At 34.9% G+C, this 230,686-nt stretch carries 192 protein-coding genes and 1 tRNA gene (2 of these 193 cut by a window edge); 109 read left to right on the forward strand and 84 right to left on the reverse strand.

Annotation, left to right across the window (positions count from 1 at the left end; genetic code table 11):
• The 5 genes from Q1W72_RS08050 to Q1W72_RS08070 all read left to right on the forward strand — a co-directional run.
• A protein-coding gene (locus Q1W72_RS08050; RefSeq protein WP_233206848.1) for an alpha/beta hydrolase crosses the window boundary here: on the forward strand, nucleotides 1–1,069 show its 3' portion. Its footprint begins 80 nt before the window's first position; only the last 1,069 of its 1,149 coding nucleotides appear in the window; the start codon falls outside the window, past its left edge; the stop codon is at nucleotides 1,067–1,069.
• The gene (gene radA, locus Q1W72_RS08055) at nucleotides 1,069–2,430 is read left to right on the forward strand and encodes a DNA repair protein RadA (RefSeq protein ID WP_302137860.1); all 1,362 of its coding nucleotides are present in this window, start codon (nucleotides 1,069–1,071) and stop codon (nucleotides 2,428–2,430) included. The genes Q1W72_RS08050 and radA overlap by 1 nt, the downstream gene beginning before the upstream one ends.
• A gap of 20 nt (nucleotides 2,431–2,450) precedes the next feature.
• Nucleotides 2,451–2,975, forward strand: a complete 525-nt coding sequence (locus Q1W72_RS08060) for a hypothetical protein (RefSeq protein WP_302137861.1) — start codon at nucleotides 2,451–2,453, stop codon at nucleotides 2,973–2,975.
• Nucleotides 2,976–3,098: 123 nt separating this feature from the next.
• Entirely contained in the window at nucleotides 3,099–3,503 is a 405-nt protein-coding gene (locus Q1W72_RS08065; protein WP_302137862.1) for a hypothetical protein, read from the forward strand.
• A 43-nt stretch (nucleotides 3,504–3,546) separates the two neighbouring features.
• The gene (locus Q1W72_RS08070; protein ID WP_302137863.1) at nucleotides 3,547–3,981 is read left to right on the forward strand and encodes a hypothetical protein; all 435 of its coding nucleotides are present in this window, start codon (nucleotides 3,547–3,549) and stop codon (nucleotides 3,979–3,981) included.
• Between the two features lie 209 nt (nucleotides 3,982–4,190).
• On the opposite strand, the gene Q1W72_RS08075 is transcribed toward Q1W72_RS08070, so the two are convergent.
• Entirely contained in the window at nucleotides 4,191–6,077 is a 1,887-nt protein-coding gene (locus Q1W72_RS08075; RefSeq protein WP_302134830.1) for an IS1634 family transposase, read from the reverse strand.
• A gap of 203 nt (nucleotides 6,078–6,280) precedes the next feature.
• Between Q1W72_RS08075 and Q1W72_RS08080 the strand changes: the two genes are divergently transcribed.
• Nucleotides 6,281–8,248, forward strand: a complete 1,968-nt coding sequence (locus Q1W72_RS08080) for a transglycosylase domain-containing protein (protein WP_302137864.1) — start codon at nucleotides 6,281–6,283, stop codon at nucleotides 8,246–8,248.
• A gap of 51 nt (nucleotides 8,249–8,299) precedes the next feature.
• Here Q1W72_RS08080 and Q1W72_RS08085 read toward each other — a convergent pair whose 3' ends face one another.
• From Q1W72_RS08085 to Q1W72_RS08095, 3 genes are all read right to left on the reverse strand, one after another.
• Nucleotides 8,300–9,337: an aldo/keto reductase gene (locus tag Q1W72_RS08085; RefSeq protein WP_302137865.1), complete on the reverse strand. Its 1,038-nt coding sequence runs from the start codon at nucleotides 9,335–9,337 to the stop codon at nucleotides 8,300–8,302.
• Between the two features lie 365 nt (nucleotides 9,338–9,702).
• A complete protein-coding gene (locus Q1W72_RS08090) occupies nucleotides 9,703–10,644 on the reverse strand; it encodes an OmpA family protein (protein ID WP_099713852.1) in 942 nt (313 codons plus the stop codon).
• A gap of 203 nt (nucleotides 10,645–10,847) precedes the next feature.
• Nucleotides 10,848–11,609 (reverse strand): exodeoxyribonuclease III, encoded by a 762-nt coding sequence (locus Q1W72_RS08095; protein ID WP_099713853.1) that lies wholly within the window; start codon nucleotides 11,607–11,609, stop codon nucleotides 10,848–10,850.
• 204 nt (nucleotides 11,610–11,813) lie between these two features.
• Between Q1W72_RS08095 and Q1W72_RS08100 the strand changes: the two genes are divergently transcribed.
• A complete protein-coding gene (locus tag Q1W72_RS08100) occupies nucleotides 11,814–13,616 on the forward strand; it encodes a lysophospholipid acyltransferase family protein (RefSeq protein WP_099713855.1) in 1,803 nt (600 codons plus the stop codon).
• A gap of 67 nt (nucleotides 13,617–13,683) precedes the next feature.
• On the opposite strand, the gene Q1W72_RS08105 is transcribed toward Q1W72_RS08100, so the two are convergent.
• The 3 genes from Q1W72_RS08105 to Q1W72_RS08115 all read right to left on the reverse strand — a co-directional run bounded on the left by Q1W72_RS08105 (nucleotide 13,684) and on the right by Q1W72_RS08115 (nucleotide 15,903).
• Nucleotides 13,684–14,148, reverse strand: a complete 465-nt coding sequence (locus tag Q1W72_RS08105; protein ID WP_099713856.1) for a DUF2752 domain-containing protein — start codon at nucleotides 14,146–14,148, stop codon at nucleotides 13,684–13,686.
• A 120-nt stretch (nucleotides 14,149–14,268) separates the two neighbouring features.
• Nucleotides 14,269–14,502, reverse strand: a complete 234-nt coding sequence (locus tag Q1W72_RS08110) for a DUF4234 domain-containing protein (protein ID WP_302137868.1) — start codon at nucleotides 14,500–14,502, stop codon at nucleotides 14,269–14,271.
• Between the two features lie 51 nt (nucleotides 14,503–14,553).
• A complete protein-coding gene (locus tag Q1W72_RS08115) occupies nucleotides 14,554–15,903 on the reverse strand; it encodes an NAD(P)-dependent oxidoreductase (protein WP_367881677.1) in 1,350 nt (449 codons plus the stop codon).
• 144 nt (nucleotides 15,904–16,047) lie between these two features.
• Here Q1W72_RS08115 and nhaA point away from each other — a divergent pair, with 144 nt between their 5' ends.
• Nucleotides 16,048–17,211, forward strand: coding sequence for a Na+/H+ antiporter NhaA (nhaA, locus tag Q1W72_RS08120; protein ID WP_099716221.1), 1,164 nt, complete (start codon nucleotides 16,048–16,050; stop codon nucleotides 17,209–17,211).
• 110 nt (nucleotides 17,212–17,321) lie between these two features.
• Here nhaA and Q1W72_RS08125 read toward each other — a convergent pair whose 3' ends face one another.
• From Q1W72_RS08125 to Q1W72_RS08165, 9 genes are all read right to left on the reverse strand, one after another.
• Nucleotides 17,322–17,702 carry a Dabb family protein gene (locus Q1W72_RS08125; protein WP_302137869.1) on the reverse strand — a complete coding sequence of 127 codons (381 nt, stop codon included), beginning with the start codon at nucleotides 17,700–17,702 and terminating at the stop codon, nucleotides 17,322–17,324.
• Between the two features lie 139 nt (nucleotides 17,703–17,841).
• Nucleotides 17,842–18,618: a pyrroline-5-carboxylate reductase gene (gene proC, locus Q1W72_RS08130; protein WP_282727810.1), complete on the reverse strand. Its 777-nt coding sequence runs from the start codon at nucleotides 18,616–18,618 to the stop codon at nucleotides 17,842–17,844.
• Nucleotides 18,619–18,763: 145 nt separating this feature from the next.
• Complete coding sequence (gene mgtE, locus Q1W72_RS08135) at nucleotides 18,764–20,116, reverse strand: magnesium transporter (RefSeq protein WP_099713861.1); 1,353 nt, start codon at nucleotides 20,114–20,116, stop codon at nucleotides 18,764–18,766.
• Nucleotides 20,106–20,885 (reverse strand): 16S rRNA (adenine(1518)-N(6)/adenine(1519)-N(6))-dimethyltransferase RsmA, encoded by a 780-nt coding sequence (gene rsmA, locus Q1W72_RS08140; protein WP_302137872.1) that lies wholly within the window; start codon nucleotides 20,883–20,885, stop codon nucleotides 20,106–20,108. Before rsmA ends, mgtE begins: the two co-directional genes overlap by 11 nt.
• A 164-nt stretch (nucleotides 20,886–21,049) precedes the next feature.
• A complete protein-coding gene (locus Q1W72_RS08145) occupies nucleotides 21,050–21,361 on the reverse strand; it encodes a DUF4286 family protein (protein ID WP_099713863.1) in 312 nt (103 codons plus the stop codon).
• Between the two features lie 67 nt (nucleotides 21,362–21,428).
• The gene (locus tag Q1W72_RS08150; RefSeq protein ID WP_302137874.1) at nucleotides 21,429–23,204 is read right to left on the reverse strand and encodes a tetratricopeptide repeat protein; all 1,776 of its coding nucleotides are present in this window, start codon (nucleotides 23,202–23,204) and stop codon (nucleotides 21,429–21,431) included.
• Between the two features lie 93 nt (nucleotides 23,205–23,297).
• Nucleotides 23,298–24,569: a serine--tRNA ligase gene (serS, locus tag Q1W72_RS08155; protein ID WP_302137875.1), complete on the reverse strand. Its 1,272-nt coding sequence runs from the start codon at nucleotides 24,567–24,569 to the stop codon at nucleotides 23,298–23,300.
• Between the two features lie 225 nt (nucleotides 24,570–24,794).
• Nucleotides 24,795–25,334, reverse strand: coding sequence for a hypothetical protein (locus Q1W72_RS08160; RefSeq protein WP_302137876.1), 540 nt, complete (start codon nucleotides 25,332–25,334; stop codon nucleotides 24,795–24,797).
• A gap of 68 nt (nucleotides 25,335–25,402) precedes the next feature.
• Nucleotides 25,403–25,573 carry a hypothetical protein gene (locus Q1W72_RS08165; protein WP_170066883.1) on the reverse strand — a complete coding sequence of 57 codons (171 nt, stop codon included), beginning with the start codon at nucleotides 25,571–25,573 and terminating at the stop codon, nucleotides 25,403–25,405.
• Nucleotides 25,574–25,809: 236 nt separating this feature from the next.
• Here Q1W72_RS08165 and metG point away from each other — a divergent pair, with 236 nt between their 5' ends.
• From metG to Q1W72_RS08195, 6 genes are all read left to right on the forward strand, one after another.
• Entirely contained in the window at nucleotides 25,810–27,870 is a 2,061-nt protein-coding gene (gene metG / locus Q1W72_RS08170) for a methionine--tRNA ligase (RefSeq protein ID WP_302137878.1), read from the forward strand.
• A gap of 142 nt (nucleotides 27,871–28,012) precedes the next feature.
• On the forward strand, nucleotides 28,013–29,446 hold the full coding sequence (locus tag Q1W72_RS08175) for a hypothetical protein (protein ID WP_302137880.1): 1,434 nt from the start codon (nucleotides 28,013–28,015) through the stop codon (nucleotides 29,444–29,446).
• Between the two features lie 52 nt (nucleotides 29,447–29,498).
• Nucleotides 29,499–30,185, forward strand: a complete 687-nt coding sequence (locus Q1W72_RS08180; protein ID WP_302137881.1) for an HAD family hydrolase — start codon at nucleotides 29,499–29,501, stop codon at nucleotides 30,183–30,185.
• A 235-nt stretch (nucleotides 30,186–30,420) separates the two neighbouring features.
• Entirely contained in the window at nucleotides 30,421–31,683 is a 1,263-nt protein-coding gene (locus Q1W72_RS08185) for an OmpA family protein (RefSeq protein ID WP_302137882.1), read from the forward strand.
• 211 nt (nucleotides 31,684–31,894) lie between these two features.
• Nucleotides 31,895–32,524 carry a chloramphenicol acetyltransferase gene (locus tag Q1W72_RS08190; RefSeq protein ID WP_099713871.1) on the forward strand — a complete coding sequence of 210 codons (630 nt, stop codon included), beginning with the start codon at nucleotides 31,895–31,897 and terminating at the stop codon, nucleotides 32,522–32,524.
• A 38-nt stretch (nucleotides 32,525–32,562) separates the two neighbouring features.
• Entirely contained in the window at nucleotides 32,563–33,069 is a 507-nt protein-coding gene (locus Q1W72_RS08195) for a ferritin (RefSeq protein ID WP_302137883.1), read from the forward strand.
• Nucleotides 33,070–33,404: 335 nt separating this feature from the next.
• Here the strand turns inward: Q1W72_RS08195 and Q1W72_RS08200 are convergent, their stop codons facing one another.
• Nucleotides 33,405–33,737 (reverse strand): single-stranded DNA-binding protein, encoded by a 333-nt coding sequence (locus Q1W72_RS08200; protein ID WP_099713873.1) that lies wholly within the window; start codon nucleotides 33,735–33,737, stop codon nucleotides 33,405–33,407.
• A 180-nt stretch (nucleotides 33,738–33,917) separates the two neighbouring features.
• Here Q1W72_RS08200 and Q1W72_RS08205 point away from each other — a divergent pair, with 180 nt between their 5' ends.
• From Q1W72_RS08205 to Q1W72_RS08225, 5 genes are all read left to right on the forward strand, one after another.
• Entirely contained in the window at nucleotides 33,918–35,447 is a 1,530-nt protein-coding gene (locus Q1W72_RS08205) for a bifunctional GNAT family N-acetyltransferase/carbon-nitrogen hydrolase family protein (protein WP_121343199.1), read from the forward strand.
• Nucleotides 35,444–35,791: a hypothetical protein gene (locus tag Q1W72_RS08210; protein WP_099713875.1), complete on the forward strand. Its 348-nt coding sequence runs from the start codon at nucleotides 35,444–35,446 to the stop codon at nucleotides 35,789–35,791. The genes Q1W72_RS08205 and Q1W72_RS08210 overlap by 4 nt, the downstream gene beginning before the upstream one ends.
• Nucleotides 35,792–35,894: 103 nt before the next feature.
• Entirely contained in the window at nucleotides 35,895–38,213 is a 2,319-nt protein-coding gene (locus Q1W72_RS08215; RefSeq protein WP_302137929.1) for a M28 family peptidase, read from the forward strand.
• 12 nt (nucleotides 38,214–38,225) lie between these two features.
• Nucleotides 38,226–39,029, forward strand: coding sequence for an SDR family oxidoreductase (locus Q1W72_RS08220; protein WP_302137886.1), 804 nt, complete (start codon nucleotides 38,226–38,228; stop codon nucleotides 39,027–39,029).
• A 1-nt stretch (nucleotide 39,030) separates the two neighbouring features.
• Complete coding sequence (locus tag Q1W72_RS08225; protein WP_282713280.1) at nucleotides 39,031–39,954, forward strand: DMT family transporter; 924 nt, start codon at nucleotides 39,031–39,033, stop codon at nucleotides 39,952–39,954.
• Between the two features lie 70 nt (nucleotides 39,955–40,024).
• On the opposite strand, the gene Q1W72_RS08230 is transcribed toward Q1W72_RS08225, so the two are convergent.
• Entirely contained in the window at nucleotides 40,025–42,088 is a 2,064-nt protein-coding gene (locus Q1W72_RS08230) for a M13 family metallopeptidase (RefSeq protein ID WP_121343195.1), read from the reverse strand.
• A gap of 224 nt (nucleotides 42,089–42,312) precedes the next feature.
• On the opposite strand from Q1W72_RS08230, the gene Q1W72_RS08235 reads away from it, so the two are divergent.
• From Q1W72_RS08235 to Q1W72_RS08265, 7 genes are all read left to right on the forward strand, one after another.
• Nucleotides 42,313–42,978 carry an SCO family protein gene (locus tag Q1W72_RS08235; RefSeq protein ID WP_099713879.1) on the forward strand — a complete coding sequence of 222 codons (666 nt, stop codon included), beginning with the start codon at nucleotides 42,313–42,315 and terminating at the stop codon, nucleotides 42,976–42,978.
• Nucleotides 42,979–43,146: 168 nt separating this feature from the next.
• On the forward strand, nucleotides 43,147–43,386 hold the full coding sequence (locus Q1W72_RS08240) for a FeoA family protein (RefSeq protein ID WP_121343194.1): 240 nt from the start codon (nucleotides 43,147–43,149) through the stop codon (nucleotides 43,384–43,386).
• Nucleotides 43,386–45,485, forward strand: a complete 2,100-nt coding sequence (feoB, locus tag Q1W72_RS08245; RefSeq protein ID WP_121343193.1) for a ferrous iron transport protein B — start codon at nucleotides 43,386–43,388, stop codon at nucleotides 45,483–45,485. The genes Q1W72_RS08240 and feoB overlap by 1 nt, the downstream gene beginning before the upstream one ends.
• Before the next feature lie 6 nt (nucleotides 45,486–45,491).
• Nucleotides 45,492–45,623, forward strand: coding sequence for a FeoB-associated Cys-rich membrane protein (locus Q1W72_RS08250; RefSeq protein ID WP_121343192.1), 132 nt, complete (start codon nucleotides 45,492–45,494; stop codon nucleotides 45,621–45,623).
• 574 nt (nucleotides 45,624–46,197) lie between these two features.
• Nucleotides 46,198–48,882 (forward strand): TonB-dependent receptor, encoded by a 2,685-nt coding sequence (locus tag Q1W72_RS08255; RefSeq protein WP_302137890.1) that lies wholly within the window; start codon nucleotides 46,198–46,200, stop codon nucleotides 48,880–48,882.
• A 42-nt stretch (nucleotides 48,883–48,924) separates the two neighbouring features.
• Nucleotides 48,925–49,449 (forward strand): YfiR family protein, encoded by a 525-nt coding sequence (locus Q1W72_RS08260; protein WP_302137892.1) that lies wholly within the window; start codon nucleotides 48,925–48,927, stop codon nucleotides 49,447–49,449.
• Between the two features lie 99 nt (nucleotides 49,450–49,548).
• Nucleotides 49,549–52,008: a PAS domain S-box protein gene (locus tag Q1W72_RS08265; protein ID WP_099713883.1), complete on the forward strand. Its 2,460-nt coding sequence runs from the start codon at nucleotides 49,549–49,551 to the stop codon at nucleotides 52,006–52,008.
• Nucleotides 52,009–52,034: 26 nt separating this feature from the next.
• Here Q1W72_RS08265 and Q1W72_RS08270 read toward each other — a convergent pair whose 3' ends face one another.
• The 3 genes from Q1W72_RS08270 to Q1W72_RS08280 all read right to left on the reverse strand — a co-directional run bounded on the left by Q1W72_RS08270 (nucleotide 52,035) and on the right by Q1W72_RS08280 (nucleotide 55,192).
• The gene (locus Q1W72_RS08270; RefSeq protein ID WP_302137893.1) at nucleotides 52,035–52,451 is read right to left on the reverse strand and encodes a hypothetical protein; all 417 of its coding nucleotides are present in this window, start codon (nucleotides 52,449–52,451) and stop codon (nucleotides 52,035–52,037) included.
• A gap of 43 nt (nucleotides 52,452–52,494) precedes the next feature.
• Entirely contained in the window at nucleotides 52,495–53,148 is a 654-nt protein-coding gene (locus Q1W72_RS08275; protein ID WP_099713885.1) for a metal-dependent transcriptional regulator, read from the reverse strand.
• A gap of 172 nt (nucleotides 53,149–53,320) precedes the next feature.
• On the reverse strand, nucleotides 53,321–55,192 hold the full coding sequence (locus Q1W72_RS08280) for an Nramp family divalent metal transporter (RefSeq protein WP_302137894.1): 1,872 nt from the start codon (nucleotides 55,190–55,192) through the stop codon (nucleotides 53,321–53,323).
• Nucleotides 55,193–55,312: 120 nt separating this feature from the next.
• On the opposite strand from Q1W72_RS08280, the gene Q1W72_RS08285 reads away from it, so the two are divergent.
• The 12 genes from Q1W72_RS08285 (at nucleotide 55,313) to Q1W72_RS08340 (ending at nucleotide 71,432) form a co-directional block, all read left to right on the forward strand.
• Nucleotides 55,313–57,556, forward strand: a complete 2,244-nt coding sequence (locus Q1W72_RS08285; protein WP_302137930.1) for a TonB-dependent receptor — start codon at nucleotides 55,313–55,315, stop codon at nucleotides 57,554–57,556.
• Nucleotides 57,556–58,023 (forward strand): thioredoxin family protein, encoded by a 468-nt coding sequence (locus Q1W72_RS08290; protein ID WP_302137895.1) that lies wholly within the window; start codon nucleotides 57,556–57,558, stop codon nucleotides 58,021–58,023. Before Q1W72_RS08285 ends, Q1W72_RS08290 begins: the two co-directional genes overlap by 1 nt.
• A gap of 21 nt (nucleotides 58,024–58,044) precedes the next feature.
• Nucleotides 58,045–59,211, forward strand: coding sequence for a lycopene cyclase family protein (locus Q1W72_RS08295; protein ID WP_233206851.1), 1,167 nt, complete (start codon nucleotides 58,045–58,047; stop codon nucleotides 59,209–59,211).
• 102 nt (nucleotides 59,212–59,313) lie between these two features.
• The gene (locus Q1W72_RS08300; RefSeq protein WP_091172289.1) at nucleotides 59,314–59,724 is read left to right on the forward strand and encodes a BrxA/BrxB family bacilliredoxin; all 411 of its coding nucleotides are present in this window, start codon (nucleotides 59,314–59,316) and stop codon (nucleotides 59,722–59,724) included.
• Between the two features lie 141 nt (nucleotides 59,725–59,865).
• Nucleotides 59,866–61,233, forward strand: a complete 1,368-nt coding sequence (locus Q1W72_RS08305) for a rhodanese-related sulfurtransferase (protein ID WP_099713889.1) — start codon at nucleotides 59,866–59,868, stop codon at nucleotides 61,231–61,233.
• 186 nt (nucleotides 61,234–61,419) lie between these two features.
• Nucleotides 61,420–62,685, forward strand: a complete 1,266-nt coding sequence (locus Q1W72_RS08310) for a regulatory iron-sulfur-containing complex subunit RicT (RefSeq protein WP_099713890.1) — start codon at nucleotides 61,420–61,422, stop codon at nucleotides 62,683–62,685.
• Complete coding sequence (locus Q1W72_RS08315) at nucleotides 62,669–63,148, forward strand: gliding motility lipoprotein GldH (protein WP_099713891.1); 480 nt, start codon at nucleotides 62,669–62,671, stop codon at nucleotides 63,146–63,148. Before Q1W72_RS08310 ends, Q1W72_RS08315 begins: the two co-directional genes overlap by 17 nt.
• Nucleotides 63,149–63,157: 9 nt before the next feature.
• On the forward strand, nucleotides 63,158–65,467 hold the full coding sequence (locus tag Q1W72_RS08320; protein WP_099713892.1) for a penicillin-binding protein 1A: 2,310 nt from the start codon (nucleotides 63,158–63,160) through the stop codon (nucleotides 65,465–65,467).
• A 191-nt stretch (nucleotides 65,468–65,658) separates the two neighbouring features.
• Nucleotides 65,659–66,360 (forward strand): CoA transferase subunit A, encoded by a 702-nt coding sequence (locus Q1W72_RS08325; protein WP_099713893.1) that lies wholly within the window; start codon nucleotides 65,659–65,661, stop codon nucleotides 66,358–66,360.
• Between the two features lie 2 nt (nucleotides 66,361–66,362).
• Nucleotides 66,363–67,022: a CoA transferase subunit B gene (locus tag Q1W72_RS08330; RefSeq protein WP_099713894.1), complete on the forward strand. Its 660-nt coding sequence runs from the start codon at nucleotides 66,363–66,365 to the stop codon at nucleotides 67,020–67,022.
• Nucleotides 67,023–67,244: 222 nt separating this feature from the next.
• On the forward strand, nucleotides 67,245–69,287 hold the full coding sequence (locus Q1W72_RS08335) for a M4 family metallopeptidase (RefSeq protein ID WP_158234585.1): 2,043 nt from the start codon (nucleotides 67,245–67,247) through the stop codon (nucleotides 69,285–69,287).
• Between the two features lie 258 nt (nucleotides 69,288–69,545).
• Nucleotides 69,546–71,432: an IS1634 family transposase gene (locus Q1W72_RS08340; RefSeq protein ID WP_302134830.1), complete on the forward strand. Its 1,887-nt coding sequence runs from the start codon at nucleotides 69,546–69,548 to the stop codon at nucleotides 71,430–71,432.
• 29 nt (nucleotides 71,433–71,461) lie between these two features.
• Here Q1W72_RS08340 and Q1W72_RS08345 read toward each other — a convergent pair whose 3' ends face one another.
• From Q1W72_RS08345 to hemA, 11 genes are all read right to left on the reverse strand, one after another.
• Nucleotides 71,462–72,901: a nucleoside recognition domain-containing protein gene (locus tag Q1W72_RS08345; RefSeq protein ID WP_099713895.1), complete on the reverse strand. Its 1,440-nt coding sequence runs from the start codon at nucleotides 72,899–72,901 to the stop codon at nucleotides 71,462–71,464.
• A gap of 55 nt (nucleotides 72,902–72,956) precedes the next feature.
• Nucleotides 72,957–73,670, reverse strand: coding sequence for a 3'-5' exonuclease (locus Q1W72_RS08350; protein WP_099713896.1), 714 nt, complete (start codon nucleotides 73,668–73,670; stop codon nucleotides 72,957–72,959).
• Nucleotides 73,671–73,834: 164 nt separating this feature from the next.
• On the reverse strand, nucleotides 73,835–74,305 hold the full coding sequence (locus Q1W72_RS08355) for a methylated-DNA--[protein]-cysteine S-methyltransferase (protein ID WP_099713897.1): 471 nt from the start codon (nucleotides 74,303–74,305) through the stop codon (nucleotides 73,835–73,837).
• Nucleotides 74,306–74,555: 250 nt separating this feature from the next.
• Nucleotides 74,556–74,942: a c-type cytochrome gene (locus Q1W72_RS08360; protein WP_099713898.1), complete on the reverse strand. Its 387-nt coding sequence runs from the start codon at nucleotides 74,940–74,942 to the stop codon at nucleotides 74,556–74,558.
• A 37-nt stretch (nucleotides 74,943–74,979) separates the two neighbouring features.
• Nucleotides 74,980–75,489, reverse strand: coding sequence for a DinB family protein (locus Q1W72_RS08365; protein WP_099713899.1), 510 nt, complete (start codon nucleotides 75,487–75,489; stop codon nucleotides 74,980–74,982).
• Nucleotides 75,490–75,491: 2 nt separating this feature from the next.
• The gene (gene hemB / locus Q1W72_RS08370; RefSeq protein WP_099713900.1) at nucleotides 75,492–76,484 is read right to left on the reverse strand and encodes a porphobilinogen synthase; all 993 of its coding nucleotides are present in this window, start codon (nucleotides 76,482–76,484) and stop codon (nucleotides 75,492–75,494) included.
• A gap of 80 nt (nucleotides 76,485–76,564) precedes the next feature.
• A complete protein-coding gene (hemF, locus tag Q1W72_RS08375; RefSeq protein ID WP_099713901.1) occupies nucleotides 76,565–77,479 on the reverse strand; it encodes an oxygen-dependent coproporphyrinogen oxidase in 915 nt (304 codons plus the stop codon).
• A gap of 68 nt (nucleotides 77,480–77,547) precedes the next feature.
• Nucleotides 77,548–78,573, reverse strand: a complete 1,026-nt coding sequence (hemE, locus tag Q1W72_RS08380) for a uroporphyrinogen decarboxylase (RefSeq protein ID WP_099713902.1) — start codon at nucleotides 78,571–78,573, stop codon at nucleotides 77,548–77,550.
• A gap of 22 nt (nucleotides 78,574–78,595) precedes the next feature.
• A complete protein-coding gene (locus tag Q1W72_RS08385; protein WP_099713903.1) occupies nucleotides 78,596–79,279 on the reverse strand; it encodes a uroporphyrinogen-III synthase in 684 nt (227 codons plus the stop codon).
• Nucleotides 79,279–80,199, reverse strand: a complete 921-nt coding sequence (gene hemC / locus Q1W72_RS08390) for a hydroxymethylbilane synthase (RefSeq protein ID WP_099713904.1) — start codon at nucleotides 80,197–80,199, stop codon at nucleotides 79,279–79,281. The genes Q1W72_RS08385 and hemC overlap by 1 nt, the downstream gene beginning before the upstream one ends.
• Nucleotides 80,196–81,452, reverse strand: coding sequence for a glutamyl-tRNA reductase (gene hemA / locus Q1W72_RS08395; protein ID WP_099713905.1), 1,257 nt, complete (start codon nucleotides 81,450–81,452; stop codon nucleotides 80,196–80,198). Before hemA ends, hemC begins: the two co-directional genes overlap by 4 nt.
• 228 nt (nucleotides 81,453–81,680) lie before the next feature.
• Between hemA and Q1W72_RS08400 the strand changes: the two genes are divergently transcribed.
• The 7 genes from Q1W72_RS08400 (at nucleotide 81,681) to Q1W72_RS08430 (ending at nucleotide 88,421) form a co-directional block, all read left to right on the forward strand.
• A complete protein-coding gene (locus tag Q1W72_RS08400) occupies nucleotides 81,681–82,556 on the forward strand; it encodes an AraC family transcriptional regulator (protein WP_099713906.1) in 876 nt (291 codons plus the stop codon).
• Nucleotides 82,557–82,655: 99 nt separating this feature from the next.
• Nucleotides 82,656–83,711: a ferrochelatase gene (hemH, locus tag Q1W72_RS08405; protein WP_099713907.1), complete on the forward strand. Its 1,056-nt coding sequence runs from the start codon at nucleotides 82,656–82,658 to the stop codon at nucleotides 83,709–83,711.
• Nucleotides 83,712–85,067: an MATE family efflux transporter gene (locus tag Q1W72_RS08410; protein WP_302137904.1), complete on the forward strand. Its 1,356-nt coding sequence runs from the start codon at nucleotides 83,712–83,714 to the stop codon at nucleotides 85,065–85,067.
• Nucleotides 85,054–85,608, forward strand: coding sequence for a CopD family protein (locus tag Q1W72_RS08415; protein WP_099713909.1), 555 nt, complete (start codon nucleotides 85,054–85,056; stop codon nucleotides 85,606–85,608). Before Q1W72_RS08410 ends, Q1W72_RS08415 begins: the two co-directional genes overlap by 14 nt.
• A 58-nt stretch (nucleotides 85,609–85,666) precedes the next feature.
• A complete protein-coding gene (locus tag Q1W72_RS08420; protein ID WP_099713910.1) occupies nucleotides 85,667–87,082 on the forward strand; it encodes an ATP-binding protein in 1,416 nt (471 codons plus the stop codon).
• Between the two features lie 10 nt (nucleotides 87,083–87,092).
• The gene (locus Q1W72_RS08425; protein WP_099713911.1) at nucleotides 87,093–87,875 is read left to right on the forward strand and encodes an enoyl-CoA hydratase/isomerase family protein; all 783 of its coding nucleotides are present in this window, start codon (nucleotides 87,093–87,095) and stop codon (nucleotides 87,873–87,875) included.
• Nucleotides 87,876–88,022: 147 nt separating this feature from the next.
• Nucleotides 88,023–88,421, forward strand: coding sequence for a hypothetical protein (locus tag Q1W72_RS08430; protein ID WP_099713912.1), 399 nt, complete (start codon nucleotides 88,023–88,025; stop codon nucleotides 88,419–88,421).
• Nucleotides 88,422–88,548: 127 nt separating this feature from the next.
• Here the strand turns inward: Q1W72_RS08430 and Q1W72_RS08435 are convergent, their stop codons facing one another.
• The 3 genes from Q1W72_RS08435 to Q1W72_RS08445 all read right to left on the reverse strand — a co-directional run bounded on the left by Q1W72_RS08435 (nucleotide 88,549) and on the right by Q1W72_RS08445 (nucleotide 91,027).
• Complete coding sequence (locus Q1W72_RS08435; RefSeq protein WP_099713913.1) at nucleotides 88,549–89,202, reverse strand: HD domain-containing protein; 654 nt, start codon at nucleotides 89,200–89,202, stop codon at nucleotides 88,549–88,551.
• A gap of 90 nt (nucleotides 89,203–89,292) precedes the next feature.
• Nucleotides 89,293–90,282 carry an acyl-ACP desaturase gene (locus tag Q1W72_RS08440; RefSeq protein ID WP_099713914.1) on the reverse strand — a complete coding sequence of 330 codons (990 nt, stop codon included), beginning with the start codon at nucleotides 90,280–90,282 and terminating at the stop codon, nucleotides 89,293–89,295.
• A 10-nt stretch (nucleotides 90,283–90,292) separates the two neighbouring features.
• A complete protein-coding gene (locus Q1W72_RS08445; RefSeq protein WP_099713915.1) occupies nucleotides 90,293–91,027 on the reverse strand; it encodes a 1-acyl-sn-glycerol-3-phosphate acyltransferase in 735 nt (244 codons plus the stop codon).
• A 125-nt stretch (nucleotides 91,028–91,152) separates the two neighbouring features.
• On the opposite strand from Q1W72_RS08445, the gene rnpA reads away from it, so the two are divergent.
• From rnpA to Q1W72_RS08460, 3 genes are all read left to right on the forward strand, one after another.
• The gene (gene rnpA / locus Q1W72_RS08450) at nucleotides 91,153–91,575 is read left to right on the forward strand and encodes a ribonuclease P protein component (RefSeq protein WP_282715547.1); all 423 of its coding nucleotides are present in this window, start codon (nucleotides 91,153–91,155) and stop codon (nucleotides 91,573–91,575) included.
• A 108-nt stretch (nucleotides 91,576–91,683) separates the two neighbouring features.
• The gene (locus Q1W72_RS08455) at nucleotides 91,684–93,318 is read left to right on the forward strand and encodes a S41 family peptidase (RefSeq protein ID WP_099713917.1); all 1,635 of its coding nucleotides are present in this window, start codon (nucleotides 91,684–91,686) and stop codon (nucleotides 93,316–93,318) included.
• Nucleotides 93,318–94,124 (forward strand): OmpA family protein, encoded by an 807-nt coding sequence (locus Q1W72_RS08460; RefSeq protein ID WP_099713918.1) that lies wholly within the window; start codon nucleotides 93,318–93,320, stop codon nucleotides 94,122–94,124. The genes Q1W72_RS08455 and Q1W72_RS08460 overlap by 1 nt, the downstream gene beginning before the upstream one ends.
• Here Q1W72_RS08460 and Q1W72_RS08465 read toward each other — a convergent pair whose 3' ends face one another.
• From Q1W72_RS08465 to Q1W72_RS08510, 10 genes are all read right to left on the reverse strand, one after another.
• Complete coding sequence (locus Q1W72_RS08465; RefSeq protein WP_099713919.1) at nucleotides 94,125–94,568, reverse strand: GNAT family N-acetyltransferase; 444 nt, start codon at nucleotides 94,566–94,568, stop codon at nucleotides 94,125–94,127. It abuts the gene before it with no gap.
• 49 nt (nucleotides 94,569–94,617) lie between these two features.
• Nucleotides 94,618–95,595, reverse strand: a complete 978-nt coding sequence (locus Q1W72_RS08470) for a DUF4837 family protein (protein ID WP_099713920.1) — start codon at nucleotides 95,593–95,595, stop codon at nucleotides 94,618–94,620.
• Nucleotides 95,596–95,643: 48 nt separating this feature from the next.
• On the reverse strand, nucleotides 95,644–97,704 hold the full coding sequence (locus Q1W72_RS08475; RefSeq protein WP_302137906.1) for a LysM peptidoglycan-binding domain-containing protein: 2,061 nt from the start codon (nucleotides 97,702–97,704) through the stop codon (nucleotides 95,644–95,646).
• A gap of 288 nt (nucleotides 97,705–97,992) precedes the next feature.
• A complete protein-coding gene (pgk, locus tag Q1W72_RS08480; protein WP_099713922.1) occupies nucleotides 97,993–99,180 on the reverse strand; it encodes a phosphoglycerate kinase in 1,188 nt (395 codons plus the stop codon).
• A 170-nt stretch (nucleotides 99,181–99,350) separates the two neighbouring features.
• A complete protein-coding gene (locus Q1W72_RS08485; RefSeq protein WP_099716225.1) occupies nucleotides 99,351–100,322 on the reverse strand; it encodes a type IX secretion system membrane protein PorP/SprF in 972 nt (323 codons plus the stop codon).
• A gap of 46 nt (nucleotides 100,323–100,368) precedes the next feature.
• The gene (locus tag Q1W72_RS08490; protein ID WP_302137907.1) at nucleotides 100,369–114,360 is read right to left on the reverse strand and encodes a T9SS type B sorting domain-containing protein; all 13,992 of its coding nucleotides are present in this window, start codon (nucleotides 114,358–114,360) and stop codon (nucleotides 100,369–100,371) included.
• A 155-nt stretch (nucleotides 114,361–114,515) separates the two neighbouring features.
• A complete protein-coding gene (locus tag Q1W72_RS08495) occupies nucleotides 114,516–117,395 on the reverse strand; it encodes a PorP/SprF family type IX secretion system membrane protein (protein WP_302134726.1) in 2,880 nt (959 codons plus the stop codon).
• Nucleotide 117,396: 1 nt separating this feature from the next.
• The gene (locus Q1W72_RS08500; RefSeq protein WP_302134727.1) at nucleotides 117,397–118,848 is read right to left on the reverse strand and encodes a gliding motility-associated C-terminal domain-containing protein; all 1,452 of its coding nucleotides are present in this window, start codon (nucleotides 118,846–118,848) and stop codon (nucleotides 117,397–117,399) included.
• Nucleotides 118,849–118,952: 104 nt separating this feature from the next.
• Nucleotides 118,953–120,242 carry a hypothetical protein gene (locus Q1W72_RS08505; RefSeq protein WP_099713926.1) on the reverse strand — a complete coding sequence of 430 codons (1,290 nt, stop codon included), beginning with the start codon at nucleotides 120,240–120,242 and terminating at the stop codon, nucleotides 118,953–118,955.
• 198 nt (nucleotides 120,243–120,440) lie between these two features.
• The gene (locus Q1W72_RS08510) at nucleotides 120,441–120,884 is read right to left on the reverse strand and encodes a hypothetical protein (RefSeq protein ID WP_099713927.1); all 444 of its coding nucleotides are present in this window, start codon (nucleotides 120,882–120,884) and stop codon (nucleotides 120,441–120,443) included.
• A 467-nt stretch (nucleotides 120,885–121,351) separates the two neighbouring features.
• On the opposite strand from Q1W72_RS08510, the gene Q1W72_RS08515 reads away from it, so the two are divergent.
• The 7 genes from Q1W72_RS08515 (at nucleotide 121,352) to Q1W72_RS08545 (ending at nucleotide 127,200) form a co-directional block, all read left to right on the forward strand.
• The gene (locus Q1W72_RS08515; protein ID WP_302134735.1) at nucleotides 121,352–122,500 is read left to right on the forward strand and encodes a DNA polymerase III subunit delta'; all 1,149 of its coding nucleotides are present in this window, start codon (nucleotides 121,352–121,354) and stop codon (nucleotides 122,498–122,500) included.
• A gap of 4 nt (nucleotides 122,501–122,504) precedes the next feature.
• A complete protein-coding gene (locus Q1W72_RS08520) occupies nucleotides 122,505–122,888 on the forward strand; it encodes a DoxX family membrane protein (RefSeq protein WP_099713929.1) in 384 nt (127 codons plus the stop codon).
• Nucleotides 122,889–122,935: 47 nt separating this feature from the next.
• Nucleotides 122,936–123,445 (forward strand): acyl-CoA thioesterase, encoded by a 510-nt coding sequence (locus tag Q1W72_RS08525; RefSeq protein ID WP_099713930.1) that lies wholly within the window; start codon nucleotides 122,936–122,938, stop codon nucleotides 123,443–123,445.
• 199 nt (nucleotides 123,446–123,644) lie between these two features.
• Nucleotides 123,645–124,652, forward strand: coding sequence for a recombinase RecA (gene recA / locus Q1W72_RS08530; protein ID WP_099716226.1), 1,008 nt, complete (start codon nucleotides 123,645–123,647; stop codon nucleotides 124,650–124,652).
• 134 nt (nucleotides 124,653–124,786) lie between these two features.
• Entirely contained in the window at nucleotides 124,787–125,197 is a 411-nt protein-coding gene (locus Q1W72_RS08535) for a lipoprotein (protein ID WP_121343157.1), read from the forward strand.
• Nucleotides 125,198–125,215: 18 nt separating this feature from the next.
• Complete coding sequence (locus Q1W72_RS08540) at nucleotides 125,216–125,758, forward strand: RNA polymerase sigma factor (protein ID WP_099716227.1); 543 nt, start codon at nucleotides 125,216–125,218, stop codon at nucleotides 125,756–125,758.
• Nucleotides 125,755–127,200, forward strand: a complete 1,446-nt coding sequence (locus Q1W72_RS08545) for a hypothetical protein (protein WP_302134740.1) — start codon at nucleotides 125,755–125,757, stop codon at nucleotides 127,198–127,200. The genes Q1W72_RS08540 and Q1W72_RS08545 overlap by 4 nt, the downstream gene beginning before the upstream one ends.
• On the opposite strand, the gene Q1W72_RS08550 is transcribed toward Q1W72_RS08545, so the two are convergent.
• On the reverse strand, nucleotides 127,184–127,945 hold the full coding sequence (locus Q1W72_RS08550) for a 1-acyl-sn-glycerol-3-phosphate acyltransferase (protein ID WP_302134741.1): 762 nt from the start codon (nucleotides 127,943–127,945) through the stop codon (nucleotides 127,184–127,186). The two genes, Q1W72_RS08545 and Q1W72_RS08550, sit on opposite strands and share 17 nt — an antisense overlap.
• Nucleotides 127,946–128,082: 137 nt before the next feature.
• On the opposite strand from Q1W72_RS08550, the gene trpS reads away from it, so the two are divergent.
• The 4 genes from trpS to Q1W72_RS08570 all read left to right on the forward strand — a co-directional run bounded on the left by trpS (nucleotide 128,083) and on the right by Q1W72_RS08570 (nucleotide 131,833).
• Nucleotides 128,083–129,057: a tryptophan--tRNA ligase gene (trpS, locus tag Q1W72_RS08555; protein WP_302134743.1), complete on the forward strand. Its 975-nt coding sequence runs from the start codon at nucleotides 128,083–128,085 to the stop codon at nucleotides 129,055–129,057.
• 180 nt (nucleotides 129,058–129,237) lie between these two features.
• The gene (locus Q1W72_RS08560) at nucleotides 129,238–130,536 is read left to right on the forward strand and encodes a hypothetical protein (protein ID WP_302134745.1); all 1,299 of its coding nucleotides are present in this window, start codon (nucleotides 129,238–129,240) and stop codon (nucleotides 130,534–130,536) included.
• A gap of 6 nt (nucleotides 130,537–130,542) precedes the next feature.
• Nucleotides 130,543–130,995, forward strand: coding sequence for a hypothetical protein (locus Q1W72_RS08565; protein WP_302134746.1), 453 nt, complete (start codon nucleotides 130,543–130,545; stop codon nucleotides 130,993–130,995).
• Nucleotides 130,996–131,410: 415 nt separating this feature from the next.
• Nucleotides 131,411–131,833, forward strand: a complete 423-nt coding sequence (locus tag Q1W72_RS08570; RefSeq protein WP_302134747.1) for a hypothetical protein — start codon at nucleotides 131,411–131,413, stop codon at nucleotides 131,831–131,833.
• 150 nt (nucleotides 131,834–131,983) lie between these two features.
• Here Q1W72_RS08570 and dprA read toward each other — a convergent pair whose 3' ends face one another.
• A complete protein-coding gene (dprA, locus tag Q1W72_RS08575) occupies nucleotides 131,984–133,084 on the reverse strand; it encodes a DNA-processing protein DprA (RefSeq protein WP_302134748.1) in 1,101 nt (366 codons plus the stop codon).
• A gap of 199 nt (nucleotides 133,085–133,283) precedes the next feature.
• Between dprA and Q1W72_RS08580 the strand changes: the two genes are divergently transcribed.
• Nucleotides 133,284–134,231: an SPOR domain-containing protein gene (locus tag Q1W72_RS08580; protein WP_302134749.1), complete on the forward strand. Its 948-nt coding sequence runs from the start codon at nucleotides 133,284–133,286 to the stop codon at nucleotides 134,229–134,231.
• Between the two features lie 56 nt (nucleotides 134,232–134,287).
• Here the strand turns inward: Q1W72_RS08580 and Q1W72_RS08585 are convergent, their stop codons facing one another.
• The 6 genes from Q1W72_RS08585 to Q1W72_RS08610 all read right to left on the reverse strand — a co-directional run bounded on the left by Q1W72_RS08585 (nucleotide 134,288) and on the right by Q1W72_RS08610 (nucleotide 144,221).
• On the reverse strand, nucleotides 134,288–136,555 hold the full coding sequence (locus tag Q1W72_RS08585; RefSeq protein WP_302134750.1) for a helix-turn-helix domain-containing protein: 2,268 nt from the start codon (nucleotides 136,553–136,555) through the stop codon (nucleotides 134,288–134,290).
• 168 nt (nucleotides 136,556–136,723) lie between these two features.
• Complete coding sequence (locus Q1W72_RS08590) at nucleotides 136,724–137,335, reverse strand: OmpH family outer membrane protein (RefSeq protein WP_233206852.1); 612 nt, start codon at nucleotides 137,333–137,335, stop codon at nucleotides 136,724–136,726.
• A gap of 244 nt (nucleotides 137,336–137,579) precedes the next feature.
• Nucleotides 137,580–138,428, reverse strand: a complete 849-nt coding sequence (locus Q1W72_RS08595; RefSeq protein ID WP_302134751.1) for a bifunctional 2-polyprenyl-6-hydroxyphenol methylase/3-demethylubiquinol 3-O-methyltransferase UbiG — start codon at nucleotides 138,426–138,428, stop codon at nucleotides 137,580–137,582.
• A 218-nt stretch (nucleotides 138,429–138,646) separates the two neighbouring features.
• Nucleotides 138,647–140,518 carry a tRNA uridine-5-carboxymethylaminomethyl(34) synthesis enzyme MnmG gene (mnmG, locus tag Q1W72_RS08600; RefSeq protein WP_121343146.1) on the reverse strand — a complete coding sequence of 624 codons (1,872 nt, stop codon included), beginning with the start codon at nucleotides 140,516–140,518 and terminating at the stop codon, nucleotides 138,647–138,649.
• Nucleotides 140,519–140,658: 140 nt separating this feature from the next.
• A complete protein-coding gene (ybeY, locus tag Q1W72_RS08605) occupies nucleotides 140,659–141,078 on the reverse strand; it encodes an rRNA maturation RNase YbeY (protein WP_302134752.1) in 420 nt (139 codons plus the stop codon).
• Nucleotides 141,075–144,221 (reverse strand): hypothetical protein, encoded by a 3,147-nt coding sequence (locus tag Q1W72_RS08610; protein ID WP_302137931.1) that lies wholly within the window; start codon nucleotides 144,219–144,221, stop codon nucleotides 141,075–141,077. The genes ybeY and Q1W72_RS08610 overlap by 4 nt, the downstream gene beginning before the upstream one ends.
• A gap of 310 nt (nucleotides 144,222–144,531) precedes the next feature.
• Here Q1W72_RS08610 and gltX point away from each other — a divergent pair, with 310 nt between their 5' ends.
• Nucleotides 144,532–146,037, forward strand: a complete 1,506-nt coding sequence (gltX, locus tag Q1W72_RS08615) for a glutamate--tRNA ligase (protein ID WP_302134753.1) — start codon at nucleotides 144,532–144,534, stop codon at nucleotides 146,035–146,037.
• A 94-nt stretch (nucleotides 146,038–146,131) separates the two neighbouring features.
• On the opposite strand, the gene Q1W72_RS08620 is transcribed toward gltX, so the two are convergent.
• Complete coding sequence (locus Q1W72_RS08620; RefSeq protein ID WP_099713944.1) at nucleotides 146,132–146,773, reverse strand: outer membrane beta-barrel protein; 642 nt, start codon at nucleotides 146,771–146,773, stop codon at nucleotides 146,132–146,134.
• Nucleotides 146,774–146,852: 79 nt separating this feature from the next.
• On the opposite strand from Q1W72_RS08620, the gene Q1W72_RS08625 reads away from it, so the two are divergent.
• Entirely contained in the window at nucleotides 146,853–147,842 is a 990-nt protein-coding gene (locus tag Q1W72_RS08625; RefSeq protein WP_099713945.1) for an SPFH domain-containing protein, read from the forward strand.
• A gap of 27 nt (nucleotides 147,843–147,869) precedes the next feature.
• Here the strand turns inward: Q1W72_RS08625 and Q1W72_RS08630 are convergent, their stop codons facing one another.
• From Q1W72_RS08630 to Q1W72_RS08645, 4 genes are all read right to left on the reverse strand, one after another.
• Nucleotides 147,870–148,124 (reverse strand): DUF6327 family protein, encoded by a 255-nt coding sequence (locus tag Q1W72_RS08630; protein ID WP_302134754.1) that lies wholly within the window; start codon nucleotides 148,122–148,124, stop codon nucleotides 147,870–147,872.
• 3 nt (nucleotides 148,125–148,127) lie between these two features.
• The gene (locus Q1W72_RS08635) at nucleotides 148,128–148,478 is read right to left on the reverse strand and encodes a phage holin family protein (protein ID WP_099713947.1); all 351 of its coding nucleotides are present in this window, start codon (nucleotides 148,476–148,478) and stop codon (nucleotides 148,128–148,130) included.
• Between the two features lie 40 nt (nucleotides 148,479–148,518).
• Nucleotides 148,519–148,848, reverse strand: a complete 330-nt coding sequence (locus Q1W72_RS08640; RefSeq protein WP_099713948.1) for a YtxH domain-containing protein — start codon at nucleotides 148,846–148,848, stop codon at nucleotides 148,519–148,521.
• 302 nt (nucleotides 148,849–149,150) lie between these two features.
• On the reverse strand, nucleotides 149,151–151,253 hold the full coding sequence (locus tag Q1W72_RS08645; RefSeq protein ID WP_099713949.1) for a glutamine--tRNA ligase/YqeY domain fusion protein: 2,103 nt from the start codon (nucleotides 151,251–151,253) through the stop codon (nucleotides 149,151–149,153).
• A gap of 124 nt (nucleotides 151,254–151,377) precedes the next feature.
• Here Q1W72_RS08645 and folB point away from each other — a divergent pair, with 124 nt between their 5' ends.
• Both folB and Q1W72_RS08655 read left to right on the forward strand, forming a co-directional pair.
• Nucleotides 151,378–151,737, forward strand: coding sequence for a dihydroneopterin aldolase (gene folB / locus Q1W72_RS08650; RefSeq protein WP_099713950.1), 360 nt, complete (start codon nucleotides 151,378–151,380; stop codon nucleotides 151,735–151,737).
• A 104-nt stretch (nucleotides 151,738–151,841) separates the two neighbouring features.
• Nucleotides 151,842–151,912 (forward strand) — tRNA-Cys (locus tag Q1W72_RS08655).
• Between the two features lie 576 nt (nucleotides 151,913–152,488).
• Here the strand turns inward: Q1W72_RS08655 and Q1W72_RS08660 are convergent.
• Genes Q1W72_RS08660 through rnr form a run of 3 tightly spaced genes read right to left on the reverse strand, consistent with a single transcriptional unit; the run spans nucleotide 152,489 to nucleotide 156,122 of the window.
• A complete protein-coding gene (locus tag Q1W72_RS08660) occupies nucleotides 152,489–153,166 on the reverse strand; it encodes a LysE family translocator (RefSeq protein ID WP_099713951.1) in 678 nt (225 codons plus the stop codon).
• A 41-nt stretch (nucleotides 153,167–153,207) separates the two neighbouring features.
• A complete protein-coding gene (locus Q1W72_RS08665; RefSeq protein WP_302134755.1) occupies nucleotides 153,208–153,924 on the reverse strand; it encodes a head GIN domain-containing protein in 717 nt (238 codons plus the stop codon).
• Nucleotides 153,925–153,929: 5 nt separating this feature from the next.
• Complete coding sequence (gene rnr, locus Q1W72_RS08670) at nucleotides 153,930–156,122, reverse strand: ribonuclease R (RefSeq protein ID WP_099713952.1); 2,193 nt, start codon at nucleotides 156,120–156,122, stop codon at nucleotides 153,930–153,932.
• Nucleotides 156,123–156,240: 118 nt separating this feature from the next.
• Between rnr and Q1W72_RS08675 the strand changes: the two genes are divergently transcribed.
• The 3 genes from Q1W72_RS08675 (at nucleotide 156,241) to Q1W72_RS08685 (ending at nucleotide 158,919) form a co-directional block, all read left to right on the forward strand.
• Nucleotides 156,241–156,474, forward strand: coding sequence for a hypothetical protein (locus Q1W72_RS08675; protein ID WP_099713953.1), 234 nt, complete (start codon nucleotides 156,241–156,243; stop codon nucleotides 156,472–156,474).
• A gap of 744 nt (nucleotides 156,475–157,218) precedes the next feature.
• Complete coding sequence (gene rpiB, locus Q1W72_RS08680; protein ID WP_099713954.1) at nucleotides 157,219–157,647, forward strand: ribose 5-phosphate isomerase B; 429 nt, start codon at nucleotides 157,219–157,221, stop codon at nucleotides 157,645–157,647.
• Nucleotides 157,648–157,776: 129 nt separating this feature from the next.
• The gene (locus tag Q1W72_RS08685; RefSeq protein WP_302134756.1) at nucleotides 157,777–158,919 is read left to right on the forward strand and encodes an ATP-binding protein; all 1,143 of its coding nucleotides are present in this window, start codon (nucleotides 157,777–157,779) and stop codon (nucleotides 158,917–158,919) included.
• Here Q1W72_RS08685 and Q1W72_RS08690 read toward each other — a convergent pair.
• Nucleotides 158,898–159,167 carry a DUF1294 domain-containing protein gene (locus Q1W72_RS08690; protein WP_302134757.1) on the reverse strand — a complete coding sequence of 90 codons (270 nt, stop codon included), beginning with the start codon at nucleotides 159,165–159,167 and terminating at the stop codon, nucleotides 158,898–158,900. The two genes, Q1W72_RS08685 and Q1W72_RS08690, sit on opposite strands and share 22 nt — an antisense overlap.
• Before the next feature lie 64 nt (nucleotides 159,168–159,231).
• Between Q1W72_RS08690 and Q1W72_RS08695 the strand changes: the two genes are divergently transcribed.
• Entirely contained in the window at nucleotides 159,232–161,355 is a 2,124-nt protein-coding gene (locus Q1W72_RS08695; protein ID WP_302134758.1) for a Tex family protein, read from the forward strand.
• Nucleotides 161,356–161,392: 37 nt separating this feature from the next.
• Here the strand turns inward: Q1W72_RS08695 and tatA are convergent, their stop codons facing one another.
• A complete protein-coding gene (tatA, locus tag Q1W72_RS08700; RefSeq protein WP_099713958.1) occupies nucleotides 161,393–161,569 on the reverse strand; it encodes a twin-arginine translocase TatA/TatE family subunit in 177 nt (58 codons plus the stop codon).
• 212 nt (nucleotides 161,570–161,781) lie between these two features.
• Here tatA and Q1W72_RS08705 point away from each other — a divergent pair, with 212 nt between their 5' ends.
• From Q1W72_RS08705 to Q1W72_RS08740, 8 genes are all read left to right on the forward strand, one after another.
• Entirely contained in the window at nucleotides 161,782–162,279 is a 498-nt protein-coding gene (locus Q1W72_RS08705; RefSeq protein WP_099713959.1) for a peptidase, read from the forward strand.
• Nucleotides 162,280–162,317: 38 nt separating this feature from the next.
• On the forward strand, nucleotides 162,318–163,805 hold the full coding sequence (locus Q1W72_RS08710; protein ID WP_099713960.1) for a GH3 auxin-responsive promoter family protein: 1,488 nt from the start codon (nucleotides 162,318–162,320) through the stop codon (nucleotides 163,803–163,805).
• Between the two features lie 36 nt (nucleotides 163,806–163,841).
• On the forward strand, nucleotides 163,842–165,521 hold the full coding sequence (locus Q1W72_RS08715; RefSeq protein ID WP_099713961.1) for a hypothetical protein: 1,680 nt from the start codon (nucleotides 163,842–163,844) through the stop codon (nucleotides 165,519–165,521).
• Nucleotides 165,522–165,530: 9 nt separating this feature from the next.
• Nucleotides 165,531–166,517 (forward strand): hypothetical protein, encoded by a 987-nt coding sequence (locus Q1W72_RS08720; RefSeq protein ID WP_099713962.1) that lies wholly within the window; start codon nucleotides 165,531–165,533, stop codon nucleotides 166,515–166,517.
• A 93-nt stretch (nucleotides 166,518–166,610) separates the two neighbouring features.
• Complete coding sequence (locus Q1W72_RS08725; protein WP_099713963.1) at nucleotides 166,611–167,915, forward strand: MATE family efflux transporter; 1,305 nt, start codon at nucleotides 166,611–166,613, stop codon at nucleotides 167,913–167,915.
• Nucleotides 167,916–168,929 carry a glycosyltransferase family 2 protein gene (locus Q1W72_RS08730; protein WP_099713964.1) on the forward strand — a complete coding sequence of 338 codons (1,014 nt, stop codon included), beginning with the start codon at nucleotides 167,916–167,918 and terminating at the stop codon, nucleotides 168,927–168,929.
• 28 nt (nucleotides 168,930–168,957) lie between these two features.
• Complete coding sequence (locus tag Q1W72_RS08735; RefSeq protein WP_302134759.1) at nucleotides 168,958–170,028, forward strand: hypothetical protein; 1,071 nt, start codon at nucleotides 168,958–168,960, stop codon at nucleotides 170,026–170,028.
• A gap of 130 nt (nucleotides 170,029–170,158) precedes the next feature.
• Complete coding sequence (locus tag Q1W72_RS08740) at nucleotides 170,159–171,283, forward strand: O-antigen ligase (RefSeq protein WP_233206855.1); 1,125 nt, start codon at nucleotides 170,159–170,161, stop codon at nucleotides 171,281–171,283.
• Nucleotides 171,284–171,312: 29 nt separating this feature from the next.
• Here the strand turns inward: Q1W72_RS08740 and Q1W72_RS08745 are convergent, their stop codons facing one another.
• Nucleotides 171,313–171,699: a hypothetical protein gene (locus tag Q1W72_RS08745; protein ID WP_099713967.1), complete on the reverse strand. Its 387-nt coding sequence runs from the start codon at nucleotides 171,697–171,699 to the stop codon at nucleotides 171,313–171,315.
• Between the two features lie 229 nt (nucleotides 171,700–171,928).
• Here Q1W72_RS08745 and Q1W72_RS08750 point away from each other — a divergent pair, with 229 nt between their 5' ends.
• From Q1W72_RS08750 to Q1W72_RS08765, 4 genes are all read left to right on the forward strand, one after another.
• Nucleotides 171,929–173,044 carry a glycosyltransferase gene (locus Q1W72_RS08750; protein WP_099713968.1) on the forward strand — a complete coding sequence of 372 codons (1,116 nt, stop codon included), beginning with the start codon at nucleotides 171,929–171,931 and terminating at the stop codon, nucleotides 173,042–173,044.
• A 35-nt stretch (nucleotides 173,045–173,079) separates the two neighbouring features.
• Nucleotides 173,080–173,808, forward strand: coding sequence for a class I SAM-dependent methyltransferase (locus tag Q1W72_RS08755; RefSeq protein ID WP_099716230.1), 729 nt, complete (start codon nucleotides 173,080–173,082; stop codon nucleotides 173,806–173,808).
• 148 nt (nucleotides 173,809–173,956) lie between these two features.
• Complete coding sequence (locus tag Q1W72_RS08760; RefSeq protein WP_099713969.1) at nucleotides 173,957–174,940, forward strand: UDP-glucuronic acid decarboxylase family protein; 984 nt, start codon at nucleotides 173,957–173,959, stop codon at nucleotides 174,938–174,940.
• A 51-nt stretch (nucleotides 174,941–174,991) separates the two neighbouring features.
• A complete protein-coding gene (locus Q1W72_RS08765; RefSeq protein ID WP_099713970.1) occupies nucleotides 174,992–176,359 on the forward strand; it encodes an undecaprenyl-phosphate glucose phosphotransferase in 1,368 nt (455 codons plus the stop codon).
• Here Q1W72_RS08765 and Q1W72_RS08770 read toward each other — a convergent pair.
• From Q1W72_RS08770 to Q1W72_RS08780, 3 genes are read right to left on the reverse strand one after another with little or no spacing between them, the layout of a single operon-like run.
• The gene (locus Q1W72_RS08770) at nucleotides 176,356–177,540 is read right to left on the reverse strand and encodes a glycosyltransferase family 4 protein (protein ID WP_099713971.1); all 1,185 of its coding nucleotides are present in this window, start codon (nucleotides 177,538–177,540) and stop codon (nucleotides 176,356–176,358) included. The two genes, Q1W72_RS08765 and Q1W72_RS08770, sit on opposite strands and share 4 nt — an antisense overlap.
• The gene (gene wecB / locus Q1W72_RS08775) at nucleotides 177,537–178,628 is read right to left on the reverse strand and encodes a non-hydrolyzing UDP-N-acetylglucosamine 2-epimerase (RefSeq protein WP_302134764.1); all 1,092 of its coding nucleotides are present in this window, start codon (nucleotides 178,626–178,628) and stop codon (nucleotides 177,537–177,539) included. Before wecB ends, Q1W72_RS08770 begins: the two co-directional genes overlap by 4 nt.
• Nucleotides 178,629–178,632: 4 nt before the next feature.
• Complete coding sequence (locus tag Q1W72_RS08780) at nucleotides 178,633–179,946, reverse strand: phenylacetate--CoA ligase family protein (protein ID WP_302134766.1); 1,314 nt, start codon at nucleotides 179,944–179,946, stop codon at nucleotides 178,633–178,635.
• Between the two features lie 132 nt (nucleotides 179,947–180,078).
• Here Q1W72_RS08780 and purD point away from each other — a divergent pair, with 132 nt between their 5' ends.
• Nucleotides 180,079–181,353 carry a phosphoribosylamine--glycine ligase gene (purD, locus tag Q1W72_RS08785; RefSeq protein WP_302134767.1) on the forward strand — a complete coding sequence of 425 codons (1,275 nt, stop codon included), beginning with the start codon at nucleotides 180,079–180,081 and terminating at the stop codon, nucleotides 181,351–181,353.
• 31 nt (nucleotides 181,354–181,384) lie between these two features.
• Here purD and Q1W72_RS08790 read toward each other — a convergent pair whose 3' ends face one another.
• Nucleotides 181,385–181,615, reverse strand: coding sequence for a uracil phosphoribosyltransferase (locus tag Q1W72_RS08790; RefSeq protein WP_099713975.1), 231 nt, complete (start codon nucleotides 181,613–181,615; stop codon nucleotides 181,385–181,387).
• 143 nt (nucleotides 181,616–181,758) lie between these two features.
• On the opposite strand from Q1W72_RS08790, the gene Q1W72_RS08795 reads away from it, so the two are divergent.
• On the forward strand, nucleotides 181,759–182,688 hold the full coding sequence (locus Q1W72_RS08795) for a DUF6427 family protein (protein WP_099713976.1): 930 nt from the start codon (nucleotides 181,759–181,761) through the stop codon (nucleotides 182,686–182,688).
• Here Q1W72_RS08795 and upp read toward each other — a convergent pair.
• A complete protein-coding gene (gene upp, locus Q1W72_RS08800) occupies nucleotides 182,683–183,336 on the reverse strand; it encodes a uracil phosphoribosyltransferase (RefSeq protein WP_099713977.1) in 654 nt (217 codons plus the stop codon). The genes Q1W72_RS08795 and upp overlap by 6 nt on opposite strands.
• An 87-nt stretch (nucleotides 183,337–183,423) precedes the next feature.
• Between upp and Q1W72_RS08805 the strand changes: the two genes are divergently transcribed.
• From Q1W72_RS08805 to Q1W72_RS08820, 4 genes are all read left to right on the forward strand, one after another.
• Entirely contained in the window at nucleotides 183,424–184,029 is a 606-nt protein-coding gene (locus tag Q1W72_RS08805; RefSeq protein ID WP_099713978.1) for a DUF4254 domain-containing protein, read from the forward strand.
• Between the two features lie 48 nt (nucleotides 184,030–184,077).
• The gene (locus Q1W72_RS08810) at nucleotides 184,078–185,088 is read left to right on the forward strand and encodes a glycosyltransferase family 9 protein (RefSeq protein ID WP_099716231.1); all 1,011 of its coding nucleotides are present in this window, start codon (nucleotides 184,078–184,080) and stop codon (nucleotides 185,086–185,088) included.
• Nucleotides 185,089–185,335: 247 nt separating this feature from the next.
• Nucleotides 185,336–188,116: an outer membrane beta-barrel family protein gene (locus Q1W72_RS08815; protein ID WP_302134773.1), complete on the forward strand. Its 2,781-nt coding sequence runs from the start codon at nucleotides 185,336–185,338 to the stop codon at nucleotides 188,114–188,116.
• A 79-nt stretch (nucleotides 188,117–188,195) separates the two neighbouring features.
• Nucleotides 188,196–188,957, forward strand: coding sequence for a GLPGLI family protein (locus Q1W72_RS08820; RefSeq protein ID WP_302134774.1), 762 nt, complete (start codon nucleotides 188,196–188,198; stop codon nucleotides 188,955–188,957).
• Nucleotides 188,958–189,204: 247 nt separating this feature from the next.
• On the opposite strand, the gene Q1W72_RS08825 is transcribed toward Q1W72_RS08820, so the two are convergent.
• Complete coding sequence (locus tag Q1W72_RS08825) at nucleotides 189,205–190,257, reverse strand: ferredoxin--NADP reductase (RefSeq protein WP_099713982.1); 1,053 nt, start codon at nucleotides 190,255–190,257, stop codon at nucleotides 189,205–189,207.
• Nucleotides 190,258–190,391: 134 nt separating this feature from the next.
• Between Q1W72_RS08825 and Q1W72_RS08830 the strand changes: the two genes are divergently transcribed.
• The 20 genes from Q1W72_RS08830 to Q1W72_RS08925 all read left to right on the forward strand — a co-directional run bounded on the left by Q1W72_RS08830 (nucleotide 190,392) and on the right by Q1W72_RS08925 (nucleotide 209,748).
• The gene (locus Q1W72_RS08830; protein ID WP_302134777.1) at nucleotides 190,392–191,861 is read left to right on the forward strand and encodes a DUF5687 family protein; all 1,470 of its coding nucleotides are present in this window, start codon (nucleotides 190,392–190,394) and stop codon (nucleotides 191,859–191,861) included.
• 48 nt (nucleotides 191,862–191,909) lie between these two features.
• Entirely contained in the window at nucleotides 191,910–192,605 is a 696-nt protein-coding gene (locus Q1W72_RS08835) for an ABC transporter ATP-binding protein (RefSeq protein ID WP_099713984.1), read from the forward strand.
• Between the two features lie 286 nt (nucleotides 192,606–192,891).
• The gene (locus Q1W72_RS08840) at nucleotides 192,892–195,519 is read left to right on the forward strand and encodes a tetratricopeptide repeat protein (RefSeq protein ID WP_367881659.1); all 2,628 of its coding nucleotides are present in this window, start codon (nucleotides 192,892–192,894) and stop codon (nucleotides 195,517–195,519) included.
• Nucleotides 195,520–195,521: 2 nt separating this feature from the next.
• Nucleotides 195,522–195,929 carry a polymer-forming cytoskeletal protein gene (locus Q1W72_RS08845; RefSeq protein WP_099713986.1) on the forward strand — a complete coding sequence of 136 codons (408 nt, stop codon included), beginning with the start codon at nucleotides 195,522–195,524 and terminating at the stop codon, nucleotides 195,927–195,929.
• Nucleotides 195,898–196,122, forward strand: coding sequence for an AtpZ/AtpI family protein (locus Q1W72_RS08850; protein WP_099713987.1), 225 nt, complete (start codon nucleotides 195,898–195,900; stop codon nucleotides 196,120–196,122). The genes Q1W72_RS08845 and Q1W72_RS08850 overlap by 32 nt, the downstream gene beginning before the upstream one ends.
• Nucleotides 196,123–196,228: 106 nt before the next feature.
• The gene (locus Q1W72_RS08855) at nucleotides 196,229–196,621 is read left to right on the forward strand and encodes a hypothetical protein (protein WP_099713988.1); all 393 of its coding nucleotides are present in this window, start codon (nucleotides 196,229–196,231) and stop codon (nucleotides 196,619–196,621) included.
• Between the two features lie 120 nt (nucleotides 196,622–196,741).
• Nucleotides 196,742–197,875, forward strand: a complete 1,134-nt coding sequence (atpB, locus tag Q1W72_RS08860) for a F0F1 ATP synthase subunit A (protein ID WP_099713989.1) — start codon at nucleotides 196,742–196,744, stop codon at nucleotides 197,873–197,875.
• A gap of 102 nt (nucleotides 197,876–197,977) precedes the next feature.
• The gene (atpE, locus tag Q1W72_RS08865; protein WP_073353856.1) at nucleotides 197,978–198,169 is read left to right on the forward strand and encodes an ATP synthase F0 subunit C; all 192 of its coding nucleotides are present in this window, start codon (nucleotides 197,978–197,980) and stop codon (nucleotides 198,167–198,169) included.
• Between the two features lie 117 nt (nucleotides 198,170–198,286).
• Nucleotides 198,287–198,787, forward strand: a complete 501-nt coding sequence (locus Q1W72_RS08870; protein WP_099713990.1) for a F0F1 ATP synthase subunit B — start codon at nucleotides 198,287–198,289, stop codon at nucleotides 198,785–198,787.
• Between the two features lie 5 nt (nucleotides 198,788–198,792).
• On the forward strand, nucleotides 198,793–199,326 hold the full coding sequence (gene atpH, locus Q1W72_RS08875; protein WP_099713991.1) for an ATP synthase F1 subunit delta: 534 nt from the start codon (nucleotides 198,793–198,795) through the stop codon (nucleotides 199,324–199,326).
• A gap of 38 nt (nucleotides 199,327–199,364) precedes the next feature.
• On the forward strand, nucleotides 199,365–200,942 hold the full coding sequence (atpA, locus tag Q1W72_RS08880) for a F0F1 ATP synthase subunit alpha (RefSeq protein WP_099713992.1): 1,578 nt from the start codon (nucleotides 199,365–199,367) through the stop codon (nucleotides 200,940–200,942).
• A 72-nt stretch (nucleotides 200,943–201,014) separates the two neighbouring features.
• Entirely contained in the window at nucleotides 201,015–201,875 is an 861-nt protein-coding gene (atpG, locus tag Q1W72_RS08885; protein WP_099713993.1) for an ATP synthase F1 subunit gamma, read from the forward strand.
• Between the two features lie 89 nt (nucleotides 201,876–201,964).
• Nucleotides 201,965–202,408: a GNAT family N-acetyltransferase gene (locus Q1W72_RS08890; protein ID WP_099713994.1), complete on the forward strand. Its 444-nt coding sequence runs from the start codon at nucleotides 201,965–201,967 to the stop codon at nucleotides 202,406–202,408.
• A gap of 10 nt (nucleotides 202,409–202,418) precedes the next feature.
• The gene (locus Q1W72_RS08895) at nucleotides 202,419–202,880 is read left to right on the forward strand and encodes a hypothetical protein (protein WP_099713995.1); all 462 of its coding nucleotides are present in this window, start codon (nucleotides 202,419–202,421) and stop codon (nucleotides 202,878–202,880) included.
• A gap of 123 nt (nucleotides 202,881–203,003) precedes the next feature.
• Nucleotides 203,004–204,470, forward strand: a complete 1,467-nt coding sequence (locus Q1W72_RS08900; RefSeq protein WP_302134787.1) for a lipopolysaccharide biosynthesis protein — start codon at nucleotides 203,004–203,006, stop codon at nucleotides 204,468–204,470.
• A 181-nt stretch (nucleotides 204,471–204,651) separates the two neighbouring features.
• Nucleotides 204,652–205,086, forward strand: coding sequence for a dUTP diphosphatase (gene dut, locus Q1W72_RS08905; RefSeq protein WP_302134790.1), 435 nt, complete (start codon nucleotides 204,652–204,654; stop codon nucleotides 205,084–205,086).
• A 183-nt stretch (nucleotides 205,087–205,269) separates the two neighbouring features.
• The gene (locus tag Q1W72_RS08910) at nucleotides 205,270–206,280 is read left to right on the forward strand and encodes a sugar phosphate nucleotidyltransferase (RefSeq protein WP_302134792.1); all 1,011 of its coding nucleotides are present in this window, start codon (nucleotides 205,270–205,272) and stop codon (nucleotides 206,278–206,280) included.
• A 53-nt stretch (nucleotides 206,281–206,333) separates the two neighbouring features.
• Entirely contained in the window at nucleotides 206,334–207,683 is a 1,350-nt protein-coding gene (locus Q1W72_RS08915; RefSeq protein WP_099716232.1) for a tetratricopeptide repeat protein, read from the forward strand.
• Complete coding sequence (locus Q1W72_RS08920) at nucleotides 207,683–208,471, forward strand: DUF4292 domain-containing protein (protein WP_302134794.1); 789 nt, start codon at nucleotides 207,683–207,685, stop codon at nucleotides 208,469–208,471. Before Q1W72_RS08915 ends, Q1W72_RS08920 begins: the two co-directional genes overlap by 1 nt.
• A gap of 59 nt (nucleotides 208,472–208,530) precedes the next feature.
• Nucleotides 208,531–209,748 carry a murein hydrolase activator EnvC gene (locus Q1W72_RS08925; protein WP_302134796.1) on the forward strand — a complete coding sequence of 406 codons (1,218 nt, stop codon included), beginning with the start codon at nucleotides 208,531–208,533 and terminating at the stop codon, nucleotides 209,746–209,748.
• A 98-nt stretch (nucleotides 209,749–209,846) separates the two neighbouring features.
• Here the strand turns inward: Q1W72_RS08925 and Q1W72_RS08930 are convergent, their stop codons facing one another.
• The 5 genes from Q1W72_RS08930 to Q1W72_RS08950 all read right to left on the reverse strand — a co-directional run bounded on the left by Q1W72_RS08930 (nucleotide 209,847) and on the right by Q1W72_RS08950 (nucleotide 215,549).
• Nucleotides 209,847–210,818 (reverse strand): transglutaminase family protein, encoded by a 972-nt coding sequence (locus Q1W72_RS08930; protein ID WP_121343102.1) that lies wholly within the window; start codon nucleotides 210,816–210,818, stop codon nucleotides 209,847–209,849.
• 5 nt (nucleotides 210,819–210,823) lie between these two features.
• Entirely contained in the window at nucleotides 210,824–211,777 is a 954-nt protein-coding gene (locus tag Q1W72_RS08935; RefSeq protein WP_099714002.1) for an alpha-E domain-containing protein, read from the reverse strand.
• Nucleotides 211,778–211,818: 41 nt separating this feature from the next.
• Nucleotides 211,819–213,255 (reverse strand): circularly permuted type 2 ATP-grasp protein, encoded by a 1,437-nt coding sequence (locus Q1W72_RS08940; protein WP_099714003.1) that lies wholly within the window; start codon nucleotides 213,253–213,255, stop codon nucleotides 211,819–211,821.
• Between the two features lie 405 nt (nucleotides 213,256–213,660).
• A complete protein-coding gene (locus Q1W72_RS08945; RefSeq protein WP_302134799.1) occupies nucleotides 213,661–214,509 on the reverse strand; it encodes a polysaccharide deacetylase family protein in 849 nt (282 codons plus the stop codon).
• 14 nt (nucleotides 214,510–214,523) lie between these two features.
• Nucleotides 214,524–215,549, reverse strand: a complete 1,026-nt coding sequence (locus Q1W72_RS08950) for a hypothetical protein (RefSeq protein WP_099714005.1) — start codon at nucleotides 215,547–215,549, stop codon at nucleotides 214,524–214,526.
• Nucleotides 215,550–215,856: 307 nt separating this feature from the next.
• On the opposite strand from Q1W72_RS08950, the gene Q1W72_RS08955 reads away from it, so the two are divergent.
• On the forward strand, nucleotides 215,857–217,935 hold the full coding sequence (locus Q1W72_RS08955; protein ID WP_302134802.1) for a TonB-dependent receptor: 2,079 nt from the start codon (nucleotides 215,857–215,859) through the stop codon (nucleotides 217,933–217,935).
• A gap of 21 nt (nucleotides 217,936–217,956) precedes the next feature.
• Here Q1W72_RS08955 and Q1W72_RS08960 read toward each other — a convergent pair whose 3' ends face one another.
• The 4 genes from Q1W72_RS08960 to Q1W72_RS08975 form a co-directional block, all read right to left on the reverse strand.
• The gene (locus Q1W72_RS08960; protein ID WP_099714006.1) at nucleotides 217,957–218,400 is read right to left on the reverse strand and encodes a cytochrome c; all 444 of its coding nucleotides are present in this window, start codon (nucleotides 218,398–218,400) and stop codon (nucleotides 217,957–217,959) included.
• Between the two features lie 3 nt (nucleotides 218,401–218,403).
• Nucleotides 218,404–219,528, reverse strand: a complete 1,125-nt coding sequence (locus tag Q1W72_RS08965) for a PQQ-dependent sugar dehydrogenase (protein WP_302134804.1) — start codon at nucleotides 219,526–219,528, stop codon at nucleotides 218,404–218,406.
• Nucleotides 219,529–219,741: 213 nt separating this feature from the next.
• Nucleotides 219,742–222,072: a glycoside hydrolase family 3 N-terminal domain-containing protein gene (locus tag Q1W72_RS08970; RefSeq protein ID WP_302134806.1), complete on the reverse strand. Its 2,331-nt coding sequence runs from the start codon at nucleotides 222,070–222,072 to the stop codon at nucleotides 219,742–219,744.
• Between the two features lie 324 nt (nucleotides 222,073–222,396).
• Complete coding sequence (locus Q1W72_RS08975; RefSeq protein ID WP_099714009.1) at nucleotides 222,397–223,137, reverse strand: DUF1080 domain-containing protein; 741 nt, start codon at nucleotides 223,135–223,137, stop codon at nucleotides 222,397–222,399.
• A gap of 292 nt (nucleotides 223,138–223,429) precedes the next feature.
• Here Q1W72_RS08975 and Q1W72_RS08980 point away from each other — a divergent pair, with 292 nt between their 5' ends.
• The gene (locus Q1W72_RS08980; protein WP_121343095.1) at nucleotides 223,430–223,993 is read left to right on the forward strand and encodes a Crp/Fnr family transcriptional regulator; all 564 of its coding nucleotides are present in this window, start codon (nucleotides 223,430–223,432) and stop codon (nucleotides 223,991–223,993) included.
• A 95-nt stretch (nucleotides 223,994–224,088) separates the two neighbouring features.
• Nucleotides 224,089–225,156, forward strand: coding sequence for an SDR family oxidoreductase (locus Q1W72_RS08985; RefSeq protein ID WP_302134807.1), 1,068 nt, complete (start codon nucleotides 224,089–224,091; stop codon nucleotides 225,154–225,156).
• Between the two features lie 108 nt (nucleotides 225,157–225,264).
• Here the strand turns inward: Q1W72_RS08985 and Q1W72_RS08990 are convergent, their stop codons facing one another.
• The 5 genes from Q1W72_RS08990 to Q1W72_RS09010 all read right to left on the reverse strand — a co-directional run.
• Nucleotides 225,265–225,657, reverse strand: coding sequence for a Dabb family protein (locus Q1W72_RS08990; RefSeq protein ID WP_199074759.1), 393 nt, complete (start codon nucleotides 225,655–225,657; stop codon nucleotides 225,265–225,267).
• A gap of 147 nt (nucleotides 225,658–225,804) precedes the next feature.
• Nucleotides 225,805–228,291 (reverse strand): TonB-dependent receptor, encoded by a 2,487-nt coding sequence (locus tag Q1W72_RS08995; RefSeq protein WP_302134810.1) that lies wholly within the window; start codon nucleotides 228,289–228,291, stop codon nucleotides 225,805–225,807.
• 148 nt (nucleotides 228,292–228,439) lie between these two features.
• Nucleotides 228,440–229,192 (reverse strand): LytTR family DNA-binding domain-containing protein, encoded by a 753-nt coding sequence (locus tag Q1W72_RS09000; RefSeq protein ID WP_302134811.1) that lies wholly within the window; start codon nucleotides 229,190–229,192, stop codon nucleotides 228,440–228,442.
• Nucleotides 229,189–230,247, reverse strand: coding sequence for a sensor histidine kinase (locus tag Q1W72_RS09005; protein WP_302134813.1), 1,059 nt, complete (start codon nucleotides 230,245–230,247; stop codon nucleotides 229,189–229,191). The genes Q1W72_RS09000 and Q1W72_RS09005 overlap by 4 nt, the downstream gene beginning before the upstream one ends.
• Nucleotides 230,248–230,508: 261 nt before the next feature.
• Nucleotides 230,509–230,686: the 3' end of a hypothetical protein gene (locus tag Q1W72_RS09010; protein WP_302134815.1), read on the reverse strand. 518 nt of this gene lie beyond the right edge of the window; the window shows 178 of its 696 coding nt (coding positions 519–696); the start codon falls outside the window, past its right edge; its stop codon occupies nucleotides 230,509–230,511.

The raw sequence follows: 230,686 nt of genomic DNA on the forward strand, positions 1-230,686 counted from the left end.
TTTGGGCGAAAGCCGTGAAATCACAATTGGACTTCCGCCTTCTTTCGAAAAAAACCCAAATAAAAAGTATCCTATACTTATTTTACTCGATGGCGATTACTTATTTGACCCATTTTATGGCGCTTTGAATTACGGTGCTTATTGGGATGATTTACCCGAAATGATTGTCGTTGGCATAAGCCAAAACAAAAATAACGAACGCTTTGACGACAGCACTTATGATGAAGCAGATGGAGTTCCTTCCGGAAAAGGAGCAAAATTCTTTGAGTTTATTGGCGCCGAGTTACTTCCTTATATCGAAAAAAAATACCCAGTTGCGCCATTCCGAATCATTGCAGGACACGACACTACGGCGGGATTTTTAAACTTTTTCTTGTACAAAGACAATCCTATATTCAATGGATATATTTCATTAAGCCCGGAACTGGCTCCTGAAATGGAAAATATCATTCCAGAAAAACTTTCGAATATAAAACAACCTATTTTTTATTATCAATCCAATGGAGATGGCGATATAAAAAAAATTCAAGAGTCTATAAAAAAACTGGACGAAAACATAAAACAGGTTACTAATCCTGAATTAAATTACAAGTTCGATAATTTTAAAGGCGCATCACACTATTCGCTTGTACTATACTCGATTCCAAATGCCTTATACCAATTTTTTGACGCTTACAAGCCTATTTCATCTACTGAATACAGCGAAAAAATTGCTGTGTTGCAATCCGGTTATGTGGATTATTTGACCAATAAATATGCTGCTTTGTCCAAAAGTTTAGGTTTAAAAATCTCAATTCGTGTAAACGATTTCAAAGCCATTGAAGCGGCAATTCTAAAAAACAAAGCCTATCCTGAATTGGATAAATTAGCTGAAATTGCCAATAAAAATTATCCAAAGTCAATGCTTGCCGATTATGAATTGGGTTTAATGTATGAAAAAATGGGCGACCCGAAAAAAGCGGCAAAACGCTATCAAAGTGCTTCCCAATTAGAGGAAATTGGCGACCTTACAAAAAACATGATGATGGAAAAATACGATGACATGACAAGCCAAACACCAAAAAAATAATGTCGAAAGTAAAAACAACTTTTTTTTGCCAAAACTGTGGCGCACAATATGCAAAATGGCAAGGACAATGCAATTCTTGTAAAGAATGGAATACCATTGCGGAAGAAATTATCCAAAAACAGGAAAAAACAGCTTGGAAAAGCGAAACTACTACCAACAGTAAAGCACCGAAACCGTTACGAATAGACGAAATTGATTCGGCTCAGGAAATTCGAATGGACACCACTGATGCGGAACTTAATCGCGTATTGGGTGGCGGAATCGTTCCTGGTTCCTTGATTCTTTTGGGTGGCGAGCCCGGCATTGGAAAAAGCACGCTTTTACTTCAAATATCCTTAAAGTTACCCTACAAAACTTTATATGTTTCGGGCGAAGAAAGTCAGAAACAAATAAAAATGCGTGCCGAAAGAATCACGCCAAGCGGTGACAATTGCTATATTCTTACCGAAACCAAAACCCAAAATATCTTCAAGCAAATTGAAGCCATTGAACCGGAAATCGTGATTATCGATTCCATTCAAACCTTGCATACGGATTATATTGAATCCACTCCCGGCAGTATTTCTCAAATTAGAGAAACCACCGCTGAACTGATCAAGTTTGCCAAAGAAACCAATATTCCCGTGATTCTGATTGGTCATATTACAAAAGACGGAAACATTGCAGGACCAAAAATCCTGGAACACATGGTGGACACGGTTTTACAGTTTGAAGGCGACAGAAACCACGTATACCGCATTTTACGTTCGTTAAAAAACCGTTTTGGTTCCACTGCCGAAATTGGTATTTATGAAATGCTAGGCAATGGTTTGCGAGAAGTTTCGAATCCATCCGAAATATTGATTTCACACAAAGATGAAGAATTATCCGGAACTGCAATTGCGTCAACATTAGAAGGCATGCGCCCGTTGATGATTGAAATCCAAGCCTTGGTAAGCACCGCCGTTTACGGAACACCGCAACGCAGCACAACGGGTTATAATGCGAAAAGGCTCAATATGATTCTGGCCGTTTTAGAGAAAAGAGCCGGTTTCAGGCTTGGTGCCAAAGATGTTTTCCTGAACGTGACGGGAGGAATTTCAGTAGATGATCCGGCGATAGATTTGGCTGTTGTAGCCGCCATTTTATCCTCGAATGAAGATATTGCAGTCAATAAAGATTTTTGCTTTGCAGGCGAAGTGGGACTTTCAGGCGAAATACGTCCAGTAAACCGCGTGGACCAACGCATTCAGGAAGCGGAGAAATTAGGTTTTTCGACCATTTTTGTATCCAAATACAATAAAATTGCATTGAAAAATACCGGAATCAACATTCGATTAGTTGCCAAAATTGAAGATGTGGCGAGTGAATTGTTTGGATGATTTTAAAAACAAAATAAAAAATGAAACCTTTTAAGGATCACTTACAAATCATCAATACCTTTCATGAACTTGGAGAAACCATTGCCGCTGCCCAATTTCTAATACAAGAATATGGTTTAGAAGATCCAAATTTTAAAGGCTTCGAATTAAGAGAAAAAGCCAAACCGGAATTTATCCTGATGACCACCGAAGGCGTTTTGGGCGAACCCCAAATCATCCGAATTCCCGAAAACACATTCGAATATCCACTGGAATTAATGCTCAATCTTCTGGCGCATGAAATGATTCACGTGAGTCAAAAAACAAAAGAAAACTTGATTGAAGACAAAAACGAAAGGGAATGGCAAGCCTATTATGAAATGCTTTTTCATAAAAAATTTCCTCAAATTCCTGAACTTCCAGATTTTCACAAGCGCTTCTTTGCAAAAAAAGCGTTGGAATACTACAATAGAATGGGCGAAGGTTCTGAACTTCAATTAAAATACGCCAATCAAAAACTGGAAACTAACAATTTGCTGTCTTTTCTGGATGCAAAAACAAAATAGCACTTTTCCTGTTTCCATGAATCCCCTTATTTATTTCTTATTTTAAATAAAAAACAACAAATCAGGAAACAGATTCATTATTTTTCGTAAATTTATGTTTAACAACACTTTACGGAAATAAAAATGAAACCATCACACCAAACCATGACTCATTTATACGAACATTTGGGCAAAGTGTTCTATTCTATTGCGGCCATAGACGAAACCATCCGTAAAGAAGAAATCGAAAAACTGAAACAAATCATAAAGAATGAATGGCTTCCGCTTGAAAATAGTTTTAATGAATTTGGTGATGACACCGCTTATGAAATCGAAATTGTTTTTGACTGGCTTGTCGCCAATGAATGGGAATTTGAACAAGTGATGTCTGACTTTAAAATTTTCAGAGAAGAACATCAACACTTGTTCACTCCAGAAATTAATGCCTTAATTCTAAAAACTGCCAACGCTATAGCTTCTTCATTTTCAAGAAAAAATAAATCAGAACACGTTTTAATAAGTCAACTAAGCGTAATTCTGTTGCAATAAAAATGGAATAAAACAATCTACTTTAATTTAAAATAGCAAAGACATGAAAAGACAAACTGGCATTTGGATAGACTCCTCAAAAGCAATAATTGTTGCTCTTGATGGTGATACAGAAAAAATTACCGAAATAGATTCTGATGTCGAAAACAAGGTACATCATAATGACGAAGGTAATAAAGGAACTTTCTCAGGAGTTCATCATGGCAATAGTGACAAAAAATTTGATGATCGAAAAAAACAAGAACTGGATTATTTTATAAAATCAGTGCTTTCCTATGTGAAAAAATCGGACAAACTTATTGTTTTTGGTCCGGCACAAACCAAAACTAAACTGGAACAAAAATTAATGACGGATCATTTAATTGAACCTGGAAAACTAAAAGCCGTAGAAACAGCAGATAAAATGACTTTAAACCAGATTGTGGAAAAAGTAAGACGCTTTTATAACCCTTTTGAATATAAAGAACCAAAACCCTAAAGCAAAATTAGCTGCTATACAATAATTTAGAAACTACAACGCTTTATAGGTTGTAGTTTTTTTATTTATAAAAATCATTTTCCCCAATCAATATTCTAAAGAAAACCATAAAAATCTTTCCCTTAGTATTATTTTCCTTTTCTTTATGGCCGAGATTCCAAACGCATTGTATTTTAGATTGTATTACTTATTAACCCAACTTGCAGACTTTAGCTTGTAAACCTTTGTTTAAAAAGGAAATCTTGTTTTAGGATTTCAGATTTGGGGACTACAAATTTTTTCCTGGTAAAGGGACATTTTTTATAGTTTAGGGCTAAGTAAATTTCCTTTAGTTTAGGGCTTGGCTCTGAACATTTCTTAATTTCGATTGTGTTTTCAAGTACATCTTTTATCTCTGTTGTAACTAACTTTTGAGTATTTGCAATTCTCATAATTTCTTGCCAATCGTGATTTATTTTTTTTACTTTTAGTTGATATCTAATCGTATTTACGATCCAATAGGCTAACAATCCAAGGTTTAAATGTGCCATAGTTGACTCATCGTTCTGATGATAAATAGGTCGTAAATCCAAGTCTGTTTTTAACGTTCTAAAAGTACTTTCAATTTCTCGTATGCAATTGTATATTCTCCAAATTGTTTGCTCATCCCTTTCTTTTAGAGACGTTTTTATAAAATAAACGCCATGTTCTTTTTTCTGATTTATTTGACTTTCTTTGACCTCCCATTTCATAGAAGTTACCTTGCTCGTTTTTTGGTCAACCAATAAATCAATTTGGTAATGCTTGGCTATTGAGGGATATTTTTGTTGCAATCGCCCTATTTTTTGATTTATAATTTCTTGCTTTTTTATCCCCGATTTTTTGGCTAATCCATTGGCAAGTTTGGTTAATGTGTCTTCATAAAGGGTTTTAAATTTGCGATTCATTGAACGTTCTTTCATTGCTTTCATGTCGCTTTTCACCTTGAAAACACACTGATTTTGTTCTTCACCTTCAATTTCATTCAGCTCTATTTTCTGATTTTTTTTGTCATAAACTATTGTAGGGATTTCATTTTTTAAGGCATATTTTTTGGGTTTAGTACGGCTTACACATAAATAATCATATCCTTTTTCTGTCACCAATTTCAAGTTTTCGTCAGTGGCAATACCAGCATCCATAATCACCAAAGCCTTTTTTGTGGACTCACTCGTAGCCTCACGAAGGCTATCAATCATATCGGACAAGGTCTTGCAATCGGCCATATTCCCTTGGTAGATATTGGAATATTTCAAAAAGCCTTCTACATTTACAACAGCTGCCAAAACAACTAGTTTGGCATCGGTTCGCTTTTCCTTGCTACGTCCGTACTGAGCTAAATCACTGTTCTTTTTCTGACCTTCAAAATAGGTATTGGTTAGGTCATACAAATAAAATTTATCTTCAATATCAAATAATTCATTGGTCTTTTGAGACAAATATTTTTCCATCTCATCTTTAACTTGATACAAATTTAAGGCAGATTGATATAATTTATCCTTTGTTATTTTTTTGATAGGATAAGCGGTTAATTCACAAATAGCCGAATTTTCTTTTATCCATTTACTGGTTCTGTTTTCGCTCGCGGGATAAACGGCTCTGCTTATAATTTGAGTGAGTGCCAATTGAACTTGTTCTTCCGGCCAATTTTTATCCAATAAAAACTGGTCTATTTTTAGTTGCTTCAATGTTTGCAAACTCATCCATTCACCTCCTAGTTCACGTGCTTCAGTGTGTTTTAGTGTGTTCAAATCTACACTGTGAATGTCTTTTTGGGAAGAATGAGAATTATCTATTTTGTTTGATTTTAGTATTTTGGAATACAATTCATCAATATACTCCCAAAGATGTTCTTGAAAATCATCTTCAAACAAGCTGTTTTTTCCATTGAGTTTTTCAGTCAATTTTTTCTGGATATAATTCAATTCCTCAGCCGTTAAATGGTCTATAAATCCAGCAGTTACAATAGTTCTGTTTCTAACAATATCGTTTTGATCACGAAAACTCTCTACCAATCGGTAGTAGGATTCCATTTTGCCTGTTTCAGGATTTCGACGAAAAGTAGATTTGAAATACATTTAGTAAAAATCGGAAATATCCCCATTAAAGACAAGATTTGCTGGGGACTACAAAACGGAATTTACCTAAAAAACACCTGTTTTGAATACAAAAAATACCAATTTTTAAATAAAAACTTACAGAAATGATTGTTAAAATGATGTAATTAACAATTAATTAACTTTTATCGTCATTCAACCCTGCAAGTTGGGTTAAACTGTTTATGAAAACCGGAAAACAAAAATTAATTCTAGCAGCAAAAATACTTTTTGTATTATTTGTCACTTTAATTATTGCTTTTTATATCTTTCGAGATGCCGTTTTACAACAAACAATAGCAAAAGTTTCCAATGAAATGGAAGTGGATTACAACAGCTCTTTTACGATAAAAAAAGCTTCTTTTGACGGATTATCGGGTTTGAATCTTACCGAAATAATACTGGTTCCAAAAAACAGAGACACGCTTTTTAAAATCCAAAAACTAAAAACCAGCGTCAATTTATGGCACCTCATAACGGGAGATGTTCAACTTGGAACTTTAGAAGTCCAGAACGGTTTTGTCCAGTTAGTAAAAAAAGGAAAACTGAGGAATTTTGATGCTTTTCTAAAAAAAGACAACCAAACAGAAATACGCGACGAGAAAAGAGATTACGCACAGTTTGCCTACAGAATAATATCAAAAGCACTGAATTTAGTCCCTACCGATATGATCTTGGACAATCTTTCTTTTCGACTCAATGATAACGGAAAAAAAGCAACCATTAATTTCCAAAAACTGCGATTGGTCAACAAACAACTAGAAACATCCATTCAAGTTCAAACCAATACCATTTCACAACGGTGGAGAATCAAAGGGTTTGCCGATCCAAGAAATAAAAAAGCCGATATCCGTTTCGTCAATATTGATACTGGTGCCATCCAAATGCCCTATTTAGACGAGCGTTTCAACCTGAAATCAAGCTTTGACTCTATTCGATTGAATATTCAAAACATAGATAGAGATGGTGACGAATTGCATATTGATGGGTTTATGGCTATTGCCAATTTAAAACTCAACCACCCAAAAATTGCCAGCAAAGATGTTATTCTTAAGAATGCCAAATTTGACTATCGATTCTTATTGGGTTCTGATTTTATTTCGATTGACAGCAGCTCAACAGTTCAGTTGAACAAGATAAAATTTCATCCTTACGTAGCTTACGAAACGGAAAAAGATACGATTTACAAACTCAAGGTTACTATCCCAAAAATGAAAGCGCAGGACTTTATCACCTCGCTACCTGACGGTTTATTCACCCACTTTCAAGGAATGGAAGCGAGCGGTACTTTTGATTACAAATTGGATTTTGCCTTCAACCAAAACAAACCGAATCAGCTGGTTTTTGACAGTAAATTGAAGAAAGAAAATCTAAAAATTACCAAATATGGCGAAGCGAATCTCAACAAACTCAATGGAGAATTTGTGTATCGCGCACTTATAAAAAATGTGTTGCAACGTCCTATTTTAGTTGGTTCAGCCAATCCAAATTATACACCATTAGACCAAATTTCACCGTATTTAAGAAAATCCGTTTTAACTACAGAAGATCCTTCTTTCTTTTCGCATCGTGGTTTTATCAGCGAGGCTTTCAAACAATCCATAGTCAAAAACATAAGAACCAAAAAGTTCTCCCGTGGCGCCAGTACCATCAGCATGCAATTGGTAAAAAATGCTTTTCTGAGTCGGGAGAAAACAGTATCCCGCAAACTGGAAGAAATTTTATTGGTTTACATTCTGGAAAACAACAGGATTGTGAGCAAGGAACGCATGCTCGAAGTGTATTTTAATATTATCGAATGGGGTCCAAATGTATATGGAATTGGTGAAGCGAGTCAGTTTTATTTCCAAAAAACACCTCCGGAATTATCGCTGAACGAATGCTTGTATCTCGCCCGAATTATTCCAAGTCCTAAAAAATTCATGTACCAGTTCAACGATCAAGGGATGTTGAAAGATTTTGCTGTAAAACAAGAATCTTTTCTAACGAATATTATGTTTCGAAGAGGACTTTTGACTTCAGAAGACACTATTTACAAATCCTTACCCATACTAATTTCAGGACCTGCAAAATCTTTTATCAAATTCAAAGTACAAGATTCAACGCAAATAAAAGTGGATTCTTTATCCGTTGATGATGAATTTGATCTTTAATTATTGAAAATAACCCTGTCAGAGTTTAGAACTCTGACAGGGTTTCTTAATTTATGGTGCCGGATCAGGAATCAGGGCTTGCACTTCATCAATAGCTTTTAGAATTTCATCCGAAAGTGACACTTGAATCGTATCAATATTTTCTTTTAATTGTTCCAATGTCGTTGCGCCAATAATCGTGCTGGTTACAAACGGCTGTTGTTCTATAAATGCCAAAGACAATTCCGTTAAAGTCAGTCCGTTTTTCTTGGCGATTTCCTGATACAATCTTGTAGCTTCGGTACATTGAGCACTGTTGTATCTGGAATACTGCGGAAACAACTTGATTCTGGCATTTGGATGCGCTTCACCAGTAAGGAATTTACCGGACAAAACCCCAAAAGCCATCGGCGAATACGCCAATAGACCTACATTTTCTCTAAGACAAACTTCGACCGAACCGTTTTCAAAAAGTCTGTTCAATAACGAATATGGATTTTGAATCGTTTTTACTCTTGGCAGATTGTTGTATTTACTTTCCTCCAGAAAACGCATGATTCCCCAAGGATTTTCATTTGAAAGTCCGATGTGTTTAATTTTTCCTTCTTTGATAAAACCGTCCAATGTTTCCAATACATTGTGAATGTTATCTTCCCAAGCATCATCCTGCACTTTGAAACCGCGTTGTCCAAAACAATTGGTTTTGCGTTCCGGCCAATGCAATTGATATACATCTATATAATCCGTTTGCAAGCGTTTTAAACTATTATCCAATGCAAACTTGATACTGGCTGGTGAGAAATCTAATTTCTCTCTCATGTAGCCAAAATTAGGACTGGGTCCGGCAATTTTAGAAGCCAAAACTATTTCTTCTCTTTTTCCTGTTTTTTTAAACCAGGTTCCAAGGATTTTTTCTGTACTTCCATAAGTTTCCTGACGCGCTGGAACCGAATACATTTCGGCAGTGTCAAAGAAATTGACTCCGTTTTCTAAAACATAATCCATTTGGGCATGACCATCAGCTTCCGTATTTTGTTGCCCAAAAGTCATGGTTCCAAGGCAAATTTTGCTGACTTTTATATCAGTATTGGGTAAAGTAGTGTATTTCATTTTTAAGGAAATTGTATTTTATTTTTCGAAAACAAAGATAAAATTAGTTTGTGGTTTAAATTTACAGTTAACAGAAAATTGAGAAACGTTTATTTATAACTAAACGGGATATTTAAAAAAATATAACCGCTAATTCGCCAATCGAAACCTTCCATCGAAAGATGAAATTAGCAGATTTGCGAATAAGAAAGGTTCTTTTTTTAACCATTAAGAAATTAAGTTTCATTAAGGATCAAAACTTAATTTTCTTAATTTCTTAATGGTGAAACTTAAAAACACTAGACGCTTTACAATACGTCTCGTAGAAAACAAAAAAGGCTCAAAGTAAAAAACTCTGAACCTTTCTGTCTTTAACACTTTGAACCTTAATTTATCTCATTCAACATTTCTGCGATTTCGTCTAATCTTGGCGTTAAAATTATTTCGATTCTACGGTTTTTAGCTTTTCCGTCAACAGTTGAATTGCTTGCTAATGGGGAGAATTCTCCTCTTCCGGCAGCCGTCAGATTTTGTTTGTTGATTTTCTTGTTTTCGCTCAAAATAGCAACTATTGCTGTCGCTCTTTTGGTTGATAAATCCCAGTTATCCGCAATTGGTCCCGAAGCCGTAAAAGCATCATCATCCGTATGACCTTCGATGAGTACTGAGATATCTGGGTTGTCACCCAAAACTTTTCCAACTTCAATTACTGCTTTTTTCCCTTCGGAACCTACAGCCCAACTTCCCGAATTGAAAAGTAGTTTGTTCTCCATAGAAACGTACACTTTTCCGTTTTTTTGTTCCACTGTCAACCCTTTTCCTTCAAAACTGTTCAAGGCTTTAGACAAGGTTTCTTTTAGTTTTTTCATGCTGGCTTCTTTGGCAGCAATCAAATCTTCTAATTCTTGCAAACGTTGTGCGCTTTTGCTCAATCGCTCTTGTTCTAATGCCAATGCTTTTCCTTTCTCGTCTAATTGATCCAGTAAATCACGGTTTTTCTTCATGTTGCTTTGCAAAGCATCACCGCTATTTTTTTCTAAAGCGGCATAAGAATCCTGCAGGACTTTGAATTTATTTTGAGCCACCGCGTAATCTGCTTTCAATTTATCCAGTTCGGCTTTGGATTTACTCAAGTCAGTTTTTAAGCCGTCACGGTCTAATTCTAATTGATTTTTAGCTTTTAGCAAATCGGCATTTTCATCTGCTAAACTTCTATTTTCTTTTTTTAAATCGGTGAACTTACTTTCTAAGTCGTTGTATATTTTTTTAGATACACAAGAAGTTGAAAGCGCCAATACTAATAATCCGATGGAAACTCTTTTAATCATTTTGTTTGTATTTATGTTGTTTCTAATGTTGTTTTGAAAGCAAAAATTCAAATTGTATTCGAATGACCTAGCCTTGATTACTTCACTATACTTTTGCCTTCATAGGAGTTCAGTGAACTTCGTTTGAAACGAAAATCCTTTTCTCTCGTCTTTAAGACGAGACGGGAAATAGCTCCAGATTGCTTCATTCCTAGCAAAGACTTTTACTCAATCTCTACCAAAATTGGGCAATGATCCGAATGCACGGCATCTGATAAAATAACGGCTCTTTTTAATTTATGTTTTAAAGAATCGCTGACTAAATTGTAATCGATACGCCAACCTTTGTTGTTTCCTCTGGCTCCGGCGCGGTAACTCCACCACGAATATTGATGCGGTTCACTGTTGAAATGACGAAAACTATCCACAAATCCAGACTTCATAAATCCATCGAGCCAAGCTCTTTCTTGCGGTAAAAACCCGGAAACATTTTTGTTTCGGATTGGATCGTGAATGTCAATTGCCTCGTGGCAAATGTTGTAATCCCCGCAGATAATTAGGTTTGGCGTTTCTTTTTTAAGTTCGTTGATATAGGTTTGAAAATCATCCATGAACATGAATTTATGGTCCAATCGATCGATATTTGTCCCTGATGGCAAGTACAAACTCATCACTGAAAATCCATCAAAATCAGCGCGAAGGTTTCTTCCTTCGAAATCCATGTGGTGAATTCCGGTTCCGTGAACGACATTATTGGGTTTGATTTTCGATAGAATGGCTACACCACTATATCCTTTTTTGGTTGCCGAATAGTAATATTGGTACGGATAACCCGCTTTTGCAATATCTTCGACTGGGATTTGGTCTTCGGTTGCCTTAATTTCCTGAAGACAAATAATGTCCGGATTTGCGTGTTGCAACCAGTCGATAAATCCTTTTGAAATGGCGGCTCTGATTCCGTTTACGTTGTATGAAATAATTCTCATTAAAAAAAAATTTTGAATTTCTTCCGAAAAACTATTTTTTGCCTGCGGTTGTCAGGAACCCACTTTTTATTTTCTCGGAAAAAATTATATTGTTTAGATGTGGGTTTCAAATGTAACAAAAAACTAGAAGTTTGATTCAGAAAAATAGAGAAAATGGAGTTTTTTGCTATCTTTGTTTCTTGCTCTAAAAAAACAAAAAAATACATGGGTTTAGTAACCGCGAAAGAAGTTGCAAAAGCAATAAATGCAGACAAGTACGGAGTTCTGGGGACTTTTTCTGGCTGGATGCTAATGAAGGTGCTAAAAATCTCTACCTTAAACAAAGTATACGACAGAAATAAACATTTAAAAGACGTTGCGTTTTTAAATGGGGTATTAGATGATCTACAAATAAAATTCGAAATTCCGGAAGAGGATTTAAAACGTTTACCAAAAGACGGTGCTTATATCACCATTTCAAATCATCCTCTAGGAGGAATTGACGGTGTTTTATTATTGAAATTAATGCTTGAAAGAGAACCTAATTTCAAAATTATCGCCAATTTTCTTTTGCATCGCATTGCCCCTCTCAAAAAATACATCATGCCTGTGAATCCCTTTGAAAATCACAGGGATGCTAAGTCAAGCGTAGTGGGAATCAAAGAAACCTTGCGTCATTTAAGCGATGGAAAACCGTTAGGAATGTTTCCTGCGGGAGAAGTTTCTACGTATAAAGACGGAAAATTAATGGTGGATAAACCTTGGGAAGAAGGTGCTATTAAAGTAATTAGAAAAGCCCAAGTTCCTGTTGTTCCCATTTATTTTCATGCTAAAAACAGTCGATTATTTTATTTACTTTCTAAAATAAGCGGCACTTTTAGAACGGCAAAACTGCCTTCGGAAGTGTTCAGCCAAAAACATCGTGTGATAAAAGTACGTATTGGCAAACCTATTTCGGTAAGTGAACAAAACGAACACGCAACGATTGAGGAATATTCCGAGTTTTTGAGAAAGAAAACCTATATGCTCGCCAATCCTTTCGAGAAAGAAAGTAAATTGCTGACGCCTCCAAATTTGAAACTTCCTAAAAGTCCGAAGAAAATTGTTACTCCTGCCAATAGTGAGAAAATGATTGCCGAAGTAGATGCTTTAAGAAGCACGGATTGTCGTCTTTTACAAAGTAAAAACTACGAAGTTTTCTTTACTGAAGCTGCTAAAATTCCAAATATTCTGCACGAAATTGGCCGTCTTCGAGAAATCACTTTCCGCGAAGTTGGAGAAGGAACAAACGAATCCATTGATTTAGACAAGCACGATCAATATTACCATCATCTTTTTTTATGGGATAATGAAGCTCATAAAATTGCCGGCGCATATCGAATGGGTTTAGGTTCTGAAATTTATCCGAAATACGGAATAAATGGTTTCTACCTCAACGACTTATTCCGATTTGAACCGGAATTAAATGATATGATGCACAAGTCTATCGAAATGGGCAGAGCTTTCATCATCAAAGAATACCAACAAAAACCAATGCCTCTTTTCTTGCTTTGGAAAGGAATTATGCATACTACTTTGCGTTTTCCAGAACATAAATATTTGCTTGGTGGGGTGAGTATCAGCAATCAATTTTCTGATTTCTCAAAATCATTGATGATTGAATTCATGAAGTCCAATTATTACGATCCTTATATTGCACAATACGTTCACCCTAAGAAAGCTTACAAAGTAAAACTGAAAGATGCCGATAAGGATTTCATATTTGACGAAGCCGAATCTGATTTGAACAAGTTTGATAAAATTATAGATGAACTGGAGCCAGGAAGTTTGCGTTTGCCGGTTTTGATTAAAAAATACATCAAACAGAATGCAAAAGTTGTTGCTTTCAATGTGGACCCGCTGTTTAACAATGCTGTTGACGGATTAATGTACATCAGAATTGCAGATATTCCGGAAAGCACCATGAAGCCCGTAATGGAAGAGTTTCAGGCAGAATTGGAACGAAAATTAAATGACAAAGAAGATTAATATCAATTAGATATAAAAAAATCCCGTCTCGTTCTAAAAAGACAAGACGGGATTTTTTATTTCTAGTTTATCTCCAGATGGATTCTTTCAAAATAGAATCTAAAGAATTGTTTTTTATAAAGAAAATCAATCTTATGATATGATATCCAACAAGAAAAATACCCAAACTACAGGCTAGTCTTTTATTGTACATAACAGTATTAAAATACTCTTTTTTAGTAATTAATTCCATAGACAGTATAACAATGCTGACAATACTAAATGCAATCACAAAAGGACCTAATATATGATAGCTTATGCTCTTGTAAAAATCTCCCTGATAAAAATAAACCAATGATTTTGTAATTCCACAACCCGGGCATGGAAAGCCTGTAATCATTTTGAAAGGACACAAAGACTGATCGGTCTCAAGATGATTATCATCATTAAAAAACATTAAAAAAAACGGAACCATAAGTGTGAGAACAGCGCCTATAATTCCGTAAATTTTACGTTTATCTTTACTATTAATTGTATAATTTATTGATGTCATTTTGAACTATCATTGCGGCAATCATTGGAAAGAAAAGCCCTAAAATAAGCAGCAAAACCGTATCGTCTTTTTGAGCTGAACCAGATCTATGATATACATCAGGAAGTCCGTCTCTGCCAGCTAAATAAAATAAATATTTACAGGATAACAACAGCCCGCAAATATGGCAATGGGTTGTGAAATAACTTCTCTCTCAGAAACAGCATTAAAAACTTCTGCAACTTTAATATTCCAATAGATTAAATACAATCCACAGGTTAAAAACCCAAAAATTAATACTAATACTGGATCTACTTTAAATACTGGAATGGGTTTCCTTGGAGTGTTCCAAGTTTCTTGTGCGATTTCTTCCATTTTGGTTTGGTTTGGTTAAATTTAAGTTAGTAAATATTGAAATTAAAAATTTTATTGAAATGCTGTATCGATTGGTTCCCAAAGTTCTATCTTATTCCCTTCGACATCCAGAATCCATCCAAATTTTCCATACTCATAAGACTCCATATCACCTACAATTGTTACACCTTCTTCTGACAATTTTTGTAATAATTTTTCTAAATCATCCACTCTAAAGTTTTGCATGAACTGTTTCTCGCTTGGCGCAAAATAATTGGTATCATCTGCAAATGGCGACCATTGGGTAGAACAATCATTCCCATCTTTATCTTTCCACCAAAAAGTGGAACCATATTGATCCGTTTTTAAACCCAGGTGTTTTCCGTACCAAGCTACCAGTTCTTTAGGATTTTCTGATTTAAAAAAGAAACCTCCAATTCCCGTGACGCGTTTCTCCGGCTCCGCATCTTTGGCTTGACCAAAATACTTTGCTTTTATTTTATCAACTATGACTTGCGCCAATCGTTCATGGCTTTCGAATGTCCAACCGGCAATATGCGGACTCAAAATCACATTCTTGGCGTTCAACAAATACTGGAAAGCTTCGGGAGTATTTTTATCTTGAAACAGCGTTTCGAATGACAACTTCTCATATTCCAAAACATCCAAACCAGCTCCTAGAATTTTTCCGGATTGCATGGCCGCAACCAAATCGGCAGTGGCAATATTCTTGCCACGAGACGTATTTATAATCCAAAAAGGTTTGGCGAATCCATTAATAAAATCACTGTCAACCATTTTATCTGTTTCTGGAGTCCACGGAATATGCAAACTCACTACATCTACTTTTTGCTGGAATTCTTCCAATGAAACCTGCTTTGCATTTACATCGCCTACATTTTCTTGAATATCATAACACAACACTTCGACATCAAAACCACGGAGTTTCTTGGCGAATGATTTTCCCATGTTTCCGTAACCAATAATCCCCACTGTTTTTCCGTCAAGTTCATGGCCACGATTGCTTTCACGGTTCCAATGTCCGGATCGTATCTCTCTGTCCGCTTCATTTAGTTTATTAAAAAGCGACAATATCATCCCTAATGTATGTTCGGCAACAGCATTTCGATTTCCTTCGGGAGCAGCGATAAGCGTAATGTTTTTGGATGCTGCATAATCGCAATCGATGCTTTCTAGTCCGGCTCCAACGCGTGCAATGAATTGCAAATTAGTGGCTTTGTCCAAGAAAGTCTTGTCAATTTTGAATCTGCTTCGAATGACAATTCCCTGATATTCTTGAATTTTAGATTCAATTTCTTCTTTTGACGACGTAAAATCGCTGTGATTTATAAATCCGGACTGTTGCAATTGATCCCAAAGCAAAGAATTATTGCTATCGATATGAAGGACTTTGATATCCATAAAAGTAGTATTTTTTGATACTTCAAATTAACAAAAAATTTACGGTTTATTGTTTTATCGAAGGAAATTAGCTCATAAAATCGTAAATTAGCTTTCTAAATTTTTATTATAAATCTCATGCTTATAATAAATGAAAAAACAAAAATGAAATTAACGAAAACATTCAACGCTTTTTTTGAAAGCGAAAAAGCCGGTGGACTCTTATTACTTTTTGCAACAATACTCTCTCTTTTATTAGCCAATTCATCCATTCAAACTGAATATATAGCTTTATGGGAAACCAATATTGGAAGTCATTCCATAACACATTGGATTAATGACGGCTTAATGGCTATCTTTTTTCTTTTGATTGGTTTAGAATTAGAACGCGAAATGTACCAAGGAGAATTATCCAGTATTAAAAATGCCGCTTTACCTATTTTTGGCGCATTAGGCGGAATGGTTGTCCCGGCCGGAATCTTTTTACTGTTAAATTTTGGAACCATCACACAAAACGGAGCCGGAATTCCTATGGCGACTGATATTGCTTTTGCTATTGGAATCCTGTCACTTCTAGGAAATCGTGTTCCTACATCACTCAAAGTATTCTTGACTGCGCTTGCTGTAATTGATGATTTAGGTGCTATTATGGTAATTGCAATATTTTACACGGACACTATTGCTTTTATGAATTTGTTTATCGCTTTTGCCATTATGGGCGGTCTATTTATCCTTAACCGAAGAAAAGTTCACAGCCTCATTCCTTATTTGATTGGTGGTGCCGCCATGTGGTATTTTATGTTAAATTCTGGTGTACACGCAACGATAACCGGAGTATTATTGGCCTTTGTAATTCCGTTTGGTGATGGAGGCAAGAAAACTTCTTCGTATCGATTACAGCATTTTTTACACAAACCGGTGGCGTTTTTTATTCTTCCTTTGTTTGCCGTAGCCAACACTTGTATTGCCATAAATTCAGATTGGCATGAGGGATTGAATCATCCCAACACAATTGGAATTATACTTGGTCTTGTGGTAGGAAAACCATTGGGGATCTGGTTATTTTCATTCCTGGCTGTTAGTTTAGGAATTTGCAGTTTGCCTAAAGACCTAAAGTGGAGCAGTATTCTAGGTGCAGGAATGCTGGGCGGAATAGGTTTCACGATGTCTATTTTTATAACCTTACTTGCTTTCAAAAACGACGGAGAAGAAGTCATTACGTATTCAAAAATTGCGATTTTGATTGCTTCCTTTATTGCGGGAACCATTGGTTTTTTATGGTTGAAATTTAGTTTGAACCCTGCTAGAGCAAAAAAAATGAAGATTTAACCAATAGAATTAGTTAATGTCTCTAATAAAAAAAGTGGTGTTTAGTTTTAAAACTAAACACCCTTTTTTATTGAAACTTATGATTAGGCTATTTATAAGCTAAGTCCGTTTTACTTATTAGTCCAATAATCAACTACGGTAACTTTCTCTGGAGCCGGACTCAAAACAGCTACAAAAGCTTTGTGATCCGGATGAATCAAATACGCATCTCTATCAGCTTCACTGTTGAATGTTAAGGTAAAACAATGCGTCAAACCATTATTCAAGTTTTCAGGACTGTTATTGATTCCCCATTCATACGCTTTTATCAATTTGATTTTATGTTCCAAATTCCCAAAAGCTGCTACCACTTTATCAATTGCTGCCGCATCGGTTCCGGGTTTCCAACCAAACATCACCACATGCCTAAGCACTTGTTTTTGTTTGCCTTGCTGAGCGTTTACAGTGTAACTTGAAATTAAAATAAGAGTTAAAAGAAGTAGTTTTTTCATGGTAGTTTTTTTTCAAATATAGTATTTATTTGATTGTGTAAACAAATATCAATATTTGCGAAGCTTAAGTAAAAAAAATTGCGCAAAGTCAGAGACATTTGCGCAGCTTATATAATCAAGATTTTACGGAACTAGAGACTTATCCTTTGATTTGTTTCAAGGACGTTTTGATTCCTCGTATCAGGGACGAACTGAATCCGTGCATTTCCATTTCGTTCAATCCGGCTATGGTACAGCCTTGTGGTGTAGTTACGCGGTCAATTAATTGTTCCGGGTGTACTTTTTCTTCCAGCAGCATTTCGGCAGCGCCTTTTACGGTTTGTGCTGAGATGGCTAATGCGGTTTGCCAGTCAAATCCTATTTCGATTCCGGCTTGCATCGATGCGCGAATGTATCGCAACGCAAAAGCAGTTCCGCTGGCCGCAAGAACAGTTGCTGCATCCATTAATTTTTCGTCAATAATAGGAGCCGTTCCTAAACTCTGAAAAAGAGAAACTACATCTTGCGCTTTCTCTTTGTCTTTTTCGTGAAACGCAATACAAGTTGCTGATGCGCCAAACTGTGCCGCAATATTGGGCATGATTCGGATGGCACTATTAGCAGCACCGATTTTGTTTTGTAAATTTTCTATGGACAATCCACTCACTGCCGATGCGATGATTTTACTCGAAATTACTGGAAGGATTTCGGCTAAAACGGTATCCACTTGATATGGTTTTATGGTCAAGATAATGACATCTGCCTCCTGAATCTGATGGATATTATTCGTAGAAACCGTAGCGCCCAATTTTTCAAGATACAGAATGCTTGATGTGTTTCTTCTGGTTACGGTAACTTGGTTCTCTGGTGAAAATTTTGATAGTCCTAATGCGATAGAAACACCTAAGTTTCCGCCGCCAATAATGTGTACTTTCATGCTAGTTGTGGTTTTTCCTCTCCCCTCCCGAAGCTTCAGGACTCTCCAAAGAAAAGTAAGCCGTTAGGGAAAAGTGTTGGTTGTGTAGTTATAGTTGTATTAGTTATTTTTTAATTTCTCTCTATTCTCTTAGTTCAATTCTTTCTTAAAATCCCAGAATCATTTTTGCTATCGAAAAATAAATCAGAATTCCGCAAATATCATTACTGGTAGTGATAAAAGGTCCGGTTGCCAATGCGGGGTCAATGCCAAATTTATCGAGTAACAACGGAACAAAAGTTCCTATTAACGATGCAATAATAATTACCGACATCAATGCTATAGTAACAATAACGCCAATAATCAATTCGACATTCAACAGAAAATGACTTCCTAAAAACAATATCGTAGCCAAAATCAGTCCGTTTAATAAACTTAGTGACACTTCTTTGACCAATCTATTAAACAAGGATCCGCTCAACGTATTGTTAGCCAAACCCTGTACTATAATTGCTGATGATTGTACGCCTACATTTCCTGCCATTGCGGCAATAAGTGGTGTGAAAAAGAACAAATTCCCATGCTCAAACATCGCTCCTTCAAACAAGCCGAGCACTTTTACGGAGATAAAACCACCCAAAAGAGCCAAAACCAACCAAGGCAATCGTGCTTTTGTATGTTCAAAGATGCTGTCATCCGCTTCAACGTCTTGCGAGATACCTGCTGCCAACTGGTAATCCTCATCAGCTTCATCCTTGATTACGTCTACAATGTCATCAATGGTGATTCTTCCCACTAATCGTCCCATTTCATCTACGACAGGAATGGCTTCCAAATCGTATTTTTGCATGATTCGGGCCACCTCAACATCTTCGGTATCTACTTTTACGGAGTTTAATTTCCGGATGTAAACATCACTTACCGGTGTTCTGGAAGAAGTGGTCAATAAATCCTTAAGTGACAAACGACCTTTCAATCTATCTTCATCATCCACGACATAAATCGAATGGACTCTGGAGATGTTTTCGGCCTGAATGCGCATTTCTTTTACACACGTCAGCACATTCCAATTTTCATTGACTTTAACCAATTCCTTGTGCATGATTCCACCTGCGGTATCCTCATCATAACGCAATAAGTCAACAATATCTTTGGCGTGCTCAACATCCTGAAGTTCTGATATTACTTCGGCTTTCAAATCTTTCGAAAGCTCCGCAATAATATCGGCTGCATCATTTGTTTCCAGCTCATCTAATTCTTCCGCAATCTCTTTTGGCGAAAGCCTGCTTAATATATTTTCTCGCAAATCATCTTCCAGTTCCAGAAGAATTTCGGCGGTTTTTTCACTGTCTAAAACTTTAAAAATATAGGTCGCTTCATTAAAATCAAGCTCATCGAGAATTTCAGCAATATCAGCATGGTGCATATCATTCAATAAAACTTCCAGTTGCTGGTCGTTTTTATTTTGAATGAGTTGCTCTAATTCCTGAATTAATTCTTTGCTGATTTTAAACTCCATCGGCTTCTATTTTTTGGGTGAGTTCTATGAACTGTTCTACATTTAATTGTTCTGGTCGAAGGTCAAAAATTTTATCTTCTCTCAAACTATCCGACAAATTTAAGGTTTTTAAACTATTTCGTAACGTTTTGCGTCGCTGTTGAAAGGCCGTTTTCACTACCGTGAAAAACAATTTCTCACCACATGGCAAGCTGTAATCTTTCTTTCTGCGCAAACGTAAAACTCCCGATTTTACCTTTGGTGGCGGAATAAATACATTTTCATCAACTGTAAATAAATACTCGGCATCATAAAAAGCCTGAACCAGAACCGACAGAATTCCATACGCTTTTGTTCCCTTTTTTTCACAAATACGCTGCGCCACTTCTTTCTGGAACATGCCTGCAAATTCCGGAATCTGATCGCGGTATTCCAAAGTTCTGAAAACAATTTGTGTCGAAATATTATACGGGAAATTCCCTATGATAGCGAATTGTTTCCCTTCGAAAATATCGTTGATGTTGTATTTCAGGAAATCTTTAGAAATGATTCTGTCTTTTAATTTTGGATAATTTTGGTCCAAATACGTCACTGATTCCGTATCGATTTCAATAACGTACGTATTCACCGGTTTATCCAACAAATATTTTGTCAAAACTCCCATTCCCGGACCTATCTCTAATACATCATCATATCCTTCTAAGTTCAACGTGTCAGCAATGTCTTTTGCAATGCTTTCGTCTTTAAGAAAGTGCTGTCCGAGGTGTTTTTTGGCTGTTACTTTTTCCATGTTGTCATTGCGAGGCACGAAGCAATCTCGCTTTATTTTAAGTTTATTTTGGCACTAAGGCACAAAGTGTATTTTATTTCAAATTGGAGGTCGCAGATTGCGACTTCAAGATTGTGGTTCAAAACGACAATCTGAATGTGATTGCTTCGTTCCTTGCAATGACTCTAAAAATCTGCAATCAATTCTAATTCTGTTCTAAAAGCAAGCATTTTGTCTCCAAACAACTTCGCTCCTTCTTCGCGAAAAGCCGGCGCATCCTCCTGATAATATTTCTCCAAAGTTTCTTTGCTGTCCGTTGCGTATTGAACAGAGTAAGTTACTCCGCCCATTTCTTCTTCAATTAAAACCCTTACCATTCTAGCCGAAGAGAATTTTCCAGTAGCCAAAATTTCAGGAATATGTTTGTATTGCATCCAAATCATCCATTGATCGTGAACGCTTTCATGTATGTTTGTGGTAACGTTGTATAGTATCATTTTTTTTGTTTAACTGGTTAATTGTTTAACTGGTTAATCGACTCAACAATTAGACAGTTAAACTTTTTTACAAATTAGTATCTCCTCGCAATTGTCTGAATTTCTTTCTTGCTTCCACAAAATAAATACTGTCCTGATGATTGAACAATACCTTTTCATATAATGGTTTTGCTTTTTCAGGTAACAATTGCTTGTTATAAATTTCTGCCGAAAAATACAACGCTTCATCTATGTAAATTCCGTCGCTATGTTGGTCAATAATCGTTTGGTATTGGCTTAAAGCCAAAGCAAAATCACCTTTCTTTTCATATATTTTCCCTAATCGCAACAAGCTCACGGCCTCTATTTCTTGTCCTTTATAGTTTTTCAAAATCGTCTGAAACTGCGTTACCGCTTCCTGATTCCTGTTTTGATACAACAGATAATCTCCTTTTGCAAATTGCTTCAAAGCCGTTTGTGTCGAATCTGCAACAGTATTGTCGTTGATTAACAGAAAATATTCCAAAGCATCATTGGCAATCAACTGCGTATTCGCGGATTTCAATTCCTTAAATTGTTTCAATGCCCAAGCAAAATCGGTTTTGAAATAACTGGTTTTTGCGGCTTTCAAACTGGCTTCATGTGCCATTACATCATTCTTCAAATCCAATTCAATCTGCGAATAATAAATCAAAGCCTGATTGAATTTTTCTTCGTAAAGTAAAATATCTGCCAGTTCCATTTTGGCATTAGCCACTTCATAATCATTCAATTTCAATTCCAATGCTCTCTTGACAATTGCCTTTCCTTCCTCTGGTTTTTTCAAATTAAATGCCGTGAAATGTGCCTGAATCAGCTGCAAAGATAAGGTAAAAGGACTTATTTCAAATTGTTTCAATAAACCGTCTAATTCTGTGCTGATGGTTGCAAAGTCATTTTCGGATGCTTTTTCAATTTTCATGGTTACCAAATACGAATTCGCCTGGATCAGCAATTCTAAATCTTGTGTGTTTTCCAATACAAATCCCAAAATTTCTTTAGCTGCTTCCTGATTGTCTTCTTCAATGGCCAGTTGCCCTAAATTCACAATATTGGCAAGCGATTCCGGATTGCGTTTGTAAATAGCTTTTTCCTGAATAAATGCTTTTTCGAATTCTTTTTGCTGTACATAAAACCAACTCAAATAATGGTTCCAAAAGAGATCTTGATTTTTCTGAGTCCTTAGAATTAATGCTTTGCGCAATATTTCATTGAAGTTTGCATCACCTTCGTCAGCCATAAAACGAACCAATTGATTTTGGATTCTAATGGAGTTTTGAGGATTCGCAAACGCCTCGTCCAGAAAAGTGGAAATCATCATTTCCATATTAGACAATTGACCGTAAAGCAATCCTATTTGATAATTAAAATTAAAATTAGGCTCTAATTCTGTGGCGGTTTGGTAGGATTTCAGGGCGTATTCGAGCAACACTTTTTTCTCAAAAGCGTTTGATATTCCGTAGACTTCATTTGGATTTTTTCTGATTCGGTCTAATGCTTGATCGTAGTACATCTTAGCTTTGACATCATTTTTTTGCAACTGAAAATTATAGCCTAATTCTACCAGAAGATTCCCTTGATTGTACTTGTTAAATCGTTCTTGAATGGCTTTTTCGGCACTTTCAAACTGTTGCAATTGCTGAGAACAATCTATTATTCTTAAGAAATACTGGGAATTTAATGGAATCTCTTGCAGCAACTCTTCATAGCTGATTTTTGCTTTTTCAAAATCGCCTTTGTCATAATAATACTGCGCTAATTGTTCGTTTTGAGAAAAACAAAGCAATGAAAAAAACAGGGTAATATGTAGAAAAATATTTTTCATCTTAAAAGTGTTCAGTATTCAGTGTTCAGTTTGCCAAACGGTGCATTGTCCAAAAAGCTAACTGAACACCGATCACTGAGGACTGAACACTAATTAATCTATAATATCAAACCCGCAATACGGACGTAAAACCTCAGGGATTACAATTCCTTCCGGAGTTTGGTAATTTTCTAAAATTCCAGCCAAAACTCTTGGCAAAGCCAATGCGCTTCCGTTTAAAGTGTGTGCCAATTGGTTTTTTCCGTCTTTGTCTTTGAAACGCAATTTCAAACGATTCGCTTGGAAAGTCTCAAAGTTAGAAACGGAACTGATTTCTAACCAACGATCCTGCGCGGTAGAAAAAACTTCGAAATCATACGTCAAAGCCGATGTGAATCCCATATCTCCACCGCAAAGACGCAAAATTCTGTATGGTAATTTCAATTCCTGTAATATATTTTTAACGTGTTCCACCATTCCGTCCAAAGCTTCGTATGACTTATCAGGATGTTCTACACGTACAATTTCCACTTTGTCAAATTGGTGCAAACGGTTCAATCCACGTACATGCGCTCCGTAAGAACCTGCTTCACGACGGAAACATGGCGAGTAAGCCGTTGTTAAAACGGGTAATTCATTTTCGTTAAGGATTACATCACGGAACAAATTCGTTACCGGAACCTCAGCCGTTGGAATCAAGTATAAATCATCGGTTTTATCATGGTACATTTGCCCTTCTTTGTCCGGCAATTGTCCCGTTCCGTAAGCAGACGCTTCATTTACCATGTGCGGAACCTGAACTTCATTATACCCTGCAGCCGTATTTTTATCCAAGAAATAATTGATCAAAGCACGTTGTAAGCGAGCTCCCTTTCCTTTATAAACAGGAAATCCTGCGCCTGTGATTTTCACACCCAATTCAAAATCAATGATATCATATTTTTTTACCAATTCCCAATGCGGTTGCGCTCCATCATGCAAAACTGGAATTTCCCCTTCTTCAAAAACGTTTAGGTTTTCCTCCGGTGTTTTTCCAACAGGAACAATATCAGCAGGAAGATTGGGTAACGTATATAATTTCTCTAAAAGTTCAGCGGCAAGCGCATCAGCTGTTTCCGCTAAAGCTTTGCTTTTCTCTTTGTTTAAAACGGTTTTTTCTTTTAGAATTGCGGCTTTTGCTTTCTCTCCGCCTTTCATCAATTCGCCAATATCTTTGGATAATTTATTAGATTCGGATAAAATATTGTCTAGCTCCACTTGCGTAGCGCGACGTTTTTCATCCAGTTGTACCACTTCTTCAACAACACTTGTAGCATCGATGTTTCTCTTTGCCAAAGCCTTGATTACTTTTTCTTGATTCTCTCTAATAAATGCGATTTGTAACATAGCTTGATTTTTTTAACGCTAACTTTTATAATAATGGAAGCAAATTTAAGGAAATGTTTGATAGAAATGGGGGAAAAAATTCGTCAAAAGTCGAAAGTCATAAAGTCCAATACTAATGTATGATTCAAATGCCCTAATGTTTAATTTACATTGACAACAGAACTTCAAAAAAACAAATAAAAACAGGACTTTAAAAACTTTATGACATTGGACTTTTGACTTACTTTAGTCTCTTTTAATCTCATGACCCACAAATTCTTCTAAGGTTGCAAACATGTCGTCTATAGAAAGGACTTCAAAATCTGGGTGGGTTTTTAAGAAAGTAGCATTCAAAGTAATTAGATTTTCTTCTATTTCAAAAAAAGTGTCGTTGTTGAGTAAATCACGGATAGGATTTACGCCTTCCAGTTTCCCTTTCAGGAATTTATTCAGCTTGACACTACTCATTAATTTTACTTTTTTGGATTGCTGTTGGAACAATTCCAAATGCTTTTCGGCACCAATTAATGCCAAACCTTCTTCGATTAATTCGTTTAATTCTTTATCCCAACCGGAATTGTATACAAACTGAGCAAAATTTCCTTCGGTATATTGTGAGGTATAATAATCTAAATAATAACTCATTATAGCATCTTCGTGAATCAAATCATCGTTCACGCCTTCCTCACGCATTAAGTTGATTACCGAAATATTAGAGTGAATCACATCTTGAAGGTTCTCACTATTAAAGGCTGTTTCTGAAATAATTATTCTACCGAATTCCATAGGTTTTGTGTTTGAATATGTGCTGCAAATTTCGGGTAAATAAAAACAGAAATGAAATACAATGCGATTTATATGCTATCAGATTCGTCACTACTCTTTTTCTGATTCATTTTTGTAACCAAAGCTTTCAAACGCAACGCTTTTTCTTTTTTTTCTTCTTGAAGTTTAGCCTTTTTTCGGTTTAGCAATTTGGTATGTAAAGCTTTATTTTTGGTGTTTTTTTCGGGTCCTTTTGCCATAATGTAGAAGCTTTGTAAATTACGGTTACAAAGATAAAAAAAAGCCGCATTATAAACACAACGGTAACAAATTGTGTTTATATACGATCATTCTTTTTATCATGATTCCATAGCCCCGATAGCAGTGAAAATCCTTATTGTTTTTTCTTTAAAAACAATAAGATTGTAACGTATAGCGGGAAATAGCTTCAAATAAAAATTCTATTGCTTATTTTTGCGCTCTATAAAATAGAATCATGATACAGAATCCAAAAAGATATACCATTACAGCGGCATTGCCTTATACGAACGGACCGATTCACATTGGCCATTTGGCGGGTGTTTACGTGCCTTCAGACATATATTCCAGATATTTAAGATTGCAAGGAAGAGACGTTTTGTTTGTTTGCGGAAGTGACGAGCACGGCGTGGCAATTTCGATGAAAGCCAAAAAAGAAGGCATCACACCACAGGAAGTAATCGATAAATACGATGGAATAATCCGTAAATCGTTCTCTGATTTTGGAATTTCGTTTGATAATTATTCCAGAACTTCAGCTAAAATTCATCATGATACGGCTTCGGAGTTTTTTAGAAAACTGTACGAACAAGGTGATTTTATCGAAGAAGTGACCGAGCAATTGTATGATGCGAAAGCAGATCAATTCCTCGCAGACCGTTTTGTGGTGGGAACTTGTCCAAAATGTGGCAACGAAGAAGCCTACGGTGACCAATGCGAGAAATGCGGATCGACGCTGAATGCTACGGATTTAATCAATCCAAAATCGACAATAACTGGAGAAACTCCTATTTTAAAATCAACGAAACACTGGTTTTTACCTTTGGATCGTTATGAAGATTTCTTGAAAGAATGGATTCTCGTTGGACATAAAAATGACTGGAAACCGAATGTTTACGGGCAAGTAAAATCATGGATTGACGGTGGATTAGAGCCTCGCGCCGTAACCCGTGACTTGGATTGGGGAATTGATGTTCCCGTTGAAGGTGCCGAAGGAAAAAAATTATACGTGTGGTTTGATGCGCCGATTGGGTACATTTCTTCTACCAAAGAATGGGCTTTGCGCGAAGGGAAAGATTGGGAACCGTACTGGAAAGACCAAGATACAAAACTGGTTCACTTCATTGGGAAAGACAATATTGTTTTTCATTGTATTATTTTCCCTGCGATGTTGAAAGCCGAAGGAAGTTATATTTTACCGGACAATGTGCCTGCAAATGAATTCTTGAACTTGGAAGGAAATAAATTGTCTACGTCTAAAAACTGGGCGGTTTGGTTGCACGAATACTTGGAAGAATTCCCAAATCAGCAAGATGTTTTGCGTTATGCCTTGACATCGAATGCGCCGGAAACAAAGGATAATGATTTTACCTGGAAAGATTTTCAGGCGAGAAATAATAATGAATTGGTAGCGATTTACGGGAATTTCATTAATCGTGTCGTGGTTTTAACCAATAAATATTACAACGGAATTGTTCCGCAACCGAACGAACTTTCAGAAGTGGATGAAGCGACTTTAACTGAATTGAAAGCCTATCCAGCTGTGATTTCAAGTTCCGTAGAGCGTTACAGATTTCGTGAAGCATTGAGCGAATTGATGAATGTGGCTCGTTTAGGAAATAAATATTTGGCTGACGAAGAGCCTTGGAAAGTCATCAAAGACAATCCGGAACGCGTGCAAACACAAATGTATGTGGCATTGCAAATTACTGCTGCGTTGAGTTCACTTTGCGAACCATTCCTACCATTTACAGCAAAAAAATTATCAAGAATTCTAAAAATAGAAAGTCCGTTGAACTGGAATTCTATTGCTCAAAATTCTGATTTGATTCCCTCTGGACACCAAATTGGCGAAGCCGAATTATTGTTTGCCAAAATTGAAGACGAGGAAATCCAAAAACAAATAGACAAACTGGAAGCGACTAAAACTGCCAATACTGCCGAAAACAAAAAAGCAGAACCGCAGAAAGAAGCGATTCAATTTGAGGATTTTGCCAAAATGGATATCCGTACAGGAACTATCTTAGAAGCAGAAAAAATGCCAAAAGCGAACAAGCTTTTGATTTTAAAAGTTGATACCGGAATTGATGTTCGCACCATCGTTTCAGGAATTGCAGAGAGTTTTAAACCAGAAGATATTATTGGTAAAAAAGTTACTGTTTTAGTGAATTTGGCACCAAGAAACCTTCGCGGCGTAGAAAGCCAAGGAATGATTTTGATGACTACGAATGCTGAAGGAAAATTGGTATTTGTAAACCCGGATACCGATGGCGTTGCCAATGGAGAGACTATAAATTAAGACTTTTTTAAAAAAGTATAAAATTGCGTGACTTAATTAAAATTTTAATTAAGTCACGCAATTTGCATTTAAAAAACATTTTTTAACTAATAATATTTTAAAAAAAAATAAGATATTAGCTAAAAAATAAACCTATCTAAAAATGATAAAAAAAACACTTCTTGCGTCTTTAATTTTAAGTAGTTTAATTTCTTTTTCACAAGAACTGGTATCTTCTATACCTCTTGAGCTAAAAAAAAATCGAGATGTTTTTCAGACTATAAATAACGATAAAAAAGAAATTACTTTATTTATTGGTGATAAAATAAAAGTAAAAGCAATTCAACTCGATGAAAAAATGAAAATCGTTGATAGTATTTCATCCGAAAGGCCAAATACTAAAATTTACACGAAGATGATTGGCTACAACATCAACAATGACAACACTAGACTTTTTTGGTCATCAAATGATTCCAAGGATATTTTTACTGAATTATACGATTTCAATAACCGTAAAACGACAACAAAACAACATTCTTTATTATTAAAAGACGAAAAAGTTTTACAAAAATTTAGTGATATAGATTTTTTTTATATCCTAACAGTTATCAAAAAAAGTAATGATTTAAAACTCTATGTTTTTGATAAAAAAGGTGATTATATCGAAAAAAAAATCAATTTGAACGGATTTACTTTTTATAAATCAGACTATACACAATCAAACTTATATGAAGTATTAGGAGAAAATTTACTTCCTTTTGAAGCGCCTTTCTCGTTGCAGCTTATAAATACCGACAACCCAACATCTCTAACTGATAGTGCCAAAAAGAGAAAATGTTATTTCAAAAACAATCGAATTATCATTACCCTTGACACGAATATCGAGTTTACCCAAGTTATCACTGTTGATTTAACAGATTTTAAAGCTACTGAAAAAAAAATAAAAACCCACGATATAGAAGAAGACCGAACGTATTTAAATTCGAATTCATTTTACTTTGACAACAAATTATATCAATTAAAAAGCGCATCCAATCTATTTTATCTTACTGTAAAAGATTTAGACGGAAAAGTATTGAAGGAACATACCGCTAAGTCATCCGAACCAATCGATTTTAAAAATTCGGAAGTTCAACTGGAAGGAGGAGATTTTGGAGGAAAGAGAACCTTAGAAAATTCTTCACAGTTTATTCGAAAAGTAAACAATTTATATCCTGGTGTTAGCTGCTATACAATTGGCCAAAACACACTAATTACTTTTGGGGGTGTTTCTCCAGTTCAACAGTCAGCCAGCCAATTTGGTATGGGCCAATTTGGCTTAATTGGAGCACTCGTTTCAATCGCCGTGCACAACCCTGGCATAGAGAGTTTTAATTCCTACTCAAATAGAAAAGTGGTTAAAACAGACGGATTATTTGACAAGGAAGGCAGTCATATTAAAGGCGATTTACAACCTTTAGCGTTTGATAAAATCCGTACTTTTTTCGATACATATAAAGATGTTTCATCACAAACATTATTTAAAACCGATGCTTATTATTTAGGTTATTATGATAATAAAACAAAGGAATATATTATCAAAAAATTTAATGATTAAAAATAGAACATAATTAATTTTTGGATTTTATTAATCAACCATTACAAAAAAAATGAAACTAAAAGTAATTGCTTTCGACGCCGATGATACCTTATGGATCAACGAAACGTATTTTGATGAAACCGAGAAGAAATTCTGTGGTTTGATGGAAGATTATTTATCGCATCAAGGAATTTCCAAAGAACTTTTTAAGGTCGAAATTGATAATTTGAAATTATATGGTTACGGAATCAAAGGCTATATTCTGTCGATGATTGAGGCCGCGATGACTATTTCGAATAATACACTTCCTATAGAAATTATCGAAAAAATCATTCAATATGGGAAAGAATTACTGGAAAAACCGATTGTTTTATTGGATGGTGTCGAAGAAACTTTAGATGCTTTACACGGAAAATACAAACTAGTGGTTGCCACCAAAGGCGATTTATTGGACCAACGCAGAAAATTACACAATTCTGGTTTGGGTCATTATTTTCACCATATTGAAGTGATGTCTGACAAGCAAGAAATTGATTATTCTGATTTAATAAAACGTCTCGAAATACAACCTGAAGAATTTTTTATGATTGGCAATTCCTTAAAATCAGATGTTTTACCAGTTTTAGCCATTGGCGGACACGCCGTTCATATTCCGTTTCATACCACTTGGGCACACGAAAAAATCGACCATAAAGTAGAACATGAAAACTTCAGTGCTTTCGAAAAAATAACAGAAGTTCTGAAAAAACTGGAATGAGAAAACTTGTTTTTAACTTCTTTGATCAATAATAAAAGTCTTTTCAAGTAAAAAAAACTCTGTTTTAAAGTTAATATCTTTGAATAATCTATAAAAAAAATACAAAATATTGCTAAAATCGCCGATCAGAACTTAGTTTATAGAATTAAAACTAATTCTTACATAATTAACTGTTTAAAATTTAATATTTAACATTATATCGTATTTTTGCATAGAATTTTTAAAAAATAAAATTATGAAAAAAATCATACTTACGTTAGTTTTTGCTTCTGCAATGACAACTTTGAGTGCTCAAACAGAAAATGTAGAAAGCGCAAGTACTGGAACTGAATTTAACAAATGGTCTGTTGAATTAGCTGGTGGTTTAAACAAACCGATGAGACCTATGACTGCTGGATATAGAACTGCTGTTACTAGTGCTTATGTAGCTGATTTAGGTGTGCGTTATATGTTCAATAACAAATTTGGTTTAAAAGTTGATTTTGGATATAACAGTTTTAAAGAAGGTGAAAATTCAATAGGATTTGACTCTAAATACTACAGAGCTGACTTACAGGCAGTTGCTAACTTAGGAAGAATCATGAGCTTTGAAACTTGGACAAACACTCTTGGTTTATTAGGTCACGCTGGTTTTGGATTAGGTTTTGGTGAATCTGATAACTTTTCAGGAACTGACAGAATGGGTAATTTTATTGCTGGTGTTACTGGTCAAATTAAATTATCTAATAGAATTGCATTGACTGGAGATTTTACAACAATTCTTAATGCTAAACAAAACCGTACTTTTGATGGTGCAAGTACAATAGGATCTCCTGGTTTCGGCGGTGTACTTTTCAATGGTACAGTAGGTTTAACTGTTTACTTAGGTAAAAACGAAAAACATGCTGACTGGGTTATCGACCATGAAGGTAGATTTGACGCAATTGATGCAAGATTTATGGCTATTGAAAATAAAATGCTAGATTCTGATAAAGATGGTGTAGCTGATTATTTAGACGAAGAGTTAAGTACTCCTGCAGGAGCAATGGTTGATACTAAAGGAAGATCAATTGACAAGAACAACAATAATGTTCCTGATGAAACTGAAGCTTTTATCATAAAAAATTATGGTAGTACTACTAACAACTCTCCTCTTTTAACAAACAACGAATTGATTAAAAGTTTAATTAACGGTGGTTATGTTGCAGTTTATTTTGACTTCAATAAATCTACTCCAACTAATGTTTCTACAGAAGGTATTGACTTCATGTTAACTTACTTGAGAAACAATCCTACTGCTTCAATTGATATTGTAGGTCACGCTGACGAAGTTGGAAGATCTGCATACAATGATAAATTATCTAATGCAAGAGCAAACAATGTGAAAAACACTTTAGTGAAAGCTAATGTTGATGCATCAAGATTGAATGTAATTGCTGCTGGTGAAGATACTTCAGTAGATATCGATTCAGAAAACGCAAGAAGATTAGTAAGAAGAGTTACTTTCAGAGTAAAATAAGCTACTTTTTTATATCAAAAAGCCCTAAAAGAAATTTCTTTTAGGGCTTTTTTTATGGCTGTTATTTTCGTTTTTTATCACAAAAAAAAATCAACCTTACAGCATCCGAAACATCCATTTTATAATTTGTTCGCAACAAAAGTTGGATGAAATGAATTCCAGATTTCAAAGAATAGCTGTACTTTTGAATCCTAAATAAAATTACAAAATCTTGAAAACACTTTTAGATATAGAGAACTGGTCCAGAAAAGAACATTTCCATTTTTTTAGACAATTTGAAGAACCCTTCTTTGGCGCAACCGTAGAAATCGACTGCACCAAAGCCTACGCAACAGCAAAATCATTGAACACTTCTTTTTTTATCTATTATTTACACAAAACATTGGTTGCAGTCAATACTACCGAATCATTTCGCTACAGGATTACGGATGACCAAATATATGTTTGTGACCAAATTAATGCTTCTGCAACTATTGGTCGTGAAGACGGTAGTTTCGGATTTTCTTTAATCGAATACAACGCAGATTTTGAAATTTTCACTACAAATGCATTGACTGAAATTGAAAGAATACAAAATACAACTGGTCTTTTTACCCGAACATTTACGGATGATAATGTAATCCATTTTTCGGCGATTCCATGGCTGGATTTCACTTCATTATCGCATGCACGAAGCTATACTTTTCCGGATAGTTGTCCGAAAATTTCCTTTGGAAAAATGAAAATTGCTGAAAACGGAAAAAGAACCATGCCAATGTCTATTCATGTACATCATGGATTAGTTGATGGCTTACATTTAGGTCAATTTGTAGATTTTTTCCAAGATATTATGAATCAATAGATTAAGTTTTTTTGTAACTTTACTTAAAACTTACTGCCATGTTATCAAAAAATATAGAACACGCGCTGAACAATCAGATTCGAATTGAAGCTGAATCATCCCAAACCTATCTTTCTATGGCTTCATGGGCAGAAACTCATGGTTTGGAAGGAATTTCAAAATTTATGTATGCTCAATCTGAAGAAGAGAGGGTACACATGCTTAAACTAGTCCGCTACGTAAATGAACGAGGTGGTCATGCTAAGGTTAGCGAATTAAAGGCACCAAAGATCAGCTACGGAACATTTAAGGAAATGTTTGAAGAATTGTATAAACATGAAATTTTTGTTTCTGATTCGATTAATAAACTGGTTGATATTTCATTTTCTGAAAAGGATTATGCCACACACAACTTTTTACAGTGGTATGTAGCTGAACAAATTGAAGAAGAAGCTCAGGCAAAACTTATTTTGGATAAAATAAACCTAATTGGTGACGATAAAGGTGGCTTGTATTTATTTGACAGAGATATGCAACAACTAACTTTAAACAGCACATCTAAATAATCAAATATTGTTTAGCAAATAACTTGATTTTAATTTTTTTAGAAATTGAGTAAAAAGAAGAAAAATAAGGATACGAAAAAGGATAAAAAAAAGTTCCTTAAAAATGGATCTGCTAAAGAAAACCTCAAGTCTGAGTGTTGCGAAAAATATAAAAAAGGAGAACATAAACGTTGCAAAAACTGTCCAAAATTTGATTTACGCAAAAAAGACAAATAAACAATATCAGTTATCCTTTACCGTTCAATAATCCATAAAAAACCACCGATAGTTATCGATGGTTTTTTTGTTTGGTTTCAGTCGTAATTTACAACATTACAATACTTATAGACTGAATATTACTTCCCTAAAAGAAGGACGTCATTCACCACTACTTCGGTAACATAGCGTTTCTCCCCGTTTTTATCATCATAACTTCTATGAGTTAATTTTCCTTCAATGGCAATTTCTTTGCCTTTAGTAACATATTTTTCAATGATTTCAGCTGTTTTTCCCCAAGCTACAAGCTTGTGCCATTGGGTTTCTTCTACTTTTTCTCCTTTGTCGTTTTTGTAGCTCTCGTTGGTTGCTAATGTGAAATTGGCTAATTTTTTTCCTCCGTCAAAAGTTTTGATTTCCGGATCATTTCCTACGTGTCCAATTAACTGTACTTTGTTTCTTAATGTGCTCATGGCGTATACTATTTAAATGTTAGTGTATGTTTTGTTGAATTGGTCTTTCAAATCAACATTGCAAAGATGCGGTGACTTCCAAAAAGTATTCGGTTACTAACTATTTACTTTCGGTTGTAACTATTTGTAAACGTTTGTAAATGGGAAAATTTAGCTATATTTGATGAAAATCAAATTCTTATGCAAGCCAAAATAAACAAAGTAGAGTTACGAAATCTGAAATTTGACGACTACAAAGAGTTAAAAAACTCCATGGTAGAATCTTATCCGGAAATGGTTGGCTCTTACTGGAGAGAACATCATATTGAAAAATTATTAAGCATTTTTCCTGAAGGTCAATTGGTAATTTTAGTAGATGGCAAAGTGGTTGGCTCTGCATTATCACTCATTGTTGATGAAAGTCTGGTCGATAAAAACCATAATTATTCTGATATAACCGGAAAATATACCTTCTCTACCCACAACCCGAAAGGAGATGTTTTGTACGGAATAGATGTTTTTATTCATCCAAATTATAGAGGATTACGCCTTGGCAGACGTTTATATGATGCCCGAAAAGAATTATGTGAACAATTGAATTTAAAAGCAATTGTTTTTGCAGGAAGAATTCCTAATTATGGACAACATGCAAAAAAACTTACTCCAAAAAATTATATCGAAAAAGTAAAAAGAAAAGAACTTCACGATCCCGTACTTTCTTTTCAGTTGAGTAATGACTTCCACGTGATCCGAGTAATGAAAAACTACTTGGAAGGGGACTCTGATTCCAAAGAATTTGCTGTTTTACTGGAATGGAATAATATTTATTACGACGAAAGTCCAAAATTAATAAACCTTGCAAAAAGCGTCATCCGACTAGGATTAGTACAATGGCAGATGCGTCAATTGAATAATCTGGAAGCTTTGTTCGAACAATGCGAATTTTTTGTTGATGTTGTTTCTGGCTATGGAAGTGATTTTGCTTTATTTCCGGAACTGTTTACAGCGCCGTTGATGGCGGATTACAATCATTTATCTGAAGCCGAAGCCATACGGGAATTAGCAAAACATACTGAACCTATTCACAAACGCTTTCAAGAATTAGCAATTTCTTATAACATAAACATCATTACAGGAAGTATGCCGTATTTAGAAAACGGCACGTTATACAATGTTGGTTTTCTTTGTAAAAGAGACGGAACTTCAGAAATGTATGCTAAAATTCACGTCACGCCAAACGAAGTACAACATTGGGGAATGACCGGAGGATCACAAATTAAGACTTTTGATACCGATTGCGGAAAAATAGGTATCGTGATTTGTTATGATGTAGAGTTTCCAGAACTTTCCCGATTAATGGCTGATGAAGGAATGAATATTTTATTTGTACCATTCTTGACTGATACTCAAAATGCCTACACCAGAGTCAAACATTGTGCACAGGCAAGAGCCATTGAAAACGAATGTTATGTCGCTATAGCCGGCTGTGTTGGGAATCTTCCAAAGGTGAATAACATGGACATTCAATATGCGCAATCTGCGGTGTTTACACCATCAGATTTTGCCTTTCCAAGTAACGGAATAAAAGCTGAAGCTACTCCGAATACTGAAATGACCCTGATTGTAGATGTTGATTTGAATTTATTAAAGGAACTTCACGAGCATGGAAGTGTTCGAATTCTTAAAGATCGTAGAACAGATTTGTACGAAATTAAAAAAATAAATCCATGAAAACCTGCCTAGAATGTGGAGAGAAAATTGTAGGTCGTGAGGATAAGAAATTCTGTAGTGACGGCTGTCGTAATGCCTACAATAATAAAATAAACAAAGACAGTACTAATTTTATGCGCAACATCAACAATAAGTTACGCAAGAATTACCGTATTTTGTCAGAGCTTAATGTTGAAGGGAAATCAAAAACCACTCGGGCAAAACTCCTGAGCAAAGGTTTCGATTTTGAGTTTTTTACTAATATTTTACAAACCAAAACTGGAAATACCTACTATTTCCTATATGACCAAGGCTATATGCTTTTGGATAATGATTTTTATATGCTAGTCAAAAAAGACATTTAAATACCACAACCCCAAACCTATCTAACCAAAAATGAAAAAAGATTATTCCTCAATTTTTGCCAGTTTATTTCTCCTAGGGATACTAGGATTGATTTACTTTACCATGATGCCACATTGGACTTCAGATGAAGAAGGCTCTCTTTCTGAATTTTCGACCAAAAGAGCTTTAAACCAAGTAGAAGCCATTTCAAAACAACCTCATTATGTAGGTTCCAAAGAACATGAAGTGGTTGCTAATTATCTCGTAAAAGAGCTGAACAAGTTAGGACTGGAAACTTCTGTTCAAGAAGGATATACCTTGAGCGATTGGGGAAATTTAGTACAATCAAAAAACATATTGGCTCGAATAAAAGGAACTTCTAATTCTAAAGCGTTGTTATTGCTTTCCCATTATGACAGCGCACCACATTCTTACTCTAAGGGCGCAAGTGACGCAGGTTCTGGGGTAGCGACGATTCTGGAGAGTGTTCGTGCTTTTTTATATTCCAAAACCCCACATAAAAACGATATTATTATTCTGTTTTCAGATGCGGAAGAATTAGGATTAAATGGCGCAGCGCTTTTTGTAACCAAACACCATTGGGCAAAAGAAATAGGTTTGGTGCTAAACTTTGAAGCGCGTGGTTCATCCGGACCCAGCTATATGTTGATGGAAACCAACAAGGGAAATGCAGGATTAGTAAAAGAGTTTGCTGCCGCAAAAGCGACTTTTCCCGTTTCAAATTCCTTGATGTACAGCATTTATAAAATGTTACCAAACGATACTGATTTGACTGTTTTCAGAGAACAAGGCAATATTCAAGGGTATAATTTTGCTTTTATTGATGACCATTTTAACTATCATACCGCTCAGGATGACATCAATCATTTGAACAAAAATACATTAGCGCATCAAGGAACGTATTTAATGCCATTGCTGAATTACTTCTCAAATGCCGATTTAAATACGACTCAAGCCAGTGAAGATTACGTCTATTTTACCATTCCGTATACGTTTATAAGTTATCCTTTTAGTTGGGTTTTACCAATGGTGGTAATCGCATTGGTGCTGTTTATTTTCCTGTTATTTTTAGGAATAGCCAAGCGTATTTTATCATTCCGCGAAATTGGAAGAGGATTTATTCCGTTTTTAGGTTCATTGATTGTTACTGGATTAATTACTTTTTTTGGCTGGAAAGGATTATTAGCCGTTTACCCGCAATACAATGATTTACTCAACGGATTTACATATAACGGACACGCTTACATTGCAGCATTTGTACTTCTGGCTTTGGCGATAAGCCTAGTATTTTACAACCGTTTTTCTGCCAAGAAAGTGACTATGAATCATTATGTAGCGCCATTATTTATTTGGATTGTCATTAATGGAGCGCTAGCTTTTAGTTTGCAAGGAGCTGGATTCTTGATTATTCCGGTCTATTTTGGATTATTTTTATTCGCTGCATTTATCATTACCCAAAAATCACGTAAAATACTAAGTCTTATTTTTAGCATTCCGGCCTTGATAATCATAGCGCCTTTCATCCAGATGTTTCCTATTGGTTTGGGATTAAAAGTATTGTTTGGAAGTGCAATTCTTACCGTTTTGACATTCACATTATTGTTGCCTGTTTTTGGGACTTTCGCCAAAAAAGGAATCTGGTCATTAGTGTTTTTTGTGCTTGCCATTGGCTTTTTTGCGAAAGCGCATTCTGAATCTGGTTACGAATATGGGAAAGCCAAATCAAACAGCTTATTGTATGTCTATGATGCCGATACTGACAAAGCCAATTGGGTTACGTATGACACCAATCTTGATTCCTGGACCAAAAGCTATTTGGGTGAAAACCCAAAAGACGCAGCCATTTTGAACGAAACACCATTGTTCAGCAAATACAATTCCGGTTTTACGTATGCTGCCAAAGCTCCTAAAAAAGACATTCTAAAACCAAGTATAGTGTTTCTGGAAGACAGAATTGTAGGCAATCAAAGGTATTTGAGAATAAAAATTTTCCCGAATCGAAACGTTAATCGCTATGATATTTTTGCCAATGAAAAAATGGCGATTCATAATTTCAAAGCAAATGGCGTGACCACATTAGGCCAGAAAAATTCACTTTACCAACGCAAAGGAAAGAAAATATTGAGTTATTATGTCGTTGGAAACACACCTTTAGAAATGCAGTTCAGTGTAAATTCCTCAACGGTTTTTGATATGGAACTGATGGAAAGCTCTTTTGATTTAATGACTAATCCTTTATTTGGAATAGCTAAAAGAGAAAATTGGATGATGCCAACACCTTTTGTTTTGAATGATGCGGTAGTAATCAAACAAAAAATAAAACCGACACCGGTTGTGGTTGCAAATGCTTTGGATACAGCTATCAATCCTATGACTAAAGATAGTTTAACAGTTGCAAAAGACAGTTTGAAAGTCAAATAATTTAAACATAAAATGACAAAAATTAGTATTCTGGGTTGTGGCTGGTTGGGTTTTCCTTTGGCGAAAGCCTTACTCTCAAAAGGATTTTCAGTAAACGGTTCAACGACTTCGACAGAGAAATTAGCCGTATTGGAAAATGCAGGAATTGAACCTTTTTTAATTGCACTTTCAGAAAATAAAACCACTGGAAACCTAACAGATTTTCTGGAGAATTCTGAAATTTTAATCATCGATGTTCCTCCAAAACTTCGTGGTTCAGGGACAGAAAACTTTGTTTCCAAGATTAGAAATACAATTCCGTTTACAGAAAAATCATCAGTCGAAAAAGTGCTTTTCATCAGTTCGACATCCGTTTATAATGATGATGATGATTTTGTTACTGAAGAAACAATCCCGAAACCGGATACTGAAGGCGGCAAACAATTACTGGAAACCGAACAGCTTTTGCAAAGCAATATAAACTTTAAAACAACCGTATTGCGTTTTGGTGGCTTAATTGGCGAAGACCGTAATCCAATAAAATTCCTGGCTGGCCGTGAAAATTTGGATAATCCTGACGCACCGATTAATTTGATTCATCAGGAAGATTGTGTGGGTATTATTCTAAAAATCATTGAAAATGATGTGTGGAATGAGACCTTTAATGCGGTCGCTCCATCTCATCCCTCACGAGAACTTTACTATACACAAAAAGCATTGGATTTAGATTTGGCTTTGCCAAAGTTTAATCATAAAAACCCATCTATTGGAAAAACAATTTTAAGTACTAAAATAGAAACCGTTTTAAATTATACTTTTACAAAACCAAATTTATAACGTGAGAACTAAAATTAAAAATGCTGTTTCGTCTAAAGTTAATGCCATTGGATTACCTATTTTGGCTTTGTGCTGGGTTAGTTTTTTTTGGGGAACTACTTGGATTGCTTCAAAAGAAGGCGTAAAACACATGCCGGCTTTACAACTTGCTGCCATTAGACAATTCATTGGCGGATTGTTGTATATTTCTTTTTTCTTGTTCAAAAAAACACCTTGGCCAAAAGGAAAACAATGGAAAACCATTGTCATTTTAAGCATCCTTAATTTTGTTTTGAGTAACGGATTAAGCACTTGGGGCGTGAAATACATCAGTAGCGGACTGGGAGCTATCATTGGAGCTATTGTTCCTTTATGGATTGTAATTATTACTTTTTTTAAGGGAGAACGATTGGCAAGATTAACGGTTATTGGTTTAATTATTAGTTTTGGTGGCGTTTGCGTTATCTTTTATGATCATTTGAGCGATTTTATGATTCCTGATTTTAGATTTGGGATTATACTGTCATTAATAGCTACGTTAACTTGGGCATTTGGCTCGTTATATACAAAGAAAAAAGCAGCTAGTTTTAACCCTTATTTTAGTTTGGGACTGCAAATGTTTATCTCCAGTATTTTAATTTTTGCGTACAATGGAGCAACCGGAACTTCTGTTAGTTTGAGTGCTATTCCAGCAATTTCTTGGTGGTCTATTGCTTATTTAGTTGTTTTTGGCTCCGTACTTACTTTCATTGCCTTTATCTATGCGCTTCAAAATCTTCCTGCTGAAATAAGCAGTATTTACGCCTACATCAACCCAATTATAGCCGTGATTCTAGGTGCTGTGATTTTCGGAGAAGTACTCAATGCTGCCATTGCAATAGGCGGTGGCGTTACATTATTTGGATTGTATATGGTCAATTATTCGTTAAGGAAAGGCCGAAAATAAATCCCTGATAAATCAAAAAAGTCCCATCTGACGGTGTCAAATGGGACTTTTTTTATGCTTGTATGTATTTCTACCAGATTCTCACACGCTTTTCAGGTGCAATATACATTCCGTCAGTTGCTTTAATATCGAATGCTTTATAGAACGTATCAATGTTTTGCAAAGGAACATAAGCTCGGTACATTCCTGGAGAATGCGGGTCTGTTTTTACTTGGTTTTTCAAGGCTTCATCACGCATTTTTGAACGCCAGATCGTTGACCAAGAAATAAAGAAACGTTGTTCTGGAGTATATCCGTCGATTAATCCCGGATTTCCGTTTTCTTTCAAATACAATTGTAAACCATCATAAGCAGCATTTACTCCACCTAAATCTCCAATGTTTTCTCCTAAAGTAAATTTACCATCTACAAAAGTTCCCGGAATAGGTTGCAAAGCGCTGTATTGAGCGGCAAGTGCTCCTGTTAAGGCTGAAAATTGTTTCAAGTCTTCTGCAGTCCACCAGTCTACTAAGTTTCCGTCAGCATTGTAACGGGAACCTGAATCATCAAAACCATGTGAAATTTCATGACCAATAACGCCTCCAATTCCACCATAATTTACTGCTTCATCCGCTTGGTAATTGTAAAAAGGCGGTTGTAAAATTGCTGCAGGGAATACAATCTCGTTATTTGAAGGATTGTAATACGCATTTACCGTTTGTGGAGACATTCCCCATCTGTCTTTATCAACAGGTTTATTCAACTCAGCTATATTCTCATTGAAACGCCATTGCGCCATGCTTTTAGCGTTTTCAAAATACGTTCCTCCTTCTTCTGGACTTTTTATCGTCAAGGCTGAATAATCTTTCCATTTGTCAGGATAACCAATTTTAATTCTTGATTTATGCAGTTTAGCAAGCGCGCTCACCTTTGTTTCTGCAGACATCCAAGACAAATTATTGATTCTGTTTTCGAAAGCTGAAAATATATTTTTGATCATTTTCTCCGCTTTGGCTTTGGCTTCAGCCGGAAATTTTTTCTCAACATATAATTTTCCTAACGCTTCTCCAACCGCTCCATTGATGGTTTGAAGTGCTCTTTCGTCACGTGGTCTTTGACTTACAGCTCCCGTTAACGTTCTTCCGTAAAACTCCCAGTTTGCGTTTTCAATTTCAGTTGACAATTGGCTCGAAGCTCTGTTCAACAAACTCCAACGCATGTATGCTTTCCAGTCTTCTACTTTATTTTCTTTAAAAATAGTTTCTAGCGCAGTCATGTATTTTGGTTGCGATACAATAACAGTATCTACTTTTGCCAATCCAATTTTTGTAAAATAATTATTCCAGTTGATTGATGGAGTTAATTTACTCAAATCAGCCAATGTCATTGGATTGTATGACTTTCTACGATCTCTGCGTTCTACTCTGTCCAATCTTGGTTTAGACATGGCAATTTCAAGAGCCAGGATTTTTTCAGCATTCATTTTTGCAACTGCTGGTTTATCACCAAGGTATTGCAACATTTTAGCAACGTGTAAAAGATATTTCGCACGTTTCTCTTTGGAATCGGCATCTTCAGAAACATAATAATCTCTGTCTGGCAAGCCTACACCGCCCGGACCTAAATTAATCACGTTTCTACTGCTGTTTTTTGCATCAGTTCCTACGCCAGCACCCATAAATCCAATCCCGCCAATAGGTTCCATTTCAATCAATAATGCCTCTAAATCTTTGGCGTTTTTAACCGCGTCTATTTTTTTTAAGTACGGTTTCAAAGGCGCAATACCTAACTTATTTCTTCCTACGGTATCAAGAATAGATTTGTATAAGTTAATCGCTTTCCCTTGATCTGTATTCGATTTGTAGCTTGGATTTGTTGTCGCTTCTTTTAGAATTGCCAATGCATCAGCATCTGTTTTTTGACGCAATTCATCAAAACTACCCCAACGGGTTCTATCAGCTGGAATCTCCGTATTATCCAACCAAGTTCCGTTTACATAACGAAAGAAATCGTTGCTAGGCTTTACGGCCTTATCCATGTAATTAACATTGATCCCCGGTTCTTTAGCTGCCGGAGCATTCTGTGCTTGACTCACCGCAAAACCCATGATTGCGGGAATCACAAAAAGCAATTGCTTATTGCTGGTTTTTTTCATTTTTTTTTGGTTTTTAGTTATCTTAACAAAGCTATTAATAAATAATTTGATTTTTAGTTAAAATCAAATACATCTTTATTTGACTTTAAAATTTCTAAAAGGTTTAATCCTAAAAGGTATTAATTTCACATCCTTTATTTCAAAGGAATTCACCTAAAATAAGATTGTGTTAATTTGAATTAAAAACAAATCTCATTTTCGTATTTTTGCATCAAAATAGCGTTATGTTAGAATTTTTCAAAAAATACCGACTCTTTTTCGGGGTCTTCATTGTTCTTTCGGCAATCATTTTATCTTTATTTTATTCGGCTTTAAAGCCAAAAAAAACACTTCCCATTTATAATCCCGCGGATGTAAATCCTGAATTAGTGGACAGCACCATTCAATACAAAAGCAAGTACCATACGATTGCTGATTTTTCATTTGTTAACCAAAACGGAAAAACCATCACCCAAAAAGATTACGAAGGCAAAATATACGTTGCTGATTTTTTCTTTACCACTTGCGGCTCCATCTGTCCAAAGATGACCACCAATTTATCCGATATTCAAAAAGCTTTCGCCAATAATCCAAAGGTAAAATTATTATCGTACACCGTTTTTCCGGAGACTGACAGCGTTCCTGTTTTGAAAGCTTACGCCAAAAAACATCATGTTGATGATGCCAAATGGAATTTAGTTACCGGAGATAAAAAAGAAATTTACACCATGGCCAGAAAATCCTATTTGGCCGTGAAACTGGGAAAACCAAGTGAATTATATGATATGGTTCACACCGAAAATTTTGTTTTGGTGGATGCCAAAAAAAGAGTTCGTGGCTTTTATGACGGCACCAATAAAGAAGACATCAAGCGATTAATCGAAGATATTACTTTTTTGAGTAACGAATAAAGACTTTAAACAGAAGATAAGTCACTTATAATCTGATTGAAAAACCCAGTAAAACAAACTATTCCCTATTCTTAAAATTTATCCAAAAAAACTACAAAATTGACAATTATCATTTTTTTTAGTTTTATAATATGTACTTTTGCAATCTTAATTCAATCTAAATAAGACTTGCAAACAACGATACATTCTCTAAAAAAAGGTGAAAAAGCCATTATCAAAGATTTTGATATTGACATTGTTCCGTTGAAATTACTAGAAATGGGTTGTCTGCCGGGGAATATGGTTGAACTGCTTCAAATTGCTCCTTTTGGCGATCCTTTATACCTTAACATTAATGGTTCACACGTTGCTATCCGCGTGGAGACAGCCCGTGAGATTGAAGTTGAAATACTAAAAAACAACTTATAATGACCAATCAAAATATCAATGTTGCTTTAATCGGGAATCCTAATACGGGGAAAACTTCCGTTTTTAATCAGTTGACAGGACTTAATCAACAAGTGGGAAACTACCCTGGAATTACGGTTGAAAAAAAGATTGGTTTTTGTAAATTACCCAATAATGCCAAAGCTAATATTCTGGATTTACCCGGAACCTACAGCTTAAATGCAAGTTCGATTGATGAAAATGTAGTCATTGAATTATTACTGAATAAAAACGATAAATTATATCCGGACGTAGCGCTTGTGGTTACTGATGTTGAAAATCTGAAACGAAATTTACTGCTTTTTACCCAAATAAAAGACCTTGAAATTCCCACAATATTAGTCATCAACATGGCCGATAGAATGAAATTTAAAGGAATCACACTAGACATTCCGTATCTTGAGGAACATTTAAAAACAAAAATTGCGCTTATCAGTTCCAGAAAAGGTTTTGGGATTGATGAATTGAAAAAATTGATTGTCAGTTACAAAACCATTTCCAGCGAACCGTGTTTGAATGCGTCCAGTATTGATCCTGAATATTTCAATACGCTTCGCAAAACATTTCCTAACCAGCTGTTGTATAAATTATGGTTGGTCATCACGCAAGACGTAAACTTCCTGAATTTAGATCGAAATGAAATTAGAAGTTCGTTTACTAAATCGCATTCAGATTTAAAGCGTTTGCAACAAAAAGAAACCATAAAACGCTATCAATTCATCAATGATGTTTTGAAAGAAGGATTAAAAATTGACACCACTATTGCTAAAGATTTCCGCAGCAAACTGGATCGTGTTCTGACACACAAAGTATGGGGATATGTAATTTTCTTCCTGATTTTGTTTGTTATTTTCCAATCTATTTTCGAATGGTCTAAAATCCCGATGGATTTTATCGATGCTTCTTTTGCTTCATTGAGTACACTTGCTGCCGAAGAATTACCGGCAGGAGTTTTGACCAATTTAATTTCGCAGGGAATCATTCCCGGAATAGGCGGAATTTTGATATTTATTCCACAAATTGCCTTCCTGTTTATGTTTATTTCTATTCTAGAAGAAAGTGGTTACATGAGCCGAGTAGTTTTCCTGATGGATAAAATCATGCGAAAATTTGGTTTATCAGGTAAAAGTGTAGTGCCGCTTATTTCAGGAACCGCCTGCGCTATTCCAGCAATTATGGCTACCCGAAATATAGAGAACTGGAAAGAAAGATTAATCACCATTCTGGTAACACCTTTTACAACCTGTTCTGCAAGATTACCGGTTTATGCCATTATTATTGCACTGGTAATTCCTGATAATCGTGTTTTTGGTTTTCTGAACATGCAAGGAATGACCTTAATGTTGTTGTACCTTTTGGGTTTTGGAATGGCTATTTTCTCCGCTTACATTTTGAATAAAATCCTTAAAATAAAAGGGAAAACATACTTTGTGGTAGAAATGCCAAATTACAAATTACCACTTTTCAAGAACGTGGGAATCAATGTAATCGAGAAAACGAAAGCTTTTATTTTTGGCGCCGGAAAAATCATTTTAGCGATTTCTATTGTATTGTGGTTTTTAGCCTCTTACGGTCCAGGCGAAAAATTCAATAATGCAGAAACAATTGTTACTGAAAACACCAAGCAAAATCCGTTGTCAGAAACAGATTTTGAGAATGCTGTAGCTTCACAAAAACTGGAAAATTCCTATATTGGATTAATGGGAAAAACTATTGAACCGGCGATCTCACCCCTTGGTTATGACTGGAAAATAGGAATTGCAATCATCAGTTCCTTTGCTGCCAGAGAAGTATTCGTGGGAACATTGGCAACCATTTACAGCGTAGGTGGCAGTGATAATGAGACTACAATCAAAAATAAAATGGCTGCTGAAATCAATCCGGTAACCGGAGAAAAGATTTTCAACTTTGCCTCCGGAATATCGTTGCTGTTGTTTTATGCTTTTGCCATGCAATGTGCCAGTACGCTTGCAGTTACTAAAAAAGAAACCAATTCATGGAAATGGCCGGCTGGACAATTGATCTTCATGTCTGGATTTGCTTATGTGGTGGCTTTACTTGCCTATCAAATTCTAAAATAACCTATTATGGATATTCAAGAAATAATTGCTTTTATTGCCTTGGGAATTGCCCTTGCTTTTTTGATCAAAAAATTCTTTTTCAAAAAGAAAAAATCAGATAAAAATTGTGGCAGCGGTGATGATTGTGGTTGCAATTAAAATTTTACTCTTTTCTGTTTTTTAATCTGAACTACTTTAAAACTCAACTGGGTTAAACTTTACTTAAAAAAACAAAAAAAAGCCTTCTATTATTTAAAAAAATGCCTTTTTTTGATTAAATTTACTATAGAAAAAACGAGCTTTTAGATTCAAAATCAGTTCTTTCCATTTTTTAGATTAAAAAAAGTGGCTTTTAAATTCAACCTGAATCTAAGTTGCCTTTTGGACATAATTTCAACTCTATCCCTACAAAGAATTGAAATTATAGAACTATTATGAATGGGAATTCGCATAGGAATAGACCATCATAATTTTTAGTAAAAATCTCATTCGTAAGTTATAAATATTTTTAATCCCAAAAAATATTTCTGATTCTGTTATAGACCTAAAGTAGTATTCGTTTTTGGATAAACTTCTTTTTAACAACTTGAACAAAACTACTTTTTGATTTCATACTCATCTTTTTCACGGATTACTTTTTCTCAAAAAACACAACAAGTAGTTCCCTGAAAACTTCTTACAATTATTACGTTGCCATTGATTTCAAACCAAAATGGACCAATATCAACTAATCATGAAAAAGTTTGTCACCATCGTATTATTTATGCTGAACATCACCTTTCTTTTTGCACAAAAAGAAATCTCCGGTTTTGTGATAGATAATGCTGGTGTTGCCATGTCAGGCGTAAATGTCACCGAAAAAGGAACAAGTAACAGCGTTTCCACTGATCTCAACGGAGCATACAAGATTACCGTCAAAGAAGGGGCTATTTTGGTCTTTAGTTACTTTGGTTTCTCCAAACAAGAATATGACACAACCGAATCTATTTTGAATGTTGTTTTATCTGAAGGAAGCGGACAAAATCTTAACGCAGTTGTCGTTACCGGAACCAGAGCTACGCCGAGAAGCAATACTACAACAACACTTCCCATTGATATTGTGTCCTATGAAGAACTGACCTCAACAGGACAAATAACCTTTGACAAAGCATTACAGTATAAAATTCCCTCTTTTAATACGGCTCAAACTCCCGTAAATGATGCTACTTCCTTACTTGACCCATACGAAATTAGAAATATGGGACCCAGCAGAACTTTAATACTCATCAACGGAAAACGGAAAAATTTAAGCGCTTTACTGTATGTTCAAACATCACCCGGTCAAGGGGAAACAGGAGCTGATATTTCCGGAATACCAATTGATGCCATAGAACGGGTGGAAATTCTTCGGGATGGCGCATCGGCACAATACGGTTCTGATGCCATTGCCGGAGTACTCAATATTATTTTAAAAAAGAGAACTGATGAGGATTCCGTAACTATTAAAACAGGCGTGACGGGTGAAGGTGACGGCGAAATGCTGGGCGTGAGCTTGAACAATGGCTCTGCTGTGGGCAATAATGGTTTTGTAAATTATACATTAGATTTTTCGAAAGTAAAATTGGCAAACAGACCCGGAAAAGTAGATGCAGATGGAGAATTTACTGATTTTGGAGGTTCTATTTCAGGTATTAACACCTCAGCAGATATTAACGCTTTTCTAACAAAATATCCGGATGCCAAGAATATAAATGGAGCTCCAGAAACTGCTGCTGCAAAATTTTTGGTAAACGGTGGATTTAATCTATCTGATGAAACACAAATGTATTACAACGCCGCTTATGTCTATAAAAAAGTGAATTCTTATGCCAATTACAGAACGCCATACTGGGGCTACGGAGGAGGAATTACTTTAAACGACCTTCCTTATTTATTAAATTTCTTTGGAGACGGAACTATCGCTTCATACAAAGGTCATATCCCAACATTTATAGGCGAATTAAACGATTACAACGCCACTTTAGGCTACAAATCCATAAAAAACGGATGGAATACTGATGCCAGCATAACAGTAGGCGGAAACAAACAAACTTACGCTATAGAAAACTCTCATAACAGATCTGATATTCAGGATGAAAATGGAGTGAATTTATATCGTGAAAACAGCCCCATTTTTTTCAAACCGGGAGACGCATCATTCAATCATGTTGTGGGTAATTTAGATATTTCTAAAGTGCTGTCAGATAAAATAAGCATTGGTTTTGGCTCCGAAGTGAGAACCGAAACGTTCCTGATCAATGAAGGCGATAAAGCTTCTTGGGATGGATTTGGCGCCGACTCATTTGCGGGGAATCGACCCGAGAATTCCGGAAAATGGAACCGTTACAATTTAGGAGGATACTTCGATCTGGCGTATGACTTTACAAAAGATTTTTCAGTGAATGGTACCGTTCGTTATGAAGATTACAGTGATTTTGGGGCAGCAACGGTTTGGAAATTAAGTTCCAGATATAAATTTTATAAAGACAAAATTACGGTAAGAGGTTCTATTTCTTCTGGATTTAGAGCACCGACATTACACCAAATCTACACTCAAAAATCACAATATTCTTTCGTAGCGGGTCAGGGAATTCAAATCAACGGTTTAATTAATAATATTTCTGCACATGCACGTATTTTGGGTATTCCAAAATTAGATGCCGAAAAATCAACCAATATAACTGTAGGAATAGGTTCCAATCCTTTGAAAGATTTAAATTTCACTGTAGATTATTACAACATTAAAGTAAAAGACCGAATCATTTTAGGGGATAAAGTGGACACACAGTTTGGCAGCGTTGCCTGGTTTGAAAACTCATTCGATACGAGAACTTCAGGCTTAGATGTGGTCATGAATTACGGCACTTTAACATTAGGGGCCGGGGTTATTGGATTCAATTTGTCCGGAAATATAACGCTTGAAAACAAAAGAATTTCACCCGTTGCAAGTAATAATTTTGGTGCAACACTTGATGCTTTAATGTTTACGTCCAGACCCGAAACCAAATGGATTTTGGGAGCAAATTACAGAATCAGAAAATTTGATTTCTCACTTAGCAACACGTATTTTGGAAAAACAACTTTCAAACAAGAAGGTTTAGATTCCAATTTAAGAACAGAGTTTATCCCTAAAATAGTCACTGATTTAGGAATTAACTACGCTGCAACAGATAAATTAACCGTAACGCTTAACGCGAATAATGTGTTAAATGTAGTGCCCGAATGGAAATTTAAAGCCGAAAATGCCGCCGGAACAGCCATTCTGAACAACCCGACTCAAGTGAAATCACAATTTAACCTGATTACATTCAATGGTCGTTACTCGCAAATGACCTATCAAGGATATCACTTTAGCCAATTAGGAACTTTATTTAGCTTGTCGCTTATCTATAAATTTTAAAACAGATTTTTCAAATCAGGGTAAAACTTCGTTAAAAACAGAATGATGAAAACTAGAAATCACCTATTTATTTTAAGCGTAATTATTATGCTAATGGGGGGAAATACGATTTCGGCCCAAGAGAATTCCGGCGGGAAGGAATATGCTTTAAAAGCAGATTTCTTGTATCGTTTTGTAGACTATGTTTACTGGAAAAATTACTCTAAAAAACAAACTTTCAAGATTGCTATTCTGGAAGGAAGTCCAATTACCAATTCACTGCTTGACATTAGTAAAGACAAAAAAATTGAAGTAAAAGAATATAAAAATTTGAATGATATAAGTTTTTGCAACATTCTGTTTGTTCCTTACAATTGTTCCATTCCTATTGAAACCATTCTTTCTAAATATGCAGGGAAACCGGTACTGATTGTCACAGAACAAAACGGTTTTGGAAAAAAAGGAACACATGTGAATTTTGTCAAAGTCGACAATAAATTAAAATTTGAAGTAAATCTAAAAGCAATAAATAAAGCCGGAATAGGAATCAGTTCATTCTTATTGCAACATGCCATTATTGTGCAATAATAATATCAAAATACAGCTTTGAGTGATTTAAAAATCTTTAAAACACAAAACGTTTAGTGTGTGAAGTGGTGCTATAAATATTGAAAAAACAATACATACATGATGAATCTACGCAACATATCAATTAAAAATAAGCTGGTGCTCATGCAGGTTTTCACCTCAGCATTTGTATTGGGACTTTGTATTACTGCTTTTGTACTGATAGACATTCAAGGATTTAAAGACCGAAAAGTGATTAGTTCAATAGCTATTGCACAAGTGGTCGGTTTCAATAATGTTTCTGCCCTTGAGTTTTTGGATAATGCTGCCGCCAATAAAATTCTATCGGAATTAAACGTGCAAAACGATATTTTGAATGCAAACATATTGGACAAAAAAGGCAACGTTTTTGCCTCCTATACAAAACCGGGCTCTGATCCTAACTATCGATTTTCTGTTCCGGCCATGAATGAAAAAAGTTCTCATTTTACCAATGAAAATCTTTTTGTTTACAGCAAAATCAAGAAAGACAATAAAACAATTGGATTGGTTTGTATCCGATTTGAATTATCAGAATTGAATAAAATAAAAATGGATGTGCTGCGTCTGGGAGTTGTACTATTGGTCGTAGGAATTGGGCTGGCATTCTTGATTGCAATGATTATTAAAAAATACATCTCAAAACCCTTATTGAACTTGGTAACCGTAATTCAGCAGATAAAGGACACCAGTGATTATACCACCCGAATGACCGTTGAAGGAAAAGACGAAATCAGCATTCTTTCCATAGGTCTTAATGACATGCTTTCAACAATCGAAAAAAGAGACAATGAAGTGGCTCAATCCAAAGAGCAGTTAAATGAGCAAAATACACTTTTACAATCCGTGATTCAAAACATGGGTGATGGATTAGTCGTTGCTGATGAAAATGGGAAATTTATCATTTGGAATCCAGCTTCTGAAAAAATAATTGGAATTGGTCTTCTGGATATACCCGAAGAAAAATGGGCTGACACTTATGGCATATTGTGGCCGGATACTAAAGCTGTTTTGGCTACTGATGACCTGCCTATCGTTAAGGCATTACATGGCGAAGAAGTAGATGATATGGAAATATTTGTACAAAATTACAAAAAAACCGAAGGCAATTTTGTTGTGATATCCGCCAGACCATTGAAAGATTCGGCTGGTAAAATAACCGGAGCGGTGGCAGTTTTTCACGATATCACGGAACGAAAAAATGCAGAAACCGAGATTAAAAAACTAAATGAAGAACTGGAACAAAAAGTAACAGAACGCACAGCTCAATTGGCGGAAGCCATAGAAACACTTCGCAAAAGCGAGGAAAAATATCGTGAAATTGTGGAAAACATAAGTGATCTTGTTCACACATCAGACTATAAAGGTTATTTCACCTACATCAATCCTGCCTGTAAAAAACTAACGGGTTATACCCAAGATGAGCTTATAGGAAAACATTTTTCAGAACTGGTCGCTCCAGAATGGAAAGACCGTGTGGCCGATTTTTACTTAAATCAATTTAAACATAAAATAGACGAAACATTATTCTCATTTCCCATTATTACCAAAAACAGAGAACTAAAATGGGTAGAACAAACGGTAATGCAGCTAAGGGAAGGAAATAGAATTACCGGTCACAAATCGATCATGCGAGACATCACGGAACGAAAAGCAGCCGAACAGAAATTAAAAGAAAGCGAAGGTCAATTGCAAACCATATTCAATGAGGCGCCTGACGCTTTGATTGTAATAAATGACGAAGGAATCATCATGAGATGGAATCCGCAAGCCGAAAAAATCTTTGGCTGGACCATTATAGAAGCCTTAGGCAAACGAATGCATGAATTAATTATGCCAGAACAACATAGAGAGAATCATTTAAAAGGACTTCATCACTTTATAGATACTGGCGAAGGACCTATTCTTAATAAAACATTTGAAACCACAGCACTTAACAAACAAAATGTTGAATTTGATATTGAGCTAACCGTGTCGCAAGCTACTATTTTAGGCAAATACATCTTCATTGCTTTTATTAAAGACATTTCAATAAGCAAAAAACTAGAAGACGAGAAAATAGAAGCCGATAAATTAGTGCGCCTTAATGAATTAAAATTGAAATTGATTTTAGAAAATATTGGCGAAGGAATTATTGTAACTGACAGCCAGAAAAGAATCGTTTTGTCGAATCATATGGCCGAAGAAATCATAGGTATAAAACAAGACTCTACAATGCCAACTACACTGGATTGGTCCACTAAATACGACTTGTATTATCCTGACGAGCAAACTGTTTTTCCAGCTCAAAACCTTCCATTGGAAAAAGCATTAAAAGGCGAATCAACAGATGATGTCGAGATAATAATTGAAGATTCAGAAACGAAAACTAAAAAACGGGTTATCATCAGCGGAAGACCGATAATCGATGAAAACAATTATGTAATTGCTGCTGTTGCAAATATAAAAGACATCACCTATTACAAAGAACTTGAGGTAGCTTTAGAAGAAAGCGAACAGAAATATCGAAAATTAATAGGATTCAAAAGTGATAAAAAATAACATTTACTGTACTGATTCCAGAAGGGTTATTTTACATACCCAATTTTTACATAATAGTTTTTCGGATTGACTTGAACTCCTTCTTTTGGATAAGGAAAAACACTAAAGGTTTTTATGTTTTTTTGCTTTTCAGGCAAATATTTAGAAAACCACTGTTTATTTTCTTCTTCGTTTTTCATCGAAAAAACCATCGTGTGATCCTCCATTAATTTTGAATCTTTGTAAACCGAAACTACTACCGAAGCTTCTCCCGCCCAGATACAAGTCACGCCTTCCGGGCAGCGGGAATCAGAAACGAGTTCTTTCAAAACCAAATTGAATCCTTTTTTCTTAAGACACTTTTTTTGGGTTATCTTCAAAGATTGAACATTTTCTGTTTTGGTGTTTTGTGCGAAAGTTATCGTGCCAATCATCAAAAGAAACAACAACAAGGAATTTTTCATGTTCTTTATTTTAAATAGTTTATCCAAAGATAACGCCAAATACCTACGTTAATTTCACGAAAAGGTTACTGGCAATTTTATTAGAAATGGTTAAATCCTTGTTGTCTACTTTTATTTTCAAAGACAAATCGAAAGTTTCCTTTCCTATGATTTCAATTTTAGAACCCAATGCGATTCCCTGTTTGTCCAAATATTTTAGAAATTCTGAGGAGGTATCTTTAACACCAACGCAAATCCCTGCTTGGTTTTCGTGCAATTCAGAGAGCAATTGCTTTTCTATTTTAACAATTTGACCATTTGCATCGGGAATAGGATCGCCATGTGGATCTTCGGTAGGATTTCCTAAAAAATCATCCAGTTTGTTGATGAGTTTTTCTGATTTAATGTGTTCCAATTGCTCCGCAATATCATGAACCTCATCCCAAGAAAAATCTAGTTTATCTACTAAAAAAACCTCCCAAAGACGGTGTTTTCTCACGATCATTTTTGCGGCTATTTTTCCGTGTTCTGTCAAAGAAACGCCTTGGTATTTTTTATAATTAACCAAGTCTTTTTCGGCTAATTTCTTGAGCATATCAGTCACTGATGAAGCTTTGGTTTCCATTTTTTCGGCAATAGCATTGGTGCTTATTTCTGAATCTGAAATAATGGTAAGGTGGTATATGGTTTTAAGATAATTCTCTTCTGAAAATGTCATTTGATTTTTGATTGCAGATTAACGATTTTTGATTTCAGATTCCCTAGTCTCGATAACAGTGGGAATCCTTTTATTTGCATTGTTGTTCAGTGAGCTTTGTTTGCAACCTCCCGATAGCTATCGGGAAGCGGGAATAGCACCTCCAAAAAATTCACTTTGGATGAAAATTTATTTAATTTTTTACAATAAGTAACGGAATAGAAATTTTGTGGCGCAATTTATCAACCGTAGTTCCAAAGACTAAATCCTTGAATCCCGTATGACCGTGCGTTCCCATAACCAAAATGTCAAATTGTCCTTTGTTTACAATCTCCGGAATCACTTTATTAGGTTTTCCAAAGCCTAATTGTGTGGCTACTTGAAATCCTTTTTCGGTAAGCATTACTTTGTATTCCTCTAATAATTTCTCGTCGATTAAGGTTTCATGATCATCTGTGTTTTCGCCATAAATCATGGCTCCAACGGTTTCTACCACGTGAATCAAAGTGTATTTTGCTTCTATTCCTCCTAATTCAAAAGCGTTATTTAAAGCCACCTCATCTGCACTGGAGAAATCTACGGAGACCGCAATATCCTTTTTAGTGTAACTTCCTGATTTAGAAAATCGCAGTTTTAAACTGTGTGGCGAATGATTTTGAATGTCTATTTTGGCTTTGGCAATAAAAGGCTTGAACACAATATAAAGCAACAAAATCAAGAAACCTATCGCTAGGGGAACTACCGTTAACCATAACAAAAGTGGATTTTCGGAAGTTTCAAGCCAACCTGTTATTTCATCAAAAACCAATTTAGCATTTAATGAAACAATGATAGTTGCAATAATCCAAGAAGCGATTTGGGTCACTTTCCCAATATGAAATCCTTTCATTTTTGATTTATCACTCACAAAATGAATCAACGGAATAATGGCAAAACCCAGTTGTAAACTCAAAATAACCTGACTCAAAATCAGTAATTTTCCTGTGACACTTTCCCCGTATATCGTAATTACAATAACCGCAGGAACAATGGCAATCAGTCGTGTGATGATTCTTCGAACCCAAGGCTGAATGCGCAAATTAAGATACCCTTCCATCACAATTTGTCCGGCAAGAGTTCCTGTAATTGTAGAACTTTGTCCGGCAGCAATCAACGCAACCGCAAATAATATAGGTGCAAATTTGCTTCCTAAAAGCGGCTCCAAAAAGCGATGGGCATCTTGAATCTCGGCCACTTCAAACATTCCGTTTTTATAAAATGTGGCTGCTGCCAATATCAAAATTGCGGCATTCACTAAAAAAGCCAAGTTTAATGCAATGGTAGAATCGATGAAATTGTATTTCAAAGCCTGCTTAATTCCTGCAGTTGTTCTTTCGAATTTTCTGGTTTGCACCAAAGAGGAATGCAAGTATAAGTTGTGTGGCATAACCGTAGCTCCAATAATACCGATAGCAATATACAATGCCGCTTCATTAGGCATCGAAGGAATTAACCCGAACAATACTTTATCCAGTTCCGGCTGGGCAAATATCATTTCAAAAATGAAGGAAAACCCAATGATAGCCACCAATACAATGATAAAAGCTTCCATTTTTCGGATGCCTTTATTGATTAAAAATAATAATAAAAAGGTGTCTAAAACTGTGATTAACACGCCTTCAATCAGCGGAATGTCAAACAATAAATTGATACCGATTGCCATTCCCAAAACCTCGGCAAGATCACAGGCTGCGATAGCAATTTCAGCAAGGAAGTACAATATATAATTGATAAATGGCGAATAGGTTTCTCGGGAGGCTTGCGCCAAATCACGTTGGGTAACAATCCCCAGTCGGGCACTCAAGCTTTGCAACAACAGAGCCATAATATTACTCATCAATAAAACCCAAAGTAAGGCATAACCAAACTGGCTTCCTCCAGCAATGTCTGTCGCCCAGTTTCCCGGATCCATATAACCAACACTAATTAAATAAGCCGGGCCAAAAAAAGCAAGGATTTTTCGGAATACTGATTTTTTGTTTTGTGTGGAAACCGATTGGTTTACTTCTTCTAAAGATTTAGCCATGATATTAAGTTATTGATACAAATGTAATTAAAAAATTTGTTTTGCAAAATATAATTTTTAGCTTTGCCTAAATTTAATTTAAGTACAGTGAAAAATTTATATATATTGTCCATTATTCTGATGTTTAGCTTTGGCTACAGCCAAGAAAAAACAAGCCTTTCGGGATTTGTTTCATCAGAGAAAAAAGGGGTTTCGGATGCCCGTGTTTTTTTAATTGGAACAAAATACGCCACCCAAACGGATAGTTTAGGAAACTACAGCATCGAAAATATTGCTGAAGGAAATTACAGAATTCAGATTACGGCAAGCGGTTTTCAAACTTTAAAAAAGAATATAACGGTCAAAATTAATGAGAACAACATTTTGGATTTTGAACTTTCAAGTACCGAAAACCAACTCAATGAAGTCGTTGTTTCGGGAACTTTAAAAGCAGTAAAAAGATTAGAAAGTGCCGTTCCAGTCGAGGTTTATTCCCCGATATTTTTTAAGAAAAACCCAACAGCCAGTATTTATGAAGCCTTACAGAATGTAAACGGAGTCCGACCACAGCTTAATTGTGGTGTTTGTAATACGGGCGACATCCACATCAACGGACTGGAAGGTCCGTATACTTTGGTTCTAATAGACGGAATGCCCATAGTGAGCAGTTTATCCACAGTGTATGGATTATCCGGAATTCCAAACTCACTGGTGGAACGAATTGAAATCGTAAAAGGTCCCGCTTCCTCTTTATACGGGAGTGAAGCCGTGGGTGGTTTAATCAATATCATTACTAAAAATCCAACAAATGCTCCCCTATTTTCCGCTGATGTGTTTTCTACTTCTTGGTTGGAAACCAATGTTGATTTAGGAGTAAAACTCAATGTTGGTAAAAAAGCAACCGCACTTTTAGGTTTAAATTATTTCAGATACAATCAAAAAATAGACAACGACGGCGATAATTTTACTGATGTTACCCTTTCTGACCGAATTTCCCTTTTTCAAAAATGGACTTTCGACAGAAAAGAAAATCGATTGTTCACCATTGCGGCGCGTGGCGTTTATGAAGACCGTTTTGGTGGCGATGTGCGTTGGGAGAAAAAACACCGTGGCGGAGACGAAATCTATGGCGAAAGCATTTATACCAAACGTGCAGAATTGATTGGAAGTTACCAATTGCCTTTTCAGGAAAAACTAATGCTATCCTTTTCAGGAAACGTACATTTTCAAGACAGTCGGTATGGCACAACGAGTTATATTGCCAACCAAAAAATTGGTTTTCTACAATTGACTTGGGATAAAAAAATAGGGAAAAATGATTTGCTTACCGGAATTGCCACCCGATACAATTATTACGATGACAATACGCCAGCAACTTCAAAACTGGGAAATAACAACCCAGAAAAAACGTGGTTGCCGGGAATTTTTGTTCAAGATGAAATCACGTTTACTGAAAAACACAAGCTATTACTGGGAATGCGTTACGATTACAACTCGTTTCACGGAAGTATCTTAACACCCAGAATTGCTTATAAATGGAAATTGGACGATAACAACATCATTCGTTTGAATGCAGGAACGGGTTTTAGAGTCGTGAATTTATTTACTGAAGATCATGCTGCTTTAACTGGCGCTCGTGAAATTGTAATCGCCAATAACCTGAAACCTGAACAATCCATAAATGCCAATTTGAATTATATCAAGAAAATAAATTTCGACAATGGAACTTTTATCGGAATTGAAACTTCCTTTTTCCATACCCGATTCAGTAATAAAATTGTGTCGGATTATGATACTGATCCAAATCAAATCATTTATGACAACATCAACGGTTATGCGATAAGCCAAGGAATCAGTACGAACATCGATTTCAATTTTCCGAATGGATTAAAGATTATCACTGGCGCTTCCTTGCTAGATAATAAAAACGTTGAAAATGGCCGAAAAGAAACCCCTTTTCTAACCGAGAAATTCACAGCAACTTGGAGTGTTTCGTATAAAATTCAAGCTATTGATTTGAATGTAGATTATACCGGAAATGTGTACAGCCCGATGCAATTGCCTCTTTTAAGCGCTTTAGATCCTCGCGCTCCGGAATCACCATGGTACAGTTTGCAAAACATTCAATTCACCTATTCTGGCTTGAAAAACTTTGAATTCTATGCCGGAATTAAAAACCTATTAAACTTTTTGCCTAAACAAAATAACCCATTTTTAATTGCAAGAACCAATGATCCTTTTGATAAAAATGTAACATACGATACGAACGGACAAGTGTTGGCAACACCTGAAAACCCTTATGGATTAACGTTTGATACGACTTATGTCTATGGACCGAACCAAGGAATCAGAAGCTTTTTCGGACTTCGTTATACCTTAAAATAATGAAAAAGAATCTTTATTTACTGTTGCTTTTATGCTGTGTGATTCCTGCTGGATTCGCACAGCTACATCCGGTTTCATTGGAACAAATCGACAGTTTACAACGTATCGAAAAGAGAAAAACGATAGTTTTCATTCAAACCGATTGGTGCCAATTTTGCCATGCGATGAAAAACACCACTTTCAAAAACGAGGAAATCATCAAGGAACTCAACAACACTTTTTATTTTGTTGATTTCAATGCCGAAGAAAAACGAGCGGTAGTTTTCAATAAAACCACTTTTCAATTCAAACCCACAGGAAACAACTCTGGAACGCACGAACTGGCCATCGCATTAGGAACAATAAATAAGCAACTGAACTTTCCTGTTTTGTGTGTTTTGAACAGTGAAAACGAGATTGTTTTTCAGCACAGCGGGTACTTGAAACCAAAAGAATTAAAGCTGATTTTAGCCAAACTAAAAGAATAAAATTGTCTATTTTTGGGGGAAATGTCAAATTCTCAAATGAAACACTACGATTATATTTTTACCGGCGCAGGATTATCGGCTTTGATGACCGTGTACAAAATGGTGCAATCCGGAAAATTTAAGAATACAAGTATTTTGTTATTGGATGAAAATACTAAAAAAACCAACGACAGAACGTGGTGTTTTTGGAAAACCAACGATTCGGTTTGGGAAAAATCTATTTCCAAGAAATGGGACTCGGCTTTGTTTGCCAATGAAAACTTTCGCAGGGATTTAGACTTGCAACCGTACGACTACAATATGGTGAAAGGACTGGATTTTTACACTCAAGTATTTGATTTGCTTTCGAAACAAGAAAATATCACTTTCCTTCCCCACAAAGTATTGGAAATTGAAGAATCCGAAACTATAATTTTGGTACAAACCGAAAGTGAATCCTTTTCCTGCTCGAAATTATTCAACAGTATTTACAACAATCACAAAGCAGAAAGTCAGGCGAAATATCCTGTTTTACAACAGCATTTTATTGGTTGGTTTATCAGAAGCGAGCAGCCTGTTTTCAATTCCGAGCAAGCAACTTTCATGGATTTTTCGGTGGAACAAAAAGGAAACACCCGTTTTATGTATGTGTTACCCACATCAAAAACTGAAGCTTTACTGGAATACACTTTGTTCTCGCACCAGCATTTAAAAACTGAGGAATACGAAAACGAAATCCAGCAATACATCGAAAAACTTGGAATTACGAACTATGAAATCGTCGAAAAAGAGCAAGGCAGTATTCCTATGACGTGTTATCCTTTTTGGAAATCGAATACTAAAAACGTACTAAACATAGGGACTTCCGGTGGTTGGACGAAAGCCAGTACGGGTTATACTTTCAAAAATTCTGATAAAAAATCAAGTGAATTAGTTGCGTTTCTGCAAAGGGAAACCGACTTCACCAAATTTCATAAAAGAACCAAATTCTGGTTTTACGATTTGCTTTTGTTAGACATTTTGGATCGAAAAAACGAATTGGGTTCCCACATTTTTTCTTCGATGTTCAAAAAAGGAAATCCAAGTTTGATTTTTAAATTCTTAGACGAGGAAACCTCTTTTATTGAAGACATTCAGGTGATTTTAAAATGTCCAAAAATGCTATTTATTAAAGCCCTGTTTCATGTTGGTTTCAAAACAATGAAATAACAATCAAACTATAACAAAACTTTATAATTGAACTCCAATTCTTGATTGTAAACTTTGTAACTTTGCAACTAGAATTTATTATTGATTTAAAATAAAAAAGATATGTATCCAGAAGAAATGGTAAAACCAATGCAAGCGGAATTAACAGCTGCAGGTTTTCAAGATTTACATAGTGCTGAAGCGGTAGAAAACGCAATGAAATTAGAAGGAACAACGCTTGTAGTTGTAAATTCGGTTTGTGGTTGTGCTGCTAGAAATGCACGTCCGGGAGCAAAAATGAGTTTAGATGGCGCTAAAAAACCAGACCATTTAATCACTGTTTTTGCAGGAGTTGACAAAGATGCAGTTGATGCTGCAAGACAACACATGTTCCCTTTTCCTCCATCATCACCAAGTATGGCTTTGTTCAAAAACGGAGAATTAGTGCACATGCTAGAGCGTCACCACATTGAAGGTCGCCCAGCAGAACTAATTGCTGAAAACTTAAAAGACGCTTTCAACGAGTATTGCTAAAATTTACATTTTAGAATGTATTAACCCTTTCAGAGTTTAGAATTCTGAAAGGGTTTTTTTATGTATAAACTTTGTGAACATTGTGGTTAAATTATTTACTTTTGCAAAAAATATATTTCTCAACTTAAAACTGTTTATAGCATGCAACTGTATAACACATTAAGCGCAGAGGAAAGAGCCATCATGATTGATGATGCCGGAAAACAACGTCTTACGCTGTCTTTCTATGCTTATGCGCAAATCTCAAATCCAACACAATTTCGTAACGAATTATTTCTGGCATGGAACTCTCTTGAAGTTCTGGGCAGAATTTATGTCGCCAGTGAGGGAATTAACGCCCAATTATCATTGCCTGCCGATAATTTCTATGCGTTCAAAGATTCGATTGAAGTCTATGATTTCATGAAAGGAATCCGTTTGAATATTGCCGTAGAACAAGACGATCACTCGTTCCTGAAACTGACGGTAAAAGTGCGCGACAAGATTGTGGCTGATGGTTTGGTTGATGAGACTTTTGATGTGACGAATATTGGAATTCACCTAAAAGCCAAGGAATTCAATGAACTTTTGGAAGATCCAAACACCATTGTGGTCGATATGCGAAATCATTACGAAAGTGAAATTGGACATTTTACCAAAGCCATAAAACCAGATGTTGATACTTTTCGAGAATCATTACCCATTATCGAAGAGCAACTTTCTGAACACAAACAAGACAAAAAACTATTGATGTATTGCACCGGAGGAATTCGTTGCGAGAAAGCCAGTGCTTATTTCAAACACAAAGGTTTTGAAAACGTGTACCAACTGGAAGGCGGAATTATTGAATACACGCGTCAGGTAAAAGCCGAAGGATTAGAAAGTAAATTCATTGGAAAAAACTTTGTATTTGATCACCGCTTGGGCGAAAGAATCACGGACGATATTGTTTCCCAATGCCATCAATGTGGCGAACCTTGTGACGTGCATACGAATTGCGTGAACGAAGGCTGTCATTTACTTTTTATCCAATGTGACTCTTGCAAGGAAAAAATGGAAGGTTGCTGTTCTGCTGAATGTGTAACTGTCATTCACATGCCGGAAGAAGAACAAAAAGCCATTCGAAGAGGAATTAAAAACGGAAATAAGATTTTCAAAAAAGGAAAATCAGACGTTTTGACTTTCAAAAACAACGAAGAAACGCACGGTGTTTTTGTTGCAGAAAAACCATCCCGAAGCGCCGGGACTGCCATCAAAAAAGAACCTAAAGTTAAGAAAGTCTATATCGGAAAAGGAACGCATTTTTTTCCAAAACCAAGTATTGGTCAGTTTTTAATTGAAGAAAACGAAATCAAAATTGGCGATACCATTTTAATAAAAGGTTCCACAACTGGAGAACAAAAAGTAGTAATCGAAGAAATGCTTGTTAACGATTTAGCACAAGAAAAAGCAGTTTCTGGAGACACTTGTACATTCAAATTGCCATTCCGAATCCGATTATCTGATAAACTATACAAAATTATAGATTAAATATTTAGGATAAAATCCTATGAAATTAACCCATTACAATTTGATTTGTAATGGGTTTTTTTATTAAAAATTTATGATTTATTGGCGCAAATAGGCATTGTTCCATAAAATTAAAAAATACTATCTTTACACATTAAACGTTTTAAGAACTTAAGTTGTGCTCGTCGCAACACTACATATAAGATTATGGCATGTACAAGTTGTTCAACTTCTGATGGTGGCGCACCTAAGGGTTGTAAAAATAATGGGACTTGCGGCACCGATAGCTGCAATAAATTAACGGTATTCGATTGGCTTTCTAATATGAGTTTGCCTAATGGCGACGCACCTTTTGACTGTGTTGAAGTACGTTTCAAAAATGGAAGAAAAGAATTTTACCGCAATACCGAGAAATTAACGTTAAGCATTGGCGATATCGTTGCTACTGTTGCTTCTCCGGGTCATGATATAGGAATTGTTACTTTGACTGGAGAATTGGTTAAAATTCAAATGAAGAAAAAAGGAGCGAATTACTTGGGTAATGAAATTCCAAAAATTTATAGAAAAGCCTCCCAAAAAGACATTGATATTTGGTCTACTGCAAGAGATCGTGAAGAGCCAATGAAGGTTCGCGCACGTGAACTGGCGATTGCTCAAAAACTGGAAATGAAAATTTCGGATATTGAATTTCAAGGGGACGGATCAAAAGCTACATTTTATTATACGGCAAATGACCGTATCGACTTTCGTGCGTTGATTAAAGATTTCGCTAAAGAATTCAGTACTCGTATCGAGATGAAACAAGTAGGTTTCCGTCAGGAAGCAGCTCGTTTAGGCGGAATTGGTTCTTGCGGAAGAGAATTGTGTTGTTCTACTTGGTTGACAGATTTTAGAAGTGTAAACACCTCAGCGGCACGTTACCAACAACTGTCTTTGAATCCACAAAAACTGGCTGGACAATGCGGAAAATTGAAATGCTGCTTGAACTATGAGTTAGATACGTACATGGATGCGTTGAAAGATTTTCCGGATTTCGAAACAAAATTGGTGACTGAAAAAGGAGATGCCATTTGCCAGAAACAAGATATTTTCAAAGGATTGATGTGGTTTGCGTACACCAATAATTTTGCTAATTGGCATGTGCTGAAAATTGAACAAGTCAAAGAAATTGTTGCCGAAAACAAACTAAAAAACAAAGTTTCTTCGTTAGAAGATTATGCTATCGAGATTGTTGCTGAACCGGAGAAAAACTTCAATAATGCAATGGGTCAAGAAAGTTTGACTCGTTTTGATCAGCCAAAACCAAAGAAAAAACAGCATAAAAAACGCAAACCGGCCGGTGAAAATGCAATTGTAGCAAATAACAACAAGCCCGCAAACAATAACAATAATAACCGTCAGAATCCAAATGACAAAAAGCCTGCGGAACCAAGAAAACCTATAATTATTACTAAAAATGTGGATAAAAAATAGCGCTTTACTTCTTTTAGTGGTGATTCTCTTTTCTTCATGTGATAAAAAAAGAGTTTTTGATGAATATAAATCTGTTGGCAGTGCGTGGCACAAAGACAGCATTGTAACGTTCAATTTACCGGAATTAGACTCAACAAAACGATACAATTTATTTGTGAATTTGAGAGCCAATAACAATTATCAATACAATAATCTGTTTTTAATTGTGGCATTGGAATTGCCAAATGGTTTTACAAAAGTAGACACACTTGAATACCAAATGGCAGATCCGGACGGAACATTATTAGGTGATGGTTTTTCGGATATAAAAGAAAGCAAACTCTTTTACAAGGAAAATGTGCGGTTCAAATCAAAATACAAAGTCTACATCAAACAAGCTGTTAGAGAAAACGGCAAAGTTCCTGGCGTAACAGCTTTAGACGGAATTACAGAGGTAGGTTTTAGAATAGAAAAAAAAGAATAAAATAGTATTATGGCTATCAAAAAAAATAACAATCAGACAAAAAACATTGATAAGGACGTCACTTACTACAAAAAGAAATTTTGGAAAATCTTCTTTTATGGAATGGGTGCTGTCGGTTTGTTTTTCTTATTTGCTTCATGGGGACTTTTCGGCTCGATGCCTTCTTTTGAAGATTTAGAAAATCCAGATTCTAACTTAGCTACCGAAATCATATCGGCTGACGGAGTGGTTTTGGGTAAGTATTTCGAAAAAAACAGGTCTCAATTACGCTATTCAGACTTACCAAAAAACCTCGTACAAGCATTAATCGCCACTGAAGACGCCCGTTTTTATGAGCATTCAGGTATTGATGGAAGAGGAACTTTAAGAGCTATTTCCAGTTTAGGAACCAGCGGTGGTGCAAGTACATTGACACAGCAATTAGCCAAACAATTATTTCACGGAGAAGGATCTAAATTCCTGCCTTTTAGAATTGTACAAAAAATAAAAGAATGGATTATCGCTATTCGATTAGAAAGACAATACACTAAAAATGAAATCATTGCCATGTATTGTAATGTGTATGATTTTGGAAATAATTCTGTTGGAGTAAGTTCAGCGGCAAAAACCTATTTCTCCAAAGAGCCAAAGGATTTAACCATCAGTGAATCGGCAATATTAGTTGGGATGTTTAAAAATTCCGGTTTATACAATCCTATCAGAAACCCGCAAGGGGTAAAAAACCGTAGAAATGTGGTGCTTTTGCAAATGGAAAAAGGAAAAATCATTTCAAAAGAAGAGAAGGAAAGACTTCAAAGTTTACCGATCAAATTAAATTTCAAATTAGAAACTCATAAAGACGGAACGGCAACTTATTTTAGAGAATATCTTCGCGATTACATGAAGAAATGGGCCGAGGAAAATAAAAAACCGGATGGTTCTGATTATGACATCTACAAAGACGGTCTGAAAATTTATACCACGATTGATTCCAGAATGCAATTGCATGCTGAAGAAGCGGTTACTGCTCACATGGCAAACCTTCAAGAAGAGTTTTTCAATCAGTCCAAGGATAATAAAAACGCTCCTTTTGTTAATATTTCTTCGGTAGAAACACAACGAATTTTGAATCAAGCAATGAAATCATCTAACCGATGGGCTGTGATGAAATCAATGGATAAAAGCGATGAAGAAATTATAAAATCGTTCAGCGAAAAAGCAAAAATGACTGTCTTTTCTTGGAAAGGAGAAAAAGATACGATCATGACGCCATTGGATTCTATCCGTTATTACAAACACTTTTTACAATCCGGATTGATGGCAATGGAACCACAAACCGGTAATATAAAAGCTTGGGTTGGTGGTATCAACTACAAATATTTTCAATACGATCACGTAGGGCAAGGCGCCAGACAAGTAGGTTCTACTTTCAAACCATTTGTTTATGCCACTGCTATTGAGCAATTGAACATGTCTCCTTGTGACTCGATTGTTGATGGACCATTCGTAATCAGAAAAGGACGCCATCATGTTACCGAAGATTGGGAACCTAAAAACTCCGACAATAAATACCGCGGGATGGTTACCTTAAAAAGAGGTTTAGCGAATTCCATAAATACAGTATCAGCAAAATTAATTGACAAAGTTGGTCCGGAAGCAGTAATCGATTTAACCCATAAATTAGGGGTGAAATCCGAAATTGTAAACCAACCTTCCATTGCCTTAGGAGCAGTTGAAATTACAGTTGAAGACATGGTTGCCGCTTACAGCACTTTTGCCAATCAAGGCGTTTATATGAAACCTCAATTTATATCTAAAATTGAAGATAAAAGTGGCGTTATCATCTACGAACCAATACCTGAATCGCATGATGTTTTAAACAAAGACATCGCTTATGCAGTTATCAAATTACTGGAAGGTGTAACCGAAGGTGGTTCTGGAGACCGTTTGCGCACCACTGGCGGTGGTAATGGAGACAACCGCTGGACGGGTTATCCGTATTCGTTTAGAAACCCTATTGCAGGAAAAACAGGTACTACTCAAAACCAATCCGATGGTTGGTTCATGGGAATGGTTCCTAATCTTGTAACTGGAGTTTGGGTAGGTTGTGAGGATCGTTCGGCACGTTTCAAAAGCATCACTTATGGTCAGGGAGCCACAGCCGCATTGCCGGTTTGGGGTTATTTCATGAAACTTTGTTATGCTGATCCTGCTCTTAAAGTTTCTAAGGAAGGCTTTGAAAGACCTGCAAATCTTTCTATAAAAGTAGACTGTTACGTTCCTAAAAAGGTAATAGACACGACGGCCGTAGAACAAGATACCGAAGAATTTGAATTGTAAAATTTTCATCTGGAGCTAATCCAGCTAACCGCTATATCTTTCTGGTCCTGAAAAAAAATCAGGACCAGAAAGGATGTCGCTTTTATCTGGGCTAGGGCTTTGGTTCTCAAAATTAAATTCTGTTGTTCTTAGTATTGTAAACAGATTTGATTCTTCTTTAAATAAAATTCGACAAATAGCAACTCATTTTTATGATTAACAAAAAAGTAAACAACGTTCAGGATGCCCTTCAAGGAATTGAAAACGGGATGACTATTATGCTTGGCGGTTTCGGATTATGTGGTATCCCAGAAAATTCCATCGCCGAATTAGTAAAAAAAGAAACTACGGATTTAACTTGTATTTCAAACAATGCAGGTGTTGATGATTTTGGTCTTGGATTGCTTTTGCAAAAGCGTCAAATCAAAAAAATGATCTCTTCTTACGTAGGTGAAAATGTTGAATTTGAACGCCAAATGCTTTCTGGAGAACTTGAAGTGGATCTTATTCCTCAAGGAACTTTAGCAGAACGTTGTCGTGCGGCACAAGCAGGAATTCCTGCTTTTTTCACACCAGCCGGTTATGGAACTGAAGTAGCTGAAGGGAAGGAAGTTCGCGAATTCAATGGAAAAATGCATGTTATGGAACACGCTTTCAAAGCTGATTTTGCCATCGTAAAAGCGTGGAAAGGTGACGAAGCCGGAAACTTAATTTTCAAAGGAACCGCAAGAAACTTCAACCCTTGTATGGCTGGAGCGGCAAAAATAACCATCGCCGAAGTAGAAGAATTATTGCCTGCAGGAAGTTTAGATCCAAATGAAATTCATATTCCAGGTATACTTGTAAATAGAATTTTTCAAGGTGGGAAATATGAAAAAAGAATTGAACAAAGAACCGTGAGAAAAATTTTCTAATTATGGCTTTAGATAAAAATCAAATCGCAAAACGCATTGCAAAAGAGTTAAAACACAACTATTACGTGAATCTCGGAATCGGAATTCCAACATTAGTGGCTAATTATATCCCCGAAGGAATTGACGTTGAATTTCAAAGTGAAAACGGAATTCTAGGTATGGGTCCATTTCCTTTTGAAGGCGATGAAGATGCTGATTTAATCAACGCAGGAAAACAAACCATCACTACTTTGCCCGGAGCAAGTTTCTTTGACTCCGCATTCAGTTTTGGAATGATTCGTGGACAACATGTTGACTTAACAATCCTTGGCGCTATGGAAGTTGCCGAAAACGGTGATATTGCCAACTGGAAAATCCCAGGTAAAATGGTCAAAGGAATGGGTGGCGCAATGGATTTAGTGGCTTCTGCCGAGAATATTATTGTAGCCATGATGCATGTAAACAAAGCTGGAGAATCTAAAATACTTAAAAAATGTACCTTGCCATTAACGGGTGTAGGTTGCGTTAAAAAAGTGGTTACTGAACTGGCCGTAATGGAAATAACACCGCAAGGTTTCAAACTATTGGAGCGCGCACCTGGTGTAACCGTAGAACATATCGTCGCTTCTACTGAAGCTGATTTAATTATTGAAGGTGAAATTCCGGAAATGATTATCGACTAACATTTTCGGTTCAAAATCGACTATAGAAAATGCATCCTATAAAGGGATGCATTTTTTTTTGACATTAATTTTACATTTTCTTGCCTCTTATAAAAACATCTATTTTGACAGGTTTTATATTTCACAACAAATAAAAATCAATTAATTTAACATAAAACTAACATTATATTGTTTTTTTGTTAAATTTGATTCATTGTTTAACTAACCAAAACACCCTATTAAATGAAAACAAAATTACTTGGAAAAATTGCGCTTTTTGCCTCCGTTTCTTTTTTTGCTTTAGAAACAAATGCTCAAGACGCAACTAAAAATGTAAAAGAAAAATTTACTGACGAAAGAGGAAAACCTTCACTAATTGTTTTTAACGAAAAGTCAACGTACAAAAACACCGATTCTGAAAAGGCATTCAGAGAGCAATTAGAATTAAAAGACAATTCCAGTTTCGCAAAAACTAAATCAGAAACTGACAAACTAGGGTTTTCTCATGAAAAATTTCAATTGTTTCACCAAGGAATAAAAGTTGAATTCTCTACGTACACCTTGCACTCAAAATCTGGAAAATTAGAATCCATGAGCGGAGAGTTTTATCAATTAGAAAACGTAAACACGCGTCCGGTTTTATCAAAACAACAAGCTTTAAACAGTGCTTTAAAACAAATTGGAGCAGCTACCTACCTTTGGGAATCTCCAGCAGAAGCAAAGATTAATGACTATCAAAAACCTACTGGCGAATTAGTCTTACTTCCTCTTTTGGATGAAGATTCTAAAGGTAAAAAAATAGAACAAATTCGCTTAGCTTACAAATTTGACATTTATGCCACAAATCCGATAAGCCGCGGTGACGTCTATATTGATGCAATAACTGGTACTACTTTATTTTACAATGCAACCATCAAACATCTGGATGAATTTAGCAATGGTGGAAAGCATAATTCCGTAAATAAAAAATCTGAAAACAATGCCGCAACGTCATTTGTAATTGCCAATGCTGACACTCGCTATAGTGGTTCCCAATCAATCCAAACAACATTGAGCGGAGCATCATACATATTAGCAGATGCCACACGTGGTAATGGAGTTATGACCTACAATATGAAAAAAGGAACCAGCTATACGGCAGCCGTAAATTTTACAGATGTAGACAATAACTGGACGGCAGCTGAATTCAATAATGTAAACAAAGATAATGGAGCGTTAGACGCACATTGGGGAGCTGAAAAGACGTATGACTATTTTTCGGCTGTTCACGGAAGAAACAGTTATAATAATGCTGGAGCAGCCATAAAAAGCTATGTTCATTACAGTAGCAATTATAACAATGCTTATTGGAACGGAAGTGTAATGACGTATGGTGACGGTTCTGGAACAGGTGGTTTTGACATCTTAACCTCAATAGATGTAGCCGGACACGAAATAGGACATGCAGTTTGTACGAACACTGCAAACTTAGCATACCAACAAGAATCTGGTGCAATGAATGAAGCATTCTCTGATATTTGGGGAGCTTGTATCGAATATTATGCTGCACCAAACAAACAACTTTGGTTAATTGGAGAAGACATCGAAAGAAGATCAGGACATTTAGCTTTACGTTCTATGAGCAATCCTAAAAGTGAAGGACAACCGGATACTTATGGCGGAACAAATTGGATCAGCCAAACAAAATGTAGACCAAGTTCTAGAAATGACTATTGTGGCGTTCACACAAACAGCGGAGTTTTAAACCATTGGTTTTATATCCTGACTCAAGGTAAAACTGGAACAAACGACAAAGGAAGCTCGTATAGCATTACGGGCATTGGAATTGATAAAGCGGCTAAAATTACGTATCGTTTAGAAAGCGTTTATTTGTCTGCTAACTCAACCTATGCAAATGCACGAACATTCGGAATACAAGCTGCAACTGACCTTTATGGAGCAGGTTCTCCTGAGGTGATAGCGACTACAAATGCATTTTATGCAGTAGGTGTTGGAGCTGCTTATTCAGGATCAACTGCTAAAACCAGCGCTGCTAAAGTTGCGAGTACCGAAACTACAAATGAAGCGTTTGTATTGTATCCAAATCCGGCAACTGACGTTTTAAGCATTTCAATCAAAGAAAACAAAAGTGGTTCTTATAAAATCTATAACTCTTTTGGATTTGAACTTCAAAACGGAAAAACATCAGGTGGAGAAATTAATGTAAGCACACTGACTAAAGGAATTTATTTCTTCGAATTGAACAATGGTCAAGAAACCATCGTAAAAACATTCATCAAGAAGTAATCCTTCCAGATTAAGTCTAAAAAAAAGCCTCACAATGTTGTGAGGCTTTTTTATTTTATATCTTAACCCAACTTGCAGGGTTGAATGACGATAAAAGTTAATTAATTGTTAATTACATCATTTTAACAATCATTTCTGTAAGTTTTTATTTAAAAATTGGTATTTTTTGTATTCAAAACAGGTGTTTTTTAGGTAAATTCCGTTTTGTAGTCCCCAGCAAATCTTGTCTTTAATGGGGATATTTCCGATTTTTACTAAATGTATTTCAAATCTACTTTTCGTCGAAATCCTGAAACAGGCAAAATGGAATCCTACTACCGATTGGTAGAGAGTTTTCGTGATCAAAACGATATTGTTAGAAACAGAACTATTGTAACTGCTGGATTTATAGACCATTTAACGGCTGAGGAATTGAATTATATCCAGAAAAAATTGACTGAAAAACTCAATGGAAAAAACAGCTTGTTTGAAGATGATTTTCAAGAACATCTTTGGGAGTATATTGATGAATTGTATTCCAAAATACTAAAATCAAACAAAATAGATAATTCTCATTCTTCCCAAAAAGACATTCACAGTGTAGATTTGAACACACTAAAACACACTGAAGCACGTGAACTAGGAGGTGAATGGATGAGTTTGCAAACATTGAAGCAACTAAAAATAGACCAGTTTTTATTGGATAAAAATTGGCCGGAAGAACAAGTTCAATTGGCACTCACTCAAATTATAAGCAGAGCCGTTTATCCCGCGAGCGAAAACAGAACCAGTAAATGGATAAAAGAAAATTCGGCTATTTGTGAATTAACCGCTTATCCTATCAAAAAAATAACAAAGGATAAATTATATCAATCTGCCTTAAATTTGTATCAAGTTAAAGATGAGATGGAAAAATATTTGTCTCAAAAGACCAATGAATTATTTGATATTGAAGATAAATTTTATTTGTATGACCTAACCAATACCTATTTTGAAGGTCAGAAAAAGAACAGTGATTTAGCTCAGTACGGACGTAGCAAGGAAAAGCGAACCGATGCCAAACTAGTTGTTTTGGCAGCTGTTGTAAATGTAGAAGGCTTTTTGAAATATTCCAATATCTACCAAGGGAATATGGCCGATTGCAAGACCTTGTCCGATATGATTGATAGCCTTCGTGAGGCTACGAGTGAGTCCACAAAAAAGGCTTTGGTGATTATGGATGCTGGTATTGCCACTGACGAAAACTTGAAATTGGTGACAGAAAAAGGATATGATTATTTATGTGTAAGCCGTACTAAACCCAAAAAATATGCCTTAAAAAATGAAATCCCTACAATAGTTTATGACAAAAAAAATCAGAAAATAGAGCTGAATGAAATTGAAGGTGAAGAACAAAATCAGTGTGTTTTCAAGGTGAAAAGCGACATGAAAGCAATGAAAGAACGTTCAATGAATCGCAAATTTAAAACCCTTTATGAAGACACATTAACCAAACTTGCCAATGGATTAGCCAAAAAATCGGGGATAAAAAAGCAAGAAATTATAAATCAAAAAATAGGGCGATTGCAACAAAAATATCCCTCAATAGCCAAGCATTACCAAATTGATTTATTGGTTGACCAAAAAACGAGCAAGGTAACTTCTATGAAATGGGAGGTCAAAGAAAGTCAAATAAATCAGAAAAAAGAACATGGCGTTTATTTTATAAAAACGTCTCTAAAAGAAAGGGATGAGCAAACAATTTGGAGAATATACAATTGCATACGAGAAATTGAAAGTACTTTTAGAACGTTAAAAACAGACTTGGATTTACGACCTATTTATCATCAGAACGATGAGTCAACTATGGCACATTTAAACCTTGGATTGTTAGCCTATTGGATCGTAAATACGATTAGATATCAACTAAAAGTAAAAAAAATAAATCACGATTGGCAAGAAATTATGAGAATTGCAAATACTCAAAAGTTAGTTACAACAGAGATAAAAGATGTACTTGAAAACACAATCGAAATTAAGAAATGTTCAGAGCCAAGCCCTAAACTAAAGGAAATTTACTTAGCCCTAAACTATAAAAAATGTCCCTTTACCAGGAAAAAATTTGTAGTCCCCAAATCTGAAATCCTAAAACAAGATTTCCTTTTTAAACAAAGGTTTACAAGCTAAAGTCTGCAAGTTGGGTTAAATTTTTCTTTTTAAAAAAACCAAGTCGCCACAAAAATTGCTGTAATCACACAAATTACATCTACTATAAGCATCGTTCCTAATGCATAGCGGGTGTTTTTAATGTTTACAGAGCCAAAATAAACGGCTATCACATAAAAAGTACTCTCGGCACTGCATTGAAAAATACTTGCCAATCTAGCCGTTAAGGAATCGGCACCAAAAGTATTCATAGAATCAATCAAAAATCCTCTTGATCCGGCAGAACTAAAAGGACGAAGCAACGCAACCGGTAAAGCATCTGTAATTTCCTTACTTACTCCCATATTTGAAAAAATGAAAGCAATCCAATCGCTAATAATTTCAAACAAACCACTATTTCTGAATAAAGAAATAGCTACCAGCATTCCCAATACATAAGGAAAAATAGTCACTCCGGTTTTCACACCATTATTAGCTCCCACTACAAAACTTTCAAAAACTGTAGTAGATGCTTCAGTAAATTTTTTCTCATGAATAAACGAAAAGATCAAGGTAAAGGCAATTATTCCGATTAATATTAAAGCAGAAAGATTAGAGGTGAAATAGTTTTTTCCAATTAAATCCAAATGATTTACATACATCAACAAACCTACAATGGCAGCTATTAATGTCATCAATACAATTACCAAAGAAGCACTTTTGAAATTGATTTTTTGTTTGATTCCAACAATTAAAAAGGCAGCAATTGTACCAATAAAAGAAGTGATAATACATGGCAACATCACATCAGCGGGATTACTCGCATTTGCAGCAGCACGATATCCTATAATAGAAGTAGCTATTAAAGTAAGACCTGATGCGTGCAAACACATGAACATAATTTGTGCATCACTTGCTTTGTCTTTCTCTGGATTTATTTCTTGTAAACTCTCCATGGCTTTTAAACCAAAAGGAGTTGCAGCAGAATCTAACCCCAGAAAATTAGCAGCAAAATTTAAGGTCATATACGAAATGGAAGGATGGTTTTTCGGAATGCTCGGAAACACTTTTACAAAAACGGGACTCAATGCTTTAGCTAATTTTCCAGAGGCTCCGGAAATGATTAAAAGCTCCATCAATCCACAGAAAAAAGCCAAATAAGCCATCAGCGGAAGGATTAATTCCAGTAAAGTACTTTTACACGTTGGCAATAAACCATCTGATTTTTGAACACCACTATATATTTTTACGGTTTTGTTCTTATAAACATAAGTTGTGTCAGCATTTAGCGTATCACGATTGATAATCATGGTTTGTTCAGGTGCTTTCTTGATGCTGTCTTTAATAAAGGCAGGAAGTTGCTCTGCGAATTTCTCCGAAACCAGAATTGGATCATCTTTCTTTCCGTTCAAAACGTGGTCAATGGTATAACTGTCTCCAGAAAACAAACTAAACACTACAAATACAATTGCTGAAATAAAAATGACCAACCAAAATCTACTCAATACCATAATTTATAATTTTTGTAAATGTAATAAATCAATTGCAATGACAATGACAGAATGCTTACACATGAATAATCTCGTCCTCAATTAACAATTCTTCCCTGCGTAATCTCAAGAAAATCTGTGCCACGGCAATGGTATCTTTCTCGCAATAGGTTACGATTCTATCAATATCCTTGTCTACATAAAACACATGCCCTACTTGACTGCCGTCGATGTCGCCTTTTGGAGAAGGGATTCCAAGGACTTTACACATCAATTTTAAAGAAGTAAAATGTTTGTAATCTCCAAATTTCCATAATTCCAAAGTGTCCAAATGCGGAATTTCCCATGGTTTTTTTCCAAATAAATTCAACTTGTTAGGAATGGCAATTTGATTGATAATCATGCGTCGGGCAAGGAATGGAATATCGAATTCCTTGGCATTGTGCCCACACAAAACATGTTGTGGCTGATTGAAATGATTGTTCAGCAAATTATTGAAATCGAGCAATATTTTCTTTTCTTCTCCAAAAAAAGAAGTCACCCTAAAATTCCGAATATCCCCTTTGATGGTAAAATAACCCACTGAAATACAAACAATTTTACCAAACTCGGCCCAAATTCCCGCACGGTCATAGAAATCTTCAGGCGTGTATTCGTCTTTGCGCTGGTATTGGGTTTTGTGCTCCCAAAGGTCTTTCATTTCAGCATCTAATGCATTAAAATCTTCGGCTTCCGGAACGGTTTCTATATCGAGGAACAGAATGTTATTGAGGTTTATTTTTTCTATCATCAGCTAGATTGGTTAGATTTTTTGACTTCTTAGATTTTTAGATTAAATACAAAAACCTAAATTAGTAAACTTGATTGATTTTTTTGAATCTGAGACAATCTAAATTTCTAAAAATCAAAGAAATCTAATGTGTCTAACCTTCTAAAAATCTAAGAAGTCTATTTTTAAAAAAGACTTTGTTGTGTGGTTGGATTCTCATGTTCCAACAACCATTTTTTGCGCCATAAACCACCCGCATATCCTGTTAAGGAACCATCTGTACCAATGACCCTGTGACATGGAACGACAATCCAAAGCGGGTTTTTCCCATTAGCAGAAGCCACAGCTCGAATAGCTTTGACATCGCCCAGTTTTTTGGATAAATCCATATAGCTGCAGGTTTTCCCAAATGGAATTTCGAGCAATCCTTTCCAGACTTTTTGTTGGAATTCAGTACCTTTTGGATTCATTGCAAAGTCAAAATCGGTTCGTTTCCCTTCAAAATAATCGTTGAGTTGCGTAACGGCTTCTTGCACAACAGCAGGAATTGTAGTTGAAATTTCACCTTCATCCGAAACTGAAATTACAGATATTCCATTTTCATCACCAATGATTGTAGCGATTCCTAAAGGTGTTTTGATGTATGCTGTTTCCATATTTTAAAGATAAAAAAATTAACCACATTGTTTCTAAAGAAGCAAGAAAGTTCAGAAATAAATACGCTCAAACAGTTTTAGACATAAAAAAAAACCATTCGCAGAGACGAATGGTTCTTGTATTTTAGCCCCGATAGCAGCGACATCTCCCGATTTAGAAAAACAAGACTTTTTAGCCGTAGTTTTTATTTATCGGGAATACAGCGTAGAGCGGGATTAGCTCCAGATACTGAAACAAGTTCAGTATAAATTATTTCAAATTTGAATATACGTAAGCTTCTAAGGCTTTCAATTCGCCATCAGACATAGCTTTTGTAACGGCGAAGTTTGTTTTCATAACTTCATACTGGCTTGGGTCAACAATAGGCTCACCTTCACCTTTTAAAAACGTTACGATGCTTGCGTTTTTATCTTTATAAATCTTAGCAATATCCTGCAGACTTGGTCCTATCACTTTCTTGTCTACTTGATGACAGGCAACACAATTTCCTTTACCTTTGAAAATTTCTTCTCCTAATTCCTCTGGAGTTTGCGCAACTTCTTCGGTAGTGGTTGGGTATAAAGGTTCTTTTTTGACTTCTTCTTTTTTACAAGAAGCAAGGGCTAAAACGGCAAATAAAAACAACGTCTTTCTCATGTTAATTTCTTTAATTGTAAGTATCTAAATTGCAAAATTACCAACCAACATACTTGGGTGGTTGAATTCCATTCAGGTTCAAATATACTAAAATTTGCGCTCTGTGATGGGTAACATGATCTTGCATCAAGTTGAGTATTTGTAATTTTGATTTTGGGCCAGCAAAAAAATCTACTTTTTGCGACAGTTCAATATCATTAGTTTTTTGTACAAATGCCTTTGCTTTATCAAAAGAGGCTTTTATTTCTTGGATCATTTGCGCTTTTGAAAGTCCTTTTACCGCTTCTTTTTTCACATATTTCTCGCCCGAAAAATGCGTTGTGCCCAACCAATTCATGTTGTCTTGTATGTGAAATAATTGTTCTCTAAACGACATTTCACGTTCAGCAGGCTTGTAATCATATTTATCTTCCGGCATAGCTTCTGCAACGGCTACTAAATAATCTTTGGAATTATCCCATTTTTCGATGAAAGTGGAAACCACCTCAACTTGTGCAAAAATGTTATTGGACAGCAATAAAACCGCTATTATTAAATATTTTTTCATTTCTATTTATTTAAAAGTATTGCAGCTTCTTTAGCAAAATAAGTCGAAATTAAACTGGCTCCAGCCCGTTTGATACACATTAATTGTTCCATCATAATTTTATCGTGATCCAGCCAACCTCTTTCGGCTGCGGCCTTGATCATCGCATATTCTCCCGAAACATGGTATACCGTTACCGGAACATTTACGGCGTTTTTGACTTCGCGAACGATGTCTAAATACGCAATTCCGGGTTTTACCATAACCATATCAGCGCCTTCTTCCACGTCCCACAACGCTTCTTTGATGGCTTCGATACGATTCGCATAATCCATTTGATAGGTTTTCTTGTCTTTTGGAATTTCAATGGCATCAACAGGAGCGCTGTCTAACGCATCACGAAATGGTCCGTAAAATGCAGAAGCGTATTTAGCAGAATAACTCATGATGCCCACATTATGAAAACCAGCAGCGTCAAGACCTTCACGCAAACGCAACACGCGTCCGTCCATCATGTCCGATGGCGCTACAAAATCGGCACCCGCTTGCGCATGAGAAACAGCCATTTTCACCAAAGCTGCATTCGTCGAATCATTTTCTACATCTCCATTTGCAATGATTCCGTCATGTCCATAAATAGAATAGGGGTCTAAAGCTACATCAGGCATTACAATCATTTCCGGACAAGCGACTTTGATGGCACGAATGGCATTTTGCATTAATCCGTTTGGATTCCAAGCTTCTTTCCCTGTATTGTCTTTTAAATTTTCACTGACTTTTACATAAATATTCACCGCACGAATGCCTAAATCGAATAATTCATGGATTTCTTTTACCGTTAAATCAATCGAACGACGAAATATGCCTGGCATGGACGCAATTTCTACTTGATAATTTTCTCCCTCAGCAATAAACATAGGAAACATAAAATCCGCTGGACTTAAACTGGTTTCACGAACCAAACTTCTTATGGATTCGTTTGTTCTTAATCTTCTGCCTCTGTGTAATGGGAACATATATTTTCGTTTAAAGTTTCAGGTTTAAAAGTTTAAAGTTAAACCCATTTAAAATTTAAAATTCAGAATTTAAAATAAACCTAAAGCCAATCTCTTGGATTCTCTAATACGTTTATTAATTTTTCTTCTTCGCTTCCAGCTTCTGCATGATGGTCGTATACCCATTGCACATGTGGCGGCAAACTCATCAGAATACTTTCGATTCTTCCGTTGGTTTTTAGACCAAATAAAGTGCCTTTGTCATGCACCAAATTAAACTCCACATAACGACCACGACGAATTTCCTGCCACGTTCTTTGTTCTGGAGTATACAGTAAATCTTTTCTCTTTTCTACAATTGGAACATACGCTTGGAGGAAGCTATTCCCCACTTCTGAAACGAAATCAAACCAGTTTTGCATACTCATGTCATCGGTTGCTTTGCAATAATCGAAAAACAATCCGCCAATTCCGCGGGCTTCATTTCGGTGCGCATTCCAGAAATAGGCATCGCATTGTTTCTTGTATTTTGGATAAAACTCCGGATTATGTTTGTCGCAGGCGGTTTTACAGGTTTGATGAAAATGAATCGCATCTTCTTCAAACAGATAATACGGTGTTAAATCCTGCCCACCACCAAACCATTGTTGAATTACGTTTCCGTTCTCATCGTACATTTCGAAATAACGCCAGTTCGCATGAACGGTTGGTGTCATTGGGTTTTTTGGATGCAATACCAAACTCAGTCCGCAGGCAAAAAAATCAGCTTCACCTACATTGAACATCTTTTGCATGGCTTCGGGTAATTTCCCGTGTACTGCCGAAATATTAACGCCGCCTTTTTCGAAAACTCCCGACCCTTCGGGACCGTTTTCAATCACGCGGGTTCTTCCTCCTCCACCTTCCGGACGTTCCCAAAGGTCTTCACGGAATTTGGCTTGACCTTCAACTGCTTCCAATCCTTTACAGATTTGGTCTTGAAGGTTTTGTATGTAAGAATAAAATTGTTCTTTCATTATAAATTAGTTTTCAGTAATGATTTTCAGCTACAAAAATGGAAACTGAAAACTTTGACTGTGACTGACTACTGATTGTATTCCTTCACGGCATCAATAAATGCTTTTGCGTGATCCACAGGAATATTTGGTAAAATTCCGTGACCTAAATTCACGATGTATTTGTCTTTTCCGAATTCGTCAATCATTTCGTGTACCATTTTCTTAATCACCGGAATTGGAGACAACAATCTGGAAGGATCAAAATTTCCTTGTAATGTGATATTTCCACCAGACAAGTATCTTGCATTTCTTGGAGAACAAGTCCAATCAACACCTAACGCTGATGCTCTACTTTTCCCCATTTCGCCTAATGCGAACCAACATCCTTTTCCGAAAACGATAACCGGTGCATCATCAGCCAAAGCCTCAATGATTTGGTTGATGTATTTCCAAGAGAATTCCTGATAATCAACTGGAGACAACATTCCGCCCCAAGAGTCAAAAATTTGAACGGCATTTACTCCTGCTTTTACTTTTTCTTTTAAATATAAAATAGTGGTATCGGTGATTTTTTGCAATAAAACATGCGCTGCTTCTGGATGTTGGAAACAAAATCCCTTGGCCATATCAAAACTTTTAGAACCTTTCCCTTCTACTGCATAACACATAATTGTCCAAGGAGAACCTGCAAAACCAATTAACGGCACCTCATCATTCAACATTTCCTTAGTCAATTTTATAGCTTCAAAAACATACCCCAAAGTTTCGTGAACGTCTGGAACAATTACCTTTTCCACATCCTGAATCGTACGAATAGGATTTGGTAAAAACGGACCAAAATTTTCTTTCATCAACACTTCAATTCCCATTGCTTGCGGAATTACCAAAATATCCGAAAACAAAATCGCAGCATCCGGTGCAATTCTTCTTATTGGTTGTACAGTAATTTCAGCAGCTAATTCTGGAGTTTGACAACGGGTGAAGAAATCATATTTATCACGCAAAGCGATGAATTCCGGCAAATATCTTCCGGCTTGACGCATCATCCAAACTGGTGGACGTTGTACTGTTTCTCCTTTTAGTGCTCTTAAAAATAGGTCGTTCTTAATCATGTATTTAAATTTTAGCAGATTGCTAGATGCTTTCCATTTTATAATATTCAATAACTTCCTCAATCACCTCTTCGATAGTTGGTGTTTCGGCAATTACGATGTTTTTAATTTTCTTTATTTCTAATGCTGATGCTGTAGTAGTGCCTATGCAAAAACAAACTTCATTCTTGATTTTATTATTTGTCAAATAACTTTCAACGCCAGATGGACTAAAAAATAGAATTCCGTCAAATTTTTCTTGGTCTGATATTTTAAAAGGCGCAAGCGCTGTTTGATACACTTCAATTTCATTAAAAGTTATTCCTGCGCTTTTTAATGCTTCTGGCAACGTTTCTTTACGCAAATTTCCGCTCAAAAAAGTATAGCTTTCCTTATTGTAAATCAAAGTGATTATTTCAGCTAATTCAGAGGCGTAATCCAAATAAACATCGACTGTAAAGCCATGCAATTCGAGTAATTCCTTGGTTTTAATACCGACACAAAAAACATGTTTACTCTTTAAAACTTCCCAACCGTTTTGTTCTATCAAACTTAAAACAGCATTTTGGCTACTAAAAATCAAGTTGTTGTTGATTGTTTTCAGTTCAAAAAGGTTGTTTTTGATTTCGATGAAATCTTGTTCTAAAAGATCAAAATTAGCATCAAGAAATACTTGTCTTTGTTCTGCTGACAATGTTTTGGTGGATAAAATGCTTGTTTGACTCATTATTTTTTCAAATTAATTTTAATTGCTGTCATCAATTCTGCTCCGCCATTTTCTAAAATTTCTTTGGCACAATAAAAGCCTAATTTCTTCCATTCTTGCATAGGAACGGTTTTTTCGATTTCGATTTTTTGCTTCCCATCGATAGAAAACAGAACGCCTTTAAACAAAATATCATCTTCTACAAAAACTGCTAAAGCGCCAATTGGTGCCGTACAACCGCCTTCGAGGGTTTTTAAAAACTGTCTTTCGATATGTGTGCAAACTTCAGTATCAATATCGTTAAGTTCGTTTAGCGCTTGTCTGCAAAATTCATCATTTGCCATCGCAACAACAACCATAGCACCTTGAGCCGGCGCTGGAATCATCCAATCCAAATCGATATAATTAGACGGTTTCAAGTTAATTCTTTCTAATCCTGCTGCTGCAAAAACAGCTCCGTTCCAATCGCTGTCCTGCAATTTTTGCATTCTCGTGTTGACGTTTCCACGCAAATCCACTACTTTGTGATTGGGATATTTATTTAACCATTGAGCTTGACGACGCAAACTTCCTGTGGCAATTGTACCTTCCCCATTAAGAAAATCAAGGTTTCCTTTGTGTACTAAAATATCCAAAGTATTCGCTCTTTCCAGAACAGCCGCTTGTACAATTCCTATTGGCAAAGCCGTAGGGACATCTTTCATGGAATGCACCGCAATATCAACATCGCCATTTATCATAGCGATATCCAGTGTTTTAGTAAAAATTCCTGTGATTCCTAATTCGTAAAGTGGTTTATCAAGAATGATATCTCCTTGCGATTTTACCGCTATAATTTCGGTTTTATAGCCTAAATCATTTAGTTTTTTTTCGACAGTATGGGCTTGCCAAAGCGCGAGTTCACTATCGCGGGTTCCTATGCGTATAATTTTGCTCATTATTTTGTAGTCGCTCCTATTTTGAAAACTTTCTCAATCCATTCAATACTTTCATCCACCATAGTATCATCATCTTTCAAATGATTAGCGAAATGAGTTGTTATTTTTTGGATAATTCTGTTGCTGATTATTTCGGCTTGCTCTTCATTAAAATTTGAAATTTTCTTGCTTTGAAAATCCAATTCGGATGTTTTTATCGCATTCAATTTTGCTTTTAAAGCATTGATTGTCGGCGCAAATTTTCTGCCTTTGGTCCACGTAATAAATTCCTCTTTTATTTCTTCGATGATTGCTTCAGCAGCAGGAATGTGTTTTTTTCTATTTTCTAAAGTTTCATCTGTTAGTTGTGACAAATAATCCATGTGAATCAGCGTAACACCTTCTATTTCTTCCACATTTTCATGGACATTTTTCGGAATTGATAAATCCAAAATCAACATTGGTTTTTTCAAATTCAGAATCGCTTTGTCAATAGTAGGGTTTTGTGCGCCGGTTGCTACCACAACAACATCTGCTTTTTGTAGTTCCAAATGCAGTTCAGAATAATCTTTTACGATTAAATTCAATTTCCCAGCTAATTTTTCTGCTTTCTCTTTGGTTCTGTTAATTAGCGTAATATGTTCGTTTTTAGTATGTTTTACTAAATTTTCACACGTATTTCTACCAATTTTTCCGGTACCAAACAAGAGAATGTTTTTGTTTCCAATGTCTTCTACATTCTTGAAAATATATTGAACCGCGGCAAAAGAAACCGAAGTAGCGCCTGAGCTAATCTCTGTATCGGTTTTTATTTTTTTACTGGCTTGGATAACGGCATTCACCAATCGTTCCATAAAAGCATTGGCTAAACCCAATGATTTTGATTGGGAAAAAGAATTTCTTATTTGTGCTATAATTTCGAAATCACCCAGAATCTGACTGTCTAAACCCGTTCCTACACGAAACAAGTGACTAATCGCTTCTTGATTTTTATAGACAAAACCTACCTTTTGAAATGATTCAACAGAGCCTTGACTATTCTCACAAATTAATTTGATTAATTGAAACGGATGTTCCGCATAACCGTAAATTTCAGTACGGTTGCAGGTAGAAGTGACTATTAAACTCTCTATTCCTTCATTCTTAGCTTGTTCCAGCAAACGCGTTTTTGCAGCAGCGTCTAAACTAAACTTACCTCTAATCTCAGCATCTGCTTTTTTATAGCTTAATCCAACTGCGTAAAAATAGTGATGCTTTGATGTGTTATTGTTTTCCATATTTGCACTTTTCCAGAAAGTGGAACAAAATTATCACTATAGTATTTATAAAAGTAACGCTAGAAGTTCTTTTTGTATCGCTAAGTGATTTTTTAGTTCCAATTGCTTATTTTATTGTAAAAAATTCTATTTTTGTAGTGAAATCAAGTTGTTTGAATCATCCTATTTAGAGCTATTCTAAATAAAAGAGTCTGATAAATATCATTTTCATATTAAAAAAATATCGCTATGGGTTCTCAGGAAATTATAAAAATTGAGGATGATTTTACGCTCATTCGCTTTCAAAATGACAGTGTTGATGCCTTTAATGCACAACGCGAAGTAGATAGCGGACTGATTCAGTTTCACTTTGGAATCAAAGGAAAAGCCAAATTTATTTTTAACCAAGGTAATTATGCTTTGGAACTGAAAGAGGAAAAATCATTGCTTTTGTACAATCCACAAAAAGAGTTGCCCTTAAATTTGGAATTAGCACCAAATTCTTGGGTGATTTCCGTGATTATTTCCATCAAAAAATTTCATGCTTTGTTTTCTACAGAAGCCGATTATATTACTTTTTTGAGTGCTGATAATAAGGACAAAAAATATTATAACGAAGGAAATATCAGTCCATCGATGGCAATTGTTTTGTCGCAACTATTCCATTACAGCTTACACCCGTCTATAAAAAACCTCTATTACAAAGGGAAAGGATACGAATTATTGAGTTTGTATTTCAATCGAACCGAAGATCCAAACGCAGAACAATGTCCGTTTTTAATCGATGAGGACAATGTAATGAAGATTAGAAAAGCTAAAGAAATTATCATTGCCAACATGGCCGAACCGCCTGGATTACAGGAATTAGCCGATGAAATAGGTTTGAATCTAAAGAAACTAAAAATGGGTTTCAAACAAATTTATGGCGATACAGTTTATGGATTTCTATTTGACTACAAAATGGATTTTGCCCGAAAATTACTCGACAGCGGCTCTTACAATGTAAACGAAGTAGGATTGAAAATTGGATACAGCACCGGAAGTCATTTCATAGCGGCGTTCAAGAAGAAATTTGCCACCACGCCAAAGAAATATTTAATGTCAATCAACCCAAATATGCAGTAACCAATTGATTTCTTATATTAAACAATAAATAAAAAATAGTTAATCGCAATTTATAAAAAAGTAAGTTTATTTACTTTTGTGCCAACAAAAAAAGATAACATGAAAGGTGTATTATTAGTTAATTTAGGTTCTCCGGAAAGTCCAACTCCAAAAGATGTAAAACCATATTTAGATGAATTTTTAATGGACAAATACGTAATTGACGTTCCGTTTTTGTTGCGAGCATTATTAGTTCGTGGGATAATTTTACAAACAAGACCTAAAAAATCGGCTGCTGCTTACGCAAAAATATGGTGGGACGAAGGTTCTCCGCTTGTCGTTATTTCCAAAAGAATGCACGCCAAAGTAAAGCAATTAGTTGATGTTCCCGTTTCCTTAGCGATGCGTTATGGAAATCCATCTTTATTGTCCGGTTTACAAGAATTGCATGACAAAGGCGTGAATGAAGTACTTCTTTTTCCATTGTATCCACAACATGCGATGGCATCTACAACTACAATATTAGAACTAGCCGAAGAATTGCGTAAAAAGCACTTTCCGGAAATGAAATTTACGATTGTTCCTGCATTTTATAACAAACCTGATTACTTAAAAAATCTGGCTGATTCTATCAAAGGTCATTTAGAAGGTTTTGATTACGATCATTTATTATTCTCCTACCACGGAATTCCAGAGCGTCACATTCGCAAGACAGATATTACCAAATCACATTGTAAAATAGACGGTTCTTGTTGCAACACGCCTTCGCCGGCACATGAATTTTGCTACCGTCACCAATGTTACGAAACCACAAAACAAGTGGTAAAATTATTGGGAATCCCAGAAGGAAAATACAGCCAGACCTTTCAATCGCGCTTAGCGGGAGACAAATGGTTGACACCGTACACGGATGTTGAAGTAAACAAAATGCCCGAAAAAGGAATTAAAAAACTTGCCGTTGTAACACCTGCGTTCGTATCCGATTGCTTGGAGACTTTAGAAGAAATTGCCATGGAAGCCAATCATGAATTCAAAGCTCATGGTGGTGAAGAATTTTTAGCCATTCCGTGTTTGAACGACAGCGACGATTGGTGCAAAACAGTAAGCAATTGGATTTCAAATTGGTCCAACGCTTCTTCATCCGTTAAAGTTGACTCTGAAAAAATTAACGCTTAAATGGCTGTTACCGCCGATGAGTTAGGAACTCAGGACATCAAAAAACTCTTGATAAAACAAGCCGTTCCCTCTTCTATTGGAATTTTATTCATGTCGGTTAATATTTTAATTGACACCATTTTTGTTGGGCAATGGATTGGTTCTTTGGCCATTGCGGCGGTAACCGTAGTTTTGCCCATCACCTTTTTGATTTCTTCTTTGGGAATGGCGATTGGTGTGGGCGGAGGCTCTGTACTTTCCAGAGCATTGGGAGCCAATCATAAGGAAAAAGCTTTGCATACCTTTGGCAATCAAATTATGATGACTTTTTTATTAGCATCTGTTTTTGTGCTATTTGGTCTTTTTTTCAGCGACGAAATGCTGATGCTTTTTGGCGCGAAAGGAGCCATAATGGAACCCGCCAAAGAATTTTTTATACCTATAATTATAAGCGTTCCGTTCTTGGCACTTTGCATGATGGGGAACAACGTGATTCGGGCCGAAGACAAAGCAAAGTTTGCAATGGTCGCCATGATAATCCCTGCATTTATAAACATTTTACTAGACATTATTTTTATAAAATACCTGAATTTAGGAATGTTTGGTGCTGCTTTGGCTACAGCCATATCCTATTTTACCTGCTTCTTATTTGTGTTTTGGTTTTTTTATTTTAAAAGTGAACTACAACTAAAAGCCAGACATTTCAAATTCAACATTCCTATTGTAAAAGAAATAACCGAATTGAGTTTTGTGACTTTTTCGAGACAAGGAGTCGTGAGTATTTTAGCCATAATCCTGAATCATACTTTATATACTTATGGCGGCGAACATTCCGTTGCTATTTATGGAATTATCAGCCGAATGTTGATGTTTGCTTTGTTTCCAATTCTGGGAATCACACAAGGATTTCTGCCTATCGCCGGTTTTAATTACGGTGCGGGAAATTATGAAAGAGTCAAAGAAAGTGTGCTGCTTTCAATAAAATACGCCGCCTTTTTAGCCACCGTTATTTTTGTGGTAATTCTGATTTTTGCCAAACCGATAGTCGCTATTTTTACTACAGATCCACTCGTGATTGCCCAAACTCCAGAAGCGTTGCGCTGGGTTTTTGCGGCTTCGCCAATCATAGCGGTACAACTTATTGGTGCGGCTTATTTTCAAGCGGCGGGAAAGGCAAAAAAAGCATTGCTTTTGACCTTAAGCAAACAAGGGTTTTTCCTGATTCCGTTAGTGCTGATTCTACCAAATTTTTTAGGTATTTTTGGAGTGTGGATTGCATTCCCAATTGCTGATATTTTATCAACGCTACTAACTGGCTATTTTCTAAAAAAAGAAATGAACACAAAACTGATTCAAACTAACGATGGAATACTATAATTACCTTAAATCCCTGCACCTCATCTTTGTAATCACATGGTTTGCAGGATTATTTTACATTGTTCGCTTATTCGTTTACCAAATTGAAGCAGTGCAAAAACCTTCGCCAGAAAAAGAAATATTGCAAAAACAATACAAAATAATGACCTATCGCTTGTGGTACATTATCACTTGGCCATCAGCAGTTTTAGCCAGTATTTTTGCTTTTTGGATGCTGTTTTTTACAGATTTAGGACAAGCTTGGTTAAAAATGCCTTGGATGCATGTAAAACTTGGCTTTGTATTTGTGTTGTATTTATACCATGCAAAATGCCATCAAATATTCAAGCAATTGCAAAATGACGAAGTGAAATATTCCACAAATTTCATGAGATTGTGGAACGAAGGCGCAACGATTATCCTTTTTGCAGTGGTTTTTTTAGTAATTTTAAAAAATGCAGTCAACTGGATTTATGGTGTAATTGGAATCTTTCTCTTTTCCATTTTAATTATGCTTGGATTTAAATTTTATAAAAAAATCAGAGAAAGAAATCAATCTTAATATGTTTAAAAGCTTCAAAATATCAATGCTTTCGTTACGAATCAGGATTTTCCTTTCGATGATTGTATTGATAATTATGGCGTCCGTTTTGTTAGCTTCAATTTCAATCATTCAGTTTAAAAACGAAGCCAAAGAATACCACCAAGAGCGCTTAGAACGAAAAGAAGACGCAATAAAAGAACATATAAATTATGTGCTTTCGACTACTACATATCCTTTGACAACGGAGAATTTAGGTTTGATTTTTAAAGATAAAATTCACGAACTGGCACAAATTCACAGTATTGAAATTAACATTTACAGTTTAGACGGAAAATTGCTAAAATCCTCCAAAGAATCATTTTCTGTAGATAAAGTCGCTCCGCCAATTCCCAAATACATTTTAAAACTGGTTCGCTCTTCGATTGAAAAAAGATACGTAGACATTAAAACTATTGATGGCAAAAAGAACCGCTCTGCTTTCAGTCAAATCAAAGACGATAAATTTAAACCGTTGGGAATCTTAAATCTTCCATACGTAGAAGACGACGGTTACTATGAAAACGAATTAAAAAGCTTTCTAATCCGCCTGGGACAAGTGTATTCCTTTATGCTTATCGTCGCATTTGCATTGGCCTATTTCCTTTCTTCATACATCACTAAATCGTTGAAAACAATCTCAGATAAGTTAAGCGAAACGAGTTTGAATCAAAAAAACGAGAAAATTGTTTTGGAAGCCAGCAGCAAAGAGATTAATCTTTTGATAAAAGCGTACAACGGAATGGTGGATGAACTCGAGAAAAGTGCCATCAAACTAGCACAAAGCGAACGTGAAGAAGCTTGGCGCGAAATGGCGAAACAGGTGGCGCATGAAATCAAGAATCCTCTTACGCCAATGCGACTAACAGTGCAGAGTTTTCAGCGAAAATTTGACCCGACTGATCCTAATGTAAAGCAGAAAATGAATGACTACTCCGAAACTTTAATCCAGCAAATTGATACAATGAGCGCGGTGGCTTCGGCTTTTTCGAATTTTGCATCGATGCCGGCACAGCAAAATGAAACCTTAAACGTGGTCGAAGTAGTAGAACTTGCCATGGATATTTTCAACGAAGAATACATTCAATTCCAAAGTGATTCTCCCGAAATTATTTCGAAAATTGACCGAACACAACTCATTCGAATCATCACAAATTTAGCAAAGAATGCCATTCAGTCCATTCCGGAACAGCAGGAAAATAAGTCTATTGTCGTATCGGTAAAAAAAGAACTAAACAACGTTTTAATTACCGTTGCCGATAACGGAATTGGCATTCAGCCCAAGGACATCGACCGTATATTCGAACCAAAATTCACCACCAAAAGCAGCGGAATGGGTCTTGGTCTCGGTATTATAAAAAACATTATCGAAAATTATAAAGGAACGATTACCTTTGAAACTGAATTTGGAAAAGGAACTACTTTTATTGTTTCACTCCCAATAATTAACTCTTAAAATTACAATTATGAATTACGAAAACATTTTAATTGCAACTGAAAACAACATCGCAACGATTACTATTAATCGTCCTACAAAACTAAACGCTTTGAATGTTGCAACCATTTCTGATTTGAACAAAGCCTTCAAAACATTAGGGAAAAATGATGAAATTCGTGCTATTATTCTAACTGGAAGTGGTGAAAAAGCGTTTGTGGCCGGAGCTGATATTTCTGAATTTGCTAATTTTTCGATTGAAGAAGGAACGCAATTGGCGGCAGAAGGACAAGAGAAATTATTTGATTTTATAGAGAATTTAAAAACTCCGGTAATTGCAGCGGTCAATGGTTTTGCATTGGGTGGCGGATTAGAACTGGCGATGGCGTGTCATTTTAGAATCGCTTCGGAAAATGCAAAAATGGGATTGCCTGAAGTTTCACTGGGTGTAATTCCGGGTTACGGAGGAACACAACGTTTGCCACAATTGATAGGAAAAGGACGCGCAATGGAAATGATTATGACCGCAGGAATGGTAACGGCACAAGACGCGTACAGAACCGGATTAGTGAATCACGTTGTTCCTGAAGCAGAACTTTTAGACTACTGCGTGAACCTTGCAAACAAAATAATCAAGAATTCTCCTTACGCCATTGGCAAAGCCATAAAAGCAGTCAATGCTAATTTCAAAGAAGGAAAAAATGGCTATGAAGCCGAAATAAAAGCCTTTGGAAAATGTTTTGGAACCGAAGATTTTAAAGAAGGAACAACCGCCTTTTTAGAGAAAAGAAAAGCAGTATTTACTGGGAAATAATTACAAAAGAGAACCACATTGGTTCTCTTTTTAGTTTATAAGTGATTATCCTTTAAAATAATCTTTCCTTAAAAAGAGATTGTTTGGCTTACAACACTTAATTTTACAGACCCGTTTCGGAATATAACACCATCTAAAATCAAACTTATGTCCTTCCAACCTGTATTTGTACTTTTCTGGGAAAAGGTAAAAGAAAGTATCGAAAACCATACGTATGCCAAACTAACGCTTGCTAAAACCATTGGTGATACGGAACTTAAAAATATTTATGTGCGTCCCGTTTTACTGGAGAATGACGTATTCAGTCTTTCGGTTACGGCGCGTTACAAAACCGAAGAAATAGAAAGTTTCCATTCGCTTGACGAAGCCTTTATTATATTGGCTCCGTATATGAATAACCCGTTTTTGACCGCTTTGTTGTTTACAACGGAAAATGACATCACCTTTAAACTCAATAAAAAAAGAGTGGGAAGTATTATTGAGCAAGCACCCACTTTTAAAAACGCTTCAGATGTGATTCTGGAAATGAAAGAAAAAGGAATTTAAAATTAGTGGTCAGTGAACAGAATTTAGTGGTTTGTGTGTAAAACAAGACTGAAATCGATTTTTTTGAAGTAAAGCGGTACAATTTCAACATCAACAAACTGAATACTAAAAACTGAACACTGCTTACTTACTTTTCCCCTTCCCATTCCGCATAAAACTGCGCCAGAAATCCTTCCATATAACGGTGTCTTTCTTGCGCAATTTGTTTTCCGGCCTCGGTATTCATCTTGTCTTTCAAAAGCAATAACTTCTCGTAAAAATGATTGAGCGTTGGAGAATCATTCTTCTTGTATTCTTCCTTTGTCATACTGGAATTTGGAGCGATTTTAGGGTCGTAAAGCGCTCTATTTTTAAATCCGCCATAATTGAACGTTCTGGCGATTCCAATGGCGCCAATCGCGTCTAAACGATCTGCATCCTGAACCACATCTAATTCTATGGATAAGAATTTCTTTTCGAAATTACCTCCTTTGTATGAGATGTTTTCAATGATATTTACCACATGAGCGATGATTTCTTCGTCAACATTTTCTGATTCTAAAAATTCACGCGCTATTCTTGGTCCAACGGTTTCATCACCATCATGAAACTTACTATCGGCAACATCATGAAGCAAAGCCCCAAGTTTTACAACAGTGGCATCACAAACTTCATTTTTTGAAATCAGAACAGCATTTTTAAACACTCTTTCGATATGGAACCAGTCGTGTCCGCCTTCGGCATTTTCTAGTTTTTCTTTTACAAAAAGAATCGTTTTGCTTATTAAATCAGGGTTTGTCATTGTTTATTTTATTTTAAAAAAAATGTTGAATTTCAAAGTTCTCCAACTTCAAAATCCAACATTTTTATTCTTTATTTAGAACTCAAAAATCTATCTTACTAAAGCTGGCTCCACCCATTTGAAAATATGTGATTCTTGTGGAATCACTAATCTTTCTGAAATTTTTGCCATTCTTGCCGGTAATTTCATCAAGTAATCACGGGCTTTTTCTGCTTCATCAGTCAAACCGGAAATTTTGTCAATTTCCCATTTGTCAATTAATTTTTGCATGATATCTACATAATCTGCTGCAGTGTAAACACCAATTCTTTGTGCCGAATCAGAAAACTGTTCGAATGCAGTACTGATTTTTTCACCGGATTCTCTCAAGAAATGCGCTGGCATAACGATTTTTGCTTTCATCATGTATTGAAACGCAAGCATCATTTCACTTGGATCAACTTGAAAAATACGGTTTACAAATTCGCTGTACGCATGATGATGACGCATCTCGTCACCAGCAATCATTTTACACATTTTAGACAATTTGTTGTCCCCATATTTCTTAGCCATTTGAGCTACTCTGTTGTGAGAAACATAGGTTGCTAATTCTTGAAAACTGGTGTACACAAAGTTTTTGTATGGATCTCTTCCGGTTCCAATATCAAAACCGTCGTTAATCAAGTGTTGCGTAGTCATTTCTACTTCACGCATGTTCACACGACCTGATAAATACAAATATTTGTTCAGTAAATCACCATGACGATTTTCCTCTCCAGTCCATTGTCTGATCCATTTAGACCAACCGTTACGCTCTACATTATCAATTCCATCTACGTCCATTAACCAGGATTCGTAAGTTGGTAAAGCTTCCTCAGTAATGGTATCACCTACTAAAGTCACCCAGAAATCATAAGGTAATTCTTTTGCAATTTCACGTAATTCTTTGACCTCATCAAAAAAAGTATCACTTTGGGAATTAGGCAAAAAATCTGTTGGTTGCCATATTTTTTCCACTGGAATTAGATACTGATCGACAAAGCTGTCTACGTTTTTTTCCAAAAACTGCATTACTTCTAATCGAATGTTTTTTATTGACATTATATATAAATTAAATTTTTATTCCTTGAACAACTGCTGCTTCTGTTTTTTCCATCAACTCAGCAAAATCATAATCTTTAACCGCTAATGGTTTATGTACTACAAAGGTAAGGCGATTTCCTAAACCTAAAGGGAAAAACCCGTATTTAACTATTTTCCAAGAATTGTTTATGCTTACTGGAACTACGTATGCCGAAGGCGCATATTTACATAAAATTTTCAACCCGCTTTGTGCAAACTCTTTTGGCTTACCCGTCTTGCTTCGTGTTCCTTCCGGAAAAATAACTGCGGAACGGTTGTTTTTTTCAATATATTCAGACAATCCTTTGATGGCCGGAATGGCTTGTTTGGGATCTTTACGATCGATAAGAACAGAGCCTCCATGACGTAAATTAAACGACACACTTGGGATGCCTTTTCCTAATTCTTTCTTACTGACAAATTTACAATGAAATCGGCGGAAAAACCAAATCATAGCAATAATATCATACATACTTTGATGATTAGACACAAAAATCAGAGGAACATTTTTTGGAATGCTTTCTATGTTTTCAAATTTGTACGTTGTCCCCAAAAGATTCGTGCATCTCAGTAAGAAAAAATTCAAATAGTCGACACTTTTTTTATGGGCTTGATAACCAAAAACATTGAAGCAAACCCACTGAATTGGATGAAAAATAACCAATGTTAGACCGAAACATAAATAATAAATTACGGAAATGGGATACGAAATTAGTTTTTGCATGCTTTAAAAATTTGCCACAAAAGTAAGAAATATATTTTTAGCGGTATTTAAATCCGAAACAATATACAGGCTCAACGTTTAATCGTAACTTTGCACGTTAAAATCTATGTCTTTTTTCTATTAAAATGAACTTCACTTACCCAAAAAACGAAAAGCTAAAAAGTAAAATAACCATTGGATTATTGTTTACCGAAGGGAAATCAGTATCTAAATATCCGTTGCGATTGGTGTATAAAGCAGGTTCTTTTGGTAATCCCGAAGTGTCGGGAGAAAAAATAAAAATGGGCGTTTCGGTTTCAAAAAAGAATTTTAAGAAAGCCGTAGACCGCAATTATTTCAAACGTGTACTGCGCGAAACCTATCGCCTGAACAAACACTTATTGATTGATAATCTGGACCAACCGTATTCCTTTATGTTTTTTTATCAAACGAAGGACCGATTGACGTACGAGGAAATTAATACCAAAACCATTCAATTGTTTGAGAAGTTTATTGCTCAAAATATTAAAAAACCAGAGTCAGAAAGCGATTCTATTTCTGAAATTTAAACATTTGATATATTCTAATTGAACAAAGTTGCGTTTAGATTTAGTCCTAGATAATTATTTGGTGATTTATTCTTATTTTAGTGGCCTCAAATTTAGTTAATTAAACCTATGAACTTCTTCAAAAAAAAATTCATAATCCCCGTTGTCGCTTCGGCATTTCTGTTTATTGGTGCTAGTTTCAAAGACGATTTTTTTGAAATCGCCAAGCAAATCGAGATATTCACGACCCTTTTCAAGGAATTGAACCGAAATTATGTCGATGAAACGAATCCTGGTGACTTAATGGACAAAGCCATCAAAGGAATGTTAGCTAATTTAGACCCTTACACCGTTTATTTCAACGAACAGGATGTGGTGAGATTCAAGATAAACAACACTGGAGAATATACTGGAATAGGTGCTTTATTGACTCGGAAAGAAGATAAATTGATAGTCAAGGAAGCGTATAAAAACTTCCCTGCGGATAAAGCGGGTCTTAAAGCGGGTGACGAAATTACTCAAATAGGTGATGTATTATTATCTGATTTCAAAGAAGATGCTTCACAGCTTTTTAAAGGTGCGAAAAATACAAAAATCGACATCAAATACATCCGACAAGGAAAAATGAGCACCACTCAAATTGTCCTTGACGAAGTCGAAATCAAATCGGTTCCCTTTTTTGCAAAAATAGACGACAAAACCGGATATATTGTATTGTCACATTTTAATAAAAAAGCGTCATTCGAAACTAAAGAAGCATTGGAACAATTAAAAAAAGACGGTGCGGAACGAATTATATTGGATTTGAGAGATAATCCGGGAGGACTTTTGAATGAAGCAGTGAATATTTGTAATTTATTTGTTCCAAAAAACGAGATTATTGTTACTACAAAATCAAAAATAGAAAAACACAACAGCACCTATAAAACAACCAAAGATCCTGTAGACACTGAAATTCCTTTGATTATTATTGTGAACGGCAGAAGTGCTTCGGCATCAGAAATTGTGGCTGGCGCTTTGCAGGATTTGGATCGTGCTGTGGTGGTAGGAAGCCGTAGTTTTGGGAAAGGATTAGTTCAAAGACCGGTGGATTTGACCTTCGGAACACAACTAAAAGTAACCATTTCACGCTATTACACGCCGTCAGGAAGATGCATTCAAGCTTTGGATTATACCCGAAAAGATACAAATGGGAAAGCCATAAAGACCGAAGAGAAAAACTACAATGCTTTTAAAACCCGAAAAGGGAGAACCGTTTATGATGGTGGCGGTATTCAGCCCGATGTAGAACTGGAAGAAGCAAAATCAAGTCCAATTACGGATGCTTTGATAAAAAATGACGGAATTTTTAATTACGTAACTAATTATTATTATAAAAATCCCGATTTAGGAAACCGTATTCCTACCATTACCGATACTGATTTCTTGGATTTCAAACAGTTTTTAAAAGTGCAAAAATTCTCTTTTGACACTGAAACAGAACTCGCTTTGAAAAACACTTTGGCAGTAGCCAAAAAAGAAAAAATAGAGGAATCCATCCTTACAGAATACCAACAATTGCTTACTGCACTTCAAAAAAGCGAGAATGCATTATTGGATAAAAACCAAAAAGAAATTAAAAATCTGATTTTGGATGAAATCATTAAACGTTATCAATACCAAGAAGGATTGTATCAATATTACATCAAAAACAATTCAGAAATTAAGAAAGCAGTGAGCATTTTAAACAACAACTCTGAGTATAAGACTATTTTAAAAATATAATGAAGAACTTATTTAGTCTACTCTTTTTGCTTACTTATAGTTATTTATCCGCTCAAATTAAAACCTCAGAAACCGTATATTTTGAATTTGATAAATACAATCTTTATACCGACCAAGTACAAACTATAGTCAATTTTATAAAAAGAGTCGATACTACAAAAGTCGAGTCCATACAGATTTATGGCTATTGTGACGATAGAGGCGATAATGATTACAATTATAAATTATCAGACAACAGAGTAAAAACCGTTCAAGATATCCTGACTTCCAATGGTTTTAATAAAAACAAAATTGTTATTATCGAAGGGAAAGGTCGGGTGATTTTAACAACTGATGCTTTTGAAAATTTAAATGAAACCCGTTCCAAAAACAGACGCGTTGATTTACTCCTTGTAAAGAAAAACAGTTTTGGAAAAGGAATTTATAACTCCTTTCAGGACAACCACAAAGTTGGTGACCGAGTCTACTTAGACAATATTCTATTCCCTTTGGGAAGCAGCAAATTAACCGCACAATCTAAATTGGAATTAGACAAAATTTCAAAAATTTTACAAAAACAGAAAAACTTACAATTCGAAATTAAAGGACACGTATGTTGTACTCCAAACTATTACGATGACGCCATAGACAAAGACAGCCGCGAAAGAAAACTTTCTTTGAATCGGGCCAAAAGCGTATACAAGTACCTCATGTCTAAAGGTATAAACAGCCTTAGAATGAAATATATAGGATGTGGAAACAAATTCCCTACGGGTTTAGGAGAAGCGTTAGACCGAAGAGTCGAATTCCTTATTGTGAAAATTTAATTATTCTCTTTTCATCTCAATATGCGGAATATCATCTTCCAGATACATTTCGCTGGTTTGCACAAATCCGTGGTTTTCGTAGAATTTTTTTAGATACAACTGCGCTCCTATAGTGATTTTGCTTTCGCCAAAATGATGCGCAATACCTGCAATTGATTCTCGCATTAAGTCATGCCCCCATTTTCTGTCACGATAATTAGCATCAACAGTTACTCTTCCGATAGAAGCATTGTCAAAACTGATTCCGGGTTTGAATAATCTGGAATGAGCCACAATTTTACCTTCAAATTCGCCAATAAGATGTAATGCTACTTTATCTTTCCCGTCAAGATCAAGATAAACGCAATTTTGCTCCACTACAAAGATCTCACTTCTTAATTGTAATAAATCATATAGTTCGTGAACCGTTAGTGCGTCAAACGCCTTAATTTTCCATTGTAACATCGTGCCTGTTTTTATGTTTTTTGTATCGTACAAATAAAAGAAAATAAGATTATCTTTTCAATACATCTACTGATTTTATGATAGATTCCAATTCATGCATGAGATCGCGTTTTTCTTTAGACGGTGCATAACAAAAACCTTCTAAAACCAGAATCCGATTGTATTCCTTATCGACAATGGCATAATTGATAAATGGACCCGACATGAAATCATTATTTAACTCCCAAGTTCCCTTAGTTTCATAAGTTTCCTTATCATCAAGAGTTATCTTGGAAAGATACGGCGCGTAAGCCTCTTCAGTAATCATAATAGTGTTGGGCTCAGTTCCACTGATGTATAATTTCCCGATTGAATCTCGCATTTTAATAATACTGGTGATTAAATCAGCCTCTTTTTTTATGGTGCTTAAAGGAACCTGATAAATTAAAAGACTGGTGTTTCCTCCAATGATTTCCTTTTTTAACCACATAAAATTGCTTTTGTGAAGCACGTATGCGTAACCGGAAGGAGCCTGTAATGTGATGTGGAATTTATTCGAAATTACTTTTGGGTCAATATGGGATTGACCATTGATTCTCTGGCTTTCGGCTATTTCTGCCTCCTTGATCAGCTGAATCATTTTGGGCGCATTTTTTTCAATGCCTGCTATAATATCTGCACTTGTTTTGCCGGAGATGTGAAATACATTCTGAGGAGATGCATATTGATCTTTAGCAATCTCAAATTTATTTACTTCTCCTTTTTTTACCACTATAATCGCCCTGGTATCCGTCATGAAACCTTCCAAAAGCTTAACTGGATATTGATTGATGTTGAACAGTGGTTCTTCCTGTGGCAATCCAATTACCGGAGATGCAAACTTGTTTCGAATGCTGTCCCCTACATCACCATTCCATAACTGATCGTCAATAATAACTGAAATAGTATTGATTTTACCCGATGTTTTTCGTGGCAAAGATTCATTTTCCTTTTTACAGGAAAACAACATCAAAGAAATCAGAAGAAGTAAAAAATGGGCTTTATTCATTGCTATTCAATTATAAAATAAAACCCAAATTTATAGAAGTTTATCGTATTATCCGTTTATTTTTAACTTCATTCCGGGCTTGAGTTCTTCACTGCGAATACCGTTCCATTTTTTTAAGTCAGAAATGGTTACTCCTGGATATTTTTTAGAAATGCTATACAAGGAATCTCCTTTTTTCACATAATAATCAATCGCCTCTTTCTTAGAAGAATCAGTGATATTCGTTTTTTTCTTGAATGAACTTACCGTTGCTTTATTGGTATTGATAACTATTTCATCTTTGGCTACAATTAAAGTGGCGCCTATGCCAATCGTATTATCCTGCAAATTATTCCATTGTTTTAAATCTGCTAATGAAGCACCGAATTTTTTAGCGATATTCCCTAAATTATCTCCTTGCAAAACAACATACTCAATGTCTTTTCGTTCGGGACCTGAAACTAATTCTTCTTTACTGTCTGACACTTTTTTTGCAACCTGCAATGAAGCTCCTAATTGCACATTATCATTGGAAAGGTGATTCCATTCTTGGATTTCGGCAATAGTAACATCATATTTCTTGGCAATACTTCCTAAATTATCTCCTTTTTGAACCACATAAAGTGCAGATGCATTCGATACTACTGTTTCTGGTTGGGTAGTTTTTTTAGTTTTTTCTTCCTTATTGGCTTTCATTTCAGAAGCAACTATTCTTTCATTGCTCGAAATTTTCTCTGATGATACCAATTCTGTTTTAGGTTCCTTCTTTAGAGTTGTCAAATCAGCACCAATAACTATTTTTAAACTTTTTCCATAAGCCAAAGCATTACTTTTAAGTTTATTCCATTTTTTTATGTCTGAAACATCAACGTCATATTTACTGGCAATCATACTCAGATTATCTCCGCGTCTTACTTTATAATAGGTTGTTTTGGGCAGTGCAATCTTCTGAATCGTGTAATTCGCAGTATCCTTTACAGCAAGGGCTTTTTCAATCTGAAATGGCTTTTCACGTTTGTCTGATTCATATTGAGTGTAGGCATAAATCTGAGCTTCATTAGACGCAAAAACGGCTATTTTTTCTTGTGGTAATCTCAAATAATGATTTTGATCATGATAAAACGGAATCACATTTAGCTTGTATGACGGATTCAAAACCTGCAATTGCGCCACTGGAACATCTAATAAATCTGAGATTTGCTTGAACGTCATTTGCTTCTTGATCATAATCGTATCTGTGGCAAAATGCTTTACTGTAGCTCTGTTAGGAACAATTCCGTGTTCTTTATGGTATTCATAAATGTACATTGTAGCAAGAAAAGCAGGTACATATCCTTGTGTTTCTTTAGGAAGATTTTTTCTGATGTTCCAATAGTTTTGTTGTCCTCCAGAACGTCTAATGGCTTTTGCAACATTCCCCGGACCAGAATTATAAGAGGCCAAAACCAAATCCCAATCGCCAAATATTTTATACATATTTGTCATGTATTGCGCCGCGGCTTCACTGGATTTCAAGGGATCGCTGCGTTCATCAACATAGGAATCAATTTTCAAACCATACTGTTTTCCAGTTTGATACATAAACTGCCAAAGTCCTGTGGCACCCATTTTAGAAACTGCTTTTGGATTCAAAGCTGATTCTACAATCGCCAAATATTTTATCTCCAAAGGAACATTTTGTTTTGCCAAAGCTTCTTCAAAAAGTGGAAAATAATATTCTGATGTGCCCATCAAGCGCTCAAAAGATTTTTTTCTGTTCTTCAGGAATGATTTAATGATATTTTCCAGACCTTGATTGTACTCAATATTGAAAGGTGATTTGGCATCCATTGCCGCCAATCTTTCTTTCAAAAGGGCTGTAGGCAATTCATAATCCACTATTTGGTCAATATTAATGTTCTTAATATCCTCTGATAAGTTGTTGTATAAATCGAGGTTTGTTAATTCTTTCATCCACAAACTGTCAACACAAGATGCTAAGTCATCTTTTATGAAGGTTTTCTTGATGGAATCTAAATAGGATAATTTTGTTTCTACTTTTACAACGTCTTTATTTACAACTGTTTCTTGCGAAAATAAATGCACGGATGCTAATAGAAAAAACGATAAGGTGGTATTTTTTATATTCATATTTTTACGATCAAAGACCTATATTTCAAATGATTACAAAGCTTGTTTTTACAAACTTAACAGGTTTAAACTAAAAAATTCTATAAATATTGTTAAAAATGCAATCTTTCGTTCATTTGTAAAGAATTTTGACCGGTTTTAGAGGCAAAAACCCTTTAAAAAATCAATTCTTGAAATTTAATGCAAAAAAACCTTAGCGATATTATTTACCGCTAAGGTTTTCATTGAATTCTGATACCGTTTATTAATTAGAAATCATTCAATTCTAACGGTTTTTATTTCTTTGTATTAGTCAAGAATAGCTGCTATTCCTGGCAATGTTCTACCTTCAAGCATTTCTAGCATGGCACCACCACCCGTTGATACGTAACTCATTTTGTCTTCCAGACCAAATTGTTTTACTGCTGCTACAGAATCTCCTCCACCTACAAGTGAGAAAGCTCCGTTTGCAGTAGATTCAGCAATAAAGTTCCCTAAAGCAATTGTTCCGTTAGCAAAACTTTCCATTTCAAAAACACCTAATGGTCCGTTCCAAAGGATTGTTTTAGAATCCATAATTACTTTTTTGAAGTTTTCCAAAGATTTTGGTCCTGCATCAAGTCCCTGCCATCCATCAGGAATTTCTTTTACATCAACTATTTGAGTATCGGCAGTATTAGAGAAATCATTTGCTGCTACAACATCAACCGGAATGTGAATTTGAACTCCTTTTTCCTTAGCCAATCTTAATATTTCCAATGCCAATTCTTGTTTGTCATCTTCACAAATAGAATCTCCAATTTTACCTCCTAATGCTTTCACAAAAGTAAATGTCATTCCACCACCAATAATCATGTGGTCCACTTTGTCCAAAATATTCTCGATAACCGTAATTTTAGAAGAAACTTTAGATCCGCCAAGAACTGCTGTTACTGGTTTTTCGCTGTTTTTCAAAACTTTGTTCAAGCTTTCTATTTCTTTAGCCAATAATAATCCGAAACATTTCTCTGTTGGGAAAAACTGAGCTATAATTGTAGTCGAAGCGTGTGCTCTGTGTGCAGTTCCAAAAGCGTCGTTTACATAAATATCACCAAGTGACGCTAATTCTTTTGCGAAAGCAACATCACCAGCTTCTTCTTCGTCATGAAAACGTAGATTTTCTAATAATAAAACTTCTCCAGCTTGTAATTTTTCTGCAGCAGTTTTAGCTTCCTCACCAATACAGTTTGAAGCAAACTGAACAGGTACTCCAAGTACTTCTGAAGTTGTTTTCAGGATATGTTTCAATGAATATTTTTCTTCAACACCTTTTGGTCTGCCTAAATGTGACATCAAAATTACGCTTCCGCCTTGAGCAAGAATAGCATCAATTGTAGGTTTTGCCGCTTCGATACGGGTTGCATCTGTTACATTGAAGTTTTCGTCCAAAGGCACATTAAAATCAACACGTATTATTGCTTTTTTAGTTGCAAAATCAAAATCGTTTAAAGTTTTCATTAAGTATATTTTTAGTTTGTTTTTTTTGAAAGAATAACAAATATAGAACTTTTAAATTATTATTAAATTTGAAAAACTTAGAAAAATATAGCTTTTACCAACGAAATCGTTGTAAATTAATAGTTAATGCAATTTTTTATATCAAAAACTAAGAAAATAAATAAGAATAATCAATCGTGAACCGGACTTTGCGTACAAGGACAGTTGCTGATTCCTGCCAGAAAATCAAGTCCAATTGTAACAACATGGGTTCCTGAGTTATATGCCATCAATTGATTCAGGGTAAGTTGATAAGAATATCCAAAATAAAAATTAGACTTCTTGAAACCAACCATTGGCCCTAAATTTAACGGTTTGAAAAACTGATCATTCAAAAAACGGTAGGAAATTCCAGCCCAATAATAATCCTCATACTTGTTGAATTGTCTGTATTTTATATTCACATCCGTACTGGAACGTTGGTCACTGGCAAAATATTGATAGAAAACGGATGGCTCATATTCAATCCTGTTATTCGTGGGACTTTTAAAAACATATCCGGAATAAACCTGATAGTTTCTTAGTAATACGGGCTCAACTCCTGAAAACTTATCGGCATTTTTATTTAAAATATTACTGGCATTAAGACTCAAATAAAATGATTTATTTCTGTACAATGCGCCAATATCAAAGTTGTTATTGGATACAAATCGGTTGTCCGTGATGCTTGGATCCAGAACAGGAGCTTCGTATGTTGTATTGAAATTATTAATGTCTATTTTAAAGTTATTAATGTTATATGACATCCCAAAAGACAAGTATTGTTTTGAATAATAGTCTAGTATTAAGTGATGCGCAAAGGACAGTTTAAGTCCAGTTTGTCTGGTGTTTCCATTGCTGTCATTGTACAACGATATCCCTACACCTGATTGATCCGCAATTCTAAAATCAGCATAAACGGACTGATTATCCGGAGCGTCTTTTATGCCAACCCATTGCGTAAGTCCATTGGCTCTAATTTTCAGGTTATCACCAATACCTGCGAATGTTGGTGATATTACAAAATGATTGTCTGCTAAATATTGTGTAAAAACAGGCAAATTTAACTCCTGACTGTAGCCCGAAGTTACAGTCAAGAGAAGGAGTACTATTATTTTTTTCATTTGGATCATTTTAATTTGGGACAACTTGATCATCAGTGTTTATTTATTATCTGTAAAGGGTAAAATGACCTACAAACTCTCGAGCATCTTTCAAATCATTCAATTTTAAAACATACCAGTAATCTCCGGAAGGAAGTTCGTTACCATTGTATTTACCATCCCAATATTGGCCAAGGCGATAGGTTGCTATTTTTCGTCCGTATCTGTCAAAAATATCGAATGTCAAGTCTTTATAATTGATTGTACATCCGGGAGCCCATCCATCCATTACTCCGTCACCGTTTGGCGTAAAGTAATTCGGGATACAGACATCAATGTATTCAAAATATCGGGTAGCTGAAACCACACAACCATTTGAATCTGTTACCTCAACTGTATAATCTCCCGATTTATAGATGATAAAAGTATTCTTGGTTCCATAGGATTCCCCGTTAAGCGTATACTGATATCCGCCACCACCGCCAGTTGCCGTAGCTACAATTTCATTTAATCCTCCATCGTTTAAAACTAATGCCAACGGATCAACTTGTACAATATCAAAGCTGGCTGTTCTTTTTATACATCCATTTGTATGTCTTACATCAACATAATGACCTGTTCCTGGAGCCACATTTGTAAATACATTGCTCGTTTGATAAGATGCTCCATCCAGTGAGTAATCTACATCCGTTAGGTCTGTTATACTAGCATCTACCGTTACGGTAACCGTATTGCTTGCCGCATTATTTACACAACTGTAATCAATGACAGCAATTGGATTTATTCGTATTGATTCCGGCAACACTTCAGTCCATTCTGTATTACAACCTAAGTTGTCACGAATATAAACGGTATGAGCACCTCCTGTTAATCCTGTAAAATCAAAGTCGGTCTGAGTAGCTGTACCCGTTGTATAAGTTCCGCTTGGATTGTCTAAGCTTACACTATATGGAGCCGTTCCACCTGAAATTGTAATGCTGAATTCTCCGTCTTTATCCCCTTCACAAACTTCCGGAATTATAGACGATGGTTCAGTTACCACACTTATTAAGTCTGGTTCATTTATAGTGAAATTAATTTTTATATAACATCCCAATACATCTTGGACAATTACATCATAAGTACCTGGCGCCAGTTTATCAAAAATAGTATCGTCAACAAACTGGTTTAAATTTGGAGATATAGCATATTTGATAATACCGGTTCCACCAGAAGCATTGATTTCAATTGATCCGTTATTTGCTCCATTACAGGTTACATCACTAACTGTGAAAGGTGCTGCTAATGGTGCCAACGGCTGGGTAATCGTAATAATTGATGACGTTGTTGTACAATCACCACTATCTACTTTTACTTGATAATTTCCAGCAAAAAGCTGGGTGAAAACACCTGGACTGGCTTGAACAGCAGTAAGAGTGTTTCCAGATGCATCCTGTAGCGTATAGATATAATTCCCAAGTCCTCCTTGCGCAGTTGCAACAATAACACCCGTATTGTCTCCTGCACAATTAATAACCGCATTTGTCTTATCTAAATTGATTATTAATGCTGGCAATGGATCAATCTTGATTTGATTAGAAACAGTAGCAACACAACCATTGGCATCCCTAACATAATAAACATACGTTCCTACTGGTACCGGAAAGGTTACCGAAGACACAAACGAACCTAAAATTGTGGTAAACGCCGCAGAGTCGCTATAGGTATAAAGTCCTGTTCCACCCGTTGCACTCAAGGTAAGTGTTGTTTGTGTTAAACACGTTTGTGTTGTTGCCACTACCAAATTAGATTTCACCTCTGTTGGCTCAGTGATAACAATAGCAGCCGAAGTTGCTGAACAACTGTATCCATCTGTTACCGTAATCGTGTACGTTCCTGCACCTAAGCCACTAAACACTGGAGAAATTTGCGGTCCTGATGCCGTTGGCGGAGTAACAGATGTCGTATTCAAAGTGTATAAATAATTAGATCCTTGACCGCCTGTAGGTAAATCAACAGTAATCGTAGCATTTTTATCTCCTTTACAGTTTAGCATTGTAATATCTGAACTTGCTGTTACGGTAATTGGTGTTGGAACCACTAGTATTACAGTTGTTGTAGCTACACAGCCTTTACTATCTCTGACATTTACTGTATACGTTCCTGCTGTTAAATTGGTAAAATTACTTTGAGAAGAATACGCTACAGTCATTGGTCCTGTTAATTCAAACTGATAACCTCCCGGCCATCCGCCAACAGCTGATGCGGAAATACTTCCATCATTATTACCTGTAACACATGTTATTGCAGTATGGGTTTCGGCTATGGCCAAAGCTGCTGTAGGTTGCGTAATGGTAAAGTTTTTGCTTACTGTACAAAACGGACTATTCGTCAATGTAGCTGTAATAGTGTATGTGCCAGCTGCCAAAGTATTAATGGTGATTGGTCCCGCAGTTGCTGCTGTCCCTGCAGTAACCGAATTACCAAGGGCATCAACTATCGTATAATTGAAAGGCCCGGATTGATTCGGATTAGTGGCTGTAATTACTCTGTCCACAAAAGTGACATTAACACTACCGTTATTTCCATTGAAACAAGTCACATCAACAATAGTGTCTATGGTAAGGTCGAAAGTATTTGGATTATTTACATAATGCACACTTTGTATGCTACATCCTGTATCTAAATTTTCAACTGTAATCAGGTAATTCCCAATATTTAGTCCAGTGAAAATTCCAGTAGCATTGGTGAAATTATAATTAGCTCCAATTACTCCTGTTGTCGCATTAGAATCAGCTACAGTATATTGCAGATTCGTTGGTGTTCCTCCGATGCTGCTTACCGTAACCGTAATGTCTTCTAAATTGGTACAAGTAATTGCATTGTTAACCGCTACATTCGCTTTGTCTAAAGCAATAAATGGCGCAATCGTAATTACAGATGGCGCAGTGCCAATACAACCCTTATTATCGTAAACATTTACGGTGTAACTACCGCCTAATAAGTCAGATTCGGTGTACGTATTGTTCGCACCAAACTGAACTACTATTCCGCCTTTTATAAATTCATAATTGGCGTAAGTCCCAGAACCTCCAGTTACCCCAGTTACAGTAATCGTAGCATAATTAGTTGCATCTGAGCCTGTATTACAACCATATTGAGAAACCGTTGGAGCAGGAACTGTTATAATAGCCGGCTCGTCAACAGTTATGGTTTGAGTGGCCTCACAACCTCTTCCTGAAGTCACATCAATTGTATATGTTCCGGCAATCAAACCACTAAAAACAGTTGAAGTTTGAGTGGTAGCACCTCCATCAATACTATATGTGTATGTTGGATTGTCATTTACTCCTACCGCAGGAGTAGTCATAGAAGCAGTTATACTTCCATCGTTTCCTCCGTTACAAGTCACATCAACTTTTGAAAGCGCAAAACCAGTGATTGGAGTTGCCGCTGCCAAAATTACCGAAATAGACTTGGTACAATTTGTTGTAATATCTCTAACGGTTACTGTATGTGTTCCTGCAAAAATGTTAGTAAAGTTTGCGGAAGCTTGATATGTTCCTGAGTCTATACTGTATTCATAATTACCCGAACCTCCAGTAGCTAAAAGCGTTGCTGTTCCATCGCCATCAATACAAGTTGGTAAAGCCGTAATAGTAGCCTGTAATTGTAAAGCAGGCAAGATAACAACTAAACCTGTCGCTGTTGTCGAACAGCCATTAGCATCTTTTACAATTACATCATAGGTTCCTGGTATATTTACGATAAAGGTTGGACTCGTTTGGAATCCGCTTCCTATACTAAATTCATACGGACCTACACCTGTTGCTACATTTACGGTAAAAGTATAATCGCCTGTTACGCTTGGACATTGACTTAAACCAGTAACCGTTATTCCTGTTGGAAGTGGATCAGTTGCAATAGCGATTGTTAATGGCGTTGTAATTACACAATTATTAGCATCTTTCACATACACATCCCATGATGTTGCTGTAGCCGGGTTTAAAACAGCTGAAGCCGAAGCAGAATAAGTTCCTGCCGGATCTCCGCTTATTACATACGAATAACTGTATGGAGCAACACCTCCTGAAGCAGTCACACTTACTTGAGCGCCAAAATTACAATTGGCATTAATAAATGGGTTTGCTGTCAAAGCTAATGGAGCAGGTTGCGAAACATCAATAAAAGTTGTAGCCGTACATCCTGTTGTTTCATCAGTTACGATAATCGTTTGTGTACTTGCAGCACTTAATCCTGATACTGTTATCGTTGGATTTGTTTGTCCGGTAATAACTGTCGTTCCTCCGTCTAATGAATAACTGTACATTCCTGCAAAGTTTCCTACTGTAAACAATACTTCTCCATTGGCTCCCGGATTACAAGTCACATCACTAATTAATTGACCCGAAACAGTGATATTCGTTACCGGATTAACAGTGTGTGACTCTTGGTAGGTACAGAAATTAGCATCCGTTATCTGGAATAAATAGGTTCCCGGTAAAAGTCCCGCAAATACTCCAGTACCACTTGATGTACCTGATGTTAGGTTATTATATGTAAAAGGTGCTATCCCTCCTTGTCCCGCAGGAACTGTTACTGTTACCGTAGTTGTTAGTACAGAACAAGTAACAGCAGGTGCTGCAAAATTTAAATCTCTTGGAGCATCCAAAGCCGGAATATCAACACCATTATCTAAAATAAAAATACAACCGTTAGCATCTTTTACATAAACATCAAATGTGATTCCTGTATATGATTGATAGGTAGGTGTTGCTGTATAATTTGCACCTCCATCAAAACTATAAGTATACGGAGCAGTACCATCAATTCCACTTACAGTCACTGTTGCTGGTTGTGCTGCATTCCCCGCACCGCATACTAATGCTGTAGTAATGGATGAAGTTGCCGTTAAATCGTCTGGCTCTGTAATGGTGATTGGCAATGAAGCCAGCGTACAATTCTTAGCGTTACGAACGGTAATAACATAAGCTGTACCAGCTGTTAAACCTGTAAATGAATTCGAAGATTGAAAGATTCCTGCACCCAATTGGTATTCAAAAGGCCCAACTCCAGAAGTTACATTCACCGTAATCGATCCGTCATTCCCACCGTTACAACTTACATTAGTTACTGTAGTGTTAAATACTGTGGTTGGTATTGGATCTAAAATAAAAGTTGTAGTTGTTTGACAAATTATTGAATTATTCGCATACGTAACTCTGAAATCATACGTTCCCGCTATTACTGCAGGATATACATTGGTAGCCATAGCTGTCCATGTTCCACCGCCATTTGTAGAAACTTCATAAGTATAATTTGCAGACGGCGTTGTATATCCACCTGTTGTAGTCAAAGTAATTTGTGCATTTGGTGTTGCTGTACAATCCAATTCTTTGGTAAGAGTTGCACTTAACTCCAATTGGTCTTTTACTTCATACGGTACTGTAGCCGTACAACCATTTCCATCTTTAATTACTAAATTATAAGTTCCAGATGCATTAAAAGTAAAACTAGGACTTACTTGGAAAGCGCTACCGTTTACGCTGTACATTTCCGTACCGGCTAAATCCAGATCAACAGTTCCTGAAATAGTAATTGTAAACGGATTCCCGTCATAACAAATAGCAGCTGGTGTATTTATGGTTGGATCATCATCTTTAGAGATTGTTACAGGAATTATAACCCTACAATCATTGGCATCCCTTACTACTATATCCCAATTTCCGGGAGCAACATAATTTAAAGTCAACACATTACTTGTTCCAAAATCACCTGTTATTGGTGTAAATCCAGGCGCACCAGCAGCATATTCATAAGGTCCGGTTCCTCCTGTTGTAGTTAGCGTTATTTGAGAACCCAAATCACAATTGGCATTTACTTGAGCCGTAATGCTTGAAGCAAGTACTTGAAGAGGCTGAGTTATGCTAAATGGTATAATTGCTGAACAAAGTGTACCGGTGGATTCTGTGACTTTCAACAAATAATCCCCTGGTGGTAACGAAGTAATAGTCCCTGATATTGGTCCTCCCGCAGTTCCTGTTATAGCCCCACTAATAACTGGGGAAACCGGAGCATTAGTCAATGCGTCCAATATTTCGTAATTTATAGTTGTTACTGAAGCATCAAAACTACTAACTGTGAAATCTAAAATACCATTATTGGAACCTTTACAAGTAACATTTTTTATGCTATCTATATTTACTGCAATAGTTGATATTGGCGGTATAATAACCTCTAGTATTGATGTGCAAAGATTAGCATCTTCAACTTGAAAATAATAAGTGGTTCCTTGTAATAAATTACTAAACGTCCATTGATACGGAGGAGTATTTATAGCTGGTGAGGTTGTTGCGGGCTGTCCAAAAATTGAAAATTTATAAGGAGCAACTCCTCCAGAAATAACTTCCAGTTGAACCGTGGCACCATTAACACAATCACTACCTACAATTACAGGCGCAGCAAGGCTAAGAAATGGTGGTGTTTTAATTCTTTGTTTTAAGCTTTCATATTCGCATCCTTTAGCATCGACTATTGTAATATAATAGTCTCCAAAAGTTAATCCGGCGAAATTATAACTTGTCGCTGCTGTTGTTCCAGATGTTGCTAATTGTGTAAAAGTATTACTATACAGAGTATATGTAAATGGAGCGATTCCACCTGAATTAATTGTTGCAAGTAAGCTACCCGGAGTATTTGCGTTACAAAGTATGTCTGTTATTGCAATCGAAACATCAATTGGTGCTGGATTATCAAGAATAATTGTTCCTGTTGCATCACAACCTTTTTTATCTCTGACAACATAAGGATAACTTCCCGAAGCTAGTCCTCCAAATACATTAGTAGCAACAAAAGTAGTTCCTCCATCAATACTATACGTAAAAGGCGCTTCACCGGTTAGGGCTGTTAATCGAATAGAACCATCTGAAAACCCATTACATGTTGGGTCTACTTTTACAAAAGAGGCCGTTACAGGTACAATGGCTGTTGTTGAAATTACATTACTTTCTTTGGTACATCCATTAGCATCCGTAATTTCAAATTGATATGTATTTGCGGTTGATGTGCTAAATGTAAACGAGGTTCCTCCAAAAGGAATTGGCGAACCAATATAAGAACCCGCTCCAACTTTTACACGATATCCAAATGGAGCTTCTCCTCCAGTTACCGATATAGTCATACTAGCATCCGTAGGCGCAGGAAAACAGGTATTGTCTTTGGTTAAAACAGCCGTTACAATCATAGCCGGATAAACAACAGTAGGCGCAGTTGCTTGAGCGGTACAACCATTTTTATCTTTAACAGTAACCGTATATGAACCTGGGGCAACTGTAAACGTTGAACCTGTTTGGAAAGTAGTTCCATTGATACTATACGTTAAAGGCGCTAATCCAGTTCCCGAAGCAGTAATTGTAAAATTACTTCCTGAACTTGTACACTGATTGTTTACACTGGCCGTAACAATTGGTAAATCATCTGTAATCACATCTACTGTAGTGATTACGATACAGCCTTTAGCATCTTTTACATAAACATCCCAGCTTAAATTTGTCGCTGAGTTCGTGTCAACAGTTATGATATTACTGCTGTTGTACACTGAAGCTATTGGAGCCGTAGAGCCCGCAATTACTGCTGCGTATAAATAATTAGCGGTACCTCCAGAGACCATTACCGTAATTTGTGAATTGTCATTGTTACAATGAACATTAGTGGCACTTGTTGAAGGTATGGTTAGAACTGTCGGTTCTAGTATTGTAACAGAAGCATTCGCCGTACAACCCGTAACCTCATCGGTTATCAAAATTGCGTATGTTCCTGCAAATTGATTGGTCAGATTAATCGTTGTTGCCGTTTGTCCCGTAATAGTTGAACCTCCATTAATACTATAACTATACGTTCCTGAAAATCCAGAAACAGTATATCGAACTGATCCTGTATTTCCAGCATTACACAACACATCGCTCAATTTACTTCCAATAACCGTGATTGGCGTAACTGAATTTACAACATAGGATTCTGAGAAATAACATCCATTGGCATCGGTAACTTTAAAAATATAAGTTCCCGGCAATAATCCAGCAAAAACACCAGTAGTATTTGAAGCTACTGAAGCTGCCGGCGAAGTAATGGCGTAAGTCAATATTCCTACTCCATTTGTGGCTGTAACTGTAACTGTCGTTGTTGGCGCCGTACATGTTATTGGTGCAGCCGCAAAACTTAAATCAGTTGGTGGATTTAATTTTAAAACTGTAATCGTGTTTGAGTACACACACCCTTTTACATCTTTTACGGAATACGAAATTACTTGATCTGTTCCGTTATCATTTATCGTTAAGGTATTGACATTGGTATAACCACCACCATTAAAACTATATTGATATGGAGCTGTTCCTGTAGTAGGAACCGCTATGGTTATTGTCGCTGATTGTTTCGTATTGGTGACACTACAACTAAATTCGGTTGCACTTGCTGACGTTACTAAAGCAGTAGGTTGTGTTAAAGTAACCGTTTTTGTAATAAAACATTCTTTACTGTCTTTGATATAAAAAGTATGTGTTCCGTTGCCTAAACCTGAGAATAATGAACTCGAAACATACGTAATTCCATCGCTGCTGTAAGTATAAGGACCTACTCCTCCTGATGGAACTATTTGTACTGAACCATCAAATGCACCATTACAAGATGGGTTACTATTTGTAGTTGTGGCTGTTATCGGAGTTAAAGAATTTACCGTTGCAGTAGCGGTAGTGATACATCCTTGGGCATCTTGTATTTGAAATTGATACGTGCTTGCAACTGCTGTTGTGTATGTAAAAGTAGTTGCTGTTGGTTGGGCTATTGTTCCTGGTCCAGTTCCTGAAAGTACCGTTATTACAAATGGAGCATTCCCTCCAGAAATGGTTCCTGATATTACAGCATTTGGATTACCTGTACAGTCTAATGTCTTTGTAGTGGTAGCTACAGTAGTCAGTTGAGGTGCAATACTAACAGTAATAGCCGGCGCAGTACAACCAAAACTGTCTGTTACCAATACCGAATGATTCCCTGCACTTACAGTATTGAATGTATTGCTGTTTTGAGCCGGAGCACCATCTAAACTATAGGTATATGGTGCAGTTCCTCCTAAAACATTTACTACTAATGAAGCCTGATTCAAACTATCAAAACATAAATCGGAGCTTGCGTCCAGTGATGCGGTTAAAGTTGGCGGAGCCAAAACAACAAGTGCATCAGCGTCATCGGTACAATTATTAGCGTCATACCCACGAACAATGTAGGTTCCCGGTGCAACATTTGTAAAAATACCGGTATTCTGAGATGGTTGAACATTATTGGTTCCTGTTGCATCCCATAATTCATATCTATATGCTAAAGTTCCTCCTGTCGAACTGGCCGTAATGGTTGCACCCGAAATACAGGTTGCAACTTTAGTTAGGGTTGCTGTCGTGATTAATGCCGTTGGCGCAGTTATAATTTGTGTAAATGGTTTTACACACGTTCCAGTTGAGGTAGCATCATAACGAATTTGTAAATTATATGTGGCATCTGCTAATCCTATAATCGTATAAGGAGAGGTCATTTGGGTAAACCAAGTCACACCATTATTAATAGAATATTGAAACCCTTTTGTAGTATCAAAATTTTGAGCAGCGATTGTGATTTCTCCATTATTAGCACCGGCACAAGTTACATTCTTAAATCCTGTGATTGAAGCAGTAAAAGCTTCATCAGTAGGAATTATTACAGTAAAATCTTTGGTAGTAATACATGATTTTGGTAATTGATATACCGTGATATCATCAACGGCAAAATCTATTCCATTAACCTGGGCTATTTCTAATCGTAAAACAAAATCTAATGTGGTATTATTACCTGGATTGATTGTTCTGTCATATCGAACCCAACCATTCGTTTTTGGTATTCCACCTGTAGAACTAGATGACAAAGGCGTTCCAGAACTATTTTGCAATTCAACAGTTAGAGAGGCGTCTGGTTGTGTATTTCCTACTTTCAATAAATTGGTAGCATAAAATGTAACCTGAATAGGCTGATTTGGTATAATATCTTTAATTGATTTTCTATATAGAACCGCATTATTTGGAATTGCTGTGCCGGCATCTACAGCTAAATATCTGCCTGTTGCACTTCCAGTTGTATGATCTACTGGATTATGCCATCCAACATAAGGGTTGTTCTCTAAACTTTTAGTAACCGTATATTCACCATTACCAAATAACTTATTCCCATTACATTTTGTTGCTTCTACTTGTCTCTCCCAACAAAAAGCTGGATTGATTCCCGGAGATTGCACATCTGCTCCAGATCCAAAATCTTCTTTCAATAAATTACTATAAGTTGGAACGCTTAATAATGTATAGGAAACACTTACAGTATGCGTTCCGGAAGGCACATTTGTAAAAACATTTGACGGTATGTTCGCATTCAAAGTACCATCCAACAGATATTGATAACTATAATTGGCTCCTCCATTATTTGTTACTGTCACGGTACTGGTTGCAGTACCATCACAATTGAAAACAGCATCTTCAACCTCAATAGTTGGTTCAACCGGTTTTGGGTCAATGATGATATTTGGCATGGCATAAATACAACCATTAGCATCTTTTATATACACCGTGTACGTTCCCGGAGCCAAGTACGCTTCATTACTGGTTACCCAAGTAGCTTGATTGTCAAAACTATATAAATAATAATTCGGTGCTGGAAAAGGCGTTCCTCCTTGTGGGTTAGTGATTCTTATTTTCCCTTCCCCCAAAGGTCCGCAACCAGCTAATTCAGAAACTCCCGCAGAAGCCGTTAAAGCTGTTGTCGGTTGTGTTATCGTGATAACTTCAGCTGTAGAAAAACAGTCTGCACCCAACAATGAATATTTAAGAATCGCCGTATAAGTTCCTGCACTAAGGTTAGAAAAAGTTGGATTTGCCACATAGGTAACGCCATTATCAATACTATAGGCTAAAGTATATCCATTGGCATTTGTAACATTAAATTTAATTTCTCCCGTAGTGTCATTGTAACATAGAATATTAGTTTGACTAACCGTATAAACTGGCGGCGGAATAGCAGCTACCGTAATTGTAGTTGTGGTCTTGCAGTTTTTACTGTCAAAAACGTCTATAGTATAAACACCTCCCGGAGGCAATGGATTTGTAACCGTAATTTGTGGCGTGTTTTGGAAATCGGTTGTGCTATTTACATAATACGTATATGGTGGCGTTCCTCCAACAGGATATACTGTAATTTGCCCATCTGTACAAGTCAATGGTTTAGTCAGTGCCGAAGTTGCTGTTAATAAAGATGGTTCTATTATTTCAATATTTTCCGAATAATCACAACCATCTTCAGTCCGAACCCTCACTGTATAGATTCCCGGATTTAAACCCGAAAATTCATATTCACTAGCCATTATTGGACCTACACTGTTGACCAATGTTCCCCCTTGGTGAATGCTAAAATAATATTGTGGACGTGCGTCATTAGCCGCCAATTTTATCGCTCCTTTATCTCCGTTACAAAGTGGTTGAGTGACAAATTTTGAAACCGTAAAAACTCTATTTCGGATAAGAATATCAGGAACGGTAAAAATACATGGATTGGTAACTACCCCAACTTGTTTAATATATACCGTATAGGAATTAGGCGTAGCAATAGAAAACACGTTTGAGGTTTGATAAGGACCGGTAGCATTCAAACTATATTCATATCCTGCAGGAACACCTCCAACGGTTATTTCTCCAAGGGTACTACAGATAATATCTCTGGTGGTAACTGTTGGGCTTAAAAGGTTTTGATACACATTAAAATAAAAAACACTGTAACAGCCTCCTACATAATTTATGGTAACCCTATATTGTCCGGCAGTATTTGCCGTATAATCCGGACCCGTACCAACTTGGTTCCAGGTACATGCTGAACTTTCATTCGCACAATTATCAACAGTAACGGCTGGACAGCTTGCCTCGTTTAATTTTTGCCAAACAATCGATGCCGCATCACTAATCCCAGTAGTAATTGCACGGGTAGCATTGGCACCACACAGGAAAATATTAGGCAGTACTTTTCCGTTGTTCGGACAAATAGGCAATAAATCTGCAAAAGGGATAACCGGATTTGTAATGGTGTTACCATAAGGAACAACGGTAATCTTTTCATTAATTGGCAAACAGGTACCCGAAGGGGTATTTTTTACATAATAAACCCCGGTTTGAGTGGCTGTATAGGTTTGAGCGGTTCCAATAACCGGTGTTCCTGTTGGACTTGTTGACCAAGAATAGCTGGCATATCCATCTGAGGCGGATAATACAACACTGGCTCCACACAAGACTTCGGTTCTCTCAAAGGTACAATTGGAAATATCTACTAAAAAATTAGTTGATTCAGGCGAACCTAATTTACAGGCGGTCGAAGCAAAACTCCCCTCTTCTTCAAATGTATTGGTATTAATAATACCGCTATAAGTTGCAAACGCCTGGTTCATAATTACATTCGAACAAGCATCACTCAACATGTTACAATTGGGTACGACCTGTATGTTTAAGCGTATGGTATAAAGGGCTCCATTGACTAATACGGAACTGTTTGGGATTGTAAAAATAATGGTCCTTGTAGCTGGATCATAGGATTGTAATGTTGCTCCTCCTGAATTAGTATAATCGATATTGGTTAGAGGATTAAAGACTATATTCTCTGGCAGTACATCTTTTATCGTGAAATTATTCACATTATCATTACCAACATTTTGATAACTAATTTCATACGTTAAAGACTGTCCTAAAGTAACATTGGTTCCACCAATGTCAACTCCCGAAGTATTCTTTACCAGTTTGGTCAGGTCTATTTTTGGCGCAATGATATCTACGGCATAAGCAGAGAAAAATAGAAATACCGGATCCGCTTGACCTCTGGCCACTTGCAATGTAAAATCGGTTGATGTTTGGTTATTTTTTATATACTCCGGATTTGCACCTACCACTTCCAATACACCGGTATCATATCCCAAGGTATTGGATCCGGAAGGATTTCTTGGCGTTTGAACTCCATTGGTATTTTCAATCGTAGAACTAAAAAACTTATTGGCAGATCTTAGGGGAGTCGTAACTTCCTTAGTGCCAAACTCCAGTTTCGTTCCCCCTTTAGGTTTATCTCCATCCAAAGCAGCATAGGCAAACTGTAAATCTACAGGACCTGATGGAGGAGTTATAAAACCTGTAACCGGAATTTTTTCAAAATGTGAATCATAAATATGGCTAAATCCATCAAAAACATTAAATGATTTCATGTGAAGGCTTGGGTCTTCATAAACCACAAAAAGAGTCCATCCGGCTGATAATCCGGTGGAGCCATTAGAACCCTCACCGGCAATTACATTAGCCACCGTATACGTTCCCCCTGCACTTGACAAACCACTCAATAAACTGGTCACATCAGCATAACAAGCATACGGTTTATTCGCATCTGGAATTATGGGAGAACTGTTGGCATCATAAATGAGTGTCCCATTAATGTCACTATATGTAGAAGCCCCGGGCAATTTTAGCTTTACCTTATTGATGTCTGTCCTACTACCGCTCTGAAGCATTGCTCCCCAATACAAAGCAGCATAGGAAACCCTATAACAGGTGCTTAATGTTCCGTTTATTTGTGTAGGAACTGAAAGGTCTGCACTACTGGAACTGAAAGTACTTGCATCAGAATCAATATCGATATACTTCATCGATATATCCTGATTGGATTTTGTATTATCATTAAAAGGAAGATTGTCTTGGCCCAAAATATTATTTCCCGCCACAACCATACTTCCTCTGATATCTATCTTTTTTCGTATAGCAAATGTCTTGTAGGTTTGAGCATAGGATGCCTCACTCAGCAAAAACATTAGCAGTACAAAACCTGTTTTTAAAACAACAGACTTTTTGAACACATTCAATAATGAAATCCTTTCTGATTTAATTGTATGAGTAAAAAATAGAGACGCAAAAGAAAGGGCAGATTGCCTTAATACAATATAATTATTTGCCACAAATAATGCAGCAATTAGTAGGTAGTTTTTTAATTTCATTGGGGTAAAATTATTGTACCAGGCAACATTGCCTGATGGTTTTTATTTTTCCGGATTAACCCTTAGGGGCCTTGGGAATTAATCCAAAAATGTGCAAAACTGAATTTAATATTTAGAACAAATTATTACTGTTTTTCCATAACTGATTTTATTAATTAATTTTCAATTTTAGCAAGAGACATTTTACCGTTATAAGGTTTACTGCCTTTTGACTCTAATGCTTTTTTAGCTTCTTCTATGTTATCAAATTTGTTATAGTAAATGAAATATTTACTGGTATTAATATCGTAGAAGAAATCTATGTTTGTTTGTCCTGCAGCAACAGCTTTTGTTAAAAACTCATCTCTTTTAGCAACATTATCATGTACTGCAACCACTAAATAATAACCACTTTCCACATTTTTAATATTTTTCAAAATTTGCATATTAGACTGCTCATCACCTGAGTCAAAATCTTCTGCTTTTAAAGGAACCGAACTGAAAGCAGTCTTCTCTTTTATTAAGCTTAATGTCGCTTTATCTTTCAAATACCTACTTTGATCATTCTCAAAACCAGCGCGTTTAATTCTTCTTTTTTTCTCAATTTCAGTATCTGTTTTAATTTTTTCTAATGATGCTATCAGATTCGTATTTGACTGTAATACTTTTAATTGTTCTTGCTTTAATGTTTCTATGGCTTTCAAATAATATTGATTCGTTTCGTCTTCTTTATTCGGCACTTTTTTCAGTCTTTCTTTGTATAAATTCTCTAACTCTCTAATTTTTACGGTTTGAGTTTTATTCACCTCAACTAATTCTAATTTTAAAGCTTCTAATGCATTATTTTCCGCAGACACGCTTTTGAAAGGCTTCGGCTCTTTGAAAATACCTTTCTCACTTAGATCATTCTCTTCTTTTAATTCTTTAAGGTCTTTTTCTTTATTGGCAACCGTTTCACCTAATCGCATTAATAATTGTTGCTGTGTGTTTTTAGATTCTTCTACTAATTTGCTTAAATCATCCATCGATTTTGTAGTGGCATCCTTTGGTGTTGCTGCTAATTTAGCTTTATTCTCCGCATCGAGTTTCGCTTGAGCAAGAGCGTCTGCTTTGGCTTTATTATCTGCATCCAGTTTTGCCTGAGCTAATGCATCGGCTTTGGCTTTAGTATCCGCAGCAAGTTTTGCCTGTGCAAGTGCATCGGCTTTAGCTTTATTATCAGTATCCAGTTTTGCCTGCGCTAGTGCATCGGCTTTGGCTTTAGTATCCGCAGCAAGTTTTGCCTGAGCAAGGGCATCAGCTTTGGCTTTATTATCCGCATCTAGTTTCGCTTGAGCAATTGCGTCTGCTTTGGCTTTATTATCTGCAGCAAGTTTTGCTTGAGCAAGTGCATCAGCTTTAGCTTTAGCTTTATTATCTGCATCGAGTTTTGCCTGAGCAAGTGCATCAGCTTTGACTTTTGCATCGGCAGCAAGTTTTGCCTGAGCGAGTGCATCAGCTTTAGCTTTATTATCTGCATCAAGTTTTGCCTGAGCAAGTGCATCAGCTTTGACTTTTGCATCGGCAGCAAGTTTTGCTTGAGCAAGAGCATCAGCTTTAGCTTTATTATCCGCAGCAAGTTTCGCTTGAGCAAGGGCATCAGCTTTAGCTTTAGCATCAGCCGCAAGTTTTGCCTGAGCGAGTGCATCAGCTTTGGCTTTTGCATCGGCAGCAAGTTTTGCTTGAGCAAGTGCATCAGCTTTGGCTTTTGCATCAGCAGCGAGTTTCGCTTGAGCAACTGCATCAGGTTTAGGTTTAGGTTTAGTATCTGTTGCTATTTTTGCTTTAGCAAGCGCATCTGCTTTAGCCTTGGCATCAGCAGCAAGTTTTGCTTGAGCAAGTGCATCCGCTTTAGCTTTGGCATCTGCTGCCAATTTGGTTTGGTTAAGTGAATCCGCTTTGGCTTTAGCTGCAGCATCAGCAATTTCTTTTAATTTTTGCAATCTTCTTTCCTCTTTTTGAGCTGCCAAAGCAAGTTTAAGTTCCTTCAACTTTTGAGCATCTTCAGGAGATAAAATACTGGATTCTTTTGGTTGTGCCGGAACTGATTTTCTTACCTCTGCGGGAGGAATAATAGCTCCTTCTTCCTCATCGTTGCCATAATAGTATGAATTACTCTTAAATTTATAAGCAAAAACAACTTCATGGGAAGACCCAAAATTGGATAAATTCCCTATACCTTTTTCATAATTGTACTCCAAAGAAATTTTTGGAGTAATATTCAGCCCTATTCCGCCGGACATCCCGTATACGCTATTATAACCCGCTTGAGCCCAAATTCCTTTGGGAATAGCAAACATCATTAATCCTGAAACAACAGTTTTATCTTTTTTAACCTCTGTTTTAAGCAAAGCCGAAAATTTACTTTTGTCAAAAAAACCGTAGGTATCTAAATATCCTGTGTGCATAATGTGAGCTTGAATGCTTTGTTCAGGATCGTCTTCGACTACTTTAGAAGTTTTAAGATTGTATAAAATCAGATTATTTACAGAAAGTCCAAAATCAAGAAAGGCAGTTCCATAGTTGATACCCGGATTTACCGTTATTAAAGCATTTGAGGGTATACTTTCTAATGATGGATCAGGATAGTTTGTAATAACCTTGCCTTTATCTAAGCCACTTTTATAAAATCCTACATTCATTCCAAAAGTTAGATTACTATCCTCTTGAAGCATGACATTATGAGCAAAGTTTGCCACAGCCCCAAAGGTGGTAAGCACACCATAATTCTCCTGGAATAATCCAACAGAAATCCCTTCATTTTCTCTGAATCTTCCAGAATAGCTCACTAAGTAGGTCTGAGGCGCATTGTCAAATTGAACCCATTGCCTTTTGTTATAAAAACTGACAATAGTGCTTTGTTCTCTAACAAAACTAAAGGTAGGATTGATCAGGAATCTATTAAACTTTAACGAATTTCGGACGGGTAGATTAAATGAAACCACTCCATCTTCTTGAGCATAAAGCAGGTGTTGTGTACCGAAAAAAAGAGCTATAACTATAAAAATATTTTTCATGTTATTTCACTATAGTTATCGATCCCTTATTCACTTTTTGATCCTGAGTAGTGATAATATAATAATAAACCGGGTTTATATTCTTGAAATCGTTTCCGTTTTCGGGCCAGTTATTTTGATAGTCATTTGTGTCGAGTACTATTTCCCCTAAGGAACTTATCAATTGTACTTTTGTATTTGTTCCGCTTACATATTCTTGCGGAATAATCCAAGTATCATTGATACCGTCACCGTTTGGGCTTACTAAATTAGGTATGTTTGTAACATTAGGAAATGGATTGGGATCAATTGAGGAATTGACTACAAAAGAATATTCTTTTGATGCGACACAGCCTGTAGTTTGAGTAATTACAACTTTATAATTCCCTTTTGTTTGTATATCATACGTACTTGTTGTAGCACCCGAAATAATTGTTCCGTTTAAATACCATTTGTATTCCGGACTCGAAGCCGCTGTTGTTACGATTACTTCCAGAGTTTCATCTGGAGCAATGGTGTTAGTATCCGGGACATTGATTGTGCTTGCAAATTGATATCCTTGTAAGTTGATAGAGGCATTGGCCACACAACTTCCAAAGCTTACAGTTACTGAATACTGTCCGGGTTGGTTAGTAACGTAAGTTTGGCTTGTAGCTCCGGCTATAGCAACATTATCCTTAGACCATTGATAACTATTACCCGCCACTGTACTTAAAGTTGTTGCACTGGCGCTCGAACAAAAAGGATTTCCAAGGCTGGATGTGATTGTCGTAGCAGCCGAAGAATTAGACTCACTTACTGTAACTCGGTTAGAGTATGAATTTGAGGTACAAGTACCATAATTTGTCTCTACATAGTATTTTCCGGGTTGATTTACCGTTAAACTTTTTCCTGTAGCAATAGGAGTTAAACTTGGTTCTTTAAACCATTTATAGGTTAACGAAGGATATTTTAAAGGAGAATCATTAGTTGCCGCTCCAGGATTATCTATGTTTAAAACATAACTTCCGCCAGTACAATAGGTAGCCGTTGGGATAAAATTATTGATGGAAAACGGGGTGTCCTGCACTTTATAATAAGCAGCAAAAGCGATAGAATTAGGACTTGTCGCTGATGGACTTGTGCTTTTTACCCTTAACCTGTATTGTTCTCCCGCAGTGGTAACAGGCACTGAAAAAGTTACTGTTGCCGGTGAGACTGTTATAGCTCCTGCGGTAGAAGTAAAAACTGTGGTTGGAGTAGCAAAACTTCCATTTGAATCTGATAATTCTACAATGAACTGATTGGAAGCATTTAACCCGGAAACCGGTGAAAAAGGAAACGTTACATTAAAAGTATTAAAAGATGGATTAGCGCAAATTTGACTAAAAGATAATGTTGGTGTTCCTATAACTATTTGAGCATAAACACTATTAGTTAAAGGAAAAACCAGTAATAAAAGAAAATAAAAATATTTATTTATAATAGTAGTCATTCCGCATTCAATCTTTATTTATCCAATTCATAAAAATAATTTACAATTGTATATCGTTACATTTTCACACCTGAAATCAAAATCAGTTACAACAAATGATTCTTTTAGTGATCATTTGATGCTGTAATTTTAGCTATTCGCAATCTAAAATCAGGTTTTTTTTCATTGAAAAGGTCTATGAATGTTTCCTTATTATCACTTTGAGAATACACATTAGAAAAGGCACTATTCCCATACCAATTTTCTAAATCCTCATTGTCTGAGTTATGTTCCGTAAAAATATTTCCCTTACAGAAATTGAAATACATCTGTTCGAATTTTATTTTCTTAAGATTTTCACCATTAATTTCAATCTTATTATCCAATAAAACTGCTGGGTTAAAACCAGAAATTACCGTTCTTTTAAGATCAAGAGACGTATTCTGAGAGACATATACAGCCTCTTTGACTAAACCTGATTGAATATCGACATTTATGTTTTCGCTATTGTTAATCAACGTTAGATTTGTTGCAATCACTGAGGTTTGTTTTTTAGTGAAATCAACTTCTTCTTTTTTGTCATAAGAAGCCACATCTATACATCTTGAACCTAAGTTGCTAGTTAAATAAGAAGATCGAATGGCAAGAGAATTATCAATTCGACATTGCGTCCCAAAGTTGAATTTAAAATCATCGCTGCTTGACTTGAAAGAAACCAGTTTATTCAAAGTAAGTTCACCGCCATATATTTCAAAAGAATCACCTGCAGCATAACTGATCATTATGTTTTCTAAAACCGTTTTGTTTCCAACACCTGCCAGTAACAATGCATTGAAATTCCCTAAACCTTTAATTTTTTTTCCTGCAAATTCGATTCTTACAAATTTTAAAATACCTGAATTGCTGCTTACATTATTACCTCCATACGATGTTAACGAAGTATCCAAATCAAAATTTACAGAGGAAGCATTCCCAAATTTATTCGTAGGTGCATCGCCCAGTATTACAATTCCTCCCCAATCTCCCGCTTTTCTTGAGCTTCTGTTTGAAGTAAAAACGATAGGGTCAGTCTCTAAACCTTCGGCTATTATCGTAGCACCTTTTGTGATTACAAGAGAAGCACTGGATTCATAATCGCCTATTATTACTGTTCCGGGTTCAATGGTCAGCGTTGCATTATTAGTAACAAAAACACTGCCTTGCAATATGTAGACATTTTTCTTGAACAATTTTGTGTTTACGGTAATATTTCCCGCCAATATTTGATTGGCTTGACCATAATCAACTTTATTAGGTTTAAATTCCGTCCAGTTGTTTAGCCAGTTGTTTGAACCTGTTATTCCTTTTTCTTGCTGTGCATTTACGCTGAAAACTCCAAAAAAGAGAATCCATACAATTTGAGTAATTGTTTTCATGAGATAAAAAGATATAAAATTTATATTAAAAATGCTTTGGTACTAATAAAAAAACCCATTACGATTTTTCTGAATTATTTCAGAATGTATCGATAACGAGTTTTTTCTAAATTAATATTCGATTATCGCTACAATACTCTTATAAAATTACTTGTTAATAAAAATTAGAAAAGAAATTAAACTAAGCCTCACAAATTATTACATGTCATTGAACTCATGTAATGATTTCAATGTGTTTTCATAAAATAAAATTGCTTTTACTAAATTGTCTGTATCTGAATAAGGCACCATTCTTCTTTGAAACGCAACAGTTACATCCAGGAAATTTGTAGTACTTTCATCTTGTCCCGCTAATATTTTTCTATTATCGGCATCATTAGGAATTCCTAGATCATTCATAGTAACTCCGGGTTTTGTAGCCAAGGCAATGTAGGGTAGTGTTTTTACCAAAACTTTTATACGTTCAATATAAAGTTCTAATAATTCCCCTTTTTTCATTCCTTCCAACTCTTCCTTAACGTGGTATTTTTTTATTATCGCATTTGTACTAATAATACTTTTAGGAGCATTTTTATCCTGTGCTGAAACCACGCCTGTCGCTAACAAAAAAAACACACTGAAAAAAATAATTTTCCCTTTCATAATTTGAATTTACCAATTAGTTTATCTAACAAAAATATACAATAAAACTCAAAATGCAACTTTGTCAATATTTTTTTTGACTACAAAAGATTACAAATTGTAAAAAAAAACGTATTATATCGAACATATGTGCACTTTATCGAGCGCTTTGATTTTTCACTACACAAGTGATATTATTGGGTTTAACACTGTTTCATTCTAATGGACATAGCTTCTGAAAAGAAAATTTAATTCTCACCAAAAAAAATTTCGTTTATTAATATTAAACCTACAGTTCAGTAAACTCAAAATGTTAAATTATCATAAATAATGACGTTTTTTATCTATTTCAAGCCTATTTTTCCCTAAAAAAAGTTAAATTTTCATCTTAAAAAAGGCACGCGCTCCATATCATTTATACCGTTACTTTTCCTGAAAGTTTGCTACCGAAAATTTTAGACTAAACCATTTTCTTCTATCTTTGCTTTATGCAATTTTCAGAAATTTTAGGACAAGAACACATTAAAAGTCATTTGACAAGAAGTGCTGATTTGGGAAGAATTCCACATGCACAACTGTTTGTTGGCCCTGAAGGAAGTGGTACTTTACCCATGGCAATTGCTTATGCACAATATATTATTTGCAGTAATCAAAACGCCGAAAACTCGTGTTCAAACGAAGCCTGCAATATCAAATTTCAGAAAACTTCGCATCCCGATTTGCATTTTATTTACCCAACCGTAAGTACCGAAGATGTTAAAACCAAACCAAAAAGTATTGATTTTATCACGGAATGGAGAGCGTTTTTGACCCAAAATCCGTACGGAAGTTTGTTTGACTGGTATTTAACTCTTGGCGTTAAAAACAAACAAGGAGAAATTAGGGTTGATGATGCTCAGGAAATCTTAAAATCTCTCGCTTTAAAATCTTATGAGGGCGGATACAAAGTCATGATTATTTGGATGGCTGATAAATTGAATATTGCCGCTTCCAATAAACTATTGAAATTACTCGAGGAACCTACGGATAGAACCGTTTTTATCCTGATTTCAGAAAACGAAGAAGATATAATACAAACCATTCGTTCCCGATGTCAAGTCCTACATTTTAACGGATTAAACGAAACCGTAATTGCTGAAGCTTTGGTTTCAAGAGAAAACACAGAGCCTAAAGAAGCTTTAAAAATAGCACATCAAGCACAAGGAAATTATAACAAAGCATTGCAATTATTACAACCGGACAGCGAATCGGTTTTTTTTGAAAAGTGGTTTGTTGATTGGGTTCGTGCTGCTTTTAGAGCCAAAGGAAATGCAGCAGCCATTCAGGATTTGATTCAATGGAGCGAGCAAATTGCCAGTTTAGGAAGGGAAACCCAAAAGAAGTTTTTACATTTTTGTATCGATATGTTCCGTCAGGCTTTGTTGCTCAATTACCAAACGGAAAGCTTGGTTTATATGGAACCAAAAGTGGAAAAATTCAAACTGGAGAATTTTGCCCCTTTCGTAAATGGCAACAACATAAATGATATTTTCAAAGAACTTTCGGATGCCATGTATCACATTGAGCGCAACGGAAATGCTAAAATTATTTTAACCGATTTATCTATAAAACTAACCCGTTTAATTCACAAAAAATAAAAAAATGAACAACATTACTTCGATTTTAATTTTAATTTTTCTGGCCATTACTTTCCTGCAATCCGGTTACGATAAACTGTTTTATTGGAAAGATAATGTGGACTGGTTGAAAGGTCATTTTTCTAAAACACCATTAAAAAACCATGTGCCATTAGCATTACTTAACATTTTAATATTAGAATTAATCTCTGGTATTTTATGCGTAGTGGGTTGCATTGAATTATTCGTAAATAATGGTAGAATATTTGGTTTTTATGGAGCAGTTTTCTCTTGTATCACCTTGTTAATGTTGCTTTTCGGACAGCGATTGGCGAAAGATTACGATGGTGCCAGAACAATTGTTATCTATTTCATACCAGCTATATTGGCCGTTTATTGGTTAAACTAAAACCCAACTATTATTTAAAAACAACGATTCCCTTTTATATAAAAAACATGACTCCAAAACATCCTTCAGAATCCCTGACTATATTAACTGATTTGGTTTTACCAAGTGAGACCAACCCTTTGAATAATCTTTTTGGTGGTGAATTATTGGCCCGAATGGATCGTGCAGCCAGTATATCCGCAGGAAGGCATTCTAGAAGAATTGGCGTGACCGCATCAGTAAATCACGTAGCTTTCAATAAAGCAATCCCTCTTGGAAGCGTGGTTATTATAGAGGCCAAAGTTTCCCGATCATTTAGAAGTTCAATGGAAATATATATTGACGTTTGGGTTGAAGACAGACAATCAGGAAACCGTACCAAAGCTAATGAGGCAATTTATACTTTTGTGGCGGTTGATGATACAGGAAGACCGGTAGAAGTACCTCAATTAATTCCAGAAACAGAACTGGAAAAACAACGTTTTGATGCCGCATTGAGACGCAAACAACTCAGTTTAGTTTTAGCAGGAAAATTAAATCCTCATGAAGCTACTGAATTGAAGGCATTGTTTCAGTAACACGTATAAGCCACTTATTTTTTATTGAAATTTAGATTTAAAATATTCTTGAAAGAGAAAATTTACATTAAAAAAAGAAGTATTTTTACGAAAATAAATCTTTGCATATAAATGAAATTTTCAGGATAATTAGTCATTCTGTCAGTTTCTTAGAGTTATAAAATAATACAAATAGATGAAAGAAAAGGTAAAAGAGAAGATGAGTACAGAGAAAGAATCCAAATTAAAAGCGCTACAACTTACGCTTGACAAACTAGACAAAACGTACGGAAAAGGAACAGTGATGAAAATGGGGGATAAAGCCATTGAAGAAGTGGAAACTATCTCATCAGGATCTTTAGGAATTGATTTAGCGTTAGGCGTTGGCGGGTATCCAAGAGGTAGAATCATTGAAATATACGGTCCGGAATCTTCTGGAAAAACAACCTTAACACTTCATGCTATTGCCGAAGCTCAAAAAGCGGGTGGAATTGCAGCTTTTATTGATGCGGAACACGCTTTCGACAGAAATTATGCAGAGAAGTTAGGTGTAGATATCGAAAACTTAATCATCTCGCAACCAGACAACGGAGAACAAGCTTTAGAAATTGCGGAGAACTTAATTCGTTCAGGAGCGATTGACATTGTAGTAATTGACTCGGTTGCCGCTTTGACTCCAAAAAGTGAAATTGAAGGAGAAATGGGAGATTCTAAAATGGGTCTTCACGCTCGTTTGATGTCTCAGGCATTGCGTAAATTAACAGGAACCATCAGTAAAACAAATTGTACTGTTTTCTTTATTAACCAGTTAAGAGAGAAAATTGGTGTAATGTTTGGAAATCCAGAAACAACAACTGGAGGAAATGCCTTGAAATTTTACGCTTCGGTTCGTTTAGACATTCGTCGTTCCACACAAATTAAAGATGGTGATAACGTCCTTGGAAACAGAACCAAAGTAAAAGTGGTGAAAAACAAAGTTGCTCCGCCTTTTAAAATTGCTGAATTTGACATCATGTATGGTGAAGGAATTTCAAAAACAGGAGAAATTTTAGATCTTGCAGTAGAATTTGAAATCATCAAAAAAGCGGGATCTTGGTTCAGTTATGGTGAAACCAAATTAGGACAAGGCCGTGATGCTGTTAAGTCTTTAATAAAAGACAATCCGGAATTAGCGGATGAACTTGAAGAAAAAATTAAAGCCAGAATAAAAGAACTAGCTGAAGCATAAAAAACTAAAAACCCGAGAATATCGGGTTTTTTTAATTTACAACGCAACCTTTTTAAAAAATTTCATCTATTAAGAAAACCGTCACTAAAAACTTTTAAACTGACGGAATAGTATTAACTTTTAAATTAATAAAGATGAAAAAAATTGTTTTACTCACCCTGTTTTTATTGACCCTGACGGGCTGTAGTATTGACGATGATCAACCCAATTACAGCTATGAAGTACTTCCGGTAGACAGTTACACAGTGCCTCAATCTTTCACCTTAGGGCAAACCTATGAGATAAAATTGAAGTACAAAAAACCTTCTGATTGCCATTCTTTTCAAGGAATCTATTACGATAAAAATTTGAACGTAAGAACAATTGGTATACAAACCTCCGTTCTTGAAACTACAAATTGCACACCTTTAACTACGGAGCCCATTGAGGTTTCTTTCAATTTTTATGTAACCAATACCGGTTCCTATATTTTTAAGTTTTACAAAGGTGAGGACGCCAATGGTCAAAATATTTTTGAAGAGGTTGAAATTCCAGTGACTAATTAATTAATGTCCTTAAAAACTGTGGTATTAGATCAAATAATTAATCAATGTAAAAAAAACTGCCCCAAGGCACAAGAGCAATTGTACCAATTGTTTTCTAAAAAATTCTTTGGGGTGTGTTTAAAATACTCCACTGATTATGCAGATGCCGAAGACAATCTACAGGATGGATTTTTGATCATTTTTGATAAAATTGAGCAGTATAATTTTAAAGGTTCTTTTGAAGGATGGGCAAAGAGAATATTAATTAACAATGCCCTTCAAAAATTCAGAGGCGTAAGATATATGGAAGTTATAAACGACAATATTCCTGAGGAAGAAGTCGAAATTGAAGACGAAAATATTTCTATCGAGTATCTAATGCAAATCATTCAAGAGTTACCAGACCAGTATAGATTAGTTTTTAGTCTCTATGTACTTGATGGATATTCTCATAAAGAAGTTTCCGAGATGCTTAAAATCAGTACCGGAACCACAAAGTCAAATCTGGCGCGAGCAAGAGGAATTTTGAAAGAAAAAATTGATCATCATACAAAAACTAAAATAAATTCATTGGCAAAATGAACGATAAAAAAAATATAGACCGATTGTTTCAAGAGCGATTCAAAGATTTTGAATCAGAGCCCAGTAAACAAGTTTGGATAAATATCCAGGCCTCTTTAAAAGAAAAAGAGGAGGACCGAAAAGTAATTCCTTTTTGGATGAAATCTTCTGGGATAGCCGCCGCTTTCCTTTTAGGTTTTTTTGCATTGAACACCATTGTAAACAATAAATTTGAAATAAAAAATGGTGTCGTTATAGACACGAAAGTTTTAAAAAATTCGTTTGAAGGAAAGGATTCTACTCTTGAAAAAACAAAAAGAGCACGTAATCCTTTAGAAGTGAAAACAATTCCTCAGGTCGTAGTTAACAAAATTAAAACAGGAAAAACAGATGAAAAAGAAATTATATCTTCTGATAGATTTAAAATCAATTCGAACAAAGAGAAGAATCAGAACGGTTCTGTTGTTTATTTCCAAAAAAATAATTCACCGCTAAAACAAACAACAACAAATAATGACAACCAAAACGCTACGGTTGTTACTGCTGAAAAAAACAATACAAAAACCCATAATCCGTTTGAAAACATTCAACAAAATCAAACACTGGAAAAAAGCAATTTAAAAGAGAATGAAAACGCTAAAATTGCAGCAACAGACACTAAAAAAGAGCCCGAAAATAGTGTTGAAACACCAAACGAATTAGAAGAAATCCTTAAAAAGAAAAAAGGAGAAGAAAAAGAGACTGTGGTTCTCAATCAAAAAAACAAGTGGCAAATTACGCCAAATATTGCGGCTGTATATCTGAATTCGAATTCAGGCGGTTCAGCCATTGACCCTCAATTTTCAGAAAATCAAAAAACAGGCGATAACAGCTTAAGTTTTGGTGTTGGGGTAAATTATGCTGTTTCTAAAAAAGTGGCCTTACGAAGCGGAATTAACAAGCTCTCGTTAGGATACAACACGAATAACGTAGTCTACTCGACAGGTTTGGCAAATAATAATCTGGCAAATATTAATTATTCCTCAAATGGATTCATTGAGATTAAAAACCAATCAGCTCTGAACGGCTTAATCACTTTTGAAAAAGACCTACAAAAAACCAATACAGGCGCTATCAATCAAAAAATGGGGTATTATGAAGTTCCTTTGGAGGTTTCCTATGCTGTTTTGGATAAAAAATTCGGAATTAACGTTATTGGTGGTGTAAGTACTTTGTTTCTCAGCCAAAATAAAATATCGTTAGTTTCATCTGAAACCAATGTGAAATTAGGTGAAGCAAAAAACTTGAATCAAGTCCATTTCAGTACTAATGTGGGTTTAGGATTTAAGTACCAGATTATAAAATCATTCCAAATTAATGTGGAACCAATGGTAAAATATCAACTGAATACATTTTCAAACAACTCGGGCGACTTTAAACCGCTATTTATCGGATTGTATTCTGGTATTAGCTATAGCTTTTAATTGGATCTGGGTCGAAAGCTACTAGTTGATTGTATATTATTTCGCGTACTTCTTCACGAATTTCTTTTCTGTCAACGCCGGTTTTTCCTAAAGTTTCTATGTGTGAATGCATTTTTACACGCATAATTCCTGGGCTTCCGCTAAAAAAAGTATACGAGAATCTCTTCTTGTTATCAGCAAAAGTAATGGGAACAATAGGGATTTCATGTTCTATCGCCAAGCGGAAAGCACCGTCTTTGAAAGTATCTAACAAAATAGATTCATCATCTGGAACGCCACCTTCAGGAAAAATACAAATACTCAATCCTTGATTGATTCTTTTTTGAGCGCGATTAAAGACTTCCATTCTGCTTTTTGAAGAACTTCTGTCTACCAAAATACAGGTTCTTTTATAGAAAAATCCAAACAAAGGAATTTTTGAAAGTTCTTTTTTACCCACAAAAACAAACGGATTTCTAGTCAGTGCAAGCATCAGCATAATATCGGCCATGGAAGTATGATTGGCAACTATCATATAACTTTTTTGGTATTCCATTTCTTGGTTTTTATCTATTTTATAATAGAATCCCATACCGAAAAGAATAAATTTTGCCCAAATACGAGCCATCTTAAAAAAATAAGGATAACCGCTTTCTGTCAAAATAGACAATACCAGAAAAGGAAACATCACCAATATGGGAATGGCCATCAAAATATAAAACCATACGCGCCACAAAACCCAAAAAACAATTTTTAATCCTCTCATAAGTTCAAAAGTAAGAAATCGTAGGCGAATAATAATAAAAGAATTTGCTTTGGAAAGCTAAGTATTAGAAAAACTTTACAATCGTTGCAAACTTTGCGAAAATCTTTGCGAACTTTGCGGTTAAGAAAAAAGAAATAATGGCAAAAATACTTACAGGCGTTCAAAGTACAGGAACACCACATTTAGGAAACCTACTTGGCGCAATCATTCCCGCAATAGCATTATCAAATAAACCTGAAAACGAATCCTTTCTTTTCATTGCCGATTTACATTCGATAACACAAATAAAAAACGGCGAAACCCTACGAACCAATACCTACAGTACCGCTGCAGCTTGGTTGGCGTGTGGTTTGAATGTAGACAAAGTAGTTTTCTACAGACAATCGGATGTGCCGCAAACAGCGGAACTATCTTGGTATTTGAGTTGTTTTTTTCCTTTTCAACGCTTGACATTAGCACATTCTTTCAAAGACAAAGCCGATAGACTCGAAGATGTAAACGCTGGTTTGTTTTCGTATCCAATGCTGATGGCTGCGGATATTTTATTATACGATGCAGAATTTGTTCCCGTAGGAAAAGACCAATTGCAACACCTTGAAATCACTCGTGATGTAGCCTCTCGTTTCAACCATCAAATGGGAGAAACGTTTGTAATTCCCGAAGCCAAAATTCAGGAGGACAGCATGCTTATTCCAGGAACCAATGGTGGGAAGATGAGTAAATCAGCCAATAATATTATCAATATTTTCCTGGATGATAAGTCCTTACGCAAACAAGTGATGAGTATTGAAACCGACAGCACACCGCTGGAAGATCCTAAAAATCCAGATACGTGCAATGCTTTTGCTATATATTCTTTATTGGCAAATGAAGAACAAATCGCAGCGATGAAAGCCAATTACCTTGGCGGAAATTACGGTTACGGTCACGCCAAACAAGCGTTATTTGAATTGATTACAGAAACTTTCAAAACGGAGAGAGAAAAATACAATTACTACATCAATAATCTTAATGAAGTTGATGCACTTTTAAAAATTGGCGCTCAAAAAGCAGCTGCTGTTGCGAATGGAGTTCTGGCAAGAGTGAGAGAAAAATTAGGATTTGAGGTGTAACAGTCCATTTTTATAAACATATAAATTATATCGCATTTATAAAAATCCCTTTTTGGTTAAGAGACTGGAAAGGGATTTTTTTAAAATATCATTAAAAGTGGGTATTTCCATTACAATAAACACTTCCTATGTTTGTAAACAGCTATTAGGATAAATAGTCTTAACTTTACGAATCAAACTATGAAACAAACCAAAAACCAAAAACCAAAAAGCTACATTAGCAAATTTCTACTTCTTTTTGTTCTAGCAATAACGTTGAGCAATTGTCAAGTAGAGGAAGATCTAATTAGAGAGGAAAATATAATACAAACTGTCAGCCTTGAGGAGGCAATTTCTTTCTTGAAGCAAAATACTCTAAAAAGTAGTTCTAAAATTGGAGATAAAACGGCTATATATTCTAAGTTTGACGCCATAACCCAAGAGAAAATCACAAATAGCGACCAATTAATAACTGTAATCCCTTTATCTAACACTACCAAACAAGAATACAGCAGAATTCTATTGTTGAAAATAAAAGACACTATAAAAAGTGCCGTTTTTAGTATGTATCCCGATAAAGATGCTAAGTCGAAAGATTTCTCTGGAAAAATAATGATTACTACAATCGATGGTGAATTTGTAAACGCATTTCGAGTAAAAAACGGTGCCCTTGTTTCTAGATTTGTTATAAAAACAAAAACTAATGCTTCTTTTAAAATACAAAATAGAACTATTATAATTGATGGAGTAGAATTTGAAGAATTAAATGAGGTAATAATTCCTCCTAGAAATAGTTCAAATACAATTCAATATAATGTCCTCTATGATTGGTCCGCTTATAGTGATATCAATGGATCCGGAATGGAATGGAATTTTGGTGGCGGAGGCGGAGGCGGATCTGATATAAGTACAACAGCAAACATAGTTTTTGTTGGCCCTTCAAATAAAATTTCAAACATTAATGATTATCTAAAATGTTTTGATTTAGCACAAAGCGCAGAGCTTATCATATATGTGGACCAACCAACTGCAAATAGTGCAACTTCTTGGTCTGGTACAATTACCGACCCATATGTTGGACATACCTTTGTAGCAATACAGCAAGGTGGAATCAGGAAGGTTTTTGGGTTTTATCCTAGTACTAACGTAAGTCTTTCATCTCCAAATGACTCGAAAGCATTTGGCAATGACCAAGGGCATACTTTTGATGTAAGCTTGTCAATCCCGATAAATCCAGAGCAATTACTTAATGTAATCGGGTATGCCAATAATGCTCCACCAACATATAATTTGAATACCTATAACTGCACAGATTTTGCAATCGAGATTGGAAATTTGGTTGGATTAGGTTTACCAGACTCTTACGGCACATGGCCAGGCGGAGGTGGAAGTAATCCAGGTAAATTAGGCCAAGAGATAAGGAATATGGCATTGCCTACAAATACCAGTAGACAAACTACTGGGGCAAATGCAGCTAGTAATACAGGAACTTGTAATTAAAAAATCATGAAAAAAACAATATTAATTTTGATTGCAATTTTAGCTGTTTGCGCAGGGTCATACTATTATTATATGCAAAGCGATAAAAAAATGATAAACGATTTTGCTTGTGATGTAACAAATGGTGCTATAAAATTAGAAGATGTAATAAATAAATATCTACTATATAATAAAGATTCAAAGGAAATAACTTTAATGCAACTCGAATATATTAGAACTGAATATAGAAAAAATCCATCAAATAATATCACGGTATCCTCTTATGAAGATGCTGTAGAACAAAAAAAAGTAGAAGATCATATTGTTTCTGAAGATTATGATAATGTTTTTATAATATTCGTGAATGATAAAATCCAAATACCGATTCTTTTAAATGCCAATTCAAAAATTATAGCAATATCTACAATAAATAAAGGAGGGCCTCGATTTTTTATGAGGTTAGATGGTAAAAAAGATTAAGTATACGGTAGTAGGCATTGATAAAACAAAATTAAGACAATCCCTTATAAATAAAACAGTTCGGAATCTTTTATAAATTAATATGATAAGGTTGCCTTCAATTAACATAAAATATTAGAGATCTCAAATCTCTAGGTACAGTTATACATATAACGGGAACAAAGAGTAAGAGAAAAGTTAGGATTTGAGGTGTAACAATCCATTTTTAAAACATATAAGTCATGTAGTTTTTTTTTAAAGTTTAATATTAGTTCACAAAAACTTAAATGACTTATATGTTAAATTATATCGCATTTATAGCAATCCCTTTTTAGTTTAAGGACCGGAAAGGTTTTTTTTTGAATATCACTAAAAGTTGGGATTTGAATTATACAGAATTTTCTTTACATTTTAAAAACTCATAATTCATTCAATCTTGAATAATACACTTAAAATTCTCACGCTATTTTTACTTATAAACACTAGTTGTAAAGCGCAACAAATGGTGCAAACAACCAAAGATGTTTTTTTATTAAAAACAAATGAGCAACTATTTATTAATAAACCTTTAAAAGATTTACTTAATGAAATTAAGCCCAAAATAAAAATTGCAGGTGCCAACAATGAAGAGGGATATCAGTACTTTTCGTTTAAGTTTAGAACAGTTGAACAACATAAGAAAAATGAGGGTGACTGGGAAGATCGTGTGTCACTATATGTATATGTTAAAGAGCCTATAGATTGGAAATGGGAAAAAAGACCCAAAGGGAATGAGTTGACATGGACAAAAGAGGATATTGAAAAATATGGCAGCCTTAATGTAATCAGGATAAAAGTAATTAATCCGCCTAGAGATTAAATAGATCGAAAGTAAGCTTGAATTTTTCTAAATTCTAACCTTTTTAGCAAACCACTAAAAATCTACTGACAATAAAGATATAATGATTAACCACAGATTCGCAGATTATTTAAAATCTGTGTATTTGCGGTTTTTCTTTTCATTTAATTGCTAAATAGCCTCAAACAATTTCCCGGGCAATGGTCGAATTACACCTTTCAACTCCATATTCAACAGCATTCCTGAGATTTTATAAATAGGAAAATCGCAGCGCAAAGCAATAATATCCATCAGTTCTTTTCCGGTTTTAAGGAGGTAATCGTATACTTTTTGCTCGTCATCGTCTAAACTTACAAACAATTGCTTCTGTACGGGTTTGGATTCCTTCTGGATATCCCAATTCAAGATATAAACCAAATCAGCGGCACTTGTCAAGACATTTGCTTTTTGGGTTTTTATCAAATTGTTGCAACCCTGGCTGTACTTATCCGTAACACGTCCCGGAACTGCAAAAACATCACGGTTGTAATCATTAGCCATGTTTGCCGTAATCAACGATCCGCCTCTATCGGCTGATTCAATTACGATTGTCGCTTCTGACATTCCTGCAACAATTCTATTTCTTCGAACGAAATTTTCTTTATCGGGATTCGAAGAACTCCAAAACTCAGTCATGAAACCACCGTTCTGTTCTACTTTCGACACATATTTTTTATGGGTTTTCGGGTAAATTTGGTTCAAACCGTGCGCTACTACTCCTATTGTTTGTAAATTATGTTCCATTGCCAGTTGATGTGCCACAATATCAACGCCATAGGCAAAACCACTGACAATTATAGGATCTAGCGGAGCTAAATCTTCTATCAATTTTCGGCAAAATTCCGTTCCGTACGAGGTAATTTGACGCGTTCCTACAATGCTGATTATTTTTCTGTTTTTTAAATTGATATTTCCAGAGGTGAATAATAAAAGTGGTCCGTCAATACAATGTTTCAACCGTTCCGGGTATTCCTCGTCCAAAAAATAAACTGCATTAATTTCATTTGTTTTTATAAATTCCAGTTCTTGAGTTGCTTTTTCGAAAACCGATTTATCCTTTAAATTTTTCAGCAAAACAGAGCCTACTCCATCAATAGCAGCAAGTTGCGAAGCCTTTGTATTAAAAACCGCTTCTGCAGTTCCAAAATGGGTAAGCAGTTTTTTGGCCATTATGTCGCCCACGCCTTCAATTCTTTGCAATGCCAATAAATAAAATAAATCCTGCTCTTTCATATGTAGATAATACTTGTTTTTTATTGGAATATGGAATACGCCAGTTTAAAGAAATCTTTATTTATGTTTGTATAACGATTAAACATGGCTATTTCATGCTAATTATTTGAGAGTGAAATGTATAAATTTTTATGCGGATTGTTAATAAAAATTGTGAATAAAATTTTGATAACTATTTTGGTTGTATAACTTTGTAAGTATGAAAATCGAACTATACATCGCGCAGCTATTATACCGTTATCAATGTGTTACCGTTCCTGGTTTCGGAGCTTTTTTAACCGAAATCCAATCGGCTAAACTAAACGAAAGTACAAATTCATTTTCTCCTCCCAAAAAAATGATCGCTTTCAATGCTAATTTGAAAAACAATGATGGTTTATTAGCCAATCATATCGCTTTAGCAGAAAAAACGTCTTATGAATATGCCGTAAGTAAAATTCAATATGAGGTTTTTAATTGGAAAAAAGCATTTGAAGAAAACGAATTTATATCAATAAAAAATGTAGGTGATCTTCGTTTGAATGCAGATAAAAACATTGTTTTCACGCCTTACGATCAAACAAATTATTTAACCAGTTCTTTTGGTTTGGCTCCTTTTGTTTCTCCACTTGTTAAAAGAGCAATCTTCGAAAAAGAAGTGGAAACAATTGAAGAAAAAGCAACCATCACAATGGTTCCTGAAGAAACTAGAACAGCGAATCCATATTTAAAATATGCCGCTATTTTTGTGTTAGGATTGGGACTTGCAGGAAGTATTGGTTATCCAATGTATCAAAACCAAATCGCCTCAGAAACGATTCTTGTTGAAACTGCCGTTCAAAAACAAGTTCAAAATAAAATTCAGCAAGCCACTTTCTTCATCGAAAGTCCGGTTCCTGCTGTTACACTCTCCGTAAAATCGACTGCCGAAATAAAAATGCCGTATCACATTATGGCTGGAGTCTACAGAGAAGAAAAAAATGCAGACAAAACGTTGCGAATTTTAAATCGTTTAGGATATGATGCCAAACGAATCGCTCCTAATAAAAACGGTTATTTTCCGGTTTTATATGGCAGTTACGCCACATTTGCTGAAGCAGAAAAAGCAAAAAAAGAAATTAATGAAAAGCACAACCCAGAAGCTTGGATATTGATTCAATCACTATAAAAACAAAAACCCTATTCTTACCGAATAGGGTTTTTTATTTTTAGCGCTTTATTGCTTTAATTCAAACTCGCTTTGTACATCCTCGCTTCTTCCCAAGAGAATTTATGACCGTGTTTTTCCATCATGGTATTCAGTGATTCTTCTTTATATCCTGCAAAAGCAGCTGCCAAATCCTGCATTTTATCCTCCGGTAAAACTTCTGAAATGGATACTGCTTTGGTTTGTATCAACTTCACAAAATGCGAGTAAATCGTTTGTTTCGTCAACACCCTGATTGTCGCAATATCCTCAATTGATTTCTTTTCGACCCACAAATCATAGGTTTCCTGAACTGTTGATTTTTTAGGCACTGCTGTTTTGGATTTTTTCGCAGTATAGCGCTCCACATCCCTATCGTCTTCAATCAACGTAATATTTAATTCCTTGAATTGATTTTGTATGGCTTCCGTTTTTCGGCTAATGTATTTTTTTATTTCTGAGGAAGTCAATTTCTCTTTCGAAATGGTTTCTCCTGCAACAACGGTTTCAATCAATAATTTAGCCTTCATTAAGCGTAAAACGGCCTTGGTTTGCAATTCTTCCAGCACGATTAATTCATCGTAAAACGCTTTTACTTTTTTGATGCGTTTTACTTCTTCTATTTTCCAAAGGATTTCAAAAACCAAATCGTCCATTGGTTTTAGGAAATAACTGAAAGCGGCTTGAATGCGTTCCGAAACATGATTCATATCGACTGTTTCCTGACCAAAAAGTTTATTCAATTGCGATATGAATTTTTTGGATGGATCCAAAAGCTGTTCGATGACTTCCGTTTGTTTTTTGGCCCAAACGGCATGCTTGGATTTCTCTGATATTTCTGATTTTTCGTTGTAACTGAATTTATGATTGCGCCATTCCTGAGCCAAATCACTCCAATCGAACGTGTTTATCAGATAGTTATGGATGAAATTTTTAGTTTCAAAATGCAACGCATTCTCTAAAAACGAATCCGAAGCTTTGTTTAACGAATAATCCATCACATCCTGATCGTTTGAAATACCGTTCATGCGCAGCGGAGAAAGCAAAATAAGCCCTTCTAAGGAGCGTAAACGCGACAATGCGACATATGCTTGTCCGGGAAGAAAAACTTGCGAAACATCAAGCGCAGCTTTATCAAATGTCAATCCCTGGCTTTTATGAACCGTAATTGCCCACGCCAATTTGATGGGATAATGCACAAAAGTCCCCAACACCTCTTCTTCAATTTCTTTGGTGGTTTCATCTACTTTGTAGCGGATGTTTTGCCACTCGTATTTTTCGACTTCTATAGTTTTATTTTCTTCTGGAAAATGAACCAGGATTTCCTGACTAGAAAGCGATTTGATAATGCCCATCTTTCCGTTGAAATAATGCTTATCAAACGACAAATCGTTTTTTACAAACATGATTTGCGCGCCTACTTTCAACTGCAATTGTTGTTCAACGGGAAATATCTTATCTGGAAAATCTCCTGTTATTTCAGGTTTGTACGTCACTAACTTTCCTTCCAGATCTTCCAAAGCCTGCGCATTCATAGAATCGGCTTTGTTGTTGTGCGTGGTTAACGTGATGTATCCTTTGTTTGCTTTTAAATCAAAATCTGGTTTTACATATTGATTTAAAGTTTGAATGTCTTGCTGGGAAATCTGGTTGTTGCGCAGATTATTCAAAACCGAAATAAACGTATCATCAGTTTGACGAAAAATCTTAGATAATTCAATGTATAAAGGTGGGTTTTGCTGCACGACATGCGAATGGAAAAAGAATTTTCCTTTGTAATAGGTTTTCAGCGTACGCCATTCTTCGTCCCGAATTACGGGCGGCAATTGCAATAAATCGCCAATATACAAGACCTGAACGCCACCAAAAGCACTGTTTTTTTTACGTACCGTTTGCATCATATAATCCATAGCGTCCAGTAAATCAGCACGAAGCATACTCACTTCATCAATAATCAGCAATTCCATATTGCGAATTACTGATTTTTTCAAACCGCTCATTTTGAAATGCCTGCGCAAGGTAGCTTTGGTTTCAAATTTGGTGCTTTCAGAAAATTGAGGCGATGAATTATCCGGAATAAACCCTCCAAACGGCAACTGAAACATGGAATGAATCGTTACACCTCCAGCATTTAGCGCGGCAATTCCCGTTGGTGCCACAACTACAGTATTCTTGTGCGTAGTTTGGATAATTTCCCGTAAAAGGGTAGTTTTTCCCGTTCCAGCTTTCCCGGTTAGGAAAACGGATCGATGGGTTTGATTGATGAATCGTAAGGTGTAAGCAGCGGCTTCTGAAATGGTTTGCATTAGGCGTGTATATGTAAAGCTAAAGTATTGAAAATTAGGAATACTATTTTAATTTTGGAAAACATTTTATGTTAATAATTCCAATGTTTTTTAGCCCAGATAGCTTCAAAAAAAATGCCTTCAATCTAAGGGTAGACGAAGGCAATTTTTTGAATTAATATAAAAAAATTATTTTTTAGCTTCTGCTTTTTCTTCTGTTTTAGCAGGAGCTTTGTACTTGTCGTTCAAGGCTTTGATGATTTCTTTTGTGATATCAAATTTGTCTTCAGCGTATAGAATTGAAGCTGCATCACCTGTACCGTAGATGTATGCATATCCTTTTTCTTTACCGTATGCTTTTATGAATTTTTTCACTCCGCTTACTAAAGAATCCATTTCTTTTCCGCTTTCTTGTTGCAATTCTTGAGACAATGCTTGTTGCGCATAACCTAATTGTTGCTCTCTTTTTTGCAATTCAGCACCTTTTTGTTGTGCCCAAGCTTGACCGTTTGCTTGTGCTTGAGATTGAAAACTTGCTGCTTCTTGCTTAAATCTTGCAATTTCAGCTTCTAATTGTCTTCCTTTTTCTTCTGCTTTTGATTTATATTTTGCTTCAAGGTCTTTTGCCTCTGTATATTCTTTCATTAATTCAGAAGTGTCTACGTAAGCTGTTTTTACTTCTTTAACTTCTGCAGGTTTATTACAAGCAACAAGTGAAATTGAAAGTGCGATAATTACTAATGCTTTTTTACTCATATTTTTAATATTACTTTTTTGGTATTCTTGAATATTCGATTTCATTTCGGTTAATTTCTAATTTTAAGTATTGGTGACAAAAATATAAAAAAATAGACAGCATTGACATAAAGTTTAAAAAATGCTACATATTTATGATATAAGATTTTATTATTGTGATTAATAAACGTATAATTTATGACTATCAAAAGTGACGTTCATATCTTTTAAATAAACTAATCAGTCTAAAAATCCGATAATCACCCTCGATTTCATCAAAAAATGCGCTTAAATACGCTTAAAATGATTTTTAGTTGTTTTTTAGGATGTAAATGTGTGAAGAATACTCAAAATTCTTCTTCGCTTCCCAATTCGATTGCAATCCGACAAAAAAGGCTTTTATATAATTCATTTTACCTGTTTTATATTTTTCCGAAAGTAAACTCACATAAAAAGAGTCAAATTTCATTGGAAGCACTTTTACCAATTTCATTTCTTCTTTTTCGAAAAGCAATTTTATTGCCGTTTTAGAAAAATGCCAAAAATGAATTGGCACATCATAAGCAGCCCAGAACTTTCCGTAATGTTTTGCATCGAAAGATTTGAAATTTGGAACAGCAATAATTAAAGTTCCGTTTGGTTTTAATAATCGTTTCAGTTCTTTGATTTGGTTTTCTAAATTAGGAACGTGTTCTAAAACATGCCACATCGAAATCACATCAAAAGAATGATTGTCTAATTCGCTGGTTGCTCCAACAAATGAAACGCCTTTCTTTTTTGCAATCGCTTTTGCTTTTTCGCTTGGCTCTACTCCTATGGTATGCCATCCGTTTTCTTTGGCCACAGATAAAAAATCACCTGTTCCGGCACCAATATCTAAAATGCTTCCTTTATTCGATTGCAGTGAATTGATTAAATTCAATTTGTTTTTCAGCGCAATAGTTTTTACAAAATGATATGCTTTTTCAAACAGAGACCTTTTGCTGTCAGTATGCGAAATATAATCCACGCTTTCGTAATACTTTCCTAAATTTTCTAAGCTGGGTTGCGGAGACGTAATCAGCATGTCCAATTTATCATCATGATATAAATCGAAAATTTCCTGAGAAACAGAATAATCTTTAACGGTTAAAAAAGGCTGTTGGTTTGAAATGTCCATTAATTAATAGTGCTTTTATATTTTAATTTTAAACTAAACCCTGAAAACACCAACGGATGCTTTCAGGGCTGAATTATTTATTTTTGTGATTCTTCAATTATAACAAGGCTTCACAACGTAGTTTCACGTGGAACAGTTGATTGCAGATTTCAGATTAACGATTTCTGATTCCAGATTTAAATCAAAAATCGTTAATCCTATATCAACAATCTTAAATCTTATCGTCCCATATAAATCAACAACACCGAAACATCACTTGGCGACACACCACTGATTCTTGATGCTTGAGAAATGGTTACCGGACGAATCTTGCTTAATTTTTGCTTGGCTTCAATTGACATCGATTTGATTTTTTCATAGTCAAAGTTCTCTGGAATCTTTACATCTTCCAATCTTGTCAATTTATCCGCATTGTTTCTTTCTTTTTCGATATAACCCGAATACTTCACTTGAATTTCGGCTTGTTCCAAAATTTCCTGATCCAAATCATTTTCTGCAACATAAGCTGCAACCTTTTCAAATTTCATGATGTCTTCCAAATCAATTTGCGGACGAGAGAATACTTTGAACATTTTATCCCCTTGCGTAATCAACGCCGTATCTTTTGATTCTAAAATAGGATTTGCTTCCGCAATCGAAACACTCGTTTCTTTGAAGAAAGCCACCATTTTTTCAGACTCATTTAATTTGTGTTCCATTCTACGCAAACGCGCTTCCGAAGCCAAACCAATTTCATGTGACATCGGCGTTAATCTGAAATCAGCATTATCTTGACGCAACAACGTTCTGTATTCTGCACGAGACGTAAACATTCTGTACGGCTCTTCAGTTCCTTTGGTAATCAAATCGTCAATTAAAACTCCAATGTAAGCTTCGTCTCTTTTTAAAATTAATGGTGCTTTTTCATGCACTTTTAAATGCGCATTAATTCCAGCCATTAATCCTTGAGAAGCTGCTTCTTCATATCCTGTAGTTCCGTTTATTTGTCCCGCGAAATACAAACCTTCAACAAGTTTTGTTTCCAAAGTATGTTTCAATTGTGTTGGTGGGAAATAATCATATTCGATTGCATACCCTGGACGAAAGAATTTTACCTTCTCAAATCCCGCAACAGAACTCAACGCTTTGAATTGAATATCCTCAGGAAGCGAGGTAGAAAAACCATTTACATAAACCTCGCACGTATTCCATCCTTCAGGTTCTACAAATAGTTGGTGTCTTTCTTTATCAGCAAAGCGATTAATTTTATCTTCTATCGATGGACAATATCTTGGTCCAAGACTTTTTATTCTTCCATTGAACATTGGCGAACGATCAAAACCTTCCCTCAAAATATCATGAACATCAAGAGACGTATACGTCATATGACACGATTTTTGATGAATCAACGGAGAAGTCACATCGGAATAGGAAAACTTATCCGGTTTAGCATCTCCCTTTTCTTCGTTCATTTTTGAATAATCCAAAGAACGTCCATCAACTCTTGGAGGCGTTCCCGTTTTCATTCGTCCTGATTGAAAACCAGCCGCAACTAAATCTTCGGTAATTCCATACGCGGCACTCTCGCCTGCTCTTCCACCACCGAATTGTTTTTCACCAATATGAATCAAACCATTTAGGAAAGTTCCATTGGTCAATACAACCGATTTAGACCGAATCTCTACTCCAAGCGAAGTTCGGATTCCTTTTATTTTTCCGTTTTCAATAATCAAACCTTTCACCATTTCTTGATAAAAATCAAGATTTGGAGTTCCTTCCAACATCATTCTCCACTCCTCAGCAAAACGCATACGGTCACTTTGAACACGCGGCGACCACATTGCAGGACCTTTGGACTTGTTCAGCATCTTGAACTGGATTGCAGTCCTGTCCGAAACAATTCCCGAGTATCCTCCAAGCGCATCAATCTCACGCACAATTTGTCCTTTGGCAATTCCACCCATCGCTGGATTACATGACATCTGCGCAATATTCTGCAAACTCATTGTAACCAATAAGGTTTTTGAACCCAAATTTGCGGCAGCGGCGGCAGCTTCTGAACCTGCATGCCCTGCGCCCACAACGATTACATCATATTCATTTAGAAACATCTTCTTTTATAATTTAATCCTTGTTCAGGATTGTAATTTTGAAATCTATATTTTGTTCCACGTGAAACATTGCAAACCTATTTTCAAACCAACTTTAAATGTTCCACGTGAAACACTTTAGATTTAAAAACAAAACAGCACTATTGTTCCACGTGAAACATAGCTATTTTTTCGTCTTCTTTACTCCTCATCAAAAGCTCTTCAGCTTCCCCTTTATCTTTATAACCGCAGTAATGTAAAATACCGTGAACTAAAACGCGCTTTAATTCTTCCTCAAAAGAAACATTGAAATCAGCCGCATTGTCTTTCACTCTTTCGATAGAAACAAAAATATCGCCATGCAATTCATTACCCATAGAATAATCAAAACTGATGATATCTGTTAATGTATCATGGTCAAGATACTCAACATTGATTTTGTGCAGATATTCATCATCGCAAAAGATGTAATTTATCTCTCCTTCTTTTTTCTTTTCCGACACAATAACATTTCCCAACCAAGCCTCAATGGCTACTTCGTTGTCTAAATTAAAGTCGGTTTCGTAATTAAAATTGATCATTTTTTATTAAAATATTCTTGAACCTTTTGATTAAAATTCGAGCGCAAAGGTAAGGATTGTCTATTTAATATTTCTATGCTATTCAAATAATCTAATAGAGCAGCTGGCAGCGCATTAGATTGATTATTAAACTCCTTTTTATTGGTTTCAGATTGGCGCTTATTTTCCTCTCCTTGTTGTTGTATGGCAGAATTCAATTTCAATAATTCCTGTTTTACATTCAGTATCTTTTGAAGTGTTTCGTTCTTAAAACCTTTGTTCAATAATTGCTTTTCAATTTGCTTCATCTGTTCCAAAGCGCTTTGTCCATTACCCCCCAATCCTTGTTTATTCAATTCGTTTTGCAATGCTTCGCGCAATTGCTTTTGCTCTTTATAAATTTCCATTATAGCTTGTGCATCGCCTTCTCCACCTTCGCCTTCTTCACCCGATTCTCCAGGTTTAGCTTGCTTGCCATTTTGTCCTTTTTGACCTTCTCCAGGTTTCTCCCCTTTTTTGATTCCATCTTTCATTTTCTCGCCAAGATCTTCTTGCTTTTTAATAATATCCGGCAATTGCATTCCTTGTCCTTGTCCTGGTTTCGGTTTCCCAGAACCCATTCCTGACATCTGCATTTGCATATTGTTAAGCATATCACTTAGAAAATCTGCAAGTTTATTAGCCGCAGAAACAGTGTACTGCTGGTGTGATAATCCTTTTGGAACTTGAGCATCGGTTAAACTGGATAAAGACTTATCTACGTTGTAAACTACATTGCCAATTTCTTTGGTTATGTCTTCTGCTATTTTTGGATTACGCAACGACATTGCAAACAAACTGTCATCAACATGCTTGAACTGTTGCTTCAAATCCTGTTGGATTTTAATGTTTTTATTAAAAGCCGGAGACCCTGATTTATGCTTTTTAAACTGATTCATCAAGTCTTCTTGTGACAAAGAAAATGCTAATAAATTATCTAAAATTTGTCGCAACATTGCCACATCTTCCTGCAACTGTTCCATCTCACCTTGCTCCAAAGTTTGTGCCATTTTTTGCGCCATCTCTTTCATCTTTTTAGAAGCGCTTTTTTGATTTGGTTTGGCTTTGTCCTTTTTGTCTTTCTTCAATTCCTCAGACGCTTTCTTTAAATCTTCGTCAATGCTTTTTTCTTTAGCATCCTCTTTAGGCAAGTCCAAAGGTGATTTTAACTCCTTATTTTCTTTTTCAAGATCGTTTAAATCTTCTTGGATTTTATCAAACTCAGCATTGATATCTTCTTGTTTATCCAGTTTATTTTCCTCTTCATCATTAGATAAATTTTCTTGTTTATAAGAAAGCTTGTCGAGTTTGTCACCTAATTGTTCTGCTTTCTTTTCTACATAAAACCTCTTTGTCAATTCAACCAACTGTTCTAAATTCTTAGTTTGGTTTTTACTGTTTTGTTTGAATTTATCCAACTTAGACAACAACTCTTCATTCTGAATTTTATCGTTTAGTTCTTTCAATTCATCTAAAAGTTTCTGATTTTTTTCCAATTCCTTTTCGGCTTTGTCCATTCGTTTTTGAAGCTCTTCTTTCAACTCATCCTTTTTATCGGTTTTGAATTGCTCCAAATTATCGTTCATTTTTTTAGTGAATTCTTTCATCATCTCATCCTGTTTCATTTGACGCTTGATGAAATCATTTACTTTTTGCTGATCTTTGAAATCCAGATTTTCTTTTTCTTTTCCAGTTTTTTGCAACTTCTCCATTTCAGAAATTTGCTTATCCTGGTTTTTTAAAGACTTCTCTAAACTGTTAATGTTATCATTTTGCTGTTGCAAAATTTGATCTTCCTTTTCTTCATTTGTGGAAACACGATTCGAGAAAACGGAAGACTTTGTACTTTTGAAATTATGAATGGCATCGTTATCAAAAACTTCAAAATAATAATCATAAGACACGCCTTGCTCCACCGGAAGATTGCTTGGAAATGAAAATACGAATTGGTCAAAAGCACTTTTCTTAATAGCAATTGTTCCACGTTTGGCAGTTTGTGGTTTCTCTCTTTCGTAATACACAATCTGAAGTCTAGACAAACCATAATCATCTGAGATTTGACCTAAAACATAGTTCTTAGCCACCTTCAAACTGTCTGGTGCATTGTTCACATTGATTGTTGGGAACTGATCTTTAATAATAGTAAGCTTATAATTGAGTTTTTCGTGGTTTTTTACTTTATCATTTGAAGTAAATATTTGATAATCTGTGTTTTGAATTATATTTTTAGATAAAACAAAGGTGTTTTCAGTTTTCGAAAAAGTAGCTTTTGAAATTCCATCCATCCACGCTACATTTTCTGTGGCTTGCGTATTCATTTTCCAAGTCACACGCGTTCCTTCCGGAATAACAGCATTTCCTGTTCCTTTTATAGTTTCTGATTTTTTATTCAAATACGAAGGAAAGTTCAACTGCATTTCAAAATTTGCAATCGACGGAACCGTAATCACTTTCAATTCATAATCCGGCGAAGAAATAGCATTTCCCTCCACGTGGAACAAAATGTTTTCAGAAGGCTTTGCCATCTTAAATTGAAACTCTCCTGCTTTAGATGATTCCATAAAATAACTTTCGTCGTCAATAAAAATCATCGCATTCTCAGGAACAATTTTTCCTTCGGTTTTTATTCGAAGGATAAAATCCTTTCCTTGTTCGGTTTGTAAATTCGAATTAAGAACTACAAATTTAAAAGGAGCTGGCGGCAGAAAAGCCGAATTGAAATGTACTACTCTATTCAAACTTTGAGAAATCATGTTGCTGTTACCCGAGACATAAAAGAAAGCAAACAATAATATTGGAATTAAAGCCAAAGGAAAATACTTTCTGTTTCGGTTATAATTAATGGCATTCCCAAAAGGAATTGGTTGCAACGCATTCGCTTTTTGTTCAATCGATGCGGCCAATAATTCCGATTTGATTTGATGTTCACTGGGATTTGATAATTGCAAAAAGTTAGTCAGCTTGTCGCTCACTTCTGTAAAATGATTTCCAATAATTGCAGAAGCCTGATTGTAATCAATTCCTTCTTGAAGTTTGAATAATTTAAAAATTGGAAACAAAATAAAACGAAACAACAAATACACTTCTACTCCAACAAAAGTCCAAAACAAAATGGTTCTTCCCATTGGCTTGAGCCAAAGAAAATATTCGACAAAAAGCGTAAATAGAAAATACAACAATCCTAAACCGATAAAGAAAATAGTTCCTCGTATCAATTCGTTCGTATAAAACTTCCTGATGAAAGCTTCTAGTTTTTGATAAATAAATTGCTGATTTTCCAAAATTTATGCTTTGTTTTTTGTAACCAATAAAAGTAATAATTTATATGAATAAAGAAATGTTAAAAATCATCAAACTCATTAATCTTACATTATCTCATTTTCAGATAATCCAATTGAGTAATCGAATTTGTATCTTCGCAAAAAATTTACAGCAATGTCTAAACAAGTTCGGGTGCGTTTTGCACCAAGTCCAACTGGACCTTTACATATTGGCGGAGTTCGTACCGCATTATTCAATTATTTGTTTGCCAAAAAAAACAATGGTGTATTCTTCCTTAGAATTGAAGATACAGACCAAAACCGTTTTGTTCCCGGTGCCGAAGAATATATCATGGAAGCTCTGGAATGGTTAGGAATTGCACCAGATGAGACCATTGGTAAAAATGAAAAATTTGGTCCATATCGTCAAAGCGAAAGAAAAGATTTGTACCAACAATATGCTGCTGAATTAATCAATTCCGGGAATGCGTATTATGCTTTTGATACAGCAGAAGCTTTGGATGCAGCAAGAAAACTAGAAGAAGAACAAGGAAAAACCTTTATATACAATCATACTAACAGAGAAAAACTGGACACTTCTTTGGTGATTTCTGCAGACGAAACTGCTAAAAGAATTGCTGCTGGAGAACATTATGTGATTCGTTTTAAAACTCCAGTGAACGAAACGTTGCATTTGCATGACATTATTCGTGGTGATGTGAAATTTGAAACGAATCTTTTGGATGATAAAGTATTGTTTAAAAGTGATGGAATGCCAACCTATCATTTGGCTAATATTGTGGATGATCATTTAATGGAAACGTCTCACGTAATTCGTGGTGAAGAATGGTTGCCATCAATGCCATTGCACGTTTTATTGTACAGAGCATTTGGTTGGGAAGCACCAGAATTTGCACATTTACCTTTGATTATGAAACCTGTTGGAAACGGAAAATTATCCAAACGTGATGGTGACAAAATGGGATTTCCAGTATTTCCATTGGATTGGAAAACCGCAGAAGGCGTTTCATCAGGTTACAGAGAAAAAGGATTTTTCCCAGAAGCAGTAATCAACTTTTTAGCATTATTAGGTTGGAATGACGGAACCGATAAAGAATTATTCTCGCTGGAAGAATTAGTTGCAGCATTTGACTTGAACAGAGTTCATAAAGCTGGGGCTAAATTTGATCCGGAAAAAAACAAATGGTTCAATCACCAATATTTAATCAAGCAAGAAGATGCAACTTTGGCGAAAGCCTATGCTCCTATTTTGGCTGAAAAAGGGTTTTCTGTAGCTGATACTGTTCTAACAAAAGTGGTTTCTTTAATCAAAGAACGCGCGCATTTTGTTTCTGAATTTTGGGAAATGAGCGATTTCTTTTTTGTAGCTCCAACTGCTTATGATGAAAAAGCAAGCAAAAATTGGAAAGCAGAAACTCCGGCGTTAATGCAGGAATTAATTTCTGTTGTCGAGGAAATCACTGATTTCACTTCGATGAATATAGAAACCATTGTGAAAGACTGGATGACTAAAAACGAAATTGGAATGGGAAAAGTAATGCAACCATTTCGTTTGAGTTTGGTTGGAGCACTGAAAGGTCCTCACCTATTTGATATCGTTGAAGTAATTGGAAAAGACGAAACGATAAAAAGAATTCAAAAAGCGATAGCGACTTTGTAGTTTTTAAACACAAAGTTATCCAAGAAAGGCTCAAAGTTCACTAAATAAACCTAGTGAACTTTGAGCCTTCTACTTAATACTCTTATGTGATTAGCTACAAATAAATAATCAAATTCCCGTTTAGTATTCCTGGATTCCCTTTGAAATTTACTCCTAAATTCTTGTTGTTCAAGTTTTCAAGCATGTTATTGACACCATATTGATAGGAAACATTGGCTCTGAAATGACGAACACCAAACGTGATTCCAACCGTTGGATAAAAATTAAAATTTGAAATCTCTCTAATATCTTTGGCTAACAACGTTGTACCAGAAATAACATTATTTTCATCTGTATTATCAATATTTAATTTTCCATTTACTTGAACAATGGGTCCAAACTCAATACTCAAATGATTTTCAACAAGTTTATAACTCACTTGTAAAGACACTTGAGCTGACGCCAATTTATAGTTAACATCTTCCTTAGCCAAAGTAAAAGTGTTTGTTGCAACAGAAAAATTATTCTCGCTAAATTGAATGTTATACACCATGTCCCAATTATTATAGAAATTTCCCCGCATAGAAAGTCCGGCATTCCAACCCAATTCAGGTTTAGTTTGGAAATTATCAGTGTTCAAGGTAAATTGATTGACTCCAAAACTGATTCCTATCCTATTTGAATCCCTGTATTTATATTGGGAAAAGGCTGTTATGGAAATGAAAACAAAAAATAAAGTAAACGATATCTTTCTCATATAATTGAAATTTACAAAGACAAACCTAAAGTTTTTTTGTAAATTGTGAGATAATTTTTAACTAAAAACAAAAAATATTATGAATATTGCGTTAATTATCCTACTAGTCTTTGGGTTCTTTATTTTACTGTCTTCGTTTTTTACGGTAAAACAACAAACAGCTGTTGTTGTAGAACGATTTGGAAAATTTTTAAGTATCAGACAATCCGGTTTGCATTTAAAAATTCCTTTGATAGACAGAATTGCAGGACGTGTGAATCTAAAAATTCAACAATTAGACGTTATCATTGAAACAAAAACTAAAGACAACGTTTTTGTTAAGCTTAAAGTTTCAGTTCAATTTATGGTTATTAAAGAGACCGTTTATGATGCTTTTTATAAACTGGAATATCCTCACGATCAAATTACTTCTTATGTATTTGATGTCGTTCGTGCCGAAGTTCCTAAATTAAAATTGGACGATGTTTTTGAAAGAAAAGATGATATTGCCATTGCTGTAAAAAGAGAATTGAATGAAGCCATGACTACTTACGGATACACAATTATCAATACTTTGGTAACAGATATTGATCCGGATATTCAAGTGAAAAATGCCATGAATAGAATTAATGCTGCTGATAGAGAAAAAACGGTAGCTGAATTTGAAGCTGAAGCATCAAGAATTAGGATTGTAGCCAAAGCCGAAGCTGAAGCCGAAAGCAAAAGATTACAAGGACAAGGTATTGCGAACCAAAGAAGAGAAATTGCCAAAGGTTTAGTGGAAAGTGTAGATGTTTTGAACAGAGTTGGGATAAATTCTCAGGAAGCTTCGGCATTGATTGTAGTGACACAACATTATGATACACTGCAAGCTATTGGCGCTGACGCAAATTCAAATCTGATTTTATTGCCTAATTCTCCACAAGCTGGAAGTGATATGCTCAACAATATGATTGCTTCGTTCAGTGCTTCCAATCAAGTGGGTGAATTGATGAAAAAAAGAGGTGAAAAAGGAACTTCAAGAAGAGAAAAAAATATAGAAATTCCTGAAAAACCAGAAACTCCAGAAAGCCCGGAAACAGAAGAATAATTTACTAGAATTCATAAAAAAAGAGGCTTAATTGCCTCTTTTTATTTTTTTAATCCATTTGATTACGTACGGTAATGCAATGTTTAAGATTGTTCCGTATGACCCTGAAAATGCAGATAAACCAGAACCAACAACTCCACTTACAAGATTCATTTGCGTTATGCTTTCTTTTGTTTTTTGAAAACCATAAGCCAATTTCTGATAACTGATTTCTTGTTCAATCTTTAAAATTTCAAGTTCCCTTTCAATTTGAGCATACGAAGAATATTTTTTGGTTTCCATAAGTTAGTCGTTAAAAAATATTTCTGAAAATTTCTCTAAAATTGGTCCTTCAACGATTTTATCTTTTATAGAAAATAAAATTCCTGTAATCACAAGATAAACTCCTCCAACGATTAAAAATCCCAAAGCGTAACTATCTAAAGCGATACCTATAGCTAACGCAGCGGCAACAGAACAAAACAATAAAACCATACTGAAACACAATAAAATCAATGAAAATTTTATGATCATCGTTGTTGATTTCATTGCAACCTTGAAACCCCACAATTTATAATACGCCACAGTACTTTCTAAATAAGCTTTGGCTTGTTCTTGAATGTTTTCTGTATTTTCTTTTAGTTCTTCAAAGGCCATGGATTTGTTTTTAGGATTTGATACAATAGGTAAATCAAAATTATTTTTGAAGTTTTGCGTTCTGCCTCTTTAGCTCCGCTAATTTTTCTTCTAAGAATGAAATTACATCTTCGGTCTTGTGACTCATATTTGAAACTAGTTCTTCATAAGTTTCTTCTAAATCAAATTTTGCACTTGTGAATTTATCTTTCAATTCTAAAGATGCATTGTCCAATTTATTTTTTAATTCACATTTAACATCATCAAAACCATCTTTAATTTTTCCTCTTGTTTTAGAACCTTTATCCGGAGCAAATAAAATTCCGATTCCAGCTCCGATAGCTGCTCCTGTCAAAAGAGCCAATAATGTATTTCCCGTATTATTCGACATGATTCTTAATTTTAAAAGTTTGTTTCATAAAGATACGGATTTATTAACAACAACCCGTTAACAACTCGTTAAAGTGTAATTTTACAAGGCAAAAAGCAAATAAAAGCGAGCTGTTTAATGTTTATTTGAATTCTATATTGATTGTTATTTGTTTTAAAAAACTGCCTTAAAATCAATTTATGAACCTCGTTTTTAATTGGAAATAATTATTAAAAACACTTTTTTTATAAGAAATTACAATAATAATAAAAGCCCTCTAAGAAGAGAGCTTTTAATTGATAAAATCTATTTAAAAATAAATCTTAAAATTTAAGGTCATTTAATAATTGTAACACTTTTTCGTTTTTCTCGTTCGTTTTTAATTCTGAAAGTTGCGTTTCGAAAAGGCTGAAATTATTCAAATCATTTTGCAAATTTTCAACAGCTAAAATTCTAACGGCTGCCATTTGACTTTTTAACGACATTGTGTATAATTTTGTCAAAGCTTCTTCTTCAATATCTTTTACTTGAACTTTATCTGAATGATGTAAAATCAAATTAGAAAACAACAAGGAGTTATTGTCATTCTTGATATTTTTGACAATAGTCTGAATAATTAAACTGTAATTATCAATACTTTTTATGTTTTCAACAATGCTGTTTAAAATCAAAATCGCGTTGTTTTCATCCTTTTCTTTTACATATTTATTGATTTCTTTTTGAGTGTTCATCAATAAATTTTCCTCTTTTTTGCCTTTTTCTTCCCAAGCATCTTTCAATCCAACGGTTTTATTAAAGACAATTTTACCTTCGGTTGTATCTTTATCCACATTGAAATAACCCAAACGTTGAAACTGGAATTTCTCTCCAGATTGAACCGTTGCTAAACTTGGTTCTACAAATCCTTTTACAATTTGTAACGAACTTGGATTCATAAATTCTAAGAAATTTTTCTCTTTATGACTGTCTGGTGCTTCATCAATAAACAAGCGATCATAGAGACGAACTTCTGTTTCTAAAGCATGTTGAATAGAAACCCAGTGCAAGGTTCCAGCCACTTTCCTTTGACTGGCTTCACTCCCACTTCCGCTTCTGCTGTCTTCATCATACGTTACATGAATCTCCGTAATAGTTCCAGCTGCATCTTTTATAACACTTTCTCCTTTAATGATATACGCATTTTTAAGACGTACTTCTCGGCCTAAACTCAATCGGAAAAACTTCGCGGGAGCATCTTCTAAAAAGTCTTCTCTTTCAATAAATAATTCTTTTGAAAAAGGAACTTTTCTAAATCCTGCACTTTCATCTTCCTGATTATTTTCGGCTTCCAGCCATTCTTCTTTATCTTCCGGATAATTAGTAATTACTAATTTTATCGGATCTAAAACCGCCATAACTCTTGGAGCAGTTTTATTCAAATCTTCGCGCAAGCAAAATTCCAAAAGTGAAAAATCGATTATATTTTCTCTTTTGGCAACACCAATAATATCACAAAACTTACGAATAGAATTAGCTGTATAGCCTCTTCTTCTTAATCCGGAAATCGTTGGCATTCTTGGATCATCCCAACCATTAACTATATTTTCCTGTACCAATTGCAACAGTTTTCGCTTGCTCATTACAGTGTAATTCAAGTTCAAACGCGCAAATTCATATTGATGTGGTTTTACTTTTGAGTCATCATAAATTTGGTCCAAAAACCAGTTGTATAATTCTCTGTGCATAACAAATTCTAACGTACAGATAGAATGCGAAATTTGTTCTATATAATCACTTTCTCCGTGTGCGAAATCATACATTGGATAGATTTTCCAATCGTTTCCTGTTCTGTGGTGATGACGGTGTAAAACACGATACATTAATGGATCACGCATCAACATATTAGTCGAAGTCATATCAATTTTAGCACGTAAAACATGGCTTCCTTCCTCAAAATCTCCATTTTTCATTCCTTCGAACAAAGTAAGATTTTCTTCGATAGAACGGTTTCTGTAAGGTCCATCAACTCCAGGTTGTGTGGGTGTTCCTTTTTGCGCAGCCATATCCTCTGAAGATTGACTGTCAATATAAGCTTTACCGTTTTTAATCATTTTTACAGCCCAATCATATAATTGTTGGAAGTAATCAGAAGCATATCGTTCTTCGGCCCAATTGAAGCCCAACCATTGCAAATCTTCTTTTATGGCATCTACATATTCCTGCTCTTCTTTGGCAGGATTTGTATCGTCAAAACGTAAGTTAACTGGCGCATTGTACTTTAATCCCAATCCAAAATTCAAGCAAATCGATTTGGCATGACCTATGTGTAAATACCCATTAGGTTCTGGTGGAAAACGGAAACGTAATTTATCTTGGGGAAAACCGTTTGATAAACTGTCTTCTATGATTTGTTCTATAAAATGGAGTGATTTTTCTTCAGTTGACATTTTTTTGTTTTATTTTAGCAAAGGTAAAAAAGTTTAAGGTTTAATGTTTACTGTTTCCATAGAAACCTATGAAAAGTTAGCAATTCAGCTTTAAACTTTACGCTTTAAACAAAAAAATAAAATAATGGGAATCATAAAACTTAAAAATATAAGAACCTACTCCTACCACGGTTGTTTAATCGAGGAAGGAAAAATAGGGTCTGACTATACCGTAAATTTAGAAGTTAAGACTGATTTGAGAAAATCTAGTATCACGGATGATTTGAAGGATACCGTGGATTACGTGCTTTTAAATCGCATTGTTGTAGAAGAAATGGCTATTCGTTCGGACTTATTAGAACATGTGGCACACCGAATCATAACTCGAATTTTTGAGGAAATTCCTGAGGTTTCCAGAATTATTGTTGCAGTTTCTAAACTCAATCCTCCTATTGGTGGTGATGTTGAAGCAGTTACTATAGAAATGGAAGAATATAGAAGTTAAATAAGAAATGTTTGAAAAGGATAAAAAAATATTTTTTGAAACTTTTAAACTTTAAGCTTTTAAACTTTAAACTTTTTAAGTACTTTTGCCATCCGTTTAACCATGGCGTCGTGGCCGAGCGGCTAGGCTGGGCTCTGCAAAAGCTCCTACTCCGGTTCGAATCCGGACGATGCCTCTAAAACCTTCAAAGTAATTTGGAGGTTTTTTTATGTCTAATTTTTAAGAAAAATTAAAAAAAGATATAGTTCGAATCCGTCCTGAAGCTTCGGGAGATGCCGCTAAAACCTTCAAGGAAACTTGGAGGTTTTTTTATGTCTAATTTTTAAGAAAAATTAAATAAAAAATATAGTTCGAATCCGCAGAAAAATCTAAAACTTTCAAAGTAATTTGGAGGTTTTTTTATGTCTAATTTTTAAGAAAAATTAAATAAAGATATAGTTCGAATCCGCAGAAAAATCTAAAACCTTCAAAGTAATTTGGAGGTTTTTTTATGTCTAATTTTTAAGAAAAATTAAATAAAAGATATAGTTCGAATCCGCAGAAAAATCTAAAACCTTCAAAGCAATTTGGAGGTTTTTTATGTCTAAATTATTAATCATTAAGAAATTAAGTTTCATTAAGATTTAGACTTAATTTTTCTTAATTTCTTAATGGTTAAAAAAAAATGACTTAACTTTTTAAATAAAAAAAGCCCTGACTCTAAATTAATTAGAATCAAGGCTTTTTTTATTATTATAGAAATTATATTCTTTTAATTATCTATTTTATCAAATGCTTTTTTAACCATTGCTTTTTCTTCTGGGAACCAACCTTGAGTTATTAAAACCATCCCAAAAACCATCATCACAATACTGATTCCTTTTTTGATTTTAAGAATGTTTACCGGTGTTAGTTTTGTTTTTAATTGCTTGGCTAATAATATTTTAATACAATCAATAAGTAAATATGAAACCACCACTGATGTAAAAAAAGTTATCATTCTGGAGGTTTGCATTTCTAGTTTTGGTCCTACTGAAATAATAATAGCCAACCAAAAACCAAGAACACCAATATTAATAATGTTTAACAAAAACCCTTTTATAAAAAGACTTAAATAGTTTTTTTTGACTATTTCCCTGTCAATAATATCAGTATTTATTTTTTCTTCTTTTTTTAATTGTATGAAGGAAATTATACCATAAACCAGCATCAATACACCTCCAAAAATAAAAAGTGCCGGTTGATCTTTTAAACTTTGAATCAACCTGTAACTTCCTAAATAAGCAATTCCAATAAAAACAATATCTCCTGAAACTACTCCTAAATCAAATACTAAAGCAGCTCTAAACCCTTTTATAATACTTGTTTCCAGTAAAATAAAAAAAACAGGACCAATCATAAAACTCAAGAAAATTCCCCAAGGAATACCAGATAAAATATCGTTTATCATTAAAAATTTAAATTTATTACCATAAAATCTAAACCAAAGTACTAATTTTTTTCTAAAATAGTACCGCCAATGAAAACTTCCTTATTAATCTGTTTTGGTTTACCGTAGATAAAAATAGAGCCTCCTGCTTTCACTTTTGCATCAACTAATGTAGTTGCATGAATTTCAGATTTTCCTCCGGCAGCAACGCTTATTGTTGTTTGTTTTGTATATAAATCAATTGCTTTTAGAATTCCGCCTGAAGTAATAACAACATCTTGATTTGTTGCTTTACCAGAAACATCAATTATTCCGCCGGCACTTGCTTTTATATTCACTTTATCAACATCAATTTCAATGTTAATCTCTGCTCCTGATTTTGCATTTAAATCTAACATAGTTTGTTTGAAATCAGTTTCACTTGATACATAACTTCCCTCACTGGCGCTGATACTTTCAATATTTTTGAAATATAATTTTATTGTAATATCATCTCCAGATAACAATTGTGGAAATGGCATTCTGATTTTCAATTCGCCATTTTTATTTACTGTTTCAACTTCATCTGCTCGATCTCCAGTGATAACTATTTTATTTTCTGAAGCTGGAATTAATTTTACATTAATTTTATCAAATACTTTTACTTCATCAAAATCTCCTAAGTTTCTGCTTACCTGAGCATTTGTAATTTGAATTAACAATACAAAGGCAATAATCACTAATTTTTTACTCATATTTCTAATATTGCTTTTTTGGTATTCGTGAATCTTTGATTTCATTTTTTTTATTTAATTGGTTCTTCAATTCTTCTTAAAAAATTAAAATCCAGTTGTTTTTTAACTAAATCGGCATTTTTTACTTTAACGTAAATTTCATCTCCTAATTGTAATAATCTGCCAGAAGTTGCGCCAGTTAGTGCATATTGTTTTTCATCAAAAGTGTAATAATCGTCTTTTATATCACGTATTCTACACATTCCTTCACATTTATTTTCGATGATTTCTACATAAATTCCCCATTCTGTCACACCAGAAATTACACCTAAAAATTCCTGATCCTGATGATCCTGCATGTATTTTACCTGCATGTATTTGATAGAATCACGCTCGGCATTGGTTGCTAAACCTTCCATTGTAGATGAATGCAAACATTTTGTTTCATACGTTTCTTCATCAGCTGATTTTCCTCCATCAAGATAATGTTGTAATAATCGATGCACCATTACATCCGGATAACGACGAATTGGCGAGGTAAAATGAGAATAATATTCAAAAGCCAAACCATAATGTCCTATGTTATCCGTAGAATATTTGGCTTTACTCATACTTCTAATCGCAAGCGTATCAATTAAATTCTGCTCTTTTTTACCATTCACTTCTTCCATCAACGCATTCAATGATTTAGAAATATCACCTTTGTTTCGGAAATCAATTTTGTAACCAAACTTGGCAATTACCGTTTGCATGGCAATTAATTTATCTTCATTTGGTTCATCATGAATCCTGTAAATGAAGGTTTTCTTTTGTTTTCCAATATATTCTGCTACTTTTTTATTGGCCAAAAGCATGAATTCTTCAATCAAATGATTCGCATCTTTTGATATTTTAAAATAAACACCTTGAGGTTCTCCAGCTTCATCTAAATTGAATTTCACTTCTACTTTATCAAAAGAAATCGCTCCGTCAGCCATTCTTCTTTTTCTGAAAATTTTAGCTAATTCATCCATTTTTAGCGTCGCTGCAACAATTGCTTCTGAAACTTGATACGAACTTCCAGTTATAGAAATTTCTTCCGGAATAACATCATCCTTGGTTTCTATGATGTATTGCGCTTCCTCGTAAGAGAATCTTTGATCTGAATAAATTACTGTTCTACCAAACCATTGATTGACCACTTGAGATTTTTCGGTAATTTCGAATATAGCCGAAAACGTATATTTTTCTTCATTTGGACGCAATGAACAAGCAAAATTTGATAATACTTCCGGTAACATTGGTACTACTCTATCTACTAAATAAACTGATGTTGCTCTTTGATAGGCTTCATCATCTAGGATTGTTCCTTCTTGAAGATAATGGGAAACATCGGCAATGTGAATACCAATTTCGTAATTACCATTCTCCAATTTTTTAAATGATAAAGCATCATCAAAATCCTTTGCATCTTTTGGATCAATGGTAAAAGTCAATGTATCACGCATATCGCGACGTTTGGCAATCTCACTTTCTTCTATTGAAGTATCAATTTTTTGTGCAAACGTTTCTACTTCAATAGGAAACTCTGATGGTAATCCGTATTCAGCAAGAATAGCATGAATTTCTGTATCGTGTTCTCCTGGTTTCCCTAAAACTTTTATTACGGAACCAAAAGGACTATCAGCTCTGGCTGGCCAATCTTCGATATGAACCAAAACTACATCGCCTTGCTCCGCCTCGCCTATTTTATCCTTTGGAATAAAAATATCAGTATACATTTTTGGATTTGCAGTAGAAACAAAAGCAAAATTAGCTTGAATGTCAATTACACCAACAAAGTCAGTTTTATTTCTTTCAATAACTTCAATGACTTCACCTTCAGGTCTTTTCCCTTTTCTTCGATTGTAAACATACACTTTGACAATATCTTTGTCTAAAGCATGGTTCAAATTATTGGTAGGAATAAAAACATCTTCTTCTAAATCTGGGCAAACAAAATAAGCTGTTTTACGTCCCGTCATGTCAATTTTACCTTCGTAATAGTCTTTGCTTATTGCTTTTACTAAATATTTACCAGGTTCAGATTCTATAATTTTATTTTGAGAAGCCAGAATCTTCAAATCTTTTATAATTTGATTTCTGCTTTGGGTATCATCGAGTTCCAGCTTTGCTCCTATTTGTTTATAATTGAATGCTTTATTAGCACTTTGCGATAATATTTTTAATATTTTATCAGAGTAGTCTTTCTCTTTTTTTATCGGCTTTCTTAATCTTTTACTCATATATCTTTTCTTAAAAGTTTAAAATTACAAAATACTTAACTGTTTTTGGTAAAGAGCTAACAGTTTTAAAGAAAATATAACTTTAAAGAATAGTTGTATCTTTATAAAAACAATTAAAATGGAAGACTTTCAAACAATTGCGATTTTTAATTATTCACATGAAATTGTAGTGCTGAAGCATTTATTGGAACAAGAAAAAATTAATTATTTTTTTGAAAACGAAACCTTAGTTTCAGTTGATCCATTTGGGAGTTTTGCCTACGGTGGAATCAAGCTTAAAATTCACATCAATGATTTTGAAAAAGTGCAAGAATTTCTTGATGACTTGAATAACAATCTAAAAATAGTTTAAAGGAAATTAGAACAGTAAAATCTATTTTTTAAATTTTAATTTTTTCAAAGTTGTCAACATATATTTAAATAAACAAAAAGAAAAATTAAATTTAAATTCTTTCTTGGTTGTTATTATAGTGTGTTAATAGTGGCAATAAATTTATTTTAAAATGTATTGTAATCAAGTTAAAAGATGTTATACGGACTTATCAACATAGTTATTTTATACTAAAGTCTTCGTTTTAAAGTCTTTTCTAATTTTAATTAACAATGGTTAATAATCTAAAAAGAATTGATTTTGTAAATAAGTACTTTTTTAAAATTTGTTGATAAACTACTTTTTAATATTGATAACTATTCTAAAAATTCAACGAACTTAATTTGGATTTCTAATGTGGGTTTTGGATTACTTATTTTTTAGATACAACCATAAAAAACTTCTAATATTCTATCTAAAGTTATGAACATTGTATGTTAATTTAAAGTTAACTGAATATCAAGCAATTGCGTTTTGCTATTAACAATGTAAATTTTTAACATTTTAAATATAAAATCCACATTGATTTACAGCTATTTATAGATTTATTGGAATTGTTGATAACCGCTAATACAATAGCAATCTGATAGTTATAAAATATCCTGTTAACTTATATTTTTCCTGACTTATATCAATTGTAATAATCAATTAAAGAAGCGAAATTTAAATTCTGCAAAACTAGATTTCTTTATTTAAATTTGCACCACACAACTTAATACATACAAGATGAAAATCTCCATAGGAAACGATCACGCAGGACCAGATTACAAAAAAGCAATTGTTGAAATGCTTAAAGCAAAAGGACATGAGGTAACTAATTACGGAACAGATTCAGCAGACAGTGTGGACTATCCTGATTTTGGTCATCCGGTTGCGACCGATGTTGCTGAGGGAAAAGCTGATTTTGGAATCGTTATTTGCGGAAGCGGAAACGGAATTTCTATGACAGTGAATAAACAGTCTAAAGTTCGCGCTGCTTTATGTTGGATGAAAGAAATTGCAGTTTTGGCGCGTCAACACAATGATGCGAATATTATTAGTATTCCCGCTCGTTTTACTTCAATTCCACAAGCAGTTGAAATGGTAGAAGCGTTCTTAAACACCGAATTTGAAGGTGGAAGACACCAAAATAGAGTAGATAAAATTTCTTGTTAGAAATTTTTATTGACTGAATTTACATTAATTCAGTCAGTACGTTGACTGAATTTACATTAATTTAGTCAACTTACTGACTGAATTACTATTTTTTGATTATATTTGGTTTAGATTTCTAAATCAAATAGAATGGAAAATTATTTAAAAAGAGCAGTGTTTCAAGATTTTGGTAAAAAAGTACTTCCTAATAAAGTATTGATTTTACTAGGTGCTCGTCGTGTTGGAAAAACCGAATTAATAAAAAATTACCTTCAAACTATTCCTGATGGAAGTTATTTGCAACTGAACGGGGAAGATATTAATGACGCTAATCTGCTCAAAGAACGTTCCGTAGCAAATTACAAGCGATTATTACTCAATATTGATTTACTGGTTATAGACGAAGCCCAAACGATTCCTGATATTGGTTTGATTCTAAAATTGATTGTGGATGCTATTGATGGAATCAAAATCATTGCTACAGGTTCCTCAATATTTGATTTAAACAACAATCTTGGTGAACCATTAGTAGGACGAAAAAACACCTTGTATCTTTTTCCATTGGCACAAATGGAATATTCCCAATACGAAAATTACAAACAAACTACAGAAAAATTAGAGGAAAGATTACTCTTTGGAAGTTATCCGGAACTGATTCAATATTCAGATTGGGAAGATAAAAAAGAGTATTTGTATGAAATCATCAATTCGTATTTACTGAAAGATATTTTAGTTTTTGAAGGAATAAAACACGCCGATAAAATATATTATTTGCTACGTTTGATAGCCTATCAATTAGGAAAAGAAGTTTCGTTGCAGGAATTAGCAAATCAGTTGCAAATGTCTAAAAATACAGTTGCCAACTATTTAGATTTGCTTTCTAAAGTGTTTATTATCTTCAAAGTAGAAGGGTTCAGTCGCAATCTTCGAAAAGAAATTGTGAAATCCAGCCGTTGGTATTTTTATGACAATGGTATTAGAAACGGCATCATTAATAATTTCAACCGATTGGATTCTAGAACAGATGTGGGTGATTTATGGGAAAATTACTTGGCGGTAGAACGCGTTAAAAAACAAAATTACCTAAAAATAAAAACGAATAATTATTTCTGGCGCACTTATGATCAGCAAGAACTAGACTGGCTTGAGGAAAAAGGCGAAGAACTGGCTGGATTTGAGTTTAAGTGGAGTGAAACCAAAAAAGTCAAAATTCCTGCTGCTTTCGCAAAAGCCTATCCGGAAGCTACTTTTGAAGTAATCAACAAGAGTAATTATTTAGATTTTATAACATAGAAATACACTATAAAAAGTTGCAATATCCCAATTAAAAAAAACTTCCATAAAAAAGACATTTTAGAGGTTTTGTGTCGAAAAACAAGCATCGCTAAACCGGAACCAATTGTTCCGCCGATTAGACTCGTAAGCAATAAATTACGTTCAGAAATGCGCCTTTTTTGCTGTATGGCCAGCCGTTTGTCAACTCCTATTATTGAAAAAGCAACTAAATTAATAAGTGGAAAATACCAGAATAAAAAAGACATAAATAAGGAGTTTTGACTCAAAGATACTATTTTAGCAACATGATTTTATAATCTTAAATTTAAAATGACTAATATACAATTCATATCAAAAATCGTTGCTACAGCAGCAATAAACATTGAAAAAACCGTTCAATTGTTACAAGAGGATTGTACCATTCCTTTTATTTCAAGGTATCGAAAAGATACAACAGGAAATCTGGATGAAGTACAAATAGAACAAATTGCAAAGCTTCAAAAAGAATACGAGGTTATTGTAAAACGCAAAGAAGCGATTTTAAAATCGATTCAGGAACAAAATGTGCTTAGTCCAGAATTAGAAAAAAAAATCCAACAGAGCTTCGATTTACAAGAATTGGAAGATTTTTATCTGCCATTCAAAAAGAAGAAAAAAACGAAAGCCGATGTTGCCCGTGAAAACGGATTAGAACCGTTGGCAAAAATCATCATGGCGCAAAATAATGATGATGTCGATTTCATTTCAACACAATATTTGAATGAAAATGTCATCAATGAAGAAGCAGCTTTGCAAGGAGCAAGAGACATTATTGCCGAATGGATTAATGAAAATATTTATGTTCGAAAGCAACTCCGAAGATTGTACGAACGCAAAGCAACCATTACCACCAAAGTAGTAAAAACGAAGAAAGACGACGAAGCGGCGCAGAAATTCAATCAGTATTTCGATTGGTCAGAACCGTTGACTAAAGCACCATCGCATCGGTTATTAGCGATGCTTCGTGCCGAAAATGAAGGCTTTATCAAGTTTAAAGTAGAAGTTGATATTGATGAAGCGTATGATATTATTGATGCGTTAGTTTTAAAAGGTCAAAATAAAACCACGCCACACGTACAATTAGCCATCGAAGACAGTTACAAACGATTGCTAAATCCAGCCATTTCAAATGAAGCCTTGCAAGAAGCAAAAGCGAAGGCTGATGCTAATTCGATTCAGGTTTTTGCGAATAATCTTGGACAGTTATTATTAGCTCCGCCTTTGGGTGAAAAACGAATTCTGGCGATTGATCCAGGATTTAGAAGTGGTTGTAAAATTGTTTGTCTGGACGAAAAAGGGGATTTGTTATACAACGAAACAATTTATCCGCATGCGCCTCAAAAAGAGGAAGCGATGGCGATGAAAAAAATTCGTTCAATGGTGAATTCGTATAAAATTGATGCTATTTCAATAGGAAATGGAACGGCTTCACGTGAAACCGAATTTTTTATCAAGAAAATAGCTTTCGATAAACCGGTTCAGGTTTTTATTGTTTCCGAAGCCGGAGCATCGGTGTATTCAGCTTCAAAAATCGCTCGAGACGAATTTCCTAATTTTGATGTGACGGTTCGTGGTTCGGTTTCTATCGGACGACGATTGAGTGATCCATTGGCGGAGTTAGTAAAAATTGATCCAAAAGCCATTGGCGTAGGCCAATATCAACATGACGTGGATCAAAACAAGTTGAAAGAAGAATTAGACAGTACGGTGATTCGTTGCGTGAATTCGGTTGGTGTAAATATCAACACAGCAAGTAAACATTTGTTGAGTTATGTGAGTGGAATAGGAGAGAAGCTGGCCGAAAACATCGTGCAATACCGTTCCGAAAACGGTCCTTTTCAAGACAGGAAACAACTCAAAAAAGTGCCGCGTTTGGGCGAGAAAGCGTACCAACAAGGCGTTGCTTTTATCCGAATTTCGAATGCGAAAAATCCGTTGGATAATTCGGCTGTGCATCCGGAAGCGTATGGAATTGTGGAGAAAATGGCAAAAGATTTGAAATTGACAGTAAATGATTTGATTGCTAACAAAGAGAAAACCGCTTTGATAAAACCAGAAAATTATATTACTCCAGAAATAGGTTTATTGGGATTGAAAGACATTATTAAAGAACTCGAAAAACCGGGATTAGACCCAAGAAAATCTGCGAAAGTATTTGAATTTGACCCGAATGTAAAAACGATAAAAGATGTAAAAACGGGAATGGTCTTACCTGGAATTGTAAATAATATTACCAATTTTGGTTGTTTTGTGGATATTGGAGTGAAAGAAAGTGGTTTGGTTCACATTTCACAACTCAAAGCAGGTTTCGTAAGCGATGTGAATGAAGTGGTAAAATTACACCAACATGTTCAGGTAAAAGTGACTGAAGTCGATGAGGATAGAAAACGGATTCAGTTGAGTATGATACTTTAAAATAAAAAAAAGGCTTTTCAATTGAAAAGCCTTTTTTTTATTTTGTTTCTTCTTCTTCTTTTTTATCAGCTGGCTGATTGTCTTTGGCTGCGTTTTTGAATTCTTTAATTCCGCTTCCTAGACCTTTCATTAATTCTGGAATTTTTTTACCTCCAAAAAGTAATAAAACAATCGCCAATATAACAAGGATTTCTGTAACACCTAATCTTCCCATGATTGAATAATTTATTGCTTAAGCAAATTTGTAATAACTCTAATGGCAAAGGTATATAGAATTAGTTAACGGAAACTCATTTTGGTACATTTATTTGGTTTCAAAAGCGTTAAAAATTTATTAAAAATAAATTTAGATGAAAAAAAGTGAACAAAAACAAGCGAATACAATCAACGACAATAATTGTTATATTTGTTCAATAATAAAAAAGTATGTCAAAAAAACGACTAAAACGGCGCAAACTCAAGGAAAATTTATTCAATAAACGACGTTTAATAATACTTAACGAAGATACTTTTGAAGAGACATTTTCTTTGAAACTTACTTTAATGAATGTTTTTGTGGTAGCGACTTTAGGAGCGATAATAATTACATTTGTTACTACTTTTATTATTGCTTTTACCCCATTACGAGAATTTATACCCGGTTATTCTTCCTCAAAATTAAAGAAGGACGCAATGGAACTGGCTTTGAAATCAGATTCTTTGACACGAGCTTTAAAGAAAAATGAAGCGTACATCCAGTCGATTCAAAAAGTGTTGACAGGAGAGTTAGAATATGCAAAATTCAATAAAGATTCGATACTTTCGGCTGCGGATGAAGTGCCTTCTCAAGCTGATTTAGCTGCATCAAAACAAGAACTGGAACTGAGAGAACAAGTGGCGAAAGAAGAAAAAAAAGCACTTTCTAAAAAATCAAAAAAAGAGTAAAAAAACCAACTTTTATCTTTTAAAGAACAAAAATAAAAATGTCAATAAAATCTACGGCTGCAAAATTATTTGCACAAAAAATATACAAGAAAACACAACTTTGGGCCAATAATCCTATTGAAACTCAAAAGAAGGTTTTGCAAAAATTAATCAAAGAAGCGAAGAAAACACAATTTGGTATTGACCATCATTTTGACCAAATAAAAACTCAACAGGATTTTGCGAAACAAGTTCCAGTAAGAGATTATGAAGGATTGAAACCTTATGTTGATAAGGTGGTAAAAGGCCAGGAGAATATACTTTGGAAAGGAAAACCGCTTTATTTTGCCAAGACTTCCGGAACTACTTCTGGGGCAAAATACATTCCGTTGACTAAGGAATCCATGCCGTTTCATATTGAAGCGGCTCGAAATGCAATTCTACATTACATTCATGAAACCGGAAACGCTGATTTTGTGGATGGGAAAATGATTTTCTTGCAAGGAAGCCCAATATTAGAAGAAAAAAACGGAGTTAAATTAGGCAGATTGTCTGGAATTGTCGCTCATTTTGTTCCAAAATACCTTCAAAAAAACAGAATGCCTTCTTGGGAAACCAATTGTATTGAAGATTGGGAAACCAAAGTAAATGCGATTGTAGAGGAAACTTTTAATAAAGACATGAGAGTTATTTCTGGAATTCCGTCTTGGGTTCAAATGTATTTTGAAAAACTAAATCAAAAAGGAGGGAAGCCCGTAGGAGACATTTTCAAAAACTTCAATTTGTTTATTTACGGTGGTGTGAATTATGAACCGTATCGCGCCAAATTTGAGAATCTTATTGGACGAAAAGTAGACAGTATTGAGCTATTTCCGGCTTCGGAAGGCTTTTTTGCCTATCAGGATTCGCAAAAAGAAAAGGGAATGTTACTGCTTTTGGACTCCGGAATTTTCTATGAATTTATAAAAAGTGACGAATTCTATACTGAAAATCCAAAACGATACACCATCGGCGAAGTAGAACTGGGTGTGAATTATGTCCTGATTATTTCTACCAATGCGGGACTTTGGGGCTACAATATTGGAGATACCGTTCAGTTTACCAGTTTAAAACCTTACAGAGTTATAGTATCCGGAAGAATCAAACATTATATTTCGGCTTTTGGAGAACATGTGATTGGCAAGGAAGTGGAAAGTGCGTTGCAGGAAGCAATTATTGGAACAGATATTCGCATCAATGAATTTACCGTTGCGCCACAAATCACGCCGGTAGAAGGATTGCCGTACCACGAATGGTTCATCGAATTTGAGAACGAACCGGAAGACAGCGTATCTTTTGCGGAAGCGATAGATACCGCCATGCGCAAACAAAATGTGTATTATGACGATTTGATTGTGGGCAAAGTGTTGCGTAAAGTGGTTGTCACCAAAGTGGCTAAGAATGGGTTTCAGGATTATATGAAATCGATAGGCAAACTGGGAGGACAAAATAAAATTCCGAGACTCTCTAATGACAGAAATATAGTAGATTTATTAAAAAATAAATAAAAGAGTTACCTTTGAAGGTTAGAAAATAATTAGAAAATGAAAGAGACTAAAAATATATCACGCTCCAGAGCGCAAGAATCATCGGCAGCAATTGAAAAAATGTACATCACCATGCGTCATCTTTTCAATAGAGGATTTTATAAGCCAATGGGAGTTTCCGGAGATACATTGAGAGAAGCATTATTGGCATTAAGCCCAGAAATATATGGAAATATTGCAGATGAAAAAGTAGAATTAAATGGACTTTTGTATGTTATAGAGCGTCTTCCGGTAGGAATTGAAGAATGTAGATTCATCAATTTAACTTCGGAAGAAGGGTATTCAAAATCTCATTTTCAAGCGATTGTTCCACCAAAAAGACGACGCAATTGTTACCGTATAGACGAAGAACAAATGAACGTGGAAATCACCCGCGGACGTTCAGATATTTATGATATTTTGACGCATTTGACGTTTATTTTCATCGAATCCCACAAAATTAGAAATAGAGTTTTACTAGATGACGCAGGCGAAGTTTCCCGCGATTGGTTCAAACTGGAACAAGCCGTTTCTCAAAAGAAAAAGCTGACACAGATAGAAAAAGAAAAAGCCATTTCACATGCTGCAAATATCCTGGGAAGAACATTTGAGGAAGTATTGGATATTTATGATGCATTCGGTTCAACAGCGGCGCCAGATCGATTTTTGCACGTTATTTTTTGGTTAGGAAAACTGGCGATTGAAGAAATAGTTGACGATAATAAGAGAACCATAACGTTTAGCCCTATCTTAAGGGAACGTTTGGGACATCATATTCACGGCGAAATTTGGGCCACAAACATTAAGGAGGTTTTGAAAGAAAACCAACTTTTGGACCGACCGATTCACGTGATTAGCGCGAACATGCACAGTGTGATGAACTCTATTTTTGCCACAGAGGTTTTAAAAACGAGGTTTAAAGACAAATCGGATTTCTTTATTTATGAAGAATTAAGCAAATCGGGTGCGAACGAAGTTCGCAATCAGGTTTCAGCAGTAGCTTTGAAACACGGAATGATTTCGTTACTGGATACTTCCGGAACAAATATAGATGTACAGATTTTTGATACCGCTAAAATTGATTGGTCCAAAACATCATTTCCAAAAGCAAATACCGGAGATAAAAAACCGGTGCTTATTGTTATGGATTATGCTTTTGGGGAGCAAGCTTATGAAACCATTGATGAGTTATTGAAGCCGTATAAAAAAGCGACTTTGCTTAATGTGGAATCAGTTTCTATCATGGGAAAAGCGGGAATTCTGGAAGGTGGAAAAGGAGATATTATGATTCCGAATGCACACATCAATGAAGGAACAGCGGATAATTATTTTTTCGAAAATGAATTGACTGCTGATATGTTTGAAGGAAATGATATTGCTGTTTTTGCCGGACCAATGGTCACCGTTTTGGGGACTTCATTACAAAACAGAGATTTATTGAAATTTTTCCATGAATCAACTTGGGGAGTTATAGGATTGGAAATGGAAGGTTCATATTACCAAAAAGCCATCCAATCTGCTTCAAAAATCAGAAAGAGTGTTCCTCATGATATCAAAGTGAGATACGCATATTATGCATCAGATAATCCTCTGGAAACCGGAAGCACATTGGCTTCAGGCGGACTAGGTACTACGGGAGTAAAACCTACTTATTTGATTACAATAAAGATATTGGAACAAATTTTCAACGTAAAATAAAAATATAGGATGAACAAAAACCAACCCAATAACCAAGAAGATCAGGAGATTGATTTAACACAAATTTCTAAAAAAATAGGAAGATTATTTGAATGGATTAATACCTTTTTGTTTAGATGTATTCAGTTTTTTGTAAAAAATGCTATTGTAATTTTGATTTTGTTGGTAATTGGAGTTGGATTAGGATTTTATTTGGATGTGACAAAAAAAACCTATGATCATCAAATTATAGTTACCCCAAATTTTGAAAGCACGGATTATTTATATTCAAAAATTGACTTGATTGAATCTAAAATCAAAGAGCGGGATACCGTTTTTCTGAAAGAAATTGTAGGGATTAAAAATCCTAAAGAAATAATTAAAATTGAAATCAAACCCATAACGGACGTTTATAAATTCATTGAAAACAAGACAGAGAACTTTGAATTAATCAAGTTGATGGCTGAGGGTGGAGATATAAAAAAAATCCTTGAAGATAATTTGACCAGTAAGAATTACAGCTTACATACGATTACTTTCAAAACTAAAAACCAAACAAATAATACGGAAACTGTTCAACCTATTTTAATCTATTTAAACGAAACGGATTACTATAAAAAAGTCCAAAAAGAGACAGTAAATAATATTCAAATAAAAATGATTCAAAATGACACTATTATTTCACAAATAAATGGTGTTTTGAATGGGTTTTCTAATATGGTAAATGGGGCTCAAAAAAGCGATAAACTTGTTTACTATAATGAGAATACACAGCTTAACGATGTTATTAAAACGAAAGAGACTTTAATTAATGAACAAGGAAATCATAGAGTAGATTTAGTTGGATTGGATAAAATTATAAAAGACAATAGTTCAACCTTAAATATTGAAAATACAAACTCAGTCAATGGAAAGTTAAAATTGGTTTTGCCAGTTTTATTTTTACTATCATTTATTTTAATTCGTTTATTTTTAGCGTATTATAAAAGTCAGTTGGAAAAATCAAAAATGATTTAATTGTTTTTCACTTTCTTTTTAAAACTAAATACAGACGAATAGGGTTTTAATTAATCAGATACTATCATTTCCTTAAATTTTGAAAAAATCAATATGGGTTTCAATAAAATAAAAAAAAATCCATTTGTTTTACAGAGTTTAAAAACGATGTTTTTAAGAATTATAGGTGTAGTTACCCTTTTTGGATTTTCATTGTTTTTAACGCATAATTACGACCCAAAAATCATTGGTCAATTCGACTTTATACAAAAAATCCTTTTGGTTTTAAGCAGTATATGTATTCTGGGTTCGGATCAGTCCATCTTATATTTTACAGGTATTTTAAAAAGTACAAATGAAACAGAAAAATTAAAGACAATATATCTGAGAATTATTTCGCTTATTTTAATATTGTCCGTTGTAGTATTAGTCCTTTTTTTCTTTTTTGGAAAAAGCATCATAATCTTTTTTTTTAATGATAATAATACTTATAGATTAGTCTTAAAAGCGGTGGTAGTATTGTTCTTTTATTCCTTGACTCTATTTAATACAGAAACAATAAGGGCATTAGGAAGGGTATATATGGCAGAACTGTTTAGAAACCTATTCAAATATTTGTCAGTCATATTTGGAGCTATAGTTTTACTTTATTTTCATCAGGAAATGTATCTTATCGATACTTTTTTAATAGGATTTATAGCGCTGGCAATTATAACAACAGGAATTGTTATTTGGATTTTAAAAAAAGAAGGATTTGTTTCCTCTAATAAAAGTGACAGCAGTCGTTTTTCCTATTCATTTATTGCGTCAAAATCGTACCCAATGGCGGTAAGTAATTTAGCCATTTTTTTGATGCTGACTTTAGACGTTGTTTTTTTAAAAAAATTCAAAGGAGACGAAATAGTTGCTTATTATTCAATTGCGATGAAGTTGGTCTCTATTTTATTTTTGATTAATAACTCTGTTTTTATATCGGTTTCTTTAAAGATTGCAAAACAATTTACAGATAATAATAAGACTGCTCTTTTAAACACAATGAAACAAAGTTCCAGAATAATTTTTTTTCTTACACTGCCTATTGTTGTGGTCGTTTGTTTTTATTCTGAAAGTATCCTCCATTTCTTTGGACCTAATTATGTACAAGCCAAACAAGCACTTTTAATATTGATGGCGGGTCAATTATTAGCTTCTTTATTTGGGATAACGACTATTTATTTGAACATGACTGGAAGACAGCGTATTTTTCAAGTGGTATTAATTTCAGCAGTATTCCTGAATTTTATTCTTAATTTTATATTAATTCCAATATATTCTCTTACTGGTGCGGCAATTGCTTTTGTGTCTAGCTTACTTTTTTGGAATATTATTACTGCATTTATTGTTTATAAAAAAGACAAACTATTAATTATAATGCATTAAATGAATAAGGTAAATAAAAATATTCTTTTTAGTATAATTGTACCGGTTTATAATGTTGAAGAGTATTTGAATCAATGTATAGATAGTATTTTAGAGCAATCATTTTCTAATTTTGAATTAATTTTAGTTAATGACGGTTCGATGGACACTTCATTAGCCATTTGTTCGGAATATAAAAGTAGAGATGAAAGAATACAATTACTGGATAAACAAAATGGTGGGGCAGCGGATTCTAGAAATTATGGACTGTCAAAAGCTCGTGGACAATATGTGATATTTGTGGATGGTGATGATTTTTGGAGTGGAGACTTTGTATTAAATGAAATGGCTATTTTAATAAAGAACAATGATTTTGATATAATTATTCATGAAGAAAGCCGATATTTTTCTACTAACAACATAAAATGCAAATACAATCAAAATAAACTAAAGCATAATTCAGGAAACTTTGAAGACGATGCCCTAGACTTGGTTTATTATCATTTATATGCATCAAGTCCTTGGGATAAAATAATTAAACGATCTATTTTAATCGACAATGATTTGTTTTTTCCTCTGAACCTAAAATATGAAGATATGGAATGGTGTGCCAAATTGATGAACCACATAAATACCTATTGTATTTATCCTAAATCATTTTATATGTATAGGCAATTAAGAGTGGGATCAGAGGTTTACTCTATGAATGAGCAAGCTGTTTTAGACATTCATAAGTCGGTAAAAAAGGGATTAATTGAAATTCAAAACGAAAAAGAGACACTGCAGCTGGCCATGAAAAATTATTGGTCTTTTTATTATGTTGTAATATTAATGCATTTTGATAAACTTTCCTTAAACAATAAAAAAGTGCTTATTAAGGAATTATCTTCATGGAAAAATTTAATTTCTTCAGGAAGAAACATCACAGTAGATAAAGTAAATTCATTTTATAAAATTTTACCGTTTTCTGTGTTACCAAAATTTATGAGTATATATGCAAAGATGAATTTGTTTTATAAAAAAACGAAATTATGATTTACATTTAAATCGAACCATCATTTACATGAAAATAAAAATTAAAAGAAATAAGGCGGTATTTATAGGGTTGTTTTTTTGTAATTTAATAGTAGCCTTTCTGACGCCTTATATTTTACCGGAAAGATATTTTAACGATACTGTAATCATAGTATTTGACAAGTTACATGAAATAGGCTGGTTTGGCAGTTACCCGTTTGCCATTATGTTTTATAAGCTTACAGGCCTGCGACATCTTCCTTTTTTTCTTATTGCCTTAATTCAATTTCCTATAGTAACATATATATATTATAAAATTGGTGTGCCATCTAACTTCCATAAGTTAAATGTAAAAAATGGTTTGGTCTATGTTGCTTTACTTCTCACGGGAATATACATGTCTATGCCTACTAAGGAATTTATAACTTTTTTAATGTTTTGTACAATTCCTTTTATATTCCAATCCAATAAAAAGCCAAGATTTAAAATCATTTTTTCACTTATTTTAATTGCTTGTTTTTCGTTTTTCAGACCCTATTATATATTGCTGCCAATATTTGCAATAGGGATGTATGTATTGTCATTTATCAAATTTGAGAACAAAACATTTTCTACTATTTTTTATGGATTACTGATTGCCATTTTTTTATCACTGAGTCATGGAGTTGTAAGAGGAGAGTATATTTCTAAACTAACAAGGGAGAATTATGTGATTAATAATATCAATAAAAACAATATAAATACGGCCATAGTATCACCAATATCACAAGACACCTGGTATGGTGAAGCATTTGGTATTGTCTATGGTTTTATGGCAGTAAATGTGCCTATAGTTGAAGCAATTAAGCATATTTTATCTCCTCAAGTATTGGCCTTTGTGCTATGGCAATTATTGATTTTTTATATTTTATTTGTTCGGTTTTCCAGATGTTTAAAAAACAGAAAACAATATCAATTTGAGTTGTGGATATTACTAATTTTATTTGCTTATTTCATAGTTCAAGGTATATTTGAGCCTGATTTAGGGACTTCCATTAGACATAAAATAGGCCTTTTCCCTTTAATATATTTTGCATTGTATTATGAACATTTCAGAAAAGACATTCAACAAAGTATTTAATTTATTTTTATTTTTAATTGCTATCACTTTAATTTTCAGAAAACTATGCACTGTTTTTTTGATCGTTTTTGTTGTTTTCAATTTGTTGTTTTTAAAAAAAATAAAATTTTCAAAAAGCCAATTGCCAATTATGTTGGTAATAGCAGCTCCATTTTTGATGGAAATGTTGTTTTTTGTAAATAATGACTCTTATGTGTTGGGTTTAAAATCATTGGAGAAAAGTCTTTCATTACTTTTTTTTCCAATATTTATAATTGGAAATTATCAACGAATTCAATTTCTTAAAATTTTAAAAGCCTATTGCATTGGAACAACCTTTATTATGGCATTCTTTTTTGGGCGTTTTATACTATTGTATCCGGAACATTTTTTTAAATATCTGAATGGGATTCATCTTTGGGAAATGGGTTATGTGTTTTCTGAAAGTATTGGTATTCATGCACCGGCACTCAATATGCACTTGGCTTTTGTAGCGTTTTCTAATCTTTATTTTTTGCTTGAAACTTCTAAAGCACATTATACTAAATGGTATAAAATAGGAGATTTAATGCTTTTTATCAGCTCTTTCTTTTTTGTTTTATACGTGAATACCAGGATGGCATTATTAGGCACTTTGTTTGGTTTTATGACGGTGGGTTATTTTCAAATTTCCAAAAGATATAGTTCTAAGGTTATCTTCAAAAGAGCAATTATTATGTTGCTTTTAATTGGTTCTGTTTTATTTTTATTCATACAAAAGAATCCTTTCATGAAGGAAAAGTATTCGACTCAAATTTTTTCGAATATGGATAAAGTGGGGAAATTAGATGAGATAGATCATCCCGAAATAGCGGTTTACAGTTCTTTTGTAACCCGATTATCCATCTGGAAATCAGCATGGGAATTGTCCCTTAAAAATCTTCCTTTTGGAGTGGGAGCATCGGACGGAAAGACAGAATTAGTAAAGTATTTTAAAGAAACGAATCAAATATTTTTGGCAAAATATGAGTTCCCAACACACAATCAATTTTTAGATTATTTATTAAAATTTGGAATATTGGGACCTATTACAGCCTTATTCTATATTGGATTTATTGCTTATTTAGGAATTAAGACAAAAAATGCAGTTATAATTTCTTTCTTTTTTTTGTTTTTCACTTCAAACTTTACAGATGATTTCCTGCTTCGCTTTGATGGAATTGTTTTCAGCGGATTATGGATTTCTATATTTGCCAGTTATTGGCTTCAACAAAAAAGTAAGCGGCCTGTTGCATAATTATTTTAAAATGACATAAAAAAAACCGCTTATTTAGCGGTTTTAATTACATCTTTTTTGAATTCTAAATTTGGATAAATTTCTCCAACTTCTGAAAATTGTTGTAATGTTTCAATAGGTACATTTTTTACAACATAATCTTTTCCGGGAGGTAGTGTTTTAATATAATCATCTGTTGCGGCTATAGAATTAGTTCTCCAGCGAACTCCTTCTTTTATTAAATACCATTGACCATTAGTTCCCAAAACAATTTTACCTTCGTAACGATCAAAGTCAGTAACTTCAACTTTTACTTCATTAGACGCTTTAGAATCAACCTCTTGAATGGCATCTTGTTGTGTCGTTTCTTCTTTCTTGTTTCCACAAGACAATGAAAATAAAGCAACTAGAGTCGCAATCATAAACGTATTTTTCATTTGAATTTATTTTAAATGATAGAAATAAAAATTTCCGTAAATATCGTTATTTTTTTTAATCGGAGAAACTTAATAGATGTTATATATAGGTAGGATTATTTTTTAAAATAGGTGCTCATGAGATAATTTAAATCAATACTTTGTAATCATTAAATTTGTGATACATTTGATTTGTGATACTAAATTCACAAGGAATAAGTGAAGATTATTATTCTTTTACATCATAAAAATGGCAAAAAAAAAGATAGTTCATGTATTACATTCTATAGGTGGAGTGGATGTATATTTGAGACTTGTTTTAGAAAATATGGATACTGATTTGTTTGAAAACATTGTTGTTCATGGGACCAAAGACACAAACAAGCCTTTTTTTGATAAAAATGGCCATGAGGTAAAAGAATATAAAGTTTCTATTTTTAGGGACATTTCAATACTGAATGATATTAAATCATTATTTCAAACCTATAAAATTCTAAAAAAAGAAAAACCAAATTTAATACATGCTCACAGTGCTAAAGGTGGTATTATAGGTAGAATCACTGGCAGATTATTAGGAATAAAAGTCATTTATACGCCACATGCTTTTTCGTATTTAAGCACACAAAATAGAGTGAAAAAAAACCTTTTTTTGAGTATTGAAAAGGTTCTTGCCAATGGGAATAGTCTACTTTTGGCCACATCAGCATCCGAAAAAAAGCGAGCGATTGAAGTCGTTGGTTATAAACCTAAAAGTGTAATGGTATTCAATAATTGTATTGAGCCAATAACTAAAACTCAACCCTTACTTATTACTAAAACTTGGCCTGAAGATTATATTTGTACCGTTGGGCGTCCATCGTATCAAAAAAACATTGAACAAATGATACGGGTAATGTATGAAGTTAATAAAGAAGCTAAAATTCATTTAATCGTAATGGGAGTTGGCCCAGTATCTGGACAGTTAGAATCCGTTAAAAAGTTGATTCAGGAATTAGACATGACTAATGATGTCACTCTTATAAAGTGGACAGAAAGAACCGATGTTTTTAATATAATTAATCAATCTAAATTCTATATTTCAACGTCCAGATATGAGGGAATGCCATATTCTATTATTGAAAGTTTGGCATTATCTAAAGCTTGTGTAGTTACTAACTGCGATGGAAATAAAGATTTAATTATTGATAATTATAATGGATTTGTTATTGAAAATGAGGATTTAAAAGGTTTTAAAAATAAAATTTTGAAGCTATTGAGTGATAAAGAATTATTGGATAAATTGTCAAAAAATGCGTTTACTTCTTATTCCGAAAACTATGATATTAAAAAAAATATTTTCGAACTAGAATCTATTTATTTGGAATAAATGCTGTTTATTTAATATTGAAAAAAAGAATTTTAATGCATAAAGAGTTCATCAAACAAAAGATTAAGAAAGAAAAATTTCATCCCGGGATTATAGGTTTTTTCATTAATTATAATTTTCTTATCCGAAAATCAATTCGAAGCGCCATAAAAAATAATGCTCATAAACTCAATGGTTCTTTGTTGGATTTTGGTTGTGGAACAAAGCCTTATAAAAATCTATTTGTAAATGTAAAGGAATATATTGGTGTGGATTATAAGATTGAAGGGAGAGAACAAAACTATAATGAAGTAGATAAATTTTATGATGGAAAAGAAATTCCATTTGAAAATGAACGGTTTGATTCTCTTTTGTGTACCGAAGTTTTAGAACATGTTTTTAATATTGATGAATTATTAAAGGAATTTAATAGAGTATTAAAGAAAAATGGGACGGCTTTAATAACGACTCCATTTATGTGGGAAGAACATGAAATGCCATATGATTTTGCAAGGTATACAACACCAGCTTTACAACATTTGTATCAAAAAAATGGTTTCAAGGTGGTTGACAATTTTAAAACAGGAAATTATATAGAAGTTATTTTTCAATTCAATTTAAATTATATAAAGAATATACTGCCAAACAATAAAAACGTAAGACAGGTTTTCCTAATTCCTTTCATTGTCTTTTTTAATTTTTTTGGAATGCTTTTCAGTTTTGTATTGCCAATTGATAAAACAGCTTATTTCAACAACGTGTTTGTTTTAGAAAAAATAGGATAATTTGAAATGTTTCACCAATAACGGGACATAAATAAAAGGTTATTAAAAAAATATTTTGCCTTATTTCTTTCACAATCCTAATGATAAGTTTATTTTTGACAGAAACCTCTTTATGAGGTCAAGAATAGTTCTAAACTATAAAATCTATATGAAAAGAATACTTATCACCGGAGCAGCTGGATTTTTAGGATCACATCTTTGTGACCGTTTTATTAAAGAAGGCTATTTTGTTATTGGAATGGATAATCTCATTACGGGAGATTTAAAAAATATAGAACATTTGTTCAAACTGGAGAATTTTGAATTTTATCATCATGATATTACAAAATTTGTTCATGTTCCGGGTCAACTAGATTATATTCTTCATTTTGCTTCGCCTGCAAGTCCAATAGATTATTTAAAAATCCCGATACAAACCTTAAAAGTAGGCTCTCTTGGGACGCACAATCTTTTAGGTTTGGCAAGAGTAAAAAATGCCAGAATTCTTATTGCATCTACGTCTGAAGTGTACGGAGATCCATTGGTTCATCCACAAACGGAAGAATATTATGGAAATGTAAACACAATCGGACCAAGAGGTGTTTATGACGAAGCAAAACGTTTTCAGGAATCTATAACGATGGCGTACCATACATTTCATGGCGTAGAAACCCGAATTGTTAGAATTTTTAATACCTATGGACCTAGAATGCGTCTTAATGATGGCCGCGTAATTCCTGCTTTTATTGGTCAGGCAATTCGTGGGGAAGACTTAACTATTTTTGGGGACGGAATGCAAACCCGTTCGTTTTGTTATGTGGATGACCAAGTCGAAGGTATTTTCAGATTACTGCATTCCGATTATGTTTATCCGGTAAATATTGGAAATCCAGATGAAATCACCATCAAGGATTTTGCGGAAGAAATTATAAAATTGACAGGAACTAATCAAAAAGTTGTATATCATCCATTACCGGTAAATGACCCTTTACAGCGTCAGCCAGATATCACGAAGGCAAAAGAATTGCTTGGATGGGAAGCCAAAATAGGTCGTGCTGAAGGAATGAAAATCACCTATGATTATTTCAAATCGTTATCTAAAGAGGAACTTTCTAAAGAGGAACATAAAGATTTTTCCAGTTATATAAAGTAACAGGAATTTTTTTAAACCGATAAAAAACCAACCAGGTTATATTCGTTAATTATGAGTGCATCTCGAACAGGAAGATATTCAAAGTACATTAGACCCATTAGTATCTCAATAGATCTAATGGTTATTTTGACTCTTGGTTTTTTCTTTTTCAAAGACCTTAATTTTAAGATTGAGCACTTTCTTATTTATCAGATACTTGGATGGGGTACAGTTGCTTTTTTTGTAAGGTTCTACGGAATATATCGCTTTACAACTCCGCTTGAAATAATATCAAAACTAGTAAAACAGGGCGTTTTGTTTCTTTTAATAACCATTGCTTTTTTTCCGTTTTCAAAACAAGTCGTGTTTAACGGAGTAGTGATTGCCCTATTTATATCCTCTGTGATGTTACTAATTACTATTTCAAAATTTTTGTTGTTTTACTATTTAAAAGAATATAGGATTATAACCGGAAGTAATTATAGAAGTGCTGTCATTATTGGATATACTCCTGAGGCGATAGAATTAAAAAATCTTTTTGAAACCAGAAATGATTATGGGTATCGCTTTTTAGGCTATTTTTCAGATAAAAAATCAAATCAAAATATTAAAGGGAAATTAGCAGATTTGAAACCCTTTGTAATTGAAAATTGTGTAGATGAAATTTATTGCTCATTAAACGAAATTTCCAATGAGCATTTGAAAGATTTAATTGATTTTGCAGATGAAAACAATAAAGCGATAAAATTCATACCGGATACAAAAGAGATTTTTTCAAAAAATTTGAAAATTGACTACTACGAATTTTTCCCGGTACTCTCTTTAAAAAAAACCATGCTTCATGAGCCTGCTACAATGATCTTTAAAAGGATTTTTGACATTGTTTTCTCTAGTATAATTATTGTATTTCTCTTATCGTGGTTAATTCCATTATTGGCAATTTTAATAAAGTTAGAATCCAGAGGTCCGGTTTTTTTCAAACAAGGAAGACCAGGAATTGATGAAAATGAATTTTTCTGTTATAAATTTCGCTCGATGAAAATCAATAAAACAACAGAAAAAGAAGCTTCAAAAAACGATCCGCGTGTTACCAAAATAGGGAAGTTTATGAGGAAAACAAGTTTAGACGAAATGCCTCAATTCTTAAATGTTTTACTCGGAGACATGTCAGTTGTAGGTCCGCGGCCACATCTTTGGGCTCAAAATAAAGCCTATGGAAATAAAGTTAAAAAATACATGGTACGCCATTATGTTAAACCAGGGATTACCGGATTAGCACAGGTGAGTGGTTTTCGAGGTGAAATCGAGACAGAAGCCGATATGATTAATAGAATAAAATTTGATGTTTTTTATATTGAAAATTGGTCCTTAATTTTAGATTTAAAAATAATTTCTCAAACAGTTGTCAATATTTTTAAAGGAGAAGAAAAAGCGTATTAGAAAACATTTTGTTGAATCAAATCTTCTATTTGTATATCAAGATTAAACGAAGTTTGAACGTCATTAAAAATTCGTTTTTTCATTAAATCTAATTCTGCTTTTTGAATATTTGAAATAGTTTGCAGTTTTTCGTTCAAATCATCATAGTTTCCTACTTTGGCTACCCAGCCTAAATTATGCTTTTCTGTTATGATTTCTCCTTCACCACCACCAAAGTATAAAACAGGAAATCCTAATGCGCCATACTCGAAAATTTTAGAAGGAACTGAACCATAAATTCTTGTTTTTAATGGTACTATTGTGATATCAAACGTTTTTAACATTTTATGCAAAGTGTTGCGGTCCATCATTCCGTAAAAAATAATTTTCTTATCTGTTCTGGACTGAATTAGGGCTTCTATTTGTTTTTTTTCAGCGCCATCACCAAATAGGTGTAACTCGATATTTAATCCTTCTAAGTTGATTTTTTCGCACAATTCTAAAACACCTTGTGCCACCCCAAAAAGACCGGCATAGAAAATTTTAACAGGCTCATTTTCTCGGGTTTCTAAATCCATTTCAATGGTTTTATGGTCAGGAAAATTGCGATATAAAAAACACTTTTTTTCAGGAAAAATAGAGTGGACATGAGTAATAATTTCGTTGGATTGGCCTAAAATTAAACTTGCTTTTTTGTAGATAAAACGTTCTAAAAATAAAGAAACACGATGCGAAAATGAATTGGCTTTTAAAGCATTTAATTCAACTGCAGCCAATGGCCATAAATCAGAAACATTCAGAATAATTTTTTTCCGCTTCAGCGAAAGAACTAAAACTGAAATAAAAGAAAGTAATAATGGAGGTGATTGAACCACTACTTTTTGAGGTGTTTTTTGAAATAATAAGTAAAAAAACAATCCAAAAGAAAAGGATAAAACCGATAATAGTCTCTTGATTATATTTTTACTGTTGCTCGGATAAATCCAAAGACGTTTTACAATAATATTTTGTAGATTTTCAGTAACAGAAAATTTGCCTTTGTATTCCGGAAATAGTTCGCCTTTTGGATAATTCGCCAAGGGACAAATTACAGAAACTGTATAATTATTTTGATGTAATTTTAAAGCCAGCTGCTCGATTCGATTCGCTGCCGCACCTTTCTCCGGTGGATAATAATTAGATATGATGAGGATTTCTTTCATTGTTTTTTTGAAAGTAAAATATCAATTATTCGTTCAGAAGCTTTTCCATCCCAAAGTTCAGGAATTCCTGCTTTTCGACTACCATTTTGAACAAAATCGCTAAACATTTTCTTTAGATTCTCAATCGATGTACCAACTAAAGTATTAGTGCCTATGGTTTGTGTTTCGGGTCTTTCGGTATTGTTTCGCATGGTGAAACAAGGAATCCCTAAAACCGTTGTTTCTTCTGAAATTCCGCCAGAATCTGTAATGACAGCAAAACTGTTTTTAATTAAAAACATAAAATTCAAATAACCTTGTGGCTCAACAAATAGGATGTTTTTCAATTTTAAATTAGTTTCACCTAAAATCGCTTTTGTTCTCGGATGAATAGGGAAAATCACTTTTTTATCACCAACCATTTTATCAATTCCTTGCAAAAGTTGAATCAATGACTGCTCTTCATCTACATTCGAAGGACGGTGTAAAGTCAAAATGATGTAATTTTTGGTTTCTAAATTGAATTCATTCCAAAAAATTGGTGCTGAAATTCGATCTAAGTTTTGATACAAAGTGTCTATCATCACATTTCCAACAAAATGAATATTAGAAGAATCTGCCCCATATTTTAATAAATTTTCACCTGCCCAAGTTGAGGTTGTGAAAAAATAATCCGTTATACTGTCCGTAACAATTCGATTGATTTCCTCCGGCATTGTCATATCACCTGAACGAATACCAGCTTCTACATGGGTTACTTTAATATTTAATTTTTTAGTAACAATTGCACAGGCCATAGTCGAGTTGACATCGCCAACTACCAAAACTAAATCACATGGATTTTGCATTAATTCTTGTTCAAAAGCAACCATTATTGCAGCAGTTTGTATCGATTGTGATCCACTTTTTACTTCTAAGTTTGCATTGGGCTCAGGAATATTTAATTCTTCAAAAAATGTGCCGCTGAGGTTTTTGTCATAATGTTGTCCAGTATGTACCAACCGATATGAAATTTCAGCACCTTCTGCTTGTTTTTTCTCTATCGCTTTAATGATGGGGGCGATTTTTATAAAATTGGGTCTTGCGCCTGCAACTATTGTGATTTTCATAGTGTTATTTTACAAATGAAACAAATTGTTTTAATTTTCCGCTTTTGTTTCGTTCTAATTTTTCTTTTTTATGGAAGATGAACACCAAATCATTTTCTAAATAAAGTGCTATCGCCTCTTCAATTTTTTTAATTTGTGCCAAATTTAATTCGATATCGCTCACATATTCAATTTCAAAAGTATCTATTTTGGTTTGTTGTATCACAAATTCTTTTACGTTTCCGTCATCTTCAATGATGCTTTTTGTAACATAATAAAAGGTAAGTCCGGGTGATTTTTTCCCGCTGGGTAAAATAGCAACATCATTGGTTCGGCCTATTAATTTTTTGAGAATCGGTTTTTGTAACGTGCTTTTTTCGTCCAGAATTCCAATATCGCCAATGTCATATCGTATGAACGGATGCGCTTTATTGAACAAGGAAGTGATTACAATTCGGCCTGCGGTACCATCAGGAACCGCTTTATTATTATCATCCAAAATTTCTACAAACAAGGTTTCTGAATTGACTTGCCATTCGTCTTCAGGGTTTTGAAAAGCAATCAAATCTAGCTCCGAAGCACCATATTCATTGACAATAGGAATGCCAAATTGTTTTTCTAAAAGGAGTTTGTCTTCTTCAAAAAGCATTTCTGAAGTGACCATGCATACTTTCAAAGTGGGACAAATTGTTGTTAATACGATATTTTTCTTTTGTAAAAATTTAGCAAACAAAACAATCGAACTGGTATAACCATTGATGTAATCGAATTTTTTATTCTGAAATTTTTTCAGAATCTTTTCTAAAACGTCATCCGATAAATCAAAAATGGAGAACCGAAACCGATGACTCAATAAATCTTTAAAACGTTCTTTTTGATTGCCTATGAAATCCATCGGAATTCCATAAAAACGCGCTTGATAGGAAGTATTAAAATCAATTCCATACCAACCAAAACGGTATATGTTTGAAGCCCAAGTCAACGCATGACAGTATTTATCTTTGGCAAAAATAAAAGGAGTCCCACTGGAACCGGATGTTTTATTAATGTAACTGTTTTTAGAAGAATAATTTAGGGAAAGCCTTTCAAGCAATGGTTTTTGCAAGTTTTTCTTATTCAAAACGGGTAAATCTTCCCAGTTTGTAAAAGTTGTCGTTCCTGCTAAATCTTTATAAAAAGCATTATTTTGCAAATGAAAATGGACAATTTCCAATTTTTTATTTTCGACGAAAACGGCGTGTTCTTTTTCAGAAAAGGCTACAATTTTCCGCAATTCGGCTTTAGCTTCCTTCATTTGGAAGCCATTTATCTGCAACGATAAGTCGAATAGTCGAAACATTTTAAAGGGATATTTTACCAAAAATAATATTTACCAACAACTAATGACGGAGAACCAACAACTTTTTGAAAATTAATTATTTTTTAAGTTCAAAAGCAATTATTTTTGCACCACAACTAAACACAACTACACATGACAATTTTACTACTGGGTTCGGGCGGAAGAGAGCATGCTTTTGCATGGAAAATGATTCAAAGTCCGCTTTGTGACACACTTTTTGTAGCGCCAGGAAACGCTGGAACGGCTTCAATAGCTACTAACGTTGCTATTAGCCCAACTGATTTTGAAGCTATAAAATCGTTTGTTATTCAGGAAAAAGTAGCAATGGTTGTGGTAGGACCAGAAGATCCTTTGGTAAAAGGGATTTATGATTTCTTTCTAAACGATGCTGCATTAAGTCATATTCCGGTTATCGGTCCTTCAAAAATTGGTGCGCAATTGGAAGGAAGTAAAGAATTTGCCAAAGAATTTCTAATCAAACATAAAATACCAACTGCCGCTTACGATAGTTTTACTGCAGAAACGGTAGAAAAAGGCTGTAAATTTCTGGAAACATTGCAACCGCCGTATGTTTTGAAAGCGGATGGATTAGCAGCTGGAAAAGGGGTTTTGATTATTCAAGATTTGGCGGAAGCCAAAGAAGAATTAAGAAACATGTTGGTGCATCAAAAATTTGGTGACGCCAGTTCAAAAGTCGTTATCGAAGAATTTCTTGACGGAATAGAATTGAGCTGTTTTGTTCTTACCGATGGAAAAAACTACAAAATATTACCAACGGCTAAAGATTACAAACGCATTGGCGAAGGCGACACAGGATTAAATACAGGCGGAATGGGAGCTGTTTCTCCGGTTCCTTATGTTGATGCTGTTTTGATGGAAAAAATAGAAACACGTATTGTAAAACCTACTATTGATGGTTTTCAAAAAGATGGAATTCCATACAAAGGTTTTGTTTTCATCGGATTGATTAATGTGAAAAACGAGCCAATCGTAATTGAATACAATGTGAGAATGGGCGATCCGGAAACCGAAGTGGTTATCCCGAGATTGAAAACGGATTTAGTGGAGTTATTTTTGGCAGTAGCCAATGAAAAACTGGACGAAATCAATCTAGAAATTGACGAAAGAAGCGCCACTACAATTATGGTTGTTTCTGGCGGATATCCTGAAGATTTCGAAAAAGGAAAAGTAATTTCTGGATTAGAAGCCATTGAAGATTCGATTGTTTTTCACGCAGGAACCAAACTGGATAACGGAAACGTAGTCTCAAACGGAGGAAGGGTTTTAACCGTAACTTCTTATGGAAATAATTTCGAAGAGGCCATAAAAAAATCTTACCAAAACATAGATAAACTAAATTTTGATAAGATGTATTTTAGAAAAGATATTGGAAACGACTTAAAATAGTTTCCAATTATCGTTCACTTTTTTTTAATTCTTATTTTAAGAAAGAGTGAGCGGTAGTATCTTGCTTCTCTGTTCCGGCGTCTTCAAAAATTTTCAATTGTTTGATCCAATATACCATTGCCGAAGCACAAATAATCATGAAAATCCAATTGATTGTATTAGCAGCAAACCAAGATGATAGCTCTAATGAGCGTAAAAAGTCTAGAGGAGCAAATAAAATATTTACAAATAAGTATTGTATTCCTTCGAAAAATGCTTTCATAATGTATAAAATTAATTTTATTAATTGTTTTTGAGGAACTCTGGGAATTAAAAGTTCTTATTTAGAAGAATCTTTTTGAACTTGCAGGGCTTACTTTTTAAACAAGTATTATATTTACGAACACAAAAGTATAAAATATCCTTATGATAACAAGTGTTTTTAGAAAATCTACACCATTAAATTTTTCATTGGTCGTAATTTTAATGCTGGTTTTCTTTTCTATATACCAATTTCAAGATTTATCCTGGATGAATTCCTTTGTATTAATTTCAAAAAAGGGAATGTTGTTTTGTGTTTTATTGGCATCTGTTTTTATCACGAATTTTGTTGTTAAGAAAAACGGATTGAGTAAAGACAGCAGCTACACAGTTTTTTTTTACTTTTTGTTTCTACTTTTTTTTCCTTCAGTATTAGATAATTTAAATCTGATTTTGTCTAATTTCTTTATTCTTTTGGCGCTTCGCCGATTGATTTCATTGCAATCCCTGAAAGCTTCCAAAGAAAAAATATTTGATGCCTCTTTATGGGTTTTTTTAGCGGCACTATTTCATTTTTGGAGTATAATTTTCATAGTGCTGGTTTTTATATCCATAATTTTCCATGTTTCCAGAGATTATAGAAACTGGATATTGCCTTTTATCGCTTTTTTTATTGTTGGAATTCTGTTCATGATTTATGCAACAGTTTTCGATTTGGATGTTCTTGAATACATCATTAAAAGTGTACAAATCAATTTTGAAATCGACTATTTCACGAATAATTATCAAAACGGGGCTTTATCAATTTACGCGACTGTAGCTTTGTTTTTCTTGGTTTCCATGTTTGCCACATTATCAAACAGACCACAATTGTTACATACTTCTTTCAAAAAAATCATCGCCTCTTTCTTCATCGGAGTTGTGATTTTTCTGATTTCGGCAAATAAAAGTAATGATTTGTTGCTGTTTACATTTGCGCCTTTGGCCATGATGGCAACCAGCCATATTGAAATTCCTCAAGAAAAATTAAATCAGGAATTAGTGATGTATGTGCTGACTGCCTGCAGTTTTTTTGCTTTTTTCTCCCAATTATAATTTTTCACCGTACGCTAAATCTCCAGCATCTCCCAATCCTGGTACAATATAACTGTGCTCGTTTAGTTTTTCATCCAAAGCAGCAACCCAAAGATGACAGTTTTCCGGCAAATGTTCTTCAAGATAAGCAATACCTTCCGGAGCGGCAATCACAACAGCAATGTGAATTTCTTTTGGCGTCCCTCTCTCCATTAATTTATTGAAAACGGCAACAATAGATTGACCGGTTGCAAGCATGGGATCTACTAATACTAGGTTTTTTTCATTTATAGCAGCAATGGCTTGGTATTGCACTAAAATATCAAAATAATCGTCATTGTTTGGATGGTGTCTAAAGGCGGAAATGAAACCATTTTCGGCATTATCAAAATAATTCAGAAACCCTAAATGTAAGGGTAAACCAGCGCGTAAAATGGAACATAAAACCAATTGATCCTTAATCTCAGTTGTTGTTTTTATACCTAAAGGAGTTTGGATTTCGACACTTTTGTAGTGTAATTTTTTACTTAATTCATACGCCATTATTTCACCAATACGTTCAATATTTCTTCGGAAACGCATGCTGTCATTGTGAACATTTACATTTCGTATTTGTCCTAAAAAATGATTTAGGATGCTATTGTCTTCTGATAAATAATGGATTTGCATGTTTTTATTTTTGCTATTAAACTTATAAATATTTTTATAATCTATAAAAGTATAAAAAAGTATCTTTGTCCTTTAAAATATAAAGATATGTTTTCAAAATTAGCTTATTCAGTATTCGAACAAAGTATTAAAGATTATCATCAGTTTGATAATGTAGACCAACCGATTAATAACCCTTTCCCAAAAGATAAATTTGAGCATTTGTTGTATCACAAAAACTGGATTGATACCGTTCAATGGCATTTTGAGGACATTATTCGTGATCCAAACATTGATCCTGTTGCTGCTTTGACTTTGAAAAGAAGAATCGATGCTTCTAATCAAGAACGCACTGATATGGTGGAATATATTGACAGTTATTTTCTTCAAAAATACAGTCATGTAAAAGTAAAAGAGAATGCAAAAATCAACTCAGAAAGTCCGGCTTGGGCTTTTGACAGATTGTCTATTTTGGCATTGAAAATTTATCACATGCAAGAAGAAGCTACTCGTGCCGAAGCTTCACAAGATCATAGAGATAAATGTCAAGCAAAGTTGAATATTTTATTGGAACAAAGAACAGATTTGTCTTTGGCTATCGATGATTTATTGACAGACATTGAAAATGGAGATAAATTCATGAAAGTGTACAAGCAAATGAAAATGTACAACGATGATGATTTGAATCCTGTTTTGTATCAAAACAAGAAGTAATTTTTGACAACCTCAAAATTGTCAAATAAAATAAAGCATATAGCCGTCATGAGACTTTCCGCAATGGGAGATGTCGCCATGACGGTTCCTGTTTTACGCACTTTTGTAAACCAGCATCCGGAAATTAAAATCACAATGATTTCCAGACCTTTTTTCAAACCTTTTTTTGAAGGGATTCCTAATATTACTTTTTTTGCTTTCGATGAAAAAGAACGACACAAAGGATTTTTGGGGTTGTTGCGTTTGTTCCAAGATTTAAAAGGTTTAAATATTGATGCTTTTGCCGATTTACACAACGTGTTGCGCTCTAAAATTATCCGAAACCTTTTTGCTTTAAGCGAAAAAAAAACAGCTTCGGTTGATAAGGGAAGAGCAGAAAAAAAAGCATTAACACAACCCGAAAATAAAGTGTTCCAGCAACTGCCAACAATGTTTGAAAGACACGTAAAAGTTTTTGAACAACTCGGTTTTACGGTTGATTTATCATCCCGAAGTGTCGGGACAGTTTTTCCTGAAAAAGCAGTTTTGAGTCCGGAAATTCTAGCGGTAATTGGAGAAAAAAGTAAAAAACTAATAGGAATAGCTCCTTTTGCACAATACGATTCTAAAGTATATCCGCTGGATTTGATGCAGGAAGTCATCAATCAATTATCGAAAAATTTAGACTATAAAATTTTACTTTTTGGTGGTGGAAAAAAGGAAATCGAAATCCTGGATTCGTTTTCTGCTAATAAAGAAAACGTCATCAATATGGCGGGCAAAATTAAATTCCAACAGGAATTGCAACTCATCAGTAATCTGGATGTAATGCTTTCCATGGATTCCGGAAATGCCCATATAGCAGCTATGCTTGGGGTTAAAGTCATTTCACTTTGGGGCGCGACGCATCCGTATGCGGGATTTTCACCGTTTAATCAGCCTTTAGAAAATGCGTTGGTTTCGGATAGAAATCAGTTTCCAAAACTACCCACTTCAGTTTATGGAAATAAAAAAGTAGAAGGATATGAAGATGTCATGCGAACGATTACTGTCGACTCTATTATAAAGGTTTTAAATTAGTGTAAACAAGTGAGTTTAATCAAATTCATAGTTAGGTTTATTGTTTTTTTAGCTATTTATTTGAAGGAATAATTTTATAAATTATTTAACAAATAGGTTTTAAATTATTAGTATTAAAAATACTACTTTGGCTTGCTGTGAGTTAGACCTTACAAATCAAGTTTCAATTAGGAGAAAGAGGCGCTTTTTTAATCAAGTTGCTTTTAGAAATCCTGAAATGCTAATACAATAAAAATAGAAACTATTTATGCTAAAAATTACTGTAACAACTGCAATTTTGTTCTTATTCTCTTTATCGGCGTTTTCTCAAAAAGCAAACCTTTCGGGTGTTTTAAAGGAAGGAAGCGAAAAACCCCCCATTTACAATTCGGTTGTTGCTTTATTAACCCCCAAAGACTCTATTTTATATAAGTTTACCCGATCGGATAAAGACGGAAACTTTAATCTCAAAAATGTAAAAGCAGGAAATTATATACTGATGACAGCTCATAGCCAATATGCTGATTATGTAGATGCCATAACTGTTGAAGAAGGCGAAAAAAAAATGGGGACAATTGCATTGATAAGCAAAATTAATGCGCTAAGAGAAGTAATTATAAAGACGGGTTCTATTAAAATTAAAGGAGATACGACCAGTTATAGGGCAAGTGATTTTAAAGTAGATGCCAATGCCAATGTAGAAGAATTACTAAAAAAACTACCAGGAATACAAGTAGATAAAAATGGGACCATAAAAGCCATGGGCGAAACGGTAGAAAAAGTATTGGTAGATGGCGAAGAATTTTTTGGTGACGACCCTGGCATGGCGGTAAAAAACTTACGAGCAGATGCGGTAAAAGAAGTACAAGTTTTTAATAAGAAAAGTGATCAAGCCGAGTTTACAGGAATTGATGATGGCGACACAAAAAAAACAATTAACCTAAAATTAAAGGAGGATAAAAAGAAAGGCTATTTTGGTAAAGTAGATGCTGCAAACGGACCATTAGCAAATATGGATTCCAGATACAATAGCAATCTTATGTTTAGCTCTTTTAAAGGCAAAAGAAAACTATCCGCTTTTTTATTAAATGGGAATACAGGTCAGGATGGACTTGATTGGCAAGACAGTGAAAAATTTGGAGCACGGGATGATATAAGCATGAACATGGATGACGATGGAAATGTAAGTTATGAATGGACGGGCGGCAATACTGATGAAGAACCGTATGTTGACACTCAAAATGGTTTTATCAAAAACACCAACGCAGGATTGCAATACAGCAACAAGTGGAATGATAAGCAAACATTGAATCTATCGCCAAAATATAATAAGCAAATTTACACCAACAATAATAGCAGGATTACTCAAACACAAGTGGGAGAAACCCAGTTAAACAATTCTACATCCACGGTAAGCAATGTAAACAGAAGTAATTTTAAATTAAATGCTACTTACGACGTAAAATTAGATTCTGTTAACTCGATAAAATTTACCGCCAAAACCAATTTTTATGATACGGAAAGCGATGAATTTACAAACGGAAGTACCACAGGAGGTGACGGATTGTTAAAAAACAAACAGGAAAAAACATTCATTACAAAATCGGATAAGGAATCGTTGTTTGCCAGTGTTTTGTTCAAACATAAATTTACCAAAGCCCGTCGTACATTTTCCGCAAACGGTAGTTGGAACACGTTGAATACAGATGCAAATAATTTTTTAAAGTCTTCCAACGAAAGTTATGAAGGAGGTGTTTTTTCCTCCAGAGATGATGTGGACCAAAACAAAATAGGAGAAAAAACAAATCAAAATCTTGCTGTAAACGTTAATTATACAGAGCCTATTGGTAAGAAATTTGCATTGCAATTTGCCTATCAAATTACTCATAACACTGGCGAAAGCAATTATTTAACCTACGATTATTCAGATGTTACAGGCAAGTATGATGTGATTGTAGATTCTCTATCAAACCAGTTCAAACAGACAATAACAACGAACAAGCCCAATATAAAATTGAGTTATAATGCCAAAAAAATAAATTATAGCTTAGGAAGTGGCTTTGGTTTTACTTCGTTTGATTTGCAAGATCAAACCTTAAACAAAGAATACAAGCGCAGCTATACCAACTTTTTCCCAACTGCAAATTTCTCCTATAAGTACAAAAGCAACAGTAATTTACGTTTCAATTATCAAGGGGCAACCAAACAGCCTACTATAGATCAATTACAGCCTTTGAGGAATAATCAAGATTTTTTTAATCAAACTTTAGGGAATCCGGATTTAAAGCAATCCTTTACCAATAGTATAAGCATATCACACAATACTTATAGTATTTTGACAGAATCGCATTTTTACCAAAATATTTTTTTTAGAACGACTTCCAATTTAATTTCTTACAATAAAGATATAGATCCGGAAAGTGCTAAAACGATTACCACACCTATAAACACAAACGGTAATTTTTCTGGTAATTTTTATTTTGGATATGGGTTTAAGGTAAAAAAAATAGATTTACAGGTTAATCTTAATCCATCTGTTAGCTACAACAAATCGGTACTTAGTATTAATAGCAAAATCAATAATTCCAGTACTTTAAATTCAGGATTTTCAATTTATTTAAATAAATCAAAAGATAAGAAATACGAATTTAGTTTAAGTAATAGATTTTCAAATAACAGAAACAGTACTTCTCAAAACGATGAAGTAAAATCATTTAACACTAATAATTTGGATCTGAATATAGGGGTTTATTTTAGAGAAAAATGGAAATTGTCCACCGACTACAATTTAAATTCTCGTCAAAAAACGACCGACTTCCAAACCAATCTTACCAATCAATTGTGGAATGCAAGGTTGCAACGCACTTTCAAAAACGATGAGTTTACGGCTTATATTCTCGTAAGGGATATTTTGAATCAAAATGTAGGCATCAATAGATATGTTTATGAAAACATAATAGGTGAGGAACGAAACGACAGGCTAAAAAGATATGCTATGATAGGCTTTACCTGGAATTTTAAAAACAAAGGAGAAAAGGAGAAACAGTAAAGAAATAAATTAGCAACTGTCCTGAACGAAGTTCAAGGAATTGCAATAATGAGCATTCAAAAAATCTAATTATCAACATATGAAATCAATACTTTTTTTTATAGCAGCACTACTTTTTACAACTACATCAAAAGCACAGCAATTTATAGATGAAGCTGTAATTGAATATGAAGTAAATACTAATCTCAAAAAAACGATGAGCAATGACAGTTGGGATGAGATGATGAAAGAGAACCTGTCCGACCTAAAAATATCCTATTTCACCTATACTTTTGCGGATAACAAAAGCATCTACAAATTTGACAGATGGAGTCCAAAAACAAGAATACCAAAACACGAAAAAGATGCGGATGAAGAAAACATCTGGTATTCTGATTTTGCGACAAGAAAAATGAATATGCAAAAGCAAATAGTGGGAACTAATTTTGTAATAGATGACAGCATACCAAATATACAATGGAAAATCACCAATGAGCATAGAGAAATTGCAGGTTATAATTGCCGAAAAGCCGTTGGAAAAATAATGGATGACGTATATGTGTTTGCTTTTTACACGGATGACATCACCATTTCTGGCGGTCCATGTTCTATAAATGGTTTACCGGGTATGATTTTGGGGCTTTCAATACCAAGATTATATACTTCGTTTATAGCTACCAAAATAGATTTAAAAATCAGTAACCCATCTGACATAAAACCAATCACAGCCAAAAAAACCTATGATTTAGTGGGTCTGAAATCGATGATAGAAGAAAAAACAAAGGATTGGTTCAAATATGGCGAGGATAAAGAAGAAAACAAAAGACAAAAAAATCTTTTCTTGTGGAATGCTTTTCTATAATGGGTTAATAAGTTGATTTTAAATTTGGTACTACAACTCATCAGTAATTAAGATGTGATGCGAAGGATTGCTGTTGAAGTGATTGTTTAAAAAATTTAAAGTGTTTTGAACCATTAAGGAATTTAGAAAAATTAAGTCTTAAATTATATATCACAAGATGTTTTTACAACATTTAGTTAAAAAAAAGAGTTTGCACATTGCAAACTCTTTTTTTTTAATTGAACACCGCTAAAAATGAAACAGTTTTCTATACGTCATCATAATCTACATAAATAGTTTCTGATGTTGGATGCGCTTGACAGGTAAGAATCAAACCATCTGCTATTTCTTTATCGGTAAGAATAGAGTTTTTAGTCATTTCGGCAGTTCCGGAGGTAACGCGAGCCAGACAGCTGCTACAGATTCCGCCTTGGCAAGAATACGGAGCATCAATGCCTTGTTTTAAAGCAGCATCAAGAACAGTTTGTTTTTGTGACATTTCGAAAGTCGTTTCCTCATCATCTACCATTATAGTGATTTTAGAATGTCCTTCTAATGATTTTTCTATTTTGTTTTCTTTGGTAGAAGAAGAAAATAATTCAAATTTTATGGCTGATTCTTTAATATTATGCTCTTTCAAAACGCCAGAAACAGTATTGATCATTTCTTCCGGTCCACATAAATAGAACTTATCAAATTCTAATTCTTTGTGTTTGTTATTCAAAACAAAATTCACAGTCGATTTTTCAATTCGCCCAAACAAAGCATTTTCTGCTTTGGCTTGACTGAAAACATAATGTACAAAAAGGCGACCCACATATTGCAATTGCAAATCGTGTAATTCTTGATGAAAGATGGTTTCTTCGGGAGATTTGTTTCCGTAAACCAATACAAAAGAACTTTTAGGTTCATTTTTTAGTATTGATTTTAAGATGGAAAGTACTGGTGTAATTCCGCTTCCGGCTACAAAAGCGACGTAGTTTTTTTGTCGGCCAACTTGTGGTTCGAAAGTAAATTTTCCTTCCGGTTTTCCTACTTCAAGAACATCTCCAGCTTTTAGTTTTGTGTTAGCAAACTGAGAGAAAGCACCGTTTTTCACTGCTTTCACTGCAATACGCAATTCTCCGCTGTCAGGAGCCGAACAAATAGAATACGCACGACGAATTTCCTCGCCGTCCAAGGTTAATCTTAAATTGATATATTGACCTGCAACAAAAGTATAATTTGCTTTTAATTCCTCAGGTACGTTAAAAAGTATGGAAACAGCGTCTTTGGTTTCGCGTTTTACTTCTTTTATTATTAGTTTTAAAAAAGATGGCATGTGATTATTTTTTTACAAAAGTAGGAAATGGCAAATAAATGAAGATTATAAATAAGTGTTTTTTTATATTTGATGTAACGTTTTCTTATTTTGACTACATACTATAAAACCAAAATAACCAAAATAACCAAACTATGATTCAAAAATTTCTTTATCTCGAATGGAAAGCATTTTTTAGATCGGCTTCCTTCGCAACTAATTTGGCTTTAAAAATCCTGATGGGTTTCGTGGCCGCTTATTTCATTTTAATTTTCTTAGCATTAGGAGTCGGGGCATTTTATATTCTGAAGAAAATGAATTTAGACCCAATTGTAACGGTAAACAAATTCATGATTTATTATGTATTGATGGATTTAATCATCCGATTGCTGTTGCAAAAAATCCCCGTGATGAACATTTGTCCCATGTTGATTTTCCCCATAAAAAAAGCCACAATTGTTCATTTCTCTTTAGGAAAGACGGTTTTGTCCTTCTTCAATTTGGTGCATGGTTTTTTCCTGATTCCGTTTAGTGTTGTTTTGATTATTGAAGGTTATGATCCAGTCTCTGTGGTACTTTGGTATACTGCGTTGTCATCTTTGATATACATCAACAATTTTCTAAATATTCTACTGAGTAATAAAGACAATTTATTTGCTATTTTCTTGGCAATAGCAGCCGTTTTAGGAGGATTACAGTATTATGGATTGTTCAATATCACGGAGTATACAGCGCCATTTTTTGATGCTATTTTCAATACGTATTGGGCTTTTGCCATTCCGGTAGTGGCTTTAATCGCTTTATATTATGTCACGTTCCAATATTTCAAAAAGAATTTATACCTGGATGCGGGATTGTCAAACAAACACGATGTTGCCAAAACGGAGGAGTTGACTTGGTTGAATCAATTTGGAACCATTGGAACTTTCTTGAAAAATGACATTAAATTAATCAAAAGAAACAAGCGTTCAAAAACCACTGTAGGACTGAGCATAATGTTCCTTTTTTATGGTTTTCTTTTCTTTACCAATGCAATTGAAGTGTACAACAATCCTGTAATGCACATTTTTGCCGGGATTTTCGTTTCGGGAGGATTCTTAATCACTTTCGGACAATTTGTACCGAGCTGGGACAGCGCCTATTATCCCTTAATGATGACGCAAAATATTCCTTACAAAGGCTATTTGAGTTCTAAATGGTGGTTGATGGTAATAGCTACAATAGTCACCACAACAATTGCTTCTTTCTACCTCTATTTTGGATGGCAGGTGTATTTAACCATTGTTGTAGGTGCGATTTATAATATTGGAGTCAATTCCCATTTGGTTTTATTGGGTGGCGCGTATACCAAAACGCCAATCGATTTGAGTTCAGGTAAAGGCGCTTTTGGAGATAAAAAAGCATTCAACGTAAAAACCATGCTAATTTCACTGCCGCAATTAGGATTGCCCGTTTTAATGTATTGGTTAGGTGCTAAATTAGGCAATCCCAATGTAGGATTAGCGTTAGTGGCGTCGATGGGAGTGATCGGATTTGCATTAAAAAACAAAGTTTTCTCCTTGATTGAGAAAATTTACAAATCAGAGAAATACGCGACCATTGCTGCATACAAACAAAAAGGATAATCAAGCGATTAACGAAATCAACAAATAACCGAATAAACTTTTTCAAAAATGATACAAGTAAACAACCTTTCGAAAACATACAACGGAACAACCGTATTAAAAATAGATACTTTAGAAATAAAAAAAGGCGAAAGCTTTGGATTAGTGGGGAATAACGGAGCCGGAAAAACCACTTTTTTCAGCCTTTTATTGGATTTAATCCAGCCTTCAACAGGGAATATTGTCAACAACGAGGTACAAGTAAACACCAGCGAAAACTGGAAACCATTCACGGCTTCCTTTCTGGACGAAAGCTTCTTGATTGGCTACTTAACGCCCGAAGAATATTTTTATTTCATAGGCGATTTACGCGGACAAAATAAAGCCGATGTCGATGCTTTATTGGCCACACACGAAGAATTTTTCAACGGCGAAATCCTTAAAAACAAAAAATATTTACGCGATTTATCCAAAGGAAATCAGAAAAAAGTGGGCATCATCGCCACATTAATCGGGAATCCGGAAGTTATTATTCTGGACGAACCGTTTGCTAATTTAGATCCAACGACACAATTTAGATTAAAGAAAATCATCAAGGATTTAGCTGATAATCCAGATGTTACCGTACTGGTTTCCAGCCACGATTTGTTGCATACCGTTGAGGTAAGTGACAGGATTGTCGCTTTACATAAAGGCGAAGTGGTCAAAGATATTCAAACTTCTGAGGAAACATTAAAGGAATTAGAAGCATTTTTTGCGGTTTAAACAGAATATAACTCAACCGCTAATTCGCAGTTTATTTTTAGTTTGTCAAATGCCAATAAGAGTTTAATTTGGGCGTGACCCGGAAAAAAATCCGGGTCGGGCTTTCACTCCCAATCTTTTTTATTCTTGAAAAAAAGAATAAAAAAGGATTTCCGTTACATCCCTCACGCGCACAACAGACTCAAATAAACCCCGATAATTTTCACGATATCAAAAAGAAACGTATTTTTACCAGTCAGTATACTAAAAAGCATATTTAAAAGTTAATTGATAAAAACGTTTTCCATTGAAAGTCAATAGATTTAAACAGTTATTTTTCTTCTTATTCTTCGGTTTTTTAGTAGCCTGTTCTACTAAGAGAGATACTTTTATGGCCAGAAATTCCCACGCCTTAAGTACAAAATATAATATTTTATACAACGGTCAAGTAGGTTTGGACAAAGGAGTCAAGGAAATAAAATCCAACAGCGATGACGATTTCTGGAAACGTCTGCCAATAGAAAAAATGCAAATTGTAGAAGACTTGACTTCCACAACAAAACCTAAAAACACAAATTTTGAATTGGCTGAAGCCAAAGCGACCAAAGCCATCCAGAAACATTCCATGAACATTGGCGGAAGAGAGAAAAACACTCAAATTGACGAAGCGTATCTGATGCTTGGTAAATCCCGTTATTACGACCAACGATTCGTTCCGGCACTTGACGCATTCAATTATATTTTGTACAAATATCCCAACAGCAGCAAGATTTATGAAGCTAAAATTTGGCGTGAAAAAACAAATATGCGTTTAGGAAATGACGCTTTAGTAATAAAAAACATAAGTAAATTATTAGAAGATCACGAAGTAAAAAAACAAGTTTTTGCGGATGCAAATGCGCTTTTATCAGAGTCTTTTTTGAACTTAGAAGAAAAAGACAGCGCAGTTGCTAAACTAAAACTAGCCATTGAGTTTACCAAAGTAAATCAGGAAAGAGCACGATATCGTTTTGTTTTGGGACAATTGTATCAGCAATTAGGATACAAGGACAGTGCTGTTGCTTCGTATCAATCAGTGATTGACATGAACCGAAAAGCGGACAGGAAATTTGTCATTCAGGCGCATGCTAAAAAAGCAGAATTGTTTGATTATCAAAACGGTGATTTCAATTCTTTTACAAAAACATTTGACAAACTGGCAAAAGACAGAGAAAACAGACCGTATAAAGATTTAATTTTTCATCACATGGCGGTGTTTTATGATCAAAAAAACGACCAGAAGAAAGCGTTAGATTTTTACAACTTATCCTTAAGAACAGATTCTAAAGATTCCTATTTAGTAGCTTCAAATTACCGAAATTTAGGAAATATGTATTTTAGAAATGCAGAATATCCTGCTGCTGCAAAATACTATGACAGTACATTGGTAAAACTCAATGACAAAACCAGAGAGCATAATAAAATTAAAAAAATTAGAACTAATCTGGATGAGGTGATTTTGTATGAGGCTCTTGCAAAAAGAAATGACAGTATTTTGAATGTTGTTTCATTAAATGAGAGCGATAAAATAGCTTATTTTGAAAAGTACATCGTCAAATTAAAAGAAGAGGATGAAATCAAAAGAGTTTTAGAAGAAAAACGAAAAGAAAAACAAGAAAACATAGAAAGGAATAGTACAACCAGTTCTATTGATCCGGCTTCTAGTCAGGAACCGGGAAAACCGGCCAAAAAATCAGCATTGATGCCGCCGGCTATTCCAAATGTTTCCTCACAACAAGCAGGTAGTATTTTCTATTTTTATAATCCTACAACCGTAGCTTTTGGAAAAATAGAATTCAAAAAAACGTGGGGCGACAGAACCCTGAATGGTAATTGGAGAATATCATCCAGTGCTGTAAATCCAACTTCAGCTGATCCGTTGAATGATGATAAAGAAACTGTTGAAGAGGTTTCAACGGCGGAGAAAATCGTAGAGCAATACACCACAGATTTTTATTTGAAACAACTTCCCATAGCACAAACGGAGATAGACAGCATAGGTAAAGAACGTAATTTTGCGTATTACCAATTAGGAATTATTTATAAAGAAAAATTCAAAGAAAATAATTTGGCCATCGCTAAACTGGAACAATTATTAAACAATAATCCAGAGGAAAAACTGGTGCTGCCATCGATGTATAATTTGTATAAACTATATCAAATTACAGATGCAAGCAAAGCGGAAGCGATGAGAAAAAGAATATCGGCTCAATATCCGGATTCTCGTTATGCACAAATTATGAACAACACAAGCTCTAATGCGGCTTCAGTAAATGAGACACCGGAAAGTGCCTATACTAAATGGTATAAATTATACCAACAAGAACAATTTGTTTTGGTTTTGGAGAACTCAGACGCTTTGATTAATCAGTTTTCGGGAGATGAAATTGTATCAAAATTTGAACTGCTTAAAGCAAATGCAATTGGAAAACTAAAAGGAGTAACAGCTTACAAAAATGCATTGCAAGTAGTAGCTGATAATTATCCGAACAGTGAAGAAGGCAAAAATGCACAAGAAATCCTGACGAGTCAGATTCCGTTTTTAGAGAAAATGGAGTTGAGTACAACAAACTCAAATAATTGGAAAATTTTATATCGAGTAGGTTCACGAGAGGATAAAAATACAAAAGCAATAGAGGAAAAAATCAAAATGTTAGTTGCTGCAGAAAGCCCTCAGAAACTATATTATTCCTATGATATTTATACTGAAAAAGAAAATTTCATCACGATTCACGGAATAAAATCAGAACTTTATGCTAAAGACATTGTATTTGTATTGAAGGATAATGTAAAATATAAATTGGTCGATCCTGCTATTGTGGTTTCGGGTGAGAACTACAAAGTGATTCAAATCAAGAAAAATATGGACACTTATTTAGCACCAAAAAACCCATAAATATGTTTGATAAAAAGCAAAAATCATACACTGATCTTTTGGGTAAAACCAATAGAATTGTTGAAGGTACTACTATAAAAGGCGATATTATTTCGCATGCTGATTTTAGATTAGACGGAAACTTGATAGGTAATTTCCAATCTGGCGGGAAAATTGTTATTGGTCCGGCCGGAAGCGTTACCGGAGATATTGTATGTAAAAATGCAGATATTGAAGGAAAATTTGACGGAAAAATTCAAGTAACCGAAGTGCTGAATGTAAAATCAAAAGCCAGTATCCATGGAGAAGTTACCACTGGAAAACTATCAGTAGAGCCGGGAGCTGATTTTAGCGCTTCTTGTACAATGAAGACTAATGTAAAAAATCTAATCCAGAACGATGGACAACAATCCCAAAAAAAGAGCGAATAAATGGCTTGCGCTGATTAACATTCCGATTCAAATGGGGGCCATCATCTTTCTGTTTTCCTATCTGGGAGACTGGTTAGACGAAAATCATCCGCATCCAAAAGTATATTACAGTAAAATTTTAGTAATGGTAGGCGTTGCACTGGCTTTGTATAATGTGATACGACAGGTAAACGAAATCAATAAAATGCAGTAATTTTTCAAGAGGGAAAAGGAATACAAACGAGCTGTAAACGTCCGGATGGTCGAATAAATTAAAATAACTTTGCGCCTTAGTGCCGTTGCGGCAAAAAATAAATACAATGAATTTAAAAAATTACAAACCGCTTCTGTCTTTATTGGCACTTGCGGGATTGGCTTATGTGGTTCATCGAGTTGCTTTTTATCTATTAGATATAAATGATGCGACTTTTTATTATTCGATAGAAACCCTTTATATGGTATTTCTGGTTTTGTCTATTATGGTATTTGTAGTTTTGTTAAAAGTCAAAGAACGCAGTTTTGATAATGTGGGTATGTCATTTCTTTTGAGTACCAGTATTAAAATGATTGTTTGTTATCTGATTTTAAAGCCTATATTGCAGGTTACAGCACAAAACAATGCAATAGAGAAAAAGAATTTTTTTATGATGTTTATTCTCTTTTTAGCAATTGAAACCATATTAACAATACGTATATTAAACGAAAAGCAATAAATATGTTATTCAAGGAACAAATCCATCAAAAATAATTTTTTATATTCTTTTGAATATTAATAAAAGATGTACATTTGCACCAAATTTCAGAAACGTAATAAATTAAGATAATTAACTGTTATGGTGATTTCAAACAAACCACTTAGATTTATATTAGCGACTTTAGTAGCGTGTCTTCCTTTAATTAGTTTTGCAAATCCTGAACAGGATACTGTAAAAGTAAAAACAGAAGTTGCCCATGAGGCAGCCGAAGGAGCTCATGCTGAACCAACAGATGTAAAATCTAAAATTAAGGCATTTATTAATCATCACCTTTTGGATGCGCATGATTTTACCTTTTCAGCAAATGAAGAAACAGGCGCGCATTATGGTTTTTCATTGCCAATTATTCTTTGGGACAATGGTTTGCAAGTATTTTCTTCTTCAAAATTTCACCATGGTGAAGAAGTTGCTGAACACAATGGAAACTTCTACGTATTACACCACGAAAAAATATACAAAACGGATGCTTCTGGAACTTTAACAGAAGAGCACGGTCACCCTACAAATGCAACTCCACTAGATTTATCTATTACAAAAAGTGTAATCGGTATTTTAGGAATAGCAATCTTAATGTTTGTATTGTTTACAAGTTTAGCAAAATCGTATGCTAAAAATGGCGGTATAGCTTCTGGAGCTGGTCGTTTCTTTGAGCCGCTTGTTCTTTATGTAAGAGACGAAATTGCCATTCCAAACATTGGAGAAAAAGGATATAAAAAATACATGAGTTATTTATTGACTATATTTTTCTTTATTTTCTTTTTAAATATATTAGGATTAACTCCGCTAGGATTTAACGTAACTGGAAATATTGCTATTACAGCATCACTAGCTTTGTTGACGTATTTAATCACAACTTTTACAGCTAATAAAAATTACTGGGGACACATTTTCTGGATGCCAGGTGTGCCAACTCCAATGAAATTTATTTTGGCTCCAATTGAATTATTGGGAACAATCATCAAACCATTTTCATTAATGATACGTTTGTACGCTAACATTTTAGCAGGACACGTTGTATTGATGAGTATTATTGGTTTAATGTTTATCTTTAAAAGCTGGATTGGAAGTACTTTGTCATTTGGATTGGCATTCGCACTTTCTATCCTTGAAATATTAGTTGCGTTTTTACAAGCGTATATTTTCACCATGTTATCTGCACTTTATTTTGGAGCAGGAAACGAAGAGCATCATCACGACGAAGCTCATCATTAATAGGTTAACCGTTTAGCCGTTAATTTGTTTAACCGTTTCAACGAATAAACAAATCATCGATTAAACCATAAAAAAGAATGTTTAATTTTTAATATATATATTATGGAAATTCCAACTATTGTAGGAGCAGGATTGATTGTTATCGGAGCAGGTTTAGGTATTGGTAGAATTGGTGGTTCAGCAATGGACGCTATTGCTCGTCAGCCAGAAGCTTCTGGAAAAATCCAAACAGCTATGCTTATCGCAGCTGCACTTATTGAAGGTATTGGTTTCGCTGCGTTATTCGCATCGTAATTAAAACTTAAAAAAACGATAGTTACAACGGTTGGTTGTAACTATTGTTTTTAAAATTAAAACATTACAAATTGCGATTAAAAGCAATTCATACTTTAAAATTTATAATTAGATATAATGGATAAGTTAATAAATGATTTTTCGTTTGGTTTGTTTATTTGGCAAATAGCAATATTTGTTGGATTAATACTCTTGTTAAAAAAATTCGCTTGGAAACCAATTCTTGATGCAGTTAATGATAGAGAAGAAGGAATTAAAAATGCATTACTTTCTGCTGAAAATGCTAGAAAAGAAATGCAAAATCTTCAAGCTGACAACCAACGTATTTTACAAGAAGCAAGATTAGAGCGTGACAACATGCTTAAAGATGCTCGTGAAATGAAAGAGAAAATGGTTGCTGATGCTAAAAATGAAGCGCAAGCTCAAGGATTGAAGATGATTGAGCAAGCGAAAGCAGCAATTGAAAGCGAAAAAAATGCAGCTATGGCAGAATTGAAATTACAAGTTTCAACTTTATCATTGAGTATCGCAGAAAAAATATTGAAAGACGAATTATCTAACAAAGAAGCTCAAACTAAATTAGTTGAGAAAATGTTAGGTGACGTAAAGTTAAACTAACAATTATGGCAAGTACAAGAGCAGCAATTCGTTATGCAAAAGCAATTCTAGACTTAGCAAACTCAAAAGGTGTTGCCGAAGTTGTAAATAACGACATGAAATTGATTGCTTCAACAATTAGCAGTAATTTGGAATTGAGTACTTTTATTCAAAATCCAACTACTAAAGTTGAAGTAAAAGAGAAAGCACTGTTAGAAGTTTTTGCAGGTATCAATGGCGTAACTCAAGGGTTGTTTCATTTGTTATTTGAAAACAAAAGATTCGAAATTCTAGAAGCAATTGCAATAGAGTACAGTAAATTATCTGATATTATGAATGGCGTTGAAGTAGCTCAGGTTACTACAGCTATTCCTATGGATGCAGCATTAGAAGCACAAGTTTTGGCTAAAATTGCAACCCTTTCGGATAAAAAAATCACAATAGAAAATATAGTAGATGCTTCAATCATTGGAGGATTTATTCTAAGAATAGGCGACAAGCAATACAACGCTTCGGTAGCCAACAGATTACAAGTATTAAAAAGAGAGTTAAGTAATTAGTTTTATTGCACATTTAAGTGTCTAAATTATAAATTAAGATGGCGGAAATCAAACCTGCTGAAATTTCAGCAATATTAAGAAAGCAAGTAGAAGGTTTTGAATCTGGTGCTACACTAGAAGAAGTAGGAACAGTACTTCAAGTTGGAGATGGTATTGCTCGTGTTTACGGGCTTTCTAATGTTCAATATGGAGAGTTAGTTGAATTTGACAATGGATTAGAAGCTATTGTTTTGAATCTTGAAGAAGACAATGTTGGTGTGGTACTTTTAGGACCATCAACAGGAATCAAAGAAGGTTCAACTGCTAAAAGAACACAACGTATTGCTTCTCTTAAAGTAGGAGAACAAATGGTAGGTCGTGTAGTAAACACTCTTGGTTTTCCAATTGATGGAAAAGGACCAATCGGTGGAGATTTATACGAGATGCCTTTGGAAAGAAAAGCTCCTGGAGTTATCTTCCGTCAACCAGTTACTGAACCATTACAAACAGGTATTAAAGCAGTAGATGCTATGATTCCAGTTGGTCGTGGACAACGTGAGCTAGTTATTGGTGACCGTCAAACAGGTAAATCAACTGTTTGTATCGATACTATCTTAAATCAAAAAGAATTTTATGATGCTGGGAAACCAGTATTCTGTATATATGTTGCAATTGGACAAAAAGCGTCAACTGTAGCAGGAATTGCTAAAATGTTAGAAGAAAAAGGGGCAATGGCGTATACGATTATTGTTGCAGCTAATGCTTCTGATCCAGCTCCGATGCAAGTTTATGCTCCTTTCGCAGGTGCTGCAATTGGAGAATATTTTAGAGATTCAGGTCGTCCGGCTTTAATTGTTTATGATGATTTATCTAAACAAGCTGTTGCGTATCGTGAGGTTTCTCTTTTATTAAGAAGACCACCGGGACGTGAAGCATATCCTGGAGACGTTTTCTACTTACACAGTAGATTATTAGAGCGTGCTTGTAAAGTAATTGCAGATGATGGAATTGCTAAAAACATGAACGATTTACCAGATTCTATCAAATCAATTGTAAAAGGTGGTGGTTCATTGACTGCTTTGCCAATTATTGAAACTCAAGCGGGTGACGTTTCTGCATATATCCCAACAAACGTAATTTCGATTACTGATGGTCAAATTTTCTTAGATGGAGATTTGTTTAACTCTGGGGTTCGTCCAGCAATTAACGTAGGTATTTCGGTATCTCGTGTTGGAGGAAATGCACAAATTAAATCGATGAAAAAAGTAGCGGGTACTTTGAAACTGGATCAAGCACAATTCCGTGAATTGGAAGCGTTTGCTAAATTTGGTTCTGATTTAGATGCTGTTACTTTAAACGTAATTGAAAAAGGAAAAAGAAACGTTGAAATCTTGAAACAAGGTTTGAACGATCCTTATACTGTTGAAGATCAAGTTGCAATTATCTATGCTGGTTCTAAAAACTTATTGAGAAATGTTCCTGTGAATAAAGTAAGAGAATTTGAGAAAGATTTCTTGGAATTCTTGAACAACAAACACAGAGCAACTCTTGATGCTTTGAAAGCAGGAAAATTAACAGACGAAATTACAGATGTAATCGAAACTGTAGCAAAAGAATTATCAGCAAAATATAATTAATATAAGTGAATAGTGAATAGTGATTAGTGAAGAACTAATTACTATTTACTTATTACTAATTACTAGAAAACAATGGCAAATTTAAAGGAAATCCGTAATAGAATTACTTCCGTTTCATCTACGATGCAAATTACATCGGCAATGAAAATGGTTTCTGCAGCAAAGCTAAAGAAAGCACAAGATGCAATCACAGCAATGCGCCCTTATGCCGAAAAATTAACGGAATTATTGCAAAATCTTTCTGCTACACTTGAAGGTGATGCAGGTGGAGAGTTTACAACACAACGTGAGATTAAAAAAGTTTTAGTGGTAGCCATAACTTCAAATAGAGGTTTATGTGGTGCATTTAATACAAATGTTATCAAAGAAGCTAAAAGCCGTTCGGAAGTTTATGCCGGAAAACAAGTTGATATTTTTGCTATTGGTAAAAAAGGAAATGATGTTTTGAGCAAAACATTGTCAGTAGTAGATAATCAAAGTACTGTTTTTGACGATTTGACTTTTGATAATGTAGCTAAAATTGCTGACCTGTTAACGGAGAAATTTGTTTCTGGTGAATACGATAAAATTGAGTTGATTTATAATCAATTTAAAAATGCTGCGACACAAATCGTTCAAACAGAACAATTTTTGCCATTAGCACCTATAAAATCTGATCTTACAGTTTCGACTGGAGATTATATTTTTGAACCTTCAAAAGAAGAAATCGTGTTGACTTTGATTCCAAAATCTTTAAAAACACAATTGTATAAAGGAATTCGTGATTCATTTGCTTCAGAGCACGGAGCGCGTATGACTGCCATGCACAAAGCAACTGATAACGCAACTGAGTTGAGAAATCAATTGAAACTGACTTATAATAAAGCACGTCAAGCGGCCATTACTAATGAAATCTTAGAGATTGTTGGTGGAGCGGAAGCATTGAATGGGTAATAATTATTGATTCAAAATATATTCTAAGAGCCAACAGATGTTGGCTCTTTTTTTGTTTAATTTTATAGTTTAAAACAATACTAGGAAGAATGAAATTAGAAATTAGAGAACTGACTACAGTAGAAGAAATGCTTAGTAACATTGAAGTAATGCGGTTTTTATATCCCACATTTACGGTAGAAAAGTATGAATCGTATTTAGTAGAAATGATTCCGTATAATTACAAGCAGGTAGCCGTTTTTGAAAATGAGGTTTGTGTGGCGGTTTCCGGATTTTGGTCAGGAACAAAACTTTGGTCGGGAAAATACATCGAGATTGATAATTTTATTGTTCATCCAGAGCATCGTTCCAAAGGTTTGGGCAAAATGATGACCGATTATGTTGATGTTTTGGCTAAAGAAACCGGCTGTACAATGATTGTTTTGGACGCTTTTACCGGGAATTTTACGGCACATCGTTTCTATTACAATCAAGGTTATGTCCCAAAAGGATTCCACTTTCTTAAGATTTTAAACGAAGAAGGATTAAGTTAAATAGAACAATATGAAAGGATATAAAAGAATCGTTGCCTTATTTATTATTGCAATCAGCCTGACTTTTTGTGCCATGAAACCAGAATTTCAAACGGAATTTCCTCAAGAAATACAATCTGCTTTTTACCAGAAATGGGTAGACGGCAAGCAAAGTAGCGGAATTGATTTTTATATTGAATTCAAAAAATCGCTTGCGGCAAACATTAAGCTGGAGAAAATCTATTTTCAAAATCAGGAATTAGTTATAAAAGGAATTGTCAAAAATACTTTTACAGCCCATTTTTACAAAGAAAATAAAAAGGAAGATTTCATTCTGCACAAAGACCCTTCAAAAGAATATGGGAATAAAGCGCCGGTAATTCAAAAAACTAAATTTGATTTGAAACCTAATGAAGCGGTGTTAGAATACAAGAAAGATGATAAAACCTATTTTTTCAAAATAATTAATCCCATAGAAAAGCCATTAAGGTAATTTTGGTGAAAATGAATCAGTTCTTGTCGTGGTATTTCTGTTCTAAAACAAATATTCACTTCAGATGATTAAACCAAAGAATTCGTTATTTTTGTTTTTATAAATAGTAATAGACACATCATTTTGGGATTATATAAAAATCTTTTTAAACAGACTGCCATTTATGGATTGGCTACGGTCATACCAAGAATGTTCAGTTTTATACTGGTTCCATTATACACAGATTTGCTTCCAAAAGCCGAATATGGTAAGGTTTCCATCATTTTTGCCTGGATGATCTTTTTTAATGTAATTCTAGCTTACGGATTTGAGACTGCTTTCTTTAGGTTTTACAATAAAGAAACAGATAAGAAATCAGTGGTGGAAACGACATCTGTTTCCCTTTTTTGGACTTCACTTTCGTTTTTATTCCTAGCCTTATTATTCCGAAATAAATTGGCCATTTGGTCTGGAATTGATGCGCAGTACATTACGTACACCATCTGGATTTTAGTCCTGGATGCCTTGGTGATTGTTCCTTTTTCTAAACTAAGGGTCAATCAGCAACCCATAAAATATGCTATAATCAAAATTGGAAATGTTGCAATCAATCTGGTTTTAAACCTCTTCTTTTTAAGTTATTTACCAGTAATTGCACAATCCAACCCAGATAGTTTTTTAAGTTCTTTTTACTTAGAAGATTTTCAAATAGGCTATATTTTTGTATCTAATATTGTTGCGAGTTTAGTTACATTCTTAATACTTTCCCCTAATTACCTTTTGCTGAAATGGCATTTTGATTACAAGCTTTGGAAACGAATGATGGGGTATGGCCTGCCTATTATGGTGGCCGGAATCGCATTTGCTATCAACGAACAATTCGACAAAATTTTGTTATGGAAATTACTGCCTGCTAATATTGCAGATGCCGAAGTAGGAGTATATTCGGCGTGTTATAAACTCGGTTTGTTCATGGTTTTGTACCGTACGGCCTACACATTAGGAATCGAACCTTTCTTTTTTAGCCACGCTGATAAGGAGGATGCGCCTCAAACCTATGCTACGATTACCAAATATTTTGTCATTTTTGGTTCTTTTATTCTGTTGTCAGTAATCGTTTTTGCCGATGTTTTAAAATACATTATGATTCAAGATGAGTCGTATTGGGAAGCGATGAAAGTGGTGCCGTTAATCATTTTGGCTAACTTTTTCCTGGGCATTTACACCAATCTTTCCGTTTGGTACAAACTGATAGACAAAACCCATATTGGCGCTTATATTTCTATTATTGGCGCAATAATTACACTGGCGTTAAATTACCTGCTAATCCCAACAATGAGCTATTACGGCTCAGCAATTGCCACGATTGCGGCTTATGGAAGCATGATGTTTATCTCCTACTATTTTGGAAATAAATATTACCCCATTCCGTATGATACGAACAAAATTGCCATGTATCTATTGATTTCAATAGGATTTTCGGCAGTTTCATTTTATGGCTTCAGGGAAAATTATTATGTCGGAATCACATTATTACTAGCGTTCATGTATTTTATATACCACAACGAAAAAGAATTATTAATCAAAATTTTGAACCGAAAAAAGAGTTAGAACTTAATTTAAATTTTTAGGAGCTATTTCCTGCTATTCGTTGCAATCTTTTCCCTTTTAAAGAAAAAAGGAAAAGGATTTTCACTATTATCAGGGCTATAACTCAAAATAATCGAAACATAGTTACAGACAAGAAGGGACAAGTCGCGATTTGTCCCTACATATTTTAAATAAAAAAACAATGACAATAAACATAATCAACAAATCACAACACGCCTTGCCAAACTATGAAACCATAGCATCGGCAGGAATGGACTTAAGAGCGAACTTAACAGAATCGATACACCTTAAACCACTGGAAAGAACCATTGTAAAAACAGGTCTTTTTATAGAATTACCCATAGGTTACGAAGCACAAGTACGTCCAAGAAGCGGTCTGGCTGCCAAAAAAGGAATTACAGTCCTGAATTCTCCAGGAACAGTAGATGCAGATTATCGTGGTGAAATTGGTGTGATTTTAGTAAATTTATCCAATGAAGATTTTGTAATCGAAAACGGGGAACGTATCGCACAACTTATCATAGCTAAACACGAACGTGCCGAATGGATTGAAGTACAGGAACTAACAGAAACGTCCAGAGGTGAAGGTGGTTTTGGAAGTACAGGAGTGAAGTAAGTATTCAGTACTCAGTTTTTAGTGTTCAGTCCTAGTGTAGCGGTCAAGAAACATGTAATAAAATTAATTAAAAGTCTGTGGGAATCGGTTTAATCCGTTTAATCTGTGGCTAAAATAAAAGAGTAATATCTTCGTGAACTTTGCGAAAAACTTCGCGACTTTGCGGTTAAATAACCAATAAAAATGAAAATAATAGTACCAATGGCAGGACGCGGATCACGTCTTTGCCCGCATACATTAACCATTCCTAAACCATTAATTCCTATCGCTGGAAAACCAATCGTTCACCGTTTGGTTGAAGATATTGCTGGCGTATTGAATCAAGATATTGAAGAAGTAGCCTTTATTATTCACGAAAGTTTTGGTAAAAAAGTAGAAGAAGAATTACTTGCTATCGCACAAAAATTAGGCGCCAAAGGCACTATTTATTATCAAAATGAAGCTTTAGGAACCGGTCACGCGATTATGTGTGCAAAAGATTCCTTGAGTGGACCAGCTGTTATTGCTTATGCCGATACGTTAATTCGTGCCGATTTCGATTTAGATCAAAATGCCGATAGTGTTATTTGGGTAAAACAAGTAGATCATCCAGAGGCTTTTGGTGTGATAAACCTAAACGAAGCGAATGAAATTGTAGAACTGGTAGAGAAACCTAAGGATTTTGTTTCGGATCTTGCCGTTATTGGAATTTACTATTTTAAAGATGTTGCCGTTTTAAAAAACGAACTTCAATTAGTATTAGATAATAATATTATTCACGGTGGAGAATATCAAATTAACGACGGAATCAAGCAAATGATGGCAAAAGGCATGAAATTTGTACCAGGAACAGTCGATGAGTGGATGGATTGTGGAAACAAAGACGTTACGGTAGAAACAAATTCCAGGATGTTAGGTTTCTTGCATAATGACGGGACACATTTGGTAGATTTTGATGTCAAATTAGAGAACTCCACAATTATTCCGCCATGTTATATTGGGGAAGATGTAGTGTTGATAAACGCAACGGTTGGTCCTAATGTTTCCTTAGGAAAAGGATGTCATGTAATAAACAGCAGTATTAAAAACAGTTTGGTACAAACGCACTCCAACATAAAAAACGCGAATTTGGATAATGCGATGATTGGTAATCATGCTAGTTTTGATGGTAACTTTACAAGCATCAGTATTGGAGACTATTCGGTTTTAGAATAAAAAATGGTTCAATTCTTGTATATATAAGAAAGATTCAGGATTAAAAAAATAGAATGAAAAAAAGCGCTTTAATAGTTTTATTTCTGGTTTTGCAATGCAATTCAGCTTTGCTATTGGCACAAACGGAACCCGAAGAAATTAAGCTCGATGCAGATCAGTTTCAGGAATTTTTTTATGAATCATTGCTTCAAAAAGGAATCGAAAATTATGATAAAGCGGTAGTGGCTTTGGATAAATGCATCAAGATTAAACCGAATGATGCCGCTGTGTATTATGAATTAGGGAAAAATTATTTGGCATTAAAGGAATATAAAAATGCCTATTCTTCATTTGAAAAAGCCACACAAATTGATCCAAAAAACAAATGGTTCTGGGTGGGAATGTATGATGTGAGTTATGAAACGAGCGATTATAACCAGGCAATAATGGTTATCAATAAATTGATAGAATTTGATGAGAAGTATAAAGAGGATTTGACATCGCTTTATATGGGAACCAAACAATTTGACAAAGCGTTGGATTTAATCAACGAGTTAAACGAAACATTTGGAAAAACGGACAGAAGGGATTTATACAAAAGCCAGATTTTATCAGAAGGGAAATTTCAGAATATGGAAGCTTCAAATTTGTTAGAGCAAATTGAAAAGAACCCCAAAGAAGAATCTAATTATATCAGTTTGATTGTTTTGTATTCTAAAAATAATGAGGAAGAAAAAGCATTTGAAATTGTCAAAAAACTCGAAAAAGCTTTACCAAATTCCGAATGGGCTCAAGTAACATTATTCAAAAATTATTTGGATAGTAATGACGCTCCAAAAGCAATAAACGCCATGAATGTGGTTTTGGCCAGTACCAAAATAGATGCTAAAATAAAGCACCGAATACTGAATGAGTTTTTGATTTTTGCAGATAAAAATCCGCAATACACAGCTGATTTAGAAAAAGCGATTTCGTATTTTGATAATGACGCAGCGGTTAATGTCGCTAAGGAAATAGGAAAGTTTTACCACGCTAAAAAGCAATGGGCAAAAGCGACAAAGTATTATGAGCAAGCATTGAAAAACGGTTCAGGAGATGATATCGAAACTAATTTGCTTTTGCTTCAAACCTATACAGAGACAAAGCAATTTGAATTAGTTGCCAAAAAAGCCTCCGCAATGGTGGATACTTTTCCAACACAGCCTCAGTTTTACTACTATTCAGGGATGGCAAATAATCAATTGCAACAATTTAAAAAAGCCAAAGATATGCTGGAAATGGGCTTGGATTATTTAGTGGAGGACAGAGCATTAGAAATAAATTTCAACATTCAGTTGGGAGAAGCATACAACGGTTTAGGAGATTTCAAGAAAAAAGAAATGTATTTTTCTAAAGCCAATCAATTATTAAAAGAAAAAAAATAATGAAAAAAATAGCAATAATAATAGTACTCGCTCTTTTTGTGGTTTCCTGTAAATCGAAAGCCATTGCGGTTGCGGCCAGTAATGCGCCAACAACGGAGGCGGCGGGTTATATGACGTCCAAAAAAATAATAGAAAATCACTACAACAATAAAAATCAATTTTCTACATTATATATTAAGTCAAGCGCCCGTTATGCTGACAACAAACAAACTCAAAATGTTACGGCCGAAATTAGGATTAAGAAGGACGAACAAATTTTGGTAAGCATCCGTTTTCTTGGAATTACAATGGCGAAAGCATTGATTACGCCAAAATCAGTGAACTATTATGAAAAGATAAACGGTAGTTATTTTGAAGGGGATTTTAGCAGTTTAAGTCAATGGCTGGGAACTGATTTGGATTACAATAAAATTCAAAATATGTTATTGGGACAAGCAATTGATGATTTGACAAAAGGGAAATATCTTGAATCATTATTGGAACAAACGTATCGATTAGATGATGCTTCGAATTCAAATACGAAAAAATCGTTCTTTTTGGATGCCGATAATTTTTTGGTTCAAAAGCAAGAAATCACACAAACTGCTGAAGAACGAGTGATTAAAGTGGCTTATGCTGACAGTAAAGTGTACAATGAGGCAACGTTGCCTACAAGTGTTCTGATCAATACTTTTCAGAAGAAAGGCAATACCGAAATTAATCTGGATTACAACACGGTAACTTTCAATGAAGAACTTTCTTTTCCATATAGTGTTCCAAATGGGTACAAAAGAATTATAATTAAGTAAATTAGCAAAAATATTTTTTTAATATGCCAAAATTTCTCCTTAGCCTAATCTTTATCTGTATGACTTCATTACTATGGAGTCAGGAATCCCAACAAGAAAAATTAGAAGAACGTAAAGCTCAAATTCAAAAAGAAATTAGAGAAAATGAAAGGTTATTACAAACCGTAAAGAAAAAAGAAAAATCTGCTGTGAATGTAATAGTGATTCAAAGCACTAAAATAAAGCTTAAAGAAAAATTGATAAACACTACCGAAAAGCAAACTAAATTGCTTGGAAATGATATGTATATCAATCAAGTGCAAATTAATAAGCTAAAAAAAGAATTGGCTTTACTCAAGGAAGATTATGCTGAAATGATTGTGAAATCATATAAAAGCCGTTCCGAAGAAAGTCGTGCGATGTTCTTATTGTCTTCCGAGAATTTTTTACAAGCGTATAAAAGAGCGCAGTACATGAAACAATATACTGGTTTCAGAAAAATGCAAGGCGAAGAAATAAAATCGAAATCCAATCAGCTTACGGATTATAACGAGAAATTAAATGTTCAGAAAAAAGCGAAACAAAAACTGATAGCTGAGAACGAAAAAGAGCGATTGGCATTAGAAAAAGAGAAGCAAGAGCAACAAAAGCTAGTCAATTCCATTAAAAAAGACAAAAATAAGATTGCCCGAGAAATTAAGCAAAGACAACAGGAATATAGAACAATCGACAGGCAGATCAATAAATTAATACGTGAAGCTATTGCGGCTGCCAATAGAAAAGCAGCCTTAGAAAAAGCAAAAGCAAATCCTAGTGCTCCAGTTTCAAAAGCTGCAGTTTCATCATCAAAAATAGAATTAACACCAGAGGCTAAAATAATTGCAGATAATTTCAGAGCCAATAGAGGAAGGTTGCCTTATCCTGTGGAAAAAGGATTTATATCACTTGGTTATGGAAATCAGACGCATCCATTATTTAACACCATAACGGTTCACAATAGTGGTGTTGAAATTACAACAGACCGTGGTGCAAATGCAAGAGCTGTTTTTGGAGGAGAAGTAACTAGTGTTATTGTTTTGTCACCTGTAAACAAAGCGGTAATGATACAACACGGGGATTTCTTCACCGTATATCAAAATTTAAGTTCCGTGAGCGTAAGTAAAGGTGATAAAGTAAGCATTAAACAAAGCATTGGAAAAGTAAGAACCAATGGCGAGACAGGAAAAACAGTAATTAAATTCCTAATTCTTCAAAATACAACGTACAATAATCCTGAAGGTTGGTTGTCACCAAGATAAAACGGTTATTTTACATAAAGCAAAAGCACTATTAATTCATTCGAATAAATAGTGCTTTTTTTTGTTATGAAATTTTAGAACAAACTAAGTGGCATTAATTATTGCTGCTGCTGTTGTTGCTGTTGCTTCTGCTGTTGTTGGAGTTGTTCAATATAATCCAATTGTTGTTGAATTTCTATTGAAACTTCTTCGAGTTGTACATCATTTATGTCTTCAAATTGTCGTCCATCCTCATATCCAATCGAAACACAAACCGAAAGCGTTTGCCTGGAAAGACCTTTGAAAGTTCCTTTTACGGGAGTGCAATCATAGAAATTACGCCCAACGGAAAGTTTCACATGATTGTCCATCGTCCAGATATTATTGGTGGGATCTAAGCCAAGCCAACCTTGTTTTGGAGTGTAAATCTCAACCCAAGCGTGTGTGGCACCTTCGCCTCTAAGTCCGCTTTCGTTAGGGCAAATATAACCGCTCACATATCGGGAAGGAATTCCAGCAGTGCGTAAAAGTTGTAATAATACATGAGCAAAGTCTTGGCAAACTCCTTTTCTAATTTCTAAAATCTCATCTACTGTGGTTTCAATATTAGTGATTCCTTTGGTGTACTTAAAATTTGTAAAAATATATTGATTGCATTGTTGGGCAATTTCTATAATGGGTTTATCGGAACAATTTATTTCATTGAGAATCGCATTGATTTCGTCTTGTTTTTTAATCGTTTCGGGATAACAAAGTCGGAGTAAAGAAATACTTTTTTCTTTTTCCTTGACCAAATCTTTTACCGTTGTGTGATCTATTTCGGGAATTTTTAGCGAATGATTGACACGTACCAACATTCTGGATTCTATAGTCATTTCGGTATGGGATTCCAAAGTATTGAAATTCCCCACGCGATTGCCGTAGTAATCCTGCGAAATCTCAACTTCGGGATTGTTCGTTATCAATAGCTGGTATTGAAGCACATCTTGGTTGTCAAAATGATGTGGAAATAAACGAATTTCATTAATGCTTTCTTTTATAGGCCAGTTGTATTGGTATTTTGTGATGTGTACTATTTTGAAAATCGCCATTTTTATTAAGTGTAAGAGAAAAATAATTTTGAAAAATCCGTCGAAAATTGAATCAGTTGCGTTCTTGTGTTGTTAAGAATGTCTTCCAGTTCTTTATTGGTAAGATGATGATAATCTGTAAATTCAACATAACTTTTGAGTCTTCCAAATTGATTGTGCAATGTTCTCGCTTCGCTCAGATTATTGTCTTTAAATAAGCTGTTTAAATAGGTGTCTATTAATTCTAATGTGTAAATCACCGAGTGTGCAAAATCTCTGTTGAAGATGACTTGTTGCACCACTTTACGATTGTGCGGAATATTACTGTAGCTTTTTAAATACAGCTCATAGCCCGAAAGTGACAGTAATAATCGTCTCCAATACAATAAATCTTCTTCGCCGTCCAGATTATAATCAATAGGAGCGTAGTACGCTTGGGTTAAGGAAATAGTCTGTAAACATCTCTCGATGTGTTTGCCAATGCTGGAAAAACACCAGCCCAATCCTCTGGGCATTGTAACTTGCAAAATACCATTATACAGCAAAAAATCTTTATTGAGCTTAGAAATAATATTACTCGCATCAGAAGTTTCCAATTTTTTTGGCAAATCAGGTGAATTCATGAAGTGGTATAAAGAATTGATATGTTCCCAAAGTTCTTTTGTGATTTTATCCTGTGAACCTCTCGCATTTTCTCGTGCTTTGATAACTAGATTTTTCACTGAATTATAATTTGGGCTGTCGCAGATAATATATTTTAGAACAAAATTAGTGTCGTATTGCACTTGATTTATTTGTTCCATAGGCAAATCAGTATAGTATTCCAATAACGGCTTGTAACCCTGAGAATCGTTCATTTCCTTATCAAAAGATAAGATATAAAAAGTATTTAGGGTAAGTAACATTCCATCTGTTCTTTCCATATATCGGTTAAGCCAAAACATTCCGTCTGCAACCCGGCTGAGCATATTTACTTTCATTCTGTTATTTTTTTAAGAGAGCGTAGAATTAATTCTGTGATTTATTTTACAATCCACGTGTCTTTACTTCCTCCTCCTTGGGAAGAATTAACGACTAATGAACCTTCGGTAAGCGCCACTCGGGTTAGTCCGCCCGGAACTATCTTTACACCATTCGGACCGCACAAAGCATAAGGTCTCAAATCCACATGACGCAGTTTTAGTTCGCCGTCGATAAGGCAAGGAACGGTGCTGAGTTGAATGATGGGTTGTGCAATGAAATTACGCGGATTGTCAACAATGGCAATTTTTGCATCTTCTAATTCTTGTTGGGTTGCTTTGTTTCCCATTATCATTCCATAACCACCACTTTGATTGGTTTCCTTGATTACCATGTTTTCCATATTGGCAAAAACCATTTCTCTTTCGTCCAGATTTTCCATTCTGTACGTAGGAACATTTTTTAGAATCGGCTCTTCGTTCATGTAATATTTTATCATGTCAGGCACGTAAGCATATACAGCTTTGTCATCGGCAACGCCATTTCCCACAGCATTCACAAGTGCTACATTTCCTTGTCGATAGGCACTTATAAGTCCGGGAACACCCAAAGTACTGTCTGGTTTAAAAACCAAAGGATCAAGATATTCATCATCTAGTCGTCTGTAAATAACATCTACCTGATGAAGTCCCGAAGTGGTTTTCATATAAACTTTATTGTTATTTACGACTAAATCTCTTCCTTCGACCAAAGGGATTCCCATTTGCCTTGCTAAAAAAGTATGCTCGTAATACGCCGAGTTGTACACTCCCGGTGTTAGTAAAACTACATTTGGGTTGGAAATGCTTCTTGGAGAAAGTGAAACCAGAATGTTATGAAAAATCATCGGATAATTGCTCACCATACTGACATGGTTTGAAGTAAGCATTTCAGGAAAAATACGTTTGGTTATTTCTCTGTTTTCAAGCATGTAACTCACACCGCTTGGACACCTCAGATTATCTTCGAGCACATAAAATTCTCCTTTGGCACCTCTAATTAAATCAATTCCTGCAATGTGTACATGAATGTTGTGAGGAACTTTAATCCCGTGAACTTCTTGAATGTAATGAGGACAAGAGGCGATTAATGCTCCGGGAATTATACCGTCTTTTATAATATGCTGCTCGTTATAGATGTCTTCCAAGAATAAATTGAGTGCTTTCAGCCTTTGTTTTATTCCAGATTCTACTTCGTTCCAGTCACTTTGGGTAATAATTCTTGGGATTATATCAAAAGGAAAAATTCTTTCGATACCTTGATTGTCGTCACTGTAAACCGTAAAAGTGATTCCTTGATTCATAAAAAAATCAGAAGCCTGTCGGTGTTTGTCGTTCAGATTATCGTGGTTTAGGTTTTGTAATGTTTGTAGTACCTGACGGTAAGATTCCCGAACACCTTCATTAGAAAACATTTCGTCCCAGCCGTTCGGGTTTAAATTAGGTATCGACTTCATCATATTTTACACCATTATTAAATAATTAAACTTAACAGCATTTTGTTATTTAAAACGCATTATAGTAGCTAAAATACCAATTTTAAAGCGATGTAAATGATGATTATGTGACTATTTAATAATTTTTACAGCATTCTTTTTTTGATAATTCTTTTTTGATAATTCTTATTTTTTGCAATGTTGTTTTTTGTGATTTCGCAGTGAAAAATATTTATTGAAATAAAAAACCCTGTTAGTAAAGGAGTATTGGTGTCAATTGTTGTAAAAAATAAATCAAAATAGAGATTAAAGTAGGGGTGTAGAATTAAAAATAAAAAAGATTCAATTTATTTTTCGAACAAAAAAAACCTCAATTATTAAGATGATTTAATAATTGAGATTAGTTTGTATTTTTAAACAAATACTGTTTTATGGATTTTTATTAAAGGAAGAATTAACAGCCTTCATCATTCCTTCAGTAGACCAAGTTCCAGAAACGATGATGCGTCTGATTGTGAATAATGGATCTACAGAATCCCTTTTGGTAGACAAGATATAAGCCATTTTATAATCGCTCTTTTTTATTTCAGGAATTGCCGCTGTATTCCATAAACCAAACGGATAGGCAAAATCTTTAACCGGTTTTCCTATTATATCTTCCAATTTTGCTTTTGGTTTTACTAATTGCGTATTCCAGTCATCTCCGGTATATTTTGTAACCATATGATGATCCCAAGTATGAGCGCCTACAACATGCCCGTTGTCAGATAAGCTTTTAATTTGTTCTTTGCTCATATATCCAGGACGGTTAATTGATACTGTCATGATAAAAAACACGCCTTTGAAACCGTATTTTTTCATTTCGGCTGCACCAATGCTGAACTGTTCTTCTCTCGTGTCATCAAAGGTTATCATAATAGGTTTTGCAGGCAATGGACCGTCATAGACTAAGTAGTCATACAATTGTTCCGGCAAAATAGTTTCGTAACCTGCATCGGCCAAAGCTTTCATTTGTTCTGCAAAAGCGGGAGGTTTTACGGTGTACACTTTTATGTTTCCGCTCGCACTGGCGCTAAAATCCCGAATGTTATGATAACATAAAATGGGTACTTCTTTTTTCGAAAGAATAGTCGCTGCATCTGCCATGACTTTTTTGGTCACAACTTTTTTTACGGGTACTGCAATAAGTGGTGTTTCAGGGACTATTTTACGAGGTTCTGATTGACAGCCAACTAATATTATAAATGCACCAAAAATAAGACATAAGATATTTTTCATAAATCAAATAGTAATTATTGGTACTGAATGTAAATTGGTTTCGGAGTGAATTTCACTAACTCTTCCGGGCTGTACATTTTCCAATCCTTTTTGTTGTCATTTTTATAGAACAATTTAAAACCGGTAAACTGTACGGGCTCTCTATAAATATAACTCAGGTAAGTGGATTTTTTTAGAATTTTACTACCAAAACCATCCATATCCATTACAATTTGAACTTCAGGAACGGTTTTAATCGCTTTGTAATTTTTAACCATTCCTTGAGTAAAGCGGTGTATTACGAGCACTTTTGGAGTCAATTTGTTTTTGCGCACAATGTTTGCCAAAATATCAATTGCATCATTAATATCTTCAGCATTAAAACTACCAATTTTGGATCCTGGACGCTCTCCATTTTTCATCGAAAATTCAGGGTCAATTCCTAGATGAACATTTGGCAAAGCAAGATATTGTTCCAGTTGTTCCACTTCGTCCTTAACGGTACTGTGTCCTACTTGTACATCTAAAAAAACCAAGGCATTGATTGGTTTAGCCCAACTTATAATAGTGTCTATTTGTTTAAACGGCATTCGCATGCGGTGCATATTATTTTTTCCCGGAGCGCCTTGAGCGGTTACAGCAATGTAATGCAAAGCAGGAATTGCTTTCACAGTAGAGTCAGCTGCTTGCCATTTGGCGACTTCGCCTTGTAGTTTTGCCAGCATTTCTTTTCGGGGAAGTTCACCCAATATTCCCATTCTGGTAGAATATAGATTTCCGTAATACGCAATAATTCTATTGTACGGTAATAATGCGCCGGGCAAAGGATAGGGCGCTTTTACAGGCCATCTCCCGGTAGTGTCATTATTGCTTAATGCCACCATTCTTTTGTTATAGTCAACAGTATCAATGGTAAGGGTTGTCGTTTTTTCTGTAGTATCCGTTTTTACGGTATCTGATTTCTCTGTACCATTTACAGCATCAGCCGCTTTTCCTTTTTCACAAGAAATATTTAAAAGCAGTAAAGGAAGTGTAATAAATGCAATAGCTGATTTTTTCATAAATTAATTCTATTTATTTTCAATGTAAAGATAAAGTATTTTAGAAGTGTGATATCAATTATAATAGTGTTTCAACGGGCTATTTTTTATATAATTCACGGATTTTAATTTTTTTCAAACTACCCGAATTCGATCTTCAAGCTTCTTTCAATTTAATATTCAAACGGAATGTACATCAGTTAATTGTTTGGCTTTTAATTTTTATAAAAAGGCAGTTTACTTTTATCATAATTTCAGAATAGCTTTTGGGAAATACAAAGAAAAGGCTAACTTTATAAAAGTTTTTACTCATCTAAATACCAAACAATTGTTCAAAAATTTCCTTTCTTTTCTTCTTTTTTTATGCAGTGCCACTGCTGTTTTTGGACAAATAAAAAAAGATACTATTGCACTTTCAGAAATCACTTTGAAAGGTTCGCCTATCAAGAATGTGCTTCAAAATGTTGCTTCCTCCGTTTCAGTGATTACTACAGCTGACATTAATAAAAGTGACGGAATTATATTGACCCCAATTTTAAACAAAATCCCTGGCGTTACGATGCAACAAGGCGCTTTCAATACCAACAGGATTACTATTCGTGGTATTGGTGCGCGATCACAATACGGAACCAATAAAATAAAAGCCTATTTTGACGGAATTCCATTGAGTTCCAGTGAAGGCGAAACTACTATTGATGATATTGATTTGGCTTCAATCGAAAAAATTGAAATTATAAAAGGACCAAATTCCACCAGTTTTGGTTCCGGTTTGGGTGGAGTGATTCAGCTGCTTTCAAGAGAGACGCCTTTGCTGGAATCGTTTGGAAAATCAACAGTCACTTTTGGAAGTTTTGGGTTGTTGCAACAACGTCTTTCGGCAGGATACAGCGATTCCAAAACAAATGTATTCACAAGTTATACGGATTTACAAAGCGATGGATTTAGAGTCAATAGTTCCTACAACAGAAAATCATTTAATCTCCACGGTAAACAAAAAATTAATTCCAAAGGTGATTTGTCATTTTTAGGAACCTTCACCCGATTGAAAGCTTATATCCCAAGTTCTATCAATGAGACTGATTTAAAAAATAATCCGGAGAAAGCAGCCGCTACTTGGGCTGCGGCACAAGGTTTTGAGTCGTATGATAAATTCATGCTCGGACTAGGGTACGACCATCAATTTTCTGAAAAATGGTCTATGCAAACCAGTGTTTTTTCTAATTTTAAAGACGCTTACGAGCCCAGACCGTTTGATATTTTGGATGAAAAAACAAGTGCAGCAGGTTTTCGTTCCAATGTGAATTATAAAGACCGATTGTTTTCTTCGCCGTTTGAACTGAGTTTGGGAACCGAATTATTAACGGAAAAGTATGCGTATTCGCTTTTTGAAAATTTATACCAATCGCAACCGGGACAAGGAAGTATAAAAGGCGATGAGTTCAGCGCTATCAAACAAAATAGGAATTACACCAACTACTTTTTACAAATGGAACTTTGGATTTCAGAAAAGCTACATTTGGAAACCGGAGTGGCATTAAACACAACCAAATATTCGTTAGAAAATGTTTTCGAAAATAATTCTGGTGGTCAAAAGATGCCGTTTACTTTTGGAAATGTTTGGTCGCCAAGAGTTGGTTTATCGTATAAAATAAGCAATGGAAAAAACATATTTACATCCGTCAGCAAAGGATTTTCGGTTCCATCAGTTGCAGAAACATTGACTCCCGAAGGTCAAATAAACACCGATTTAAAACCAGAAATCGGTTGGAATTATGAACTGGGCTTCAAAGGGAACTGGCTTGGAAATAAAGTATACACCGAAGTAACTTTTTACACCACACAAATTAAAAATTTATTGGTGGAACGTCGCACTGACAATGATCAATTTGTAGGGATTAATGCGGGCAGCAGTTCGCATACGGGTTTAGAATTCTTGGTTAATTATAAAATTATAGAACTGACCCAACTTCAAATCACCCCTTATTTTTCAGGTGCGGTGAATAATTTTAAATTCAAAGAATTCTTGGATGGTGATGCTGATTATTCGGGAAACCAACTTACAGGCGTTCCCGAAAAGCAATTTAATTTTGGAGTGGATTTGAACACCAAAAATGGATTTAGTGTAAACACGTCTTTCCGAACGATGGGTAAAATTCCGTTAAATGATTCCAATACAAAATACAGTGAGCGGTATTCGTTGCTCGATATTAAAACGACGTATGTTTTTACTATTCTTAAAATCCTGAAGACAGAGCTGAATGCCGGAGTCAATAACGCATTGGACACCAAATATGCGGCTAATATTTTGCCTAACGCAGTTGGTTTTGGCACTGCTGCACCACGTTATTTTTACCCCGGAAATCCCGTAAATTTTTATGGTGGTTTTTCGGTATCGTATATTTTTTAGATAGAAATCCTAAGCTTGAATTTATTTTTTAATGGCTGCGACTTCTTTCTCAGTAACGATTTTGGTTTGTTTATTGCTCCAAGAAGTCATGATGTAATTCATCACATCAGCAACTTCCTGATCCGTAAGTCCCATGGCTGGCATGCTGCTATTGTACTTGATTTTATTGACAACAATTTCGCCACTTTGTCCAAATTTCACAGCAGCAATACTTTGATTTCTCTTGGTTTTCAACCAGTCAGAACCATCAAGAGGAGGGAAGTTCTTAGTATCTCCTTTGCCATTTGCGCCATGACATTGCATGCAAAAATCAGCATAGATTTCTTTTCCGGGTGACTGAAATTTTGAAACAACAGCGGTTTCTTTATTCAATTCAATATAGTTGTCTTGGGAAAATGGGTTTTCGAAAGAGAAACTTCCCAATATAAACACTCCAAATCCTAAAAATAATTTCGTTGTCAACATAATTTAATTTGGTATAATTTTGAGTATTCCTTTTCCTTCAACGCCCATATAAATATAGCCATCCGGACCTTGCACCACATTACGCACACGACCAATATCGGTAGTAATTTTTTGTCTGCCTATAACTTCATTGCCTTTCAATTTTAGCAATTCAAGATATTGGAATTTTAAAGAACCAACCAACAAATGTCCTTTCCAGTCTGGATATTTATCACCGGTCACAAAAGTCATTCCGCTTGGAGCGATAGAAGGCAACCAATAATAAATGGGTTTTTCAATGCCTGGTTTTTCGTTTTCTTTACTAATGGTTGTTCCGTCATAATCGATACCATAAGTAACAATAGGCCATCCGTAATTGACTCCTTTTTTTATGATGTTGATTTCATCGCCACCCTGAGGACCGTGTTCATGTGCCCAAATTGCTCCTGTTACGGGGTTTTTTGCCATTCCTTGCGGATTGCGATTCCCGTAGGTGTAAATCGCTTCTTTGGCTCCGGCTTGACCGACAAACGGATTGTCTTTAGGAATGCTTCCGTCGTCATTTAAACGGTATATTTTTCCACCATCGCGTTTAATGTCTTGCGGATTTACAAAATGTTCGCCACGCTCACCAACAGAGAAATACAAATAACCATCGTTGTCAAATACAATTCGGGAACCAAAATGCTGTCCTTTTGTAGTGTTGGGCGTAGCTTTATAAAGCGATTCGATTTGTGTCAGACTTCCGTCCAATAATTTTGCTCGAATAAGTTTAGTGTTCCCGCCGGTACCTTCACCTTCATCGGAAGCATACGTCATATAAATCCAACCATTTTTAGCATAATCAGGATGTAAAACGATATCTAACAATCCGCCTTGTCCACGAGAATATACTTTTGGAACATTTTTGATTTCGGTTTTTATACCGTTTTTGATATGATACAGAATACCACTTTTTTCAGTAACTAACATTGTTCCGTCTGGCAACCAAGTCATTCCCCACGGAATTGCAATATCTGAAGCTACGGTTTCAATGGTATAATTTTTTACCTCGTCTTTTATAGAAATATCATTTGGCTTTACTTGTGCTTCGCAACTGAAAGAGAGAAATGAAAGAATCGAGAGGGAGACTATTATTATTTTTTTCATGGGTATAATTTTTAATCTTTTAAAGAAAGAAATCTTTTTTAAAGGTAGTAAAAGCGGATTTAAAAAGACAAATAAGTCTTTAATTTTGCGTAGAATTAACAAAACAAAGCGATTGGATCTCTTTTTTATCGTCAGAATTCAAATTCAAATTCAAATTCGGAATTGGACATAAAAAAACCACCTAAATAGCTAGGTGGTTTAAATATAATTTGTTTATTTCTTGACGCTGTATTTTGTAGTTCTGGCATCTTTGATTACCCCTTTCCAGTTTAATCCAAAACCAAAATCATACACATTTCCAGTAGCATCTTTATAGGGTGTCATGTCGTGAGGAACGTCTTCCATTTGTTTTTCAACGGTAGTCATATTCAATGGCATTTGCAAAGGCAACAATCCGGAAGGCTCTGTTTTACCCGAAACAATATCTAATAAAGCTTCTACTTGTACGCCAAATTCTCCCACGATTGCATCAACCTCTTTTTCAAATTCTCCAAAAACCATCGGATTAGAAATATTCACAGACACCAATACCGGTTTTCCATTCATCGCTTTCTTCGTTTCTAGAATTGTGTTTAAATCTGGGTACGAATTTGATTTTGACGTTTTATTCAAATACGAACGGTTGGTAATCGTTGGGTCAATCACAGGATCTCCGGCAGCAATACTTTGTGCTCTGGCATCGACTGCGGTATAATCTTTTAATTGCAAACTAATGGGCACATATCCATTTCCACCAGCTTCTCTATCGGCTCTGCTGTATCCGCCACTTATCGGACTTTTGATAAATACAATTGCAAAATCCGCCTTAGCAGGCTCATCCGTTACCGTATAATATTTTTTAATCAATTCTAGATTAACCGGATATTCAATTTTTTCAGGAGAAGGCTGACCAAAAAAGTTGATTCCCGCCGGAGTAACTCTTTTTGGGATATAAACTGTCTTACCTTTTGCAATTGGCAACGTTTTATTTTGGTTTTTAATCATCACAACCGACTTCAATTGCGCGTCATATCCTGCTTTCATAAAATCAGGTTTTCCCACAATAGCTTTGGTCTCATTAGGATCCAAATAGGAGTTTTCGAACAATCCCACTCTGAAAATATTCAAAAGCAAACGAACTGCTGATTGCTCAAAACGCTTGCGCATAAATGATTCTCCGTGTTCTTTTATACCCATTTGATATGCTTCCAGCACTGGATTGATATCATTATTTCCGCCAAATTGATCTACACCCGCCATTAGGACTTTATAATGTCTTTCGGCAACACTTAATTTTTCAACACCCCAAGATTTTCCTGAAAAGATATCTGGCTTAGCGCCTTCATCTGCTGTAATTAACCAATCGGTGCAAACCACTCCATCATACCCGTATTTGTCTCTTAACAAATCTGTAATAATGTATTTACTGAATCCGTTACCCACATTCTCACCGTATTTTTTATCCTGACCATACGAAATAGTGTAATATGGCATGACTGCTGAGGCTTTTTTAGTAGCTCCTTTTAACTGAAAAGCACCATCGGTAAAGGGTTTTAAGTGGGTTTCGAAATTATTTCCCGGATATACTGCAAATTTTCCATAAGCAAAATGTCCATCACGACCTCCTTCTTCCGGACCACCACTTGGCCAGTGTTTGATCATCGCATTGACACTTTGATTTCCCCATCCTTCATACGCATTAATCGATTTTGGTGATGTTTGAAACCCATCTACATACGCTCTTGCCATATCAGTCGCAAGTTTTGGGTCTTCGCCAAAAGTACCCACAAAACGATTCCACCTTGGTTCTGTTGCTAAATCAATCTGTGGCGATAGCGCTGTTGTGATTCCCATGGCTCTGTATTCTTTGGCAGCAATTGCACCAAATTGTTCCGTGATAGCGGCATCAAAAGTAGCAGCTAATCCTAGTTCTTCCGGCCATTGTGATATAGCTCCACCGGAACCTGCATTGTATTCAGCATCTTTATTCGCTCCATTTCTTGGATCAGAACTGTTGTTGGAAGGGATGCCCATTCCAATACCTTCTACTAATGCTTGTATATTATTATTCCATGTTGCTGCAACTACTGGACTTTCAACAGATGTCATTAGTACATGGCGTAAATTGTCTTTGGTTAAAAATGCAATTTGTTGATCAGACAAATCAGATGATTTTGCACCACTTTTAGAAAATGGTTTTTCATTATAGGTTCCAGTAAACATTCCTGCTTCCTGAGCTGGAATAGCTTGATGCCTGCTGTATAACATTAACCCGGCCATTTGTTCTACCGTCATTTTAGAGGCAAGATCTTTGGCACGTTCTGCTACCGGTTTTCTCCAATCTTCATAAATATCTAACTTCCCATTTTTGTTGAGGTCTTTAAAAGCCAAGCCGTCTGCTTGTATAATTTTAATTCCTGATTTTGGAGAATATCCTAATGTTTGTCCTCCTTGGTTTTGAACAATGTTATGGGAGTCTTTAGGCGTTTCTGTCCATTTTTTTTGGGCATACGTTTGCGTTCCAACAAGTAAAAGTAACGCAGGTAATACAATTCTTTTTTTCATATCTTGGTTCTTGTTTTTAGTAATTAAATAGCTAAATTATAGTGGTTTATGTTTTTTAATCTTGTTTTTAAAAGGCAAAATTGTAATTGACACTCTTTTCTGTTTCCGTTAAATTTACGAAAACGATTTCAAATATAACAAATAATGTGTCACATCAACACAATGATATAAAAAAACATTGTTAAAATATAGCTATAACTAACTCAAAATATAGGTTTTACGATGGTTATAATAAGTAAAAGGCATTTTGATTATGAGACAAAAACAAAAAAGACCATCAGTACCGATAGTCTTTTACGTATTATTTTCTATAATTATGAATGCTTACTCCAACTCTTTTATTTTGATATTTCTTAAAGATACTCCATTTGCCCAATCCTGAAATGCAATTTTACCGCTAGTTGCTTTTCCAAAAGACGGAAATTTTCCCAAATTACTTTCTGCAACTAACTCCTTCCAACGACTGCTCTTCATATCTTCTTGGCCTGTTAAAACACCATTTAACCAAAATGTAATTTGGCCATTTTGTTGAAGAATTCGAGAAGTATTCCATTCGCCAAATTTTTTCGACTGTACTTTATTTTTTAATGGAGACAAACTATAAATACAACCGGATAAGCGCTTTCCATCTTTCAAATTATGGCTTGAGGCATTTGCATTATCCAACAGTTGGTACTCAGGACCAGTTGTCCAGGCTGTTGGAAATTCGGCCGCTTCTTGAACATTGATAAATACACCGCTATTTCCACCTTTGGTAATCTTCCACTCAAAAGTCAAATCATAATTATCATAGGCTTTATCTGAAACCAGATCTCCACGAACAACTTTTTCTGTATTTGGGTCACATACCAATTCTCCTCCTGCAGCTGACCAAGCCGATTGGATATTTCCTTCATTGTAAAGGTGCCATCCTTTGGTTGTTTTTCCGTCAAAAAGCAGTGCCCAACCCTCTTTGCTTTCTTCTTCTGTCAGCGTATTTTGATTTTCTATTTTCTGGGAATGGGACAGCAAACTTATTGAACACAATAAAATAGCAGACCAAACGGAGAGATTGTTTTGTTTCATTCTTTTACCTTAAAATTTATTTATAAAATTGATATTCTCTTTTCAAAACTGCTTTTTAGAAAAACAACTTAAAAAACCATTTCCAAATATAAAAAAATAATGCGTCGTTAAAACACAAAGAATATTTAAAACAGTATAAAAATTTTTAGAACTCATTAAAAACAAACCTTTTAACGGTAGATTTTACTTTTTAATGAAATCTGATGGTTTTCGAATTATGCCGAATTAAAAGGAAGCCTTTCAATCATTCTTTTTTAATCGTATTTTTATCCGTGTAATAACAAAAGGAGGTATGGAAGAAATTTTAAGAAGACAAATTGAGAAAATTGTACCATTAACAGATGATGAATTTCAATTGGTGCTCTCTCACTTTTCTGTTGGTAAGTATAAAAAACATCAATACATTGTTCAGCAGGAAAATCCTGTTCCGTATGTTCATTTTGTTGTAAAAGGGCTGTTGAAATCTTTTTATATAGACAAATCAGGTAAAAGCCATATTTTGCAATTCGCCATGGAAGATTGGTGGATAACGGATAATCAGGGTTTTTATAATAACCAGAATGCCACACTCAATATTGACTGCTTAGAAGACGCGCAAACTTATTATATCACTCTTGATAACAGAGAAAAGCTGTGTGCCGAGTTGCAGAAAATGGAATTCTTCTTTTTGCAAAAAATGACCGCTGGTAATATTGCGCTTCAAAACCGAATTCTATCACTAATGAGCAAGAATTCAGAGGAACGATACACGCAATTTATCCAGTTATATCCAGATTTGATTCACCGCATTCCTAAAACTTTGATAGCATCTTATCTTGGTATTTCAAGAGAAACATTGAGTCGCTTGTCGCATTGATGTGATATAGGTCACAAGTTTTCTGTGAGGTATGTCCTTTATAATCCATAGAATGTTTTCGAATTTTGTATTTCATAAAATTTTAAAATAGAATTATGGAAAATATAGCGTTAGTAGTTGGAGCGACCGGAATAACGGGTAGCAATCTCGCAGAAAAACTTATTGCTAAAGGCTGGACGACTTTCGGTTTAGCCAGAAATCCAAGAAAAGACATTGAAAATCTTCAGCCAGTTGCTGCAGATCTTTTGGATTTGGAGAATTTAAAAATAGCTTTAAAAGATATTTCTCCCACACACATTTACATTACAAGTTGGATGCGTCAGGACTCTGAAGCCGAAAACATACGTGTGAACAGCTTAATGGTCAGAAACCTTCTCGAAGCATTATCGCCTAAAAATTCAGTGCAACACGTAGCGCTTGTTACAGGACTGAAACATTATCTTGGGCCGTTTGAGGCTTACGCCAAAGAAGGATTTTTGCCTGAAACTCCACTTAGGGAAGAGCAACCGCGTCTTGAAATAGAGAATTTTTATTATGCTCAAGAAGATGAAGTGTATGCCGCTGCAGCGCGAGATGGTTTTACATGGAGCATTCACCGACCGCATACGGTTATAGGAAAAGCGGTAGGCAACTTAATGAATCTGGGAACTACGCTCGCGGTGTATGCCAGTATTTGTAAAGAAACAGGAAAACCATTTCAGTGGCCGGGTTCAGCAGCACAATGGAATGGACTTTCAGATGTTACGGATGCTAGAGTATTGGCAGAACATTTAATATGGGCTTCCACTTCAGAAGCGGCTCGTAACGAAGCATTCAATGTAGTAAATGGAGATTTTTTTCGTTGGAAATGGCTTTGGAAAAAATTAGCGGCATCATTCGGGATTGAAGCAATAGGGTACGATGGCACGATTCATCCACTTGAAGAACAAATGGTAGATGAAGCTCCGGTTTGGAAAAACATTGCCGTTCAATATGCTCTTGAAGAATCTGATTTAAATAAATTGGCTTCTGCGTGGCATACTGATCTTGACTTAGGGCGACCAATTGAAGTCATGACGGATATGTCTAAAAGTCGTAAACTCGGATTTCCTGTTTTTCAAAGAACGGAAGATTCATTTTACGATTTGTTTGAACAGCTTCGTATTGACCGATTAATTCCGTAGTTATCGAAACTAAAGTAGTGCGCATAAAAAAGGGTTTCAAGATTTATTTCTTGAAACCCTTTTTAGTTGTGTTTTTCTTGTGTTGGCAATAGCCAACACCTTCAATATTTATACATCTATAGCATCATAAACCACTACTTTTTCCCATAAATGAGAACAGTTCTTTATAAAATCCTGATGAATAGGATGGTCCTGATATATTTTTTGTCCGGCCTCATCATCAAAAAACATCAGCTCTGAAACATCCCAAGAAGTGTCTACAACTTCTCGTTTCTCGGTCGAAGCTAAAACGCCCACGTGAATTTGACGAATCGTTGGAATTCCCGCCAAAGTTTTCAAACCAGTGATCAATTGTTGTCTATCAGCTTCTGATTGTGGGTTCTTTAACCAAAAAAATACATGGTGCAACAAGAATTTTTTCTTTGGACGCATTGCAAAGCCCATAATACCGGCAACTCCAAATAAAGCTGCGGAACCTATAAATCTTCTTCGTATCATCATTAATTTGTTTTTAATAAGGTAAATATCGAAATTTTAAAAATATAAAAGAAAAATAACTCTTTTTATTTGTTTGAATAGCCTTGCATAAAAAAAGGTTTCAAGAGAGTATCTTGAAACCTTTTGGAATAGTATTCTATTTCTACAGTCTTATTTTATGGCAGGCATACCACCTTGATTGTTTTGATCTCCTTCTTTAAGGTCATCATTATTAACCCCTTTCTTTTTAGCGCCAGTGAAATTCATTGAACCAAAATTATAACTGAATGTAACTCCAAAAGAACGAATTGGAAATTTAAAAGTACTGCTTTGGCTGAAGCCTTGTCCACTTGAATTTTGTTTAAATTCTAAATCCTTTTTGAATGGCGATACCATGTTCAATCCAAAGGATGCTGTTTTTTTCCACAATTGTTTTTTAACTCCAAAAACCATTAAATTAAAAGCTGGACTGGTGCCTTGAAGCGTTTTCTTAGAAGAATTTTGGATTACAAAAGCTTCCGCAGAAATGTCATTTTTAAATTGAAGTGTCCCACTCACGAACGCAGAATATTGTATCGATGTACCATTCGAAGATTGTTCCAGGTTATATAATCCTGTTGGATCCGGTTTGTAGGTAAATGCATTAAAATTTCCACGTAAAGTCAATATTTTAAATGGATTTACAGAACCGAAAAGACTCATTCCAAACGATTTATTGTTTCCAATATTTTGATAATTAGTGATTGTTCCTGTCTCATCTGATAAAGGTGTTGCAATACCTTCAATTAAGTCTGAGGTATATTTATAATAGGCCGAAATATTCAGTGTGCGCTTTTGCGAAAATGTGGAATATCCAAATTCTACAGTTTGTGATACTTCAGGATCAAGGGTTGGATTTCCTTGAGTTTGTGCTTGAATATTTGATTTATTAATAAATGGGTTGAGGTATGTAAAGCTTGGTCTCGAAATACGTTTGCTGTACGTTAATTTTAAAGATGACGATTCTGATAATGCTTTCTGTACGGTAAAACTTGGGATAAATGTCCCATAGTCAATTTTGAATGGACTTAAATCGGTTTGCAATGCATTTGTAGGATCACCTTTGATAGCTGTGTTTTCAAAACGCGCACCTGCCATTACAGTAAAACCTTTGGGCAAAGTAACCGTTCCTACAGTATAAAGCGACGCAACATCCTGATCGTAATTGTATAAATTAGAACTGATTGGGTCAAACACAAATGCATTTTGTGCATCAGGAACATAATTTTGAAAATCACTCGAAATCTTTCTGATGATGGTTTTACCTCCAGCTTCCAGTTTGAATTTTTCAGTTACCGGCAAGGTGTAATCCAATTGAAGCGTGTATTCATCATTATTTCCGTCATTATTTGCTTTTTGATTGGTATAAAAACCAGAGTAGATATTTTGATAATTAGTCTCCACTATATTGTGACTCCATTGTGATGAAAAGGTAAGTTCGTGTCCTTCCTTTGCAAATTTATGTGCATAATTCAGGTTCCAGTCAAATCCTCCAAAAGAGTTTTTTGCGCTGCTTTGTCCCGTATAAACAGTACTATTTGAAGGATTCATATAATCAGTAAACTGATTTTCATTTGTACCTGTTCGTTCAAATCCTCCGTCATTATATCTAAAGGTTGTGCTTAAACTGTTGAAAGCATTAAAATCATATCCTGCCGTTACAGATGCTACTACGCCACTACGCTGCACTTCATTAGTACCTTTGGTTGTCTGTAAACTATTGGCCGTACTGTTGTTCAAAATTTGATTCGATTCGGAATCGGATTCTTGTGGCCAACCATTGTTGAATCCAACATTTGCCGAAAGGCTAAAACGGTTTTTGTTATAATTAATATTGGCATTAAGGTTATTTTGTCTCGTCCCAATACCGCCACTCACGGACCCACTTACTCCTGAAACACTTTTTTGTTTGGTGATAATGTTTATGATTCCGGCAGATCCTTCGGCATCGTATTTTGCAGATGGCGAAGTAACCACTTCGATATTTTTGATTTGGTCAGCCGGTATTGTTTTCAACACATCCGCAAGGTTGGCAGAAGTTGCTCCCGATGGTTTTCCGTTGATAAGCACACGTACATTTGCATCTCCACGAATGGATACATTGCCGTCAATATCCACATTTACCATAGGAACTTTTTGCAAAACATCTGTAGCATTACCGCCACCTGCCGTCAAATCTTTTTCTACGTTGTAAACAATTTTATCAATCTTGTTTGTTACTTGTTGCGTTTTTCCAACCACGACAACTTCTTTCAATGTGTTTGTTTCCGGACTTAGAATTACTTTCCCAATCTCAAGATCCAGTTTTGCATCTGTTGTAATTACGGATGTAATAGTTTTGTCATTGTAGCCAATAAACGAAATGGTGACAGTATAGGTTCCAGCTTCAACTTCACTCAATTTGAAATTTCCGGTAGCATCGGTCAAAACCCCAGTCACTGGTTTCGTTGAGTTAATTTTGAAAAGGCTTACCGAAGCATAATCTACTGGTGCCTGAGTTATCGAATCGATTACGGTACCAGAAATTTTTCCTTTTAAACTGTTCGTTCCGGTAAAATTTTGGGATTTTACTGATAAAACAGCAAAAAGCATTACGGTAATAAGGATGATTTTTTTCATTTCAAGATATTTTAAGTTCCAAATCCATTGGAATTTTTAAATAAATTCGTTTGGATTACGGTACAAAGCAACATCTTAAGAGGAACATATACCAGCACATTCGACAGAGAGGCGGAGAACGTCGACGGAATTTTTACAATTCAAATTTTTAAGCCCAGTCTTGGAAAAATTTCATAAAATTATCTTTGTATTGGTCAGTGACAGCAATGGTGATTTTGTCAATTTGGACGGAGTTTTTTGTAGCGGATTTTATTTTATCAAGCGATACAATATAGGACCTGTGGATGCGCATAAATTTATTTTCAGGAAGCTTTTCTTCCAGTGATTTCATACTTGTCAGTGACAATAAAGGCTTGTCTTCGCTGAGGCGGAATACTTTTACATAATCTTTCATGCTTTCTACATAAATGATATCATCGACTGCGATTCTAACGAGCTGGTATTCAAATTTCAGATAAATATAAGCAACTTCAGTTTCGGGAATTGGCGGACTCAGTTTTTGTACTTCCTGTTCCGGGTTTCGGATGAGCTCAAAATAACCCAGCGCCTTTGCAACGGATTTACTGAAATCAACAAAACTAAAAGGTTTAAGAAGGTAATCAAGCGCATCAACCTTGTAACCATCAAGCGCGTACTGGTCAAAAGCCGTTGTAAATATGATTCTTAAATTCCCTTTTACACGGTATTGTTCGACAATTTTTGCCAGTTCAATTCCGTTTATGTCCGGCATTCGAATATCAAGAAAAATCAGGTCAATATCCTGTTCATGGATTGCTTTTAATGCTTCGATGGCATTCGAAAACTGTCCCAATAATGCTAAGGACGGCGTTTGTTCTATATAAGAAACTAGAATTTGTAACGCCAGCGGCTCGTCATCAACCGCGATACATTTTAATATCATGAGATTTGTAATTTTAAGATTACCGTGTATTCCATTTGAAGGGTATCTTCATTAGTAGACAATTCGTACTTGTCAGGATAAATCAAATCGAGTCTTCGGCGGGTATTGATTAAACCTATTCCGTTGCTTTCTTCTTTGCTTAGGGTTTGATTTTCAAATATAGAATTGCGGACTTCAATTTGGAGAAATTTTTCGGACTGCTCAATTCCGATGTAAATATAGCTTGGATAAATCCCGCTGATTCCGTGTTTATAGGCATTTTCGACAAAAGGTAAAAATAGCATTGGCGCTACTTCGACATCCTTTACATTGGTAGGTTTTTCAAATATTACCTGCACTTTATCTGTTATTCTGAGTTCCATCAATTTAAGATAATCTTCTACAAAACCTATTTCTTTGCTTAGCGTTGTCAAGTTATTTTTAGTATCATAAAGCACATAGCGCATCATGTGTGACAAGGTATATATGGCTTCCCGTGCCGGTTGATTTTCGGTACCAGCCAAAGCATAAATACTGTTCAGAATATTGAAAAAAAAGTGAGGATTGATTTGGGATTTCAGGAATGATAATTCCGAAGTGACTTTTTCCTTTTCAAGATTTTGTCGCACTTGGGTTTCCACTTGCAGTTTTTTGGCAACACTTATGACTGTGCTGGCTCCTACAATTAATAAGGTTATTATGATTTCGCTTAAATTTGATATCAAAGCACCTTGCAAGTTATCTTTTTTCGAAATTTTAAAATGCTGATTTAAAATAGCATCAAGGTTTATGAGTGAGTTGAAAGTGTCACTAATGTAAAGAACTGATACTATAAGAATACATATTGCAATAAAGAAAAAACCGTTCTTGCCTTGAAATAAAAGAGTAGGAATGATTATTTTATAGGTAAGATAAAATACGGAAATCCATAAAATATACATGAAGATTTGTTTGATCCAAAATTCCATTGGAAAACTAATATTCATGTATAGCGGCATACTTTGAACTATAAGCAACCCAAGAAAGAGTAAAGCTTTTGAAAAAATCGAAATGTCTTTGACTGAAAATGGTTTCATCCGGTACAATTTAAAAATAAATGTACGGAATATATTAAGTCCTAAAATCGAAATCGGCAGTTTCCTATAGAATATCGACAGATAGCTCTAGTTCATCTGAGAAAAAATAAATGTATTGAGATAAATAGTTGAAAAGTACAAATTTAATCTGGTCAACGAATTTGTGGAAAACATAAAAAGCAATTGCAAATTTTCAGCCATAAAAAAGCCCGACAGTACTGTCGGGTTTTTTATCCAAGAATCATCGAATTTATGAATCAATCATTTCTTCGTTACTTTCAAATCTTTAAAATATCCAACTGTTCCTATTTCAACCCAAAGTGCAATACTGCCAGTTTTAGAAGTCCCCAGCATTTTAGTAACGATAAATGAAGGCGATTTTTGGTTATTGATGTACAAAACTGCCTTTTCATCTTGAAACTCAATACGCACATCAATC

The sequence above is a fragment of the Flavobacterium sp. ZE23DGlu08 genome, from assembly GCF_030505335.1.
GTDB lineage: Bacteria > Bacteroidota > Bacteroidia > Flavobacteriales > Flavobacteriaceae > Flavobacterium > Flavobacterium algoritolerans.

Excerpts from the sequence above, each read along its gene's own strand:
- Q1W72_RS08910 (WP_302134792.1), top strand. The coding sequence starts at position 205,270 with ATGAAAATAATAGTACCAATGGCAGGACGCGGATCACGTCTTTGCCCG.
- Q1W72_RS08465 (WP_099713919.1), bottom strand. The coding sequence starts at position 94,568 with ATGTTACAATGGAAAATTAAGGCGTTTGACGCACTAACGGTTCACGAA.
- rpiB (WP_099713954.1), top strand. The coding sequence starts at position 157,219 with ATGAAAATCTCCATAGGAAACGATCACGCAGGACCAGATTACAAAAAA.
- Q1W72_RS08115 (WP_367881677.1), bottom strand. The coding sequence starts at position 15,903 with ATGGATATCAAAGTCCTTCATATCGATAGCAATAATTCTTTGCTTTGG.
- atpE (WP_073353856.1), top strand. The coding sequence starts at position 197,978 with ATGGAAATTCCAACTATTGTAGGAGCAGGATTGATTGTTATCGGAGCA.
- Q1W72_RS08595 (WP_302134751.1), bottom strand. The coding sequence starts at position 138,428 with ATGGACATTTCAAACCAACAGCCTTTTTTAACCGTTAAAGATTATTCT.
- Q1W72_RS09000 (WP_302134811.1), bottom strand. The coding sequence starts at position 229,192 with ATGATATTAAAATGTATCGCGGTTGATGACGAGCCGCTGGCGTTACAA.
- Q1W72_RS08330 (WP_099713894.1), top strand. The coding sequence starts at position 66,363 with ATGGCTTTAGATAAAAATCAAATCGCAAAACGCATTGCAAAAGAGTTA.
- Q1W72_RS08160 (WP_302137876.1), bottom strand. The coding sequence starts at position 25,334 with ATGGAATTCGGTAGAATAATTATTTCAGAAACAGCCTTTAATAGTGAG.
- mnmG (WP_121343146.1), bottom strand. The coding sequence starts at position 140,518 with ATGTTTCTAAATGAATATGATGTAATCGTTGTGGGCGCAGGGCATGCA.
- Q1W72_RS08635 (WP_099713947.1), bottom strand. The coding sequence starts at position 148,478 with ATGGCCTTTGAAGAACTAAAAGAAAATACAGAAAACATTCAAGAACAA.
- atpG (WP_099713993.1), top strand. The coding sequence starts at position 201,015 with ATGGCAAATTTAAAGGAAATCCGTAATAGAATTACTTCCGTTTCATCT.
- Q1W72_RS08550 (WP_302134741.1), bottom strand. The coding sequence starts at position 127,945 with ATGAGAGGATTAAAAATTGTTTTTTGGGTTTTGTGGCGCGTATGGTTT.
- Q1W72_RS08620 (WP_099713944.1), bottom strand. The coding sequence starts at position 146,773 with ATGAGAAAGATATCGTTTACTTTATTTTTTGTTTTCATTTCCATAACA.
- Q1W72_RS08810 (WP_099716231.1), top strand. The coding sequence starts at position 184,078 with ATGAGACTTTCCGCAATGGGAGATGTCGCCATGACGGTTCCTGTTTTA.
- Q1W72_RS08975 (WP_099714009.1), bottom strand. The coding sequence starts at position 223,137 with ATGAAACAAAACAATCTCTCCGTTTGGTCTGCTATTTTATTGTGTTCA.
- Q1W72_RS08355 (WP_099713897.1), bottom strand. The coding sequence starts at position 74,305 with ATGGAAACAGCATACATCAAAACACCTTTAGGAATCGCTACAATCATT.
- Q1W72_RS08515 (WP_302134735.1), top strand. The coding sequence starts at position 121,352 with ATGCAATTTTCAGAAATTTTAGGACAAGAACACATTAAAAGTCATTTG.
- Q1W72_RS08720 (WP_099713962.1), top strand. The coding sequence starts at position 165,531 with ATGAACAAAAACCAACCCAATAACCAAGAAGATCAGGAGATTGATTTA.
- serS (WP_302137875.1), bottom strand. The coding sequence starts at position 24,569 with ATGTTACAAATCGCATTTATTAGAGAGAATCAAGAAAAAGTAATCAAG.
- Q1W72_RS08590 (WP_233206852.1), bottom strand. The coding sequence starts at position 137,335 with ATGAAATCGAATATTCAAGAATACCAAAAAAGTAATATTAAAAATATG.
- Q1W72_RS08250 (WP_121343192.1), top strand. The coding sequence starts at position 45,492 with ATGGATATTCAAGAAATAATTGCTTTTATTGCCTTGGGAATTGCCCTT.
- Q1W72_RS08545 (WP_302134740.1), top strand. The coding sequence starts at position 125,755 with ATGAACGATAAAAAAAATATAGACCGATTGTTTCAAGAGCGATTCAAA.
- Q1W72_RS08490 (WP_302137907.1), bottom strand. The coding sequence starts at position 114,360 with ATGAAATTAAAAAACTACCTACTAATTGCTGCATTATTTGTGGCAAAT.
- Q1W72_RS08780 (WP_302134766.1), bottom strand. The coding sequence starts at position 179,946 with ATGTTTCGACTATTCGACTTATCGTTGCAGATAAATGGCTTCCAAATG.
- Q1W72_RS08625 (WP_099713945.1), top strand. The coding sequence starts at position 146,853 with ATGAATATTGCGTTAATTATCCTACTAGTCTTTGGGTTCTTTATTTTA.
- Q1W72_RS08510 (WP_099713927.1), bottom strand. The coding sequence starts at position 120,884 with ATGAAAGGGAAAATTATTTTTTTCAGTGTGTTTTTTTTGTTAGCGACA.
- Q1W72_RS08350 (WP_099713896.1), bottom strand. The coding sequence starts at position 73,670 with ATGATAGAAAAAATAAACCTCAATAACATTCTGTTCCTCGATATAGAA.
- Q1W72_RS08935 (WP_099714002.1), bottom strand. The coding sequence starts at position 211,777 with ATGAAAGTAAATATGCTCAGCCGGGTTGCAGACGGAATGTTTTGGCTT.
- Q1W72_RS08850 (WP_099713987.1), top strand. The coding sequence starts at position 195,898 with ATGGACAACAATCCCAAAAAAAGAGCGAATAAATGGCTTGCGCTGATT.
- proC (WP_282727810.1), bottom strand. The coding sequence starts at position 18,618 with ATGAAAGTACACATTATTGGCGGCGGAAACTTAGGTGTTTCTATCGCA.
- nhaA (WP_099716221.1), top strand. The coding sequence starts at position 16,048 with ATGAAATTAACGAAAACATTCAACGCTTTTTTTGAAAGCGAAAAAGCC.
- ybeY (WP_302134752.1), bottom strand. The coding sequence starts at position 141,078 with ATGATCAATTTTAATTACGAAACCGACTTTAATTTAGACAACGAAGTA.
- Q1W72_RS08425 (WP_099713911.1), top strand. The coding sequence starts at position 87,093 with ATGAATTACGAAAACATTTTAATTGCAACTGAAAACAACATCGCAACG.
- Q1W72_RS08325 (WP_099713893.1), top strand. The coding sequence starts at position 65,659 with ATGATTAACAAAAAAGTAAACAACGTTCAGGATGCCCTTCAAGGAATT.
- Q1W72_RS08765 (WP_099713970.1), top strand. The coding sequence starts at position 174,992 with ATGAGTGCATCTCGAACAGGAAGATATTCAAAGTACATTAGACCCATT.
- Q1W72_RS08365 (WP_099713899.1), bottom strand. The coding sequence starts at position 75,489 with ATGAAAAAATATTTAATAATAGCGGTTTTATTGCTGTCCAATAACATT.
- hemB (WP_099713900.1), bottom strand. The coding sequence starts at position 76,484 with ATGTTCCCATTACACAGAGGCAGAAGATTAAGAACAAACGAATCCATA.
- Q1W72_RS08645 (WP_099713949.1), bottom strand. The coding sequence starts at position 151,253 with ATGTCAACTGAAGAAAAATCACTCCATTTTATAGAACAAATCATAGAA.
- Q1W72_RS08710 (WP_099713960.1), top strand. The coding sequence starts at position 162,318 with ATGTCAATAAAATCTACGGCTGCAAAATTATTTGCACAAAAAATATAC.
- Q1W72_RS08305 (WP_099713889.1), top strand. The coding sequence starts at position 59,866 with ATGCAACTGTATAACACATTAAGCGCAGAGGAAAGAGCCATCATGATT.
- rsmA (WP_302137872.1), bottom strand. The coding sequence starts at position 20,885 with ATGGAAAAAGTAACAGCCAAAAAACACCTCGGACAGCACTTTCTTAAA.
- Q1W72_RS08990 (WP_199074759.1), bottom strand. The coding sequence starts at position 225,657 with ATGATGATACGAAGAAGATTTATAGGTTCCGCAGCTTTATTTGGAGTT.
- Q1W72_RS08185 (WP_302137882.1), top strand. The coding sequence starts at position 30,421 with ATGAAAAAAATCATACTTACGTTAGTTTTTGCTTCTGCAATGACAACT.
- Q1W72_RS08090 (WP_099713852.1), bottom strand. The coding sequence starts at position 10,644 with ATGATTAAAAGAGTTTCCATCGGATTATTAGTATTGGCGCTTTCAACT.
- Q1W72_RS08060 (WP_302137861.1), top strand. The coding sequence starts at position 2,451 with ATGAAACCTTTTAAGGATCACTTACAAATCATCAATACCTTTCATGAA.
- Q1W72_RS08200 (WP_099713873.1), bottom strand. The coding sequence starts at position 33,737 with ATGAGCACATTAAGAAACAAAGTACAGTTAATTGGACACGTAGGAAAT.
- Q1W72_RS08335 (WP_158234585.1), top strand. The coding sequence starts at position 67,245 with ATGAAAACAAAATTACTTGGAAAAATTGCGCTTTTTGCCTCCGTTTCT.
- Q1W72_RS08165 (WP_170066883.1), bottom strand. The coding sequence starts at position 25,573 with ATGGCAAAAGGACCCGAAAAAAACACCAAAAATAAAGCTTTACATACC.
- Q1W72_RS08755 (WP_099716230.1), top strand. The coding sequence starts at position 173,080 with ATGCATAAAGAGTTCATCAAACAAAAGATTAAGAAAGAAAAATTTCAT.
- Q1W72_RS08950 (WP_099714005.1), bottom strand. The coding sequence starts at position 215,549 with ATGAAAAAATCAGCTATTGCATTTATTACACTTCCTTTACTGCTTTTA.
- Q1W72_RS08445 (WP_099713915.1), bottom strand. The coding sequence starts at position 91,027 with ATGCAAAAACTAATTTCGTATCCCATTTCCGTAATTTATTATTTATGT.
- Q1W72_RS08260 (WP_302137892.1), top strand. The coding sequence starts at position 48,925 with ATGATGAAAACTAGAAATCACCTATTTATTTTAAGCGTAATTATTATG.
- Q1W72_RS08610 (WP_302137931.1), bottom strand. The coding sequence starts at position 144,221 with ATGGGAAGAACCATTTTGTTTTGGACTTTTGTTGGAGTAGAAGTGTAT.
- Q1W72_RS08895 (WP_099713995.1), top strand. The coding sequence starts at position 202,419 with ATGAAAGGATATAAAAGAATCGTTGCCTTATTTATTATTGCAATCAGC.
- Q1W72_RS08535 (WP_121343157.1), top strand. The coding sequence starts at position 124,787 with ATGAAAAAAATTGTTTTACTCACCCTGTTTTTATTGACCCTGACGGGC.
- Q1W72_RS08495 (WP_302134726.1), bottom strand. The coding sequence starts at position 117,395 with ATGAAAAATATTTTTATAGTTATAGCTCTTTTTTTCGGTACACAACAC.
- metG (WP_302137878.1), top strand. The coding sequence starts at position 25,810 with ATGATACAGAATCCAAAAAGATATACCATTACAGCGGCATTGCCTTAT.
- Q1W72_RS08235 (WP_099713879.1), top strand. The coding sequence starts at position 42,313 with ATGTTAGAATTTTTCAAAAAATACCGACTCTTTTTCGGGGTCTTCATT.
- Q1W72_RS08205 (WP_121343199.1), top strand. The coding sequence starts at position 33,918 with ATGCAAGCCAAAATAAACAAAGTAGAGTTACGAAATCTGAAATTTGAC.
- hemA (WP_099713905.1), bottom strand. The coding sequence starts at position 81,452 with ATGGAAAACAATAACACATCAAAGCATCACTATTTTTACGCAGTTGGA.
- Q1W72_RS08255 (WP_302137890.1), top strand. The coding sequence starts at position 46,198 with ATGAAAAAGTTTGTCACCATCGTATTATTTATGCTGAACATCACCTTT.
- Q1W72_RS08280 (WP_302137894.1), bottom strand. The coding sequence starts at position 55,192 with ATGGCTAAATCTTTAGAAGAAGTAAACCAATCGGTTTCCACACAAAAC.
- Q1W72_RS08705 (WP_099713959.1), top strand. The coding sequence starts at position 161,782 with ATGTCAAAAAAACGACTAAAACGGCGCAAACTCAAGGAAAATTTATTC.
- Q1W72_RS08980 (WP_121343095.1), top strand. The coding sequence starts at position 223,430 with ATGGAAGAAATTTTAAGAAGACAAATTGAGAAAATTGTACCATTAACA.
- Q1W72_RS08685 (WP_302134756.1), top strand. The coding sequence starts at position 157,777 with ATGGAAAATTATTTAAAAAGAGCAGTGTTTCAAGATTTTGGTAAAAAA.
- Q1W72_RS08210 (WP_099713875.1), top strand. The coding sequence starts at position 35,444 with ATGAAAACCTGCCTAGAATGTGGAGAGAAAATTGTAGGTCGTGAGGAT.
- purD (WP_302134767.1), top strand. The coding sequence starts at position 180,079 with ATGACAATTTTACTACTGGGTTCGGGCGGAAGAGAGCATGCTTTTGCA.
- Q1W72_RS08195 (WP_302137883.1), top strand. The coding sequence starts at position 32,563 with ATGTTATCAAAAAATATAGAACACGCGCTGAACAATCAGATTCGAATT.
- Q1W72_RS09005 (WP_302134813.1), bottom strand. The coding sequence starts at position 230,247 with ATGAAACCATTTTCAGTCAAAGACATTTCGATTTTTTCAAAAGCTTTA.
- Q1W72_RS08105 (WP_099713856.1), bottom strand. The coding sequence starts at position 14,148 with ATGACATCAATAAATTATACAATTAATAGTAAAGATAAACGTAAAATT.
- Q1W72_RS08320 (WP_099713892.1), top strand. The coding sequence starts at position 63,158 with ATGGCTATCAAAAAAAATAACAATCAGACAAAAAACATTGATAAGGAC.
- Q1W72_RS08915 (WP_099716232.1), top strand. The coding sequence starts at position 206,334 with ATGAAAAAAAGCGCTTTAATAGTTTTATTTCTGGTTTTGCAATGCAAT.
- Q1W72_RS08740 (WP_233206855.1), top strand. The coding sequence starts at position 170,159 with ATGTTGGTAATAGCAGCTCCATTTTTGATGGAAATGTTGTTTTTTGTA.
- Q1W72_RS08485 (WP_099716225.1), bottom strand. The coding sequence starts at position 100,322 with ATGAAAAAAATAATAGTACTCCTTCTCTTGACTGTAACTTCGGGCTAC.
- Q1W72_RS08945 (WP_302134799.1), bottom strand. The coding sequence starts at position 214,509 with ATGAAAAATATCTTATGTCTTATTTTTGGTGCATTTATAATATTAGTT.
- Q1W72_RS08665 (WP_302134755.1), bottom strand. The coding sequence starts at position 153,924 with ATGAAATCAAAGATTCACGAATACCAAAAAAGCAATATTAGAAATATG.
- Q1W72_RS08145 (WP_099713863.1), bottom strand. The coding sequence starts at position 21,361 with ATGATACTATACAACGTTACCACAAACATACATGAAAGCGTTCACGAT.
- Q1W72_RS08825 (WP_099713982.1), bottom strand. The coding sequence starts at position 190,257 with ATGCCATCTTTTTTAAAACTAATAATAAAAGAAGTAAAACGCGAAACC.
- Q1W72_RS08585 (WP_302134750.1), bottom strand. The coding sequence starts at position 136,555 with ATGCAAACCATTTCAGAAGCCGCTGCTTACACCTTACGATTCATCAAT.
- Q1W72_RS08345 (WP_099713895.1), bottom strand. The coding sequence starts at position 72,901 with ATGGTATTGAGTAGATTTTGGTTGGTCATTTTTATTTCAGCAATTGTA.
- Q1W72_RS08855 (WP_099713988.1), top strand. The coding sequence starts at position 196,229 with ATGAATTTAAAAAATTACAAACCGCTTCTGTCTTTATTGGCACTTGCG.
- Q1W72_RS08815 (WP_302134773.1), top strand. The coding sequence starts at position 185,336 with ATGCTAAAAATTACTGTAACAACTGCAATTTTGTTCTTATTCTCTTTA.
- Q1W72_RS08470 (WP_099713920.1), bottom strand. The coding sequence starts at position 95,595 with ATGAATAAAGCCCATTTTTTACTTCTTCTGATTTCTTTGATGTTGTTT.
- Q1W72_RS08455 (WP_099713917.1), top strand. The coding sequence starts at position 91,684 with ATGAACTTCTTCAAAAAAAAATTCATAATCCCCGTTGTCGCTTCGGCA.
- gltX (WP_302134753.1), top strand. The coding sequence starts at position 144,532 with ATGTCTAAACAAGTTCGGGTGCGTTTTGCACCAAGTCCAACTGGACCT.
- Q1W72_RS08340 (WP_302134830.1), top strand. The coding sequence starts at position 69,546 with ATGTATTTCAAATCTACTTTTCGTCGAAATCCTGAAACAGGCAAAATG.
- Q1W72_RS08070 (WP_302137863.1), top strand. The coding sequence starts at position 3,547 with ATGAAAAGACAAACTGGCATTTGGATAGACTCCTCAAAAGCAATAATT.
- Q1W72_RS08505 (WP_099713926.1), bottom strand. The coding sequence starts at position 120,242 with ATGAAAACAATTACTCAAATTGTATGGATTCTCTTTTTTGGAGTTTTC.
- Q1W72_RS08675 (WP_099713953.1), top strand. The coding sequence starts at position 156,241 with ATGGAAGACTTTCAAACAATTGCGATTTTTAATTATTCACATGAAATT.
- Q1W72_RS08300 (WP_091172289.1), top strand. The coding sequence starts at position 59,314 with ATGTATCCAGAAGAAATGGTAAAACCAATGCAAGCGGAATTAACAGCT.
- Q1W72_RS08930 (WP_121343102.1), bottom strand. The coding sequence starts at position 210,818 with ATGGCGATTTTCAAAATAGTACACATCACAAAATACCAATACAACTGG.
- feoB (WP_121343193.1), top strand. The coding sequence starts at position 43,386 with ATGACCAATCAAAATATCAATGTTGCTTTAATCGGGAATCCTAATACG.
- Q1W72_RS08285 (WP_302137930.1), top strand. The coding sequence starts at position 55,313 with ATGTTTAGCTTTGGCTACAGCCAAGAAAAAACAAGCCTTTCGGGATTT.
- Q1W72_RS08630 (WP_302134754.1), bottom strand. The coding sequence starts at position 148,124 with ATGGAAACCAAAAAATATTCTTCGTATGCTCAAATTGAAAGGGAACTT.
- Q1W72_RS08500 (WP_302134727.1), bottom strand. The coding sequence starts at position 118,848 with ATGACTACTATTATAAATAAATATTTTTATTTTCTTTTATTACTGGTT.
- Q1W72_RS08265 (WP_099713883.1), top strand. The coding sequence starts at position 49,549 with ATGATGAATCTACGCAACATATCAATTAAAAATAAGCTGGTGCTCATG.
- hemF (WP_099713901.1), bottom strand. The coding sequence starts at position 77,479 with ATGAAAGAACAATTTTATTCTTACATACAAAACCTTCAAGACCAAATC.
- dprA (WP_302134748.1), bottom strand. The coding sequence starts at position 133,084 with ATGAAAGAGCAGGATTTATTTTATTTATTGGCATTGCAAAGAATTGAA.
- Q1W72_RS08230 (WP_121343195.1), bottom strand. The coding sequence starts at position 42,088 with ATGAAAAAAACCAGCAATAAGCAATTGCTTTTTGTGATTCCCGCAATC.
- hemE (WP_099713902.1), bottom strand. The coding sequence starts at position 78,573 with ATGATTAAGAACGACCTATTTTTAAGAGCACTAAAAGGAGAAACAGTA.
- Q1W72_RS08760 (WP_099713969.1), top strand. The coding sequence starts at position 173,957 with ATGAAAAGAATACTTATCACCGGAGCAGCTGGATTTTTAGGATCACAT.
- Q1W72_RS08805 (WP_099713978.1), top strand. The coding sequence starts at position 183,424 with ATGTTTTCAAAATTAGCTTATTCAGTATTCGAACAAAGTATTAAAGAT.
- Q1W72_RS08150 (WP_302137874.1), bottom strand. The coding sequence starts at position 23,204 with ATGAAAAATATTTTTCTACATATTACCCTGTTTTTTTCATTGCTTTGT.
- Q1W72_RS08660 (WP_099713951.1), bottom strand. The coding sequence starts at position 153,166 with ATGATAAACGATATTTTATCTGGTATTCCTTGGGGAATTTTCTTGAGT.
- Q1W72_RS08400 (WP_099713906.1), top strand. The coding sequence starts at position 81,681 with ATGGGTTCTCAGGAAATTATAAAAATTGAGGATGATTTTACGCTCATT.
- Q1W72_RS08580 (WP_302134749.1), top strand. The coding sequence starts at position 133,284 with ATGAAAATCGAACTATACATCGCGCAGCTATTATACCGTTATCAATGT.
- Q1W72_RS08870 (WP_099713990.1), top strand. The coding sequence starts at position 198,287 with ATGGATAAGTTAATAAATGATTTTTCGTTTGGTTTGTTTATTTGGCAA.
- dut (WP_302134790.1), top strand. The coding sequence starts at position 204,652 with ATGACAATAAACATAATCAACAAATCACAACACGCCTTGCCAAACTAT.
- Q1W72_RS08890 (WP_099713994.1), top strand. The coding sequence starts at position 201,965 with ATGAAATTAGAAATTAGAGAACTGACTACAGTAGAAGAAATGCTTAGT.
- Q1W72_RS08960 (WP_099714006.1), bottom strand. The coding sequence starts at position 218,400 with ATGTTGACAACGAAATTATTTTTAGGATTTGGAGTGTTTATATTGGGA.
- Q1W72_RS08565 (WP_302134746.1), top strand. The coding sequence starts at position 130,543 with ATGAAAAAAACAATATTAATTTTGATTGCAATTTTAGCTGTTTGCGCA.
- Q1W72_RS08695 (WP_302134758.1), top strand. The coding sequence starts at position 159,232 with ATGACTAATATACAATTCATATCAAAAATCGTTGCTACAGCAGCAATA.
- Q1W72_RS08065 (WP_302137862.1), top strand. The coding sequence starts at position 3,099 with ATGAAACCATCACACCAAACCATGACTCATTTATACGAACATTTGGGC.
- Q1W72_RS08095 (WP_099713853.1), bottom strand. The coding sequence starts at position 11,609 with ATGAGAATTATTTCATACAACGTAAACGGAATCAGAGCCGCCATTTCA.
- Q1W72_RS08110 (WP_302137868.1), bottom strand. The coding sequence starts at position 14,502 with ATGGAAGAAATCGCACAAGAAACTTGGAACACTCCAAGGAAACCCATT.
- Q1W72_RS08640 (WP_099713948.1), bottom strand. The coding sequence starts at position 148,848 with ATGTCGAATAATACGGGAAATACATTATTGGCTCTTTTGACAGGAGCA.
- Q1W72_RS08730 (WP_099713964.1), top strand. The coding sequence starts at position 167,916 with ATGAATAAGGTAAATAAAAATATTCTTTTTAGTATAATTGTACCGGTT.
- Q1W72_RS08995 (WP_302134810.1), bottom strand. The coding sequence starts at position 228,291 with ATGAAAAAAATCATCCTTATTACCGTAATGCTTTTTGCTGTTTTATCA.
- Q1W72_RS08770 (WP_099713971.1), bottom strand. The coding sequence starts at position 177,540 with ATGAAAGAAATCCTCATCATATCTAATTATTATCCACCGGAGAAAGGT.
- Q1W72_RS08845 (WP_099713986.1), top strand. The coding sequence starts at position 195,522 with ATGTTTGATAAAAAGCAAAAATCATACACTGATCTTTTGGGTAAAACC.
- Q1W72_RS08415 (WP_099713909.1), top strand. The coding sequence starts at position 85,054 with ATGGAATACTATAATTACCTTAAATCCCTGCACCTCATCTTTGTAATC.
- Q1W72_RS08315 (WP_099713891.1), top strand. The coding sequence starts at position 62,669 with ATGTGGATAAAAAATAGCGCTTTACTTCTTTTAGTGGTGATTCTCTTT.
- Q1W72_RS08220 (WP_302137886.1), top strand. The coding sequence starts at position 38,226 with ATGACAAAAATTAGTATTCTGGGTTGTGGCTGGTTGGGTTTTCCTTTG.
- Q1W72_RS08940 (WP_099714003.1), bottom strand. The coding sequence starts at position 213,255 with ATGATGAAGTCGATACCTAATTTAAACCCGAACGGCTGGGACGAAATG.
- Q1W72_RS08795 (WP_099713976.1), top strand. The coding sequence starts at position 181,759 with ATGATAACAAGTGTTTTTAGAAAATCTACACCATTAAATTTTTCATTG.
- Q1W72_RS08080 (WP_302137864.1), top strand. The coding sequence starts at position 6,281 with ATGAAAACCGGAAAACAAAAATTAATTCTAGCAGCAAAAATACTTTTT.
- atpB (WP_099713989.1), top strand. The coding sequence starts at position 196,742 with ATGGTGATTTCAAACAAACCACTTAGATTTATATTAGCGACTTTAGTA.
- Q1W72_RS08085 (WP_302137865.1), bottom strand. The coding sequence starts at position 9,337 with ATGAAATACACTACTTTACCCAATACTGATATAAAAGTCAGCAAAATT.
- upp (WP_099713977.1), bottom strand. The coding sequence starts at position 183,336 with ATGCAAATCCATTATTTATCAGAAGACAATAGCATCCTAAATCATTTT.
- Q1W72_RS08750 (WP_099713968.1), top strand. The coding sequence starts at position 171,929 with ATGGCAAAAAAAAAGATAGTTCATGTATTACATTCTATAGGTGGAGTG.
- Q1W72_RS08290 (WP_302137895.1), top strand. The coding sequence starts at position 57,556 with ATGAAAAAGAATCTTTATTTACTGTTGCTTTTATGCTGTGTGATTCCT.
- Q1W72_RS08275 (WP_099713885.1), bottom strand. The coding sequence starts at position 53,148 with ATGACATTTTCAGAAGAGAATTATCTTAAAACCATATACCACCTTACC.
- pgk (WP_099713922.1), bottom strand. The coding sequence starts at position 99,180 with ATGAAAACTTTAAACGATTTTGATTTTGCAACTAAAAAAGCAATAATA.
- Q1W72_RS08725 (WP_099713963.1), top strand. The coding sequence starts at position 166,611 with ATGGGTTTCAATAAAATAAAAAAAAATCCATTTGTTTTACAGAGTTTA.
- Q1W72_RS08180 (WP_302137881.1), top strand. The coding sequence starts at position 29,499 with ATGAAACTAAAAGTAATTGCTTTCGACGCCGATGATACCTTATGGATC.
- Q1W72_RS08460 (WP_099713918.1), top strand. The coding sequence starts at position 93,318 with ATGAAGAACTTATTTAGTCTACTCTTTTTGCTTACTTATAGTTATTTA.
- Q1W72_RS08735 (WP_302134759.1), top strand. The coding sequence starts at position 168,958 with ATGAAAATAAAAATTAAAAGAAATAAGGCGGTATTTATAGGGTTGTTT.
- folB (WP_099713950.1), top strand. The coding sequence starts at position 151,378 with ATGGGAATCATAAAACTTAAAAATATAAGAACCTACTCCTACCACGGT.
- Q1W72_RS08925 (WP_302134796.1), top strand. The coding sequence starts at position 208,531 with ATGACTTCATTACTATGGAGTCAGGAATCCCAACAAGAAAAATTAGAA.
- Q1W72_RS08075 (WP_302134830.1), bottom strand. The coding sequence starts at position 6,077 with ATGTATTTCAAATCTACTTTTCGTCGAAATCCTGAAACAGGCAAAATG.
- Q1W72_RS08215 (WP_302137929.1), top strand. The coding sequence starts at position 35,895 with ATGATGCCACATTGGACTTCAGATGAAGAAGGCTCTCTTTCTGAATTT.
- Q1W72_RS08965 (WP_302134804.1), bottom strand. The coding sequence starts at position 219,528 with ATGAAAAAAATAATAATAGTCTCCCTCTCGATTCTTTCATTTCTCTCT.
- Q1W72_RS08745 (WP_099713967.1), bottom strand. The coding sequence starts at position 171,699 with ATGAAAAATACGTTTATGATTGCGACTCTAGTTGCTTTATTTTCATTG.
- trpS (WP_302134743.1), top strand. The coding sequence starts at position 128,083 with ATGGCAAAAATACTTACAGGCGTTCAAAGTACAGGAACACCACATTTA.
- tatA (WP_099713958.1), bottom strand. The coding sequence starts at position 161,569 with ATGGGAAGATTAGGTGTTACAGAAATCCTTGTTATATTGGCGATTGTT.
- Q1W72_RS08690 (WP_302134757.1), bottom strand. The coding sequence starts at position 159,167 with ATGTCTTTTTTATTCTGGTATTTTCCACTTATTAATTTAGTTGCTTTT.
- rnr (WP_099713952.1), bottom strand. The coding sequence starts at position 156,122 with ATGAGTAAAAGATTAAGAAAGCCGATAAAAAAAGAGAAAGACTACTCT.
- Q1W72_RS08970 (WP_302134806.1), bottom strand. The coding sequence starts at position 222,072 with ATGAAAAAAAGAATTGTATTACCTGCGTTACTTTTACTTGTTGGAACG.
- Q1W72_RS08985 (WP_302134807.1), top strand. The coding sequence starts at position 224,089 with ATGGAAAATATAGCGTTAGTAGTTGGAGCGACCGGAATAACGGGTAGC.
- Q1W72_RS08435 (WP_099713913.1), bottom strand. The coding sequence starts at position 89,202 with ATGACAAACCCTGATTTAATAAGCAAAACGATTCTTTTTGTAAAAGAA.
- Q1W72_RS08360 (WP_099713898.1), bottom strand. The coding sequence starts at position 74,942 with ATGAGAAAGACGTTGTTTTTATTTGCCGTTTTAGCCCTTGCTTCTTGT.
- Q1W72_RS08830 (WP_302134777.1), top strand. The coding sequence starts at position 190,392 with ATGATTCAAAAATTTCTTTATCTCGAATGGAAAGCATTTTTTAGATCG.
- Q1W72_RS08475 (WP_302137906.1), bottom strand. The coding sequence starts at position 97,704 with ATGAATATAAAAAATACCACCTTATCGTTTTTTCTATTAGCATCCGTG.
- Q1W72_RS08295 (WP_233206851.1), top strand. The coding sequence starts at position 58,045 with ATGTCAAATTCTCAAATGAAACACTACGATTATATTTTTACCGGCGCA.
- atpH (WP_099713991.1), top strand. The coding sequence starts at position 198,793 with ATGGCAAGTACAAGAGCAGCAATTCGTTATGCAAAAGCAATTCTAGAC.
- Q1W72_RS08430 (WP_099713912.1), top strand. The coding sequence starts at position 88,023 with ATGTCCTTCCAACCTGTATTTGTACTTTTCTGGGAAAAGGTAAAAGAA.
- Q1W72_RS08520 (WP_099713929.1), top strand. The coding sequence starts at position 122,505 with ATGAACAACATTACTTCGATTTTAATTTTAATTTTTCTGGCCATTACT.
- Q1W72_RS08790 (WP_099713975.1), bottom strand. The coding sequence starts at position 181,615 with ATGAAAGCATTTTTCGAAGGAATACAATACTTATTTGTAAATATTTTA.
- Q1W72_RS08715 (WP_099713961.1), top strand. The coding sequence starts at position 163,842 with ATGAAAGAGACTAAAAATATATCACGCTCCAGAGCGCAAGAATCATCG.
- Q1W72_RS08125 (WP_302137869.1), bottom strand. The coding sequence starts at position 17,702 with ATGAAAAAACTACTTCTTTTAACTCTTATTTTAATTTCAAGTTACACT.
- wecB (WP_302134764.1), bottom strand. The coding sequence starts at position 178,628 with ATGAAAATCACAATAGTTGCAGGCGCAAGACCCAATTTTATAAAAATC.
- mgtE (WP_099713861.1), bottom strand. The coding sequence starts at position 20,116 with ATGGAGTTTAAAATCAGCAAAGAATTAATTCAGGAATTAGAGCAACTC.
- hemH (WP_099713907.1), top strand. The coding sequence starts at position 82,656 with ATGAAAGGTGTATTATTAGTTAATTTAGGTTCTCCGGAAAGTCCAACT.
- recA (WP_099716226.1), top strand. The coding sequence starts at position 123,645 with ATGAGTACAGAGAAAGAATCCAAATTAAAAGCGCTACAACTTACGCTT.
- Q1W72_RS08835 (WP_099713984.1), top strand. The coding sequence starts at position 191,910 with ATGATACAAGTAAACAACCTTTCGAAAACATACAACGGAACAACCGTA.
- Q1W72_RS08310 (WP_099713890.1), top strand. The coding sequence starts at position 61,420 with ATGGCATGTACAAGTTGTTCAACTTCTGATGGTGGCGCACCTAAGGGT.
- Q1W72_RS08385 (WP_099713903.1), bottom strand. The coding sequence starts at position 79,279 with ATGAGTCAAACAAGCATTTTATCCACCAAAACATTGTCAGCAGAACAA.
- rnpA (WP_282715547.1), top strand. The coding sequence starts at position 91,153 with ATGAACTTCACTTACCCAAAAAACGAAAAGCTAAAAAGTAAAATAACC.
- atpA (WP_099713992.1), top strand. The coding sequence starts at position 199,365 with ATGGCGGAAATCAAACCTGCTGAAATTTCAGCAATATTAAGAAAGCAA.
- Q1W72_RS08410 (WP_302137904.1), top strand. The coding sequence starts at position 83,712 with ATGGCTGTTACCGCCGATGAGTTAGGAACTCAGGACATCAAAAAACTC.
- Q1W72_RS08440 (WP_099713914.1), bottom strand. The coding sequence starts at position 90,282 with ATGTCAATAAAAAACATTCGATTAGAAGTAATGCAGTTTTTGGAAAAA.
- Q1W72_RS08175 (WP_302137880.1), top strand. The coding sequence starts at position 28,013 with ATGATAAAAAAAACACTTCTTGCGTCTTTAATTTTAAGTAGTTTAATT.
- radA (WP_302137860.1), top strand. The coding sequence starts at position 1,069 with ATGTCGAAAGTAAAAACAACTTTTTTTTGCCAAAACTGTGGCGCACAA.
- Q1W72_RS08100 (WP_099713855.1), top strand. The coding sequence starts at position 11,814 with ATGGGTTTAGTAACCGCGAAAGAAGTTGCAAAAGCAATAAATGCAGAC.
- Q1W72_RS08420 (WP_099713910.1), top strand. The coding sequence starts at position 85,667 with ATGATTGTATTGATAATTATGGCGTCCGTTTTGTTAGCTTCAATTTCA.
- Q1W72_RS08525 (WP_099713930.1), top strand. The coding sequence starts at position 122,936 with ATGACTCCAAAACATCCTTCAGAATCCCTGACTATATTAACTGATTTG.
- Q1W72_RS08270 (WP_302137893.1), bottom strand. The coding sequence starts at position 52,451 with ATGAAAAATTCCTTGTTGTTGTTTCTTTTGATGATTGGCACGATAACT.
- Q1W72_RS08920 (WP_302134794.1), top strand. The coding sequence starts at position 207,683 with ATGAAAAAAATAGCAATAATAATAGTACTCGCTCTTTTTGTGGTTTCC.
- Q1W72_RS08560 (WP_302134745.1), top strand. The coding sequence starts at position 129,238 with ATGAAACAAACCAAAAACCAAAAACCAAAAAGCTACATTAGCAAATTT.
- Q1W72_RS08820 (WP_302134774.1), top strand. The coding sequence starts at position 188,196 with ATGAAATCAATACTTTTTTTTATAGCAGCACTACTTTTTACAACTACA.